This is a genomic window from Pedobacter jeongneungensis, from assembly GCF_000633455.1.
Lineage (GTDB): Bacteria > Bacteroidota > Bacteroidia > Sphingobacteriales > Sphingobacteriaceae > Pedobacter > Pedobacter jeongneungensis_A.
The window spans coordinates 57672-284668 of record NZ_AYMG01000028.1 but is presented as its reverse complement, the minus strand read 5'-3'; the positions used below and the strand labels follow the sequence as shown (position 1 = coordinate 284668).

192 protein-coding genes and 1 tRNA gene (1 of these 193 only partly in view) are annotated in these 226997 nt (G+C 38.4%); 84 read left to right on the top strand and 109 right to left on the bottom strand.

Annotated features, from left to right (window positions below; translation table 11 throughout):
- Positions 1-117 precede the first annotated feature (117 nt).
- From U859_RS0124200 to ilvE, 17 genes are all read right to left on the bottom strand, one after another.
- On the bottom strand, positions 118-468 hold the full coding sequence (locus tag U859_RS0124200; RefSeq protein ID WP_025145850.1) for a cupin domain-containing protein: 351 nt from the start codon (positions 466-468) through the stop codon (positions 118-120).
- A 171-nt stretch (positions 469-639) separates the two neighbouring features.
- Positions 640-1890, bottom strand: a complete 1251-nt coding sequence (ilvA, locus tag U859_RS0124195) for a threonine ammonia-lyase IlvA (protein WP_025145849.1) — start codon at positions 1888-1890, stop codon at positions 640-642.
- Positions 1891-2263: 373 nt separating this feature from the next.
- Positions 2264-3424, bottom strand: coding sequence for a 2-isopropylmalate synthase (locus tag U859_RS0124185; RefSeq protein ID WP_025145848.1), 1161 nt, complete (start codon positions 3422-3424; stop codon positions 2264-2266).
- A 10-nt stretch (positions 3425-3434) separates the two neighbouring features.
- Entirely contained in the window at positions 3435-4526 is a 1092-nt protein-coding gene (gene leuB, locus U859_RS0124180; RefSeq protein WP_025145847.1) for a 3-isopropylmalate dehydrogenase, read from the bottom strand.
- A gap of 4 nt (positions 4527-4530) precedes the next feature.
- Positions 4531-5988: an ATP-binding cassette domain-containing protein gene (locus tag U859_RS0124175; RefSeq protein WP_025145846.1), complete on the bottom strand. Its 1458-nt coding sequence runs from the start codon at positions 5986-5988 to the stop codon at positions 4531-4533.
- Positions 5988-6572, bottom strand: a complete 585-nt coding sequence (gene leuD, locus U859_RS0124170) for a 3-isopropylmalate dehydratase small subunit (RefSeq protein ID WP_025145845.1) — start codon at positions 6570-6572, stop codon at positions 5988-5990. Before leuD ends, U859_RS0124175 begins: the two co-directional genes overlap by 1 nt.
- A gap of 120 nt (positions 6573-6692) precedes the next feature.
- Complete coding sequence (locus tag U859_RS0124165; protein ID WP_025145844.1) at positions 6693-7046, bottom strand: antibiotic biosynthesis monooxygenase family protein; 354 nt, start codon at positions 7044-7046, stop codon at positions 6693-6695.
- A gap of 36 nt (positions 7047-7082) precedes the next feature.
- Positions 7083-8492: a 3-isopropylmalate dehydratase large subunit gene (gene leuC, locus U859_RS0124160; RefSeq protein ID WP_025145843.1), complete on the bottom strand. Its 1410-nt coding sequence runs from the start codon at positions 8490-8492 to the stop codon at positions 7083-7085.
- Between the two features lie 60 nt (positions 8493-8552).
- Positions 8553-10034, bottom strand: coding sequence for a ketol-acid reductoisomerase (ilvC, locus tag U859_RS0124155; RefSeq protein ID WP_025145842.1), 1482 nt, complete (start codon positions 10032-10034; stop codon positions 8553-8555).
- 127 nt (positions 10035-10161) lie between these two features.
- A complete protein-coding gene (locus U859_RS0124145; protein ID WP_025145841.1) occupies positions 10162-10623 on the bottom strand; it encodes a DinB family protein in 462 nt (153 codons plus the stop codon).
- A gap of 8 nt (positions 10624-10631) precedes the next feature.
- Entirely contained in the window at positions 10632-11024 is a 393-nt protein-coding gene (locus tag U859_RS0124140; protein ID WP_025145840.1) for a glyoxalase superfamily protein, read from the bottom strand.
- 117 nt (positions 11025-11141) lie between these two features.
- Positions 11142-11780, bottom strand: a complete 639-nt coding sequence (gene ilvN / locus U859_RS0124135; RefSeq protein ID WP_025145839.1) for an acetolactate synthase small subunit — start codon at positions 11778-11780, stop codon at positions 11142-11144.
- A gap of 90 nt (positions 11781-11870) precedes the next feature.
- Entirely contained in the window at positions 11871-13619 is a 1749-nt protein-coding gene (ilvB, locus tag U859_RS0124130) for a biosynthetic-type acetolactate synthase large subunit (RefSeq protein ID WP_025145838.1), read from the bottom strand.
- Positions 13620-13640: 21 nt separating this feature from the next.
- Positions 13641-14216, bottom strand: a complete 576-nt coding sequence (locus U859_RS0124125) for an ORF6N domain-containing protein (RefSeq protein ID WP_025145837.1) — start codon at positions 14214-14216, stop codon at positions 13641-13643.
- Positions 14217-14264: 48 nt separating this feature from the next.
- Positions 14265-15947, bottom strand: coding sequence for a dihydroxy-acid dehydratase (gene ilvD / locus U859_RS0124120; protein ID WP_025145836.1), 1683 nt, complete (start codon positions 15945-15947; stop codon positions 14265-14267).
- Positions 15948-16191: 244 nt separating this feature from the next.
- The gene (locus U859_RS0124115; RefSeq protein ID WP_025145835.1) at positions 16192-16770 is read right to left on the bottom strand and encodes an O-methyltransferase; all 579 of its coding nucleotides are present in this window, start codon (positions 16768-16770) and stop codon (positions 16192-16194) included.
- A gap of 70 nt (positions 16771-16840) precedes the next feature.
- Complete coding sequence (gene ilvE / locus U859_RS0124110) at positions 16841-17731, bottom strand: branched-chain-amino-acid transaminase (protein ID WP_025145834.1); 891 nt, start codon at positions 17729-17731, stop codon at positions 16841-16843.
- Between the two features lie 595 nt (positions 17732-18326).
- Here ilvE and U859_RS0124105 point away from each other — a divergent pair.
- Complete coding sequence (locus tag U859_RS0124105) at positions 18327-19277, top strand: alpha/beta fold hydrolase (protein ID WP_025145833.1); 951 nt, start codon at positions 18327-18329, stop codon at positions 19275-19277.
- 14 nt (positions 19278-19291) lie between these two features.
- On the opposite strand, the gene U859_RS0124100 is transcribed toward U859_RS0124105, so the two are convergent.
- The 4 genes from U859_RS0124100 to atpD all read right to left on the bottom strand — a co-directional run bounded on the left by U859_RS0124100 (position 19292) and on the right by atpD (position 21823).
- Positions 19292-19588, bottom strand: a complete 297-nt coding sequence (locus U859_RS0124100) for a HigA family addiction module antitoxin (protein ID WP_025145832.1) — start codon at positions 19586-19588, stop codon at positions 19292-19294.
- A gap of 4 nt (positions 19589-19592) precedes the next feature.
- Positions 19593-19874, bottom strand: a complete 282-nt coding sequence (locus U859_RS0124095) for a type II toxin-antitoxin system RelE/ParE family toxin (RefSeq protein ID WP_025145831.1) — start codon at positions 19872-19874, stop codon at positions 19593-19595.
- A gap of 119 nt (positions 19875-19993) precedes the next feature.
- The gene (atpC, locus tag U859_RS0124090) at positions 19994-20239 is read right to left on the bottom strand and encodes an ATP synthase F1 subunit epsilon (RefSeq protein WP_025145830.1); all 246 of its coding nucleotides are present in this window, start codon (positions 20237-20239) and stop codon (positions 19994-19996) included.
- 81 nt (positions 20240-20320) lie between these two features.
- On the bottom strand, positions 20321-21823 hold the full coding sequence (gene atpD, locus U859_RS0124085; protein ID WP_025145829.1) for a F0F1 ATP synthase subunit beta: 1503 nt from the start codon (positions 21821-21823) through the stop codon (positions 20321-20323).
- A gap of 161 nt (positions 21824-21984) precedes the next feature.
- On the opposite strand from atpD, the gene U859_RS0124080 reads away from it, so the two are divergent.
- The 5 genes from U859_RS0124080 to obgE all read left to right on the top strand — a co-directional run bounded on the left by U859_RS0124080 (position 21985) and on the right by obgE (position 25732).
- Positions 21985-22887 (top strand): SDR family oxidoreductase, encoded by a 903-nt coding sequence (locus U859_RS0124080; RefSeq protein ID WP_025145828.1) that lies wholly within the window; start codon positions 21985-21987, stop codon positions 22885-22887.
- An 86-nt stretch (positions 22888-22973) separates the two neighbouring features.
- Positions 22974-23438: a redoxin domain-containing protein gene (locus U859_RS0124075; protein WP_025145827.1), complete on the top strand. Its 465-nt coding sequence runs from the start codon at positions 22974-22976 to the stop codon at positions 23436-23438.
- A gap of 99 nt (positions 23439-23537) precedes the next feature.
- Positions 23538-23611, top strand: a tRNA-Arg gene (locus U859_RS0124070).
- A gap of 386 nt (positions 23612-23997) precedes the next feature.
- Positions 23998-24573: an adenylate kinase gene (locus U859_RS0124065; protein ID WP_025145826.1), complete on the top strand. Its 576-nt coding sequence runs from the start codon at positions 23998-24000 to the stop codon at positions 24571-24573.
- Positions 24574-24736: 163 nt separating this feature from the next.
- The gene (gene obgE, locus U859_RS0124060; protein ID WP_025145825.1) at positions 24737-25732 is read left to right on the top strand and encodes a GTPase ObgE; all 996 of its coding nucleotides are present in this window, start codon (positions 24737-24739) and stop codon (positions 25730-25732) included.
- 67 nt (positions 25733-25799) lie between these two features.
- Here obgE and U859_RS0124055 read toward each other — a convergent pair whose 3' ends face one another.
- From U859_RS0124055 to U859_RS0124010, 10 genes are all read right to left on the bottom strand, one after another.
- A complete protein-coding gene (locus tag U859_RS0124055; protein WP_025145824.1) occupies positions 25800-26219 on the bottom strand; it encodes a thiol-disulfide oxidoreductase DCC family protein in 420 nt (139 codons plus the stop codon).
- Positions 26204-27025: a hypothetical protein gene (locus U859_RS31295; protein ID WP_025145823.1), complete on the bottom strand. Its 822-nt coding sequence runs from the start codon at positions 27023-27025 to the stop codon at positions 26204-26206. Before U859_RS31295 ends, U859_RS0124055 begins: the two co-directional genes overlap by 16 nt.
- Before the next feature lie 7 nt (positions 27026-27032).
- The gene (locus tag U859_RS0124045; protein ID WP_025145822.1) at positions 27033-27584 is read right to left on the bottom strand and encodes a hypothetical protein; all 552 of its coding nucleotides are present in this window, start codon (positions 27582-27584) and stop codon (positions 27033-27035) included.
- Positions 27585-27639: 55 nt separating this feature from the next.
- Positions 27640-27945 carry a hypothetical protein gene (locus U859_RS0124040; protein WP_162800026.1) on the bottom strand — a complete coding sequence of 102 codons (306 nt, stop codon included), beginning with the start codon at positions 27943-27945 and terminating at the stop codon, positions 27640-27642.
- 273 nt (positions 27946-28218) lie between these two features.
- Positions 28219-28872, bottom strand: a complete 654-nt coding sequence (locus tag U859_RS0124035) for a response regulator transcription factor (RefSeq protein ID WP_025145820.1) — start codon at positions 28870-28872, stop codon at positions 28219-28221.
- Positions 28873-28977: 105 nt separating this feature from the next.
- On the bottom strand, positions 28978-29796 hold the full coding sequence (locus U859_RS0124030) for a sensor histidine kinase (protein ID WP_025145819.1): 819 nt from the start codon (positions 29794-29796) through the stop codon (positions 28978-28980).
- Positions 29780-30442, bottom strand: coding sequence for a hypothetical protein (locus U859_RS0124025; RefSeq protein WP_025145818.1), 663 nt, complete (start codon positions 30440-30442; stop codon positions 29780-29782). The genes U859_RS0124030 and U859_RS0124025 overlap by 17 nt, the downstream gene beginning before the upstream one ends.
- Before the next feature lie 22 nt (positions 30443-30464).
- Complete coding sequence (locus tag U859_RS0124020; protein ID WP_025145817.1) at positions 30465-30953, bottom strand: hypothetical protein; 489 nt, start codon at positions 30951-30953, stop codon at positions 30465-30467.
- A 200-nt stretch (positions 30954-31153) separates the two neighbouring features.
- A complete protein-coding gene (locus U859_RS0124015) occupies positions 31154-31900 on the bottom strand; it encodes a YdcF family protein (RefSeq protein ID WP_025145816.1) in 747 nt (248 codons plus the stop codon).
- Between the two features lie 115 nt (positions 31901-32015).
- Positions 32016-32381 carry a YtxH domain-containing protein gene (locus tag U859_RS0124010; protein WP_025145815.1) on the bottom strand — a complete coding sequence of 122 codons (366 nt, stop codon included), beginning with the start codon at positions 32379-32381 and terminating at the stop codon, positions 32016-32018.
- A 114-nt stretch (positions 32382-32495) separates the two neighbouring features.
- On the opposite strand from U859_RS0124010, the gene U859_RS0124005 reads away from it, so the two are divergent.
- The 4 genes from U859_RS0124005 (at position 32496) to U859_RS0123990 (ending at position 37310) form a co-directional block, all read left to right on the top strand.
- Entirely contained in the window at positions 32496-32876 is a 381-nt protein-coding gene (locus U859_RS0124005; protein WP_029986110.1) for an OsmC family protein, read from the top strand.
- Between the two features lie 88 nt (positions 32877-32964).
- Complete coding sequence (locus tag U859_RS0124000; protein WP_025145814.1) at positions 32965-34218, top strand: DUF2130 domain-containing protein; 1254 nt, start codon at positions 32965-32967, stop codon at positions 34216-34218.
- Positions 34219-34404: 186 nt separating this feature from the next.
- A complete protein-coding gene (locus tag U859_RS0123995; protein WP_025145813.1) occupies positions 34405-36549 on the top strand; it encodes a glycoside hydrolase family 97 protein in 2145 nt (714 codons plus the stop codon).
- Positions 36550-36833: 284 nt separating this feature from the next.
- Positions 36834-37310, top strand: coding sequence for an acyl-CoA thioesterase (locus tag U859_RS0123990; protein WP_025145812.1), 477 nt, complete (start codon positions 36834-36836; stop codon positions 37308-37310).
- A 172-nt stretch (positions 37311-37482) separates the two neighbouring features.
- On the opposite strand, the gene U859_RS0123985 is transcribed toward U859_RS0123990, so the two are convergent.
- A complete protein-coding gene (locus U859_RS0123985; protein ID WP_025145811.1) occupies positions 37483-39234 on the bottom strand; it encodes an ATP-binding protein in 1752 nt (583 codons plus the stop codon).
- A 1584-nt stretch (positions 39235-40818) separates the two neighbouring features.
- Positions 40819-41340, bottom strand: a complete 522-nt coding sequence (locus U859_RS0123975; RefSeq protein WP_025145809.1) for an NADPH-dependent FMN reductase — start codon at positions 41338-41340, stop codon at positions 40819-40821.
- Between the two features lie 181 nt (positions 41341-41521).
- On the opposite strand from U859_RS0123975, the gene U859_RS0123970 reads away from it, so the two are divergent.
- The 19 genes from U859_RS0123970 to U859_RS0123875 all read left to right on the top strand — a co-directional run bounded on the left by U859_RS0123970 (position 41522) and on the right by U859_RS0123875 (position 73456).
- Positions 41522-42325, top strand: a complete 804-nt coding sequence (locus tag U859_RS0123970; RefSeq protein WP_025145808.1) for a ParA family protein — start codon at positions 41522-41524, stop codon at positions 42323-42325.
- A 7-nt stretch (positions 42326-42332) separates the two neighbouring features.
- Entirely contained in the window at positions 42333-43241 is a 909-nt protein-coding gene (locus tag U859_RS0123965; RefSeq protein WP_025145807.1) for a ParB/RepB/Spo0J family partition protein, read from the top strand.
- Between the two features lie 47 nt (positions 43242-43288).
- The gene (locus tag U859_RS0123960) at positions 43289-43951 is read left to right on the top strand and encodes a DUF5683 domain-containing protein (RefSeq protein ID WP_025145806.1); all 663 of its coding nucleotides are present in this window, start codon (positions 43289-43291) and stop codon (positions 43949-43951) included.
- Positions 43952-44062: 111 nt separating this feature from the next.
- Positions 44063-44797, top strand: coding sequence for a 4-hydroxy-tetrahydrodipicolinate reductase (gene dapB, locus U859_RS0123955; protein WP_025145805.1), 735 nt, complete (start codon positions 44063-44065; stop codon positions 44795-44797).
- 122 nt (positions 44798-44919) lie between these two features.
- On the top strand, positions 44920-46113 hold the full coding sequence (lepB, locus tag U859_RS0123950) for a signal peptidase I (RefSeq protein ID WP_025145804.1): 1194 nt from the start codon (positions 44920-44922) through the stop codon (positions 46111-46113).
- Positions 46114-46476: 363 nt separating this feature from the next.
- Positions 46477-49791 (top strand): SusC/RagA family TonB-linked outer membrane protein, encoded by a 3315-nt coding sequence (locus U859_RS0123940; RefSeq protein ID WP_205314434.1) that lies wholly within the window; start codon positions 46477-46479, stop codon positions 49789-49791.
- A 26-nt stretch (positions 49792-49817) separates the two neighbouring features.
- A complete protein-coding gene (locus U859_RS0123935; RefSeq protein ID WP_025145802.1) occupies positions 49818-51536 on the top strand; it encodes a SusD/RagB family nutrient-binding outer membrane lipoprotein in 1719 nt (572 codons plus the stop codon).
- A 59-nt stretch (positions 51537-51595) separates the two neighbouring features.
- The gene (locus tag U859_RS0123930) at positions 51596-52174 is read left to right on the top strand and encodes a redoxin domain-containing protein (protein ID WP_025145801.1); all 579 of its coding nucleotides are present in this window, start codon (positions 51596-51598) and stop codon (positions 52172-52174) included.
- Between the two features lies 1 nt (position 52175).
- On the top strand, positions 52176-53501 hold the full coding sequence (locus U859_RS0123925; RefSeq protein WP_025145800.1) for a calcium-binding protein: 1326 nt from the start codon (positions 52176-52178) through the stop codon (positions 53499-53501).
- Positions 53502-53769: 268 nt separating this feature from the next.
- Positions 53770-54933: a peptide-N-glycosidase F-related protein gene (locus tag U859_RS0123920; RefSeq protein ID WP_025145799.1), complete on the top strand. Its 1164-nt coding sequence runs from the start codon at positions 53770-53772 to the stop codon at positions 54931-54933.
- Positions 54934-55108: 175 nt separating this feature from the next.
- Positions 55109-56299: an ROK family protein gene (locus U859_RS0123915; RefSeq protein ID WP_025145798.1), complete on the top strand. Its 1191-nt coding sequence runs from the start codon at positions 55109-55111 to the stop codon at positions 56297-56299.
- Between the two features lie 121 nt (positions 56300-56420).
- A complete protein-coding gene (locus tag U859_RS0123910) occupies positions 56421-59876 on the top strand; it encodes a SusC/RagA family TonB-linked outer membrane protein (RefSeq protein WP_084153141.1) in 3456 nt (1151 codons plus the stop codon).
- A 20-nt stretch (positions 59877-59896) separates the two neighbouring features.
- Positions 59897-61531, top strand: coding sequence for a SusD/RagB family nutrient-binding outer membrane lipoprotein (locus U859_RS0123905; protein WP_025145796.1), 1635 nt, complete (start codon positions 59897-59899; stop codon positions 61529-61531).
- Between the two features lie 60 nt (positions 61532-61591).
- Positions 61592-63016: an alpha-L-fucosidase gene (locus U859_RS0123900; protein ID WP_025145795.1), complete on the top strand. Its 1425-nt coding sequence runs from the start codon at positions 61592-61594 to the stop codon at positions 63014-63016.
- Positions 63016-65691, top strand: coding sequence for a glycoside hydrolase family 3 N-terminal domain-containing protein (locus U859_RS0123895; RefSeq protein ID WP_025145794.1), 2676 nt, complete (start codon positions 63016-63018; stop codon positions 65689-65691). The genes U859_RS0123900 and U859_RS0123895 overlap by 1 nt, the downstream gene beginning before the upstream one ends.
- A 633-nt stretch (positions 65692-66324) precedes the next feature.
- Positions 66325-68235, top strand: coding sequence for a DEAD/DEAH box helicase (locus U859_RS0123890; protein WP_025145793.1), 1911 nt, complete (start codon positions 66325-66327; stop codon positions 68233-68235).
- Positions 68236-68509: 274 nt separating this feature from the next.
- Complete coding sequence (locus U859_RS0123885; RefSeq protein ID WP_025145792.1) at positions 68510-70351, top strand: alpha-L-fucosidase; 1842 nt, start codon at positions 68510-68512, stop codon at positions 70349-70351.
- 366 nt (positions 70352-70717) lie between these two features.
- Positions 70718-72304: a bacillithiol biosynthesis cysteine-adding enzyme BshC gene (gene bshC, locus U859_RS0123880; protein WP_025145791.1), complete on the top strand. Its 1587-nt coding sequence runs from the start codon at positions 70718-70720 to the stop codon at positions 72302-72304.
- Positions 72305-72370: 66 nt separating this feature from the next.
- Positions 72371-73456 carry an Ldh family oxidoreductase gene (locus U859_RS0123875; protein WP_025145790.1) on the top strand — a complete coding sequence of 362 codons (1086 nt, stop codon included), beginning with the start codon at positions 72371-72373 and terminating at the stop codon, positions 73454-73456.
- 268 nt (positions 73457-73724) lie between these two features.
- On the opposite strand, the gene U859_RS30620 is transcribed toward U859_RS0123875, so the two are convergent.
- Complete coding sequence (locus U859_RS30620; RefSeq protein WP_025145789.1) at positions 73725-74195, bottom strand: DUF4293 domain-containing protein; 471 nt, start codon at positions 74193-74195, stop codon at positions 73725-73727.
- Positions 74195-74662, bottom strand: coding sequence for a DUF4293 domain-containing protein (locus U859_RS0123865; RefSeq protein ID WP_025145788.1), 468 nt, complete (start codon positions 74660-74662; stop codon positions 74195-74197). The genes U859_RS30620 and U859_RS0123865 overlap by 1 nt, the downstream gene beginning before the upstream one ends.
- 202 nt (positions 74663-74864) lie before the next feature.
- On the opposite strand from U859_RS0123865, the gene truA reads away from it, so the two are divergent.
- From truA to rlmF, 5 genes are all read left to right on the top strand, one after another.
- Positions 74865-75617 (top strand): tRNA pseudouridine(38-40) synthase TruA, encoded by a 753-nt coding sequence (gene truA / locus U859_RS0123860; RefSeq protein WP_025145787.1) that lies wholly within the window; start codon positions 74865-74867, stop codon positions 75615-75617.
- A 145-nt stretch (positions 75618-75762) separates the two neighbouring features.
- Entirely contained in the window at positions 75763-77532 is a 1770-nt protein-coding gene (locus U859_RS0123855) for an ABC transporter ATP-binding protein (protein WP_025145786.1), read from the top strand.
- Between the two features lie 58 nt (positions 77533-77590).
- A complete protein-coding gene (locus U859_RS0123850) occupies positions 77591-78616 on the top strand; it encodes an isoaspartyl peptidase/L-asparaginase family protein (protein ID WP_025145785.1) in 1026 nt (341 codons plus the stop codon).
- 87 nt (positions 78617-78703) lie between these two features.
- A complete protein-coding gene (gene dctA / locus U859_RS0123845) occupies positions 78704-79990 on the top strand; it encodes a C4-dicarboxylate transporter DctA (protein ID WP_025145784.1) in 1287 nt (428 codons plus the stop codon).
- Between the two features lie 206 nt (positions 79991-80196).
- The gene (gene rlmF, locus U859_RS0123835) at positions 80197-81162 is read left to right on the top strand and encodes a 23S rRNA (adenine(1618)-N(6))-methyltransferase RlmF (RefSeq protein ID WP_025145783.1); all 966 of its coding nucleotides are present in this window, start codon (positions 80197-80199) and stop codon (positions 81160-81162) included.
- A 159-nt stretch (positions 81163-81321) separates the two neighbouring features.
- Here the strand turns inward: rlmF and U859_RS0123830 are convergent, their stop codons facing one another.
- Positions 81322-81747: a cupin domain-containing protein gene (locus tag U859_RS0123830; protein ID WP_025145782.1), complete on the bottom strand. Its 426-nt coding sequence runs from the start codon at positions 81745-81747 to the stop codon at positions 81322-81324.
- Positions 81748-82544: 797 nt separating this feature from the next.
- Here U859_RS0123830 and sucD point away from each other — a divergent pair.
- From sucD to fabG, 11 genes are all read left to right on the top strand, one after another.
- Complete coding sequence (gene sucD / locus U859_RS0123820) at positions 82545-83417, top strand: succinate--CoA ligase subunit alpha (RefSeq protein WP_025145781.1); 873 nt, start codon at positions 82545-82547, stop codon at positions 83415-83417.
- A gap of 493 nt (positions 83418-83910) precedes the next feature.
- Positions 83911-84414 carry a methionine-R-sulfoxide reductase gene (locus tag U859_RS0123810; RefSeq protein WP_025145780.1) on the top strand — a complete coding sequence of 168 codons (504 nt, stop codon included), beginning with the start codon at positions 83911-83913 and terminating at the stop codon, positions 84412-84414.
- A 144-nt stretch (positions 84415-84558) separates the two neighbouring features.
- On the top strand, positions 84559-84939 hold the full coding sequence (locus tag U859_RS0123805; RefSeq protein WP_025145779.1) for a septal ring lytic transglycosylase RlpA family protein: 381 nt from the start codon (positions 84559-84561) through the stop codon (positions 84937-84939).
- Positions 84940-85394: 455 nt separating this feature from the next.
- The gene (locus U859_RS0123800) at positions 85395-86366 is read left to right on the top strand and encodes a ribonucleoside-diphosphate reductase small subunit (RefSeq protein ID WP_025145778.1); all 972 of its coding nucleotides are present in this window, start codon (positions 85395-85397) and stop codon (positions 86364-86366) included.
- Positions 86367-86521: 155 nt separating this feature from the next.
- Positions 86522-88906 (top strand): ribonucleoside-diphosphate reductase subunit alpha, encoded by a 2385-nt coding sequence (locus tag U859_RS0123795; protein WP_025145777.1) that lies wholly within the window; start codon positions 86522-86524, stop codon positions 88904-88906.
- A gap of 205 nt (positions 88907-89111) precedes the next feature.
- The gene (locus U859_RS31700; RefSeq protein WP_084153140.1) at positions 89112-89333 is read left to right on the top strand and encodes a cysteine-rich CWC family protein; all 222 of its coding nucleotides are present in this window, start codon (positions 89112-89114) and stop codon (positions 89331-89333) included.
- Positions 89334-89883: 550 nt separating this feature from the next.
- Complete coding sequence (locus U859_RS0123790) at positions 89884-91845, top strand: SPFH domain-containing protein (protein WP_025145776.1); 1962 nt, start codon at positions 89884-89886, stop codon at positions 91843-91845.
- A gap of 449 nt (positions 91846-92294) precedes the next feature.
- A complete protein-coding gene (locus tag U859_RS0123780) occupies positions 92295-93170 on the top strand; it encodes a carbon-nitrogen hydrolase (protein WP_025145775.1) in 876 nt (291 codons plus the stop codon).
- Positions 93171-93397: 227 nt separating this feature from the next.
- A complete protein-coding gene (locus tag U859_RS0123775) occupies positions 93398-93754 on the top strand; it encodes a four helix bundle protein (RefSeq protein ID WP_316931588.1) in 357 nt (118 codons plus the stop codon).
- Between the two features lie 149 nt (positions 93755-93903).
- Positions 93904-94980: an agmatine/peptidylarginine deiminase gene (locus U859_RS0123770; RefSeq protein ID WP_051584761.1), complete on the top strand. Its 1077-nt coding sequence runs from the start codon at positions 93904-93906 to the stop codon at positions 94978-94980.
- A 91-nt stretch (positions 94981-95071) separates the two neighbouring features.
- Entirely contained in the window at positions 95072-95815 is a 744-nt protein-coding gene (gene fabG, locus U859_RS0123765) for a 3-oxoacyl-[acyl-carrier-protein] reductase (RefSeq protein WP_025145772.1), read from the top strand.
- Positions 95816-95984: 169 nt separating this feature from the next.
- Here fabG and U859_RS0123760 read toward each other — a convergent pair whose 3' ends face one another.
- Entirely contained in the window at positions 95985-96719 is a 735-nt protein-coding gene (locus U859_RS0123760) for a murein L,D-transpeptidase family protein (RefSeq protein ID WP_025145771.1), read from the bottom strand.
- Between the two features lie 255 nt (positions 96720-96974).
- Here U859_RS0123760 and U859_RS0123755 point away from each other — a divergent pair, with 255 nt between their 5' ends.
- Both U859_RS0123755 and U859_RS0123750 read left to right on the top strand, forming a co-directional pair.
- Complete coding sequence (locus U859_RS0123755; RefSeq protein WP_025145770.1) at positions 96975-99059, top strand: hypothetical protein; 2085 nt, start codon at positions 96975-96977, stop codon at positions 99057-99059.
- A 131-nt stretch (positions 99060-99190) separates the two neighbouring features.
- Entirely contained in the window at positions 99191-99739 is a 549-nt protein-coding gene (locus U859_RS0123750; protein ID WP_025145769.1) for an REP-associated tyrosine transposase, read from the top strand.
- Positions 99740-99903: 164 nt separating this feature from the next.
- Here the strand turns inward: U859_RS0123750 and U859_RS0123745 are convergent, their stop codons facing one another.
- The 5 genes from U859_RS0123745 to U859_RS0123725 form a co-directional block, all read right to left on the bottom strand.
- Positions 99904-100518: a trimeric intracellular cation channel family protein gene (locus tag U859_RS0123745; protein WP_025145768.1), complete on the bottom strand. Its 615-nt coding sequence runs from the start codon at positions 100516-100518 to the stop codon at positions 99904-99906.
- A gap of 93 nt (positions 100519-100611) precedes the next feature.
- Positions 100612-100911: an FtsB family cell division protein gene (locus tag U859_RS0123740; protein WP_025145767.1), complete on the bottom strand. Its 300-nt coding sequence runs from the start codon at positions 100909-100911 to the stop codon at positions 100612-100614.
- A gap of 165 nt (positions 100912-101076) precedes the next feature.
- Positions 101077-102372 carry a phosphopyruvate hydratase gene (gene eno / locus U859_RS0123735; RefSeq protein ID WP_025145766.1) on the bottom strand — a complete coding sequence of 432 codons (1296 nt, stop codon included), beginning with the start codon at positions 102370-102372 and terminating at the stop codon, positions 101077-101079.
- A gap of 446 nt (positions 102373-102818) precedes the next feature.
- Complete coding sequence (locus tag U859_RS0123730; protein ID WP_025145765.1) at positions 102819-103667, bottom strand: DUF2911 domain-containing protein; 849 nt, start codon at positions 103665-103667, stop codon at positions 102819-102821.
- A gap of 74 nt (positions 103668-103741) precedes the next feature.
- Positions 103742-104251, bottom strand: a complete 510-nt coding sequence (locus U859_RS0123725) for a GNAT family N-acetyltransferase (protein ID WP_025145764.1) — start codon at positions 104249-104251, stop codon at positions 103742-103744.
- Between the two features lie 75 nt (positions 104252-104326).
- On the opposite strand from U859_RS0123725, the gene U859_RS0123720 reads away from it, so the two are divergent.
- Together U859_RS0123720 and U859_RS0123715 are read left to right on the top strand one after the other, a co-directional pair.
- Positions 104327-104959, top strand: a complete 633-nt coding sequence (locus U859_RS0123720; RefSeq protein ID WP_025145763.1) for an ATP-binding cassette domain-containing protein — start codon at positions 104327-104329, stop codon at positions 104957-104959.
- Entirely contained in the window at positions 104959-106089 is a 1131-nt protein-coding gene (locus U859_RS0123715) for a hypothetical protein (RefSeq protein ID WP_025145762.1), read from the top strand. The genes U859_RS0123720 and U859_RS0123715 overlap by 1 nt, the downstream gene beginning before the upstream one ends.
- Before the next feature lie 266 nt (positions 106090-106355).
- Here U859_RS0123715 and U859_RS0123710 read toward each other — a convergent pair whose 3' ends face one another.
- From U859_RS0123710 to U859_RS0123615, 20 genes are all read right to left on the bottom strand, one after another.
- Complete coding sequence (locus U859_RS0123710) at positions 106356-106715, bottom strand: hypothetical protein (RefSeq protein WP_025145761.1); 360 nt, start codon at positions 106713-106715, stop codon at positions 106356-106358.
- An 18-nt stretch (positions 106716-106733) separates the two neighbouring features.
- Positions 106734-108140: a D-alanyl-D-alanine carboxypeptidase/D-alanyl-D-alanine-endopeptidase gene (dacB, locus tag U859_RS0123705; RefSeq protein WP_025145760.1), complete on the bottom strand. Its 1407-nt coding sequence runs from the start codon at positions 108138-108140 to the stop codon at positions 106734-106736.
- A gap of 20 nt (positions 108141-108160) precedes the next feature.
- Positions 108161-109285 (bottom strand): ATP-binding protein, encoded by a 1125-nt coding sequence (locus tag U859_RS0123700; RefSeq protein WP_025145759.1) that lies wholly within the window; start codon positions 109283-109285, stop codon positions 108161-108163.
- Positions 109286-109425: 140 nt separating this feature from the next.
- Positions 109426-110028, bottom strand: a complete 603-nt coding sequence (locus U859_RS0123695) for a CDP-alcohol phosphatidyltransferase family protein (protein WP_025145758.1) — start codon at positions 110026-110028, stop codon at positions 109426-109428.
- Positions 110029-110088: 60 nt separating this feature from the next.
- On the bottom strand, positions 110089-111078 hold the full coding sequence (locus U859_RS0123690) for an aspartate-semialdehyde dehydrogenase (RefSeq protein WP_025145757.1): 990 nt from the start codon (positions 111076-111078) through the stop codon (positions 110089-110091).
- A gap of 525 nt (positions 111079-111603) precedes the next feature.
- On the bottom strand, positions 111604-112473 hold the full coding sequence (locus U859_RS0123685; protein WP_025145756.1) for a sugar phosphate isomerase/epimerase family protein: 870 nt from the start codon (positions 112471-112473) through the stop codon (positions 111604-111606).
- Positions 112474-112483: 10 nt separating this feature from the next.
- Entirely contained in the window at positions 112484-113356 is an 873-nt protein-coding gene (locus U859_RS0123680; RefSeq protein WP_025145755.1) for a sugar phosphate isomerase/epimerase family protein, read from the bottom strand.
- 10 nt (positions 113357-113366) lie between these two features.
- Entirely contained in the window at positions 113367-114257 is an 891-nt protein-coding gene (locus U859_RS0123675; RefSeq protein WP_025145754.1) for a hydroxypyruvate isomerase family protein, read from the bottom strand.
- Position 114258: 1 nt separating this feature from the next.
- On the bottom strand, positions 114259-115497 hold the full coding sequence (locus U859_RS0123670; protein WP_025145753.1) for a nucleoside permease: 1239 nt from the start codon (positions 115495-115497) through the stop codon (positions 114259-114261).
- 173 nt (positions 115498-115670) lie between these two features.
- Positions 115671-116351, bottom strand: a complete 681-nt coding sequence (locus tag U859_RS0123665; RefSeq protein WP_025145752.1) for a DUF1080 domain-containing protein — start codon at positions 116349-116351, stop codon at positions 115671-115673.
- Between the two features lie 50 nt (positions 116352-116401).
- The gene (locus U859_RS0123660) at positions 116402-117859 is read right to left on the bottom strand and encodes a Gfo/Idh/MocA family protein (RefSeq protein WP_025145751.1); all 1458 of its coding nucleotides are present in this window, start codon (positions 117857-117859) and stop codon (positions 116402-116404) included.
- Between the two features lie 32 nt (positions 117860-117891).
- Positions 117892-118275 (bottom strand): c-type cytochrome, encoded by a 384-nt coding sequence (locus tag U859_RS0123655; protein WP_025145750.1) that lies wholly within the window; start codon positions 118273-118275, stop codon positions 117892-117894.
- Between the two features lie 21 nt (positions 118276-118296).
- Positions 118297-119355: a sugar phosphate isomerase/epimerase family protein gene (locus U859_RS0123650; RefSeq protein WP_025145749.1), complete on the bottom strand. Its 1059-nt coding sequence runs from the start codon at positions 119353-119355 to the stop codon at positions 118297-118299.
- A 9-nt stretch (positions 119356-119364) separates the two neighbouring features.
- The gene (locus U859_RS0123645; RefSeq protein WP_025145748.1) at positions 119365-120522 is read right to left on the bottom strand and encodes a Gfo/Idh/MocA family protein; all 1158 of its coding nucleotides are present in this window, start codon (positions 120520-120522) and stop codon (positions 119365-119367) included.
- An 84-nt stretch (positions 120523-120606) separates the two neighbouring features.
- A complete protein-coding gene (locus U859_RS0123640) occupies positions 120607-122307 on the bottom strand; it encodes a GMC oxidoreductase (RefSeq protein WP_025145747.1) in 1701 nt (566 codons plus the stop codon).
- 25 nt (positions 122308-122332) lie between these two features.
- Positions 122333-122917 carry a gluconate 2-dehydrogenase subunit 3 family protein gene (locus U859_RS0123635; protein ID WP_025145746.1) on the bottom strand — a complete coding sequence of 195 codons (585 nt, stop codon included), beginning with the start codon at positions 122915-122917 and terminating at the stop codon, positions 122333-122335.
- Between the two features lie 279 nt (positions 122918-123196).
- Positions 123197-124102: a sugar phosphate isomerase/epimerase family protein gene (locus U859_RS0123630; RefSeq protein ID WP_025145745.1), complete on the bottom strand. Its 906-nt coding sequence runs from the start codon at positions 124100-124102 to the stop codon at positions 123197-123199.
- 52 nt (positions 124103-124154) lie between these two features.
- Entirely contained in the window at positions 124155-127085 is a 2931-nt protein-coding gene (locus U859_RS0123625; RefSeq protein WP_025145744.1) for a TonB-dependent receptor, read from the bottom strand.
- A 193-nt stretch (positions 127086-127278) separates the two neighbouring features.
- Entirely contained in the window at positions 127279-128298 is a 1020-nt protein-coding gene (locus tag U859_RS0123620; RefSeq protein ID WP_025145743.1) for a FecR family protein, read from the bottom strand.
- Positions 128299-128403: 105 nt separating this feature from the next.
- On the bottom strand, positions 128404-128964 hold the full coding sequence (locus U859_RS0123615) for a sigma-70 family RNA polymerase sigma factor (protein WP_025145742.1): 561 nt from the start codon (positions 128962-128964) through the stop codon (positions 128404-128406).
- A 322-nt stretch (positions 128965-129286) separates the two neighbouring features.
- Between U859_RS0123615 and U859_RS0123610 the strand changes: the two genes are divergently transcribed.
- From U859_RS0123610 to U859_RS0123600, 3 genes are all read left to right on the top strand, one after another.
- The gene (locus tag U859_RS0123610; RefSeq protein WP_025145741.1) at positions 129287-130231 is read left to right on the top strand and encodes an NAD-dependent epimerase/dehydratase family protein; all 945 of its coding nucleotides are present in this window, start codon (positions 129287-129289) and stop codon (positions 130229-130231) included.
- Positions 130232-130304: 73 nt separating this feature from the next.
- Positions 130305-131033, top strand: a complete 729-nt coding sequence (locus tag U859_RS0123605) for a YebC/PmpR family DNA-binding transcriptional regulator (RefSeq protein WP_025145740.1) — start codon at positions 130305-130307, stop codon at positions 131031-131033.
- A 144-nt stretch (positions 131034-131177) separates the two neighbouring features.
- The gene (locus U859_RS0123600) at positions 131178-131747 is read left to right on the top strand and encodes a transposase (RefSeq protein ID WP_025145739.1); all 570 of its coding nucleotides are present in this window, start codon (positions 131178-131180) and stop codon (positions 131745-131747) included.
- A gap of 47 nt (positions 131748-131794) precedes the next feature.
- On the opposite strand, the gene U859_RS0123595 is transcribed toward U859_RS0123600, so the two are convergent.
- From U859_RS0123595 to U859_RS0123535, 12 genes are all read right to left on the bottom strand, one after another.
- Positions 131795-132577, bottom strand: coding sequence for a prolyl oligopeptidase family serine peptidase (locus U859_RS0123595; protein WP_025145738.1), 783 nt, complete (start codon positions 132575-132577; stop codon positions 131795-131797).
- 78 nt (positions 132578-132655) lie between these two features.
- Complete coding sequence (locus U859_RS0123590) at positions 132656-132928, bottom strand: hypothetical protein (RefSeq protein WP_025145737.1); 273 nt, start codon at positions 132926-132928, stop codon at positions 132656-132658.
- A gap of 218 nt (positions 132929-133146) precedes the next feature.
- A complete protein-coding gene (gene bglX / locus U859_RS0123580) occupies positions 133147-135444 on the bottom strand; it encodes a beta-glucosidase BglX (RefSeq protein ID WP_025145736.1) in 2298 nt (765 codons plus the stop codon).
- 98 nt (positions 135445-135542) lie between these two features.
- Positions 135543-137297, bottom strand: a complete 1755-nt coding sequence (locus U859_RS0123575) for a discoidin domain-containing protein (RefSeq protein ID WP_025145735.1) — start codon at positions 137295-137297, stop codon at positions 135543-135545.
- Positions 137298-137313: 16 nt separating this feature from the next.
- Entirely contained in the window at positions 137314-137724 is a 411-nt protein-coding gene (locus U859_RS0123570; RefSeq protein WP_162800024.1) for a hypothetical protein, read from the bottom strand.
- A gap of 58 nt (positions 137725-137782) precedes the next feature.
- Positions 137783-139096: a glucoamylase family protein gene (locus U859_RS0123565; RefSeq protein ID WP_240183089.1), complete on the bottom strand. Its 1314-nt coding sequence runs from the start codon at positions 139094-139096 to the stop codon at positions 137783-137785.
- Positions 139097-139218: 122 nt separating this feature from the next.
- The gene (locus U859_RS0123560) at positions 139219-140691 is read right to left on the bottom strand and encodes a RagB/SusD family nutrient uptake outer membrane protein (RefSeq protein ID WP_029986098.1); all 1473 of its coding nucleotides are present in this window, start codon (positions 140689-140691) and stop codon (positions 139219-139221) included.
- 10 nt (positions 140692-140701) lie between these two features.
- On the bottom strand, positions 140702-143713 hold the full coding sequence (locus U859_RS0123555) for a SusC/RagA family TonB-linked outer membrane protein (protein ID WP_025145731.1): 3012 nt from the start codon (positions 143711-143713) through the stop codon (positions 140702-140704).
- Positions 143714-144087: 374 nt separating this feature from the next.
- Complete coding sequence (locus U859_RS0123550) at positions 144088-146991, bottom strand: triple tyrosine motif-containing protein (RefSeq protein WP_240183088.1); 2904 nt, start codon at positions 146989-146991, stop codon at positions 144088-144090.
- A 200-nt stretch (positions 146992-147191) separates the two neighbouring features.
- On the bottom strand, positions 147192-147542 hold the full coding sequence (locus U859_RS0123545) for a four helix bundle protein (RefSeq protein ID WP_025145729.1): 351 nt from the start codon (positions 147540-147542) through the stop codon (positions 147192-147194).
- 127 nt (positions 147543-147669) lie between these two features.
- The gene (locus U859_RS0123540) at positions 147670-148605 is read right to left on the bottom strand and encodes a rhodanese-related sulfurtransferase (protein ID WP_025145728.1); all 936 of its coding nucleotides are present in this window, start codon (positions 148603-148605) and stop codon (positions 147670-147672) included.
- A 147-nt stretch (positions 148606-148752) separates the two neighbouring features.
- Positions 148753-151200, bottom strand: a complete 2448-nt coding sequence (locus U859_RS0123535) for a DUF5686 and carboxypeptidase regulatory-like domain-containing protein (RefSeq protein ID WP_025145727.1) — start codon at positions 151198-151200, stop codon at positions 148753-148755.
- 247 nt (positions 151201-151447) lie between these two features.
- On the opposite strand from U859_RS0123535, the gene kbl reads away from it, so the two are divergent.
- From kbl to U859_RS0123515, 4 genes are all read left to right on the top strand, one after another.
- Positions 151448-152635, top strand: a complete 1188-nt coding sequence (gene kbl, locus U859_RS0123530; RefSeq protein ID WP_025145726.1) for a glycine C-acetyltransferase — start codon at positions 151448-151450, stop codon at positions 152633-152635.
- A gap of 148 nt (positions 152636-152783) precedes the next feature.
- Positions 152784-153824 (top strand): phenylalanine--tRNA ligase subunit alpha, encoded by a 1041-nt coding sequence (gene pheS, locus U859_RS0123525; RefSeq protein WP_025145725.1) that lies wholly within the window; start codon positions 152784-152786, stop codon positions 153822-153824.
- The gene (locus tag U859_RS0123520; protein WP_025145724.1) at positions 153824-154234 is read left to right on the top strand and encodes a hypothetical protein; all 411 of its coding nucleotides are present in this window, start codon (positions 153824-153826) and stop codon (positions 154232-154234) included. Before pheS ends, U859_RS0123520 begins: the two co-directional genes overlap by 1 nt.
- A 1-nt stretch (position 154235) precedes the next feature.
- Positions 154236-154811 carry a TetR/AcrR family transcriptional regulator gene (locus tag U859_RS0123515; protein ID WP_025145723.1) on the top strand — a complete coding sequence of 192 codons (576 nt, stop codon included), beginning with the start codon at positions 154236-154238 and terminating at the stop codon, positions 154809-154811.
- Between the two features lie 131 nt (positions 154812-154942).
- On the opposite strand, the gene U859_RS0123510 is transcribed toward U859_RS0123515, so the two are convergent.
- The 5 genes from U859_RS0123510 to carA all read right to left on the bottom strand — a co-directional run bounded on the left by U859_RS0123510 (position 154943) and on the right by carA (position 160200).
- Positions 154943-155626: an XAC2610-related protein gene (locus U859_RS0123510; protein ID WP_025145722.1), complete on the bottom strand. Its 684-nt coding sequence runs from the start codon at positions 155624-155626 to the stop codon at positions 154943-154945.
- Positions 155627-155681: 55 nt separating this feature from the next.
- A complete protein-coding gene (locus U859_RS0123505; RefSeq protein ID WP_025145721.1) occupies positions 155682-156638 on the bottom strand; it encodes a Fic family protein in 957 nt (318 codons plus the stop codon).
- 118 nt (positions 156639-156756) lie between these two features.
- Positions 156757-157833, bottom strand: a complete 1077-nt coding sequence (locus U859_RS0123500; RefSeq protein WP_025145720.1) for an ABC transporter permease — start codon at positions 157831-157833, stop codon at positions 156757-156759.
- A gap of 195 nt (positions 157834-158028) precedes the next feature.
- Positions 158029-158793 carry an ABC transporter ATP-binding protein gene (locus tag U859_RS0123495; protein ID WP_025145719.1) on the bottom strand — a complete coding sequence of 255 codons (765 nt, stop codon included), beginning with the start codon at positions 158791-158793 and terminating at the stop codon, positions 158029-158031.
- Between the two features lie 294 nt (positions 158794-159087).
- Positions 159088-160200, bottom strand: a complete 1113-nt coding sequence (gene carA, locus U859_RS0123490) for a glutamine-hydrolyzing carbamoyl-phosphate synthase small subunit (RefSeq protein ID WP_025145718.1) — start codon at positions 160198-160200, stop codon at positions 159088-159090.
- Positions 160201-160235: 35 nt separating this feature from the next.
- Here carA and U859_RS32090 point away from each other — a divergent pair, with 35 nt between their 5' ends.
- From U859_RS32090 to U859_RS0123470, 4 genes are all read left to right on the top strand, one after another.
- Entirely contained in the window at positions 160236-160373 is a 138-nt protein-coding gene (locus U859_RS32090) for a hypothetical protein (protein ID WP_162800023.1), read from the top strand.
- 266 nt (positions 160374-160639) lie between these two features.
- Positions 160640-161455, top strand: coding sequence for a 3-methyl-2-oxobutanoate hydroxymethyltransferase (panB, locus tag U859_RS0123480; RefSeq protein ID WP_025145717.1), 816 nt, complete (start codon positions 160640-160642; stop codon positions 161453-161455).
- Between the two features lie 131 nt (positions 161456-161586).
- Positions 161587-162273: an RluA family pseudouridine synthase gene (locus tag U859_RS0123475; RefSeq protein WP_025145716.1), complete on the top strand. Its 687-nt coding sequence runs from the start codon at positions 161587-161589 to the stop codon at positions 162271-162273.
- A 109-nt stretch (positions 162274-162382) separates the two neighbouring features.
- Positions 162383-162811 (top strand): hypothetical protein, encoded by a 429-nt coding sequence (locus tag U859_RS0123470; protein WP_025145715.1) that lies wholly within the window; start codon positions 162383-162385, stop codon positions 162809-162811.
- A gap of 126 nt (positions 162812-162937) precedes the next feature.
- Here U859_RS0123470 and U859_RS0123465 read toward each other — a convergent pair whose 3' ends face one another.
- The 17 genes from U859_RS0123465 to U859_RS0123375 all read right to left on the bottom strand — a co-directional run bounded on the left by U859_RS0123465 (position 162938) and on the right by U859_RS0123375 (position 182715).
- On the bottom strand, positions 162938-163402 hold the full coding sequence (locus U859_RS0123465; protein WP_162800022.1) for a hypothetical protein: 465 nt from the start codon (positions 163400-163402) through the stop codon (positions 162938-162940).
- Positions 163403-163549: 147 nt separating this feature from the next.
- A complete protein-coding gene (locus tag U859_RS0123460; RefSeq protein WP_025145713.1) occupies positions 163550-164998 on the bottom strand; it encodes a glycoside hydrolase family 30 protein in 1449 nt (482 codons plus the stop codon).
- 296 nt (positions 164999-165294) lie between these two features.
- Positions 165295-166710 (bottom strand): RagB/SusD family nutrient uptake outer membrane protein, encoded by a 1416-nt coding sequence (locus U859_RS0123455; protein WP_025145712.1) that lies wholly within the window; start codon positions 166708-166710, stop codon positions 165295-165297.
- Positions 166711-166721: 11 nt separating this feature from the next.
- Entirely contained in the window at positions 166722-169634 is a 2913-nt protein-coding gene (locus U859_RS0123450) for a SusC/RagA family TonB-linked outer membrane protein (protein ID WP_025145711.1), read from the bottom strand.
- 291 nt (positions 169635-169925) lie between these two features.
- Complete coding sequence (locus U859_RS0123440; protein ID WP_025145710.1) at positions 169926-171830, bottom strand: 7TM diverse intracellular signaling domain-containing protein; 1905 nt, start codon at positions 171828-171830, stop codon at positions 169926-169928.
- Between the two features lie 63 nt (positions 171831-171893).
- A complete protein-coding gene (locus U859_RS0123435; RefSeq protein ID WP_051584759.1) occupies positions 171894-173198 on the bottom strand; it encodes a sensor histidine kinase in 1305 nt (434 codons plus the stop codon).
- A 151-nt stretch (positions 173199-173349) separates the two neighbouring features.
- On the bottom strand, positions 173350-174027 hold the full coding sequence (locus U859_RS0123430) for a response regulator transcription factor (RefSeq protein ID WP_025145709.1): 678 nt from the start codon (positions 174025-174027) through the stop codon (positions 173350-173352).
- Positions 174028-174084: 57 nt separating this feature from the next.
- Complete coding sequence (locus tag U859_RS0123425) at positions 174085-175284, bottom strand: aspartate aminotransferase family protein (protein ID WP_025145708.1); 1200 nt, start codon at positions 175282-175284, stop codon at positions 174085-174087.
- Positions 175285-175354: 70 nt separating this feature from the next.
- Positions 175355-175795 carry a hypothetical protein gene (locus tag U859_RS0123420; RefSeq protein ID WP_025145707.1) on the bottom strand — a complete coding sequence of 147 codons (441 nt, stop codon included), beginning with the start codon at positions 175793-175795 and terminating at the stop codon, positions 175355-175357.
- A 7-nt stretch (positions 175796-175802) separates the two neighbouring features.
- A complete protein-coding gene (locus U859_RS0123415; protein ID WP_025145706.1) occupies positions 175803-176459 on the bottom strand; it encodes a hypothetical protein in 657 nt (218 codons plus the stop codon).
- A 33-nt stretch (positions 176460-176492) separates the two neighbouring features.
- The gene (locus U859_RS0123410; RefSeq protein ID WP_025145705.1) at positions 176493-177053 is read right to left on the bottom strand and encodes an RNA polymerase sigma factor; all 561 of its coding nucleotides are present in this window, start codon (positions 177051-177053) and stop codon (positions 176493-176495) included.
- Positions 177054-177167: 114 nt separating this feature from the next.
- The gene (locus tag U859_RS0123405) at positions 177168-178124 is read right to left on the bottom strand and encodes a transketolase family protein (protein ID WP_025145704.1); all 957 of its coding nucleotides are present in this window, start codon (positions 178122-178124) and stop codon (positions 177168-177170) included.
- Between the two features lie 91 nt (positions 178125-178215).
- Positions 178216-179061 (bottom strand): transketolase, encoded by an 846-nt coding sequence (locus U859_RS0123400; RefSeq protein WP_025145703.1) that lies wholly within the window; start codon positions 179059-179061, stop codon positions 178216-178218.
- 57 nt (positions 179062-179118) lie between these two features.
- Entirely contained in the window at positions 179119-179583 is a 465-nt protein-coding gene (gene bcp, locus U859_RS0123395; RefSeq protein WP_025145702.1) for a thioredoxin-dependent thiol peroxidase, read from the bottom strand.
- 176 nt (positions 179584-179759) lie between these two features.
- Entirely contained in the window at positions 179760-181493 is a 1734-nt protein-coding gene (locus U859_RS0123390) for a M23 family metallopeptidase (RefSeq protein WP_025145701.1), read from the bottom strand.
- Between the two features lie 3 nt (positions 181494-181496).
- Entirely contained in the window at positions 181497-182108 is a 612-nt protein-coding gene (locus U859_RS0123385; protein WP_025145700.1) for a fumarylacetoacetate hydrolase family protein, read from the bottom strand.
- A 76-nt stretch (positions 182109-182184) separates the two neighbouring features.
- A complete protein-coding gene (locus U859_RS0123375) occupies positions 182185-182715 on the bottom strand; it encodes a T9SS type A sorting domain-containing protein (RefSeq protein WP_025145699.1) in 531 nt (176 codons plus the stop codon).
- Positions 182716-182895: 180 nt separating this feature from the next.
- Between U859_RS0123375 and U859_RS0123370 the strand changes: the two genes are divergently transcribed.
- A complete protein-coding gene (locus tag U859_RS0123370) occupies positions 182896-184875 on the top strand; it encodes a KUP/HAK/KT family potassium transporter (RefSeq protein ID WP_025145698.1) in 1980 nt (659 codons plus the stop codon).
- 4 nt (positions 184876-184879) lie between these two features.
- Entirely contained in the window at positions 184880-185032 is a 153-nt protein-coding gene (locus tag U859_RS32085) for a hypothetical protein (protein WP_162800021.1), read from the top strand.
- 38 nt (positions 185033-185070) lie between these two features.
- Here the strand turns inward: U859_RS32085 and U859_RS0123360 are convergent, their stop codons facing one another.
- Together U859_RS0123360 and U859_RS0123355 are read right to left on the bottom strand one after the other, a co-directional pair.
- Complete coding sequence (locus U859_RS0123360; RefSeq protein ID WP_025145697.1) at positions 185071-185616, bottom strand: transposase; 546 nt, start codon at positions 185614-185616, stop codon at positions 185071-185073.
- Positions 185617-185624: 8 nt separating this feature from the next.
- Positions 185625-187574, bottom strand: coding sequence for an amino acid permease (locus tag U859_RS0123355; RefSeq protein WP_025145696.1), 1950 nt, complete (start codon positions 187572-187574; stop codon positions 185625-185627).
- 288 nt (positions 187575-187862) lie between these two features.
- Between U859_RS0123355 and U859_RS0123350 the strand changes: the two genes are divergently transcribed.
- Positions 187863-189080, top strand: coding sequence for an MFS transporter (locus U859_RS0123350; RefSeq protein ID WP_025145695.1), 1218 nt, complete (start codon positions 187863-187865; stop codon positions 189078-189080).
- Positions 189081-189082: 2 nt separating this feature from the next.
- On the opposite strand, the gene U859_RS0123345 is transcribed toward U859_RS0123350, so the two are convergent.
- The 4 genes from U859_RS0123345 to yihA form a co-directional block, all read right to left on the bottom strand.
- Entirely contained in the window at positions 189083-191506 is a 2424-nt protein-coding gene (locus tag U859_RS0123345; protein WP_084153139.1) for an outer membrane beta-barrel protein, read from the bottom strand.
- Between the two features lie 462 nt (positions 191507-191968).
- Positions 191969-193675: a M3 family oligoendopeptidase gene (locus tag U859_RS0123340; protein ID WP_025145693.1), complete on the bottom strand. Its 1707-nt coding sequence runs from the start codon at positions 193673-193675 to the stop codon at positions 191969-191971.
- Positions 193676-193759: 84 nt separating this feature from the next.
- Positions 193760-194617, bottom strand: coding sequence for a UbiA-like polyprenyltransferase (locus U859_RS0123335; RefSeq protein WP_025145692.1), 858 nt, complete (start codon positions 194615-194617; stop codon positions 193760-193762).
- A 266-nt stretch (positions 194618-194883) separates the two neighbouring features.
- On the bottom strand, positions 194884-195507 hold the full coding sequence (gene yihA, locus U859_RS0123330; protein WP_025145691.1) for a ribosome biogenesis GTP-binding protein YihA/YsxC: 624 nt from the start codon (positions 195505-195507) through the stop codon (positions 194884-194886).
- A gap of 167 nt (positions 195508-195674) precedes the next feature.
- Between yihA and ubiE the strand changes: the two genes are divergently transcribed.
- The 13 genes from ubiE to murI all read left to right on the top strand — a co-directional run bounded on the left by ubiE (position 195675) and on the right by murI (position 207761).
- Positions 195675-196406 (top strand): bifunctional demethylmenaquinone methyltransferase/2-methoxy-6-polyprenyl-1,4-benzoquinol methylase UbiE, encoded by a 732-nt coding sequence (gene ubiE / locus U859_RS0123320; protein ID WP_025145690.1) that lies wholly within the window; start codon positions 195675-195677, stop codon positions 196404-196406.
- Entirely contained in the window at positions 196403-197200 is a 798-nt protein-coding gene (locus U859_RS0123315; RefSeq protein ID WP_025145689.1) for an outer membrane beta-barrel protein, read from the top strand. Before ubiE ends, U859_RS0123315 begins: the two co-directional genes overlap by 4 nt.
- A 90-nt stretch (positions 197201-197290) precedes the next feature.
- Positions 197291-198049: an SDR family NAD(P)-dependent oxidoreductase gene (locus U859_RS0123310; RefSeq protein ID WP_025145688.1), complete on the top strand. Its 759-nt coding sequence runs from the start codon at positions 197291-197293 to the stop codon at positions 198047-198049.
- A 138-nt stretch (positions 198050-198187) separates the two neighbouring features.
- Positions 198188-198634 carry a GatB/YqeY domain-containing protein gene (locus U859_RS0123305; RefSeq protein WP_025145687.1) on the top strand — a complete coding sequence of 149 codons (447 nt, stop codon included), beginning with the start codon at positions 198188-198190 and terminating at the stop codon, positions 198632-198634.
- Positions 198635-198816: 182 nt separating this feature from the next.
- Positions 198817-199581: an alpha/beta fold hydrolase gene (locus tag U859_RS0123300; protein ID WP_025145686.1), complete on the top strand. Its 765-nt coding sequence runs from the start codon at positions 198817-198819 to the stop codon at positions 199579-199581.
- Positions 199581-200243 carry a CBS domain-containing protein gene (locus U859_RS0123295; RefSeq protein ID WP_025145685.1) on the top strand — a complete coding sequence of 221 codons (663 nt, stop codon included), beginning with the start codon at positions 199581-199583 and terminating at the stop codon, positions 200241-200243. Before U859_RS0123300 ends, U859_RS0123295 begins: the two co-directional genes overlap by 1 nt.
- Before the next feature lie 9 nt (positions 200244-200252).
- Positions 200253-201134 (top strand): NAD kinase, encoded by an 882-nt coding sequence (locus tag U859_RS0123290; RefSeq protein WP_025145684.1) that lies wholly within the window; start codon positions 200253-200255, stop codon positions 201132-201134.
- A 2-nt stretch (positions 201135-201136) separates the two neighbouring features.
- Complete coding sequence (locus U859_RS0123285; protein ID WP_025145683.1) at positions 201137-201949, top strand: DUF6089 family protein; 813 nt, start codon at positions 201137-201139, stop codon at positions 201947-201949.
- Between the two features lie 19 nt (positions 201950-201968).
- Positions 201969-202709, top strand: coding sequence for an isoprenyl transferase (locus U859_RS0123280; protein WP_025145682.1), 741 nt, complete (start codon positions 201969-201971; stop codon positions 202707-202709).
- A gap of 152 nt (positions 202710-202861) precedes the next feature.
- A complete protein-coding gene (gene bamA, locus U859_RS0123275) occupies positions 202862-205405 on the top strand; it encodes an outer membrane protein assembly factor BamA (RefSeq protein WP_025145681.1) in 2544 nt (847 codons plus the stop codon).
- A gap of 101 nt (positions 205406-205506) precedes the next feature.
- On the top strand, positions 205507-206037 hold the full coding sequence (locus U859_RS0123270; protein ID WP_025145680.1) for an OmpH family outer membrane protein: 531 nt from the start codon (positions 205507-205509) through the stop codon (positions 206035-206037).
- A 63-nt stretch (positions 206038-206100) separates the two neighbouring features.
- The gene (locus U859_RS0123265) at positions 206101-206679 is read left to right on the top strand and encodes an OmpH family outer membrane protein (protein ID WP_025145679.1); all 579 of its coding nucleotides are present in this window, start codon (positions 206101-206103) and stop codon (positions 206677-206679) included.
- Positions 206680-206945: 266 nt separating this feature from the next.
- Positions 206946-207761 carry a glutamate racemase gene (murI, locus tag U859_RS0123260; protein WP_025145678.1) on the top strand — a complete coding sequence of 272 codons (816 nt, stop codon included), beginning with the start codon at positions 206946-206948 and terminating at the stop codon, positions 207759-207761.
- Positions 207762-207951: 190 nt separating this feature from the next.
- On the opposite strand, the gene U859_RS0123255 is transcribed toward murI, so the two are convergent.
- From U859_RS0123255 to U859_RS0123240, 4 genes are read right to left on the bottom strand one after another with little or no spacing between them, the layout of a single operon-like run.
- Complete coding sequence (locus U859_RS0123255) at positions 207952-209091, bottom strand: cytochrome-c peroxidase (RefSeq protein WP_025145677.1); 1140 nt, start codon at positions 209089-209091, stop codon at positions 207952-207954.
- A 3-nt stretch (positions 209092-209094) separates the two neighbouring features.
- Entirely contained in the window at positions 209095-210651 is a 1557-nt protein-coding gene (locus U859_RS0123250) for a DUF6850 family outer membrane beta-barrel protein (RefSeq protein ID WP_025145676.1), read from the bottom strand.
- Positions 210652-210703: 52 nt separating this feature from the next.
- The gene (locus tag U859_RS0123245; RefSeq protein WP_025145675.1) at positions 210704-212026 is read right to left on the bottom strand and encodes a DUF4876 domain-containing protein; all 1323 of its coding nucleotides are present in this window, start codon (positions 212024-212026) and stop codon (positions 210704-210706) included.
- An 11-nt stretch (positions 212027-212037) separates the two neighbouring features.
- Complete coding sequence (locus tag U859_RS0123240; protein WP_025145674.1) at positions 212038-214764, bottom strand: TonB-dependent receptor domain-containing protein; 2727 nt, start codon at positions 214762-214764, stop codon at positions 212038-212040.
- A 294-nt stretch (positions 214765-215058) separates the two neighbouring features.
- Here U859_RS0123240 and U859_RS0123235 point away from each other — a divergent pair, with 294 nt between their 5' ends.
- Positions 215059-216960 (top strand): class II glutamine amidotransferase, encoded by a 1902-nt coding sequence (locus U859_RS0123235; RefSeq protein WP_025145673.1) that lies wholly within the window; start codon positions 215059-215061, stop codon positions 216958-216960.
- Positions 216961-217595: 635 nt separating this feature from the next.
- Here the strand turns inward: U859_RS0123235 and U859_RS0123230 are convergent.
- Positions 217596-218222 carry a LysE family translocator gene (locus U859_RS0123230; protein WP_025145672.1) on the bottom strand — a complete coding sequence of 209 codons (627 nt, stop codon included), beginning with the start codon at positions 218220-218222 and terminating at the stop codon, positions 217596-217598.
- Between the two features lie 143 nt (positions 218223-218365).
- Here U859_RS0123230 and U859_RS0123225 point away from each other — a divergent pair, with 143 nt between their 5' ends.
- From U859_RS0123225 to U859_RS0123195, 7 genes are all read left to right on the top strand, one after another.
- A complete protein-coding gene (locus U859_RS0123225) occupies positions 218366-219802 on the top strand; it encodes an MFS transporter (protein ID WP_025145671.1) in 1437 nt (478 codons plus the stop codon).
- A 64-nt stretch (positions 219803-219866) separates the two neighbouring features.
- Complete coding sequence (locus tag U859_RS0123220) at positions 219867-220325, top strand: deoxycytidylate deaminase (RefSeq protein WP_025145670.1); 459 nt, start codon at positions 219867-219869, stop codon at positions 220323-220325.
- A 106-nt stretch (positions 220326-220431) separates the two neighbouring features.
- Entirely contained in the window at positions 220432-220668 is a 237-nt protein-coding gene (locus U859_RS0123215; RefSeq protein ID WP_025145669.1) for a type II toxin-antitoxin system Phd/YefM family antitoxin, read from the top strand.
- A complete protein-coding gene (locus tag U859_RS0123210) occupies positions 220665-221063 on the top strand; it encodes a type II toxin-antitoxin system VapC family toxin (protein WP_025145668.1) in 399 nt (132 codons plus the stop codon). The genes U859_RS0123215 and U859_RS0123210 overlap by 4 nt, the downstream gene beginning before the upstream one ends.
- Positions 221064-221204: 141 nt before the next feature.
- Positions 221205-222734 (top strand): glutamine-hydrolyzing GMP synthase, encoded by a 1530-nt coding sequence (guaA, locus tag U859_RS0123205; protein ID WP_025145667.1) that lies wholly within the window; start codon positions 221205-221207, stop codon positions 222732-222734.
- 112 nt (positions 222735-222846) lie between these two features.
- Complete coding sequence (locus tag U859_RS0123200; RefSeq protein ID WP_025145666.1) at positions 222847-224058, top strand: ABC transporter substrate-binding protein; 1212 nt, start codon at positions 222847-222849, stop codon at positions 224056-224058.
- A gap of 30 nt (positions 224059-224088) precedes the next feature.
- The gene (locus tag U859_RS0123195) at positions 224089-225258 is read left to right on the top strand and encodes an RNA methyltransferase (RefSeq protein WP_025145665.1); all 1170 of its coding nucleotides are present in this window, start codon (positions 224089-224091) and stop codon (positions 225256-225258) included.
- Positions 225259-225664: 406 nt separating this feature from the next.
- On the opposite strand, the gene U859_RS0123185 is transcribed toward U859_RS0123195, so the two are convergent.
- On the bottom strand, positions 225665-226231 hold the full coding sequence (locus tag U859_RS0123185) for a MarC family protein (RefSeq protein WP_025145664.1): 567 nt from the start codon (positions 226229-226231) through the stop codon (positions 225665-225667).
- Positions 226232-226310: 79 nt separating this feature from the next.
- A protein-coding gene (locus tag U859_RS0123180; RefSeq protein ID WP_025145663.1) for a hypothetical protein crosses the window boundary here: on the bottom strand, positions 226311-226997 show its 3' portion. The gene runs 642 nt beyond the window's last position; 687 of the gene's 1329 nt are visible here — the last part of the coding sequence; its start codon lies beyond the right edge, outside the window — the gene reads right to left on this strand; its stop codon occupies positions 226311-226313.

Below are 226997 nucleotides of genomic sequence, written 5' to 3'. Positions count from 1 at the left end.
ATAACAATCATCTCGACCGGAACGCAGTAGAGCGGAGAGATCTATCTCGAGATAGGTCTCTCCACTTCGGAGACACTCTGCTAGAAATGACGACATCTTGGACTTCGGACCTCCGTCTTATTTCAAAAAATCTTCCCTGTGCGGATTAAAAATATCAACTAATAATCCCGCTTCTAAACAAACCACACCATGAAAAACATTTGATGGGGCAAAAAAAACGTCACCTTCGTTTAAGATTTTCTTATCATCGCCCATGCTTACTTCAAAACTTCCTTTGGCAACATAGCTCATCTGTAAATGAGGGTGATTATGAATGGTGCCAATGGCATCTTTTTCAAATTCTACTTTAACCAGCATCAGGTTGTCATCGAAAGCCATAATTTTGCGTTTAACGCCTGCTCCTAAATCTTCCCAGTCGATATTGTTATCCGAAATTAATGTTTTGTTGTTTAAGTCTTTGAAATTCATTTTTTATAAGTAATATTAAAAGGATTGTCGGATTGTCGTCTTTCCCGCGAAGGCGGGAATCTTAAAGTTATTGCATTAGGATTCCCAATCAACCCGATAGCTATCGGGTTGGGAATGACGAACCGCCTTTGCATTCTCTGCGAAAAACATTGCGTCCTTTGCGGTTAATCCTTAAACCAAATATTCAAATAAAGTCTGATCCTGGTTTAACTCTATAATTTCAAATTTAAAGTCTTTCATGCGCTGCAATAAACTCGCATAATCGTTTTTGTTCGAAAGTTCGATACCCACCAACGCAGGACCATTTTCTTTATTCGTTTTTTTAATAAACTCGAAACGGGTAATATCATCCTGCGGACCTAAAACCTCATTTACAAATAATTTTAAAGCACCTGGTCTCTGCGGGAAACGCACAATGAAATAATGTTTCAGACCCTCGAAAAGTAAAGATTTCTCTTTAATCTCCTGCATGCGCTCTATATCGTTGTTTCCACCGCTAACGATACAAACTACCGTTTTACCAGTAATCTGGTCTCTAAGCTGATCTAATGCTGCCACAGAGAGTGCTCCTGCAGGTTCAACTACAATTGCATCTTCGTTGTAAAGTTTTAATATGGTAGTACAGATTTTTCCTTCAGGGATCAAATGCATCTGATCAAGAAGTTCCTTACAATATTCGTACGTGATGTGGCCGATCCGTTTTACAGCGGCACCATCCACAAAACGGTCAATCTCTTCTAAAGTATAAGGACCGCCGTGTTCCATAGCCGTAACCATTGATGGTGCACCTAAAGGCTCAACGCCAACCAGTTTTACATCAGGTTTAACGGTTTTCATATAAGCGCTCACGCCTGATGCTAAACCACCACCACCAACAGGCATTACCAGGATATCTAAATCCGGTAGGTCTTCATAAATTTCAACACCAACCGTTGCCTGTCCTTCAATTACTTTTTCGTCATCAAAAGGGGGAATGAAAGTAGCCGATTTTTCGGCACTGTAAGCCAGGGCTTCTTTCAGGCAATCGTCGAAAGTATCGCCAACTAAAATCACTTCTACACTGTCGCCACCAAACATATAAGTTTGTTTAACTTTTTGTTTAGGGGTAATTTCGGGCATAAAAATAACACCTTTGATGCCGAGTTTTTTACATGAATAGGCTACGCCCTGTGCATGGTTGCCCGCACTTGCACACACAACACCGTTAATCAAAGCATCCTGCGGCAACGTACTTATTTTGTTGTAAGCGCCGCGTAATTTGTAGGAGCGTACAATCTGGAGATCTTCTCTTTTTAAATAAATATTGGCATTATAATGAGCAGAAAGTCCGGCGTTAAACTCTAAAGGCGTACGTTTTACCACGCCTTTTAATCGTTGGGCTGCAGATTGAAAATCTAGTGTATTTGGTGTTGTAGTATTCATTGTTGTAGTATCAGGTATAGAGAGAATCAAGTAGCAAGACTGATGTTCTCTTATGTTTTTGTAAAGCAGGGTTCGGTGTTTTTCGGTTATTGCAGTCCTGCTATTCGTTCCAATCTTTTTATAATGGCTGTCCCGCTGAGAACGAAGAATCTGTTTCATCGGTTGCAGATGCTTTCCCGAAATCGGGACAGGCTGTTCCTCAGCATGACATTATATTCAAGGTTGCTGCAATTAAAAAGTATTTCCACTGCTATCAGGTTTAGGAAACGGGAGTCAGTGCGTTAAAATAGAAGGCCACCCGCTTAACGCCAAACCCTAAGCCTTTAGGCCGTTCGCCGCTCGCTTTTAGCTTTAGTCTTTAACCTTTCAGCTTCTACGCTAAATGTAGCGCTACCAATTGGTTTAAATCGTGGTCGTTAATGCCCTGTTTGCTATCAGCCAAAACCAAAAACTGTTTGTAAACAATATCTAAATGGTCTTTTTCTAATTTGTGGCCTAAACGGTCTAAATGGTGTTTTAAAGCATGGCGACCGCTTCTTGCCGTTAATACGATGGTTGCATCAGGGAAACCGACATCTTCCGGTTTAATAATTTCGTAATTCTCGCGGTTTTTCAAGAAACCATCCTGATGAATGCCAGAACTGTGCGAAAATGCGTTTCCACCAACAATTGCTTTATTTGGTTGTACCGGCATGTTCATCTGGTTTCTCACCATATGGCTCATTTCATAAAAGCGGGTAGCATCAATCTGGGTATTTAAACCCAAAATTTTGTGTGTTTTCAAAATCATCACGACTTCTTCCATTGATGTATTGCCTGCACGCTCTCCGATGCCGTTAATGGTACATTCTACCTGGCGGGCACCATTTTGTAAGCCAGCGATAGAATTCGCAGTAGCCAGGCCTAAATCGTTGTGGCAATGCACCGAGATAATGGCTTTGTCGATATTTTTTACGTTTTCTTTTAAATAAAGGATTTTCGAACCGTATTGGTCTGGCAAGCAATAACCATTGGTATCTGGAATATTTACCACAGTAGCACCTGCTGCAATTACCGCTTCAACCATTTTGGCTAAAAATTCGATATCAGCACGGCCGGCATCTTCTGCATAAAACTCCACATCTTCTACAAATTTTTTCGAATACCTTACGGCTTCAACAGCACGCTCCAAAATTTCTTCGCGGGTACTGTTAAATTTATGTTTAATGTGAAAATCGGATGAACCGATGCCCGTGTGGATACGAGGTCTTTTAGCATAACGCAAAGCATCTGCCGCCACATCGATATCATTTTTATTTGCACGGGTTAAAGCACAGATAATTGGGTTGGTAACCGCTTTTGATAACTCGATTACGCTATTAAAATCGCCTGGACTAGATACCGGGAAACCAGCTTCAATCACATCTACACCTAAAAGCTCAAGTGATTTTGCGATTTCTACTTTTTGGTTTGTATCTAACTGGCAGCCTGGTACCTGCTCGCCATCGCGCAATGTGGTGTCGAAAATATAAACTTTGTTCGGGTCGTGAATCATAATCTTAAGTTTAGGAAGTGATTAATTTTTGGGATAAGAATTTAATAACCAATTTGCCCATTTCGGCGGTGCCTAAAACTTTGAAACGGTTTGTGTTTTGATCGGCAATATCATGAGTTCTGAAGCCCTCTTTTAGTACCTGATCGATGGTATCAACCAATAATTTGGCTTCTTCCTTAAGTCCGAAACCAATTTCTAACATTAAAGCGGCTGATAGGATAGAAGCCAATGGGTTGGCTAAATCTTTGCCTGCAATATCGTGTGCTGAACCGTGGATCGGCTCAAAGAAACCTGTGCTTTCGCCAACAGATGCCGAAGCCAGCATGCCCATTGAACCCGCAATCTGCGAAGCTTCATCGGTTAAAATATCACCAAATAAGTTGGCCGTTAAAACCACGTCGAATTTTTTAGGGTTCTTGATCAACTGCATCGCAGCATTATCAATAAACATGTGCTCGGTTTCTACATCAGGGTATTGTTTAGCAATTTCCTGAACGGTTTCGCGCCACAAACGTGAGCTTTCTAAAACATTTGCTTTATCTACCGAGCATAATCTTTTATTACGTTGCTGAGCTGCTTGATAAGCCTTGTGAGCGATACGCTCTATCTCGTAACGGTGGTAAATCATTAAGTCAGAAGCTGTATTTCTGTCTTCAGAGCGTGTTTTTTCACCGAAATACACATCTCCTGTCAATTCGCGGAAGAACAAAATGTCGGTACCTCTTAAAATTTCTGGTTTAATGCTCGATGCTTCAAGAAGTTCGTCAAATAGTAATATCGGGCGGAGGTTGGCGAATAAACCCAGTTCTTTACGGATTTTTAAAAGGCCTTGTTCTGGTCTAACTTTTAAACTTGGGTCGTTATCGTATTTGGCATGACCAATTGCCCCGAAAAGGATTGCATCGCTTTGTCTTGCTTTTTCCAAAGTTTCATCTGGCAAAGGTTCGCCGGTAACTTCAATAGCCGCATGGCCCATTAAAGCTTCGTCAAATACAAATTCATGGCCAAAAATTTCGGCAATTTTTTCTAATGCTGCTTTTCCCCAGGTAGTAACTTCGGGTCCAATACCATCTCCAGGTATTACTAAAATGTTCTTCTTCATTGTACTAAACGTTTTCTAGTATAGTTTCGACGACTTTTACCTCGCCTTTTTCTAACAATATTCTTTTTTCTATGCAGGTTGGCAGCTGCGATTCAAAATGGCCAACATAAATCAAGGTCATTCCGTTGCTGCACAGTTCGTCAACCAATTGGTTAAAGTGCTGCGTTTGCTGGCGGTCTAAGCCCTGGCAAGGTTCATCCAGAATTAACAGTTCCGGGTTTTTTATAATCGTCCGCGCTAACAATACCAATCTTTGTTTACCGAGTGGGAGTGCGGTTAATAATTCATTTTTATTTTCAGTTAAGCCAAAGTATTCCACCAGCTCATCAACCTGTGTGCTTTTTGTATAGGGCAATTGTTGGAATAAACCTACTGTATCGTAAAATCCGGAAGCAATGCTTTGCCAAACGGTTGCAGTAGGATCGAAATACCAGTGAAATTCGGGTGAGATTAGGCCAATATGTTGTTTAATATCCCAAATACTTTCTCCGCTTCCACGTCTGTTGCCGAATAAATAGAGTTCGTTCGCATACGATTGTGGGTGATCGCCATTTACCAAACTTAACAGGGTAGATTTTCCTGAACCGTTATGACCCTGTAAAAGCCATTTTTCTCCTGCCTTAACTTCCCAGTTAATGTTTTTCAATACCTGTTTTTCGCCATAGCTAATGTTTACATCAACCATTTTTACAATATCTTCAGAACTGTAAACAGGCGATTCTTTTAAGAAAGCCGGAATTTCTCTTAAATAAATTTCGGTAGCTGAACTTTCTAAAGCATCTACTTTAACTAATTTTCCATCTCTTATTTCGGCAAAAGAATTAATGCAGGCCGGTAATTCGCTATCATTACAGATCAAAATCAATTGCACACCTTCTTCAGCCACTTGATCCAACAAAATGTTCAGGTTTTTACGCGAAGCAACATCTAAACCGGTATAAGGTTGATCGATAATCAATAACTGTGGTTTTAACCAAAGCGCTTTAACCAGTTGCAGTTTTTTATGTTCGCCACTGGATAATTCGATGAGTTGTGAACTGGCAAATGTTGCAAAACCCAAAGCTTCTAAAATGGGTTCAACCTGATCGAAATGAAGTCCTTTTTCTTTACCATAGCCCACCAGTTCTGCATGAACGGTTAAAGTTTCTTTAGCCTGCTGACTGGTGTAACGTTGTTGGTAATAAAAATTGGCAACACCTTCCAAGTTTTTAAACTGATACCAGCTTTCTACGTAAAGTACTTCTTTAGGAAGTGCGCTTAATTCATCAAAATTAATTTCGATGCTTCCCTGAGCCGGAATTAAACCTGCAATAGTTTTAGCTAAAGATGTTTTTCCTGTTCCACTTTTTCCACCGATTACATAACTTTCGCCAATATTCATTTCCCAATACAAATCCTTTAGCACCACTTTGTTGTGGTAATTCAGATTTAGATTCTGTATGTGAACGAATGGTTTAAACATTATCTCGCTTGCTCGAATTCTTCAATTAATTGTTTTTGGTTTAAGATGAAATCGATATCATCATAACCATTGATCAGGCATGATTTTTTGTAAGGATTAATCTCGAAAGATTCCTGAGCACCTGTTTCTACAATTGTAACGGTTTGATTTTCCAGATCAACTTCTAAAGCTGATTTTGCATTGTTATCAACTGCTTTGAAAATCTGCGCCAAAAATTCTTCACTTACCTGGATGGGTAATAAACCATTGTTCAAGGCATTCCCTTTAAAGATATCGGCAAAGAAACTACTGATTACGGCATCAAAACCTGCATCCTGGATGGCCCATGCTGCATGTTCGCGACTACTTCCACAACCAAAGTTCTTTCCCGCCACCAAAATCTGACCGCTGTAGGTTGGATTATTTAGTACGAAATCTGCTTTAGGCTGGTTATCGTTTTCATAACGCCAATCGCGGAACAAATTTTCGCCAAAACCCTCACGGGTAGTCGCTTTTAGAAACCTTGCAGGGATAATCTGGTCGGTATCAATGTTCTCTATGTTTAAAGGCACTACTGCCGATGTTAATTTTGTGAATTTTTTCATGTCAATTAGTATCAAGTAAGGAGTAATAAGTATCAAGACTTATATTCCACTTTTTATCTTTTATCTTAGGCCTTTTGCTTAATGGTGGTAATTTTATACTCCATGTTTTTACCTTCCGCCTTAAGCCTTACTACCTTCAACCTTGGTAAAGTGCTCAACTGTTGGAAAGGGATCATAAAAGTGATGCAATAACTTTTTCCAATCCTGATATGCTACCGATCCTCTGAAACCTTCGGTATGTGCTTCCAGAGTTTCCCAATTTACCAGCAGAATATATTTATTTTCTACCTCTACGCATTTTTGAAGCTGATGCGAAATGTAACCTTCCCTATCAGAAATGATTTTTTGTGCCTCTTTAAAAGCTTTTTCAAAATCAGCCGATAATCCGGCTTTTACATTTAGTATGGCAACTTCTAGAACCCCCAACCCCCTTGAGGGGGCTTTTGACGTTCCATTGTCAGTCTCGTTTTCCATCTTCAAGCATTAAGGTTTGCACCTTGTAAAGCCCCTTTAGGGGTTTGGGGTTAACATTTCTCTTACGTCGGTAATTTTTCCTGTTACGGCTGCTGCTGCTGCGGTAAGTGGACTGGCCAATAAGGTACGTGCATTTTGTCCTTGTCTACCTTCGAAGTTTCTGTTCGATGTAGACACACAATATTTACCCGCCGGGATTTTATCTTCGTTCATACCTAAACAGGCACTACAGCCAGGTTCGCGTAACTGGAAACCAGCGGCTTCGAAAATTTTATCCAAGCCTTCGTTTTTAGCCTGTTGTTCTACCTGTTTTGATCCTGGTACAATCCAAACCGTAACATTATCGGCTTTGCGTTTATCTTTAACAAAATCAGCAACTTCGCGTAAATCCTCAATTCGTGAGTTGGTACAGCTTCCGATGAACACATAATCAACCGGTTTTCCGATCAATGATGAATCATCATCAAAGCCCATATAATCCAAAGCTTTTTGGTACGAAAGTTTTTCTTTTTCTGGTTGTGCGCCAGTTGCCGGAATATATTCCTGGATACCCATACCCATTCCCGGGTTTGTTCCGTAAGTGATCATTGGAGCAATATCTGCAGCATCGAAAGTTAAAACGCTATCGAATTTGGCATCAGCATCGCTATATAAAGTTTTCCAATAGGCTAAAGCTTTATCCCACTCTTCGCCTGCGGGAGCGAATTCTCTTCCTTTAATGTAATCGAAAGTAGTTTGATCAGGTGCAATTAAGCCTCCACGAGCACCCATTTCGATACTCATGTTACAGATGGTCATACGGGCTTCCATACTTAAAGCCTCAATTGCCGAACCTGCATATTCAATAAAATAACCTGTACCGCCAGCGGCAGAGATTTGAGCGATAATGTATAAGATAATGTCTTTTGCCCCAACACCTTGTCCAAGTTCGCCGTTTACCTCAATTTTCATGGTTTTCGGTTTCGACTGCAATAAACATTGCGTTGCGAAAACCTGTTCTACCTGAGAAGTACCGATACCGAATGCAATAGCGCCAAAAGCACCATGGGTAGAGGTATGACTATCGCCGCAAACCATCGTTTTACCCGGTAGGGTTATGCCCAGCTCAGGACCTATAACGTGTACAATCCCTTGAAAAGGATGACCTAATCCATAAAGTTCTATGCCAAATTCTGCACAGTTTTTGGTTAACATATCTACCTGATAGCGCGAAAGCTCTTCTTTAATCGGCAATAACTGATTTAGGGTTGGCACGTTATGATCGGCAGTGGCAACAGTTTGTTTCGGACGCAAAACAGGTAAACCTCTTTTGCGCAAGCCATCAAATGCTTGCGGAGAAGTTACCTCGTGTATTAAGTGTGTATCAATGTATAAAATATCAGGAAATCCTTCTTCACTTTTAACAACGTGAGCATCCCAAATTTTTTCTACTAATGTTTTTGACATCTTTTTATATAATTATTTAAACCTCGCAGGTTTCGTAAACCTGCGAGGTTTGTAAGTTTACTATGCAGTTTTAATCGCCTTCATTGCTGTCATTGCTTTACGCAATGTAGCTCCGATTTGCTCTACTTCGTGTGAACGGATAGCTTCGTTAACATCAATTAGTTTTCTGTTATCAACAGCGCCATCTTTACCTTCATTAAAGTTTTTACCAACTAAATCAGTATCTACTTTTTTCATGAAATCGCCTAAAAGTGGTTTACAAGCCTGGTCGAATAAATAGCAACCATATTCTGCAGTATCAGAAATTACGCGGTTCATTTCGAACAATTTTTTACGGGCAATGGTGTTGGCAATAAGTGGCGTTTCGTGTAACGACTCATAGTAAGCAGATTCTGGTTTGATACCTGCCTGTACCATGGTTTCGAAAGCCAGTTCAACACCAGCACGAACAAAAGCAACCATTAAAGTATAGTTATCGAAGTATTCCTGTTCGCCGATTTTTACATCACCAGCTGGTGTTTTTTCAAAAGCAGTTTCACCAGTTTCAGCTCTCCATTTTAAAAGGTTTTTATCGCCGTTTGCCCAGTCTTCCATCATGGTACGGCTAAATTCGCCACTCATAATGTCGTCCTGGTGTTTTTGGAACAATGGACGCATAATGTCTTTCAATTCTTCCGAAATTTCGAAAGCTTTGATTTTAGCCACATTGCTTAACCTGTCCATCATGGCCGTAATACCACCTTGTTTTAAGGCTTCGGTAATTACTTCAACACCATATTGAACCAATTTGGAAGCGTAACCTGCATCGATTCCTTTTTCTACCATTTTATCGAAAGATAGGATAGAGCCTGTTTGCAATAAACCACAAAGGATGGTTTGCTCGCCCATTAAATCAGATTTTACTTCTGCTACGAAAGAAGATTTTAATACACCTGCTCTATGGCCACCAGTACCTACGCAATATGCTTTTGCCTGAGCTAAGCCTTTACCCTGAGGATCGTTTTCAGGGTGAACAGCAATTAGGGTAGGTACGCCGAAACCACGAACATACTCCGCTCTAACTTCACTACCCGGACATTTAGGCGCAACCATAATAACAGTTAAGTCTTTACGGATCTGCATGCCTTCTTCAACGATATTGAAACCGTGAGAATATAATAAAGTAGCACCTTCTTTCATTAAAGGCATAATTGCATTTACAACAGCGGTGTGTTGTTTATCCGGAGTAAGGTTAATTACTACATCTGCATTTGGAATCAGCTCTTCGTAAGTGCCAACAGTGAAGTTATTTTCAGTTGCATTTTTCCACGAATCGCGTTTACCTTCAATTGCTTCCTTACGTAAAGTGTAGCTTACATCTAAACCACTATCTCTTAAATTTAAACCCTGGTTTAAGCCTTGAGCACCGCAACCTACAATTACCAGTTTTTTGCCTTTTAATGCGCTAACGCCATCTAAAAATTCGGCACTGTCCATGAAGTCGCAAACACCTAATTGGTTTAATTTTTCTCTAAGAGGTAGTGTGTTAAAATAATTTGCCATTGTTTTTTATTGGTTAATTTCTAGTTTAATTATCGTTTTTATATATTCTATTTTTCCTTCGGTTTGATTACACAGATGGAGTAATTGCACGGATTTTTTATCCATTTTCCATCTGACATCTTCCATTTTACATATACTTTTTCAGTGCCGATGCGTAACCGCAATGCACGTTATCATGACCAATGGTTGTAATCAATACCTCTTCTATACTATTCAGTTGCACGCCGTAAGTTGCAGTTGTAAAAGGAGTGATGCTCGAAAATTTTCCGTTTGCATAATCTGCTTTTATTCTTTCAATACTTTCAATTGCTATGGTTTTCAATTCTGCTACTTCTTCTTCTGTTACGGTATAAGTTGGTCTTGTATCCTTTTTGTAATAGTCGTTAAATTTTACCGATGCTGCATCTTCTAATATTCCAGTGCGCACATAACAAAGCGTTTGTGTACTCACCACGATATGCCCAAAATTCCAGATGATATTGTTGTTGAAACCATCAGGGATTTTATTCAATTCTTCGATGGTTAAACCATCAATTAACTTGATAAAGGCCTTGCGTGAGTTTATTATAAAATCAAATACTTCGTTCATTATTTTCTTTAATCTTTAATCTCTGTATTTTCAGCTTCGTTTCGCTCTTCGTTAAAAGTAATCTGGTTAAAGAACGGATCGTTTACGGTTACTGCCCAGGTTCCATGAAAAGTTTTCTCTAAGCCTGGTCTGTTGTATTTGTAATTCTTGGCTGTTATTTCTTTATGGAATTCCTTTAAACTTACACAATCAATGTAAACATGCGCACCAGGGGCGCTATCTCCATGGTGTTCGCTTAAATGCAGTTCGATACCATTTAATGAAACCTGCATATAAACCGGGGTGTTTTTTTCAAAAGTGTGTTCCCAGTCTATTTTAAACCCCAGCCAGTTTACATAAAATTCAACTGCTTTATCGTAATCGAATATTCTTAAAATCGGTATGGCTTTATTGCATTTCATATTTTTGTTTTTTCGTCATTGCGATGCCGGATTTGTGTGAGTCGAGGCAATCTATTTGAGTTAATCTGAAAGATTGCTTCGTCGTTCCTCCTCGCAATGACGGATTTGTTGTAGAACTTACATTGTAAAGATTTTCTCTCCTTTTTCTAAAAACTCATTTTCTACCAGTTCTTCACGTGGTTCGAAAGCTTCAAATTCTTTAAGTTTTTCGTGGAAACCAGCACTATCTTTAATAATGGCTACCCTTGCAGAGCGGACAAATTCAATCAGTTCGTACGGTTCAAGGGCTTTTACCAAAGCATCGGTCTCTTCGCGGTGACCTGTTACTGCAAAAACAGTATAATCTTTGCGGATCACTACAGCGCTTGCGCCATATTGCCTTAATAAACGCTCAACAGTTACTTTTTCGGCAATTTCATCTGTAGAAACTTTGTAAAGTGCCAGTTCCTGCCAGATAATCTCTTCATTGGTGTTGAAATATACTTTTAATACCTCAATCTGCTTTTCAATTTGGCGGGCAAGCTTCCTCACCACTTCGTAACCTTCGTGAATAACGATGTTGAAACGGTGTATTCCATCAATTTCTGATGGTGATGTATTTAAACTCTCAATATTGATTTTTCTTTTTGAGAAGATAATCGCAATCCTGTTTAACAAACCGATGCGGTTTTCAGCATAAACCGTGATGGTGTATTCCTGCTTTCCGTCAAAATCCGCTTTTGTTATTTTATGTTCTAATGTATTTTCAGTACTCATGTCCAAAATTTTTACCACCAAGGCACAAAGGCCACGAAGGTTTTGTTTATGCTATTTTTCGCTTTAGTCTTTCTGCTTTAATCTTTCAGCTTACTTCAACCTGATTTCGCTTACACTCATTCCCTGAGGAACCATCGGGAAAACGTTATTTTCTCTACCTACCATAACTTCTAATAAATAAGAGCCTTCGTGGTTGATCATCGTTTCTAACGCTTCTCTTAAGTTTGCACGCTCATCAACTTTGCTTGCTTCGATGTAGTAAGATTTAGCCAAGGCCACAAAATCAGGACTGGTGATGTTTACAAAAGAATAGCGTTTATCATGGAATAACTGCTGCCATTGACGAACCATACCTAAGAAACGGTTGTTCAGGATCAGGATTTTTACTGCCGCACCAAACTGCATAATTGTACCTAACTCCTGAGGTGTCATCTGGAAACCCCCGTCGCCGATAATGGCAATAACCGTTTTGTCAGGAGCACCATATTTAGCCCCGATAGCTGCTGGTAAACCAAAACCCATGGTTCCTAATCCACCAGAAGTAATGTTGCTACGGGTATTATTGAATTTTGCGTAACGGCAGGCTACCATTTGGTGCTGACCAACATCAGTAACAATTATAGCATCGCCACCACAGATTTCGTTAATGTTGCGCAACACTTCGCCCATGGTCATTTCATCACCAGTTGGGTAAAGCTCGGGAGTAATGACCTGGTCTATTTCCTCCTGGTTATATTGTCTGAATTTAGCTAACCATTCTTCGTGTTTGCTTTCGTTAACCAGATTAGTGAGTAGGGGTAAGGTTTCTTTACAATCGCCCCAAACGCCAACCTCAGCTTTAACATTTTTGTCAATTTCTGCAGGATCGATATCCAAATGAACTACTTTAGCTTGTTTTGCATATTTGTCTAAACGGCCAGTTACGCGATCATCAAAACGCATACCTATGGCAATTAGAACATCACATTCGTTGGTTAGCACATTTGGTCCGTAATTACCATGCATACCCAACATACCTACGTTTAAAGGGTGTGAAGTTGGGATAGCGCCTTCACCCATAATGGTCCAAGCAGCAGGAATACCTGTTTTATTGATAAAAGCTTTAAATTCTTCTTCAGCTTTACCTAAAACAACACCCTGGCCGAATAAAATAAATGGTTTTTTAGCTGAATTAATTAATTCGGCCGCCTGCTCAATATATTCAATCCTAACTTTTGGTTTTGGGCGGTAACTGCGAATGTGATTACATTTTACATATTCAGGGAATTCCTCAAGCTGTAATTGTGCATTTTTGGTAATATCGATCAAAACAGGACCTGGTCTGCCACTTTTAGCGATGTAAAAAGCTTTGGCCAATACCTCCTGAATTTCTTTGGCATCAGTAACCTGATAGTTCCATTTGGTAACGGGAGTAGTAATATTGATTACATCCGTTTCCTGGAAGGCATCTGTACCTAATAAATGGGCGAAAACCTGTCCGGTGATACAAACCAATGGTGTACTGTCAATTTGTGCATCTGCCAAGCCTGTAACCAGGTTGGTTGCCCCTGGTCCGCTGGTTGCAAATACAACGCCAACCTCACCGCTTGCTCTTGCAAAACCCTGAGCGGCGTGGATTCCACCTTGTTCATGGCGGACTAATATATGTTCTAATTTATCGGCATAATCGTAAAGAGCATCATAAATAGGCATGATTGCTCCACCCGGATAACCGAAAATGGTGGTTACACCTTCTTCAATTAATCCATTCAACAAAACCTGCGAGCCTGTTCCTTTAAAGGTTTTTGAGGTTTCTGCTTTTGCCTCGGTTTGTTGTATTGTTTCTTGTGCAGTTTCCATAGTTATGTTTTTGCGGTTCTATTATTCTTTAATTTTAAACCCTATTCTTTCTCTGTCGTTCCACTTTATCTGAGCAATTTTCTCGTCAATTAAGTTTTCCATGGCATCATAAAGTTCGTTGAGCTGAACATCATGCTCACCAATACGTTCTTTAATTTCTATTAACTGTTCGTTAATGTTGCTTTGCTTTAGCAAAATTTTACGGACATCAACAAAAGCTCTCATGATGGCAATATTCATATTAATGGCCTTGTCGCTATTTACAACGCCGCTTAACATGGCTACACCCTGCTCGGTAAAAGCGTAGGGTAGGTTGCCTCTATGTTTTTGCGAACCGGTCACAATCTGTGACCGGTTCATGTTTATACCATCAGTTGGCGAAGAATCTATTTTTTCATTTTGTATAGAAATATCTTGCCACTCAAATGAAGTTAACTGAAACATAAAATCATCTGGAAAGCGCTTAATGTTACGCTTTACTGCTTGATTTAATACCTTGGTTTCAACTTCGTACAAAATTGCCAGATCGAAATCGAGCATTACTCTTTCTCCCCTGATTTCATAAATCCTGTTTTGAATACTTTTAATTATCTGCATAATTTATTTTTTTAGTAATCAATTAATCTAGGGGATGATTTTTTGATTTTAGTATTCGTCAGTTACACAGCCACTTGCTGCGTCTGAAACTGTTTTGGCATATTTATATAAAACACCTTTTGTTACTTTTAATGCTGGCTGAACATGGATTTTTCTACGCTCGGCAATCACTTCTTCGCTAACCATTAAATTAATGGTGTTATTTACTGCATCAATTTCAATTAGGTCGTCATCTTTCACTAATCCAATCAAGCCACCTTTATAAGCTTCCGGGGTAATGTGACCAACCACAAAACCATGTGTTCCGCCAGAAAAGCGACCATCGGTAATTAATGCAATTGATTTACCTAAACCAGCACCTATAATTAATGAGGTCGGCTTTAACATTTCCGGCATACCTGGCGCACCTACCGGCCCTTCGTTTTTAATTACAACAACATCACCTGGTTTAATTCTTCCAGAAGAAATTCCGGCAACCAGGTCTCGCTCACCATCAAATACGCGTGCAGGACCTTCGAATTTTTCACCTTCTTTTCCACTGATTTTAGCTACCGAACCTTTTTCTGCCAGGTTTCCATAAAGAATCTGTAAATGGCCTGTTGCTTTAATCGGTTCGCTTAATTTTTGAATGATTTTTTGATCGTAATCCATAACCGATTTTACATCAGCTAAATTCTCAGCCAGGGTTTTTCCGGTTACGGTTAAGCAATCTCCGTGCAATAAACCTTCGTTTAATAAATATTTCAATACCGCTGGGATACCACCATATTGGTGCAAATCCTGCATTAAGTATTTTCCGCTTGGTTTAAAATCTGCTAAAACAGGTGTTTCGTCACTCATGCGTTGAAAATCATCCTGAGTAACCTCAACACCGATGGCTTTACCAATGGCGATAAAGTGTAATACTGCATTTGTACTTCCACCTAAAATGATAATTGAGCGAATGGCATTTTCAAATGCTTTTTTCGTCATAATATCAGATGGTTTGATATCCTTCTCTAATAAAATTCTGATGTATTTACCGGCATCTAAACACTCTTGTTTTTTCTCTTCGCTAACAGCAGGGTTAGAAGAAGAATATGGCAAACTCATGCCTAAAGCCTCAATTGCAGCGGCCATTGTATTTGCAGTATACATTCCACCGCAGGCACCAGCACCAGGGCAGGTATGTTTTATAATTCCCTGAAAATCTTCTTCTGAAAGATTTCCGCAGATTTTTTGTCCCAAAGCCTCAAAAGCCGAAACAATGTTTAATTCTTCACCTTTGTAATGGCCTGGGGCAATTGTACCGCCATAAACCATAATCGAAGGGCGATCTAAACGGGCCATAGCCATAATAGCGCCAGGCATATTTTTATCGCAGCCAGGTATGGCAATTACACCATCGTAATATTGGCCACCACAAATGGTTTCAATACTGTCTGCAATTACATCGCGGCTTACCAGCGAATAACGCATCCCATCGGTACCGTTACTCATCCCATCACTTACCCCAATGGTATTAAAAACCAAGCCGACTAAATCATTTTTCCAGACCCCAGCTTTGACGTCTTTTGCAAGGTCGTTTAAGTGCATGTTACAGGTGTTACCATCGTAGCCCATGCTTGCAATACCGACCTGTGCTTTGGCCATATCAGCATCGGTTAAGCCGATTCCGTAAAGCATAGCTTGTGCCGCTGGTTGTGTTGGATCTTGTGTAAATGTTTTACTGTACTTGTTTAATTCGCTCATTGTTTAAAATGTATATTCTGGTTCTGTTAGTTGTAAATATTTTGAGGCAAAAAAAAACCGCCTCGTTTCGGAGGCGGTTTCGATATTGTATATTTTTATATTATACGCAACGATTTCCACCTCTCTTTTGAGAAATGACAATAATTAGGTTGCTAATAATGTTTGTGTTTAAATTCATGTAATTCACTGAATCACAAACATACTAACTTATTATAAATGCAAAGAACTATTTTAATGTATTTCTCTATTTTTTTACGCCGATTACAATCCCTGTAGCCCAAACCTGTTTGGTAAGGTGCAAATCATCACGCGATTCTAAATCTTTAATCAGCTTAATTGCTTTTTCCTGATGTCCTTCAGGCCAATTTTGCTGAGGCAACATATCATCTATTATATAAAGGCCACCTTTATTGAGCATGGCAATTGCTTCGTCTAAAAGCAAATATTTCCCATGCCAGGTATCTGCAAATATGTAATCGAATTTTTTGTCTTTATTCTTTTCAATCCAGGCTGCGCCGTCAGTTTCAACCAATGTTAGGCGTTCATCTCTGCTAAGAAAATCTTTCGCAATCGCTAAAAATTTAGCATCGTTATCTATTGATGTCAATGTACTGTCTTGATCCAGGCCATCTAATATCCACGAAGTAGACAAACCTGTTCCGGTTCCAAGCTCCAGAAATTTGCCTGAAGGTTTGGTTGTTGCGAGTGTTTTAAGCAAAGAGCAGGTTAGTACATCCGATGCCATATCAAAACCCGAAGCTTTAGTAGCAACATCTATCTGCTGGTAGGCTTTTGGATAATTTTGATTGATTTCTTCAGTCATTGGTTTTGTTTTAATTGTTGGCTCTTTTATTCGTTTCTCGACTTCGGACTCCTGACTTACGGACTTCGGACTAGATAATCACCTCGTAATTCACTTTTTCCAGCACAAGATTTTTATAAGCACGTTGTATGGTATATCCGATAGATTCTCTCCACAAAGGACGAAAAACAATATCATCAATTGAGGCAATGCCCGCAATTTCAGTTGCTGTTCCGCATAAGAAAGCACTGTCGGCCTTTTTTAAGTCCTCTATGGTTAATTTTTTCTCAATGCATTCTATATCTAGTACGTTGCAAAGTTCTTTTACAGTTGCACGGGTAATGCCTGGTAAAATATTCCCTAAAGAAGGCGTATATAGTTTTCCGTCTTTTTCTATGAAGATGTTTGCTCCCGATGCCTCGGCTATAAAACCGTGCATATCTAAAAGCAAAGCTTCGTCGTAGCCTTTAATGTTTGCTGCTGTAGTTGCTAAAATGGAATTAACATAGTTTCCGCTCAATTTTGCCTCCATCGGAGTCGATTTAGGATTTGGCCTTTCGTAATCAGAAATGGTTAATTTTAACAATTTGTTGCCTGAATAAGCATCCCATTCCCAGGCACAGATTAATATGGAAACACCACTTGGTTCGTTCAACTTCATGTTTGGGTGACAAAACACCAAAGGCCGGATATAGGCATCTTTCAGTTTATTCAACTGAAGCAATTTATAGGTTGCAGCAATTAATTCTTGTTTATCCCATGGAAAAGGAATGTTTGCCAATTGGCATGAACGTTCTAAGCGATCGAAATGGGCAGCAGCTTTGAAAATGCGGTTACCATTGTGCGTTTTATAGGCTCTAATACCCTCGAAAGCAGCATAACCGTAGTGCAGCGATTGTCCGTAAAGGTCAGTGCTGCTGTTTACAGCCTTTTCAAACTGTCCGTCAAGGTAAATAATCGTATTAGAATTATAGTATTTCATAATACTGTGTTTTGTTATTTAAAAAAAGCGTCCCGTTTGTATCGGGACGCTTTAGGTATATTTAGTTTTTTAAAATCTATTTAAACTGCGCCCGCTTTTTGCCCCATAAAATATTTAGGAGTAGGAGGTTAAGTAAAATGACTGGTAACAACACAATATAGCCAGCTGCTTTTGCAGTTGTATATGTAGTAAATGTGTTATTTTGAGTGATCATCTTTGTCTTATTGTTTATAAAACCAATTTAGTTTTTGGTTCATTAATATGCAAGAGAAATCAAAAAAAAGTTAAATCAGAATATTATTCTTGTATTTGTTTTTGAAACAGAACATTATTCTTAATAAGAGTTTGGTTAGTTATTTAATGCCGACAGCTGTAGACTAAATATCAAAACGGTATACGGTATGTTTATTATGCTTGCATTGTAAATTTTCTGTTTTTCTGCCTAAAATGAGTAAAAGTGCTCCGGAAATTTAAAATTTAAGGGGATTTTAATAACGAAAATAAGAGTATTATTAATGCTGTTTGGCTGTGATAATGAACCCTTTTTGCTGTTAATTACAAATAGTTATGTAATTTGAGATTCGGAAACATTCTTATGAAAATAGTTCATATCATTTTTATTGCTTTAGCTACGCTGCTTAGTGCTTGTTCTTCGCCGGATCAAAATGTACATCTGAAAATGGGCGATCAAACTTTTGTAACATCCGATAGCATAAAACTGGCCGTAAAGGTTGCCGGTAAAGGCCCGGTTTGTATTTATTTGCATGGCGGCCCTGGTCAGGATTTTCTTTCCTTTGAGAAAATGGGAGGAGCTGGTTTGGAAAAATGTTTGACAATGGTTTACCTGGATCAAAGGGGATCGGGACATTCTCAAAATGCCAAAAATTATAGTTTAAGCCGAGTTGTGCAGGATGTAGAAGAGTTGCGCTTAAAATTAGGAATAGAGAAAGTGTATTTACTCAGCCATTCATTTGGTGGGGTTCTGGCGATTAATTATGCGTTAAAATATCCTGAACACTTAACTGGTATCATCATGGCCAATACGATAGCTCATTTTATGAATCCAAATCAAATGCAGGAGCAAATAGAATATGGATACAGTTTATTGAAAAAAGATACCATTATAAATGAAACCGATTTTGCAACATTAATGGGGGGAGCAGCGTTAGTTAGAAAAAAGTTAAGTGCAGCGCATCTTGGATATAAATATATTGCCAATGATGTAAATACCATTATTAAAATGGATAGCATCGAAAATTCTTATCAACGTACATCAGATTTCGGCATGACGCTTTTTATGCCTTTAATAGATAGTAAAAAGGTTCAGCAATACCCTGAATATTTTAAGGATTATGCTTTATTAACCGATAAGATTAAAGTGCCCGCTTTAATTATAACAGGGAAGGAAGATCATGCGGTTGGACCAGATTATTATAAGAATTACAGGTTTCCTAACCAGAAAGTGGTGCCACTCGAAGGTTCGCACATGCTCTATTATGAAAACAATAAGGCATTCGTTGCTGCGGTTTGCGACTTTGTTAGGTAATATTAAAAATAGAATTACAATGCAATTGCAAATAACTTAATGTTATCGAACTCTTTTTGTTTCTCATTTAGTTCATTTTCAATATCATAATCATCTTGTAAACCGAGCCAAAATTTAGCAGAATTGCCAAAAAATATACTAAAACGCAATGCTGTATCTGCAGTAATTCTTCTTTTTCCCTTAATTATCTCCGAAATGCGGGTTTGAGGGATATTTGTTTCCTTTGCCAAACGATAGGCCGTAATATTTAAAGGGACTAAAAACTCTTCATTTAGAATTTCCCCGGGGTGTATATTTGGTAGCTTTTCCATTTTTTTAATGATAATCTATAATTTCAACTTCACTTGCATTTCCATTTTCCCACTTAAAAATTATTCTCCATTGGTCGTTAATACGGATACTGTAATAATCTTTAAGATTGCCTTTCTTCTTTTCCAACTTATTAGATGGCGGTATCGTTAAGTCCTGAATGTTTTGTGAATTGCTAATCATCCTCAGTTTCCTGCGCCCAATAGTCTGGATTTCTAATGGCATTTTAGAAACCCTGATACCATTCCATATTTTTTCTGTGTCTTTAGATCCAAATGACAGTATCATAGTCTTGAGTCGCGTTACTAACGTCAAAGATAAGTAATTGTTTTTAAATATTATCAATAAATAAAAAAGCCTCCCTGATTTTTAAATCGGGAGGCTTTGTAAATGAGTTAATTATTTGCTTAAGCGATACCTTCAGCTAAAACCACAATTTTGTTGTGGATAGCTTCAACTACACCGCCTTTAATAAAAAAGCGCTGTTCATCAGCTTTATTTGCTTTTATAATAACTTCTCCATCTTCTAAAGTAGAGATGATGGCGGCGTGGTCTTTTAAAATCTGGAAAGAGCCTAAAGTACCAGGAACCGTAACTGCTGTTACTTCACCTTCGAAAACTTTTTTATCTGGAGTTAATATTTCTAAATTCATCTTGAATAGATTTGAGATTTGAGACATGAGATTTGAGACCAGGTCTCTCTCATATCTCATATCTAGTGTCTCACGTCTCTCTTAGTTCGCTTCTGCTAATAATTTTTTACCTTTTTCGATCGCATCTTCAATGCTACCAACTAAGTTAAATGCAGCTTCAGGGTACTCATCAACTTCACCATCCATGATCATGTTAAATCCTTTGATGGTATCTTTAATGTCAACCAACACACCTTTTAAGCCTGTAAATTGCTCAGCTACGTGGAAAGGTTGGGATAAGAAACGTTGAACACGACGAGCTCTTGATACAACCAATTTATCTTCCTCAGATAATTCGTCCATACCTAAGATCGCGATGATATCCTGTAATTCTTTATAACGTTGTAAAGTTTCTTTAACACGTTGTGCAGTGTTATAGTGCTCATCACCTAAAACAGCAGGAGAAAGGATACGTGAAGTAGAATCCAATGGATCTACCGCAGGGTAAATACCTAACTCGGCAATTTTACGTGAAAGTACTGTAGTAGCATCTAAGTGGGCAAAAGTTGTTGCCGGAGCCGGGTCAGTTAAATCATCCGCTGGTACATATACCGCTTGTACTGATGTAATTGATCCACGTTTTGTTGAAGTAATACGCTCTTGCATTAAACCCATCTCAGTTGCCAATGTTGGTTGGTAACCTACTGCAGATGGCATACGACCTAATAAAGCCGATACCTCAGAACCTGCCTGAGTAAAACGGAAGATGTTATCAACGAAGAAAAGGATATCTTTTCCAGCGCCTTCGCCATCACCATCACGGAAATATTCTGCAACTGTTAATCCTGATAATGCCACACGTGCACGTGCACCAGGAGGCTCGTTCATTTGTCCGAAAACCAATGTTGCTTTAGATTCTTTTAATTTTTCAGTATCAACAGCTTTCAAATCCCATCCACCTTTTTCCATTGAGTGTAAGAATTCGTCGCCATAGTTGATTACACCTGATTCGATAAACTCACGAAGTAAATCGTTACCCTCACGAGTACGCTCACCAACACCTGCGAATACTGATAAACCAGCATAAGCTTTAGCGATGTTGTTTACCAACTCCATGATCAATACCGTTTTACCTACACCAGCACCACCAAACAAACCGATTTTACCACCTTTTGCATAAGGCTCTAATAAATCGATTACTTTAATACCTGTAAAAAGTACTTCAGTTTCAGTAGATAAATCTTCGAACTTAGGAGGAGTAGCGTGGATAGGACGACCATCAGTTTTATCAACTGCATTAATACCGTCAATCGCTTCACCAACTACATTAAATAAACGACCTTTAATCTGGTCGCCAACTGGCATTTTAATCGCAGCGCCAGTATCAACTACTTTCATACCACGAACTAAACCATCTGTAGAGTCCATTGAAATTGCACGTACACGGTCTTCACCTAAGTGCTGTTGAACTTCTAAAACAATTTTTTGTCCATTTTCTTTCGTTATCTCTAACGCATCAAAAATTTTAGGTAGATGGGCATCATCAGCAAAGCTAACGTCAACCACTGGGCCGATAATTTGTGCTATTTTTCCTAAGTTAGGCATATCTGTTGTGAGTAAATTTATTACAGTCAATGAATTAAAGCTGTTTATAGGGGCTCCAATTCGGTTGGCAAAGTTAAGTTATTCTTACTGAATTTTAAATATATATTATAAAATTTTTTAACATGGTTTTTATAGATAATTTAGAGGCTTAATAAGGGCTTATGAAAACCATTTTAACAACAGGCAGCAATGGCCTTTTAGGGCAGAAATTAACAGAAAAAATTTTGGCTGAAGGAAGGGTGAAATTGGTTGCTACCTCCAAAGGACTAAACCGTTATCCTGTGAAAGAAGGTTACGAATATGCAGAAATGGATATTTTAGATGCTAAGCAGGTTAAATATATTATTGAAAAGTACCAACCAGATGCAATTATCCATACGGCAGCAATGACGAATGTTGATACCTGCGAAGCAAACAAGGAACTTTGTCATCAGCTTAATGTTGATGCTGTTCAAACTTTAATTTCAATATGTGAAGAGAAGAACATCCAATTTATTCATTTAAGTACCGATTTTGTTTTTGACGGTGCCGATGGGCCTTATCAGGAAGATGATCCTGTTAACCCGGTAAGTTATTATGGGGAGTCGAAAGTGTTGGCTGAAGAACTGATTAAAGATTCAAAAGCTAACTGGGCCGTTTTAAGAACGATTTTGGTTTATGGCATTACGAGTGATATGAGCCGGAGCAATATTGTGCTGTGGGCAAAGGGTGCTTTAGAAAAAGCTTCGCCTATAAATGTAGTGAACGATCAATGGCGTATGCCTACCTTGGCCGAAGATCTCGCTGAGGCCTGCTTACTGGCTGTTGAAAAAAAAGCAAATGGAATATACCATATTTCAGGCAAAGATTACATGAGTATTGCAGATTTAGTGCGGAAAGTTGCCGATTATTGGGGGCTTGATAAAACATGCATGAATGAGATCAGCTCGGCAAGTTTAAACCAAACGGCTAAAAGACCTGTTAAAACAGGTTTTGTATTGGATAAAGCGATTAAAGATTTAGGCTATGATCCACATTCTTTCGAAGAAGGTTTGAAGATATTAGATCGACAGATGAAAGGATAGTCTTGAGTCCATAAGTCTTAAGTCGTGAGCCTTAAAACAATTAAGCAATTAAACCATTTAACAATATACACTAACTAAAAAATAAAATGGCATTACAAGTTGGCGATACCGCCCCTGATTTTAAACTATACAGTTCTGATTTAACAGAAGTTTCTCTTTCAGCTTTCAAAGGTAAAAAAGTAATTATCCATTTTTTTCCAATGGCTTTTACCGGAACGTGTACAGAACAATTGTGTACCATGAGAGATAATTTCAGCTATTATGAAGGTATCGATGCGCAGGTAATCGGTATTTCTGTTGATTCTCCATTCTCTTTGGCTAAGTTTAAAGAAGAGCAAAATTACCAGTTCCCGTTATTGTCTGATTTTAACAAAGAAGTATCAGCAGCTTTCGGTGCATTTTATGACGAATTTTTCTTCGGATTAAAAGGAGTTTCGAAAAGAGCGGCATTTGTGATCGATGAAGAAGGAAAAATTGCATACGCTGAAGTTTTAGAAAATGCAAAGGATTTGCCTGATTTCAAAGCAATTAATGAAGTGCTAAGCGCATAAAGCTTAAACTGTAAAGATTATTTTGAGATTTTTTTTAAAATTTAATTGGAAATTAAAATATCAAATTATACCTTTGCAGTCCGTTAACGATACGGAAACGCATTTGTAGCTCAATTGGATAGAGCATCTCACTACGGATGAGAAGGTTTGGGGTTCGAATCCCTACAAGTGCACTTAAAGCTTCAGAGAAATCTGGAGCTTTTTTGTTATAGACCTTTTCTAATTATTCGATATTCTAGTGTTAAAATTAATTGTTATAGGTTAATTTTTTCTTAAAAAAAACTGATATAGTTTGGTTGATGCAGTTCATTATTTCAAGAATATTCTGTAAAATATAAAAATGGCACAAGATTCTTTGTAGAATAAGATAAATGTCATCAAAATAGCCCTTTTTTAAATAAATTCTCAATTATAAATGGCATCTAAATTAATAATTATATATTTGCAGCCTTGAAAGTAAGCAATGTCTAATCCTATTAATCAGTGATTTGAATATTACTTTTAACAGAGCCATAGGAATAAGGCTTTTTTAATTTTGAAGACAACCTAAACAACTTGAATGCTTAATTTAGTTCTCTTTGGCCCTCCAGGGGCGGGTAAAGGCACCCAATCTGAAAAGCTGATTGCAAAATATCAGTTGGTACATGTTTCAACAGGCGATCTTTTTAGAGCACACGTTAAAGGAGAAACCGAATTAGGAAAAAAAGTTAGTCAATTGTTAGCAGATGGAGAATTGGTGCCTGATGCGATTACAATTGCCATGCTTGAAGAAGAGGTGGATAAAAATCCTGATGCAAAAGGATTTGTGTTTGATGGATTTCCCCGTACCGTTCCACAAGCGATAGAGCTTGATTTATTTTTAGAGCGTAAAGGCAGCAAAGTTGCCGGCGTAATTGCTTTAGATGTAGATCAGGACGAATTAACAAAGCGTATTGCTGAGCGCCACAAAGTTAGTGGCCGACCAGATGATGACGCTGAAAAACTTAAAAAACGTATTTCAGAATACTTTGATAAAACCATCCATGTGCTGCCTTATTATGAGGAGCAAGGGAAATTAAACAAGGTTAACGGAATCGGCGAAATAGAAACAGTATATAATGATCTTTGCGCAGTAATTGATCAGTATAAAGTTTAATTACCGATGATTTAGCGAAGGATTAAGACTTAGTTCCAGATCCGTTAATATTTCAAAAACATAAAAAGAGTTATAATGTTAAAACGTTATAACTCTTTAATTTTAAAGGAATTGTCATCTGAACATTCCAGCATTAAAACATTCAACATTTCAAAAATTAAATATGTCACAGGGTTCGAATTTCGTAGATTATGTAAAAATTTGTTGCCGTTCGGGTAAGGGCGGAGCAGGATCGGCACATTTACATCGTGATATTTTAACATCAATGGGTGGACCTGATGGTGGTGATGGCGGTCGTGGCGGCCACATTATCGTTAAAGGCAGTATCCATATCTGGACATTATTGCACCTTAAATACCGCAAACACATCATTGCAGAAGATGGTGGCGCTGGTGGCAGCTCACATAAATTTGGTAAGCAAGGTAAAGATGAAATTCTGGAAGTTCCTCTGGGTACCATCGCCAAAGATGCGGAAACGGGAGAGATCCTTTTCGAAATTACTAAAGATGGCGAAACCAAAATCTTAACGGCCGGTGGTCGTGGCGGTTTAGGTAATGCGCATTTTAAAAATTCGGTTCAGCAAACACCACGTTTTGCACAACCAGGCGAACAGGGACAAGAGGTTTGGAACATTTTAGAATTGAAAGTTTTGGCTGATGTAGGTTTGGTGGGTTTCCCAAATGCAGGAAAATCTACCTTACTTTCAGTAGTTTCGGCGGCTAAACCAGAAATTGCCGATTATCCGTTTACCACCATTGTCCCTAATCTTGGCATTGTAAGTTACAGGGGAGGAAAATCTTTTGTAATGGCCGATATTCCGGGAATTATCGAAGGGGCATCGAAAGGTAAAGGCTTGGGTTATCGTTTTTTACGCCACATTGAACGTAATTCGGTATTACTGTTTATGGTTCCGGCCGATACCAGCCGCTCAATTAAAGAAGAATATGAAATTCTTAAAAGCGAACTGGAGTCTTACAATCCCGAATTAATGCAAAAACCACATGTTTTAGCCATTACCAAATCAGATATGCTGGATGATGAACTGATGGAAGAAATGAAACAGGATCTGCCAGCTATCCCATCGATATTTATTTCTTCAGTAGCAGAAAAAAATATTCTGGAGCTAAAAGATATGCTTTGGAAAGCAATTGAAGGATAATTTTCCTCTTAATGAACGGGCTTGCAGAACATTCTAAAAATATTCTGCAATCACAAAAAAGGAAAGCTTATATTAAAAATTTGCTTCTAACTTCGGCTGTAGGTACCATACAGCTGTTAGCTTGTCCAAATAAGACATAACGGTTATTGGCAAATATTTTGTACAACTGGTTTCTTATTAAACCTGGTATCAAATAGCCCAAATTAACTAACGGAGACCACCAGGTATCTAGATTTTTAAGGATATAAAGCACGGCTTTCGATTGTGTAAGAAACCGATTGCCGCTGATCACAACAATGCTATTAAGTTTGCTAAAATTGACCTGAAACTCCTTGCTCAGTTCTAATGTGGTTTTGCTTTGTAATGGAGCAAAACTAAACTTGTTTTTCTGATCATGCAACAAGATATAATTGATGTAGCCATTGCAAAAATTACAAACTCCATCAAATAAAATAATGTCTTTTTTTGTTTCTAAAACAGATGCCATGGCATTTGGTGGTTAATAAAATAAATTGCCGGATAGGTAGCCATAAATGCCCAGAAAAAGGAATTTAATCCCATAATCAAGGCGGTAAAGAAATGGAATGTAAAGCCCCAGATCAGAAATATTAAAGCAAATTCCCATGGTAAAAACAGGCACAGCGGAAACAGGCTTTCCATAATAATTACGTTCCAGCATAGAAAACGGTTCGCTGCGGGATATTTCTGTAAAAGAAGGCTCGCCTTTTTAGATCCATAAGTTTTGGTAGAAAATACATCTTTTATTGCCGTACCCGAACGCCATTCAGAAGATACCAATTTTGCAATACCCGCTACTGCGTAAGATAAACAGGCTTGTAATCCAATAAACCACAGTCCGATGTCTCTTAATTTACCGCTTGCTAAAACGGGCAGGTTGCATAAAATTAAGGTGATGATAATTAACATGCTCATTTGGTCTGAGCCATCACTTCCATAATAAGTAACCAATGATGCCAGTAACAAACTCGCACCCAATAAACTGATCAGTATCCAGCCAGTGGTACTTTGTAAAGGATAAAACAATAATCCAACAATCAACAGGCATCTGATGATAAAAAGGCCAGCTAAACCTGGGGCGCTAAAGAGTTTAAAAAATGGTTTTAAGAATGATTTTTGATCTTGCTTGGTCCATTTTAACTGCATTACATTCCAGGAGAGCAATCCACTAGGAGAAAAGATCTGTACTTTTTTGAGGTACTCTAACGTAGAAATAAATAAACCGATGCTCAGTATAATGAGGACAGTTTGGGATAGATCGTTAAATAAAATCATGACTAATTTATATTTGGTGAAAAACAGACAAAAGAATTAATGAGGGGGTAGTTTCTTTTTGATAACCAGATGATTCTGCAAGCATGAACTGTCTGAAACAGTTTTGAGATTGTTTTTTGTATTGACTGATTGCATGAAGTACAATGATATAAGGGGTAGAAAACATCAGTAAGTTAAGACTACCCGTTTTTTCGCGATAGGAGGGAATGCTCGATACCAGGCTCTGCACTACATCTGACAATATTTTTTTATCGCGCTTTTCGGGGTTCCATAACCACGACCATATTGTACGCTCTTCGGTAATTTCCATTTCCTGCCATTCGCTATAATTACCATCAGTTATTTTATCGCGGAATAATAGATGATAATCTCTTTTACCCGGATGAGGTGCGAAAAAAGTCCATAATGGGATGAGGCTAAAAAAGTCGATTTTATACCGGATGAACCAGGATACTTTGGTTTCCTTAAACTGGCATAATATAGTGGCTAAAAACCAACAGGCCAGAAAAACGGTTACTACAAATTCGTAAATAACAGTTGGATTTAATTTTGGCATCATAATTTTCGAATGGGTTAATAAAAAGGAGAGCACCTTCTGTGCTCTCCCCAAATTGTTAATTGAATTTTTTACGAAGTTCGATCAGCTTATCTAATGATAAACCATCTTGTGCTTCTTTAGAAAGATCGCTGATTTCAGCTTCATTTAAAGCACTGGCAGCACCAATAGCTTCGGCCACTTGAGTAACCACTGGAGTTGCTTTTACAGTTACTTTAACAGCCATGATAGCTGTACGTGCTATTGCAGCGATAAAAAGTGGTGCTGCTGAATTCGATTCAACAATTTCGTTATCGCCTTTTAAATCGGCGATTAATGCATCAAGGATTGCTAATTCTGCCTTGGATAAACTTGACTTTGCCATTTTAGTTCTTTTTGAGGTAAATAAATAATGTTTAGGTGCCTTTTTTGAAGCTTCGTTGCACAACATAAAGTTCGGTACAGCGTAATCTTTTTACCAGAGTGATTATACTTATTCGGAATATTGAGTATTTCTACGTAGTTAGTAGGGTAAAATAGACTGTATCATCAAATGGCACAATGAGCATGTGCTTAAAAAAATAAGGTATTACAGGTGTTTAGAGCAGGTTGGGCGACTATTTAGCCGTGTTTTCTTAATGGAAGAATGAGTTTGATACTATAGTATTACACCGTTTTTAATGGCAAACATAACCAGGCCCGCTGTATTACGTACGCCGGTTTTTTCGATCATGCGCATTCTGATGCCTTCAACCGAACGTGGACTTAAAAAAAGTTCGGTGCCGATTTCGGTGGCCGTTTTCTCATCACAGATCATTTTTAATACATCCAGTTCGCGTTCTGAGAATTCTATATTTTGATCAAGTGAAAGTTTTGCAGAGCTTTTAAGGGTTAGTTTTTTTAATAAAGCCTGGGTTACAATATCATTAAAGTAATATCCGCTTTCATAAACAGAATAAATGGCTTTTCTGATTTCTTTAGGATCGGTATTTTTTAACAGATAGCCGTTAGCGCCGTTTTCCATTAAATGTATGATGAATTTAACATCATCATACATGGTTAAAACAAGTATTTTAATGTCGCCTGCATATTTTTTCCTGATCAGGTTCATGGCTTCGATTCCATCCATTACAGGCATTTTTAGGTCCATTAAAATCACATCGGGCTGCACATCTTCGAGTTTGCGCATTAATTCTTCCCCATTTGATACTTCAAATATTACTTCCAGATTTTTATCGCGGTTAAAGCCTACCCTTAATCCGTCTCTAAAAATGCTATAATCATCTGCTATGGCTATCCTTATTTTGAGCATCGTTATTTAATTGGGACTTAAAATTACTTAATTTTTTTAAAAAACAGACGTCAATTGAGTTTTAATACTACTTAATATGTATTATTTATTTGCTTTTTTAGATAGTTAATCTTGCCTATTAATATATTCATTTTCAGGTATGGTAATTTTAATGAAATACCTTTCTGAATGGTATGAAAATGCCAGGTCTGCTTTTAACAGGATGATTCTGTTTTGAATATTTTTAAGCCCCAATCCATCCTTTATATACCGTAATTTCTCGAATTGATTTTGTGTAAGGCCATTCCCATTATGCCAAATGATAAATATCAGATTATTATTTTTACTGGTAGATTGAATATGGATCAGGTTAGCCTTTGCATGTTTGATGATGTTGTGAATCAGTTCCTGAATGATGCGGTAAATACTAATGTCGTTCTGCGTTGCTTTTTTATTATGCTGATCTGTTAAGCTTAAGCTAATTTCTATAACATTGCTATGGCTTATCTTTCCGCAAAAATGAGAAATGGCTTCTTTTAAACCAAGCTCCTGTAAGATGGTAGAATGAAGGTTATGCGAAATTCCCCGTATTTTGTGGATTCCTTCATCAAGCAAACTTTTGCCTGTTTGATACATTTCTTTACTGGTTTCATCGCTATCGTTGATATTGATTCCATAGAAATGTAAACTTGAAGATCCCAGTATAGCCCCTACTTCATCATGTAATTCTTCTGCAATGCGGTGCCGCTCTATTTCTTCGCTTCTAACCGCAGCCTCTATCAGCTGATTTTTCTGAATATTCTGTAACGTTTGGAGATTGAGCCTGTACTGTAGCTTTTTACGCTGCATAAAGATAAAAATAAGCAATAAGCTGATAAACAGCATCAGCATTGCTACTATGCCTATCACTAACATCAACGTAATTTCATTATCTCCCTGATTCATAAAATCCTTTAGCTATAAATAGGTTAAAAATGACATATGAGATATTGTGTATGCTCCACAAACTAATGGCAAAATTCTGGAAGCGCAGTGTCAGCTCGTTATACAGTAGGAAAATGAAAAAATTTAAGGCCACAAATATACCCAGGCCTGTGGTGATCCAGAAATCGCTTGTCGTAATTCTCGTTGCTGCATTGTCGTTTATTTTGAATAAATAATATTGAAGCACATAGAACAAAAGAAGAATGGCTTCGGTAGAGAGCAGGCGGCTGCTGAGTTTCCAATAATCAAAAAAGTTTTCGTAAAAAGTAAAGTTTATAATGATGAAAACTGTAAAACAAACAGGTATAATTTTTTTTATGGTGAGTAAAAAGGGCTGATTTAAGTGGATAAAGAAAGCACTGAACAGGTAAAAACGGATAATCGAATGCAGGTTATAAAGGAAATTGTTAGAATTATAAGCTGCTGGCAGGATGGTTCTGAACTTCCATACCATATCTATCGCGAGGTTAATGATCAGTGCTGTCCATACATAAAAAACAACCAGTTTAAGGCCAACCGGTTGTTTTTTTAATAGCAATACAGCTATGGGGATTAATAAGGACCATACTTCAGACCAATCAACAATGAATTGGAATATTTTAAGCATTTGGGATAAAAAGGTTAATCAATCAATTTATGGTAGCTGGAGGAGAAGGGTTGGTAACAATAGGATCGAGGTCGTTATCATGCAATAATTCAACATCTCCTGTATCAATCCTTTTAAACCGTTTAACATTATAAAAAACATGACCTTGGTTAACATTCGGGATAAATACCAAATAATCCGGCTTATCGCCATTAACGTCAGGCGTATTAATCAATAATAGGATATTGGCCAAAGAAATAATGTTATTACTCAAAATAATCGGACCGCTCAACTCCAAAGCACTGTTGTTGTAAACTTCGAGTTTGTCGAAATAACTGCTGTACTGGTTACTCGCAGCCATATATCCGTAAGCAATTAACTGTAAAGGCTTGGCTGGCCCATCTGTTTCCGGGAAAAAATAGCAAAATACAAATTGATCAATACCTGGGGAATTCAGGATCAAAGATTGGATAGCACTGATTTCGTACTTTAACCAGTAAAATTTTTGTGTTTGTCTTTCTTTAGTGAGCATGATTTTAAGATAGATTTTATGGTATAAATATATACAAAAATGTATATAAAAACATTCTTAAAATGTAAATTTTAAAATACTGCTATATAACTGTTATGTTTATCTTCTGTATGTAGTTTGTTATAAATCAAATAGTTGATTTTTGGTTTGAGGAGAGCTAAGTATTAATTATTGATTATCCAATTTAAACGTTTAACCAATTAACCCCTTATACGATCAACAAGCAAACCGATCCATTCTTTAAATAATAATTCCCATGCGCCTAAGGCTGATGTGCTGGGGATGATGAAATCGCCGAATTCAAATGCTGTATTTCCGGCAAAATTAGTGGGATAATATTCAATTTTATGTTTGGTCTGTCTGTCGAAAATTAGTTTTGCTCTTGGAATGTGCCAGGCACTTGTAATTACCAGAACTTTTGCCTGTGGATTCTTTTTTGCAATCAGTGCTAAACTATACCGTGCATTTTCGATGGTATTTCTGCTTTGGTTCTCAATCAGTATGGCCGAATCGGGAATGCCGATTAACTTTAAATATTTTAAGGCTAAATCAGCTTCCTTAACTTCTTTATTAATCAGGTTTGCGCTTCCGCTACTCAATAAAATCTGTTTAACAGTACCTTTTTTATACAGGGCAATGGCCTGAAATAACCGATCGCTAGCACCATTAAAGGCAATTTCATTATTGCGCTTGTTTAGACCCGAAAAGCCTCCAAGTACAATGCCTACATCGTATTGCTGAGTTTTAGGATAACTGGCTTCATAACTGTTTATTATTTTGCCAACAATAAAACCATTCGAAAAGAAGAAGAAAAAGACTAAGCTTAAAATTAAATATTTCCTCCTTTTTTGGGGACGCCTGGTTAGAAGCGCCAAAATTAAAAGTACAAAAACCCAGATAATTGGTTTGATGAGGAATAATAAGATTTTGGAGAGGATAAAAAACATGTGCAGTTATTATCCGGTAAAACTAAGAAATTGTTTAAAAGATAAGGGGAAACGAAGCGATCAAAAGGTCGTCATTCCTACATAGGTGGGAATGACGACCTTTCTATTAAAATCTTTATCCTTGTCCTTCCTGAACCTGACCATTTTCATGCGCATTTTCCAAGATCTCTTTCACATCCGATTTACGTTTCTTCGTAACAGTGTGTTTAAAATGAGGTATCTCTTGTTCAACAATATCTTCTTCAATGGCCTCTACACCAAAAACCTTTTCTTTCAAAAGGTTATATTTATCCTGAAATCCGTAACGAAGATTTCTGGCGCCACCGGCAATTTTTCCACGGGTACCTGCACCGCTATCAGGCGCAAATAAAATACTGATCACTGCACCTGCGGCTAAACCGGCCACCAGGGCAAGCGCTATTTTTGCACTGTTATCTGTTTCGTGCTTTAAATATTTTCCGATTAACTTTCTGTATTTCATAACGTAGCATTTTTAAAAGGAACAAATGCTATCTTATAATGTTTCGTAAAATCTCAATCAAATCACAACAAAGCATAAAATTTGGTAAGTTTAATATTTTAAAATATCCGATAAATGGTAAAAGCAACAATAAATAAAGAGCACTATGCGTGTTCGGTAAGTAATGGTTCTCATGATATCATTGTAGATGAGCCGATAGAATTGGGCGGAACACATAAAGGCTTTGCGCCAAAAGGTTTGTTAATGGCTTCTTTGGCATCGTGTGTGGCCATTACTTTAAGGATGTATGTAGATAGAAAGGAATGGCCGGTTGATAAAATAGAGGTAGAAGTAAATACCGATACCGAAAATGGCGAAATGGTATTTTTTGAACAAATTACCTGTACAGGACAGCTTACTGAAGAACAAAAAAGCAGGCTGGAAGATATTGCTTCTAAATGTCCGGTGAGTAAAATTTTGACGGTAGGGCACGAAGTAAGGTCGAAAGTGCTTTAATTAATGGTGCAAAACTCGCTTGTCCAATCCTGAAAAAGCTTTAATATCTTTGTAGACCGTAAAATTCGCTGCGGTAAAAAAATAATTTATGCCTACCGAAATAAAATGCCCCAACTGTGCCCATGTTTTTCCGATGGAAGAAGCCATGGCCGAAGATTATAAAAAAGAGCTCCGTGAAAAAATGTTGTCTTTTACGAAGCAGCGAGATAAGGAATATCAGGATAAGGTTGCGGCTTTAGATGCTGAAAAACTGCAGCAACAAAAGGCTTTCGAAACACAGCTGGCTGAAGAAAAAACAAAGCTTAAAGATAATCTGGAAGAAAACCTGCGCAAAAGCATTGCTGCTGATTTTGAAACAAAATTACAGATGCTGGAAGGTACTGCTAAAGATAATGCCGAAAAATTAAGATTGGCGCGTGAGAAGGAACTGGAGTTTCTACGTCGAGAGGAAAGCCTGAAAGTGAAAGAGGAAGAAATGGAACTGGCTTTTCAACGTAAAATGCAGGAGCAGCGTAACGAACTGGTAGAGCAGATCCGTAAGCAGGAAGCCGAAAAAAACAGCATTAAAGATACCGAGCACCAGTTGCGTTTAAAAGAACTGGAAAAACAACTCGATGATCAGAAAAAGCTGGCCGAAGAAATGAAACGCAAGGCCGAGCAGGGTAGCATGCAGTTGCAGGGCGAAGTACAGGAACTGATTTTAGAAGAATTATTGCGAAGCAATTTTCCATTCGATTTAATTGAAGAAGTTGGTAAAGGCGTTCGCGGGGCCGATTGTGTGCAGGTGGTACGTAACCAGTTTGGGCAGGAGTGTGGCAAAATTATTTATGAAAGTAAGCGTACCAAAGATTTTGGGGGCGACTGGATTGAAAAACTGAAAAAAGACATGCGGAGCATGGGTGTTGATGTAGCGGTTATCGTGAGTCAATGTTACCCTAAAGGTATGGATTGTTTTGGTCAGCGTGATGGCGTTTGGATCTGTTCTTTCGAAGAGGTAAATGCTGTAGCTTATGTTTTACGTGACGGGATTTTGCGTTTGTCAAGTGCGATGAAATCGCAGGAAAACCGTGGTGATAAAATGCACATGCTTTACGATTACCTGATGGGGGCGGAGTTTTCAGAACAGTGGAAAGCAATCCGTGAAGGTTTTATGAGCATGAAGTTATCTATCCAAAGGGAGCGTGATGCGATGGAACGTTTATGGAAAGCCCGTGAAAAACAATTGGAAAAAGTGTTGTTAAACGCCACGCACATCCGTGGTTCGATAGAAGGCATTGCAGGTAGTGATAGTGTGCAGCTGAGTTTAACGGATGACGACGACGATGCGTTGCTTTTAGAGTAATATTGGTTCATATAGACCTCGCAGGTTTTAAAAACCTGCGAGGTCTGGACAATAATTTTTGACTGGATTAGTACACGAACAGATCAATTGATATCTCATTTATTGAATATCTTTTCAGTGTTGAAAAAACAAAACCTGCAAGTTCCAAAGTGATATAAATAGTAATAACAATAAATAAATGATAACATGAATAAGAAACTTAACCAATTCTTTAACCGCTCTAAAATCCTTACTTTAATATGCACTTTGCTATTTTTTGGGGATGTTTTCGGGAACGTTCCCGAAAAAGATTTGAAGTCGCCGGATGGCAATCTGGTAGCCAGCTTTGCTTTGGCTGAAGGAGGAGTACCAACCTATAGCTTAAAGTACAAAGGAAAAGATGTTATAAAAACCAGCAAGCTGGGACTGGAGCTTAAAGATGGAAAATCTTTAATGAACGGTTTCTCCATCACCGATACCAAAACCAGCACTTTTAACGAAACCTGGAAACCTGTTTGGGGCGAGGTTAAAGAAATCGTAAACCATTATAATGAACTGGCGGTAACCTTAACGCAAAAAGAAACTAACCGTTATATTATTGTGCGTTTGCGTTTGTTTAACGACGGTTTGGGATTCAGGTATGAAGTCCCGGAACAAAAAAACTTAGATTATTTCGTCATTAAAGAAGAAAAAACCCAGTTTGCATTGGCTGGCGATCATAAAGCATTCTGGCTTCCGGGCGATTATGATACGCAGGAATACAGTACGGTAACATCAAATTTATCAGAAGTTCGTGGTAAAATGAAAGCTGCGGTAACACCAAATGCATCGCAAACTACTTTTTCACCAACAGGATTGCAAACACCTTTGATGATGAAGAGTAAAGATGGTTTGTACATCAACATCCACGAAGCTGCATTGATCAATTATTCTTTAATGTCGTTAAATCTCGATGACAAAAACATGGTTTTAGAGTCGTGGTTAACACCTGATGCCGTTGGCGATAAAGGTTACATGCAGGCACCTTGTTTATCGCCATGGCGTACTATTATTGTAAGCGATAAAGCTGGCGATATTTTAACTTCAAAGCTTACTTATAACCTCAACGAACCTACAAAATTCAAAGATGTATCGTGGATAAAACCAACCAAGTATGTTGGTGTTTGGTGGGAAATGATCACCGGAAAAAGCACCTGGGCCTATAACGATTTAACCAGTGTACAATTGGGCGTAACCGATTATGCCAAAACGAAACCCAATGGAAAACATGCTGCAAATACGGCTCACGTAAAAGAATACATCGATTTTGCAGCTAAAAATGGTTTAGATGCTGTTTTGGTTGAGGGCTGGAATGAAGGTTGGGAAGATTGGTTTGGTAAAACAAAAGATTATGTGTTTGATTTTGTAACCCCTTACCCTGATTTTGATGTAAAAGAACTGCACCGTTATGCGGCAAGTAAGGGCATTAAAATGATTATGCACCACGAAACTTCTTCGTCGGTACGTAATTATGAGCGCCATTTAGATACGGCTTACAAATTTATGAAAGCCAATGGTTACGATGCAGTTAAAAGTGGTTACGTAGGTAATATGATCCCAAGGGGAGAGCACCACTATGGCCAGTGGTTAAACAACCATTATTTGTATGCGATCCAAAAAGCAGCAGAATATAAAATTATGGTGAATGCACATGAGGCGGTTCGCCCGACAGGTTTAGCGCGTACTTATCCGAATTTGATTGGAAACGAATCGGCAAGGGGAACCGAGTATGAAGCGTTTGGCGGTAATAATGCCGATCATACCACTATTTTGCCATTTACCCGTTTAATCGGCGGACCGATGGACTATACCCCTGGTATTTTCGAAACCAGGGTAAGTGCTTATAATCCTGAAAATACCTCTTTTGTACACAGTACTTTAGCACGTCAACTGGCACTTTATGTTACGATGTACAGTCCACTGCAAATGGCTGCCGATTTACCAGAAACTTATAACAAGTATATGGATGCCTTCCAGTTTATTAAAGATGTGGCAGTAGATTGGGACGATACTAAAGTTTTAGAAGCAGAACCTGGCGATTACATCACTTTTGCACGTAAAGCTAAAGGAAAAAACAATTGGTATGTAGGTCGCACCAATGATGAGGAAGCCCGTACTTCCAAAATCGACTTCAGTTTTCTGGATCCTGGTAAAAAATATACAGCAACCATTTATGCTGATGCAAAGGATGCCAATTATGAAACCAACCCGAAAGCCTATACCATTCGCAAAATGGAAGTAACCAGTAAAACGAAATTGACGCAATATTGTGCACCTGGCGGTGGTTATGCAATTAGCATTATTGCAAAATAAGCTAGAAATTTTTAAATGTGGTGTCAGTTGTTACCAACTGACACTTCTATAGTCGTGGCGTCTCGCTACGACTTTTTTATTGTTTTTTTTTGCCACGGATGGACACAGATAAACACGGATCAAATCCCTATCTGTATTTATCCTTTTTATCTGTGGTTAATATTCTGTGGTGTCAGTTGGAACTGACACTAAAGTTATATATCAGTCAGATGGTAACATCTGACAGCACGATTATACCATATTTTAAATATCTTAGCAAAACCTTTAAATCAAGCCATATTCTCATGCCCAGAACCAAAAACCATATCGAACTTCAATTTTTAAGCGAACCTTCTGATGTTAACTATGGAGGTAAAGTGCATGGTGGTATGATGATGAAATGGATTGACCAGGCTGCTTTTGCCTGTGCACTACAATGGAGCCAAAGTTATTGCGTAACCGTTTATGTGGGCGGTATCCGCTTTTTTCACCCGGTGCACATTGGTCACCTCGTTAAAATGGAAGCCCGCATTATTTATACCGGTAAAACCAGCATGCACATTGCGGTTGATGCCTTTTCTAAACCCGTTGGACAAACTGATTTTGTGAAAAACACCCATTGCATTATTGTTTTTGTAGCAGTTGATGATGAAGGACAGCCAAAAGTAATCCCAGCTTTCAAACCAAAAACCGAAAAAGAAATTGCGATGCATGGCTATGCCATTAAATTAATGGAATTACGCAAAAGTATTGATAAAGAAATGGAGCCTTATATTGTGTAAGCGTAAGGCGCTGAGCGTTTGACGGCACAATCATCTTCAGTTTAACCACAGAGAAAACAAAGGGTAGGACACGGAGCACACCGAGTTAAGCGCACAGCTATTGTATCTATTTTATATGCTGTGTACCTCAGTGCAAAACTCGGTGTCCTCTGTGGTAAAAAAAATGAGGAATCTATTCTACAACAGGCAAACTAAAACAAAATTTACTTCCTTCGCCGATAGCGCTTACTACCCATATTTTTCCCTGTTCTGCTTCTATAAAATCTTTAGAAATAGCCAGTCCCAAACCAGATCCCGATTTGTTCTGACCATCTGTAGGCACCTGAAAATACCGGTCGAACAGGCGTTTTTGGTATTTTTCATCAATCCCTTTTCCATAATCTTTTACTGAAAACTCAATGAATTTATCCTTTTGAAAAACATCGATGACCACTTTTGATTTCTCTGAACTGTAACGCAATGCATTAGATAAAAAGTTGACCAATACCCAGGCCGTTTTCTGGATGTCGGCATTCACATTGGGCAGATTTTTATCACAGTTGAGCTCGAGGTTGATGGATTTTTGCTCGGCCTGAAATTTAACCGCATCTATAGCATATTGCACAATATCTTCGGGTTTGGTTAAGGCAAAGGTGAGTTTTAAGTTGCCGGTTTCAACCTGCGAAAGATCGAGCAGCTCGCTGGTTATTTTTAAAAGTCTGTCGCTATCTTCTTTAATGTGATTGAGCAGCTCATGCTGTTCCTCGTTCATTGCACCTACACGTTCATCATTGAGTAGTTTTAAACTCATTTTGATGGATGATAAAGGTGTTTTTAATTCATGCGAAACTGTTGCAATAAAGTTTGTTTTAGCCTCATCCAATTCTTTAAACTGGGTGATGTTTTTCAGTATATATACACTACCGGCTGATTTTGAGGATGCAATTAAAGCTTTTTCTTCCTGTTCCTCGTAGTTTGGAATAATGATTTCGCGGTTTTCTAAAAGGAAATATGATTCCTTGTCATCAGCATAAATTTTTAGTGTATTATCATTTGTTTCAGGTTTAATGATCCGTTTTAACAGCTCATTTTTCTGCATCAGTTCGGCAACATTTTGTCCGATTACCTTATCTTCATCCAGGTTCATCAGTTTTGCAGCCAGATGGTTTAAAAACAGCACTTCACCTTTTTCATTTAAGCCAATAATGGCATCCTGCATCTGTGCAATAATGGCTTCGATACGCGATTTTTCTGATTTGATCTTCGATAAATTGCTGTTTTCCCATTCGTTTAATTTAACCACCATGCCGTTAAAAGAGTCGGCCAGTTCGGTAAATTCATCGCCGTTTTCGAAATGCAGGCGCTGTTTGTAATTCTTTCTGCTGATCTGTTTAATGGCAGCACTAAACTCGGCCAGCGGATTGGCCACAAAACCCGGAAAATTAACAATGAAAGTAAACAGAATGATAAAGCTTAAAGTCGCAGCAATCATAATATAAAGGTTCGCCCTTGATGAAGCTTCGTTAGCCAGCTCATTTTTATCATAAATAGCTTTCATATTCACATGCTCTATATTTTGGAGCGCCAGGCGTAAATCTTTAATGCGATTTGCTTTAATAGCTTCAGGTTGCGGATTTCCTAGTGTTTTAAAAGCCTCTTCCAATTGCTGATAAGCGGCTTTTTCTCCTGGTTCGGTAATATTTTTACCCTCGTTTTTTAAGTTTTCGCTAAAGGTGGCCTGTTGTTTACCACTTAACGGAAAAGAGTGCTGATCGATGATATTGCGCATGGCAGCAACATATTTCAGCGATTTATAGTTGTCTTTAAGGATCACTTTCGATTTATCGGATAGCTCGTTTAAATAAAAGAGCGCGATCAATCCAAAGGATAATACGATTATAAAGAGAAACCCGAATCCGAGACGGAGCTTGGTTTTAATTTTCATGGTGTTTTAGTTTAACCGCAAAGGGAGCAAAGTTTTTCGCGAAGGATCGCAAAGCAATTTCTCTCTTTTCGTGGTAAAAATAGCTTATAATTAAATCTGTTTCCTGATGAACTAAATTACATAACAAAGGTTAAATAAATATCATCTCATCGGGCAGTAGCCAATTGTTATGCCAGTGAATCAGGTTTGTTTGTAAATTGTTGTATTTAAATTAGATATGATATTTATTTCGTTTTTATCGAAAAAAAGCTAAAAAAAACCTTTTCATTTTGAAAGGGTTTTTTCCATTTTGAACTGTCGTTTTTGAATTTAAAAGTACAGTTTTTGTTCCTTAAACCTGGTTGAAGCGGATACCGGCCCTGTGATTAAGGCCTGCAGGCGTATGAGCGGAAAACAGGACTAACGTTACTATGGAACACAGGTTTTGCTTTTCAAAAACAGATTTTTGCATTTTTTTTTGGAAAGCAGGTTCCGTAGCATTTGTGTTAATGCAATCCCGCTGTACGCTATACTTCGTGTCGCTTCCATCGGGTTTAGGTGGTAGGGCCTGTAATAAGATTTTGGGTTGCTGAGTGCAGAAAGAAGTTTATCTTTTGAGAGAAGCTTCAGGGGATTTTACGCACAGTTTTTTGTTCCTTAAACCTGCTTGAAGCGGATACCGGCCCTGTGATTAAGGCCTGCAGGCGTATGAGCGGAAAACAGGACTAACGTTACTATGGAACACAGGTTTTGCTTTTCAAAAACAGATTCTAGCATTTTTTTTTGGAAAGCAGGTTCCGTAGCATTTGGGTTTATGCAATCCCGCTGTACGCTATACTTCGTGTCGCTTCCATCGGGTTTAGGTGGTAGGGCCTGTAATAAGATTTGGGGTTGCTGAGTGCAGAAAGAAGTTTATCTTTTGAGAGAAGCTTCAGGGGATTTTACGCACAGTTTTTTGTTCCTTAAACCTGCTTGAAGCGGATACCGGCCCTGTGATTAAGGCCTGCAGGCGTATGAGCGGAAAACAGGACCAACGTTACTATGAAACACAGGTTTTGCTTTTCAAAAACAGATTCTAGCATTTTTTTTTGGAAAGCAGGTTCCGGAGCATTTGGGTTAATGCAATCCCGCTGTACTTCGTGTCGCTTCCATCGGGTTTAGGTGGCGCGGCCTGTAATAAGATTTAGGGTTGCTGAGTGCAGAAAGAAGTTTCTTTTGAGAGAAGCTTCTGGGGGGGTAAGCACAGTTTTTTGTTCCTTAAACCTGGTTGAAGCGGATACCGACCCTGTGGCTAAGGCCTGCAGGCGTATGAGCGGAAAACAGGACCAACGTTACTATGAAACACAGATTTTGCTTTTCAAAAACAGATTCCAGCATTTTTTTTGGAAAGCAGGTTCCGTAGCATTTGGGTTAATGTAATCCCGCTGTACGCTATACTTCGTGTCGCTTCCATCGGGTTTAGGTGGCAGGGCCTGTAGATATATTAATGTGTAAAACACCAAACGTTCCTACGGAACGAAAACGCCAATTTTGCACTTGGCTACCCAGGAATCGTTCCTACGGAACGTCACAACAATCTTCAGCCTGCAGAAAAAAGGCTTTTTATTAAAAATTGATGAACTTTTCTATCTGCTCGCTGGTAAATTTTATCGTATCAGGATGATTGAAATTGCCTTCTGCATCTAACTCGGCCTTAATATTTGGAATATGCAGGCGCAACGGCAAAATGTTGAGGTGGATATAATGACAAACGCCTGTAAAATGGTCAACACCGCGGATATTGCCATATTTGCCAGAAGAAATGCCGACCAAGGCTGCTTTCTTATCGTAAAAACTATCTGGGAAATTACAGGCATCGATCAACACTTTTAGCACGCCAGGATAACTGCCGTTATACTCAGGCATGATAAACAAAAATTTTTCGGTCTGGTAAATCATGTTTTGGATTTCCTGAAAAGCTTCCGATCTTTTACCGTACATGTCGGTATTGAGCACATCAATTGGCAGGTGCTCCAAACTGAACAAATTGGTATCTAGCCCCTTTTCTTTTAGTTGCCTTTGGTAATATTTGGCAACTTTTAGCGTATTGCTATTGGGCCTGTTGGTAGCGGCTATTATTGTGATCATGGATAATTGTTAATAAGATGTGTAAAACCCAAATGCGCTTCTTGCTAAAATTGCCATATAGTTTGTATCTTAGCTGATTGTGAAAAAGGCCGTAAACATGGCAAAAATAGAACTTTTTGGCAATTTAAACGCATAAATAACACAGCCCAAATAAACGTTAAGTAAATTTCGGATACATACGATGAGCAAAATTATTGCATTAGCAAATCAAAAAGGTGGTGTTGGTAAAACAACTTCATCTATAAACCTGGCTGCGAGTTTGGCCGTTCTAGAATACAAAACTTTACTGGTTGATGCTGATCCTCAGGCAAATTCGACTTCAGGAATCGGTTTCGATCCCCGGAATATTAAAGATAGTATTTATGAGTGTATTATTAATGATATTGACCCTTTACAGGCCATTCAGAAAACAGATACACCAAATTTAGATTTACTGCCTGCCCACATTGATTTGGTTGGTGCAGAAATTGAGATGATTAACCTGAACAACCGCGAGTATAAAATGAAAGCGGTTTTGGAAAAAATAAAAGATCAGTATGATTTTATTATCATCGATTGTTCTCCATCACTGGGTTTAATTACCATTAATGCTTTAACCGCTGCAGATTCGGTTATTATCCCGGTACAATGCGAATATTTCGCTTTAGAAGGTTTGGGTAAATTATTAAATACCATTAAAATTGTACAGAACCGCTTAAATCCGGATTTAGAAATTGAAGGTATTTTATTAACCATGTACGATGTGCGTTTACGTTTATCGAACCAGGTGGTAGAAGAGGTGAAAACACACTTTAACGAACTGGTTTTTGATACCATTATTCAGCGTAATACCCGTTTAAGTGAAGCGCCAAGTTATGGCGTTTCGGTAATTATGCACGATGCGAACTGTAAAGGGGCAATTAACTACCTTAACCTTGCCCGCGAAATTGTAAAGAAAAACGGTTTGTTAAGGGAAGAAGAAAACATTGGAACAGCAACTTTATAAATTATAGATGACATCTTTTCAGCGAAAAACAGGTTTAGGAAGAGGGTTAAGTGCGCTTTTAGATGATAGCGAATCTTCTCATCCGCCGAAACAGCAGGTAAATGCTGTGAGCGAAACCGAGCAGATTGGCAATATCAGTCACGTAAGTTTAACTGAAGTTGAAACCAATCCATATCAACCACGTACCGAATTTGACCAGGTAGCTTTAAACGAACTGGCTGATTCAATAAAAGTGCAGGGCCTGATCCAGCCGATTACGGTGAGGAAATTAGGCGCCAATAAGTACCAGTTAATTTCGGGCGAACGCAGGTTCAGGGCTTCGAAACTGGCTGGTTTAACACAAATTCCGGCTTATATCCGCAGTGCCAATGACCAGCAGATGTTGGAAATGGCATTGATCGAAAACATTCAGCGCGAAAATTTAAATGCCATCGAAGTGGCTTTGAGTTTCCAGCGGATGATTGATGAAGTAGGTTTGAAACAGGAGCAATTGGGCGAACGTGTTGGTAAAAACCGGACAACGGTTACCAATTATTTACGTTTGTTAAAACTTCCACCTGCTATACAGGCTTCAATCCGCGATCAGAAAATCAGCATGGGGCATGCAAGGGCTTTGATTAATGTTGATGGCGTTGATAAACAGTTGTACATCCACCAGGAAATTCTTGATAAAAACCTTTCGGTACGTAAAGTAGAGGAAATTGTGCGCAATCTGCAGCATATTCCTTTACCTGCAAGCGAGAAACAAAAAGAAAGAGCAGTTTCTTTTCAATATCAGAAACTACAGGACGATCTGGCTTCTAAATTTGCTACCCGCGTAAAGTTAAAAGTGAGTCAGAATGGTAAAGGGGCGATCGAAATCCCCTTTATGAGTGATGACGACCTGAATAGAATTTTAGAGTTATTAGACTGGTAATGCAAAGGACTAAGCTTTTAATACTGATTTCTCTATTTACATTTTTTATGGTAAACCTTGCCTCGGCGCAGGTGAAGGATACGGTATTAAAACCTGCTGATACTTCAAAAGTAAAACTGACCAAATCTTTAGACACGGCCAGGAAGCCTTTAACCAGAAAGGACTCTTTAAAGGCTAAATATGTAAATCCCGGTAAAGTTGCCGGTAGGAAAGCTGTTTTTAGATCGATGCTGATACCAGGTTGGGGACAGTTGTATAATATCCAGCTATTGAGCGATGGTTATGGTACACGGGCAGGCAAAAATCAGGTATTTCAGAAACTGTATACCGGTGGAAAAATTGTAGCCATTTATGGTGGTGCCACAGCACTTACTTTATCCCTTATGGATAGCAGGAAAAATTATAGCCGCTTTTTGGCAGAAGCACAATACCGTGAACAAAATCCCGGCAAAAAGTTAGATTTAACACAATATACCAATCAGGGCATTCTGGATGGGAAAAGTTTATATAAGCGGAATTCGCAGATTGTTTACTTTTCTTACGGACTGCTATATGCAGCCAATATTATCGATGCTTATGTAGCTGCACGTTTGCACTTTTTTAATATCGATAACAACCTTTCATTTAAGGTAATGCCATCGGTAATCGGTTCTGATACCATGTATGGTTTCAATGCAACGCCCGCGTTAAAGCTCTCCCTCACTTTTTAATGTAATAAAATAAATGATTTCTGCTGATCAATATGAAATCTTAATGCTTTTATTACCTTTAAAGCATTAAAGGTTTAAATCAATTACAAAAAAGAAAATAAATATAAAGAAATGAAAATTGCGCTTTTAGGTTACGGCAAAATGGGTCAGATTATTGAGAAATTTGCCCTTGAACGCGGTCACGAAGTCGTTTTAAAAATCACAGTTGATAATCAGGAAGATTTAAGCAGGCAAAATTTAAAATCGGCAGATGTAGCAATTGATTTCAGCACGCCTGATTCAGTGCTGAAAAATATTGATGCCTGTTTTGATGCCAATGTTCCGGTAGTAGTAGGTACCACTGGTTGGTATGGTAAACTGCAGGAAGTAAAAGATGATTGCAGCAACAGTAACAATACATTGCTTTATGGGTCTAACTTTAGTATCGGCGTTAATTTATTTTTTAAGTTGAACCAAACTTTGGCCAAACTGATGAATAATTATCCGGCTTACGAGGTTCAGGTAGAAGAAATTCACCATACTCAAAAGCTCGATGCACCAAGCGGTACAGCCATTACCCTGGCCGAAGGCATTGTAGATAACCTGGATAGAAAACAGGAATGGTTAAATGAGGTGGTGGGAACAGATGTTGAACTGTTTCCAAAAGCCGAACAGTTGCTCATCGAATCGCACAGGATCGAAAATATCCCGGGTACACATACCGTAATTTACAGTAGCGAAGTGGATGAGATTGAAATTAAACATACGGCACACAACAGGGCAGGCTTTGCTTTAGGGGCAGTAGTGGCAGCAGAGTGGGTAAAAGATAAAAAAGGGTTTTTTAACATTACCGATATTTTTGAATAAGAGACTTTTTCAGTTAACAATTGGTAGTTTTCAGTTAACCGATTAACCAGTTTATACAATTAACCAATTAAGATACCAGGGGGGTAGCCGATTAAGTTGATCGCGGACCAAAATTAAGATATATGAATTACAAATTCTGGCAGAGAAAAAAGGATGCCACAAAAAAGAAAAAATCTAAAACCCGCGAGTGGGTAGATGCCATTGTTTTTGCAGTTGTAGCCGCAACCATTATCCGCGTTTTCTTTATAGAAGCTTATACTATTCCGTCTGGCTCCATGGAAAGATCGTTACTGATCGGTGATTTTCTTTTTGTAAGTAAAGTAAACTATGGTGCCCGTATCCCGATGACACCCGTTGCTTTTCCTTTTGCACACCACACCATGCCTTTAACTACTTCTACCAAAGCTTATTGGGATGGCGTACAATGGAAATACCACCGTTTACCGGGTTTATCTAAAATTAAAAGAAATGATGTAGTGGTATTCAACTTCCCTGAAGGAGATACCGTTGCAGTCGAAAATCAGGCAGAAAGCTATTATGCATTAGAACGAAGCTTAGGCCGTCAGCAGGTGAGGAGCACTTTTACGATAATAGATCGTCCGGTTGATAAGCGTGAAAACTTTATTAAACGTTGTATCGGTATTCCTGGCGATGTAATTTCGATGAGCAATGGTATTGCCAATGTAAACGGTAAAAACGAGCCCTTAAAAAATACCGGGATGATGCCTTACCGCATCGAGTTTAAAACCATGGATTTTAACTACGCTGCACTTGATGAATTTAACCTGAACTTAGGGAATTCGCCTGCAGTTGCCACCAATACCTATATTGTTGATGCTTCGCCAGAAATTGTAGAAAAACTGAAAACCTTCGATTTCGTAAAATCGGTAACTTTAAGTCCTGATGCTCCGGGACCTGTACAAGGCGGTGTTTTTCCTAACGATCCGAACAGGGCGTGGAACAGGGATAACTTTGGGCCAATCAAAATCCCTTCAAAAGGATGGACAGTTAAAATTGATAGCACTACCATGCCGCTTTATTACAGGGCCATCAGAACTTACGAAGGAAACAAAGTAGAACAAAAAGCAGGTGTTTGGTATATTAATGATAAACCAGCTACCACCTATACCTTTAAAATGGATTATTATTGGATGATGGGCGATAACCGTCATAACTCTGCAGATTCGCGCTATTGGGGTTTTGTACCCGAAGACCATATTGTGGGTAAAGCCCTGTTCGTTTGGATGAGCTGGGACAGCACCGCATCCTTCTTACATAAAATAAGATGGAGCAGGTTGTTTATGGGGATCCATTAGTCAATCCGTTCATAAAATATTTAAAAAAGGCTTGCTTATGCAGGCCTTTTTTATGCCAAAATCACCTTTTTAAAAAAATTAAAAAGAATAGTGTGGTTTTGTGTTTTTTTATTAAGTTTGTTATAACTAATCAAACCCCTATAATTTATGAAGCCAATCATCCAATACAATCATCAGGTATTATAGCGTAGCTGTAAACAGATATGCCTTTAAATGACTTAGTTGCATTTTAAATCGATTTAGTAAAATAAATCGGAGGTCATTTATGGTGTCTAATTTTATTATATAAATCTTAAATCGTCCAAAATCAGAAAATCCAAAAACCAACAAACCCAAACAATTTATTTAACTAATATTTCAAACATGAAGAAAATGTACTTTAAATGTTTGAGTATGCTTTTGCTTACGTTTTTTGCAATTGCAGCTCATGCACAAACTATTATTACAGGAACCGTAAAGGATTCGTCAGGGCCGCTGCCTGGAGCGAACGTTTCTGTAAAGGGCACTCAAAAAGCCACACAAACTGATGGAAATGGTAAATTTAGCATCAGCGCTTCCAGTAACGAAACACTTGTTTTCTCTGCCGTTGGTTTCTTGCGTCAAGAAATGCCGGTTGGTAACAACAAAAATTTCAATATTTCTTTAAAAGAAGATTCCAAAGCATTGGAAGAGGTTACGGTAACCACAGGTTTTGGTGTAAAAAAAGAAGCCAGAAAATTAAGCTATTCTATCCAGGAAGTTAAAGGAGACGACCTTGTTCGCGCAAATGAACAGAATATTGTAAATGCTTTACAAGGTAAAGTTGCCGGTGTGATGATCAATCAGGGTTCTGGAGGTCCGCAGTCATCTTCTAGGATCAGAATCAGAGGTAACTCATCTTTAAGTCCAAATACACAGCCTTTGGTTGTTATTGATGGGGTTCTTATTCAGCCTGGCGTTACAGGTGCTGATTCTTATGGTAACTCACCTCAGGATTTTGGTAATATTATGAAAAATCTTAACGCGGATGATTATGAAAGTATCACTGTTTTAAAAGGTGCTGCGGCAAGTTCACTTTATGGCTCAAGGGCTCAAAACGGAGTGCTCTTAATTACCTCTAAAAAAGGTAAAGGCGGCCAGGGTTTAGGTATTTCATTCTCACATACTCAAACCATTGAACAAGCTTACAGAACAATGGATTTACAGAATGAATTTGGTGCAGGTATTAATCCAACTTTTACTAAAGATGCCTCTGGTATCCCTGCTGTTGATGCAGCCAATTATTTTTGGAGTTTTGGACCTCGTTTTGATGGTAGCCTGGTTAAAGATATAGATGGCAGAATGATCAATTGGAATGCTCAGCCGAATAACCTGTTGGATGCTTATAAATTAGGTAACTATAGCAATTCAAATTTGGCATTTCAGGGTGGAGATGAAAATGGAACATTCAGGTTATCTTATTCAAAGTTATACAGCACAGGTATTCTTCCAAACAATAAATTCGATCGTGATGCGATTGATTTTAGAGGATCGCGTAAATTTGGTAAAATCTTCGAAATTAACGCAGGCGTAAATTATACTATTAGCAATAGCTTTAATCCTATTAATCAGAGTAATGGTGATAATCCATTATTTGCATTGGTATATGGAAATCCTAGAAGCTATGATACCAACTATTGGAAGAACAAATATATTGATCCGGTTAATGGAGGCGTACTTTCAGCAAATGAAGATGCTTATGGCTTAGCCGGTTTATGGTTTGGTATTAATGAAAAAAATGTCAAACAACGCGAAAATGTTTTCAGGGGGAATGTGGATGTTAAAGCTAACATTACACCTTGGTTAAATGCTTTGGTAAGAGGAAATATAAATCAGGTTAATACTAACGGTGAAACAAAAAACATTGGTACAGGTGTTGGTTTCAGCGGTGGAGAATATGCTCTTGTTCAAGCAAGTCAAAAAAGTACCAGATTCCAGTTTTTATTAAACGGGAATAAGAAATTTGGCGCAGACTTTGATTTTAATATGAGTGTTGGAGCCGAAACAGCAAAGGATTTTGGTAACAACTATACCAAAACGAGAACAGATGGTGGTTTGAAAGATCCAGGAGAATTTTATATTGGCAATTCTGTAAATAATCCGATTACCGATATAAGTTTAGATGGTAGTCAAAGAACTGATGCAATATATACTTATGGCGATTTAACCTATAAAAATATGCTAACATTAAACTTTAGTGTTAGAAAAGATTGGTCATCTACTTTAACTTATCCTGATGGTCATGGCGATTATGGATATATTTATCCTTCTTTTGGTTTAGCTTACGTATTTTCCGAATCATTAAAAAATAAACCAGGATTTGATTTTCTGTCTTATGGTAAATTAAGAGCAAACTTTGGTTACACCGGTATGGGAACCACACCTTATAAAACAAGTACTGGCAAGTATAAATTTTTAGGAACTTACACTGATGAGAACGGAAAGCAGATCCCTCGTTATGGTTTTGAAGAATATGTGTTAGGAAATAATAATCTTAAGAACGAATTATCAAAAGAATTTGAAATAGGAACTGAATTGAGGTTCTTTAAAGACCGTTTAGGTATTGATTTCTCATTTTACAAAAAGAACACAACCCAGCAAATTCTTTCATTGGATGTACCACCAGAAACAGGTGTACAAAGAAGAATATTAGGCGCAGGTAACATTCAAAACAAAGGTATTGAGATCATGTTAACCGGAACTCCTATCAAGACTAGAAACCTTGAATGGACATCTTCAATAAACTTTGCAAGAAACAGGAATAAAATTATCTCTCTGGCTCCTGGTGTTGATTCATATACACTTGGTTATGCTTTTGGTGCTGATATGACATCGGTTGCTGTTGCAGGTCAGGAATATGGAAGTATTTATACAGGATATGGCTATGCAACTTACCAGGCTACCGATGCACAGGGCAATAACATTGATGATCCTAACAATGGTCAAAAATTACTAAAAGCCAATGGTAGTTATTTTAGAAGTAGTGATGCTGGACAGGGTAATAAAAACTTGGGTAGTATGATGGAGAAATTTAATGCAAGTTCTATCAATAATATCCGTTTTAAGAATTTTAATTTAGGTTTCCAGATTGATGCTAAAGTGGGTGGATTATTGGCTTCTGGTACTCATCAATATGGAACTAACTTTGGCGCATTCGAAAGTACATTATTTGGCCGCTCAGCAGATTTTGGTGGTTTACCAAGAAAAGATGCTTCCGGAGCAGTAATTGCCAATGATGGTATCATTCCTGAAGGTGTGTTTGCTAAAGGAACCATATTAAACAACGTTAATGTAACTGGACTAACTTTTCAGCAAGCAGTTGATAAAGGCCTAATACAACCGGTAAGCGCAAGGATTTACTACGCCAGGTTAACACAGTGGTCTACTGGTATTAGAGAATACTCAACTTTCGAAAATAGCTGGGTAGCTTTAAGAGAAGTTTCTTTAGGTTACACACTCCCTAAAAAGTTCACTGATAAAATTAACTTCAAACAGGTTAATTTTGGTGTAACTGCAAGAAATTTATTTTACATCTATAATAGTTTACCCGATCATTTAAATCCTGAAGGTTTATTTAGTAATAGCGCTGGTTCATTTGCCGAATATGGTGGTATGCCGTATGTACGTACATTTGCTTTTTCGGTAAGGGCAGCATTATAAGGGATTAACATTTAAAGAAAATAAAAATGAAAACGACAAATAAAATAGCCCTGATGCTAACTGTGTTAATCGGGTTTTCTATATCATCATGTAAAAAAGATCAATTTGTAGAACTGAATACCAATCCACAAATTATAGATTTAATAACGCCTCAACAGCAATTCATGAATTCGATCCTAAATATGCATGGCGATCGGTTCGAATACTATTATGATAATTTTAGAGCCATTATGCCGTGGATGCAAATGGTAACACCCCTAAACGGAAATAGTGTCACATTTATATCAGATGCTGCAAACTTCAGAAATGTTAGGTATAATAATTTTTATCCCAAAGTTGGTGGTAATCTAACAGATATGGAGCAGTTGATTAAAAAATTACCTGCTGAAGAACAGGCAAAAAGAATATATCAGGTAGAAATAGCCCGTATAGTTAAGGCTTACTATGCTTTTTATGTTTCTGATGTAACTGGAAGTTTAGCTTACACCGAAGCATTTATGTTAAGGTATGGCGGTACAGAAACACCGAAATACAATACTCAGGAATCACTGTTTGAAATATTAGATACACAATTAAAAAATTCGGTAACGATTTTAAGCACATCCCAGCCCGTTGCGCAAACCTCGTTGGCCGAAAACGATCTTTTTTACCAAGGTGCGGTTGCCAACTGGATTAAAGTAGCTAATTCAGCGCGCTTACGTATGGCTATGCGATTAATGAAAAGAGATCCAGCTAAAATGAAAACTAAAGTTTTGGAGATTCTTGCTGCTCCAGGGGGTTTAATTAACAGTGCCGCCGATGGTTGGGTATTTAGAGCCAATGCAACTTATGCTGATGGAGGCGATTGGTCTGCAGGAGGTTTAAGGGCACCAAAGCAAGTGGTAGATTTTATGTATACCAATTCAGATCCTCGTATTCGATTATTTTATCAAGAGAATTCATTTACCAGAGCTAATTTTGACCTTGCAAAGGCGCAGAATAAAATAGCTGCCAGTTCTGTATTTGATACGAGAAGATTTTATGGTGTTCCATCTAGTCCTGATGCTTCATCTAGTCCTGCATTTGCAAACTTCTTTAATAATATTAGTATTTCTGTTGTTAATGCTACCAATCAAACGGTTAACCAGACCATGGATTCTTTATCGTTTATTCAGCCAAGATTGTTTGCCGCAGGTGAAAATGGAGGGAAGGGGATGAATGCGTTTCCAATAATTACCTATGCTGATGTTTGTTTTATGAGGGCAGAATTAGCTGCAAGAAATGTAACTACAGAGTCTGCAGAAGACTGGTATAACAAAGGTGTAACCGCATCAATATCTTTTTACGATGACCTGGCGAATAAAGCTCAAATTGTAGATAGAACAGGCGCATTAAGCTACGTTGCTGTAAGCCCTGCTGAGATTTCTAATTATATGGCTAAGGCAGACATCAAATATGATGCGAGCAAAGGCTTAGATCAAATTATCGGGCAAGCTTATTTAAACTTCTTTAAGCAGCCTAACGAAGCGTGGGCTATTTATAAAAGAACAGGCATGCCTAATTCAACTACTGTACTTAAGTTAGAGAAAATAATGGCTAGTGGAACAGAACAGGTTATTCCAAGAAGAGCAAGTTTGCCATTCCCTGCACCAACCAATTTAAACTACCAGAATATTGTTGATGCTTACAAATTAATGCAGGCTGATCCTGATTTCGGTCAAGGACCAAGTGATATCACCGGCAGAGTTTGGTGGGACAAAAAATAAAAATATATTTATATAAATTAACAGAACTCCTAATGTAATTTAGGAGTTCTTTTTGTATTATGAAATTACTTATAACCTTAGTTTTAATAGTTTTTTGTGCTCAAACAAGTTCTTTCGGACAGGTTGCCTTACCCAATAAATTGCTTTGGGAGCAAATTAAAACTAGCAATATTGTTAATGTAAATGGTAAAACAACGGCTGTATTAAAAACGAATACTGCATTTATATTTATATCGCCAGAATGCCCTCTCTGCAAAAATTACATGCTTACATTAAATGAATTAGTTAAAAAGTATCCTCAGGTAAATATTGTAGGAGTTGTGCCCGGGAAAAGTTATACGCTACCAGATATCAGGCAATTTGCTGAAGACTATAAAGCTGTCTTTGATATTTATTTAGATAAGAATAAAACATTAACAAAAGTGCTGAAGGCTAAAGTTACGCCGGAAGCAATTGTGATAGATGAAAAGGGAAACCTAAGGTATAGAGGGTTAATAGATAACTGGCAAGCAAAACTTGGTGTAAAAAGAAAAGTGATTACCGATCATTATTTGGATGATGCCCTTGATCAAATAAAAACGACTAGCTATAAATACATGGAAACCGCCCCCTTAGGCTGTCTCATTAACGATCTTTAGTATGCTTAATAAAATCATTACTGTTCTCTTATTTTGCTGTTTTTTTGAGAATTCGTACAGTCAAAAAATCACTTATTATGAGCACATTGCACCAATAATCCGCAGTAAATGTGCACCTTGTCATCGTCCGGGCGAAGCAGGTCCGTTTTCTTTATTAACTTATGCTGATGTTGCTAAAAGAACATCATTTATAAGGGATGTGGTATCCTCAGGATTTATGCCACCCTGGAAACCCGATAATCATTACCGCATGTTCGCGAATGATCGTTCTTTAAGTGATCGTGAAAAGAAAACAATTATAAATTGGATAGATAATAATGCACCAGAAGGGATAAATAAGGAAAAAGAAGCGGTTATAGATCAACTTATTCCGGGAACACAATATGTAAGAAAACCAGATATGACCGTAAAGGTTAGCAAACCATTTGAGGTGAAAGGCGATAACGAGGAGCGTTTTATCGTTTTTAAGATCCCTTTCGAAATGGCTTCTGCTAAAAATGTAGCTGCTATAGAATTTGTTTCTACCAATAAAAAAATTATCCATCATGCTAATTTTGCTATACACCCTGTAGCTGATGATATCGATACTAAACAGGCAGCCGATTTCGTGAACCTAACCGACGATTCGAGGACAAATTACGATCAGTACCTTCCGTTTAAAAAGGATATGACTTATTATGGGGGATGGATTCCGGGCACTTCGTTCGAATCATATCCTGCTGATTTAGGTTGGGTAATGCCAAAGCGTGGTGTTATTTTGCTTACCATTCATTATGCACCTGTTGCAAAAAATGAAGAAGATATTTCGGGCATTAATTTCTTTTTTAAAGATACACCAGTTAAACGGGTAGTAAATGTAGTTAGTTTAGGTTCTGGTGGTGTAGGCGAGAGCTCGATCGATCCTTATTTTATGATCCAGGCTGATTCTGTGAAAAAATTTAATCTTAAAATCTTAACGCCACAAGATCAGTCACTGCTTTATATCTGGCCGCACATGCACCTCTTAGGTAAAGACTTTAAATCTTATGCCGTTACTGCTGCTGGAGATACAATCAAGCTGGTATCAATTCCTTCATGGGATTTTAGGTGGCAGGAAATTTACCGTTTCAAAAAGTTGATCAAAGTACCTAAAGGATCAGTTCTAACCATTGAAGGTACTTATGACAACACAAAAAACAATCCCAATAATCCAAATAACCCTCCGAAAATGGTTTTTTCAGCTAATGACATGAAATCAACAGACGAAATGTTAACCATGCTTTTAGTATTCTTAAAATACGAAGATGGGGATGAAAATAAAGTACTAGATATGCAAACACCTCCCTGATCCGCTTAAACAATCATAATTCATTTGTTTGAGATAATTAGATCAAACCTGTCTTTTTCATCCTGAAAGGCTTTAACTTCTCTTTTCAGAAATAATTATGAGTAATTGATCTTAAATATATTTTTATTAAGAATTTATTTCTTTTTAAAAAAATTATAAAGTTGATTTATTTTTGTTACTTTAGTTTATGCTTATGTATTGGCTATCATGTTATTATGGTTTTGTTAAAACATATGCGAACTAATTTTCTAACCTAAATTTACCAACTATGAAAAAAAGTATGTTAATCTTTTCGGCAGTAATACTATTACTTGCCTCATGTAAAAGAAATGAAAGTGAGCAGCTTTCGAGCGAACAAATATCACTTTCTAAGAATGGCGCATTAAGCCTGGCCAATACACCAGCGGCAGCGCCCAATACCTTTAAGGTATTTGACCAGATTTTATTTTATGATGGTTACGCCGCAACGGTAACTGGGCCCGTGCCTGCAGAGGTTACACGTATATCGAACTCCAAATACGTTAAAAAGTTAAGTGTTGCAGATCTTTCTAAATTATCTAACAGCTTAGATATCAAAGTAAGCGTTACACCATATTGCGATAATTATGATAGGATTGGGTCTGTTGGCCTGAGTTTTATTCCCAAAAATTCGGCATTTAGCGAGAATATTGGCAAACACATCGAAGTAGGCCGTTTTATTACGCCATTTATGGATAAGAACAAAACGCCAAATATTGCACCCTACCTCTTTAGCGTAAATAATGTTGCCAATTTATTAAGAGATGCAAATGTGCTTGCTACTTATGATATTTATGTCGTGTTCAATTTGTTTGGAGTGCCTTATGCAGCCCAAAAAGAAATAAGCGGATGTGCCGGACATAATGAGACATTTTATGGTACAGTTGAGTTCATCAATAAATCTGGTGGAGCTGATCCTACAACAGTCGTACAGATGATCCAGATAGCAACTGAAAAAGATTTGGATAACTTTACAGCAAACAATACAGATCAGATAGGAAGTAGTAAAAAAACATATACCATTAATCTGCCCTCAGCAATTACCGACGCCAGGCTTTACCTTATTACTTCTGCACACGGTGCCAACCCTGGAGGAGAAGAATATATCCGTAGAGACCATAATATCTATTTTGATAATGTTCTTAAGCTGACATATAAACCAGGAGGAAAATCATGTGAACCTTATCGCCAGTACAATACTCAGGGTAATAGTATTTATGGCCTTACACCCAAAACTGCTTCATCATGGTCTTCATGGAGCAACTGGTGCCCTGGGGATATAATTCCGATACGGGAAATTAGTCTTGGTAATTTAACAGCTGGTAATCATACTTTTAAAATCGATGTTCCAACTGCTGTTTTTAAAGATAAACAGGGTTATATACGGCATTCTGTTTATTTGCAAGGTCGTTAAAGTGTTGTAAATCATATAGGTTTTGTTCAATTGGGCAAAACCTATAATCTTATTAAACCCAAATAATTTGTTTTTCGATGCCATATTCAGGAAGTTAAATTACTTATTTAAATTATTATAAAGTATATGGATGCTTACAAAATAAATTATTAAGTTTGTTTAAAATCATCCAAACATGTCAGTAATAATTGAGAAGGGACAAAGGCTGCGCGCCGATATCATCAAACATTTATATTATAAGAAAGCATTATCACTCACTGATTTAAGTAAGCTAACAAAAAAAAGTTTACCATTGGTTACCTCCACTGTAAATAATTTAATAACTGAAGGCTATGTTTTGGAACAGGGCCTGGCTCCATCTACCGGCGGAAGAAGGGCCGCCATGTTTTTAATAAATCCAAACCTGAAGAAATATATTGTGGCCATAGCAATGGATCAGCTTACCTCGAGATTAACAATTTATGATCTTACCCGTAAAATGGTTATTCCTGTTCAATCGCTGGAATTCGAAATGTCTTCTAAAAATATCAGTATTACTGATTTGGTTAATTTTATCAATAAATGTATAGATCAATCTAAAATCAAAAGAGAAGATATTTTAGGTGTTGGCATCGGTATGCCAGGCTTTGTGAATGCAGATGAAGGGATTAACCATTCTTTTTTAAAGGTAAAAGAAGATACAACGCTACAACGCTACCTTTCGCAGCATATCAACCTGCAGGTGCATATTGATAACGACTCTAGTTTAATTGCACTTGCCGAACTGAATTTTGGTGTAGCCATTGATTTGAAAGATGTAATGGTGGTTAATATTGGTTGGGGAACCGGGTTGGGAATGATTATTAATGGAAAATTATACCGGGGTAGTAGTGGTAGTGCTGGCGAATTTAGTCATATCCCACTATCTGATAGCGACAACCTTTGTTCCTGCGGTAGAAGAGGGTGTTTAGAGGTAGATACTTCATTACTCGTGATGGCCAGAAAGGCTCAGGAGGCAATTGCCGGTGGTGCCGAATCGAGCATGACAAAATTATTTACGGATAAAAGCAAACATCCTGCCGAACACTTTTTAACTGCAGTAAGCAAACAGGATCCGGTAGCTATATCGATACTGGCAAAAGCCATTTTCCAGTTGGGAAAAGGAATATCAACGTTAATCCATTTATTAAATCCTGAATCTATTGTGCTGAGTGGAAGAGGTGCAAAAGCAGGTAAAATGTTGTTGCCGCCAATACAGCAGGCCATTAACGAATTTTGCATACCGCGGATTGCGGAGCAAACCGAAATTAAACTTTCTAAACTAACCGATGAGGCCGAATTACTTGCTGCTGCCAGTTTAACGGTAGAAAGTAGCCTGTTTGAATAGCTAAACCTTAAAAATAATAGGATATATTTTTTAATTAAACTGATAATACATGGCAAAATAAAGCAAACCCACTAAATCAAGTTATGAACCACTTTTAACTAATCCTAAACTAAACCAATTTATGAAAAGAATGTACTTAAGGTGCTTAAGTATTTTATTGTTAAGCTTTTTAACAATAACTGCTTTTGCGCAAAAAACCATTACCGGTACGGTGGTGGAAGCATCAGGGCCCTTACCAGGTGTAAGTGTCGCTATCAAAGGAACAACCAAAGCCACTCAAACCGATGCAGGTGGTAAATTTTCTATTTCAGCTGCAGAAGGAAATATCCTTGTTTTTAGGTCTGTTGGTTATATCTCTAAAGAAATCACAGTAGGAGCATCTAGCACTGTAAATGTTAAACTAGAATCATCTGCTAATAGTTTGGATGAGGTTCAGGTAACTACGGCATTCGGAATTAAAAAGGAAAAAAGAGCACTTGGCTACTCTACGCAGGAAGTATCCGGAAAAGACTTAACCATTGGTCAGGCGCCTACTATTGCGCAGGGTTTAATGGGTAAGGTTGCTGGTTTACAGATTTCACAATCAGGCGGTGGAGTAGAAGGAGGCTCATCAAGGATTGTAGTCCGTGGAAATACCTCATTAACTGGTGATAACAGGGCTTTAATTATTGTGGATGGTGTGGCGATTAATAACGACCCGGCCAATGTGAATGGTAATAATACTTCATCTGTTGCCGCTAATACAGGGGCCGATGTTTCCTCAAATAACGACTGGGGTACAGGAATGAACTTCATCAACCAGGACGATATAGAAAGCATTACGGTATTAAAGGGGCCAGCTGCTGCTGCATTATATGGTGCAAGGGGAGGTAATGGTGTTATTTTGATCACACGCAAAAAAGGGAGTAACCGTCCCGGACTTGGAATAGATTACAATTACTCTTACAGACATACAAATCCTTACGAACTTCAAAATTTTCAAAACGAATACGGGCAAGGTGGAGTAGCCTCTATGTTAACGGCGGATAACAGTAAAATGTTCCCCGTTAATGCCGCAGGCCAGCGTTATCAAATTGGAAATAATTACACTGCAGCGGGAGAGTATTTAAGTAACTCTTTCGGTACGGTTCCTTATCCAAACGGTAAAGCAACTGATGCCTACTTCAGTTATCCGGGTAGTCAATCCTGGGGCCCGAGATTCGATAATCTACCCATATTAAACTATGATGGGGTTTTACGACCATATTCTGCGCAGCCAGATAACTGGAAAGCATTTTTTCCTGATGGTTCTGTAGTAAGTCATAACGTAGCCATTTCTGGCGGTAATGATAATGCTACCGGACGTATTTCTTATACACGAAATGACACCAAAGCCAATATTTTAAATAGTAATATCCAGTCGAACGTTTTTAACTTAGGTTCTACACTTAAGGTTTCTAAAAAAGTAAGTGCAGAAGTTACGGCAAGTTATGTAAACTTTACCCGTTTAAATGCCCCTACTGTTGGTTCGGGTTACTTGGGTGGGGTAATTTATTCCATGCCAAGAGATTATAACCCTTACGTAGATTTCGACAATACTTATGGTCCTAATAATTCACGGAAGGATGTACTTACCCCAAGTAATTTCCCTGCAGGTTCGCCTGCTTATCCTTACAGCGGAAGTTATTTAGCTAACCAGTATTGGAATATCAATAACAATAATACGCTTTTTAACCGCAACGGGCTTACCGGGGGGATGAAGGTAATGGCCGATTTAACTGACTTCTTAAATGTAACCGCACAAGGTGGGGTAGACAATTCGAATGATGTAACCACTGTGAAAAATTATCCTACCGATGTATTAGGTCAGGCAAACGGTGCTTATAAATTGGCACAAGCCAAAAACTTGTCAACCAACCTACAGGCTTTCGCCCGTTTACATAAAGACAATCTTTTCGGCAAAGAGATTAATGCAAGTTTAACCGCTGGAGTAGAAAGTTATTACCGCAATGATTATGTTTCGAGTAACCGGACAGATGGCAGTTTAGTAAAACCATTTGTTTTTGCTTTAAATAATGGTTCAAACCCTGTTCCGCAGCCTGAGGAAACAAAGTACACCAAAAAGATAAATTCTGCTTATAGTTTTTTAAACCTTTCTTACAAAAATTATCTCTTTTTAGAAGCTACAGCGCGTAACGACTGGTCGAGTACATTGGCAAATGGCTCTAATTCTTATTTTTACCCAGCCACTAATTTAAGTTATGTATTTACCGATGGGATTAAGGGTTTACAGAATAGTTTACCATGGTTAAGTTTCGGAAAGTTGAAGCTTTCTTATGCGGAAACAGGATCAGATACCGACCCATACTCTATTTTTAATCTTTTGGATGTAACCACAAACAATGGTCAGCAGGCACAAAGCTTACCAGGTACATTAAAATTCGAAGGTGTAAAACCGCAAAAAAGCAGATCGTTCGAAGCTGGTATTAATTTAGGTTTATTTAAAAACAGGTTAAATATAGATTTAACAGGTTACACCATGAAAAGCTTTAACCAGATCCTGGATAATCCATTGGCCTTATCATCGGGCTTTAACAATGTTAAAATTAATACAGGATCGTTGGGTAATACCGGTTTTGAGTTCATTATCAGTGGTTCTCCAATAAAAACGAGAGATTTTAGCTGGGATGTATCTATAAGCGGAGCACATGCCAGAACTAAGGTTTTGGCTTTACAGGATGGAATTGAAACCCTAACCTTGGGTACTTTTTTTGGCGGCAATGGTATTTCACAACGTGTTAAAGTGGGCGAAAACTATGGTACCTTATACGGAAGAGATTTTACCTATTACAATGGCCAAAAAATAGTTATGCGTGCTGAAGGAACAGATGGGCAGCCATTACAGTATACCGTTAATGGCAAAACTTATTATGCAGGTACGCAGTGGGTAAAAACGGCCGATGAGGTGCCAATCGGTAATTCTCAACCCATGTTAACAGGTGGTATTACTAATACGTTTAAGTACAAAGCATTCTCATTGTATGTATTGGCTGATGCAAAAATTGGTGGTGATACCTTTTTCGGCTCTTATGCAGCAGGTATGGGCAGTGGAAACTTAGTAGAAACCTTAAAAGAACGTGACGGTGGAGGTTTACCTCTGGTTTATCCTGATGGGACGACCTCAAACAGCGGGGTTAATTTTGGAGGTGTTTTTGTTACCCGCGATGCTCAGGGCAATATTACAAGTGCTACTCCAAACAACGATGTGGTAAATTACCAATGGTACTATCAGGGTACTTTTTCTGCCTGGAACCACCTTGGTGCTCCACGCTCTGCATCAGTATTTAAAAACTCCTGGATGAAACTTAGGGAGGTAGCTTTAACCTATCAGGTTCCGGCTACATTGCTTCAAAAAACAAAATTTATTCAAAACCTGTCGCTTTCACTGGTTGGAAGAGACCTTTTTTACATCTTTACTACTATACCTAAAGGCTTAAATCCAGAAGGCGTAAACGGTATCGGTAATATGCAAGGTATAGAATATGGATCTCTGCCAAAAACAAGATCATTTGGTTTTACTATACGGTCTTCATTTTAATCACTTAAAGCATTAATCACATGAAAATTCAACATAAAGTAATCCATACTATAATTGGCCTCTCGCTAATCATTGGTGGAGTATCGTGTAAAAAAGGTTTCGAAGAACTAAATAAGCCATACAAAGATGCAACTGTTTCTACGGCAACACCTGCGGGCTTTTTTAATAACCTGGCTAAACGTGCAACAGAAGAAGATTATACGATCTATGCCGGTTTGTTTATGCCAATTACCAATCAGCAGGGCGTTCAGAATAAAAACTTACCTTACATTAATTACATTACTACTTTTTGGCGTAATTATTATCAGGATCTGGCAGATTATAAACAACTGATAAAGCTTGTTAATGCCTCCCCAAATCCAGGCATTTATAATGATGTAAAGTATATGGCAACTATTCTGATGAGCCAAAAAACTTTATCGATGTTAGATCGCTATGGCGATATACCTTACAGCCAGGCCGCTATTGCTACCGAAGGCTCGGCAAACTACCAACCGAAGTATGATAAAGAAGAAAGTGTTTATAACAGTTTATTAGATGATCTGAAAGCTGCTGTTGAAGGTGTTGGTGGCCCAAACCAAAGCTCAATAGGTACCTATGAATCTTTTTTAGCCAACGATTTTGTTGCCTGGAAAAAGTTTGGAAACGCCTTGAGACTGCGTTATGCTGTTCGTTTAAGTAAAACCAATCTGCAAACCAAGGCGAAGGGCATCATTGCAGAAATTCTGGAAAATCCTTCTACTTACCCGTTACCTAATGATCAAGATCTTACGGCCTTATACAAAAGTAATTTTGGAAGTTTTCCTTTAGTATCCATACCAAATTCTCCAGATTATGGCGATCGCTATTGGTATGCATTCCGGGAGCTCTCTGTTTCGAACATCAGGATGAGTTCAAATGTGTTTGCTAAAATGTCGTCTACCAACGCTGATGATGGATCCGGATTTTTTGATCCGCGTTACAAAGTCTGGTTTATGCCAAATAATGCAGGTAAATGGGTGCCTCAACCACAAAATGGATCTGTACAAGATGGTGGTACACCTTATCCGAATGAATCTACTAATAGTCCAAAAGCTCCAGGCACCGATCCTGGTAATAAATTTGCTGTATTTAATTACTATCTCGTACGTGATTTTCAGAGTTTCCCTTATGTAATTATTTCGGAAGCAGACGTACATTTCTTAAAGGCCGAAATTTATAACCAAGGTATAGGTGTTGGTGCCGATCAGGCTTTGGCCGAAACAGAATATAATGCAGGGATGAAAGCCTCTGTTAATTTTTGGTATACTACAGTTAATAGTAATACAACTGCTATATGGCCAACTGCAGCTAAACCTGGCCCAATTACCCAGGCACAAATTGATGTTTTTACCAGTAACCCTGCGGTTAAATTTACAGCTGGTGATGTAGCCGGAAATTATCGGAAAATAATTACGCAGTCGTGGTTGGCAAGTATGTTTAATGCAGTGGAAACCTGGTGTACAGTCCGCCGTACTGGGGTGACACCTAAGGATGCCACTTACACCCCTGTTACCTATAACAGGCTGCCTTATCCCGACGATGAGAAAACCAACAACCTTTCAAATTTGAATGCCATTGGCGGTAATGTAGACGCTAATGTTCAAATTGCCAAAAAGGTATATTGGATGCCATAATCGTAAATCAAATTAATTCATGTCCCGGCCAGTAGTGGTCGGGATTTTTATACCCTGATAATGAAAATAAAAATTTACTTTCTTTTCTGTTTAATGCTCTTTGTATATCGTTCTTCTGCCCAACAGAACGACATCATGCCCCAATCAGAAATTTACGAATGGCCTAAAGATGCTGCGGTTAAACAAAAACTAGAGACCTGGCAGGATAAAAAATTTGGAATGATTATCCACTGGGGACTCTATGCCGTTCCCGGGATTATCGAATCTTGGTCTATCTGTTCTGAAGATTGGATCGAAAGGGATAGCACCATTAAATACGAAGATTATAAAAAATGGTACTGGGGCCAGAGCGAAAAATTTAACCCTACAAAGTTCAATCCTGAACAATGGGCCAAAGCAGGTAAAGATGCCGGCATGAAGTACCTGGTATTTACCACCAAACACCACGATGGTTTTGCGATGTTCGATACCAAACAGTCTAATTTTAGCATTGCAAAAGGTCCTTTTTCAACTAATGCGAAAAAGGATGTGGCTAAATATGTGTTCGATGCATTCCGCAAAGAAAACTTTATGATCGGTGCCTATTTTTCTAAACCCGATTGGCACTCTCAGTATTATTGGTGGGACAAATATGCTACCGCTAACAGAAACAACAATTACGACATCCGAAAGAATCCCTGGCGCTGGAATATGTTTAAAAGCTATACCCAAAACCAGATCGGCGAATTGATGAATAATTATGGCAGCATCGATATTTTATGGTTAGATGGTGGCTGGGTTCGCCCGCGGGCCAGTGTAAACCAGGAAGTGCTTTCATGGGGTGCGCCAATACCCGAATGGAGCCAGGATATAGATATGCCGAAAATTGCAGACATGGCCAGAAAAGCACAGCCTGGTTTAATTATGGTAGACAGAACGGTACATGGTCAGTTCGAAAATTACCAAACCCCTGAACAGAAAATCCCTGAAAAACAATTGGATTATCCTTGGGAGAGCTGTATGACTTTAGGAGGTGCATGGGGATTTGTCCCTAACGATCAATATAAGTCTGCGGGTGAAGTAGTGCATAAACTGGTAGAAATTGTTGCCAAAGGCGGAAGTTTGTTATTGGGCGTTGGTCCGAAAGCAGATGGAACGCTTCCTGACGATGTGGTTAAAAAATTAGAAGAAATTGGGCAGTGGACTTCAAAAAATGGTACAGCCATTTATGGAACACGGATAACCAAAAACTATCACGACGGGCAAAACTGGTTTACCCAGAGTAAAGACGGAAAAACAGTTTATGGAATCAGCTTTATTGATAAGGCTGTGGTTAACGAAATTTCATGGCAGGGGAGTATTCCTAAAAAAGGAACGCCAATTACCATTTTAACCACTAACCAAAAAGTAAAATGGACATTGAAAGATGGTAAAGTCCACTTTAATCTTCCTAAAACCGATGAGAAAATAGCCCTGACTTTTTCTTTTACGCCCGAAACCAAATAATGATGCCGAAATCGATAAAATACCTATACTTATTGCCCACGCTTTTTTTCTCTTGCAGTCTTTTTGCACAGGTTAAAAAAGCGCAAATATTGCCTTATAAAAATTCAAAGTTAAGTATCGATTTAAGGGTAAAAGACCTGATCTCCCGAATGACTCCGGAAGAAAAATTCTGGCAGTTGTTCATGATCCCTGGTGATGTTACCGAACAGAATAAGCAGCAGTTTAAACATGGTATTTTTGGCCTGCAGGTAAGTGCCGCCGCCCAGGGAAGTGGTAATGCACAACAGATGTTAACCTATAACACTTCTGAAGATGGAATTTCACTTGCAAAAAAGATCAATAAAATCCAGAAGTATTTTGTAACTGAAACCCGTTTGGGTATTCCCATCATTCCATTTGACGAAGCGTTACATGGTTTGGTGCGACAAGGCGCAACCGCTTTTCCGCAATCTATTGGTTTAGCAGCCAGTTTTGATACGACATTGGTGGCTAAGATAGGTACAGCCATTGCCAACGAAGCGCGGGTGCGGGGTTTAAGAGATCTTTTGGCGCCGGTAATTAACATGGCTACCGATGTAAGATGGGGCAGAGTAGAAGAAACATACGGTGAAGACCCTTATCTAACCACTGTGTTGGGGCATGCCTTTATGAATGCCATAGAAAAACAGAATATCATCGTTACCCCAAAACATTTTATAGCCAATGTTGGCGATGGCGGTCGTGACAGTTACCCCATTGAAATGGATAAACACTTTTTAGAGGAGATTCATTTCCCGGCCTTTAAAGATGGCGTTGAAAATGTGGGCATCCGTTCGTTAATGACTTCTTATAACAGTGTTTTTGGTTCGCCTGCCACTTCAAATAACTGGTTGCTCACTACAAAATTAAAATCTGAATGGGGATTTAAAGGTTTTGTTATTTCGGATGCCGGAGCAGTTGGTGGTGCCAATGTATTGCATTTTACCGCTAAAGATTATAAAGATGCTACAGCACAATCAATCAATGCCGGGCTGGACGTGATTTTTCAGGTTGATTATAATCACTACAAATTATTTTTGCCTGCGTTTTTAGATGGTAGTATTCCAAAATCCAGAATTGATGATGCCCTTGCCAGGGTATTAAGAGCAAAATTCGAACTTGGCCTTTTCGAGCAGCCCTATGTTGATGAAAGTATTGCTGAAAAAATGTTAAACGATCAAAGCAATCATATCCTCGCCAAAGAAGCCGCTTTGAAATCTTTTGTACTGCTTAAAAACGATAACCGTACACTTCCGTTAAAAAACACTAAACGTATTTTACTATTGGGTGAAGATGCTGTTGAAGGTAGGCTTGGCGGCTATAGTGGCACTGGAAATAAAAAGATAAACATCTTGGAAGGATTGAAAAGTGAAGTATCCGGCGATTTTGAAATTAATTATTTAAAAGGAAGCAGTCGCGAGCTTCAGTCTTTTGTTCCAGTTGATAGCCAATTCCTTTTTGCCAATCAAAAATCGGGATTGACTGCAAAATATTATAAAGGACTCAATTTCGCTGGCGAACCTGTAAAAGAGCAGTTAGATAAGGCCATCAATTTCAGCTGGACATTATATCCTCCGGATGAAAAGCTTGAGCTGGATGACTATTCGATACGCTGGGAAGGTAATCTTAAAATACCCCAAAATGCAGATGTTAATATCGGATTGGAGGGAAATGACGGTTACCGATTGTACCTGAACGATAAACTGGTGATTAATAACTGGGATAAAAAGTCATTCGGCGTAAAAACGGTTCCTTTCCATTTTGAGAAAAATAAAGCCTACTCCATTAAAGTAGAATTTTTCGAACCTAAAGGCAATGGCAAGATCAAACTCGTATGGGATTACAATGTTCAGCAACCAAACGAAATAACAGATGCGATAAAAGCGGCAAAAAATAACGACGTGGTGGTTTTTGTCGCAGGAATAAAGGAAGGGGAGTTTTTAGATCGGGCAATGTTAAACCTGCCGGGTAATCAGGAGATTTTACTGCAAGAACTTGCAAAAACTGGTAAGCCCATTGTGGTGCTATTAACCGGAGGCAGCGCCATCAATATGCAGCCATGGTTAAATAAGGTAAGCGCAGTTTTAAATGTATGGTATCCTGGCGAAGCTGGCGGCAGTGCCGTGGCAGATATACTATTGGGTAAAGCAAATCCCTCAGGAAAACTCCCGATTACTTATCCTGTTGACGAATCTCAGCTACCTTTGGTGTATAACCACAAGCCAACCGGAAGGGGCGATGATTATAATAATTTAAGTGGCGAGCCGCTTTTCCCTTTCGGATATGGATTGAGCTATACCGATTTTTCTTATACCAACTTAAAATTCAGCAGCAAAAGCATAGCTAAAAATGAAACCGCGACTGTAACCTTTGAACTAAAAAACACTGGTAGTTACGATGGTGAAGAAGTGGTTCAATTGTATATGAGGCCATTATTGAGCAAACTGGCTCAGCCTGTTCTGGCGCTCAGGGCTTTTCAAAGGGTGAGCTTAAAAACAGGTGAAACGAAAACCGTCTCTTTTCAAATAGATAAAGAAGTGCTTCAAACGCTTGATGGCAATAATAAATGGGACGTAGTTCCCGGAGATTATAGAATTATGATCGGCTCATCGAGCAAGGCGCTTTATTTAAAAGATAACATCACAGTAAAACCTTAAAAATACACCCCTATGGTTGGGTATAAACCATAATCGAGTAATAGTTGCCGCAGATTCTGGTTAAATCTGCGGCTTTTTTTGAGCTCGTTTTTATTAGATTTGTCATTCTGAGCGTAGCCGAAGAATCTATCAAAAGGAGCATGCTCTTCACATTATTTTTTGCCACGGAAACACGGAACGCACGGAGTTTTGATTATAAACCTGAGATACCGAACAAGCTGAATATCCTACTAGTTTCGTCATTCCAACCCCGATAGCTATCGGGTCGATTGGGAATCTTAATGCAATCAGCTTTAAGATTCCCGCCTTCACGCTGCGTCCTCTGCGGTTAAAACATGCGCGATAGGTTCGGCACCAGGCATTCAATTAACTACTTTAAACAGTTAACCCAAATGTAGTTTAAAAATCATAATCCATTCACCTCCATACTTCCTCTCAAAAAAGTAAGCCATACCTCACCTTTACGATCTTAGCTTAAAACCCCTACATCATCCCTTTTCCATCTCCCATCATCCATTTTTCATTATGTCCTTATTTTCAAATATTTAGCTTTAAAAACTATTTGCCTGGTAATCTGTAAAATACCGAATATTAACCGTACCTTTGCGGCTCAATTAAAAAATAAAAAGACGAATGACAAACCCATTTCAATTATTGGGGATAAGTGATGACGTCGTTAATGCCGTAAAGGATCTTGGATTTGAAACTCCAACACCTATTCAGGAGCAAAGTATTCCTGTACTGTTAGAAGGCACTAATGATTTTGTTGGTTTGGCCCAAACAGGAACAGGAAAAACAGCCGCATTTGGTTTGCCGCTGTTAGAACTAATCGATTTTAAAGTTAACAAACCACAGGCATTGATTTTATGCCCTACCCGTGAGTTATGCTTACAGATCGCTAACGACCTTAAAAACTTTTCTAAAAACATTGCTAATGCCCACGTTGTTGCCGTTTACGGTGGCGCGAACATTATGCAACAACTACGCGAAATCCGTCAGGGAATTCAGATCGTAGTGGCCACGCCCGGCCGTATGTTGGATATCATTGGCCGTAAGGCGATTGATTTTTCAAACGTTAAATATGTTGTGCTTGATGAAGCTGACGAGATGTTGAACATGGGTTTCCAGGACGATATCAACGACATCTTATCAACTACTCCTGATGACAAAAAAACCTGGTTATTCTCGGCTACCATGCCTGCAGAAGTTCGCCGTATAGCTAAAAACTATATGGATAACCCTGTTGAATTAACCATGGGCACAAAAAATACAGGTAACGTAAACATCGAACACGAATATTACATTGTTCGTGCACGTGATAAATACGCTGCCTTAAAACGTATTGTAGATTTCAACCCTGAAATTTTTGCCGTAGTATTCTGTAAAACCAAATTGGATACACAGGATGTTGCTGAGCATTTAATTAAAGATGGCTACAATGCTGATGCTTTACACGGCGATTTATCGCAACAACAACGTGATAAAGTAATGCAACGTTTTCGTGAGCGTAACATGCAGTTGTTAATTGCTACTGATGTTGCTGCACGTGGTATCGATGTAAACAATGTAACTCACGTAATCAACTACTCTTTACCTGACGAAATTGAAAGTTATACCCACCGTTCTGGCCGTACTGGCCGTGCGGGTAAAACCGGTATTTCTATCTGTATCATCAACTCTAAAGAATTAGGTAAAATCCGTCAGTTGGAGCGCATTATTGGTAAACAATTTACCAAAGCTGAGCTTCCTACAGGATTTGATGTTTGTGAGAAACAATTATTCTCTCTGGTACATAAAGTACACAATGTAGAAGTTAACAACGAACAAATTGATCAGTACATTCCTCGTATTATGGATGAATTTGCTGATTTAACCAAAGAAGATGTAATTAAACGTTTTGCTTCATTAGAGTTTAACCGTTTCTTGGATTACTATTCTAAAGCACCTGATTTAAATGCTGCAGTTGGCGATGACCGCGGTGCTGACAGGGGCGAAAGAGGAGCTGGACGCGGACGTGGTAGCGAAGGTTACACCCGTTTGTTTATCAACTTAGGTTCTGTAGATGAGTTTACCCGTGGCGATATGTTATCTTTTATCTGTAATAATGGTAAAATTGGTGGCAAAAGCGTTGGTAAAATCGATTTAAAAGGTGTTTTCTCTTTCTTTGAAGTAGAAGATGATGTTGCCGATAAAGTTTTTGAAGGCTTTAAATCTGTTGAGTTTAACGGTCGTCAGGTACGTATCGAGAAAAGCGGAGATGGTGGTCGTGGTGAAGGCGCAGGTGAAAGACGCGGTGGCGGCGAAAGACGTAGCGGTGGCGGTGGTTTCGGCGGTGAACGCAGAAGCGGCGGCGGCGGCGGTTATCGTGGCGGCGACAGAAAATCTGGCGGTGGTAGCGGTAGACGTGAAGGTGGAAATAGCGGTGGCGGTTTCAGAGATTTCTCTGGTCGTAGCCGTGATGACAAAGGTGGTAACACCGGAGGTCCACGCAGAGAAGGCGGAAACCGTGAAGGTGGAAGTGGCGAACGCCGTAAAAAATGGTAAATCACTAAACCAAATATTTTACAGCCGTCCCGATTTTTCGGGGCGGCTTTTTTGTTTAAGAGACGTCATTTCTGTAAATAATTATTTGCTACAAAGAATCGTCATTGCGAGAAGGCTTTTTCAGCCGACGAAGCAATCTTACAACGATCGATACCTCGCATGCGCATTAAGATTGCTTCGTGCCTCAGCAATGATGAGCATTTTTATCAAAAAATATCATCGTTAACAGCATGTGAAATATTATATTTAACGTTTAGATATACTAAACAATATCATGCGCTATTTTAAGCTTTTCTTTATTTTATTCCCATTGTTTATCAGTAAACTCTCTGCTCAGCAAGCAACAACGTCAGGTAAAAAAATGCAGTGGTTTGCTGATGCCAAACTGGGTATTTTTATCCATTGGGGCATTTACTCGGTTAATGGTATTTCCGAATCATGGTCGTTTTTCAACAACTACATCAATCACGATGCTTACATGAAACAACTCGATGGTTTTACCGCTGCAAAATACAAACCGGAAGAATGGGTAAATTTAATTAAAGAAAGTGGTGCTAAATATGCGGTGATTACCACAAAACACCACGATGGTGTTGCATTATGGAATAGTAAAATGCCCAACGCAACCACAACCGTTAATAGCAGTGCAGCCAAAAAAGATTTAATCACCCCATTTGTAACCGAACTTAAAAAATCAGGATTGAAAACAGGTTTATACTTTTCATTGCCCGATTGGAGTTATCCCGATTATGATGGTTTTACCCGCGACAGGAAACGTTATGATTATAAACAAGACCCTGCACGTTTTAAAAAATTCCAGGCTTATTTCCAAGGACAGCTAAACGAGCTTTCAACCAGATACAATCCCGATCTGGTATGGTTTGATGGCGATTGGGAGCACAATGGAGAAGAATGGCAGGCCAAAAATATACTATCAAATTTACGTAAGGTAAATCAGAACATTATTGTTAACTCCCGCTTAAACGGACATGGCGATTATGATACACCGGAGCAAGGTGTTCCGGTAGTAAAACCAGGTTCTCCAGAGTGGGAACTTTGTTATACGATGAACGATTCGTGGGGTTATCAGCCTTATGATAATCACTATAAATCATCCAACATGATTATCCGCACCCTGGTTGATTGTATCAGTATGGGCGGTAATTTGTTATTGGATATCGGACCAAAAGCCGATGGTACCATTGCGCCAGAACAGGTTCAGATTTTAAAAGATTTAGGCCGTTGGACTAAAAAACATAGTGAAGCGATTTACGGAACGCAAACAGGTATCTCTAAAAAACATTTCAATGGAAAAACTGCGCTTTCTAAAGATAAAAAAACGCTATTCCTTTACATCGATTATAAAACAGATGAAGGCATTGTGCTAACCGGTATTAAATCAAAAGTAAAAAATATGCAGCTGGTTGGCGGTGGTCAGGTAAAATTCGCCAACATTAGCGCCTCAGATTATATATTCAATATTCCTTCAACTAATTTTGATCAGGACGTAACTGTGATAAAAGTAAGTTTTGATGAGCCTGTTGACCTTATTGAAACCGAAAACGAAGCCATTTCATTAAAAGATTTATTCGAAGCAAATAATAAGCAGCATGCCGTTTCATACAAACTGAAAAAATTAGCTGCAACTTTGGATAAGGGCACCAATATTTTTAATGACACCAATCTAGCCGCTGATGGAATGGATTTCAACGTCAATATTAAACCTCTGGATCAAACAGTAAACAACTGGGTAATCAAAAATGCTGAAGCATTGTACAAAACAACTGGGGGAATTCCGGCAGGGCATTACCAGGGCAATACTGCACTTTCTGCAGATAAACAAACGCTTTATTTATTTGTAGAAGGCACACCAACTGGTCCGATTGCCATAAAAGGCTTAAAAAACAACATCAGCAGGATCAGGATTGTAGGGGAGGGTACCATGCTTCCACACGAAATTTATAACAAATTGTATTGGAGCAAAATACCCGGCATTGTGTACATTCCGGTACCTAAGGATAAATTAGATCCGGAGTTAACGGTAATCGCTGTACTTTTAGATGGCCCTATTGATTTGTACCGTGAAAAAGTTGGCGCGATAGAAAGTAATCTTTAATTATTTTGTATCTTAAAGATCCTTCGACTCCGCTAACATTGACAGATTCCGGTAAAAGGGTCGTCATCTCGACCGAAGCACCGCTGAGTGGAGAGATCTTTGAACTATCTTTTAGGTAAAGTTTAAAGATTTCTCCATTACGTTACCGATGAAAAATCGGTGAGCTTCAGTCGAAATGACGATATTATCTCTCTTAAGCTCTTCTATCACTAATATTGATTTTTATAAAATAAAATTACCTCTCGGGATGACGGCTATATGTAAATTCCGTGATTTTTGTGTCTCCGTGGCTAAAAATTATTTAACAATTGTAAAATAGTAACGCAACTTTATAATTATCCTTAAATTGCATTACTTTCGCACATCATGCAGGCAAAATATATCTCATATCAGGAAACCGGATCCTTTTCAAAACTGGTTTTGGATTATATTAATAACGAAGAACAGCTAAAAGCTTTTTACAGTTATCGCCCTGATATGGAGGGTTTAGCAAAAGCTATAAAAAATAGAAATTTCCAGGGCGATCGTACCACGCTGGTAAAGGTTTTGCAAGATCAGTACCAACATTTACAGGCCAATAAATCGGTTAGCAAAAATATTGAGCTTTTAGGTTTAGCAAATACTTTTACCGTTACAACGGGCCACCAGTTGAACCTGTTTACCGGCCCGCTTTATTTCATCTATAAAATTGTAACCGCCATTAACCTGGCCATTGAGTTAAAAATGGCACATCCCGACAAAAATTTTGTTCCGGTGTATTGGATGGCCACAGAAGATCACGATTTTGAAGAAATTAACCATGTAAGTGTTGATGAAAAAAATATCAGCTGGATACAACAGACAAACGGTGCAACCGGGAGATTAAGTACCAAAACCGTTGCTGCTGCGGTAACGGCCTACAAAGGTTACTTAGGTATTTCTAAAAATGGAAAAAGGATTGCGAAATTAGTTGAACAGGCCTATTTACAACATGATAATTTAGCTGATGCCACCAGGTTTTTGGTGAATAATCTTTTTGAAAAATATGGTTTGGTGATCGTAAACGCCGATGATCCTCTATTAAAAAAGCAATTTTCGAATATCATTACCGAAGATATTATTCAGCATAATAGTGCGAAGAATATTGAAAACAGTTCCAAAAACCTCGAAGATCTGGGTTACAAGACTCAGGTTAATGGCCGTGATATTAATTTCTTTTACCTTATTGATAACCTGCGTGAACGTTTAATCTTTGAAAAAGGTAAATATACAGTCAATCATACCGATATCAGTTTTACTGAAAGTGAACTGAAAGCCGAAATTGAATCACATCCAGAACGTTTTAGTCCGAATGTAGTAATGAGGCCTATGTACCAGGAAGTAATCCTCCCAAACATTGCCTATATCGGCGGTGGTGCCGAAGTATCTTATTGGATGCAGTTGAAAGCTAATTTTGATTTTTATAAAGTTGATTTCCCTGTTTTATTGTTGCGCAACTCTGCTTTATTAATTGATAAGCGCAGTGCTCAGAACTTATATAACCTGGGATTTTCTTTAGAAGATATTTTCTTACCTGTTGAAGAATTAAAAAACATCTGGGTAAAGCGAAATACAACTGCACAGTTAAGTTTGGCTGATGAAACAAGAGCGATAAATAGCATTTTCGACCAGATTAAGCTAAATGCTTATAAAATTGATAAAACGCTTTCAGTATCAACCGATACTGCGAAACAGAAAACCAATCATTTACTGGCCAACCTCGAAAAGAAACTGTTCCGTGCAGAGAAACGTAAACATGAAACTGCCCTTTTACAAATCGACAATGTAAAGAAAAGGCTTTTCCCGAACGGAGCACTTCAGGAAAGAATTTTGAATATTGCTCCTATGTACGTAAATTATGGAGAAGATTTTCTTTCTTCGTGTATAGAAAACTTCGAACCATTAGGCGGGGATTTTACTGTTTTATTGCCTTAAAATTAGTCCGGAGTCGGCAGTCTGAAGTCCGGAGTCAATCTTGATACCTATTATTCGATACCTAAAATGAACTTCTTCACCTTTACCGAAACCAACCTAAGAGCTTTCACTTACAGCGTTTTTAAAAAAATGGGCTGTTCCGATACGCATGCCGATTTAGCAACTGATGTGTTAATCCGTTCAGATTTACGTGGGATTGATTCGCATGGTGTGGCCCGGTTAAGTGGTTACGTTCGGCTTTGGGAAAAGAAAAGGATCAACGCTACGCCCGATATTAAAATCGTATACGAAACGCCAACTACGGCAACGGTGGATGGCGATGCAGGTTTAGGTTTGGTTGTTGCGCCATTTGCGATGAAAGTTGCTATCGAAAAGGCTGAAAAATATGGAAGTGGATGGGTTTCAGTCAAAAATTCGAACCATTTTGGTATTGCCGGTTACCATGCTTTAATGGCTGTAGAAAAAGATATGATCGGGATCAGCATGACGAATGCCAGTCCGCTGGTTGCGCCAACTTATGCCAACGAACGTTTATTGGGAACAAACCCGATGTGTTATGCCTTCCCGGCGGGAAAATATCCACCGGTAATTGTTGATATGGCCACTGCTGCTGCCGCAAACGGTAAGCTCGAAATTGCCCAACGTGCCAATAAAAGTATCCCCGATGGCTGGGTCCAGGATAAAAACGGAGAAAACTCTACCGATCCGAACGAATTAAAAAACGGAGGTTCATTATTACCTCTGGGCAGTGATAAAGATCATGGAAGCCATAAAGGTTATGGGTTAAGCGCAACCGTCGATATTTTATCAGCGGTATTATCTGGTGCCAATTATGGTCCTTGGGTGCCACCTTTTGTAGCTTTCTTAGAGCCTTCTGCAAATCCGGTTGGCGAAGGTCTCGGTCACTTTTTAGGTGCTATGCGTGTTGATGGTTTCAGGCCGGCTGCCGAATTTAAAGATCACCTGGATAACTGGGTAGAACGTTTCAAAAGCGCTAAAACAATCGATCCTGATAAAAAAGTAATTATTCCCGGAGAGCCTGAACATGAATTTGAACAGGAAAGAAAAATAAGCGGTATCCCGTTAATTGATGTGGTGGTAAAAGATTTGAATGAACTTGCGGTGAAATTGGGGATAGAGGAGTTGAAATAAATTTAGGGTTAACTGGTTAATTGTTGAAATTGGTCAATTGAAATTGCATGGAGTAAAATACAATTCCTTTATTAGTCATGCTTTTCAGTCTTCGAATGATTAAATGAAAAGTGCGTCATTCCCGCGCAGGCGGGAATCGTAATGCAAAATGCCAAGATTCCCAATCAAGTTGGGAATGACGATCTCCTACAATAACGCATGTTGTATCCTAGCGATAAGTCGAATTTGAATCGTTAAATTGCCTCTAAACGCCAGCCACTTCCCGCTATTACCTCAATCGCTCTGCGGAACGGATCAATCTTTCATCTTTATTAATTCCAAAAATAGCTAATACAATAAATAAGATAGCTAAAGTGGGTAAATAAGCACCAATACCATAACTGGCGCCTTCAATACCTCCAGGCAATTTTTTTGCATAAACACTGCACCAAAAGGAAAAACCGCCAATTAATATGATCGATACTACAGCAAAGCGTTTTTGAAAGACTCTTTTTCTATAATTGAAAATATTGATGAAACAAAGAAGAACTAAGGTGATGTTAGCAATTAACAATGAGTATACAGGTGTAATCTTTACTGTAATAAATTCACCAGTATCCCAGCTTGAAGCAAAGCCCTTTGTGTATAGTACTGGTAGTTGAATTCCATTTACATTTTTATCTAATATAGGAAAGAAGAACATTGCTGCTAATGTTACTGATGCTAATAAAAACAACATTGTTTGAGCTCTTTGCAGCATTACCTCAATCTTTCAGCCGAACGGATCAACCTTTCATCTTTATTAATTCCAAAAATAGCTAATACAATAAATAAGATAGCTAAAGCAGGTATGTAAGCACCAATACCAAAACTGGCACCTTCAATACCTCCAGGCAATTTTTTTGCATAAATACTGCACCAAAAAGCGAAACCACCGATCAATATGATCGAAATAACAGCAAAACGTTTTTGAAAGGTTCTTTTTCTGTAATTGAAAATATTGATAAAACAAAGGATCGCAATGGCAATGTTGGTGATCAACAAGGGTAAAAATGATTGTATTTTGAAGGGAGAACCTGCTTTTCCTGCGATAATCTGAAATAAGCCACTTGAGTACACTGCAGTTTCGGCCCCCGTTATTTGTTTACTGGCAATAGGCAAAAACAACATTAAAACTAAAGTTAAAGCAGCTAAAAAAAACCAGATCGATTGTATTCTTTGTATCATGAATGTAAAATATATAAGAACAAATCTAGCTTTTTTTGAGAAAAGAAAGAAAGATTAAAGTGTTCAGATAGGAGCAGGGATCGTTAAAAAGCATTAATTTATATTTTTGTGATAGATTTTGCACCGAACGCCATACTCCCAACGCCAAACGCCCTACTCAGCGCTTTGCCCTTTCCCCCTTAAACTGTATTTTTGCATCGCTTTGAGTAAAAAAAGGTATTTCATACAATTGGCTTATGATGGCAGTTTGTATCATGGCTGGCAAATTCAACCCAACGCAATCACCGTTCAGGAATTGCTGGATAAAGCTATGTCTGTGTTTTTCCGTCAGCCGATAGAAACACTGGGCTGTGGCAGAACAGATTCAGGTGTGCACGCAACTGATTTTTATGCCCATTTTGATGTTGAAAACATTGATGAAACAAAGGTTTTAAATGCAATAGCTGGTATTAATGCCATGTTGCCCTATCAGATTGCAGCTAAGCGAATAATCCCTGTACATGATGATGCACATGCCCGTTTTGACGCCACCGCACGCGCCTATAAATATTATCTCCACTTTGAAAAGGATCCTTTTAAACTTAACCGATCATGGTTGATTAAAGATAAACTGGATGTAGCGGCCATGAACCAGGCAGCAGCACTTTTGTTAAATTATACCGATTTTTCCTGTTTCAGCAAATCGAATACCCAAACCTTTACTAATAACTGTAAGGTCACAAAAGCTGTTTTCGAAGAACAAGGAGATGGATTGGTTTTTACCATCCAGGCCGACCGTTTTTTAAGGAACATGGTGCGGGCAATTATGGGTACATTGGTGCAGATTGGCAAAAAAGAAATAAATTTAGACGATTTTAAAGCAATAATAGAAAGTAAAAACCGCAGTAAGGCCGGCCAATCGGTACCCGCCTGTGGTTTGTATTTAGTAAAGATTGAGTATCCTTATATAAGGTAGAAGGCGGAAGGTTTAAGATGGAGGGTGTATAGATTGCCATCAAAAAGAGAAGTCTAAACCATAAGTTTATAGAAAGATAGTAGTATTTGAATTTTAAGATTACTTAAGGCCTTAAACCCTAAGCCTTACACCCTAAACCCTAAAAATGGCAGTTACAGGCGACGTATATAACACCGGATTACTGAAACGTATTTTTCAATATGTAAAGCCTTACCGTGCCGTTTTTGTATGGTCGGTTATTTTAACCATTCTATTGGCGGCTATTTCTCCCGTTCGTCCGTTTTTGATAAAATATACGCTTGATCATTACATTTTAACCGGAAAATACGATGGCCTGGTGAATATGACGATGCTCATGATCTTCATGTTGGTACTGCAGACGCTGATCCAGTATAACCACACGCTTTTAACCAATACTTTGGGGCAATCGGTTATCCGCGACTTAAGGATCAATGTTTTTAACCATATTACCAGGCTTCGCCTTAAATATTTCGATAAAACGCCTATCGGGCAATTAATTACCCGCACGGTATCCGATCTGGAAACCATTGCTGATATTTTTTCAGAGGGTTTAATCTCCATGATTGGTGATAGCTTGCAAGTGGTGGTGATTGTTGGTGTAATGCTCTATACTGATTGGGAATTGAGTTTAGTGGTACTTTTACCCATTCCGTTATTGATTATGGCTACCCGCAAATTCCAGAAGGCAATAAAAGTGGCTTTTCAGGAAATCAGAAACGAGGTTTCTAACTTGAATACCTTTTTGCAAGAGCACATTACAGGCGTTTCTATTGTGCAGTATTTCGCAAGGGAAAAACAAGAATACCGAAAGTTTTATGCCATTAACAAACGCTACCGCGATGCCAATATTCGTTCTAACTGGTATTATTCTATATTTTTTCCGGTAGTAGAGTTAATTTCGGCCATGTCGCTGGGTTTGTTGGTGTGGTATGGTGCAAAAAGCATTCTTTCTAAACCTTTAGATGTAACGCCGGGAACCATTACGCAGTTTATTATGTACCTGGGCATGGTTTTTACGCCGATCCGTCAGCTTGCCGATAAATTTAACACCCTGCAGATGGGTATGGTTGGCGCCGAAAGGGTATTTAAAGTTTTGGATACCGACGAAACCACGCCAAATGAAGGTACACAGAAACCAGCCAAATTAGACGGCAATATTAAGTTCGAAAAAGTTTGGTTTGCCTATAATGATGAAAATTATGTATTGAAAGATTTATCGTTTGAAGTAAAATCAGGCCAAACCGTAGCTTTAGTAGGGGCAACTGGGGCGGGTAAATCTTCTACCATCAATATCCTGAACCGCTTTTACGAAGTGAAAAAAGGAGATATTACGGTTGATGGCATCCAGATCGAAAATTTTGATCTGGATTACCTGAGAAGTAACATCGCAACCGTTCTTCAGGACGTTTTCCTGTTCTCGGATACGATTTTAAACAACATCACGCTCAATAATCCTGAAATTACCCTAGCCGAAGTAGTAAATGCAGCCAAAAAAGTAGGTGCACACGATTTTATCGAACGTTTGCCTGGTGGTTATCAATATAATGTGATGGAAAGAGGGGCAACACTTTCGGCAGGGCAGGCGCAGTTGATTTCTTTTATCCGTGCATTGGTGCACAATCCTGCTATTCTGGTATTGGATGAAGCCACTTCTTCAGTAGACACCGAAACCGAATTGTTGATCCAGAAAGCCATTGATAATTTAATGGAAGGTCGCACCTCTATCGTAATTGCCCACCGTTTATCGACCATCCAGAAGGCAGATCAGATTATTGTGCTCGATAAAGGCGAAATCAAAGAAAAAGGCACACACCAACAGTTGTTAAAGTTAAACGGTTATTACAAAAAGCTTTACGATCTGCAGTTTTCTTCGAAAGGCATCGCTAAAGTTTAAAACTCATTTATTTTCAAGGATTTTCTTAATTTAACAGCTTCTTAAATCCAACAGGAAGATGAAATTATTAAAATTGATTGCCTTGTTTTTGCTTTCGGTGATAGCCTTAAAGGTTACTGCCCAACAGAAAAAGTATGTAATGGTTATTCATGGCGGCGCGGGTACCATTTTAAAGAAAAACATGACGCCTGAAAAAGAAGCTGCCTACATAGCTGTTTTAACCCAGGCTTTGCAGGCGGGATACGCCGAAATTAAAGCTGGAAAAACCAGTATGGATGCCGTAGAAGCCACTATTCACGTGATGGAAAACGATCCGCATTTTAATGCAGGTAAAGGTGCAGTTTTTACGCATGATGGCAAAAATGAGCTTGATGCCGCCATAATGGACGGAAAAACGTTAATGGCAGGCTCGGTTGCCGGAGTAACCACCATTAAAAATCCGATTTCTGCAGCAAGAGCTGTGATGGAAAAATCAGAACATGTGATGATGGTAGGGGCGGGTGCAGAGCAGTTTGCCAAAGAAGCAGGTTTGGAAATTGTAGATCCGAAATATTTCTGGACACAAGAACGCTGGGACGGTCTGCAAAAAGCAATTAAAGAAGATTCAACAAAAGCTGTTCTCGATCATGGAAATAAAAAATCTGAACTTTTAGGGATAAAAAATCATGATTATAAATTCGGTACAGTGGGCTGCGTTGCGCTAGATAAGGCAGGTAACTTAGCTGCTGGAACTTCAACGGGAGGCATGACAAACAAAAAATATGGCCGTGTGGGCGACGCGCCGATTATTGGCGCAGGTACTTATTGCAATAACGAAACAGCAGGTATTTCTTGTACAGGTTGGGGCGAGTTCTACATCCGCAATGTAGTGGCAAAAACCATTTCTGATTTAATGGAATATAAAGGATTGTCAGTTGCCGAAGCCTCGAAAATTGCATTGGATAAAGTGGGTAAAATGGGTGGTGATGGCGGCTTGATTGCTTTAGATAAAAAGGGTAATGTAGCGATGCCCTTTAATACCGAAGGCATGTATAGGGGAACAATTACCGCTGATGGTAAAATTGAAGTCAGTATTTATAAATAGCGAAATAGCTATTTTAAAGTCGAGCTTAAAGCTATTTTGCAATAAACAGAAAAATTACTCATATATTTCCTTACTCCCATCAAGTAAATGACAGTTATAGAATTTGTAAAGAAAATATTTTCCAATTTAACCTTTCAGGTTTTACTTGCCATCATCATAGGAATCTATGTTGGTGCTTACTTTCCTGATTTTGCGCCAACCGCTAAAATAATCAGTCAGGGTTTTATTAACCTGATTAGCATGTTAATTGCTCCGATTATATTCTTTACCATTGTTTTGGGCATCGCACACATGGGCGATATGAAAAAGGTAGGCAGGGTAGGCGGTAAAGCACTATTATACTTCGAAATCGTAAGTACAGTGGCCATTGCAATCGGTTTGTTGGTGGCCAATGTTTTAAAACCTGGTGCCGGAATGATAGCCAAAGGAGGCGATGCCAGCAAAATTGTTGGTTATGCCGAGCAGGCCAAAGAGATGAACTGGGCAGAATTTTTTCTTCACATTATTCCGCATAATGTAATTGCTGCTTTTGCAGAGGGAAATATCCTGCAGATTTTGCTTTTTGCCATTCTTTTTGGTTACGGACTGAATAAATTGGGCGGTGAAGGAACCAGTGTTTTAAATGCTTTTGATAAAATATCGAAAGTGCTTTTTAAAATTATGAAGGTAATTATGCGTTTAGCGCCCATTGGTGCATTCGGTGGGATGGCATTTAGCATCGGTACGCATGGCCTGGAAAGTATAGTAGGAATGGCTAAATTGATGGGTTCGGTATATTTAACCTGTATCCTGTTTATTTTTATTGTGTTAAACGGAATCTGTAGGTACTATAAATTTAGTTTGTGGCAATACTTAAAATACATCCGCCAGGAAATTTTAATTGTGTTGGGCACTTCTTCTTCCGAATCGGCTTTGCCAAGTATGATGCAGAAAATGGAATCCATCGGCTGCGATAAATCGGTTGTGGGTTTAGTAATTCCTACCGGTTATTCATTTAATCTCGATGGTACGGCCATTTATCTGGCCATGTCGGTTATATTTCTCTGTCAGGTTTTTCATGTCGATTTATCCTTAGGGCAGCAAATTACGGTTTTAGGCGTACTCATGGTAACCTCTAAAGGTGCAGCAGGGGTAACAGGAAGTGGTTTTATTGTTTTGGTATCTACATTAACTGCTCTAAAAATTATGCCGATAGAACACATTTCCATATTGATTGGTGTAGACCGTTTTATGAGTGAGGCAAGGGCCATCACCAACGTAATCGGCAACGGTATTGCTACAATTGTAATCGCCAAAAGCGAAAACCAGTTTGATGAAGAAAAGTATTTAAAGGCCATTCAGCCTGTGATGATAGAGAAAGGTGAGGAAGTTTAGCTTAGAGTTTGGAGTTCTCAGTTTGGAGTTTTCAGTTTTGTGTGCATAACCTAAAGCGCCTGGTAGCGGTACTCCCAACCCTTAGTGCATATTTAAACTTTCCAACCTTTTAACCTTCCAACGGTGACCCTTCACGCCTTCAACCTTTTTTATGTATCTTTGTAGCAGAAACATGCACACAGCTTGTTTAATTAATCCATAGCACATTGGCTCAAGAAGAACAAAATAACCGCAAAGAAAAGAGCGAGTTACACCCACGCAACAAACATCGTTCGCGTTACAATTTCAAACAACTTATTGCAACTTCAAAAGATTTAAGACGTTTCGTTTTTAAAAACGAGCATAACGACGATTCTATCGATTTTGCAGATCAAAATGCCGTAAAAGCACTTAACAGGGCATTATTAAAATATTTTTACGATATCCAGCAATGGGATATTCCTGCTGATTTTCTTTGTCCGCCTATTCCGGGCAGGGCAGATTATATCCACTATATAGCCGATCTTTTGGGCTCAAGCAATAAAGGTAAAAATCCAAAAGGTGCTAAAATCAATGTACTGGATATCGGCGTAGGTGCTAACTGTATTTACCCGATTATCGGTCACCAGGAATATGGCTGGAGCTTTGTGGGTTCAGAAATAGATCCACTTTCGGTTGAATCGGCAAAACGCATTATCGAAGCCAACAAGCCATTACAAGGTGCTATAGAAATCCGTCAGCAAGCATCAAAAATGGGTATTTTTAGAGGAATTGTGGGTAGAACAGAGCGTTTCGATGCCGTTGTTTGTAACCCGCCATTTCATGCTTCTTTAAAAGAAGCCGAGCAGGGCACCCGTCAGAAATGGCGTAACCTTGGCGGAAACGAAAAGGAAGTAAAACACGTACTAAACTTTGGTGGAAACAAGGCTGAGCTTTGGTGCCCGGGTGGCGAACGTGCCTTTGTTGAGCAGATCATTATTCAGAGTGCGCAAATCAAAAATCAGGTTTTATGGTTCAGCTCACTGGTTTCGAAAAGTGCAAACCTAAAAAGTATTTATAATAATTTGGTTAAGGCAGATGCTTTTGAAGTACGTACCGTGCAAATGAGCCAGGGACAAAAAATTAGCCGCTTTGTAGCCTGGACTTTTCATGATGAAGCTGCACAGGCGGAGTGGGTTAAAGGATGGAAATAAGTCTTGAGTCCAAAGTCATGAGTTTTTAGTCGACCAGCGATCGTTAAAAAAAAATATAATAAAGCCGGATTAATTTTTAATCCGGCTTTATTGTTTACAGTTGGTTAAGTTTGAACATTAAAATTTGGTGATTGAACTTTGCGATTTGGTCATCGAACCTTATTTCTTCTCATAAACAATCAAAATAACCAAATCATTCTCTGCATTGGGTGTTATACCATGCGAACTGCCCGGACGGGTTAAAATCGCATCGCCAGGCTTAACCGCAAAGGTTTTTCCATTCATTTGCATAGTGCCGTTTCCGCTGATCACATAATAAATTTCATCTTCTTTTTGCAGATGGTAACCGATAGATGAGCCCGGTTTTAAAGTCCTTTTTTTGAATACCGTTTTGAGGTTTTTGGCCTCAGCAAAAAAGTTGAAACCAATGGTCTTGCCTCCGCCATTGTGCGTGCCGGGTTCTTCTTTTGCTACTTCAGCATCGTTTTGAAGGATATATTTAGTGGTATCGGTATTTTGTGCAGATGCTTTAAACGAAATGAAGATTGCAGTAATAACGATTAAAACTAATATGGATTTTCTCATCTTGATATGATTTAACTTTTTGCTTTGGTCTTTCCGCTTTAAAAGTAAATTTAAGCGTTTTGACGGGATGTTGCCACAAGCATCCAAACTTTGTTACTAAACCCGATCGAAGTGGTTCTGGTTTTTCACCAGAAGGAACGAAGAGCGGGACTGTAATATCCGAAAAGTGCTAAACTGCTCATTTCCTAATCTTAAATGTCAATATTTTTGATTTGAAAACGAATGCACTGTGGTTCTTGGCCTTTGAAGCCCTGCCATCCACTTTATCCCGATGAAACCTGTGAAACAAGCAAGCACACCATAAAAACAGAAGAATAGTGCTTAAATCGGGATGCCCGTTCCTGTCAGGTTTATACCGAAGGCTTGCTCCTGATGTGGTGCCAAGAACAGCCGACTTTTGTTCCCTAAACCCGATCGAAGTGGTTCAGATTCTTCATCGGAAAGAACGGAGAGCGGGACTGAAGTTCTCCAAAAGAACCGGAAGTCGATTCCTTCGTCTTGATAAATCATATTTTTATTTGAAAAGGGGCGGCTTGTAGTGCTTAGGTTGGGGTCCTGTCCCTTAGGTTTATACCGAAAGGTATGCTTCCGATGTGGTGCCGAGAAAGGTCAAGCTTTGTTACCTCGTGCTTTTAACTTTTGTCTTTCCGCTTTGGTCTTTAGTCTTCCTGTTTTGGCCTTTCTTCATCAAAGTAACGAATCCTTACATTTTCCTGAAAAAACGGACTAAATAATATGGTTTTAGGTTTGAATTCCAGTTCAATAATATTAGCTTTGCACAAAAAAAATATTGATACATGAGCGTTTTAGTAAATAAAGATTCTAAGGTTATCGTTCAGGGTTTTACCGGAAACGAAGGAACTTACCACGCTGAGCAGATGCTGGCCTATGGTACAAACGTAGTTGGTGGTGTAACGCCTGGCAAAGGTGGGCAATTGCATTTAGAAAAGCCTGTTTTTAATACTGTTAAAGATGCCGTTGATAAAACGGGTGCAAATGTATCTATCATTTTCGTACCACCGGCTTTTGCTGCTGATGCAATTATGGAAGCTGCCGAAGGTGGTATTAAAGTTATTGTTTGTATTACCGAAGGTATCCCTACAAAGGATATGATTCAGGTTAAAGAATATATTGCTGACCGCGATGTTACGCTTATCGGCCCTAACTGCCCGGGTGTAATTACTGCTGATGAGGCTAAAATTGGTATCATGCCAGGTTTTATCTTCAAAAAAGGTCATGTAGGTGTGGTTTCTAAATCAGGAACTTTAACTTACGAAGCAGTAGATCAGGTGGTTAAAGCTGGTTTAGGTATCACTACTGCGATCGGTATCGGTGGTGACCCGATTATCGGAACGCCAACTGTAGAAGCGGTAAAATTATTAATGAACGATCCTGAAACTCACGGTATCATCATGATTGGTGAAATTGGTGGTGGAATGGAAGCTGAAGCTGCACGCTGGATCAAAGAACACGGTACTAAACCTGTTGTTGGCTTCATCGCTGGTCAAACTGCGCCTCCGGGACGTAGAATGGGCCACGCTGGTGCTATTGTTGGCGGTGCTGATGATACTGCAGCTGCAAAAATGAAAATCATGCGTGAGTGTGGTATCCGTGTAGTAGAAAGTCCTGCTGAAATCGGTGCTGCAATGGCAGAAGAATTAGCAAAATAAGATTTAAAATTCTCATTATATAAAAGCGTTTCGATTAGTTTCGGGACGCTTTTTTGTTTTTAACCTCACCCTATGAAAGGAAGAGGTTGGGGTGGGCTTGTGCATTCCTCTCCTGCAGGAGAGGCCTTTTTGGGATCGGCAAGTGTAACCCAAAGCAGCAAAAGTAAAAGCATTAATTAGAAGGTTATTAAAAACTATGAGGTTAAAAGAATTTGTTATGTCGTATAAAATTATTGACCACAAAGACACGAAGCACCCAATGATATGAACTATCGGTTAAAAGCACCTACTTTGTATCCTTCTCTTCCAGGAGAGGGACAGCACAAAAGACAATACTCATCAAACTTTGTCAGGTTGAGGTTCTGCGCCTAAAACTGAAAACTCCCAACTGCTAATTCCAAACTAGAAAGACACATTTATCATTATTCTGTAAATAGAATGTGATTCCCTTAAACCAGCGAACCAAAATAGAATCTATAGCGTATATTGATATATGAAAACGATGTTAAATAAACTATTTTTGATTTCTGCTGTTGTTTTAATAACAGGTCTTTCTGCTTGTGCCCAAAAACAGGATAAGAAAGAGGTAAAACAATCGAAGGAAACAGAACAAATCATACCAAAGAAGAAAATGAACTGGAATCCATTAACACCCGAAGAAGAAAGAGTAATTGTAAATAAAGGTACTGAATACCCAGGTACAGGTAAATACGAACATACAACAGATAAAGGAACTTATACCTGTAAACGTTGTAATGCTGCACTATACCGTTCGGAAAGTAAGTTTGACGCACATTGCGGATGGCCTGCTTTTGATGACGAAATTAAAGGCGCAGTAAAGCGTATTCCTGATGCAGATGGATCGCGTACAGAAATAGTTTGCGCCAATTGTGGCGCGCATCTTGGTCACGTATTTTTAGGCGAGGGATTTACCAATAAAGACACCCGTCATTGTGTAAATTCAATCTCTATGAATTTCGTGCCAGATCAAAAATAAGGTGGGTATAGTAGGGTTAGGTAGAGGCGTACGGCGATAAGCTGTACGCCTTTTTTAATGCACAAAATCAGGCTGTTTTTCCACAAATTATTGATTATAAACTAAATGCTTATATTTGCAGGCTCGATAAAGAAAATTTAGCCTATGAAGTATCTTCTGTTATTAAGTTTTTGTTTTCTGTTTCTGCAGGTCAAAGCACAAAATCCCGATCAATCAAATGAGCCGGATAGTATCAAAAAAACAGTTCTCGCTACTTATTATCACAGAAAATTCGAAGGTCGACGTACCACTAGCGGTGCCAAATACCGGGCTAAAAAACTAACAGCTGCCCATCGCACACTACCAATGGGTACCCTGGTTACCGTAACCAATCCCGATAATGGAAAATCGGTAATAGTAAAGGTAAACGACCGTGGCCCATACTCCAAAAAACTTGCGATAGATTTGTCTGAACGTGCTGCAAAACAGATTGGTATCTACCGTAAAGGCATAGCTAAAGTAAGTCTTAGTTATACTGTTGAGTAATACTCTTTTTAGCTCTATTTCGGGCTTATTACACCCCTCAAATTTAAGTTATTAACACTCATTTTTGTTTGCTAAACCCTTTAAAAGAAACGATTAGCTTTTTTTTCGCTTGAAAATGATATTTGGCTGATCGTTTTTCCCCAGCAATAGGGCAGGGTGTTAACAACTTTGGTTCACAAAAAACGGCCACCGTATATATATTTGTTTAACAAAGTTCTTTAACTTCTTGCGCTTGAAAACAAATATAAAAGCTTAGTTTTTAGTAATTTATGCGTACATCATCCCGATTGTAATTTTAAATTTTCCTAACTAAAAACTCAGTTGTTTGTCAGGCAATAGGGTTAGCACTTTCACAACAGCGTTTTGATAAAAGACATTACAATCATCATATAAAATTGATGGATGCGTGCCTTTGTCGGCTCTGTTAAAAAAATTAGAATTAAAAACATCAGCGTATGGAACAGGAATTATTACTACAAGAAAACAAAGACAGATTTGTGCTTTTGCCGATTAAATACCCGGCAATTTGGGAAATGTATAAAAAGACCGAAGCTAGTTTTTGGACTGCAGAAGAGATTGATCTTTCTGACGACCAGAAACACTGGGATAATTTAAATGACGGCGAAAGACATTTCATTTCTCACATCCTTGCTTTCTTTTCTGCTAGTGATGGTATTGTGAACGAAAACCTTGCAGTAAATTTCATGAGCGAAGTTCAATTGCCAGAAGCACGTTGTTTTTACGGTTTCCAGATCATGATGGAGAACATTCATGCCGAAACTTACGCCCTGTTAATCGATACTTATATTAAAGATCCTGAAGAAAAAGACCGTTTGTTCCACGCCATCGATACTGTTCCAGCAGTAAAAAGGAAAGCGGAGTGGGCCTTACGCTGGATCGAAAATGGAACTTTTGCAGAACGTTTAGTCGCTTTTGCTGCAGTTGAAGGTATTTTCTTTAGCGGAAGTTTCTGCTCTATTTTCTGGTTAAAAAAACGTGGTTTAATGCCGGGATTAACTTTCAGTAACGAGTTGATCTCTAGAGATGAAGGTTCTCACTGCGAATTTGCTTGTTTATTGTACAGTATGTTGAGCAATAAATTAAGTGAAGAAGCAGTTCATGGTATCATCAGCGATGCGGTTGAAATTGAAAAAGAATTTATTACCGATGCCTTGCCAGTGGCGCTAATTGGTATGAATGCAAAATTAATGAGTCAATATATTGAGTTTGTAGCCGACAGATGGTTACAGGAGCTAGGTTACAAAAAAATCTACAATGCAACCAATCCATTCGACTTTATGGAAATGATTTCATTGCAGGGTAAAACCAATTTCTTCGAAAAACGTGTTGGTGATTATCAAAAAAGCGGTGTATTAACTTCTGCTGATAATAATAAACAGGCGTTTTCTTTAGATGAAGACTTTTAAGGTAGAGGGTTAAAGGTAGAAGGCAGGAGGTTTAATCTTGCTACTCGATACTAGTTACTCGATACTAATTAAATAAATAACAAAAATATAAAGTGATGATTAAGTCTTGATACTTGAAACTCGCTACTAAATATTAACTAAAAATCTCATAAAATATGTTCGTACTAAAAAGAGATGGCCGCAAAGAAGCGGTGCAATTTGACAAAATCACAGCCCGTATTCAAAAGTTGTGCTATAGTTTAAATTCAGACCTTGTAGACCCGATCGATGTGGCCAAAAAGGTAATCGAAGGTTTATATGACGGGGTAACCACTTCGGAGCTGGATAACCTTGCTGCTGAAACTGCTGCATCGTTAACGACCAAGCACCCTGATTATGCTTTGCTGGCATCGCGTATAGCGGTTTCGAACTTGCATAAAAACACCACTAAGTCATTCTCGGGTACGATGAAAATGTTGTACGAATATTTCGACCCGAAAGCACAGAAAGCGGCTCCGCTTATTGCCGATGATGTTTTTGAGATTATAGAAAAAAATAAAGATATTTTAGATAGTTCTATCATTTACGACCGCGATTTCGGTTTCGATTATTTCGGTTTCAAAACTTTAGAAAAATCTTACCTCTTAAAAGTTAACGGTCAGATTGTAGAGCGCCCGCAACATTTGTTTATGCGTGTTTCTGTTGGTATCCACAAAGAAGATATCGAGAGTGCGATCAAAACCTACAATTTAATGAGTGAGCGTTGGTTTACACATGCTACACCAACTTTGTTCAATGCCGCTACACCAAAACCTCAAATGTCGTCATGTTTCTTGTTAACCATGCAGGATGATAGTATTGAAGGTATTTACGATACTTTGAAGCAAACTGCTAAAATTTCGCAAAGTGCAGGTGGTATCGGTTTAAGTATCCACAATATCCGTGCAACGGGTTCATATATTGGTGGTACAAACGGTACAAGTAACGGTATTATCCCAATGTTACGCGTATTTAACGATACTGCACGTTATGTAGATCAGGGTGGAGGTAAGCGTAAAGGTGCCTTTGCTATTTATTTAGAGCCTTGGCATGCAGATGTTTTCGAATTCTTAGACTTACGTAAAAACCATGGTAAAGAAGAAATGCGTGCGCGCGATTTATTCTATGCCCTTTGGATTAACGATTTGTTTATGCAACGTGTTAAAGATAATGGCGATTGGACCTTATTCTGTCCACACGAAGCACCAGGTTTAGCCGATTGTTTCGGAGCTGAGTTTGAAGCCCTTTATACTAAATATGAAGTTGAAGGCCGTGGACGCAGAACCGTTAAAGCACAGGAACTTTGGTTTGCCATCTTAGATTCGCAAATTGAAACCGGTACACCATACATGTTGTTTAAAGATGCAGCGAACAGCAAATCTAACCAGCAGAACTTAGGTACCATTAAAAGTTCTAACCTGTGTACCGAAATTATCGAGTATACTTCTAAAGATGAAGTTGCCGTTTGTAACTTAGCTTCACTGGCTTTGCCTCGTTTCGTAATCAACGGTGCTTTCGATCACCAAAAATTATACGATGTAACTTATCAGGCTACTTTAAACCTGAATAAAATCATCGATCATAACTATTATCCTGTACAGGAAGCAGAAAATTCAAACATGCGTCACCGTCCGGTTGGTTTAGGTGTACAAGGTTTGGCTGATGCTTTTATCTTAATGCGTTTACCTTTCGAAAGTGATGAGGCGAAACGTTTAAATAAAGACATTTTTGAAACCATTTATTTCGCTTCAATGACTGCTTCGCATGATTTGGCTGTGAAAAATGGTCCTTACCAAACATTTAAAGGCTCTCCTTTATCAAAAGGTAAATTCCAGTTCGATTTATGGAATGTTACACCAGATAGCGGCCGTTGGGACTGGAATGCATTACGCAAGAAGGTAGTTAAAGATGGTGTGTATAATTCGTTATTGGTTGCGCCAATGCCAACTGCATCTACTTCTCAGATTTTAGGCAACAATGAATGTTTCGAGCCCTATACTTCAAACATTTACACCCGCCGTGTATTAAGTGGAGAGTTTGTAGTGGTAAACAAACACTTGTTGAAAGATTTAGTAGCGTTAGGTTTGTGGAACAACGATATGAAAAACCAGATCATATTGGCTAACGGTTCAATCCAGGCAATTGATACGATTCCTGATTACATCAAAGAATTATACAAAACCGTTTGGGAGATCAAGATGCGTAACATCATCGATATGGCTGCCGATCGTGGTGCCTATATTTGCCAGTCGCAATCGTTAAACTTGTTCGTAAACGCGCCAAATACTTCAAAATTAACTTCAATGCACTTCTATGCATGGGAGAAAGGTTTGAAAACCGGTATGTATTATTTACGTACACAAGCAGCTTCGCAAGCGGTTAAATTTACGGTAGAAAATCAGGGCGGTAAAGCAATCGAAGCCGTTATCCCAGCTGAGATGACACAGGATCAGGTTGCAGAAGAAATCGTTGACGGACCAGTTTGTTCGATGGAAGAAGGCTGCATTAGCTGCTCAGGATAAGGTAGAGGGTAGGAAGGCGGAAGGTTTAAGGCCTGCTTGCCGATTAAATATTCAAAATTAAGTAAGGTTTTGGGCAAACGCTCAAAACCTTATTTTTTGTAATTACTTTTGTATAGGTTCATTAATTCATCAGCCATTGGCTTTGCCAAATGCCAATAGCGATTTCACTAATGACTAATGAACTAATGAACAATTGAACTTTAAAATGTCTTCACACATCCATAGCGCCAAACACGAAATCATTCCTTGCGAGCGATGCAACAGTGCTATTGAGTGCAAGGCAAATTCATATACCAAATGCCAGTGCAGCGTGGTGCAACTCAGCATTAACGAAGTACAATACATATCCGAACTGTACGATGGCTGTCTCTGCGCCAAATGCCTTTTTGAATTACAACAAGAATATCGTTTAGAAATAGGCATTTAAACTTGGTGTTTTCGTGCCTTAGTGGTTGAAATCACTTGAAAAGCAAGTTCCTGTGCCTTTCGGTTGCATCCTGTCCCGCTTTTCCTTCTGCCGATTGAAGGAATCGGCATTCGTGCAATCGGGTTTAATTAACCTGGGTTCTGCGCTGTTCTGAAAAAATACTTACATCAGGCAGTTTTATTTAATCTAAAATCAGTAAAACTGATTCATTGGTGTATCCCAATTTGGTCAGTTGTATAGGTCCAAAAAAGGACATATTTTTCTCTTTAATTGTAATTTATACATTTAAAATTTCCGTTATCATTTGCGTAAACCTAAGTGGTTAGTTTTTGCCCTTTAGAAGTGTTCAGTTAGGTTATTCTGTAAAATGTCATCTGCAGATGACATCTTGCTCTTAATCGATCCTGAGTCATTTTTAAGGCCTTAGAATCAATAAAAAATAGTTTAAAAATAACTGTTAAAAATGGTAACAAAGCACATCATTTGATATCTATATCGTGCTTGATAAATGGTTTATCAGGCTTTAAAAAAAAGAAAAATATAGAACATTATGGAAGCGCTCATTTCTAATTACTGGTGGGTTTTAGTGGCACTGTTGTGCATCGTTTTATACAAATATATTTTACGTTTCTTATTCGGGATGGTGATCGTCCCCGAAGATAGGATAGGGTTGATTACCAAAAAATTCGTGCTCTTTGGTTCTGCAAAAGAATTACCCGATGGAAGGATTATCGCCGTTAGGGGCGAAGCTGGTTTCCAGGGAAAAACCCTGGCGCCGGGATTGTATTTCGGGATGTGGTTCTGGCAGTACAGTGTAACCATGGAACAGTTTACCATTATTCCCGAAGGTAAAATTGGACTGATTATGGCCAAAGATGGTTCGGAAATTCCGACTGGGAATATCCTCGGGCAACGGGTAGAATCTGATAATTTTCAGGATGCGGTGAAATTTCTCGAAAATGGTGGTCAGCGAGGCCGGCAAACCTCTTACATCACCTCGGGTTCCTATCGTATCAATACCATGCTATTTCAGGTTTCTGTTACCGATATGATCCGGATTCAGGAGAGTATGGTGGGCATTGTAACCACATTGGATGGTTTGCCTATTGAAGCCAACCAGATTGCCGGTAAACTAGTAGAGGGGCATAACAACTTTCAGGATTTTGATGCTTTTATTAAAATGGGCGGGAACCGTGGTTTGCAACCGCAGGTAATTTTGGCTGGTTCTTACAACCTTAATCCCTGGGCTGTTCAGCTGGAAGAAATCCCGATGATGGAAATTGCCATTGGTTATGTTGGGGTAGTGATCTCATTTATTGGTACAGATGGAAATGACTTAACCGGAGCCGATTTTAAACATGGTAATATTGTGGGTAAAGGATCAAAAGGTGTTTGGCTGGAACCACTTGGCCCGGGTAAATACCCGATCAATAAGTACATTATGAAGGTAGAGCTGGTGCCAACAACCAATCTGGTGCTCAATTGGGCATCGGCACGTAGCGAAGCGCATAATCTGGATAAAAACCTATCTACCATTACCGTACGTTCGAGAGATGGTTTTCCATTCAATTTGGATGTTGCGCAGATCATCCACGTGCCCACAACTGAGGCACCAAAAGTAATTGCCCGTTTTGGTAACATGGTTAATCTGGTTTCGCAGGTTTTAGAGCCAACTATTGGTAACTATTTCCGTAACTCGGCCCAGGGAAGTGATGTAATTGCTTTCCTGAGTACCCGTAAAGAACGCCAGGAATCGGCTAAAGAACATATCCGTAAAGTGCTTGATGAGTATAACGTTAATGCGGTTGATACGCTGATTGGTGACATTGTTCCGCCAGAATCGTTAATGAAAACCTTAACCGACCGTAAAATTGCAGAAGAGCAAAAAGTTACGTACGAAACCCAGAAACAGGCACAAGAAACGCGCCAGGGGATGGAGAAGGAAACCGCTATTGCCGATATGCAGAAAGATATTGTAAAGGCGCAACAAAGCGTAGAGATTGCCGAACGTACCGCAAGTGCTACAGTGAAAAAATCGGAAGGTGATGCCGCAGGTGTAAAATTAGCTGTTGGTGCAGAAGCCGAGGCTACAAAAATGAGGGCCCATGCCGAGGCCGAAGCAACAAAAGCAAGGGCTCAGGCAGATTCTGAAGCGATTAAATTACGTGCATCGGCAGAGGCTGAACAGATTTCGTTAACCGGTAATGCCGAAGCAGGTAAAATTTTAGCCGTAGGTAAATCAACTGCCGAAGCTTATGAGCTTGCTGTGAAAGCTTTGGGTGGCGAAAACTTTACCCGTTACAAAATTACTGAAGAATTATCAAAAGGTAATGTAAAACTGATCCCTGATGTACTAATCGGTGGCAGTGGGGGCAACCATGGCGGTTCAGCAATGGATGGCCTGTTGGGCTTGAAACTGATGGAATTAATGGATCCTCAGGCACGTAAAGAAGTGGTAGCCGTTGCAGAAATTGTAGAAACAAAACCTAAAAAGGACAATATTAACCCTTAATTTGATTTTGAATTAGAATGAAAAGCCTCGATGAAAATCGGGGCTTTTTTGTTTAGAAGATATGCCGGTTTGGCGATTTGTAATTCCCCTCTCCTAGAGGGGTGTCCGCAGGACGGGGTGTCTTTATCAATTTTTAGTTTAGTATCACAATTTTTAACTGAGTGCTTTTGCATTATGAAACTTCAAGTAACAGCAATACCCATGCTTTCTAAACGGGATAGAAATGGCAGCCTCCGATTTTTTCAATCGGAGCTATAATGGATAGCCCGACTGACAACCGTTTGAAATGCTGCCTTTGCTTTTCCTAAAAAGAGAAAAACAATTACATAATTATGCCGTTCTACTTTTAAACAAAATAGTAACTTTGCAGCCTAATTTTGAATGAATGAATCTTGAATGATATGAAAATCACTCATTTTATCATTCTCTCATCCAATCATTTTGAAAACATGAAGAAAGTAAAAGTTGGCTTAGTGCAAATGAGTTGTACTAAAGATAAGCAGGAAAATTTAGATAAAGCGATTGCAAAAGTGAGAGAAGCAGCTGCAAAAGGTGCACAGATTGTGTGTTTGCAGGAACTTTTTACTTCGCTATACTTCTGCGATGTGGAAGATTATGATAATTTCGATTTGGCAGAAGCTATTCCAGGTCCTTCTACAGATGCTTTGCAGGTGGTAGCCAAGGAATTGGGTGTCGTAATTATCGCTTCTTTGTTTGAGAAACGTGCTGAAGGTCTGTATCATAATACTACTGCTGTTTTAGATGCTGATGGTTCATATTTAGGTAAATACCGCAAAATGCATATTCCTGATGATCCTGCTTTTTACGAAAAATTCTACTTCACTCCAGGCGATTTAGGTTACAAAGTTTTTCAAACCAAGTTTGCAAAAATTGGTATCCTGATCTGTTGGGATCAGTGGTATCCTGAAGCTTCGCGTATTACCGCTTTAATGGGTGCAGATATCATGTTCTATCCTACAGCAATTGGCTGGGCTACCGATCAGGATGAAGAAACTAATCAGGATCAATACAATGCGTGGCAAACCATTCAACGCTCACATGCAGTTGCAAACGGCGTGCCTGTGGTAAGCGTAAACCGTGTAGGTTTTGAACAAGATGGTGCCATGAAATTCTGGGGCGGTAGTTTTGCTACCAACGGACAAGGTAAAATACTTTATTTAGGTTCACACGATCAGGAAGAAACTGAAGTGGTAGAACTGGATTTATCGGAATCTGATTTCTTCCGCAAACACTGGCCTTTTTTAAGGGATAGAAGGATTGATTCTTATCAGCCGATTACAAAAAGATATATTGACGGGGATTAAAAAAGTCGGAGGTCGGAAGACCGAAGATGGAGGCCAAAGAGCACACCTGCAAGTTGCAAAAATCTGAAAGGCCCATGAGAAGTTAGAGGTGGGGAACTGGAGGTGAGAGGCTTGGATGCTGTTAGAAAACCCTAAAGGTTTGGATTGCATTTTAAGAAATTGTAATTTGTTAGTATATTTCTAATAAATTATAACTTCAGACTTCGGACCTCCGACTTTCGGACTTAATTATAGCATTCAAATTTGAAAAACTTAAGGTTTGGCAAAAGGCTTTAGATTTAGCTGATGAAATCGATAATATGACAAAAGCTTTTCCAAAAGAGGAGATTTATGTTTTAACATCGCAGGCTAAACGTGCTGCAGATTCGATTTCAATGAATATAGCCGAAGGAAGCACGGGTCAGAGTAATCCTGAATTTAAAAGATTTTTAGGTTACGCCCTTAGATCAGATATCGAAGTGGTGAATTGTTTGCACCTTGCCATAAGAAGAAAATATATAACAGAAGAAATTTTTAAGAAACATTATAAATCGTGCGAAGAGATTTTGGTTATGATTTCTGCTTTAATCAAATCGCTGAATTGATTCGGAGGTCGGAAGATCGAAGTCCGGCGATATTGGCGGTTTATAAATACACTAAATCATCCGACCTCGGACGCCCGACTTTCGGACTTTAAAAAATAAAACACTAAATCATCCGACTTCGGACACCCGACTTTCGGACTTTAAAAACTATGTCAAACTTTCCTCCAAGAAAAGATTTAAATATTAATCAATTCGATTATTCGCCAAAGCAGCAAGGTTATGCTTTCCCTGCCGAATGGGCTAAACATGAGGCAACCTGGTTAAGCTGGCCACATAAAGAAGCCTCCTGGCCGGATAAAATCGAAACCATTTATAAGCCTTATTGCCAGTTTATTAAAGCTGTTGCTGAAGGCGAAAAAGTGCGCATCAATGTTAAAGATGAAGAGATGAAAGCTTTTGCTGTTTCTGAACTAACAAAAGTGGGTGCCGATTTAAGCCAGATTGAATTTTATTTCAACGAAACCAACGATGCCTGGTGCCGTGATCATGGTCCTGCATTTGTGCTTAAAGGAAATGAAAAGGCAGTGGTAGATTGGGGTTACAATGCCTGGGGTGGTAAATATCCTCCGTTCGATCTTGACGATGTGGTTCCAACTAAAATTGCCAAACATTTTGATCTGCCTTTATTTACGCCAGATATTGTAATGGAAGGTGGTTCGGTAGAGTTTAATGGCGCAGGAACGGTTTTAACCACTACGGCTTGTTTATTGAACGAAAACCGCAATCCGCATTTAACCAAAGAACAGATTGAGCAGTATTTGCTCGAATATTACGGACAGGATCAGGTTTTATGGTTGGGTGATGGGATTGTAGGAGATGATACTGATGGACACATTGACGATATTACACGGTTTGTAAATGAGGATACCGTTTTAACAGTTGTAGAAAGTAATCCTTCAGATGAAAATTATGTGCTGTTACAAGAGAATTTGGAGGCTTTAAAAGCAATGAAACTGAAAGATGGCAGATCATTAAAAATTATTGAGTTACCGATGCCTTCACCGGTGATTTATGAAGATACCCGTTTACCGGCATCTTACGCCAATTTTTACATTGCTAATGCAGCTGTAATTGTTCCGGTTTTTGATGATGTGAACGACCAAAAAGCTTTGGATATTATTCAGGGCTGTTTCCCTGATCGCAAGGTGATTGGTATTAATTCAGTTGATATTATCTGGGGATTGGGTAGCTTTCATTGTTTGAGTCAGCAGGAACCTGCTGTTTAGTCCTGAGTCTTTAGCCAAAAGTCATTAGTCAATTTGGTTTTTAGTATTAACTTTACAACATTAAAACATTTCAACTTTACAACATTTCATAATGAAATTACTAGAAGGAAAAACAGCATTAATTACAGGTGCATCAAAAGGGATCGGCCGTAAAATAGCCGAAAAATTTGCCGAGCAGGGCGCTAATGTAGCTTTTACATATTTATCATCAGTAGAAAAAGGCGAGGCTTTAGAGCAGGAATTACAAAGCTTTGGAACAAAAGTTAAAGGTTATCGTTCTGACGCTTCTAAATTTGCCGAAGCAGAGCAATTGATCAATGATATTGTTGCCGATTTCGGTACCATTGATATTGTAGTAAACAATGCTGGTATTACCAAAGATGGTTTGTTGATGCGCATGAGCGAGGAAAACTGGGATGATGTCATCAACATTAACCTAAAATCGATTTTCAATGTAACCAAAGCGGCTTCTAAAGTAATGATGAAAGCCCGTAAAGGTGTATTTATCAATATGAGTTCGGTTGTGGGTATTACGGGTAACGCTGGTCAGGCCAATTATGCGGCTTCAAAAGCTGGTATTATCGGTTTCACCAAATCGGTTGCTAAAGAGTTAGGTTCGAGAAATATCCGTGCAAACGTAGTTGCTCCGGGTTTTATCCGTACTGAAATGACCGAAGTTTTAGATCCAAAAGTGGTTGAAGGCTGGGAAAAAGATATTCCATTAAAACGTGCCGGAGAAACTGAAGATATCGCAAATGTTTGCGTGTTTTTAGCTTCTGATATGAGCGCTTACGTAACCGGACAAACGTTGTCTGTTTGCGGCGGGATGCTGTAAGCGAGGTTGAGGGCGGAAGGTTTAAGGTTGAGGGCTTTCGTTCCAATACCATAAAAATAGCAAAGGCGTAAGGTGGGTTTAACCCTAAACCTTACGCCTTTTAGCTTTTACCTTATTCAGAACATTGCAACTTTTCAATCTTTTAACTTTTCAACGGTCAAAATTCCAACTATTTTACAACATATTTCCCTTTTACCTCACTAACGTTCGGTTGCGTTTTATTCTTCTCAAAGGCCAAATAGCCTGCTTGTAACGATTTCCAAAAGCTGGTTTGTGCCGGGAATTGAGCACTGTATTTCTTCATATTCCCATCCGTCATTTTGAAAGGATAGATGTTAACCGGAATTTTTTCCTGACCTGCATTTCTGGCTTCAACTCCCAAAACATATACTTCTTTAATTTTTTCGTCGGTTAAAGGGATACAGCCCACGGTTACACAATTGCCATGGATGTAAATATCACTTCCGGGCTTTCTATCTTTCCCTGTTCTGGCATAATCTACTGTATTCGGATAATTCACACCTAAGGATAGATGAAAATTACTCATTGGGTTAAAAACATTCACGTAATAAAATCCTTCCGGTGTTTGTCCGTCTCCTTCAAATATTTTCGGACCAATGGTACCAGAGTGCGCACAGAAATCATAAGTTCTGAATAAGGAATAGGTTTTAGCAGAATTGTTTTTTAACCATACTTCCAGTTTACCCTCTGTTTTATAAGCATTAATTACCATAGAGAACTGATCGCCATAACCACCTGCCTGAACAAATTTTCTCAATGTTTCCCATTTTTCATTGTATGCTTTTTCTACCCTTTCAAATTTAATTTGCGTGGCTTTAAAATTATTTTGGGCATTCACCATAAGGTTTAGAGATAACAGAAATGTTAAACAGATTAATTTCATAAAGATTGATTTGGTTTAAAAATAGGAATTTAACCACAGAGCGCATAGCGTTCTATTTTTTTACCACAAAGGTCACAGAGAAAAGGCACGAAGTACACAGAGTCGGGAGCTTAAAAAGGTTTAGGTCCTCTGTGGTCCTCAGTGTAAAACTCAGTGCACTCGGTGGTTAAACAAATGAGTGTTTTTAGTTTTAGCATAAATTCTTTATGGTTAATAGCCTTGAAAATTTCCCTAAAATTACCATCTTTATGAATTATGACTGGTTTTTTTTCGGGTGCTTCTATTTTGTCTTTTCTGGGTTGCCTGGCTTTGGGTGTGCTGTATGCCTGGTTGCTTTATCGTGGTAACAAAAATCTGGATAAAAAACTTCAATATGGCTTAACCACCCTGCGGATTGTAGTGGTTACCACCATTGCGTGGTTAATATTTGCCCCCCTCATTAAAACCTTAAATTATACCCTGGATAAACCGGTAATTATTATCGGACAGGACAATTCCCTATCAGTTGGTCAGGTTAAAGCCGCAGGTTTCGATCAAAAGTTATACGAGAAAAACCTTAAAAGGTTACAGGATAAACTATCAGATAAGTATGAGGTGAAAACGCTTCATTTTGGTGATCAGGTGGCAGATGGTTTCGATTTTAAAAATCAGGGTAAATTAACCGATGCTTCTGCTTTTTTTCAGAAAGTGAGAGATGAATACACCAACCGTAATGTTGGCGCTATCATTTTAGCTACTGATGGTATTTTTAACCATGGTGGAAATCCGCTTTACAGCATCAACCAGATCAATGCGCCGGTTTATACCATTGCCCTGGGAGATAGCATTCCGAAGCGTGATGTGCTGATTTCGAACGTAAACTATAATAATATTGTTTATCTGGATGATGATTTCACGATCGAGGTTCAGGTTCAGGCTTTTCAAAGCGATGGCGAAAATAGCCCTTTAACGGTTAGTCAGAATGGCGCTAAGGTTGAGCAGCAGAACATATCCATCAGCGGCAATTCTTTTGTTAAAACGATTCCGGTTAAGATCCATGCCGGTAAAATTGGGGTGCAGAAGTATACCGTTCAATTAGGCACTTTAAAAAATGAAATCACTACCCGAAATAACGTTCAGACTTTTTATGTAGAGGTGATTGATGGCAGACAGAAAGTTTTACTGGCTGCTGTTGCACCACATCCCGATTTGGGCGTGTTAAAAGAGGCTATTTCGCTTAATAAACACTATGAGGCTAAACTTGCCCTTGCTGATGATTTAAACGCGACAGATCCGTCTAAATTCGATTTAATCGTTTTGTATCAGTTGCCCGATGTTCAAAATATTTCGTCAGTATTTTTAAAAAAATTGGCAGGTTTGAAGAAGCCGATCTGGTACATTTTGGGTGCTCAGAGCAACATCAATGCTTTTAACCAGATCCAGAATCAGGTAAATCTGAGTTCAGCCAATGGTTCTGTTCAGGAGGTATATGCTGATTTTGCCAATGGTTTTACCAGTTTTAATCTCACGGAAGAAGATAAAAAACAGTTTTCGGCTTTCGATCCTTTGCTTAGTCCGTTTGGAAGGTTGACTGTAAACGCAGGGGCAACACCCGTTTTTAATCAGCGCATAGGCAAAGTGAGTACGCAGCAACCATTATTATTCTTTGCAAATGAAAATGGCATAAAGGCTGGTTATCTGATGGGAGAGGGGCTATGGCGCTGGAAACTTTCAGAAGCTGAAAATGAAAGTAACCAATCGGTTTTAAACGATCTGATTTCAAAAACAGTTCAATATCTGTCGGTTAAGGACGATAAGCGTAGGTTTAAGGTTTTTACCTCGAAATCAGCATACGATGAAAATGAATCGATCCAGTTTAATGGCACGCTTTATAACGATAGCTATCAACCTGTTAATGAGGCGGAAGTTAAACTTCAGGTAAAAAACGAAGCCGGAAAAGTGTTTAACTATATCTTCTCTAAAACTGAAAATGGCTATCAGTTAGATGCCGGAACCATGCCAGCTGGTAATTATTCTTATCTGGCTAATGCGGAACTGGGAGGAAAGAAATTCACAGCCTCTGGTAGTTTCTATGTAAACGCATTAATTGCAGAATACCAGCAAACAACAGCCAATCATCAGCTTTTAAATACGATCTCTAAACAAAGTAATGGTAAATTGTTTATGCCTGAAAACTTGCTTAAAATAGCGGATGAGATTGCCAAAAACGAGAACATTAAAACCATCAGCTACGAAGACCGTAAATACAATGAACTCATCAATATGAAATGGCTGTTTGGTTTAGTGTTGGTCTTATTGGGTACAGAGTGGTTTTTAAGGAAAAGGAACGGTGAGCTTTAGTTTGGAGCGGAGTGTGCAGTCAGATGTTACCATCTGACTGATCGATTATCTTTTGGTGAATAACTGATGGCATTGGATTATTTCGATAAGTGTCAGGTGGTAACACCTGACACCACTAAAGTATAATTATTATGGGATTAAGAAACAGAAGTTCATTTCTGGAGAAAAAGTGTTTTTTCGTTACCACCAGTTGCTATAAACATTTAAAGCTGATTGAAAGCAATTCTTGCAAATTGATCATTGCTAATAGTTTAAATTTCGTTGCAGTGAAATATAAGATTTCAATTCTTGGTTATGTAATCATGCCCAATCACTTTCATGTTTTGTTTTATTTCAATGATGAAAATAAATTATCGGATACTATGCGTGATCTGAAAAAGTTTTGCGCTTTTGAAATACGGAAGTATCTTGAATCTAATCAAAGTTCAATACTAAATTTGATAAGGATTGAAAATGATAAACAGGTTTTTAAAGTTTGGGAAGATAGATTTGATGATGTTTGGATTGGAAGTAAAGAGCTTCTCGAAATTAAACTAGAATATATCCATCAAAATCCATTACAATCTCATTGGAATTTGAGCGAGTATCCTGAAAACTATAAATACAGCAGTGCTGCTTTTTACTTAGGTAGTTTGGAAAATGTTGTTAAAATAATTGATTATAGAGATATTTTTGAGTGATAATCTATGAAGATAGATGTGCAGTCAGATGTTACCATCTGACTGAGCAATTATCTTGAAATTGATGAGCAAACGATATTATTCAATTAATTTTAAAAGTGTCAGATGGAAACATCTGACACCACGCGCAAACGATTTATTACCCTCTAACATTTTACCCCCCCCTAATGCCATTCATCTCTGTACACAAACTTAGGCATGTGCCATTCGAAACGGATAGAAAGTAAGCGTAATGCTAATCCAACAACAGCTGCCGAAATGGTAGCTAACATTTCACTTCCATGGAAATGTTCTACACCGATATAAACAGCACCTGTTACAATCGCTGCACTCGCATAAATCTCTTTTCTAAAAAGGAATGGAACTTCATTGCAGAGTACATCACGGAGTACACCGCCTGCACAACCGGTAATCATTCCGCTAAACAGTACAATTAAATAGGGTAGATGAATTTCCTGGGCAACCTGGCAGCCAATAATGGTAAAAACCACTAAGCCTAAAGCATCAAGGTAAAGAAATAGCTTTTTAAGTTTTGTCATTATAGATGCGATAAATGCAGCGAGTAAGGCCGCTACCGCTGTAATCACCAAATATTCTGGATGTTCTACCCAGCTCATTGGGTAATGGCCAAATAATACATTTCTAACTGTCCCACCTCCCAAAGCTGTAACCCAGGCAATAATGCAGACACCAACCCAATCCATATCACGTCTGCCTGCAGAAAGCGCAGCAGTCATCGCTTCGGCTGTTATGGCGATAATGTAAAGAATGTGGAGCATTAGATGGGTTAATTGTTAAAACTGGTTAACCGTAAACTGGATTGTTTAATTGTTGAATGGCTAAATTGTTAACTGCAAATTGTCAACTGAAAGCTAATCCTTCTTCTCTTCCTGAATGATCACGAAAACATCTTCATTGTCTTTTTTCATGAAGTATTTTTCGCGGGCAAATTTTTCGGCCGTATTCAGATTGGTATTTAGTTCATTAAGATCTTTTTTAACCTGGGCAGTTTCTTTTTCGAAATATTCTTTTTCTTCCTGCAATTTATTTGCCTGACTACGGTATTCATACTGAGACATCATATCATTTTTGTCGAAAAATAGCATCCACATCGCAAAAGCGACCGTAGCAAGGAAATATTTATTGCGAAAAAGATCTATTAAACGTTTCATATATTGATATGATATTTTTGATGTGAGATTTGAGAAGATCAAATCCAACAAACAAATATAGTATTAAAATAAAAACATCCGAAGATTTAAAATCTCCGGATGTTTTCCAAATAAGTTTTTCAACTTGTTAACACTATAGCATTGGGTTTAAACCCAATGCTATAATTATTTCTTAGCGTATTTGAATTTTGAACCGATGAAACGTGCGTTTTCACCTAATTCTTCTTCAATACGTAATAATTGATTGTATTTTGCAATCCTGTCTGAACGTGATGCAGAACCGGTTTTAATCTGTCCGCAGTTTAATGCAACAGCTAAATCAGCAATCGTAACATCTTCAGTTTCGCCAGAACGGTGACTCATTACCGAAGTATAACCACTGTTTTGAGCTAAAGTTACTGCATTGATGGTTTCAGTTAAAGAACCGATCTGGTTAACTTTTACCAGGATTGAGTTAGCAGTAGCCTCGTCGATACCACGTTGTAAACGCGTAACGTTGGTTACAAATAAATCATCACCAACCAATTGAACATGGTCACCAATTTTATCGGTTAAGCTTTTCCAGCCAGTCCAGTCGTTTTCATCCATACCATCTTCAATAGAGATAATTGGATATTTTGCAGAAAGATCAGCTAAATATTGTGCCTGCTCTTCGCTTGAACGAATTACACCAGTAGCACCTTCAAATTTAGTATAGTCGTATTTACCATCTTTGTAGAACTCAGATGAAGCACAATCCAAAGCTAAACAGATTTGAGAACCTGGTTTGTAACCAGCAGTTTCAATTGCTTTTAATACCGTTTCAATTGCATCTTCAGTACCATCGAAAGTTGGTGCAAAACCACCTTCATCACCTACTGCAGTAGATAAACCTCTATCATGAAGAATTTTCTTTAAGCTATGAAAAACTTCAGTTCCCCAACGTAAAGCTTCCGAGAACGAAGGAGCGCCAACTGGCATAATCATAAATTCCTGGAAAGCGATAGGTGCATCGGAGTGAGAACCACCGTTGATGATGTTCATCATCGGAATTGGTAAAGTGTTTGCATTAACACCACCAATATAACGGTATAATGGTTGACCGATTTCGTCAGCAGCAGCTTTAGCAGCAGCCAAAGAAACACCTAAAATAGCATTAGCACCTAAGTTACCTTTGTTTTCGGTACCATCCAGGTCTAACATAATTTTATCAATTGTATTTTGCTCAAAAACATCAATACCTCTTAATGCATCAGCAATTTTAGTATTTACATTTTCTACAGCTTTTAAAACACCTTTACCTAAATATGTAGATTTATCACCATCACGTAATTCAACAGCCTCATATTGTCCAGTAGATGCACCGCTTGGTACAGCTGCACGGCCAAAAGCGCCTGCCTCTGTTACAACTTCTACTTCTACTGTTGGATTGCCTCTCGAATCGAGAATCTGTCTGGCATGGACATTAACGATTATGCTCATTTTTATTTGATTTTTTATTGATTTTTTAACCTGCTTAGTGTAAAAAGTACAATTACTAAGCGCAACATCAAAGTTAGTATATTTTTTAAATAAATAAAGCGTTTTAAGGGTTAATGTTACGATAGTTGTTTGAGTTAACCGATGGTTAATTTTAAATTAATATTGGTTGAAACTTATGTTTAAGTCGGTAGCTTAATGTGCATAAGAGCCTTCATGTTAATTTGAAAAGCAATTGCAGTATTACTTCGGTTGGGGTTAGTCCCGCTTTTCATTACAAGTCCTCTCCCGATGAAAAATCGGGATTGCGGGCTTTTCATTACAATCGGGTTTATGCTACTTAGATTGGTAGTTTATGGAGAGGAACGATACTTAATTAATGCCGTCATCTCGATCCGATAGCTATCGGGTCCGCTCGAAATGACGGCATCGTGGGGGTAGTTATCTCATTATTTTTTAGCTTCCGCCAAAAGTTCAGAATTCAACCTTACATATTCATCAACCTTTTGTGCTTTAGCAACATCAATACCCTGTTGTGCAGTAGTTGCTGCGGCTGCTTTATCGCCCATTTTTAATTGGATACGACCTTTCCATAATTTAAACCAGGGCGCTTTTGGATCTGACTTTTCTGCTTCGGTCATCCATGCTAAAGCTTGTTTTAAATCTTTTCCGTTTTGCAAATAATATTGTGCAGCAGCAAAATATGGTTTCTTTTCACCTTTCATTGCTTTGGCGATATTGGCCATTACTTTTTCATCAATAGAAGTAGTGATGTTGATTGCATAGGCACTATTCTCCCACATCATATTTAAAGTTGCAGAAGTTTCGCTAACTGCCGAAAATTGCATGGTTAAAGTTTCTACTTTATCTTTTAAAGTTGTTGTTTTTACTTTTACGCGCAACACATCATCACTTTCTTTATACTCGTACGCACCCCATTGATCGGCAATTTTATTAAAAATAACGGTCCATTCGTTTTTGCCGGGGATACTGAACAGGCCATATTCGCCGGCCGGTAAATCTTTGCCTTCAATTTTAACGGCATCGGTAAATTTAATGCGTGTTGCTGCATTTGCTCCATTGCGCCAAACTGTGCCCATGGGTTCCATTCCGCCAAAAATTTTGCGGCCTTTAACATTCGGACGGGAATAGGTTAAAGTTATTTTTCCCAATCCAAAATCCTGGATGATGGTTTGACCACTACTCGGTTGTGGGAATTTGGCTTCCTGGGCATTTGCGAAATCTGCTGCACCTAAAAGTGCAACAAACAGCATTACTGATTTGATTGATAATCTCATTGCTTTGTTGTTTTTGGTTTGCACGAATTTACGCAATAAGCCTTTGATTTTAACAAAATGTTTTAATGCTGCCTTTAAACCAGTTTATGTTTCCTGAACCCAAAAATCAGTTCATCAAAATATTCGCCATTTTTAAAAATAGTGGCTTTTAATTCTGCCTCGAAAATAAAGCCTGATTTCTTTAAAACCCGCTGCGAAGCCAGATTGGTATGTGTTGTCCGTGCAAAAATTCTATCAATATCGAAGGTAGCGAAACCATATTGAAGCATTTCTTTTATGGCAAGCGGAACAATTCCTTTTCCCCAATATTCTTCAGCAATCCAATAACCCATTTCTGCACTTTTGCTATAAATATCATTGAGTTGATGCACACCTATCGATCCTATTACTTCACCGTTAAATACAATGGCCTTAATTTGTAAAGGATGATGGCTTAAAGCAAGTTGAATAAAAGCTTCCCCATCTTTTTTCTCATATGGAAATGGGAATTTATTGGTCAGGTATTTAGAAATATTGAAATTATTGGCGTATTTAACCAAACTTTCAACATCGCTGGGCTGGTAAGGACGTAAAGTTAGTTGCATTGATGTAGGATTTTACCAAGATGAGGGTGGCCTGTAACTTTTCAACAAAAATAAAGTCAGAAATAAAATGGTTTTATGCTGCACTTCAATCAATTTGAAAAATCTTACTTCGATCATCTCGTTTTAAAGATAGATAATATTAAGCTTCCTGAAGGTGTTTTTTGGATAAAAGGAAGCAATGGTACAGGAAAAAGTACCTTATTGAAAGCAATTGCCGGGATATTGTCTTTTAAGGGTGGTATCTCAATTGGCACCGTTTATTTAAAAAATCATGGTGTTTCTTATCGGAAACTGGTCAATTTTGCCGCTGCCGAGCCATTATTTCCCGAGTTTTTGAGCGGAGCTGAGATGATCGGTCTTTTTGCCAAAGCTAAGGGGGCAATTCCTGGTCAGGCAGAGGCTTTAATAACCGATATCGGAATGCAAGATTATATCAACAATCCATTGGGTTCTTATTCCAGCGGTATGCTGAAAAAACTTTCGCTGGTGCTGGCTTTTTTGGGCAAACCTAAACTGATTTTATTAGATGAACCTTTAAATACCATTGATGCAGAATCTCTTGAGATATTGTACCGATGGATTAATGAAAAACATGAGAAAGAGAAGATTAGTTTCATCTTATCATCGCACCAGCCTTTGGATGGGTTAAAATTGCCCGGACTTAAACAACTTAATATTGAGGATAAACAATTAACTCCGAATTTTTAATGTTTCCGCTTTCGAATGTTGCTTTAAGGAAAATATTTGTGGATGGGTTTTACCGTACCCATGCAGGTATGCTGGTATTCGTTTTCGTCATGTTGATCAGTTACTGTTTATTCATTAACACTTTAGGTACAGTTCGGCCAGAGCAAATTGATTTCTGGCAGTTTTTCTTTACCATAAGTTTGGTAAGTAATCCATTAATCATGGCTTTTTATCTTGTTGCAAGTTTATTATATGGTTATAAGAGCCTAAAATATGTGCTTAACCAGCTTGCTTTGCCTCAACTGGAGTTTTTATACTACAGTTTTACCTCATCCTCAAAAAAACAACAGTTTCTCAGCTGGTCTAAAGTGTTGGCTTATATATTTATTCCTGTTTGGTGCTTTACTTTATATGCCGTAGTGATTGGGTTAGTATTTGGTTTTTATCTTATTTCTATTGGGATTTTGTTCTTTCAGCTGCTGCTGATTATTGCAGGTGCTTATATTATTTTAAAAGAAAGTAATCGTTTAATTGAAAGCAGTAAACCCAACTGGCTAATCAGAGTAAGTCGGAAATGGAACAAATCTGTGTTTTTATTGTACACATTTCAGGTTTTTAACCGATCGAAACTGGCCTATTTATTAACCAAACTGCTTTCCTGGGTATTGATTTCAAGTGTTTTTATGCTTTTTTCTGATCTGGAAGATAATTTCAGGTTACTCATGCTCATTATTTCCTCCATTGTTGTGGCGCATGTTGTGCTCATTTATCAGGAGAAAATTTTCAATGACCGTTATTTGTCCTTTTTGCCAAATTTTCCTTTTAGTAAGCCCAAGGTGTTTTTTAGCTTCTGCTTAAACTATCTCATTTTATTATTGCCCGAAATATGTTGGATATTTACTCGTTTTGGGCCAATAACTTCACCGGAGTTAGCTGTATTCGCTTTTTCTGCTATACTTTTATTTAGAAGTTTGCTTCTGCTGAATGAGATTCAGGTTAAAGGATTTTTGATAGGTGTTTTTTGCCTGTTTTTCCTCTTTTATGTGTTTATTATGTTTGGCTTAGGCTTAATGCTAATTCCACTAAACATTGTTGTGGCTTGGTTGGTTTTCAGGAGAAATTATTTGAATGATAATTACATTGATATTTGAACAGGTCGTCATCTCGACTGAAGCGCAGCGGAATGGAGAGATCTATCGAGGCAGATTTTGCTTCGCTGAGCCTTCGGGTTCTCGACTGCGTTGCACCCGATAGCTATCGGCTCCGCTCGAAATGACGACTTTTCTATAGGACTCCTTATCCATGGTCTGTGTCCGCACAGACCATCTATGAATATGATATTGTAGGAAGTAATAACTAATTTTACGAGTGTTCTGTGAGGACACAGACCACGGAATGGGATTATTTTTAATACTTACTAAATATTAGAAAACAAAAAGTTTAACCTGGCAAGTTCCGTTTTGATCTGGTTCATGCCGATTAAACCGCCTGACATGCCACTTGATTGCTGAAAAATATTAACGGTAAGTTCACCATCAACACCCGGAGCCATTGTTACGCTAAATTTAAAATAAGTTACAAAAGCACCCAGTAAAAGTCGTTTTATACGGCTGCCTTTTTCTAAGATTAAATTTCCATACTGATCATTTGTAACGTTATAACCTTGCTGCTCCATTAGATCAATGATTTTTTTAGTCATTTCTTCTGCTGAAATACCTTTATATAAGTTCGAAATCAGTCCATCAACAGTTTGAAGATTTTTTACAAAAAGCGCCATATTATTTTTAGTTTGGGATTATTTTAATTCATCTAATACCTTAAACAACTTTTTGTTGATACTGTTTCCGCTATAATTATTAATATTAATCACCACCACATATTTGTTACCAGCCGCGTCCGTATGGTAACCTGCAAATGCCGAAACATCGTTTATGGTTCCGCTTTTAATTTTCATACCATTGTATTCTGGCAGGGCTTTATAATAATCAGGAAACCAGTTTTCTTTCTGAATCTGAAAAAGCACATTAGCCATTGCCGAGGTTGTGATTCGGTCGCCTGGTGAGAGTCCGCTGCCATCGATAATATTCAATGCTGTTCTATCAACTCCTTTATCAGCCCAGAAATTGATTTCAGTTTCAGCGCCTTTACTGGTTGTACCTGCTTTGCCCGATTTTATGGCAATGGTTTTTAAAAGTGATTCGCCATATAAATTGATGCTTTTCTTTAAAAACCAGTAAGTAATCTCACTTAAGCTTGGCGAACTGATGGTACTTATTTTCTGTGTAACCGAAGGGATGACCTGATTGTTCAAGGTCATTAACCTTGCCGTTGTGGCCTGCTGACCGGTCGAAATCCCCAATCTCTTCAAAGTATCCTGTAAACGGTAGGCGCAATCAAAAGCGGGGTCGGGGAGGGCAACAGAAATACCTGTTTTGGCAATGCCAATACCCCAGCTACCGCGGAGGTAAGCAACATTGCTGTAAGGCGGAAGAAAAGCATAACTTCTATCGCCAGTTCCAGATGCTCCGGTTTTTAACTCATTTACAATTTGCACATAAGGTGTAGCTGGGGCTGTTTTTACAATTTTCACTTCATCTGCTGTGCTGCTTCCTGGCCTTAAATGTATATCGAATTGATTTTCCCTCCAGGCTAGGCCAGAAGTTCCGGCACCGTAATAATTGCCGATATCCTGCCAAACCCAACCTTCAGGTGTGGTTTGTGTGCCGAAAATACGGTCATCACCAATTACCGCACCTTCAATCTTTTTAATACCTGCAGCTTTTATGGCCGCAACCCAGGCGGTTAAAACAGCGTTTTCTTTATTTTGATAACGCCACGAACCCAAAGTTGGATCGCCGCTACCGATAATGATCAGGTTACCTTTTAATGTTCCATCTGTAGTAATTGTTCCGGTATAGGCCAAATTAGTCTGAAACTGAAAATCTTTCCCTAAAATACTGAAAGCTGTTGCTGCGGTAATGGTTTTTAGTGTTGAAGCAGTGGCCAGACCAATCTGCTCATTTTTGGCATATAATGTTTTGCCTGTACTGGCATCCAAAACACAAAGAGATACTAGAGCATGTTTTGCCTGTTCGTCGTTTAATAAATTATTAAAGGCTTTTTCGATGTTTTGTATCCTGTTTTGAGCATTTGCTGCAATTGCTAAGCACAGCGATAAGGACAATATTTTGAAAAATTTCATTTTTTTTGCAGGCGATTATTTTATACCAGGAAACTGGTATAGTTAGCTTTATTTATAACGTATGTTTCGTTAGTGGGGTATGCATCTAAAAAAGTTGAAGGAAACTTTACTTTTTTATTCGCGTTCCACTTGATCTCTATGGCATTTATTTTTCCATCAACTTCTTCTATTAAATCAATTTCCTGTTGCTGAAAACTGCGCCAAAAATAATATTTTGCATGCTTTCTTTTATTATTACTGGCCTTTATGTATTCAGATACAATGTAATTTTCGAATAACTGACCAGCATCCTGTCGTAAGCCGAGCATACTAAAATTTTCGATTACCGCGTTGCGAATTCCTGTATCATAAAAGTATATCTTTTTGCTCTTTTTAATTTCGTTCCGCAGGTTACTGCTGTAAGCACCTAGCCTAAATACAACGAAACATTGTTCTAATAAATCGATGTAACGCTCAACAGTAAGTTTATCGGCCTCAATCATTTGGCCAAGTTCAGTATAAGAAACTTCGTTACCAATCTGTAGGGCCAATGCCTGTACCAGTTTTTCGAGCTGTAAAGGTTTTCGGATGCCTGTTAGGGATAAAATATCTTTAAAGAGATAACTGTTTGCCAAATTTAATAACAGCTCTTTTTCTTCACCCGGATAATTGATCGCATCAGGATAAGTACCATAAATTAATCTTTTTTCTAAAGCCTGTTCTTCAGTAAGCACATTAGTGTCTTCAATAAGTTCTGCAACAGAAAAAGGGAAGAGGTGATATTCGAATTTTCTTCCGGTTAATGATTCTTTGATGCCAACAGCCAGATCTAATGATGAGGAACCTGTAACCAATAACTGGACATCAGTAAAATTATCGACGATCAGTTTTAAGGTTAAACCAATATTGGTAACTCGTTGTGCTTCGTCGATGAAAATGATTTTGTTAACACCGATAATTGATTTGAGCCTTTCGATACTGATATCAGTTAAGGTAGCACGTACGTTTGCCTCATCGCAATTTAGAAAAACAAAAGGTAACTCCTTCTTATTTACTAACTCCTTCAACATAGTGGTCTTACCCACTTGTCTGGCGCCAGTAACAATAATGGCTTTTTGTTTAAAAAATTTCGATTCGATGTGATTCTGCAGATTTCTGATAATCATCTTACAAATTTTGCTTCTCTCAAATATAGCAAAATTCTGTGTTAATCACTAAATTTTATATAATTTAGTGATTATGATCTCTTTTTTATATATAATTTAGTGATTACGATCGCTAAATTATATAATTATAAAAATATAGTTTACCCGTTGAATAACTTATTGCGTTTAATTTCTTTTCCCTGCCTCAGTTTTACAGCATGATAAATGGTTGGTACATCATTCGTCCATTTTTTGAGGGTGAAAACAATGGCGAGTATCTCTAACCGGGTAGCCAGGCCGAGCCAAAAACAAATTTCAAAGAGCACGACCGATTCGCAATGAACCATAATTTCGACTAAAGTAGCGAATATGGTAAGCGTCCAGATTTTAGCACCGATAGAATGTGTAGCGATTTCCTTTTTGAATTTGATATAGCTTAATACATAGGTTGAAGCTTCGAAAGCACCAAGGACAATTAATTTGACCAGGTTGGTATTAAAGAAATCAGGACATTGGATATAAGTGGCAACTGCTACCGAAATAAAAAATACCTGATCGATTCCGGAATCCAGCCGCCTTAACTTTTCGGAAGAAATATTGAGCTTACGGGCAATAATTCCATCAAAAACATCGGTTAACAAACCAATGGATAATAAGGTGATGGCTAAAAAGGAATAATGGCTAACATGGAAAACGCTTAATAGAATGATTCCAAAACCGATAAGTAATCTGGAATATATAAGCGCAATGGGAATATGTTTCATTGTTGGAGCGCATAAAAAAGCCTCCCGATTTTACATCGGGAGGCTTTTGAGTTTTATTGATTAAACCAATTCTTTCTGAATCAGGTATTCGGCAATCTGAACTGCATTGGTTGCTGCACCTTTACGTAAGTTATCAGCAACAATCCAAAGGTTTAGGGCTTTAGGAGCCGACTCATCCCTACGGATACGGCCTACAAAAACTTCATCTTTTTCGTGTGCATCTTTCGGCATTGGGTATTTTAAGTTAGCCACATCATCAACAACGATTATACCAGGCGATTTTTCTAAAATACTACGCACTTCGGCTAAATCGAAATCATTCTCGAACTCGATGTTTACCGACTCTGAGTGACCACCCATTACCGGGATACGAACCGTTGTAGCGGTAACTTTAATGCTATCATCGCTCATGATTTTGTTCGTTTCCTTAACCATTTTCATTTCTTCTTTGGTATATCCGTTTTCCAAGAAAACATCAATATGAGGAAGCACATTTAAATCGATTTCATAAGGATAAGCTTTCGGGCCATCAATACCTTTACGCTCATTCATTAATTGCTCAACCGCTTTAACACCTGTACCGGTAACCGATTGATAGGTAGAAACTACCACACGTTTAATTTTGTATTTATCGTGTAAAGGTTTTAAAACCACCACCATCTGGATGGTAGAACAGTTTGGGTTAGCAATAATTTTGTTATCGATAGAAAGTTCGTGTGCATTAACTTCCGGTACAATTAATTTAATTGTAGGATCCATTCTCCAGGCAGAAGAGTTATCGATAACCGTTGTTCCAGCCTCTTTAAAGCGTGGCGCATGCTCTAATGAAGTATTGCCACCAGCCGAAAACAAAGCGATATCTGGTTTCATGCTGATTGCAGTATCCATGCTAACAATTGGGAACTTCTTACCCTTAAAAGTAATTTCCTTACCAACACTCTTTTCTGATGCTACGGGAATTAACTCTGTTAAAGGGAAATTTCTTTCCTCCAATACTTTTAACATGACAGTGCCAACCAATCCGGTTGCACCTACTACTGCTACTTTCATTTTAATTTTTTTTTATATTATTAATTATTTGATATAAGCCCAAATATGCTAAAAATTAAGCTTATATCCCTATTGTTACCAATTAAATTTGCTTTTAATATTTAAAATTTTGGGTTTTCGATAGAAAATATGGTAGAGGATAGATCATTAATTCGATTTAGTAAAACTTGATAAGAGAGGCTTTCTTTCTTTTTTGGAAAGCAGGTTCCAGCGTTTATCAGTTACGAAAGTCCTGCCATCTGCTTTATCGCGATGAAGAATCGGGATGCCTGCTACTGTCAGGTTTAATTAACCTAGGTCAGCCGTTCTAACATGAAGAGATCATTAGTGCGGTAGTTCTGCGTTAGGGATTGTAAGGGTTCAGTGCCGATGTTTTCATCGGTACCGAAGCGAAGCGGAGCCCTGAAAAGCCCGACCCTTGCGTAGCATGGGAAACGCCATATCAGTTTGCAATCTGCAGTTTACAGATAGGATCGTTTTTTATATACCCCACAGGTTTTTTAATACCTGAGGGGTATGATAAATTTAAATCAAACTTGCTTTGATATAATCGCAGCTTGTTTTGATCGAGCCAATTGGATCTGGCTGATAGTTATTTTCGTGCTCAACAAAAAAGTGTTGCATGCCTGAAAGTTTTGCCTGAGCAAAAATCGATTTAAAATCAATTGATCCTTTACCCACCTCGGTGTTTAATTCAGGTTTGGCTTTGTCCATATCTTTTACGTGCCACATTGGGAAACGGCCTGGGTATTTTTTAAATAATGCTAACGGATCATTACCTGAACGTACTACCCAGTATAAATCCATTTCAAAATTAACCAGGTTTTTATCGGTTTCAGTTAAGTAGACATCGTAACCGGTGGTATCGCCCAAATTTTTAAACTCGAAATCGTGATTATGATAAGCGAATTTTAATCCCGAAGCTTTTGCAATTTCAGCCACTTTGTTAAAATCGCTTGCGGTTTTTTTGAAACCATCGGCACCTTTACTCATATCAACGTGTGCGCCGGCAATGGTAAAATATTTACCACCAATTGCTGCTGATGATTCGATATCTGCTTTTAACCTATCGGTATTTCCTGTTTTTACAAAATCATCCATGTGGTAATGACCACTTGGTGCTTTTAAGCCATTGGCATCAAGTAAAGCTTTAAATTCTTTAGGCGTTAGGCCCCAAAATTTTCCATTGGCAAAACCATAAGTTTCAACTTCTTTGTATCCGGCTTTTGCTACTTTTTCAATAACGCCTTTTACATCTTTTGGCAATTCATCGCGTAGGGTGTATAATTGCAGACCAACATTTTTGCTTACTTTATCAAAAGCAAATGATGGGATTAACAAAGCCGCTCCGGCTGCTAATCCTGCTTGTTTTAAGAATGTTCTTCTTGAATTCATTGCTTAATGATTAAATAATTTCTTTTTTAATAAACGCGCAGCTTGCGGTAACGGAACCGAGCGGATTTGGCTTGTAATTGGTTTCGTGCTCTACGAAGAAATGTTTCATCCCCGAAAGTTTAGCCTGGGCAAAAATAGGTTTGAAGTTGATAGAACCCGTTCCCACTTCTGCATTTAATGCCGGGTTGGCTTTATCCATATCTTTAACATGCCACATGGTAAAACGGCCCGGATTTTCTTTGAATAATTTAATTGGATCGTTGCCTGAGCGTACTACCCAATATAAATCAAGTTCGAAATCAACCAGTTTTTTATCGGTTCCTTTCAACAGGATTTCGTAACCGGTGGTATCACCTTGTTTTTCGAATTCGAAATTGTGGTTATGATAGGCTAATCTGATACCGGCTGCTTTTGTCAATTTTCCAGCTTCGTTAATCCTGGCTGCGATTTTTTTATAATCGTCGGCATTTTTTCTGATACTTCCGTCTAACCAGGGAATGGTTACGTATTCGCTGCCCAGTACTTTTGCTGCTGCAATTGCCGCTTTAAGTTCTGTGGTATTTCCATCAGCCAGGTAAGTGCCTAAACCGTAGTGGCCACTTGGTGCTTTTAATCCGTTAGCATCTAATAATGCTTTAAATTCTTTAGGCGTTAATCCCCAAAATTGATCTTTTATCGAAAAACCATAGGTTTCAACTTCTTTGAAGCCAGCTTTTGCCACCTTGGCAATGGTTCCCTTTACATCTTTAGGAAGTTCGTCCCTTAAAGAATATAATTGTAAGCCTACTGCTTTTTTATCGGCAGCAAAAGCGAACGACGGCGCCAAAAGTGCTGCCGCTGCAGCCATACTACTATTGAGTATAAAACTTCTTCTTGATATCATAGGTATATTTTTAAATGTCGCAAATTGAGATTGCCTTTTTTAAGGAGGCTATTTTATCAGCGTTTTTAGGTATAAATTCTTGTGCAACGAAACCTTTAAAGCCGGTTTCGGCAATGGCTTTCATTATGGCCGGGTAATAAAGCTCCTGTGTATCATCAATTTCGTTTCTGCCCGGAACACCAGCAGTGTGGTAATGGGCAATGTACTGATGATAATCTCTAATGTTCCTGATCACATCACCTTCATCAATCTGCATGTGGTAAATGTCGTACAGTAACTTAAAGTTATCAGATCCTAAACGTTTGCAAAGCTCTGCTCCCCACGAGGTTCTGTCGCACTGGTAGTCTTTATGGTTCAGCTTGCTGTTTAATAACTCCATTACCAGAACAACATTGTGTTTTTCGGCCAATGGCATGAGTTGTTTAAGTCCTTTAACACAATTGTTCCAACCCGTTTCGTCATCTTTGCCACGGCGGTTTCCGCTAAAACAGATGAGGTATTTATACCCGGCTTCGGCAACAAGCGGAATCATTGCTGTATAGTTCTGGATTAATTTTCCGTGGAATTTCTCGTCGTTAAAACCATCTACCAGATTAATTTCTGCTCCATTGCACATGGTCGATTCCAAGCCATGTTTTTTCAAGGTCGGCCAATCTTTAGGGCCAACCAGATCAATGCCTTTAATGCCGATTTTTTTTGCTTCGACGCAAAGTGTTTCTACATCTAAACTGCTAAAACACCAGCGGCAAACAGCGTGGTTGATATTTCCTTTTAGCCTTAGCGGCTGATCTGATGCTGATTTATCCATTGCTAATGCTGAAAATCCTGAAGAAACACCAATCGCAGCAGTTCCTGCGATGATGTTCTTTAAAGCATTTCTTCTGTTTACGTTTGAGGCCATGTTAAACTGCTTTAGCTTCTATTTCAGATTTAGTTTTATCGTTGAACAGCAGGGCGAATAATAAGAAAACCGCAGCAGCAATTCCTGCCGGGATAATCCAAACCATTTTCCAATCAGTTACTTCTCCGGTTTTATACATGTCGGTAATTAATCCGGCTACTTTAAAGCCAATCAACATACCCACGCCATAAGTTGCAAGCGTGATAATACCTTGTGCTGCACTTTTAAATTTTTCTCCGGCTTTTGAGTTGGTATAAATCTGACCAGATACAAAGAAGAAATCGTAACAAACACCGTGAAGGGCAATTCCAATGATCAGCATAAAGCTCAGGTTGCCTGCATTACCGTAGGCAAAAAGGACATAACGTACCGCCCAGGCCAGCATACCAACTATAATAGTTTTCTTAAAGCCGTATTTTGAGAAGAAAACGGGAATCGCCAGTAAAAATAATGCTTCCGAAACCTGGCCTATGGCCATTTTACCTGTTGGGTTCGAAACTTTGATATCTGCTAAGAAAAGACCTGCATTTTGGTAATAAAAAGCTAATGGGATACAGATCAGGATAGAAGAGATAAAGAAAACAGCAAAGTTTTTATCTTTTAACAGTTTTAATGCATCCAGACCTAAAATGTCACCAATTTTTATTTTCTCGTCTTTGGCAACTTTTGGAGGGGTTGCAGGTAAAGTAAAACTAAATAAACCTAATACCAAAGATGCGATACCTGCCATTAAAAAGGTGCTTTTTAATAATCCCGCCTGAATTCCTTCCGGAGAATCCCAGTGGAATGCAAAACTGATCAGTAAACCAGCAATGATCCACCCGATGGTACCGAATACCCTGATATTTGCAAATTCTTTTTCAGCATCTTTCATTTGGTTAAAAGAAACCGAATTTACCAGCGCAAGGGTAGGCATGAACAAAATCATGTAAGCTAAAACGTAAGGGTAAAAAACACTTACATCTGGCGCACTATACATCTGGTACATTAAAATGGCACCAATAATGTGTAAAACACCTAAAATTCTTTCAGCGTTAAAATACCTGTCGGCGATAAGGCCAATGATAAATGGAGCAATAATGGCGCCCCAGGATTGTGTTGAAAATACAGAACCAATTTCAGAATTGGTTGCCTTTAGGTTATTGTTTAAGAAAGCCCCTAAAGTTACAAACCATGCGCCCCAGATAAAAAATTCCAGGAACATCATGGCAGAGAGTTTAAAGCGAGTAGTGCTATTCATTTGGTTTATATAAGGTTATTAGGTTTAAGGTTTAAGGCGTAGGGTTAAAACTAAGGATATAATCCTCAACATTTACCTTACGCCTTCAGCCTCATTATATTTAAGTTTTAGATATATGGTTAAATCGGAAGAAAGGAAACCTTCAGCCTTTTACCTTACACCTTTAACCTATTTTAAAGTTCTTTTATAGAGATGTTTTTGTACCAAACTTCATCTCCGTGATCCTGTAAAGCAATTTTGCCGGTTTTAAACGTTCCCCAGTTTTCCCATGTTGCAAATTTACTGCCTGCAACAATTTTTTTCCAGTTATCATCCCAAAGGGTAGTTTTTACCACTTCAACTCCGTTTAAAATTAAAGTTAAATTACCTTTTTTACTAATGATTTCTGCTTTATTCCATTGACCAACAGGTTTAACCGGTTCTGATGAACTTTTTACCAGGTCATATAAATCGCCGGCACGGTGTTTGGTGATTTTTCCATCCGGGTGACCGTCGTTGTCGATTACCTGCATTTCTAAACCTGTAGAGTAGGTAGCGTGATATTTAGGTTCTTCGTGAACGTAAAAAATTAAACCACTATTCGCTTTCGGAGCCACTTTCCACTCATATTTTAAATGGAAATCGCCATATTCCTTATCCGTAACTAAATCGCCACCGCCATCAGCGCCTTTTTTAGCTAAATCTAAGTGCAATGCACCATCCTGAACCTGCCAACCACTACCAACAGTAGTTTTGTTATAGGTATGCCAACCTGTAGTGGTTTTACCATCAAACAGTGGTTTAAAGCCCTTTTGAGCTTTTGATATTTGTGTAACTGCTAACAGGATACAAGCAGAAAGAAAGATTTTTTTCATTTTTTTTAAATAAAACCTCGCAGTTTTTTTTGCTGCGAGGTTTGTGATAATTAAAGAGTTAAATTGTTCCAGCCCTGGCGGTATTCGCGTTTTACAAACTGGTTTGCTTCGTCAAAATTGGTAACTTTCATGTTGTCGTTATCCCAGAGCATTTTAGTGTACCTGCCTGGATAAGTAGTTTTACCATTAACTGTTTTTTGGATATCGAAACTTCTGATTGCTAAATTCGCCATTAATAATGCTTCTGTTAACGCTCCTGCAATTTCGAAAGGAGAACTTACTTCCTGTTTGCCATAACCTGCAATTGCGGCTTCAACCCATTGTTTATAGTGTCCGTTTGCACCATTTGGTACGCGGGTGTATTTTGGCGCAACTTTAATATCCTTATTTCTGCTTAAAGGCAATAATTTCGGATTGGCACTATAGGTTTCAGACATCATTTTACCTTTTGTACCGATAAACAAGGTACCATTACCTCCATCGCCAAAAGTTTCGTCAGCTTCTAATTCTTCTGGGCGTTCCGGCTGGATACCACCATCCATCCAATGTAAGGTTACATCACCTTTGGTTTTATTCGTTTTAGGGAATTTTAAGGTAACGTGGCTTGATGGAGGGCAGCTTTCAGGGAAATAACCGCGTTTAAATTCATCTACATAAACAGAGCCTACACTGGCTTCAACTTCTTTTGCATATTTTAAGTTTAATACGCTAAAAGGAGCTTCGATTAAGTGGCATCCCATATCGCCCAGGGCACCAGTTCCATAATCCCACCAGCCACGCCAGTTAAAAGGAACGAGTTTGTCTATAAAATCTTTTTCAGGAGCAGTACCCAACCATAAATTCCAGTCTAATTCTTTTGGAATTTCAGCTTTTTTTGTTGGTCGGGGAATACCTTGTGGCCAAACCGGTCTGTCGGTCCAGGCGTAAACCGTATGTACATCACCAATTAAACCCGCTTCATACCATTCTTTCATTTGGCGTGGACCATCGTTTGATGCACCTTGATTACCCATTTGAGTAACCACTTTATATTTTTTGGCAGCAGCGGTTAAGATACGCGCCTCATAAATATCGTGTGTTAAAGGTTTTTGCACGTAAACGTGTTTACCCAGCTGCATGGCAGCCAAAGCCTGTATGGCATGGTTATGATCGGGAGTGGAAACAGAGACCGCATCGAAGTTTTTATGTTCTTTATCCAGCATTTCGCGCCAGTCTTTATAGTATTTGGCTTTAGGGAAAGCTTTCACACTATTGGCTGCACGGCGATCGTCAACATCACATAAAAAGGCAATATCTGCTTTTCCGCTTTTGTTGAACATATCTAAATCGCTCTGGCCTTTTCCGCCGACACCAATGCCGGCAACCAGTAAGCGATCGCTTGGTGCTAAATAACCGGGTCCGCCCAATACATGGCGGGGCACGATCATAAACGCTGCGGCAGCGATTGCCGAAGTTTTAATAAAATCACGGCGGTTACTCGTGTTTTTATTTTCTTGCTCTGTTTTCATAGTAGTAAATCGATTTGCTAATTTGGTTAAAATTATTTTTTAAGGGATAAAATGTACTTTACCATCAATTTTGCATCGTCTTTTTTAAGTGTAGCATGAGCAGTCATTGGCATATTGCCCCAAACCCCGGTACCACCTTTAATAATTTTATCGGCTAACATGTTAATGTTTTTCTCGGTAGCCGGATATTTTTTTGCGATTTCCACATAAGCAGGGCCAATAATTTTGTTGGTTTTATTGTGGCAACCTAAACAATCTGATTTATTGATCAGTTTTTCGCCAGGATTCGATTGGAAAGCAGCATGGTTTGTCATTGTTGCTGTTGCAACTACCGTCTTCTCTTTAGCCAAATCTGCTTTTGAAAATGAAGCCATAAAGATGACTACAGCGCCTAAAATTAAAAATGTCTTTTTCATTTTGTGTGTGTTTTGTGTTTGTTAATCTTGTAATCCTAATATTCTTTTATTGAAAGCGCTATCACTGCCAGATGCAGCAAAATCATCAAATGCTTTATCTGTTACGTTAATGATGTTCTTTTTAATGAATTCGGCACCTTCTCGGGCACCATCTTCCTGGTTTTTAATGCAGCATTCCCATTCCATAACGGCCCAACCTTTAAAATCATATTGTGCCAATTTACTAAAAATGGTTTTAAAATCAACCTGGCCATCTCCTGGCGAACGGTAACGGCCAGCACGGTTTGCCCAACTCTGGTAGCCACCAAAAGTGCCTTGTTTGCCTGTAGGGTTAAATTCTGCGTCTTTAACATGGAAAGCTTTAATGCGTTCGTGGTAAAAATCGATGTATTGAATGTAATCCAATTGTTGCAACACAAAGTGTGATGGATCATACAATAAGCATGCCCGCGGGTGATTATTTACTGCGGCAAGGAACATTTCGTAAGTTTCGCCATCAAATAAATCTTCTCCGGGGTGTATTTCGTAGCAAACATCAACACCACATTGGTCAAATTCGTTTAAGATCGGGGTCCAGCGTTTTGCCAGTTCTGCAAAACCTTCTTCAACTAATCCGGCAGGGCGTTGCGGCCATGGGTGGAAATATTGCCATAATAATGAACCACTAAATGTTGCATGTGCATTTAAGCCTAAATTTTGAGAGGCTTTTGCTGCATATTTCATTTGTTGTACGGCCCATTCTGTTCTTGCTTTAGGGTTTTTATGCAGTTCTTTTGGAGCAAACGCATCAAAAAGATCATCGTAAGCCGGATGTACGGCAACCAATTGACCCTGCAGGTGTGTAGAAAGTTCGGTAATTTCTAAACCATAAGAAGCAATTTTCCCTTTCAGTTCGTCAGCATAAGTTTTACTTTCAGCCGCTTTTTGAAGATCAATAAACCTTGCATCCAGGGTTGGCATCTGAATACCTTTAAACCCTAATCCGGCTGCCCATTCGCAGATATTCTCTAAGGTATTAAATGGCGCTTCGTTGCTTATAAATTGTGCTAAAAATACTGCTGGTCCTTTTATCGTTGTCATGCTGGATAGTTATAGTTTATAATCGTGCCACTTTTGATCAGACTGGCTGGAAGCTACTACATTTTCAATAAATGCCATTCCTCTTACACCATCTTCTGCACCTGGAAAATCCAACATTTCTGCAGTAGGCTGCTCGTTGTTCAGCTTTGCATCTATTGTTAACGCGAAGTTTTTATAAATATTGGCAAATGCCTCTAAGTAACCCTCGGGGTGACCGCCCGGTGTACGGGTATTGTGCTGAGCAAAACTGCCCATATAGCCATTACCCGTTCTGTAAATCTGAGCTGGTGCGTTTAACCACCTTGCAATTAAAGTATTTGGTTCCATTTGGTGCCATTCTATGCCACCTTTTTCACCGTAAACCCTGATTTTTAATGCATTTTCTTCTCCGGCAGCAATTTGAGAGGCTACCAGCACACCGTTACTTCCGTTATCAAATTTTAACAATACGTTACCATCATCATCAATTGCTCTTCCAGGAACCACAATATTTAGATCGGCACATATTTTTGTGATTTTTAAGCCAGAAATATATTCGGCCAGGTGTGCAGCATGTGTACCAATATCGCCCATGCTTCCGCTTTTTCCGGTTTTTGATGGGTCTGTACGCCAGGCAGCCTGGGCATTGCCTTCGCGTTCTGAAAGGGTGCTTAACCAACCTTGAGGATATTCTACCACAATTTTTCTGATCGCACCTAAAGCACCTTCGCTAACCATTTGTTTTGCCTGTTTAACCATTGGATAACCTGAATAAGTATGGGTTAAACACAAGGTTAAACCTGTTTCTTCAACTTTTGCTTTCAGCTGTTTTGCTTCTTCTAAAGTTAAGGTCATTGGTTTTTCGATTACCACGTTAAAGCCTTTATCCAAAGCCATCATGGCAGGGGCGAAGTGGGCAAAATTTGGGGTTACGATGGTTACGAAATCGATTCTTTCGTCTGCTGGCAATTCACTTTCCCTTGTCAGCATTTCTTCGTAATTGGTGTAGATCCTGTTATCAGGAAGGAAAAGTAATTTTCCAGATTCATACCCGATTTCAGGGTTTACACTTAAAGCTCCGGCAGATAATTCGATCAGGCCATCCATATTGGCAGCCAAACGGTGTACGGCACCGATAAAAGCGTCTTTTCCACCGCCTATCATGCCCATTCTTAATTTTCTTTTCATTTTTGAGGTATGGGGCATAGGGCTAAAGGCTTAGGGCATAGGGAGATTGAACCCTACGCCTTAAGCCTTCTACCTTAAACCTTTCTAGATGTTCTTTTTCTTTAATTCTTTTACAGCATAATCGCAAGCTCTTGCGGTTAAGGCCATAAATGTTAACGATGGATTTTGGCAGGCGATTGATGGCATACAAGATCCATCAGTTACAAAAACGTTGTTTACTTCGTGCATCTGGTTCCACTTGTTCAGTACTGAAGTTTTTGGATCATTACCCATCCTTGCGGTACCCATTTCGTGGATTGCCATACCTGGATAACAGCCTGCATCGTAAGTTTTGATGTTTTTCATGCCTGCTTTTTCTAACATTTCGGCCGCATCGTTCATCATATCCACACGCATTTTTTTCTCATTTTCTTTGTATTCGCAATCAATGGCCAATACCGGCTGTCCCCATTTATCTTTTTTACTATGGTCGATGTAGACCTTGTTTTCGTAATAAGGAAGCATTTCTCCGAAACCACCCAATCCCATGGTCCATTTGCCTGGTTTGGTCATTTTTTCTTTCAAGTCCGCACCGAACGATAATTCGGCTACATCACTTTGCCAGTTTGCCCTGCTTGCACCACCCTGATAACCGAAACCACGTAAATAATCACGTTTATCATTACCAATGTTCTGATACCTCGGTACGTAAATTCCGTTTGCACGGCGGCCGTAAGTATATTTATCATCAAAACCTTCGGCTTCGCCTGATGCGCCGCAACGGAAATGGTGATCCATCAAGTTGTGACCCAATTGTCCGCTGGCATTACCCAAACCATTTGGATGTGCTTCTGAAGTTGAGTTTAATAAAAGGAATGTTGAACCTAATGTAGAACCGTTTACAAAAACAATTTTGGCATAAAACTCCATTGTTTTGTTGGTCTGTGCATCAATTACCATTACCCCTTTTGCTTTTTTCGTATCCTTATCATAAATGATGTGGTTTACGATAGAGTAAGGGCGTAAAGTTAAACGTTTGGTAGCCATAGCCGCAGGTAGGGTAGAAGATTGCGTACTGAAATAAGCACCAAAAGGACAACCACGGCTACATAAATTTCTGTATTGGCAATTGCCACGACCTTTGTGAGGCACTGTTAAATTGGCGGTACGGCCAATCATGATGATACGCTCTCTTTTATAATGTTCTTCTACGCGTGCTTTTACCGATTTTTCTACAATGTTTAAATCCATTGGGGGTAAAAACTCACCATCGGGACAAGTAGGCCAGTTTTCTTTTGAACCACTGATGCCGGCAAAACGCTCAGCATAATCGTACCAGGGCGAAAGTTCTGCATAACGGATAGGCCAGTCTGCACCGTGACCATCTTTTTTATTGTCTTCGAAGTTGTGATCGCTTAAACGGTAACTCTGACGGCCCCACATTAGGGATTTTCCACCCACGTGGAAACCACGGTACCAATCGAAACGTTTATCTTCGGTGTAAGGGCATTCCAAATCGTTTACCCACCATTTTTCGTTTGCTTCCTGATAAGGGTAATCTCTTTTTTGTACAGGGTGGGTACGTTTTTGCTCTTCGGTTAACTTACCTGCATGTTTAAAATCCCATGGGTTTTTCATGGCGGTTTCGTAACCTGTAATGTGCTCAATGTTCATTCCTCTTTCGAGCATCAGTACACGTAAGCCTTTCTCTGTAAGTTCTTTTGCAGCCCAGCCGCCACTAATCCCCGATCCTACTACAATAGCATCGTAAGTATTTTCTGCTTTTAAATCTGTATTTAAATTCATGATGTTTTGTTATTGAGGTTAAAAATTAGGTTGCCCATGATTTTTGGCCTGGTTTTAAAGGCGCGTTACCATCATATCGGCCCGGAATAAGCACGTATTCGCGTGCTTTGGTGCAACCAATCTCTGAAGAATAATAACCGAGTAAGGTTAAATCTCTGGCTGTGATGAAAAAGTAAGTCAGATCTTTGTTTTCTTCTGATTTACCATCTTTTTGAGCAAGTGCGATTGTTCTTAAATCGATCATTAATTTTTTGCGGTCGGCTGGTGTTAAAGCCAGGTAGCTCTTACCGAAATCTTTCATTGATTTTGCCTGAAGATCTTTAAATCCCTTCGAAAATGAGGTTTGCATTTCGGCAGGGTAACAATCTTTCATCATCATCGGAATAAACTTGCCTAAACCTGCGGCTTTGGCACCTGCAGAGGTTTTGGTAGTCGGGACAATAATATCAGCAAATTCGGCAAAAATCTTTTCGTCTTCCAGCGAATAATTCACAAAGTTTTTTTCGTTTTCAGGGAGCGTAAAACTTTCAAATAAAACGCCCATTGTACTTGCGGAGATTGCTCCTCCCAGCAAGAATGCAACGTTTTTAAGTGCTTCTCTTCTGTGCATCGTCTTTATGGTTTTATATATTGGTTATATATGTGTTGAATTAGTAATATTAGAAAAAATATAGCGGAAAGAATAAATTTTTCGGGTTAAATTATCAGACTGCAATGCGATTGTTACCGAGTAGAATTATTCTAAATAAATGGATTTTTCTTGCTCTATTGCTATTTAGATCAATATTTTATCGCCGTTTTACTTGGTGTAAAAAGTACATTTAGTGTAGGTGAGCGGCTTATTTACTAATAAATTCTTAAAACAGGCTTTTTAAAGGGGAAATCTGTCCTAAAGCAGATTCTTTTTGATGTAATTATAACTTTCGGCAATACTCTCGTAAGGTGCTTTTTTGATGATATCCTGTTCTGTGAAAATGTAGTCGACACCGGCCAGTTTTGAAGCCGCAAAAATACTTTTGAAATCGATCCTACCTGCGCCCACTTCGGTAAAAACGGCTTTGTCTGTTTTATCCATATCTTTAACATGGAACATTTTATAACGGCCCGGATTTTTCCTGAACATGGCTACGGGATCTAAACCTGCATTTACTGCCCAAAAGATATCGAGTTCGAAACCTACCAGTTTGGCATCGGTTTCTTTTAACAGGATTTCGTAACCAGTAACACCATTACCCTGATCTTTAAATTCGAAATTATGGTTATGGTAGGCCAGTTTCAAACCCGATTTTTGGCAAAGTTCTGCTGCCTGGTTAAATCTGGCGGCCATGCGTTTGTAATCATCTAATGTTCCGTTGGCCCTGATATCGGTTGGCAAAGCAGGAATCACAAAATATTTTTGGTTTACGGTGGCCGCGGTTTCGATATGCGACTTTAATACTTTATCGTCTCCTGAAGATAAGAACTCTGTTACATTGTAATGTCCGCTCGGGGAGGTGAGTCCGTTTGCTTGCAATAAAGCATTGAAATCTTTGGCTTCCAAACCCCAAAAACCTTTCACCTCGTATTTGCCCGGATAACCATAATAGGTTTCTACCTGGTTATAGCCGATTTTGGCAACTTGTTGGATGGTGGCTTTTACATCAGCTGTTAACTGCTCCCTAAGGGTGAAAAGGCCGATCCCGATTTTTGAAACTTTTGCCGACTGAGCTAAAGCTGTAGTAATGATAGCTGGACTTAAAAAGGCTGCCGCACCTGCTAAGCCTGCCTGTTGTAAAAATGTTCTTCTTGTTGTCATGATGATGTTTTAGAATTAAAAAAACCGGAGCGTAAACTCCGGTTTGATTTTGTTAGAATGAATAAGCAAATGATCCCCAGAAAGTACGTTGAAGTAATGTTCTGCCAATCATTAATGTGCCAGGGGTAACGGTCGAGAAATCCCTGAACTGGTCTCCGCGAACATCACCCTCTGTCAGCACTTTTGCATTTAACAAGTTGTCTGCCCAAAATCTTATTGAAACTTTTTTAGTGAAATTGTATCCCGCTCCGGCTTTCATTACCACATAGGCAGGTAGTTTGTAACTGTCGCTGGGAGAGGTAAAACGGCTGCCCACATAGTTTGCAGCTACGTATAAATTGAAGTTTTTGTAATCGTAGTTGGCGCCAAGCTCGGTATTTAAAACCGGAACACGTTCTGTTCTTTTACCAGTGAAACTATAGGTACGATCACCAAATTCTGCCAGTACGGCTGCATTTCCTTTGGTTGATGCTTCGTAATCGGTGTATTTAGAATCCTGTAATGTTCCTGTTAAACGTAAACTAAGCGGTTTGGCAATTTTGTAAGAAACTTCGTATTCGGCACTGAATGTGCGGGTAGAACCGAACGCAACTAAAGCTTGTGTTCCTGCTGCTGTTGTTGGTACGTTGATGGTTAATGATACATTTTTAATGGCTGAGTAACTTCCTGAGGCAAAAATAGCGAGATTGTTCTTCGCGTATTTAAAACCTACCTCACCTAAATAAACCGGACGTTTTTTGATATTGGCCGGATTATATGCCGAGGCATTGTAATCGCCAATTGTTGGTGCATTGTATGCTTTTGTTGCTCTTGCAAAAATGCTCGAAGTGGAGTTTATTTTATAGTTGGCACCAACCGATGCCGCCCAATTGGTTAAGGTTTCATCGTAAGGCGTATAACCTAAAATTGTTGCGGTAGCAGCAGCGGTGGTATTAACCGTTCCATCTGTATTCAGCGCATAATAAGGTCTGTCGCCTTTTACATTTTGGTTGTCAATCCTCGCGCCGATATCTAAACGCCATTGTTCAGAAATTTTGATCTCATCTGAAGCATAGGCTGATAAGGTTCTGGTATCGCCAATAAAGGTGTTTTTGGTCTGGATGGTACGCTCTGCTGCAGTTGGTGACTGTAAAATAATGCTCGGATGCTCTTTAAATTCAGAAAATGAACGGAAAGCATAACGTAAATCATCACGATTATACTGGTGGATGCCTGCACCGATGCCTAGACTGTGGTTTTTAATCGTTTTTTTCAGGTCTAAATAATCTACGATCTGCACATCGCTGTTGATCTGTCCATTGGCCGATGAAGTGATTACATAATCACCTGCAACAAATGGTGCAACTGCGCCGCCAGGATAATAATAAGGTGTTGCTGCGGTTCTGGCTGCAATTCCGGAAGGAACGGTATAAGTTGAGTTGGTGTGGGTGTTCTGGTAGCGGAAATTGTTCACAATCTGCCAGCCGCTATCGGTTAAATAGTTGAACTGAAAGCCACCCGATCCCAATTTGGTATGGATACCATCGGTTAAGCTAAAATTGTGGTTGCCAGTTGCGGGATCGTTATAACTCCATTCGGTTTGTAATGGAACGATCGATTGCGAAGCCATATCATAATCTCGGTAGGTAGTCGGTTTCCCGGTACCATCGTAAGGATAATAGCTGGTTAACAGGAACTGAACTTTATCATTGAGGTATTTACCATACACGCGGACAAAGCCTTTATGGTTTTTGAAATTAAAAGTCATGTTACCTTTAATCTGTCCACCCTGATTAGCCGGATTAAAACCCTGATCTACCACGCCGTTATCGGTACGGTAAAATCCACCAATGTTGTATTTAATGTTTTCGTTTATTTTTCCGCCGGTGTTTCCATCAAAACGGTATAAACCCTGCGAAAAACCTGTGGTAAATTTAAACTGACCGTATTGTTTATCTGCCCCTACGTAACTGATGTTGTTTACCACAGCTCCCGGTGTATTGGACTGGATAATGGAAGCGTTACCCCCTCTAACCGCTTCGATATTCTGGATGGTTAAATCTGTTTTATAATATTGATCTACCGATGGATTGGTGTTGAAACCTGTTGGCAAAAGTGGTAAGCCATCTTCCTGGATGCCTAAGAAAATGTAACCGCCCTGCTGAGGAAAGCCCCTTACCCAAACATTGCCCGGACCATCGCCACCTGTACTTTCTACGGTTAAGCCTGGTATGGCTTTTAATAAATCGGTACTGTTTAATGGCGCCCTGTTCGTGATGTCTTTATTGCTCACTGATGTTAACGCCACACTACTTTCTAATTTTTTCTTTGGGTTACCGCCGGTTACCATCACACTTTCTAATTGAAGATTATCTTCTGATAAACTGATGTTCAGGTTTTCGTCGGCATTGCCTGGAGAAAGATTTACTTCTTTGGAGATAAAACCTACGTAACGCACAACTAACACCCGACTATCTACGGTTAGGCCTTTTAGCGCAAAAGCACCGTTTTCATCAGTGGTGGTGCCGATTGATTTTCCTTTTACCGTAACTGAAACACCCGGAATAGGGTTGCCTTTACTATCGGTTACTTTTCCGGTTACAATGCCTTCAAAGGCTTTTAAAAGTTCGAGGTTGTTATTGGCGGGAATAGAATAGAGCAGAATCTGATCTTTAACTATCCTATATCCCACATCATAACGTTTTAGCGAATTCTCAAGAAAGTATTTAAGTTTTTGGTTAACTACATTGATGGAAACTTTACGGCCTGAGTTTATTAATTGCGGACTGTAAACAAACTTCACATTGGCCAGGTGTTCTGTTTTTTCAATAATGGTTTTAATATCGGTTTGATCGGCCTTGATTGAAATGGGTGTATTCAAAAAGTCTTGTGCGCCTACATTATTTGCAAATGCAGCACAGGTAAAAATTATTATTGCAAGTATTTGGTAAATCGAAACTCTCATTGCATATATCGCCAGCGAAATAAGTTGATTTTTTTTCATAAATTTGGTTATTGTTCATTAAATGATTGGATTTATTGGACATAGAAATACCATGAATACATTTCTAATGTATTTAACTCGCCGGCAATGCCCCACATTGTCGGCTTTGTTTTTAGAAAAATATTATGGAAAATGGAGCCGCGCTTATGGGCTGTTGGTGCTGTAGTTTTTCTTCATCATATTTTATATTTGGTTAGTTTTTGGAAACCAAAATGCTGGTTCCCTGGATATAATATTTGCTTGAAATGGTTCCGCAGATCAGGTCGAGCTGCTCATACAGCCCTTTTTTGCTTAAATCTCCGGTAAAAGTGTAGGTGGATATCTGCTCGTTGTCCGATTTTATCTCGATGCCATAAGCTTCAGATAAGGTTTTAAAAATTTCCCTGATGCTTTCTTCTTTAAAGTTATAGCTCAAACTGGTTGGTATGTTGTAAGCTTCGGCCAAAGGAATGGGTTTGCTTACCAATGTTTTATTTAAATGATGTTCAGAAAAAACACCTTTTTGATTGGGCGTAAGCAGAATCGGTTGCGCCAGTTTTTCTTTAGAGAAAGCAAATAGCGAACTTTTCTGATTTTCTTCTACGTGGACTTTTCCCGTTCTTACGGCAACCTGGGCAGGCATGTTATCAGTAGCCGATTTCACCCAGAAACTGGTACCCAACACCCGCACCACCAATTTTTGGTTGTACACGTAAAAAGGTTTCTGAGGATTTTTACTCACCGAAAAGAAAGCACTTCCTTTTAAATACACGGTTCTTTTATTGGCTGCAAAAACTTTTGGGTAAATAATGTTTGCCTGTGGTTTGAGGGTTACGGTACTTGCGTCGCTTAGCGCAATTACCATAGTGCTATCACTCTCGTTGGTTTTGCTGATCAGGTTTAAACCGGCATTTTCGTCTAAAAAAGATTGTTCGGCGTGGTTATAATTCACCAGATATAATCCTGCAATAAAAAAAGCAACCATAATGGAAGCCGCAATGGCAAATTTTGGCCAAAGCCTTTTAACTTTTAGGACAGGTGTTGGTTTGCGTTCAGTGTTATTAATGTTGTGCCAGGCATTCGTCTGCATTTCTTCCAACGCAGTTGAGGATAAGTCTTTAAAATTCTTGCTGTTTAAATTATGATACCATTTATCAACCCAAAGCTTTTCGGCTTCGGTACAATTTCCGTTTTCGTAACGGCTTAATAAATCGTAGAATGATTTCTGATTCATAAGGAAGAATATTTGGCTTTATATATACCAGTAACACAATAAGGGTGAACCCCTAAAGGGAGGCATGAAAAAAATGGAAATAATTTGTAATTAACTGATATTCAGCTATAAAAAGATGTAAAAATTTTTAATGTATTCTTTTATTCTTTTAATTGAGCGGGTAATGTGGTACTCTACCGCTTTTTCGGTAATGTTTAAGCCACTAGCAATATCTTTGGTTGATTGATGTTGGTAGCGGCTCAGCCTGAAAACCTCCTGCGTTTTTTCGGGTAGAGAATTGATGCCTTCTTCTATAATCGACGATAAATCATGCAGATCGACCAGGTTGGCGGTATCCTGATGATTTTCGGAATAGGTGAGTGTTTGGTATTCCATGTATTTGTTTTCCATCACCAAACTGCGGATGTGGTTGATCACACTTAATTTTAAGGCACCGAATAAATAGGCCTGCAGGTTATTAATCTGCAAATCCTGCCGTTTTTCCCAAAGGGAGATAAAAATATTCTGAACCAGTTCTTCGGCAATTACCCGATCGCCGGTCTTTTTATAGGCCGCATAAAGTAGTTCTTTACTAAAAGCGAAATAAATCTTTTCATAAGCCTGCTTATCGCCCAGTTTTAGGCGGCTAAGTAAATCTTCAGACCTGTCAGGCTCAAAAGGAGTCATTTCTTTATTTGGTTATTCGGGTAAGTATAGTAAATGTATAAAATTTAAGTTTGAAAGTTGAAATGTTTTAAAGTTGGAAAGTCGGAATGTTTTAAAGTTGGAATGTTGCAAGGTTAGAAAGTTGGAATGTTTTATGATCGGAAAGTTGAATAATCAATTAACCAGTTTATACGATTAACCAATTAACCCAATTAACCCAATTCAGCCATTCAACAATTAATTAACAATTAGTAATTCTCAATTAACCAATTTATACAATTAACCGATTAACCATTCTTCATTTTATCTCATTTTTTTACCTTTGCTCAATCTCAAAAAAATTATGCAAGAAAAAATTGTTGTTTTAGGCTCTAACGGGCAAATTGGTACCGAGTTGGTAACCATGTTACGTAAAATATATGGTGATGATCACGTAGTTGCATGCGATATACGCAGGCCGGATTACGACATCAAAAACTCTGCACCGTTTGAATTTGTGAATGTGCTGGATAAAGAAATGATCAATGGTATTTTTCATAAGTACAGACCAACACAGGTATACCTTTTAGCAGCTTTACTATCTGCTACAGGTGAGCAAAATCCTAAATTGGCCTGGGATTTAAATATGAACGGTTTGCTGAATGTTTTAGATTTAGCATTAGAATATAAAACTGCAAAAGTATATTGGCCAAGCTCTATCGCTGTTTTTGGGCCGAATTCGCCAAAAGATAATACTTCGCAATATTGTGTAATGGATCCTAATACGGTTTACGGAATCAGTAAATTGGCCGGAGAACGTTGGTGCGAGTATTACAACCAAAAATACGGATTGGATGTACGCAGTATCCGTTACCCTGGATTAATCAGCTGGAAAGCTGCCCCAGGTGGTGGTACTACCGATTACGCGATTCACATTTTTCACGATGCCTTGAAAAAAGGAAGTTACCAGAGTTTCTTAAATGCAGAAACGGAATTGCCAATGATGTATATGGATGATGCGATCCGCGGAACCATCGAATTAATGGATGCACCAGCTGATCAGATTTCGGTACGTAGCAGTTACAATTTTGGGGGTGTAAGTTTTACGCCTGAGATATTGGCAGCGGAAATCAGAAAACATATTCCGGATTTTACCTTATCTTACGCGGCTAATGATCCCCGTCAGCAGATTGCAAATAGCTGGCCACGTTCTATCGACGACAGTTATGCTGCAAAAGATTGGGGATGGAAACCAGAGTTCGATTTATCGAAACTGACAATTGATATGTTAAATAATTTAAAGAAATAATAAAGGTAGAGGGTTGGAAGGTTGAAGGCCTAAGGTCTCATATCTCATAACTAATATCTCAATACTAACAAAAATGGGAAGAGCATTCGAATTTAGAAAAGAGAGAAAATTTAAGCGTTGGGCCAAAATGGCGGTTCAGTTTACGCGTATTGGTAAAGATATTGTAATGGCAGTAAAGGAATCCGGACCTCATCCGGAAACCAACTCGCGTTTACGTACGGCGATGCAGAATGCTAAGGCCGTAAACATGCCAAAAGATAGGGTAGAGGCGGCTATTAAACGTGCTTCAGATAAATCGATGGCCAATTACGAGGAGATTGTATACGAAGGTTATGCGCCTCATGGTGTTGCAGTTTTAATTGAAACCGCTACTGATAATACCAACCGTACCGTTGCCAATGTTCGTAGTTATTTTAATAAAACTGATGGTTCTTTAGGTAAAACAGGATCATTAGATTTTGTTTTTAACCGCAAATCCATTTTCCGTTTTGTACCTGCTGAAGGTTTAGATCTGGAAGAATTAGAGTTCGAACTGATTGATGCTGGTTTAGAGGAACTTTATGTAGAGGCTGATGAAGAAGGAAACGATATTGCCGTTGCACAAGGTGCTTTCGAAAACTTTGGTTCTTTGCAAAAAGCTTTGGAAGAAAAAGGCATTGAGTTAAAAAGCTCGAAATTAGAGCGTATTGCTTTATCTCACCACGAGGTTACAGAAGAGCAGGCTGCAGATGTACTAAAACTGATTGATAAATTGGAGGAAGATGATGATGTGCAGGCCGTTTACCACAATATGGCTGAGTAATATCAATTGATATTTATAGAAAAGGTCCCGGTGTTAACATCGGGACCTTTTTTGTGATTTTTTTAGACCTCGCAGGTTTTTAAAACCTGCGAGGTCTGGATATAATGATATTTGATTTTTCTATGAATTTATTTAAGTTTAATTATGATTAGAACTATTTCTTTAGAGCATGAGGCTTACTATCATATATACAATAGAGGGAATAATAGCGAAATCATATTCCGAGAAGAATCAAATTATTTTTATTTTCTACAATTACTAAAGAAGTATATTTTACCTGTAGCAGATGTTTTTGCTTACTGCTTATTAAATAATCATTTCCATCTTTTAATTAGAATAAAGGAAGAAGATAAGATTACTGTGAACATTGAAAAAAGTTTTTCCAATTTATTCAATGCCTATGCAAAAGCCTTTAATAAACGATTCGAACGCACTGGTAAGCTTTTTGAAGAACGGTTTAAAAGGAAGAAAGTTGAGGATGAATCTTATATCACCGAACTAATCTATTATATCCATTCAAACCCACAAAAGCATGGGATATTGAAAGATTTTAGAGACTATCCATATTCATCATACAATATTATATTGTCGCATAAACTAACATCCTTGAAAAGAAAAGAAGTTGTTGATTGGTTTGGAGGATTATCTTTTTATAAAGAATATCACGAAAAGAAACATCAACAATTGATTAATGATAAAGAATTTGAGTATTAGTTTCTATGTCTAAACCTCGCAAGTTTTTAAAACCTGCGAGGTTTGATCTAGTATTTCTTATGCGAAAACAACCAACTCAACAATTCTGGCTCTGCAAATGCACTGTCCCAGCTGTTGTGGTTCGCATTTGGATAAAGGGTAAACTTTACTTCATCACCAACCGTTTTTAAACGTTCAGCAATCGCAATCGAGAATGCCGGATCAACAATGTCATCCTTTGCGCCGTGAAAGATCCATAGCGGAGTTTTCTGGTATTTTTTAATGTTGTTGGTATTGTCGCCACCGCAGATGGCAATGGCTGCGGCAAATTTACGGCGTTCTCTTCTTAACAGTTCGTAAGTACCCATTGCACCCATTGATAAGCCGCCAACATAAACCTGTTTTTTATCTACATAAGGTTTTTTAAGGAAGTTTTTAAGCATTCCCTGCAGTGCATGCATCACTTTGGTCGGTTTGCCACCTTCTACAAAACTGATTCTTCTTTTGCTTTTGGCATCTTTCTCAAAATTGGCATTGGCCCAAAAATCATTCTGCGGACATTGAGGGAAAACCACAATCGCGGGAAAATTTTTGCGTACATCACTCTTTAGAAACAGTTTTCCGCCATGCACCAGTTGACTGGCATTATCGTTACCTCTTTCTCCACTTCCATGTAAAAAGAAAACGATCGGATATTTTTGGTCGGGATTAAAATTCTCAGGGAAAAGTATCCTATAGTAAATAGAATCCTTTCCTTTGATATAGCTTCCCCTGTCGAATTTTTTAAAATCCTGAGCGTTTAAAAAGAGTACAGAAAAAAGAATGCAGATTGATAGAATTATCTTTTTCATTCAACAAAAATAGAAAACCTTAATTACTTTGCAATAGTATAAGATATGGGTTGATTTAATAGTAGGTTATTAGCAAATTCATATTTGTTTTTTCCATTTATTAGCAACAAAATTTATTAGAAATACAAATATTGTCAGAATGATCATATCAATAATAAAGTGCCTGACAGAAAAACCAAAACCGTATGCCAATGTGGGATCAGTTAATTTACCTTCCGAATAAACATAAAAACTAAATGGAAAACCTAATTTGGTAAAGCCATCTGAATTAGCATTATTTTCAAATGTGAGTAAAGTAAATATTAAATAAACTGAAATTGCAGATATAGTTGGAATAGTCTTTAGCTTCATTTCAGTTTAAATTTAGTTTGACATTGCGATAAGCATCAATTATGATATTGATTACCCAACAAACTCATTAAAGTTAAGTTATTTTTATACCTGTTGCTATCTTTTAAACCGAATTCGATAATCAATTTTTGCTGTGGCATGTTTTAACTAGTTTTTACAAAAAATAAACCCTGGCTACTTTACAATAGCACAGGGTTCATAATCAAACCTAATTGTCTTTATTTCAGTGTAAAAGATGCTTCTTTCACATCACGTGAGTTTGTACCAATAAATACTTTAAAATCACCTGGTTCTGCAACGAATTTTAGATCAGAATTGTAAAATTTAAGGTCGTTATCCGAAATGTTGAAAGTGATCGTTTTGCTTTCTCCGGCTTTCAAACCTACCTTTTGGAAACCTTTTAATTCTTTAACCGGACGGGTAATACTACCTACAAGATCCTGAATGTATAACTGAACCACCTCTTTACCATCATATTTACCTGTATTGTTTAAAGTAACTGATGCGGTGATCGATTTTCCTTTGGTTAAGGTGTTCGAACTCAATTTAACATCGCTATAGTTAAAGGTGGTATAGCTTAAGCCGAATCCAAATGGGTATAGTGGATCGTTACTCACATCTAAATAATTGGAACGGAATTTTTCGAACCATTTACCCTCTGCCAAAGGGCGACCAGTATTTTTATGTGCATAATATAAGGGTACCTGACCTACGTTTTGAGGGAAAGTGGTACTCAATTTACCTGAAGGATTAACATCGCCAAAAAGTACATCGGCAATTGCACTTCCTGCTTCGCTGCCCGGAAACCAAACGTTTAAAATGGCGGGGATATTTTCCTGCTCCCAGTTTAATGCCAGCGGACGGCCTGTAAATAATACCAATACAACTGGTTTGCCTGTTTTAGCCAATGCTTTTAATAAATTTTTCTGTGTTTCAGGAATCTGAATATCGGTTACACTACTGCTTTCGCCAGTAAATTCAGACCCTTCGCCAATAGTGGCCACAATTACATCCGATTTTTTTGCTACTTCTAAAGCTTCTTTGATCATTTCAGCTTCTGTACGTGGATCGCGTTTGTAAGTAGGGTTGTGGATGTTTACATAGCGGTGTTCCATGGCAGAATCGGCCAGGAAATTCGCGCCGCGTGCCGTTAATACTTTGGCATTGTTACCCAAAGCATTTTTTAAGCCTTGAAGCACGGTTACCGATTGATCAAAAAGGGCGGCAACACTCCAGGTACCATACATATTTGCCGTATTATCTGCCAATGGACCGATTAAACCAATCGTGCCAGATTTTTTTAACGGAAGTACATTATTATTGTTTTTTAGCAATACAAAACTTTCGCCAGCAACTTCGCGCGCCACCTGGCGGTTTGCCGGACTGAAAACCTCTTTTTCTGCTCTTTCAGGGTTACAAAATTTATAAGGATCAGTAAATAAGCCCAGTTTGTATTTTGCCTGAAGTACCAATCTACAGGCCCTATCGATCTGAGCCATACCTACTTTTTTCTCGGCCAAAGATTTTTTTAAGGTTCCTAAAAAGCCTTCACCAACCATATCCATATCAACTCCTGCATTTAAAGCCAAAGCAGAAACGGTCTGTAAATCGCCCATGCCATGTGCAATCATTTCAGGAATGCCTGTATAATCGGTTACTACAAAACCTTTAAAACCCCATTGATTGCGTAAAACATCAGTCATTAACCATTTGCTTCCGGTTGCAGGAATGCCATCAACTTCATTAAAAGAAGCCATTACGCTAGCCGCTCCGGCATCAACAGCAGCTTTATATGGTGGAAAATATTCATTGTACATACGCACTTTGCTCATATCGGTTGTATTGTAATCTCTACCGGCTTCGGCAGCACCGTAAAGGGCATAATGTTTTACACAGGCTAAAATTTCGTTATTGGCCTGTAATTTACCTTGATAACCTTTTACCATGGCTGCGGCTATTTGCGAACCCAGATAAGCATCTTCGCCACTTCCTTCAGAGATACGTCCCCAACGTGGATCTCTTGAAATATCAACCATAGGAGAGAAGGTCCAGTTGATGCCACTGGCACTTGCTTCTATGGCAGCTACGCGTGCCGATTTCTGCACGGTTGCCATATCCCAGATACAGCTTACACCTAAAGGGATAGGGAATACGGTGTTGTAACCGTGTATCACGTCCATGCCGAAAAGTAAAGGGATTTTCATACGGCTGTTTTCTACCGCGATTTTTTGAACGGCTTTAATCTTATCTACACCTTTGATGTTGAATAAACCACCAACCTGTCCTTCTTTTATTTTTTTAGAAATGTCGCTGCTATTGGCCTGTCCGGTGGTAATATCACCAGAACTTGGCAGGTTTAGCTGACCAATTTTTTCGTCAACGGTCATTTTCGACATCAAATTGCTGATGAAGATATTCATCTTTACATCTGCTGCCGAAACAGGTTTTTTGGTTTGTGCTGATCCGTTCAGTACAAAAAGGGTTAAAAAAACAACCAGGATATTCGCTCTCTTCATTATATATGTGTTTTATTCTTTATTAATCAGTTTTATGGTAATCGTTAAAAACGATTAGCTATTTCCACGCTCTTTATAAACGAGCGTGCGCGCTTATTTTAATCTACTTTCTTCACTTCTGTTTTTACCGATACGCCATTCTCATTAATAGCCTCGATAGCAAAATAATAGGCCTTTTGACTGTCCATTGCTTTAAACCAATATTCATTAAAATCGTGAATCATGATGCAGTTATACAGTTTATCCGGTGCTGTTCCGTAATAAAGATTATAGGCAAAAGCATTATCAACAGGTTCCCATTTGATGTAGGCACTGCGTTTATCTTTTTCTGTTCTTAGTACGATCAGGTTTTTCACTTTTGTGGGCTTGTCTCCATTTCCATTGCCGAATACACGTAGGCCACTAATGGCGAATTTTCCGGTAGGCATGTGGATATTTACCATTTTGATGAATCTTGTTTTTACTGGTTTTTGGAGTTCGATGTAATCATGCGGAACATCAGTTTTGTTCTGACTTTTATCAACCAGGGTACTCCATTTTTTTCCATCGGTTGAGGAAAGGATTTTGTATTGGTGGTAAATTCCGATCTGTTTCCCTAAAAATTCAGCATCCTGATCAGCATAGTTGATCTGTATGGCATTAACGGTTGCAAGACTGCCAAGATCAGTCTGGATCCATTCGCCATTATTGGCTGTTTTTGCACTCCAGTAGGTCTTGATACTTTCATCAACGGCATTATTGGCATTAAAGCTTCCTAAAGTAGACGAAACGGTTACCGGTTTTTTATAATTAATAAGCATCCAGCCTGGTCCGGCAGGCCCACCTTCTTTTCTTTCAGATGGTAAATAAAGCGGATAATCGCCGAAAGCAGTATTGGTCCACATTACATCATCTTTATCAAAACCGGTTGGCCAGATACCAATTCTACGTTCCCAGGTATTTTTTACACAGATAATACTGGTAGAAACATGCCAGTAATTTTTGCTGTTATCCTGATAGGTCGCACCATGACCTGCACCACGTGAAAAGCCACCGCCTTTATAACTCAAAGGATCTGACTGCGGAGTTGTAGGTGTATCGTAGAACAAAGGTTTAGTACCCACTACTACACCATCAGAATAGCCACTAAATTCGGTTCCCGGGGCTCCATACTGGAAATAATATTTGCCGTTGTGTTTGGTCATCCATGCGCCTTCGGCAAAGGGATCGAGGAAAGTATCGTCCATATATTCGCCGAAACGCTGCCAGCCGTATCTCCAGCTTTGGAGCAGGTACATTGGCATACGGGTACCCTTTGGCTGAAAAGTTTTGCGGTCTAGTTCTACGCCATACATCGGGTAATTGTTGCTGCTCCCATTATACATGTAAAACTTACCGTCATCATCGGTAAAAAATGCAGGATCCCAGCCACCAATTTCTAAAGAATCGACCAATGGAAACCATTTATTCCCTTTAGGATCTGTGCTTCCCCAGAGGGTGAAATTTTTAGTATAGGTACTGCCAAAAACAACCATGGTATCGCCCACAATACCCACGGCGGGTGCACAAAGTTCATCCTTAGTTTTATTCCATGGACGAAGGAATTTTTTTTCGTGGAATTTCCAGTTCAGCATATCGGCACTGTGCCAGTAACCCCATTGGTTGGTGCTGAAAAGGTAAAAATCTCCTTTATAGTTTACGATTACCGGATCGGCTGTAGCACGGTGTTTACCCCATTCGGTAAATGATTCGAAAGGCGTATAGCCATAATCGATATTGATGGGGTTACAATAGGTTTTTTGCTGCGCATAAACCGTATAGCTACCGCAAAAGAAAATTGTAGTTAAAAATATTTTGAATAAATGTTTAGCCATTAGGTAATAGGGTTAGTTAAAAGATTTTAATCTGGGCACAGCTTTGGCAGCCAAGTGCCATTCCGCTTGCACTCAATCCGGTAACATTAGATTGGTGTTCCCAGTAAATCCACATATTGTGGGCGCCACCTGTTGAGGTTAAGCCAACAGTATAAACGTCAGAACCTTCAGGGATTTGCCCTAAAACAACTCCGTTTGGTGTATTTGGCGGGATGAAAAAATAATATGCGCCTCCACTTGTTGTATTTTGAAGTGTTACATGTACGCCGTCGCTGGTCGAATTTGTAGCCGTTACATTTACCGTATTAAATTTTGCTTTTTTATTCTTTTTTATTGTTGCCACTTTGTGCTTTGGGAGTGTTGTGAAGCTTGAATTCACAAAAGTGATCCCAATCATTGCTATTAGTATTAAAATTATTCTTTTCATGGTTCTGTAGATTTAATTTAAAATATATAGTGGCTAAACATTTATATACAACTCAATATTATGGCTGAAACTGGAAATCCAATTTCTTTAAGCCATTTTGAACATCTTTATTTCCCATAAATAATTTCCAAAGCAGTCCTGATCTGTAATTCTCGATCATCACCACCATTGGGCCCTGATCAATGCCTAAATATCTTTTAGGATACCAGTTATCCGTTTCAGAAAAGGCATCATAAAAACCGTATTTGCCCCAAACTTTATCACCCAAATCTTCGTAAAGGTGTCTGATTACCTTCATTGATTCTTTCGGGGTATATGGGATAGATGATATGGCAGCGGTAGGAGAGATAACGCCATAATCTTCCTGAAGGCTGTGGGCGGCATACCCTTTTACAGAGTAACTGGCGGTTAAACCCCAACTATTTTCGCCATAACCTTTAAATTTCTTAGGGTTGGCTACACAGTAATCGTGTATGGCCAAGGTTTGGTTAACATTGTTTTCCCAATAATCTGCATAGCGGTCTTTTAATCCCTTAGGATTTAAACCTAAATATGAATAATGTGCCCAAAATAGTGGGCCCACAGAGTTTTTTGCGCCTTGATAATCTAATGGAATATGATGTCCATAAAGATCGAAATCTGCTTTAATTGCTCCTCCTCTTGCCCAACCTTCGTGGTAAACTTCGGCTGGAATGGTATGAGTAGGGGAGGAAGCTGCCATCACATACATAATTAAACATTCGTTATAGCCTTTTACCGGAAAGTTCATTTCCCAGTTGTACTCTGGAGACCAATGCCAGTACAATACATTTTGTCCGTTGCGGAACCAGTTGAAATCGATACCCTTCCAAAGGTCATCGGCTTTTTTTGCCAAAGCTTTTTCGGATTCGCTTCCGTTTTTATAATATTCGTTGATACAGATTAAGGCCTGCGCAACGAAAGAGGTCTCTACTAAATCACCTCCGTTGTCTTTTTGTCCGAATGGACGTACTTTTCCTGTTTCTCCACTTATCCAGTGCGACCATGCGCCATGGAAGCGATCGGCTTTGGATAGGAAATCCAATATTTTGTTTAAACGGCCTAATCCTTCTTTTTTGGATACATAATTCCTGTCAATCCCACTCAGAATGGCCATTAAACCAAAACCCGTTGCACCTGTAGCTACTGTATTTTTATCGTTATCAGGGTATATATTATCTACATGGAAACGCTCTCTGCCTGCGCCAGAAGTTGGTTCGGCACCATCCCAAAAATATTGGAAGGTCTGTTTTTGCACCAGATCCAATAATTCAATATCGGAAAGGTTTTTTTTGATCGTTAAATCGGGAACATAAGTGGTGTTCTTGCTTTTATTACAGGCTGCGAAGAGCAAAAAAGGACACAAGATTATTATCAGTAGGTAAGTAATTTTGCTTGGGACAATGTTTAGCATAGTATTAAGGTAAGAAAAGAAAGGTTGCCAGCATTTGCTGACAACCTTTATCAAAAGATGTATTAGTAACCAGGATTTTGTTTTAACAAGTTTCCGCTTAGCTCAATCTCGTTTTGAGGAATTGGCCAAACTTCATTTTTGTTAGCCTTCCAGCCCTTAACACCAAAAACAGCTAAACCTCTTCCCTGACGGATAACGTCGAAATAGCGATCATTTTCCATTGCAAGTTCTACTTGTCTTTCTTTCCAGATCGCTGTGCGTAAAGCAGTTTTATCAGTGGTGGTAACATCAGGAAGAATGTTATTATTGGCTCCTCTGGCACGTTTGCGTACGCGATTTAGTGAAGTTAATGCCTGTGATGGAATATTCTGCTCATTTGCAGCTTCAGCGTTCATCAAAAGGATATCTGCAAATCTCAATACCCTAAAATTTTGCTGCGCACCTTCATTAAAACCTGATACACGCATTGCAAAAGGAACATAAGATTTTTGATTGTATCTTTCGTTTGGTACTGAGCTAGGTATTAAATCGCCCTGTGGAGTGGTTTCGTTTTTAAACAATATTGTAGCGTCCTTACGTGGATCTCCTGTTTCAAAAGCGTTAGCTAAAGCTTCAGATGGCGTATTAAAGCCCCAGCCCATAATACCAGCTACACCCTGAACCTGGCTATATTGCGAGTTAGACGCATCAGCATTTCCAGGAACCAATTCTGCCTGTACTTCAAATAATGACTCAATGTTATTTTCATTCTGGGTTCTGAAACCTTTTTCGAAATCAGGAAATAAATCATATCCCATGGTCATCACCTGATTGGTTAATGAAAGTACATCGCTCCATTTGTTTTGATACATGGCAACTTTAGCGTGTAAGCCGATTGCTGCACCTTTAGTTGCTCTGCCTAAATCTGCTGCGCCATAAGATTGAGGTAAAACTGCAGCAGCTTCGTTCAGGTCTTTTTCAATTTGGGCATAAATAGTAGCCTTATCCGATTGAGGTAGATTATATTCGCTATTATCTTTAGGTACATGTAACCTTAGCACCACGTTGCCATAGGCACGAACCAATCTGAAATATGAATATGCCCTAACAAATTTAGCTTCTGCAAGATATCTGTTTTTAAGGCTCTCATCCATACTGATATTTGGGATATTATCAAGAACCTGGTTGCAAAGGTTAATATTTTGGTATTGACCTGTCCAGAAGTCTAGGAGTGTGCCATGAGTGGATGTAACCGTAAATTGATCATAAAGATTAAAAAAGGTTGCATCAGTAGGTGTACTCCCTTTGTCTGCCTCATCAGAACCTGTACTTTCAATGGCGATTGCATTAAAAGCAACATTGTTCCAGCTGCGTAAGTTAGCGTAAATTGCGTTTACACCTTTTAAAGCATCTTCTGGTGTTTTCCAAAAGGTTACTGATGGTTGCTGAGCCTGAGGCGGAACATTTAGAAAATCTTTTTTGCATGATGCAGTTAAAAGTACTGCACTAATTGCAGCTGCAGCAAAAAATGATTGTGTATTTATATATTTTTTCATTTTAAGTCGATTAGAAAGTTACGTTAACTCCAAAGTTGTAGGTAGCAAACAAAGGGTATACATTGGTATCAATACCTGCATTAGTTGGTGTTCCACCTACCTCTGGGCTAAATCCTTTGTATCCAAAAATGTTAACTGCATTCTGTGCGTTTAAGAATACCCTTAATCGTTGCATTTTCCATTTATTAACAATTGCAGTGGGCAGGCTATAACCAAGTTGGATATTTCTCAATCTGATATAATCGCCTTTTTCAATATAAAATGAGTTTGGAGCATTGTTAAGGCCACCTGCTAAATCTGCAGAAGGATAGGTATTTGAAGTACCTGGGCCCGTCCAACGGTGATCAAAGAAATCTTTAGTGTAGTTTTCGTTACCAAATCTACTGCTCAGGTTTGCATTAAATACATCTACATCGGCCACACCTTGTATATCAACAGTTAAATCAAAGTTTTTGTAAGCAAAGTTTGTATTTAATCCATAAGTAAATTTAGGATTTGGGTTACCAAGGACAACCCTGTCCCTTAAATCTATCAGTCCATCACCATTGATATCAGCATATTTAAAATCACCCTTTTTAAAGCCTGGCCATGCTGCAGCTTCTGCATCTGTTTGGAATACACCGGCTACCTGATAACCATAGAATTCTCCAATAGCCCTGTTATTAACCGTTCTGGTAGAAACATAGCCACTGGTTAGGCCTCCGCCTCCTTTGTAAATTGGGTTTGCTCCTGAAGTAACGTTTAATACTTTATTATTATTTATTCCCAAGTTTCCACTGATTGAATAAGTTAATCCGCCTGATGTTTTATCAGCCCAGGTTGCCAAAAATTCGAAACCACGGTTTTGAATATCTGCCTGATTGGCAATAATAGAACTGTTTACGGTTCCTAAACTTCCTAGAACCGGGATGTCGAATATCGCCTGTTCAGTTTTTCTGTTGTAGTAATCCAATTCAACATTTAACCTGTTTTTTAAGAAACCCATTTCAAGGCCGATGTCAGTTCCTGCACTTCTTTCCCAGAAAAGGGTTGGTGGCACAAGGGTTCTGATACTGGCTCCTGTATACGGAATCCCGCCAAAAATTGCAATTAAAGCAGCAGTTTGATCTACTGTTTGAGTTGATGGATTAAATGGAACTCCTGCATTACCCACTTTACCCCAGCTTCCTCTTAATTTTAAATTACTGAAGATGTTCTGATTTTTCATAAATTCTTCGTTGCTGATTACCCAGCCTGCTCCGATTGAAGGGAAATTACCCCAAACGTTATCAGATCCAAAGAATTGAGAAGCACCATCTCTTCTAATTGATGCATTTAATAAATATTTGTTTTTGTAACCGTAATTAACTCTTGCAAAGTAAGAAGTAAAGGTACTAAGCTCTCCTTTATCTATAATGCTTCTACTTGCGGCATCACCTAATGCTAAATATAAATCTCCTTCTGAGGTGTAAGGAACATTTTGTGCATCAGCGTTTATGGTATACATTTTATTTCGCTGAGCAGTTTGACCTGCCAAAACAGTTAAACTATGATCGTTCCATTTTTTATCAAAGGTTAAGGTATTTTCAACTAACCAGTTTCTATTCTCAATACGGTCTATGTCAAGTTTACTTATAGTACTGAGTTGGGTGTTGGTAGCTTTATATTTAGGTACATAACCTCTAACTTCTTCCTGTCCAAAATCTCCACCAATACTGGTTTTAAAAGTAAAATTTTTAAGGAATTTTAACTCCGCATATACGTTACCATTAATTTTGTATTTGGTTGTATTTTGATTGAAGAAGTCCAAAGTAGCCTGTGGATTCATGTTGCTTCCATTTCCGAGGTTAAATGCATTTGGATCGCCATAGCTACCATCTGCATTAAACACAGGTACAACCGGCGATGCCGCATACATTGCTCTGAAAATAGATGTAGGTGCATCTTTTGATTTACTATAAGTTCCTGCAACATTGTAACCGATTTTTAATGGCTCAAAAATCTGGAAATCGTTAGCTAATCTTACCGTATAACGTTTATAGTTATTGTTTTTTACAATTCCGTCCTGATCAAGATAACCTAATGAGAAATTGTATGTTGACTTGTCACTTCCTCCACTTATTGATAACTGATGATTGTTAACCATAGCGGTTCTCAAAACCTGATTGTACCAATCAGTTCCTTCACCAAGGTTAGTATTTGCAAATAAAGGGGCTGCTGGCGGGGATTGAAGACTATAAGCTTCGTTTACCAAAGTGGCGTACTCACTTGCATTTGCCATTTCTACCTGATTGGTTACTTTTTGAACACCAACAGATCCATTGTAATTAATTACTGCATTTCCTTTTTTACCTTTTACAGTAGTTACCAGAACAACGCCATTTGCAGCACGGATACCGTAAATTGATTGTGATGATGCATCTTTTAAAATACTGATGTTCGCAATGTCTGCCGGGTTTAAAAAGTTGATGTCGTCGTACCATACACCATCCACTACGTATAATGGTCCGGTTTTTCCATAAATGGTACTTGTACCACGTATTGTAATTTGTGGTGAAGAACCAGGAGTACCGTTATTGGTAATAGATACACCAGCAACTTTACCCTGTAATGCACTTACCGGGTTTACTGAAGCCTGTTTAGATATGTCTTCGCCTTTTACTGTTCCTACCGCTCCTGTAACATCAATTTTTCTCTGCGTACCATAACCCACAACCACAACCTGCTCTAACTGTTGTGTTGATGATACTAATGATACATTAATGGTAGTTTGATTATTTACAGCCTGCTCAAGTGCTGTATAACCTACAAAGTTGAATACTAATGTAGCGTTGGCCGGCGCGCTAAGGGAGTAGTTACCGTTTCCATCTGTTTGTGTGCCGCCTTGTGTGCCTTTAATTAAAATAGATACGCCTGGTAATGGAGTTTTGTCACCTCCATCAATTACTTTACCTTTTATGGTAATGTTTTGCGCTAATGCTACGTTAATTGTTAGCAAACAAAATGCAGCGAGAACAGAAATTCTTGTAAAGATTCTTTTCATGCTTTATTATAAATTTTAGTTTAATTGTTAGTTAAATGTGAGGTTGTTTTTGCTGATGTGCAAGTGTTTGTACCTCTACATTAATACATCATATCGCTTTGTGGGGTATCTCACATCATTAAACCAAATGCGATTTTAGCCTAAAAACGCAGTTTTTTGGATTTTAACATAATATTAACATATACACAAGTGTACAAATAACACTAAGTGTTTTGTGGGGTTATAAAAACGACCATGAGAGGTAATGATGTAGTGTTAATTCTGTAAGGAAGAGTAGAATTAGGCTGTATTGTTGTTTTTTGTATGTTTTATCAGTGTAACTTTTGCTCAGTTTTACAGCTCAAAAATGCAAGAAATAGAGCTGTTATAAAGGATTAAAGTTCCATCAAAAATTCTGTTAAATTTTTATCGTGAGGTACTTCTAGTTTTTTACGTAAACGGTATCTGCGGATTTCTACCCCGCGTAAACTGATATTCAATAGAGATGACATTTCTTTACTGCTCATATTCATCCTCAGGTAGGCGCAGAGTTTTAAATCATTCGGAACAAGGTCTGGATGCTGTGCTTTTAATTTTTTAAAGAAACTTTCGTGTGCCTCATTAAAGCTGTTTTCGAACAGGTGCCAATCCCGCTCATCATTCATACCATCATTAATTACTTTCTGGATTTTGCGTGTTTGATCATCAGAAAGCTTTTTGCCATTCTCATCCTTTAATTTGGTGATTTCGTCACTCAGTTTTTGAAGCAGCTCATTCTTGTAAACCAGGGTCATGGCAGAATTGGCCAGTTCCCTGTTTTTTGAAGCCAGCTCGGCCTGTAGTTTTTCTGTTTGAAGTTTGATAATCTGCTTCTCGTTAGTTTCAGCTTCTTGTTTTAATATTTCTTCCTGCTCTGCCTGCAAACGGTCGCTTATTTTCTGACTATCCCTTTGCAGCTTTCTTTCATAAATTTTCTTGCCCATAATCAGTACGATCACAAACAGAACCGCATAAAACAATATGGCCCAGTTATTCAGGTACCAGGGGCGTAAAATGGTAAACTTATAAACGGTTTCTTCACTCACCGTACTGTCATCTATCTTTGCCCTAACCTTAAAAACATAGTTTCCTGCACTTAAATTGGTAAAATCTTTTTGTGGGGAATAACTCCAGTCAGACCAGGCGCGGGAGTAACCTTCTAAATAAATCTGGTATTTAACCTTAGCCTGACGGTAATAGGGCAATGCGTAAGAAATACGGATATTGTTACGGCTGTTCTGGATCTCGGTTGCTTCCTCACTGTTCCCGGCCTCACTAATAAGTGAAAATTTATCGGTAATATCCTCTACACGCCTGATCAAAACAGCAGGAAGTTTTTGTTTCTGCTGGTTGAGCTGCGCAGTTGGGTTGTAAATTACGAAACCATCATCTACACTGATCAGGTAAATGGAATTACTGATGCGGCTGATGTTTTCATAATATTGTACCATTCGGCCATCTAAAATGCTGAATTGGTTCGAATCTATTTCTACCTTTCCCGGCTCACTAAAATTGACCAAAGCTGTTTTACCATGGTTAATAAACCAATATTTTTTGCCGCCAGCATTGATAATTTTATTGGACGATTGGAATGAACCAAGCTCTTTATTAAGCGCTGTGTATTTGGTAAATTTATCGCTTAACTCATCATAAGTATAAAAACCCGCATCTGAAGAAAAGACAATTTTGTTCTCTAAATTGAATATGTTGATGTTGTAATTGCCAGGCAAGCCATTCTTTTCGTCGAAATATTTAACACTGGTTACACTGTTGTAGTTTGGGCTTAAACTCAATTTATACAAGCCTTTATAGGCATGTGCTACCCAAATATCTCCTTTATTGTCTTGCTCTACATATCTTGATGGTGCATCAAATCCTCCAATCTTTGTAACAAATTTTAATCCCGAACCCGGAGATTCTGTAAAAAGCGAAAGTCCTGTATACGTACCCTGAACCAGGTAATTTGGATTAGAGTTTAGTTTTTTGATTGTCCAGCCTCCTGAAGTTCTGGATAACCAGTTAATTTGATCACCATTTACTTTGAATGTACCGCTATTGTGTCCACAGATTAATTCATTATCAATAATGGCCAGTTCCCAAACCTGTCCCTGCGAATTTGGGATCAGTCTAAAATTAAAGGGCAGCAGGTTATCAGGTGACCACTCACTGTAAAACAAACCCTGATTGGTACCCAGATAAATCTTATTGTTAAATATAATGCTTGAATAAACCGTTCCAAACTGTCCGGTTTTATCGAAATAGAAATATAAGGGCGAATTAAGCTCTATACGGTCGATTCCATTGTCAAGCCCAGTCCATAGGTTTTGTTCGTTATCGGCATATAAACTTAAAACGGTATTGTTCTGTAGCCCGCTTGATTTATTGATCCGCTGCACGACCCTTCCGTTTTCATCAATAATAATTAAACCGTTGAGGATGGTGCCGTAAGCAAAGTATTTGCCCAATAAACTTACCCCATTGTTAAGCTGATAGGTTTTTAAATAACTGTTTGCTGGTGTATTTAAAGGTGCAAAATCTTTACCATTATAAGTAAATAAGCCATTTTTGCTGGTGCCGATAATGAAGCCATCAGTTTTATAGGGTAAGATAGAAAGAATACCTTCTTTACCCAGTTTCTCGCTGTTTGGAATGTGGATCAGTTTGTTCCCAACCAATTCGAATAAGCCTTTTTCCAATACCTCGATAAGATACCTGTTGCGCACTTTATGCAGAAACAAAAAGGAAGATGGCGATTTTACCACTTCGATTTTATTGTTTTTGTAGATGAAGATTTTGGAAAAAGACTGAAAGATAACCCGATCCTGGTCTACATAAATTTTCCATACCTCATCATTGATTTTGATACCTTTTGGCAACAGATTAATGAGTGAATTATAACTTAATTTGTTGCTTCTAATTGCCCAGAAACCAAATTCGCCAAAACCACCGGTATAAATTCTTCCTTTATTGTCTGTAGCCACCGATCTAACAATCTGCCGGTTGGGAAGCTGGTATTTCTGCCAGTAACGGCCATCAAAAGTGAGAAGTCCTTCAGCATTGCCAAAATACATTACGCCATTTTTATCTTTTGTGATGCTCCAGTTTTGATTACCGGACGAATAAACAGATTTGGGGTAATTTTCGATGTAAGGTACACCAATGCTTTTAATTTCTGATGCATAGGTATTTAAGGTGAAGCACGAAAGCAGTAATAGGAAACGGAAATAGTTTAGCATAAAATGGTTACTGGATAAAGCCATTATTACACAAAGTAAATGAAAAATTGTTTAATACAGGCGATAGTTTAATGGTAACCTAGGGTTGATGGTTTTTTTAGTTGATGGTTGATAGCCAAATTGCTTAGGCAATTCGTTCATGGTTATTGCTTTGTTGTCGGAGTCTAATCTATGGCTACCTGACAATCAACTATGAACCATCAACCAAAAATTAATTACCATTCTTATAGCGAAGCCTTCAACTTCGATATCATTTTACAAAGTTGTTCATACTCAGAATAAAGTCTTTTAAATTCGAGTTCGTTGATGTAATTTCTTGATGAAGCCATAAAAAGACAGCTTACCACTTCCAAACCAGAACGGACAGAATAGGTTAGAAACCTTTTAAATTCGGCTTTTGACTGGCCCATGCAGCCCTCAGCAATGTTAAGATTTACTGAATCTGCTGCTTTTTTAATTTGATTGGAGAGGCTGAATAGTTCTATCCGTGGGAAATTTTTTGCAATAATATCTATTTCGTTGCTGAGATTTAATGAAATTTGCCAAACTTTTAGTTCTTCAAATTTGAAAGCCATAACGTTGAATTTGAAATAAATATAATTATCTCTCTCCATATTATGGCCTCTAATATCGATTTATTCTATTGAATTGGATATCAACTATTGGACAATCGACCATGAACCAATAGGCAATAAGCCAGATCTAACCTTTCACTGCCACCGGCTGCGGAACCTTCACATAATAACCCGTACCATCATAAGGACGTTTGCGCGGATTGGTGGTGCATACCGTTGAGCAGCAGCCTTGCAATTCATCGCCGCACTCATCGCACTGGGTAATGTGCTCGTTACACTCCGGGTTGGCGCAATTGATCATTTTTGGCGTGGTTTTACCACAGTTGTAACAAACTGACACAATAGTAGGGTTTACCTCGTTTACATCAACAGCAATCCGGTTATCGAAAACGTAACATTTACCTTCAAAATCTTTTCCGCCAGCTTCTTTTCCGTATTTAATAATGCCACCATGTAATTGGTACACATCGTTAAAGCCGTGGTGCAAAAGTAGGGCAGATGCTTTTTCGCATTTAATGCCACCAGTGCAATAGGTTAATATTTTCTTGTCTTTATATTGGGCAAGCTGGTTAATCTGCTCAGGGAAATCACGGAAATTCTCGATATCAAGCGTTACTGCATTTTTAAATTTACCCAGGTTATGTTCATAATTGGAACGCACATCAAGGATGATTACATCCTCATCATCTTTCATTTTCATGAAATCAACCGGTTCTAAATGTTTTCCTGTTTTTTCGTTCGGATTAATAATCGAAGTATCTCTTAAACCTGAATGTACAATCTCTGATTTGTAACGGCAGTGCATTTTCAGGAAAGAAGGCTCTTCAACATTATCGATCTTAAATTCGGTTTTGGCAAACCGCTCATCAGCATGTACGGCTTCCATATAAGCTTCACAAGCTTCAGCGGTACCAGAAACAGTTCCATTTAAACCTTCATCGGCTACGATAATACGGCCAACTAAATCCAGTGATTTACAAAATTTAAGGTGATCGGCAGCAAATTGTTCTGCCTCTGCTATGTAACTATAGCAATAGTAAAGTAGTGTTTGATATTTTTTCATAACGCTGTTGATACCGTTGCAAACGGCGTTTAAAGCGGGGCAAAGATAGTAAAAAAGGTTGAAGGTGAAAAAAAGAAAGGTTGAAGGTGGAAAGGTTGAAGGTCGAGGGTTTACCTTCAGCCTTACTGCCCTCTGCCTTCAACCTCATCAGAAGCCGTAAGATATTCTAAATCCTTGGGTTAACTTGGTGCCACCATCATAAGCGAAACCGTAACTGGCCCTTAATACCAGGCGCTGGATACCAAAGTAAAATTCTTTGTAATTTCTTTTTTCAGGTGAAGATAAATAACCCCCACCGATAAATTCTTCTAGTTTCGCTTTATGCAGTAAAGGAATTTTATTCATAAAGAAACCGGCGAAATTATGCTCTAAATGGGCTTCGAAATATTGTTGGTTGGTACTAAACTGATAAAAGTCTAAATATTGAAATTTCCTTAAATTAGGAGGAAAGATGGTAGAAATATTACCTGCGAAATGCTTGAAATCAGGATAATACATGTTTTTGTTATTCAGGAACTTGCCCACACCTGCCAAAAATGAAGTATAACCCCATAATCCTAATCCGATTCTGTCCTGAGAAACCTCAAGCTTTACAAAGTCATAATCAACATCACTGTTTAATACTCCATTAAATCCCTTTTTATACAATACAGTAATTTTAGGGAATTTTGATTCGGTGTAAAATTTGCCATCCGGGCGGGTAATGTATTTCTGTCCGAAAGTATAGGTTAAACTTGCCGTTGCACTTAATGAATTATAGGTAGGGAAAAGTGGCGTTTCTACCGTCGGACTAAAAGGGTTGTTCGAGGTAAAATCTCTTTCCTTGGCATCGATAATTTTAAACGTAGAGTTGTTGGTTAACGTTTTGTTCCGGCTGTAATCTACGCTTACGCTTCCCTGCAGGCCTGACGCCAGTTCTCGTGTGGTATTGATATTAACAAAACTCTTTTCATAAAACTTAGCGAAGTTTTTTTCATAAAATAATGAGTTGATGGTATTGCCCAGAGTAGTCATCGAGCCCAGGTTATTCAGATCGAAAATTCCGTTTCCGAACGAGGCTCCTACACTGGCCCGTTTAAGTGGGTTGTAATAATAACTGCCGGTTAAGCTTCCGGTAAGTTTTTGGTTTGCAAAACCATACCTTAGCTCAGGACGGATAGAATAAGATCTTCTATTCTCAAATTCCTTTCTATAAGTAACCCCATATTTGATGGCGAAACCTTCTACCGTATTATAAAATATAGCCCTAAGTACAGGGTCGAACGACCAGTACTCCTTATCATATCTATCGTTAACACTATATCCATGCAACAACAATTTGCCTATCCCAAATTTGTTATTGTCTTTTTCTAACGAATCGAGGTATTTTTTTGACTCTTTTAACTTGGCAACACTATCTTTTTTAACGTAGTTGATTTTCTCGTCATCAGTTAAAGGAATAGGTCTGTTGTTTTTCCAGTAAACAGAATCTTTCTTATTCACCATTTCGGTTACTTTTAGAATTTCGCCACTGAAAAAGTTTTTAGGAAACTGAGGATTTAGATTATAATTGCTATAAATACCTACAAAATAACCGGCAATTTTAAAGCCCAGTACATTGCCTGCAAATTGAAAATTAATAGAAGTTGGCATGTACACCTCATTCACTTTTGTAAATTGTTGACTAATGTTCAATGTATCGATAAAATTGATGCCTGAGTTTTTAGTAAGGTATACATCAGTGTTGTAAATTCTCCAGCTATCATCAACAATGTAAATAATGCCTCTGAAAACCGGGTCATTTTCACGGCGTGGGATAACTTCTATTTTATGGATGGTTTCTCCGTTTTCTTTGCTTTCGCCAAGTAACTTGTATTTATAATAAAAAAGGGCATTATCTGCAATTGGAGAAATAAAACCCCTGGCACTCAATTTATTTTCAAGCAGATAATTATCATAGAAATTAATTATCAGATCAGATGCTTTATTGAAACTGAAAGCATTGTTTCTACCCGCAACTTTTGATGAAATCATCTCCTCGTGCACATCATTAGGCCGTCTGAAATTAAACTTACTCTGCGATTCTGATAAATAAATGATGCCTTTCCGATTGGTATCGAGTTCTAAAACTTTTTGGATATCCCGCCCGAAAAACTTTTTAGGCGCACCCCTTAAACGCTGTACGCCTTTAATATAAACGTCACAACTAAAAGCCTTAACCTCATTTAAGTGCGTTTTTCTTTGTTTAATGGCATTGCGGATAATGGCATAGGCCGGATCTTCTGCATTTGCCCTGATATTTACATTTTCTAAAGTATAGCTTTCTGCCGTTAGTGTTACATTGAGCGAAAGATCTGCTGATACGTTTACAATGTGCTCTTGTTGTTTATAGCCTACTGCCCTGAAACTTAGCGTATGTTCCCCGCTTTTCAGTTTTACCGAATATTTTCCATCAATATTTGCCGAAGTTCCGGTTGTAGTATTCTTTAAATATACAGATGCAAATGGAACAGGCTGTCCATTGGTATCCTTAACTATGCCTGTAACTGTAAAATGTTGAGCAAATACAAAATTGGTGAGGCCGCAAAAAAATAGGAGTGCGCAAATTCTTATCATACGTAGATTAGTAAGCTATAAATATCGAATAACTTTTAAGACTATACATATAGGTAGGTGTTAAAGTTTGTTAACGACGAAAAAAAATAATTAAAGTGCAGGATTTTGTCATAAATAAAAATCATCATAACGATTATCAGATTAATCAAACGTTTGTCTGGTAAATATGTTGTTTAAATTGCCTTTTTAGGTCTAAAAAGACTTTTTTTTATAACTTTGGGCGTAAAATCAACCATATAAAAAGGCCATGTACAAAACATTACAACCAGTTCTTCAAAAAGAACTTGAAGAAATCGAAAACGCTGGATTATTTAAACGCGAAAGGATTATTGTTACGCCTCAGGGTGCCGACATTAAAGTAAGCGGCGGTGCTGAAGTAACCAACTTTTGCGCGAATAATTATTTAGGACTCTCTTCTCACCCAAAAGTGATTGAAGCAGCTAAAAAAGCAATCGACGATCATGGCTATGGAATGTCTTCAGTGCGTTTTATCTGTGGAACACAAGATGTGCACAAAGAATTAGAAGCGAAAATTTCTAAATTTTTAGGCACAGAAGATACCATTTTATATGCAGCTGCATTTGATGCCAACGGAGGGGTTTTCGAACCTTTGTTCAACGCGGAAGATGCGATTATTTCTGATGAGTTAAACCATGCATCTATTATTGATGGGGTGCGTTTGTGTAAAGCACAACGTTTCCGTTATAAAAATGCGGATATGGAAGACCTGGAAAAACAGTTGATTGCTGCCAAAGATTGCAGACATAGAATTATTGTTACCGATGGTGCTTTCTCTATGGATGGATCTGTTGCTCCACTAGATAAAATTGCTGATCTGGCTGATAAATATGAAGCCTTGATTATGATCGATGAATCGCACTGTACAGGTTTTATTGGTAAAAGCGGTCGCGGAACACACGAACATTTTAACGTGATAGATCGTATTGATATCATAACAGGTACTTTAGGTAAAGCTTTAGGTGGTGCGTCAGGAGGTTTTACTTCAGGTAAAAAAGAAATTATCGATATGTTACGTCAGCGTTCTCGTCCATATTTATTCTCTAATACCTTAGCTCCGGCCATTGCAGGTGCATCAATCGCGGTATTGGATATGTTGAGCGAAACTACCTCATTAAGAGATAAATTAGAAAGCAATACCAAATATTTCCGTGAAAAGATGACGGCGGCAGGTTTTGATATTAAACCAGGTTTCCATCCAATTGTTCCGGTAATGTTATATGATGCTAAGATTGCCCAGCAATTTGCAGCTAAAATGTTAGAAGAAGGCATTTATGTAATTGGTTTCTTTTACCCTGTGGTACCTCAGGGCAAAGCAAGGATCCGTGTACAGTTATCAGCCGGACACGAGCAACATCACTTAGATAAAGCAATCGCTGCGTTTACCAAAGTAGGTAAAGAATTAGGCGTAATCTAAAACTTATAGATCTGCTATAATTACAAAAGCCGCTTTAAGCGGCTTTTGTGCTTTATGGGTTCATTTTCTTTTATAATGATATTGTAAACAGATTATTTGAACCCGCTTACCTTAAAATTATTAGATAATTTGCTGTATATTTGGAGCCATGTTACAGGACAAAATAACACAATATACCGAAAAAATTAATGCTTTCGTAACTGAAAAAGCAGACGAGTTAGAGCAATTCCGTATTAAATATTTAGGAAGTAAAGGCGTAATTAAAGAGATTTTCGACGAATTCAAATCTGTTTCTGTTGAAGAAAAAAGATCGTTAGGTAAGGTTTTAAACGAGTTTAAACAACTTGCCGAATCAAAATATCAAACTTTAAAAGAATCTACCGAAAGCACTGATATCAAAAGTGAAAATTCAGAACTGGATTTAACTTTACCAGGAGAAGGTTTTGAAATTGGTTCACGTCATCCTTTAGCTTTAGTGCGTAGGGAAATTGTGGAGATTTTTGCAAAACTTGGTTTTACAGTTGCAGAAGGTCCTGAAATTGAGGATGATTGGCATAACTTCTCGGCATTGAACTTCCCTGAGGAACATCCTGCAAGAGATATGCAAGATACCTTCTTCATTAAAAAAGGTGGCGAAAAAGGCGACATCGCTTTGCGTACCCATACTTCGTCCGTTCAGGTACGTATGATGGAGCAGGGACAACCACCGTTCAGGGCAATTATGCCGGGCCGTGTTTACCGTAACGAAGCCATTTCGGCAAGGGCACACTGCTTTTTCCACCAGGTAGAAGGTTTATATGTTGATGAAAATGTTTCATTTGCAGATTTAAAGCAAACATTGTTCTATTTTGTACAGGAATTATATGGTGAAGGTACCAAAGTGCGCTTCCGTCCTTCATATTTCCCTTTTACAGAACCATCGGCAGAGATGGATATTTCTTGTACGATCTGTAAAGGAGCCGGATGCCAGTTCTGTAAATACAGTGGTTGGGTAGAAATTTTGGGTTGCGGTATGGTAGATCCAAATGTTTTGGAAAACTGTGGCATTGATGCTAAAAAATACAGTGGTTTTGCATTCGGAATGGGTATTGAGCGTATTACGAACCTCAAATATGAAATTAAGGATTTGCGTTTATTTTCTGAGAATGATGCGCGTTTCTTAAAGCAATTTAAATCAGCCTTAATTTAATGATGAAATATCTATACAGCATATTATTTGTTCTGGTATTAACTACAGGTTGTGGTAAAGCAGATGGTTACATTCCGGATGTGCCCGTAAACTATAATGTTACCTTAACAGAGTTTAGTATCAAAGCGGTAAATAATGTGTTGGTAGTGCCTAATAATGGTATTGGTGGGTTACTTATTGTTAAAACGCCACTTGGCACTTATGTAGCTTTCGATCGTTGCAGTACCGTAAATCCCGAGAAAATTTGCAAAGTAGCGCCTGATGATAGCGGAGTAACCGCAACCGATCCCTGCTCTGGTGCGAAATTTTCGCTATTGGATGGAAGTCCGCAAAAAGCACCTGCCGAGAAAAGCTTAAAAGCGTACAATATTTCGTTGCAGGGCAATACATTATTACACGTAAGCAATTAAAATGGAAGCTGAAAAAATAAAAGAAACAGTAAAAAAGGCTGCCAAAGAATTATTTAGAAAATACGGTTATCATAAAACCAGCGTAAACGAAATTGCCAAAAAGGCCCGCATTGCTAAAGCAACGATTTATAAATATTTTGAAAGCAAAGAGCAGGTATTGGATAGCATCCTGATGGATTATCTGGATCAGAACCTACACGAGATTTTAAATAATAAGGTAAGTTACGCTTCAGAAGAAGAGCATTTAAAAGCGCTGGTGATGAAAACCAGCCGTTTATCATTTACGGCCTGTAACGAATTTATCGGCTGGGATTTTGTGCGCGAAAATGCAAATTCACAGGAGTTTTTGAAACACTTATCTGATCAGCTTGAGGCTTTGTTATTAGCGGCTTACCTTCAATTGGATAATTTTAAGAATAACCCAGCCAGAAGAGAAGGGTTGGCTTTTTTGCTAAAAGCCAGTAAAAGCATTGTATTCTCTTTTGCGTTTACTTCGGTAAGCGATTCTGATGTGCGTAAAAACTTCGTGAGCTTCCAGAAAGAAATATTGCCGTTTTTAGTAAAAGCAGCGCTTTAAAAAGAAAAATCGTAATCCTGTTTAGAATGCGGTCGTCATGCTGAATTTATTTCAGCATCTTTCTTGCAGGATAGACCCTGAAATAAATTCAAGGTGACGGATCTAGGTTAGGGTAGTATATATTATCCGACTTATTGATTATAATAATCTTTCATCTTAAATTTTTGAACGGTTCTTTTCATTTTGCCATCAACCAGTTTTTGGGTAATTACGGTAACATAGTCGGCAATGCTCGAATCTTCAATTACAGATGAATCCTCGTAAAGCCCCTTTTTAGGGTCAAACTTATAGCTTATCGTCTTATCAAAACAACATCCGTCCTTTTGGTGGATTGATACCTGCTTTAATTTTTTATCTACGTCAAACATACCGAGGTTTTCGCTGGCCAGTTTGGTGAGTTCGTTGTTCAATAGAAACTTGTTTTCGGCCGCTGCCAAATAAACGTTATAAGATGGGCTCGAATATGCACCTTTACTGCCATTTCTGATCGCGATATCTTCAAGTCCATCAAAATTAAAATCGCCGAAAATTAAAGGCGTTTGGTATTTGCCTAATTCAAGCCAATCTAATTTCGCATTTTGTGTTTCTGTTAAGCCAAACTCCAGGTCATCTGAATGAAAAGTGTCTATTTCCCGATCTGTTGCTTTATCATATATAATGATAGTGGCTTTTCCATCGCAGGTGTTACTTTCGCACCTATCAACAAAAATTTTAGCCTTATATTGATTTGAACTATTGTTGGCGAGGAATTTAAACTGTGCTTTTGCAGTATTGTTGATTAATAGAATACTGCAAAAGATGATCAAATTTTTCATTAAATATTTTTTGGTAAAATTACATCATTATCAATCTGCAAAAAGTTAAAAAAAGTTAACGTTGCCTTTTGCGTGTTTTGATATAACTTTGCACTGCCGATTTTGTAGTGAGCCAATCCCGACCTTCTTTGTATGCATCTATTTTACCCTGCCTTGCCAATAAACTCACGTACTCCTGCCCATAGGGTACATCAGGTCCTGAAACAATATGAGAAATTGGTTCATAATCGCCATAAGTATTATTGGGCAATGCATTAATATAGATATTTAACGAGCGCTCCAGAGCTTGTAGCATTAATAAACAGAGTTTATGGTACTTGCCCTTATTGGCCTGGTTAAGTGCTTCGTAATATTTCTTTCTGTCGTTTTTGAGGATAATAGCAGGGGGGAAGCCTTTACGCATAAGTAAAAGATTCATTGCCAATCTTACTGTACGACCATTACCATCAAAAAAAGGATGGATCCAAACCAGTTTATGGTGGAAAATAGTAGACAATACAATATCATTTAACCCCAGTGGATTATCGTTAATAAAAGTGATCAGCTGATCTAATAGATTAGAAACCTTATTGGCATTGGGAGGAGTAAAATTGGCGCCAACAATACGCACACCTCCGTTTCTTAAGCGGCCCGCATAATCATCTTCGATGCTCCGGAGTACCAAACCATGTAATGATAAAATGTCAATGCTTCTTAGTATATAGTTTTTATTTATTAATGTGTACAGGTAATCGATAGCTTTTTCGTGGTTGTAGGCCTCAAAATGCTCTCTTAAGGATTTGCCTTTAACCGTCATGCCTTCTTGTAAAACCATCTGGGTTTCTTTAAGGCTTAGGGTGTTTCCTTCTATGCTGTTGGAGTTGTAAGTCCACTCGAGGGTAAGGTCTTCTTTGATGCGATGCAAGGCACTATTGGGCAAGGGCCTCGAATTTTCCAATTTGGCCTTTTTATCGTACAACCTATCTATTTGTTGTTGTAGCTCTTCTAAATCCCCTAAATCAAAATCCCACATAATCAAATGTACTAATTATCGGTTAAATTAAAAAATAACATTATCCGATATTAAAATTTTACCCAAAAAAAAAATGATAACCTATTGGTTATCATTTTAAAATATGTTTATAGGCAGTTTATTCCCACTTAAATACTTTCACGGCTACGGCATAAATACCAATTCCCCAAAGTAAAAGGATCATAATCTGGAATTTAACGTCCCATAAGCCTACACCTTCGAAAGCTACTTTGCGCATGGCATCGTTTAAATAGGTGAGGGGTAAAGCCCTGCTAATGGGCTGTAGCCAGCTTGGAAAAGCTTCTATTGAAAAAAATGTGCCCGAAAGTAAAAACTGTGGTAAAGTTACAATATTGGATATTGGAGGTACCATACTTTCGTTTTTGGCAATGCCCGAGATAATAAAGCCAAAACCCATAAAAACAATAATACCCATTGTGGCCAATATAAGCATATTGACGACCGTGAGCGCCCCGTGGACGAGTGTAAAGCCAAAAAAGAAGTGACCAATTAAAATGATAAATAATGCGCCGATTAAAGCAAAGCCGATACGTGCAATACCTTCGCCAATTACAATGCTAGAACGCCTCACAGGCGTTGCGAAAAAGCGTTTAATTACTAAAGTTTGGCGGAGGCTTAAGAATACAAATGCGGTTCCGAAAACCCCTGTACTTAATAATGAAAAACCCAGCTGCCCTGGAAGGATAAAATCGATGGTTTTATACTCGCGGCCGGTTATGGTGCTTTCTTTTATTTCTGCTACGGTTGGCTTTAAAGTTTTATCGTAAAAGATATTATTTAAAACCGATTTTAAAATGCCGCCTTTATCCCTTGATGCCGAGGTGTATACAACATTAACTGAATAAGCAGCAGAATTTACTTTTCTATGCACATCAATCATCGCATCAACATTGCCTTTTTCTAACAATTTAGCAAAGTCTGCTTTCGATTTATCTTTAACCAAACGGATCATACCTGTTTTTTCAAGCATACCCATTACCGGGTTATTTACATCTGAGCCAGGTGTTATGCCCACATCAATATGTGTTCCGCCGCCGCCCAAAAAGCCAAAAACGAGGATAAATATTAAAGGAAAAGCAAGGGTAAATACCACCGCCGATGGGCTCCGCATAATAGACCGGAAACTCGCTTTGGCAAGGGCTAGGGTTGCTGTAAGGTTATTATATTTTTTCATTTACTATTTTTATTAATAGTTGCACTGTTTTGTGTTTTTAAACCTGATCCGATAGCTATCGGATGAAGTGTAAATCCTTTTTGCCGAGTATCTTTTAACTACATGATGAATATTTGCAAAAAGATTGCAACGAAAAGCGGGACTAACGGTAATTGGAATACTGTCCTTGCTTTTCAAAGGATCTTGAAATTTAAACTATTCACGCCATTCCTGACCAGTAAGATTAATGAAAACATCTTCCAGGTTAGCTTTTTTAACTTCTTTTTTGCGTTCAAAACCACTGCTTACCAATTTATCGATCAGGTTATCCGGTGTATCCAAAGCGATGATCTGCCCGCGTTCTACAAAGGCCACGCGATCGCAGAGCTGTTCTGCCTCGTCCATATAGTGGGTAGTAATTACAACTGTAGTGCCTGCATTACGGATATCGATGATCAGATCCCAGAGGTTTCTGCGGGCCTGTGGATCTAAACCTGTTGTAGGTTCATCCAGGAAAATAATTTTGGGTTGGTTAATCAGGGTAGTGGCGATGGAAAAACGCTGTTTTTGTCCGCCCGACAGTGCTTTGTATTTTGCTTTGGCCTTGTCCTGAAGATTTACTTTTTCAAGCATTTCCATTGGTTTGATGTTGGCACCATATAGACCTGCAAAAAGTTCGATCAGTTCTACCAGGTTAAGATTTGGATAATAACCAGCGGCTTGTAACTGCACGCCGATAATCTTTTTAATGCTGTGCGCCTGTTTATCAACCGAAAAGCCATCAACAATAATTTCGCCTGATGTTTTATCTCTTAAGGTTTCGATAATTTCGAGTGTGGTGGTTTTGCCGGCACCATTTGGACCAAGCAAACCAAAAATTTCGTTTTCGTAAACTTCAAAACTTAAGCCCTGAACGGCCACAAAATCATCGTACTTTTTTACCAGGTCTTTAACGCTGATAATGGCTTTCTTTGTTTCCATATTGCGAATGTAAGGAGCTTTAAATGAATTGAAAATGAATTTTAACCGGGATTACTGAAAATGTCGGTAAAATGATGTTTTGAGCAGGCGAAATAGTTTGAAAAAAGAAATCTGCGGATCAGCAGCTTGTTTTTGCCGCAAATCCGCAGATCGTTTTTACTGTTTATTGGTCATTAGTACATTGGTCATTGGTTTTTAAGCTTTCGCCCCAAACCTTCTAGCTCAACCTAACTTCGTCTTTAAGCTTTAGTCTTTCACCTTAAACCCTCCGCCTTCCGGCCTTCTACCTTAATCCTACCAAACTAACTCGCCTTTCATTACTTCAACAAAATCGTCGAATAAGTAACGTGAATCGTGTGGGCCTGGAGAAGATTCAGGGTGGTATTGAACCGAGAATGCTTTTTTGCCTTTAACACGGATACCTTCGATTGATTTATCGTTTAGGTTAACGTGCGTAATTTCTACTTTATCAGAGTTTCTCACCTCATCAGGAATTACACCAAAACCATGGTTTTGTGAAGTAACTTCGCAGTGGTTTTTAATAATGTTTTTAACCGGGTGGTTTAATCCACGGTGACCATTGAACATTTTCATGGTGCCGATACCGTTTGCTTCGGCCAATAACTGGTGACCTAAACAGATACCGAACAAAGGTTTGTCTTCTGCTAATATATCTTTGATGGTTTCTACCGCGTAAGGCATTACCGATGGATCGCCAGGGCCGTTAGAAATGAAATAACCATCAGGGCTGAATTTATCCATTTCGGCAAAAGTAGTTTTAGCCGGGAAAACCTGAACGTAGATATCGCGGTTTTCGAAACTGCGCAAAATGTTTTTCTTGATACCCAAATCTAAAGCGGCAACTTTTAAGCTCGCTTCCGGGTTACCATAAAAATAAGGTTCTGTTGTACTTACTTTTGATGAAAGTTCTAAGCCCTCCATTGAAGGTACTTCAGCCAATTTTTGCTTTAATTCTTCTAAATCAGTTATTTCTGAAGAAATAATGGCATTCATGGCGCCTTTATCCCTGATGTGGCGAACCAGTGCACGTGTATCGATATCAGAAATGGCAACTAAATTATCATTTTGGAAATAATCCTGGATTGATTCTGTTGCTTCTTTACGGCTATAAACAATGTTGTAATTTTTACACACTAAACCAGCAATTTTGATCGAACCTGATTCGATTTCATCTTTGTGGATACCGTAGTTCCCAACATGGGCGTTGGTAGTAACCATTATCTGTCCAAAATAACTTGGATCGGTAAAAATTTCCTGGTAACCTGTCATCCCGGTATTAAAACAAATTTCTCCAGTAGTGGTTCCAATTTTTCCGGCCGCTTTGCCGTAAAAAACTGTGCCATCGGCCAGTAATAAAATCGCAGGTAACTTGGTGTAGTTAGTCATGGTAATTACAATATGGATTTTGATTTAAAAAAGAGTTGAAAAAAGAATGGCTTTCGGCATTAAAGCCGTATTTGCAGGGTGCAAAAAAAGATGAATATATCCCTTCCATTTCGGGGTACAAAGATAGAGTTTTAGATTGGGAATGTAAAGAGAAAAATCAAATTAAGGTGTAAAGGTTGAAGGCATAGGGTATAAGGTATCAGAATGTCGCCCGCCAAACCTTTTACTCTTTTAAGGCTGATTAACGCCAAACCTTAAATTTTATTTCTTTTTTATAGCGTAATGGCTGAGGATAGGGAGTAGGTTGATTGCCCCTAAACCTTAAACCATTTTTCTTACACCTTTTAAGGAGCACGGCCCAACCCTAAGCCTTATGCCTTCTACCTTTTACCTTTATTTAAAGAAAAAACAATACTTTTGGCAACACAAAACAAATCCCATGTCGGTACATAAAGAAATTAAACGCATCACTACGCACATTTTACAGGAAATGAAACAACGTGGTGAGAAAATATCAATGCTAACGGCCTACGATTATTCAATGGCAACCATTTTGGATGATGCAGGTTTAGACGTTTTATTGGTTGGCGATTCTGCTTCTAATGTAATGGCTGGTCACGAAACGACTTTGCCTATTACCCTTGATCAGATGATTTACCATGCTGCATCTGTAATCAGAGCGGTTAAACGTGCTTTTGTGGTAGTCGATCTGCCTTTTGGTTCTTACCAGGGAAATTCAAAGGAAGCTTTGAACTCAGCGATCAGGATTATGAAAGAATCGGGTGCACATGGTGTTAAATTAGAAGGTGGCGAAGAAATTATCGAGTCGGTTCAGCGCATCATTACTGCAGGTATACCTGTAATGGGGCACTTAGGTTTAACCCCTCAATCTATTTATAAATTCGGAACCTATACTGTTCGTGCAAAAGAAGAGGAAGAAGCAAATAAATTAAAATCTGATGTTCTGGCTTTACAGGCAGCAGGTTGTTTTGCAATTGTATTGGAGAAAATTCCGGCGGCTTTGGGTAAAGAAGTTACAGAAAGTTTGCATATTCCAACCATTGGTATTGGCGCGGGGCAGGCATGCGATGGCCAGGTGTTGGTGGTAAATGATATGATCGGTTTAACCAAAGGGTTTAAGCCACGCTTTTTACGCCAGTACATTAACCTTTACGACGAAATTTTAGGCGCTGCGCAATCTTATATCCGCGACGTAAAAGGAAATGATTTTCCGAACGAGAGAGAACAATATTAAGTCATGAGTCCTAAGTCTGGAGTCATGAGTCTGAAATTTTGCTCATCAGTTAAACAATTAACCAATAAACTTTTGCATTAGGCAATTTGCTATCAAATAAACTAATGACGAATCAACCAATGAACTAACTAATGCCAATTACCGATAACGACATTCTTTTTGAAGACAATCATTTAATTGCCATTAATAAAAGGGCGGGTGATATTGTACAGGTTGATGAAACAGGTGATGAGCCTTTGGATGAACAGGTAAAAAAGTATATCGCTAAAAAATATAATAAACCTAATGGCGCTTTTTTAGGGGTGGTGCACCGTTTAGACAGGCCTGTAAGTGGTGTAATCTTATTCGCTAAAACCAGTAAGGCTTTAGAAAGGATGAATGCCGTATTTAAAAACCGTGAAGTAAAGAAAACCTATTGGGCGGTGGTAAAGAACAAGCCCGAAAAAGAATCAGCTACTTTGATCCACTGGCTGGTTAAAAACCCGCAGAAAAATGTGGTTTCTTATTATAATACTGAAGTTATCGGAAGTCAGCGGGCTGAGCTTTCTTATAAAGTAAAGGCAAAAGTAGGCGATTATTACCTGTTGGAGGTTGATCCTTTAACAGGGCGTTCGCACCAGATCAGGGTACAGTTATCCTCAATGGGCTGCCCGATTATGGGAGATAACAAATATGGTTATCCTCGGGGAAGTAGGAAGGGCAGTATCTGTTTGCATGCCCGCCGGTTGCAGTTTATACATCCTGTTAAAAAAGAACCAGTAAATATATTTGCCAAATTACCTGTTGATGGTTTTTGGGAACGTTTTGAAGATTTATAAGTAGTAATCACTATACATTAAGTATTAAAGGAGATTTGGTTGAGTATTTAACCGGATTTTTGTGATTTGGCACAATATTTAGTCATCTTCGGGCTAAAACCAAATCAAAATGAAATACAACATTTTATCAATCGCTGCAGTTGGCTTGTTGGCCACTACATTAGTTTCTTGCGACAGCACTAAAAAAACAGAAACAACCAAAGATTCGAGCAAAATTGCCGTAAACGGCGATACGGTTACCAAAGTTACTACCACCACCACTGAAACTGTTAAAACCAATGTTCCTACTTTCTCGAGTGAAGAAGTAAACAAAGGTTTGGCTGAGTATAGCAAACTAAAAGATGAATATGTTGCGGCTGTAAAAAGTAAAAATGCAACAGAAATTAAAGCCATTAGTGATAAATATACCGCCTGGGCAAATCAGGCAACTGGCTGGGCTGCCAAGTTAAAACCTGATGAAATTCAAAAATATTCTGATTATGTGCTTAAATTAACTGAAGAGTGGAGCGCTGCAGCAAAGGATGCTGTGAGTAAATAGTGAATGAAAGCTAAGAAAGGTCGTCATTTCGACTGAAGCGCAGCGAAACGGAGAAATCTTTAAACTATGTGAAAGATTTCTCCATTGCGGTCGAAATGACGATTTATGGATTGAGATGACGATGTATTATTTACAATCAATTTTACCAAAGGCCATTGATCCATCAAACTTTAACTTGCTGATATCTTTGTATCTGGTTTCGCCTTTAACTTCCTGCACATCGCCAAAACCTTCAATTAACTGATCGCCTTGCTTTAAAAAGGCTACTTCCCTAACAGAAGTTTGGCCTTCAGACTGAAAAGTATAATTGGCTACAATGGTATCTCCTTTAACAAGTCCGGTTATTGTACCTGCATTTTTATCTTTTTCGTATAAATTATAGCCTAAAGTACCTGTTACCTTATTGTCCACACTTTTTAGCGATAGGGTAGCAGTATCGCGGTTTTTGATGTATTGGTAACATTGAACGGCATCTGTTGCTGTTTCGGCATTGGTTACAATGGTAGAATCTATTTTGGCCTGTGTCTTTTTAGCGGTACCACCCTGGCATGCAGCCATCAATAAAGCGGCACAGCCTAATACTGGAATCATGTTTTTCATTTTCTTATCGGATTGATTTTTTATTAATGAAGCAAAGCGCCTGCCAAAATAAATGGGTGTTGATTGCGAACGGAAAAGTATATAAACTAGAAAGCCCCATATGTACGGGGCTGACTAAACAATTAAACGATAAGATTTTTACCAAACGTAAGTACCCACCGCCCCTTTATCTAAGCTGCTGGTTACTGTTTTGCCGTTGTATTTAATATTGAATGCCGTTTCTGAGTTGTTATTATTGCAAACAATCAATACGTTTTTGCCATCAGGAGTTTTAAAAGCCACATTCTGAAGATTATTTGTAATGTTTGATGCAATCCTCACCGAACCTGGTTTTACAAATTTAGAAGCGTGTGCAATTACATAATAAGCTACATTTCTGCTTACTGCCGGGGCAATGGTAATGGCACCTAAACAAGTAGTACAGCCGCCTTTATCAGTATGTGGGTTGTAGTTTGGATCAGCAGCTAAATTCCATTCCAAAACATTGCGGCTCCAGTTACGCGTTGCGCCAACAATTAAGGTAGACACATGCCATTTTAAATCTTCGGCAAAATTGCCTGGTCCGCCTACCCATTGTTCAGTAAAATAAACATTGCGGTCTGGATGTGCGTTATGCACCTGTGTAAGTGCTGTAATAGGGCCTGCATATAAGTGAAAGGCAGAACCGTCAACATATTTCTTGGCATCAACATCATTTAAAATAGTGATCGGATATTCTGGTTTATCAGCGTTGTGGTCATAAACAATAATTTTAGTTTTGATTCCGCTGTTTTGAAATATTGGACCCAATGCAGTTTTAATAAAATCAGCCTGATCTAAAGCCGTCATATACATACTTGGATTATTGCCTGGATGTAGTGGCTCATTTTGTGGTGTGATGGCATCAATTATAATCCCTTCTGCTTTCATTGCCTGAATGTATTTCACCAGGTATTTCGCATAAGTCTGGTAATATTCCGGTTTTAAACTGCCACCAATAAAAGTTTTATTGGTTTTCATCCAGGTAGGGGCTGTCCATGGTGAACCTAAAATTTTAATTGAAGGATTAATCGCTACAATCTTTTTTAACACTGGGATTAAATCAGCCTGTTCTTTGGCGATTGAGAATTTTGCTAAGTTATCATCCGTTTCTCCGTCCGCCAGATCATTATAGGTAAAAGGCGTAGCGCTTAAATCTGAAGCACCTATACTTATTCTGAGGTAACTTACTGCAATGGCATCATCAGTGCCCGCAAACAGCTCGTTTAATAGCTTATCTTGTGCTGCAGCTGGTAAAGCATTGATCAAACTTGCACTGCCACCGGTTAGGGTATAACCGAAACCATCAATACTTTGAAAAGTTGTGGCTGGATCTACCTCAATAGTTGGATTGTTATTGGTGGAGGTAGAAAAGTTTAAGGCAACGTTTTGCTTTTTTAACAATTGCGACTGATCTCCTTTGGTTAGCCAGAATGCAACATCGGTTTTAACTGGCTCTGTAGAAGTTGGCGGCTCGGTATTTCCTTCGTTTGTTTTAGGGCTTTTGCTACAGGCACAGGCAACAATCAAGATGGCCAGTGCAGTACCCAGGTTGTAAATGGGTTTCATAATTATGGTTTTGGTTAGAGATTTCAGGGTATTTTGCATAGGATAAAAAAAAGGTTTTAAATAATGACAAGAGCTTGTTTGATGAGGTTAATTTCGATTGACGTGTTAAACTTCACTGATAAATCGGGATAAATAGTCTGGGCGCTTTAATATTGTTTTAGTTGATCATTCGACAGGTGCGGATGACAATTTTATATTAAAGTTTAAGTAGACTTGCTTTTGATTTCGCCTGCTTATACACCAGCATTAAGTTATAAAACAAAGGCGACCGTAGCCGCCTCTGTTTTTTATAGAAATTAACGTACGTTAGGATTTTTGTCTAATTCATCCTGTGGAATCGGGAAATATAATTTTGAAGCATTAAGATTATAGTTCAGGTTTGCTCCTGTACCATCAACCTGGGCATTCATTACAGGTATCACCCTGTTTGTTCTTAATAAATCGAACCAACGGTGACCTTCGAAAGCCAATTCTAAACGACGTTCGTTTTCGATTGCCAAACGCATAGATGCCTGATCTGTTGCCGTGGTAACGCCAAGATTAACACGGTTGCGGATCTGATTAACCAACGGAGCAGCTGTTGACCATCCAGAAGCACTTAATTCGTTTACAGCCTCTGCTTTTAATAAAATGATATCAGCCAATCTTAAAATATAGTTATCAGATTTATCATCTGCGCGGTACTTATTGATGTATGGGTAACTTGTTTTAGACCAATATGAATCGCTCCAACCTTCTGATACTACATTGTTGAATTTAATGCTCGACGCTTTACGGATGGCATCACCAGCATCATCAAATGCTTTTGCCAAACTGTTGGTAGGGGTGTTAAATCTTTTCCATCCTGTGCCAACCAATACACTCGGCATCCAGTTTCCGTGTAAACCTCCGTAACCATCGTATTGCATTTCCCAAATGGCTTCAGAATTGTTTTTGTGGTTAGAATCCCACAGGAAATCGTAGTTCGATATTAAAGAATAACCACCACCGATTACTGCATCACAATAAGTATTTACTTTAGTCCAATCGGGTGTAGGTTTACTGGCATATACTTTAGCCAAAAGTGCATTTGCAACACCTTTGGTCATAATGCCTTTGGTAGGACCAGCGACACGGGCATTGGCTGCACCATATTCAAGATCGGAGATGATCTGCGCATAAATGGCATCAACACTTGCTTTTGCCGGATAAAATTCAGCATCGGTTGTAGGTACTTTAACCACCAATGGAACCGAACCCCAGGTTCTCACTAAGTTGAAATACATGTAAGCCCTTAAAATGCTGGCTTCTGCAAGAATCTGTTTTCTGCGGTCGCCTGCATCAAGCTTGGCATCCACAATATTAGGAACGTTTGTTAAAATTAAGTTACAGTTTTTAATATCACTGTACAAAGCATTCCAATCTCTTCCTACGTTGCCGTTTGTAGAGATTACAGTAAATAAATCCAGTTGGATGTTAGCCGGATTATCTCCACCTGCATAAGCATTATCCGATCTTACATCACCATTGGTCATGTAATCCCAGATGTGGAAATCGTTATACATACCATCGTATGCACCCTGAATTAATTTCTCCGCTGCCGCTGCATCTGCAAAAGCTACATCAGGACCTACCTGCGTAATGGGAGTTTGATCTAAGAAATCTTTTTTACAGCTGCTCAATGCCAAAGTAATGGTACCTGCTGCGATTAATGAATATATTTTAAGTTTCATTGTTGTCTGAATTAAAAGCCTACGTTAACACCAAATAAGAAAGTTCTCGATTGAGGATAAGTACCATAATCGATACCCATTGCTGGCCCGTTGGCCGAGTTTACGTTAACCTCCGGATCAAAACCTGTGTATTTTGTAAAAGTTAATAGGTTGTAAGCCGATGCATATAACATTACTTTGCTCATTTTAAGTTTACCTAAAGTGGCTGCACCAAAATTGTACGATAATGTGGTTGTTTTTAAACGCAGATAAGAACCATCTTCAACAAAACGACTAGAAGTTAAGGTGTTGCTGGTATTATCTTTAATTGCTCTCGGAACATCAGTGATCTGTCCTGGTGTTGTCCATCTGTTTAGCACCACAGCCGATTGATTTTTAGAATCGTTCATGCCTTCCAGTTCCATTCTGGATGCATTAAACATCTGGTTGCCCTGAACACCCTGGAAAAGGAAGTTTAAGCCAAAGTTGCCAAGTGTAAATGTGTTGTTAACTCCATAAGTGAATTTAGGCTGTGCCGAACCGATAAAAGTTCTGTCATCTGCATTAATTGTTTTATCACCATTTAAATCCTGATAAACGATATTTCCGGTTTGTGGATCTACACCGTTTGAAACATAACCATAAAAACTGCCTAACGGACGACCGGTAACCACTCTGATAGCAGCATCACGCTCATAAATATCACCGAAATTAATCGAATTCACGTTATCACCTAAGCTGGTTACTTTATTGCGGTTTAAAGAGAAGTTGATATCTGTTGTCCAGGTAAATTTATCTTTTACAAAGTTTTTGGTGGTTAAAACAAACTCTAAACCTTTATTTTCCATATCACCTACGTTTGAAGCGATACTGCCAAAACCGATTGAATTTGGTAAGGGCTGGTTAATTAAAAGGTCTTTTGTTTTCTTTAAATAAGCATCAGCAGTGAAAATCACTCGGCTGTTGAACATCGATAAATCTAAACCAATATTGGTTTGTGTCGTTTCTTCCCATTTTAAACCAGGATTTGGTAATTGAGAAAATACATACGATCCCTGTGTGGTTGGGGTGTACAATTCTAAGTATGAATAATCTCCAATACCTTCGTCATTACCTACTTTACCCCAGCTTGCCCTTAATTTTAAATCGTTGATTGATTTAACATCTTTTAAGAAATTCTCACCAGAAATTCTCCATCCAACTGATGCTGAAGGGAAATAACCATATTTATTTTGTGGACCGAAACGTGATGAACCATCAGCCCTGAAATTGGTGCTGAATAAATATTTACTGTCGTAAGCGTAGGTTAAACGGGCTAAATAAGAACGTTTAGACCAATCTGATGCTGTTGGCAATTGAGGAGGAATTGAAGTGCCATGATCTAAAAGCTGACCATTTGCACCAATGAAATTCTGCTCGTTATAGCTTAACTTGTAATATTTAGATTCTTGTAAAGTCATACCGCCTGTTGCAGTGAAAGCATTTTTACCCCAGTTTTTGGTATAGTTTAAAATGTTTTCGTTTAACCAAACATGGTCGGTGCTGAAATTAGAATTAATAATCCCTTTTTGTGTTCTTCCATAATCTGTTGAATATGGATCTAAAAAGTAAGAATATCTGTTATCGTTGTTGTTGGTACTGATGCTCGATTTGAAAGAGAAATCCTGCGTAAATTTAATTTCAGCAGCAAAAGCACCTAAGAAACGGAAATTCCTGTTCCTGTTTCTTGCAGCGTTTGCATTGGCCACAGGGTTTTCTGATCCACCTTTATAAGGGTTAAATGCATAAGTACCGTTAGCAGCATAAACACCAATGGTAGGAGGGGTAGTTAAAGCAGATAAAATGGTTCCGCCTCTCGCCACGTTAGCATTATCGCTTACATCTATCGAGTTATTTTGGGTAATAGCCGCGTTACCGGTTAATTTTAACCATTTGGTAATGTTTTGTGAACCGTTAAAGTGGATGGTATATTTATCTAGTTTTGCTGGCGATACTACACCTTTATCTTGTTGATAACCTGTTGATAAGGAGTATTGACCACCTTTAACACCTCCGGAAATGGATGCCTGATAACTGTTCTGCGTTCCTGTGCCGAAAGTAAGATCTTGCCAGTCTGTGTTTTGGTTACCTAAACCATTCGTATCATAACCCAATTCTTTCATCAGGGAGATATATTGATCTCTGTTTAACACATCCTGTTTTTGCCAAAGGTTAGAAAAACCTGTAAATGCATTAAAAGTTGCACGGATTTTATCAGATGATCCTTTTTTGGTGGTAATCAGGATTACGCCATTAGCACCACTCGATCCGTAAATGGCAGCAGCCGAAGCATCTTTTAAAATGGTCAAACTTTCAATATCGGTCGGGTTTAAGAAACTCGCATCGCGGGAAGTTACCCCGTCAATAACATACAGCGGACTGTTGGAAGCATTGATCGATGTATTACCACGGATGGTAACTGATACGCCAGATCCTGGTTTTCCTGATTGTGAAGAAATCTGCACACCCGCAGCTTTACCTTGAATAGCCTGCAATGGATTGGTTACAGGTTGATTCTCGATATCTTTAGAAGATAAGGATACTACAGCTGTTGTTAAATCTTTTTTGGTCGTAGTACCATAACCGATTACCACCACCTCATTTAATTGTTGGTTGTCATCAGATAGGGTAACGTTTACAGTTGTACGGCCACTTACCGCTTCTTCTATTGTTTTATAACCAATAAAAGTAAATTCTAAAGTTGAGTTTTGAGGAGCGCTGATCGTATATCCTCCGTTATCTGCAGTAGAGGCGCCCTGGTTAGTTCCTTTCACCTTTACAGATACACCGGGTAATGGTAATCCTTGCTTGTCTTTTACCAAACCTTTTACGGTAATATTCTGTGCCATACTCAGAGAGATACCACAGAGAATACACACCATAAGCAATGTAAACTTTTTTCTCATAATTTTGCTCTTGATTAATATTATATGGGGTAAAGTTAACACCAGATTAATGTTAAATACAAGTATTTTGAATGTTAAATTTAGTGTAACTTCCTGATATTTAGGTTTTTGTGTTAATTTCGATACGCTTTAATACCGCTGTTGAAAAGGCCGTTTTAATGCTGATAATCAGCGTTTAAGTAGCCTGGATAAGCAGTACCGCGGTTGCGGTTTGATACGCTTAAACACCCTTTCATTTTTTGTGAAAAAAGGCTCAAATCAAACAATATTGTGACGGATTAAAGGGGGTAATTACTCGATTACAAGTTGGCTCCAGCCGTTTTTAGCTGATTTTTTCAAAGTTTTCTTCCGGTCATCCATCACTTTTTTAATGCGTGAGCCGAATGTCCAGCAGGTACTTTGCCTTATGGAGAGTAATTCTGATAATTTATGAGAGGAGATTTTCCCTTTTGAAGAGTAGATCAGGAAGATCATATAAAAAGCTTTATTGATCGGTATACGGGTATTGTGGAAAATGGTATAGGTAGTTACCGATTCTTCATAACCACATTTACTGCAGCGACGGCTATGCAGAATGTGCCCTGCAAAATAATGATCATTACTGCATTTTCGGCAGTGGTAACCATTGCTCCATTTTAGTTGTGCCAAAAACTCATAACAGCTTTCCTTATCAGGGTAAATTTTGCTGAACTCTTCAAAATCTACTTCGGTAGACATTACGCGATCTCTGGTTACCTTTTCTACACTGGTTTGGAGTTCTTCATTATCATGCTCCAGCAGCACGTTCATTCTCGAAATTTCTTCTGCCTGTTGTTGTAGAAGCGCATTGGCTTCTTCCAAAGCCTGGTTTTTGCTCTCTATAATTAATGATTTGTGGTAAACCTCGCGGGTGCGTTCTTCAACCTTGCTCTCGAGTTCCTGATTGATGCTATCTTTTAATTTCGCATTTACGGCCATCTGTCTGATGATCTTCTGCTGTGCTTTATCTTTTTTCACTTTCAGGATTCGCACTTTATCACCAATGGCAAAGGATAGAAAAATCATTTCGAGCACAAAACAGAAACTCAGACTGTAATAACTAATGGCACCAAAATTTAGCCAGCCAATGCCCAGCATAATCAGGAATTTCAGTGTAAAGCCTGCAAATAAGAAACTGTAACCCAATACAAAGAAACGGGCAGGTTGGTAGCCTTTTCTGTAAATGTAAATTCCGGTAAAAAAAGCAACTGATAGCGGAACAGCCTCAATAAATTTATAACTGAACAGTGTTTGATCGAACAGATAACAATAAATAAAAAAGATGATCCTGCAAACAATGATACTGAGAATGAACTGATTTAATTTGGGTGCCTTAGCTTTAACATATAAAAGTTCTCTGGTAAACAGGAGGGCAAAAATACTGGTGGCACACAGTGCAAAAGCATAGGCAACCTGGTTCCAGGCGGGAGCATTAGGCCATAAATATTGATAGGCAATTCCATCCGTACTCATTTCGAAAAAGCCAACGCTTAAATTATAGAGTACATAATAGAGGTATTGCTTTTGCCTGATGGCAATAAACATAATGAGGTTGTAGAAACTGAAAACCAGGATCATCCCATAAAAAATACCAAAATAGAAATACTCATCTAAAGCATAGGAAATAAACCATTCGGTGGTTCTCAGTACGATAATGATATCGGCAATTTGAGAGGAGTTGATTTTGAAATAATAGGTCTGTGTTTCATTCCCATCATTTTGGAGTGGAATTTCGAAGTTTTTATGGTGGATGAGCCGTTTATCGAAATGATTGGCATCACCCAAGTTTTCGACAGTATATTTTTGATTGGCCTGAGGAATGTAAGCGGTAATGTGATCGATCGTTTGGTCGAAAAATTCCAGCAGAAATGGTTTATCTGCCTTGTCATTCTGTTTAATTTTAATCCTGAACCAGTATGTTTTGTTGAGTTGTTTGGTTTGCGGCGTACTGGTTAAACTTGCTTTAAATTTTTGATCGAATGCACTGCTTTTAATCTCATCGAATGTGTAGCGGTTGCCAGCATCTTCCAGTACCTCAATTTCTTTAAAAGTAAAGATATGCTGAGGTACAGAATCCTGCATTTCTACTGTTTTCTGTGCTTTCGCGCTAGAAACAGAGAAGAATAACAGGATAACAGCGAAATAGGGAAAACGCTTTAAACAAGTTGATGCCAGCATGATTTGCAAAGGTACAAATTTGTAATGATGTGGTATCAATCAGGTTATCAGCCGAATTTCATTTTAAAAAATTAACGAAATGCTGGTCCCTGCATGTTCTATGGATTTAACATCGACCATAATTTTATGGAATTTGGCAATACTTTGAACTATGGCTAGTCCTAAACCGAAGCCATTTTCTTCACTGTTTCCTCTTTTAAAACGGTCAAAAGCATTTTCTACCAGCTCTGTACTCATGCCTGTTCCGGTATCGCTGATGGTGAGTATGTAATTTTCAGCTTCCGTTTTATCGGTAATGGTAATTGAGCCGCCTTCAACATTGTATTTGATCGCGTTATTGATAATGTTGATCAAAAGTGTGTGTATTAAGGCCTTATTGCCCGTAAAATGGAAATCTTTGGCGAGATTGGCCTGATAAGTGATGTTTTTATCGATAATGCGGTCTTCCAGGTCTTCGTGAATATCTGTTATTTCCTGTTTGAGGCTGATTTCTTCGGTTTTTAAGTATTGATTATTTTCTACTTTAGAAATCAGTAATAAACTATTGATAATCAGCTTTAAACGGTTCAATGTTTTTAGCGAAGCATAAATTTTATTTTCATGCTCTACCGGAATATCTGGTGTGTTGAGCATATTCTCAAACCGTGTACTTAAAATGGAGATGGGTGTAAGCAATTCGTGTGAAACATTGGCAATAAACTGTTTTTCTAAGGCGAAAAGTGTGTTTATTTTTCGCATCAAAGAATTGATGCTGTTATCGAGAATTTTAAAATCGTTGGTGCTGGTTGGGATATTCTGATAATTGTAATGGGAGGGATCATCAACGAGGTTGATTTTTTTATCAATGATGAGGTAAAATGGTTTCAACAAGAAATTGGAAAAGGTAAAGTCGGCAACCAAAGTAATCAGCAGGGCAGCCACCAATACAATCAGCATGTAAAAACGGATTGAATTTTTAATCGACTGGAGGGTAGTCATCGTTTCTCCAATTTCGAGGTTGTACCAGTTGGTATGATAGGAAAATTTATAGTTAAGGATCCTGTAGACTTCTATATCGCCTTCAATTTCCCTTTTTTCGGTAAAAACCTTGGCACTGGAGTCTTGCTGGCTATCGGGAATGTCGGTTAAAACAATAAATTCTTCCTTTAAAATGTTATAATCGGTAAATGATTGTTGTTTATTTAAAAGACTATCGATCTCATCATCATTTAAATGCTCGATAATTTTATTTTTCTTTTTTATTAAACGGTTATCGAGCTGGTTATAGGCTAATCTATCTAACGAAAACAAAATGATTGCACCTAAAACCAGGATGATCGCAATTTTGGTTACCGCATTATATAAAGAAAACTTAACCTGTAACTTCATTTAAATGGATGATGTTTGATGTAAAATAGATGAGGGTTCATTAGTCATTCGTTCATTCGTTCATTAGTCATTTGTTCATTGGTTGGTTAATCTGTTAACTGTTTAAATCGGTTAATTGACGCTAGCCGCCAAACGCACAACCCAAAACGCACTAACAATTAATCCTATATCCTATACTTCTTACTGTTTCAAACCAATCAGTAGGACTTAAGGCCGCTAGTTTTTTACGTAAATTTTTAACGTGCACATCAACAAAGTTCGAATCAGAATTCACCTCTAAAATATCGCCCCATACGTGTTCTGTTAAGCTCATGCGAGATACTACACGGTTTTTATTCAGCACCAGGTAGTTGAAGATCTCGAATTCTTTTTTGGTAAGGTTTAATCTTTCTTCGCCAAAAGCAACGGTTCTGTTCTGGATGTTAAGCAGAAAATCATGGACGTTGATTTCGTTTTTCTCCAGCTTATGTTTCCTACGCGTAATGGCATGCATCCGTGCCAAAAGCTCGTTCAGCGAAAATGGTTTCGGCAAATAATCATCTGCACCTTCATCAAGGCCTTTAATCCGGTCGTCTACCGCACTACGGGCTGTTAAAATGATTACCGCATCATCACGGTCTTTGGTACTTTTAAGCTGCTTCAAAATATCAAAGCCATCGCCATCAGGCAAGCCTAAATCGAGTAAAATGAAATCGTAACTGTTAACAAATATCTTTTCTTCCGCAGAAGATTTTTTCCATGCATGTTCAACAATAAATCCTTCTTTACTCAAGAATTCATCCATTTCAAGCGCCAGGCTCTTTTCATCTTCAACTATGAGTACGTTCATTTTAGTTAATGTTTTTTATCGTTATAAGCTTAAATTTTAATCTTTCAACTTTAGTCTTTACGCTTTAGTCTCTAAAACTAAGTTAATATTTTTTAAGATGATTGCACAGGCTTCCTCAATTTCTTCTTTGGTGATGATTAAAGGAGGAGCAATGCGCATAGAGTTACTGCAATGTAAAAACCAATCGGAAAGCACGCCATTTAAAATACAGGCATCAATGATTTTTTTATTGGTTTCGAAGTTTTCAAATTCAACCGCTAGCATTAAACCTTTTCCTCTAATTTCTTTAATGGCAGGGTGTTTTAGGAGTTGTTTAAACAGTTGACCTTTTTCTTCAACCTCATCAACAATGTGACGATCAACTAAGGTCCGTAAAGTGGCCAAACCAGCTGCACAACAAACCGGGTGACCGCCGAAAGTAGTCATGTGGCCCAAAATAGGAGTGTGAGATAATACCGACATAATTTCCAGCGAACTGATAAAGGCACCGATTGGCATGCCGCCACCAATTCCTTTAGCTAAAAGTAAAACATCGGGTACCACATTATAATGCTCAAAAGCAAACATTTTGCCGCTGCGGCCAAAACCTGATTGTATTTCGTCGAAAATCAATAAAGTTCCGGTTTCATAACATTTTGTTCTTAAAGCCTGCATATAACTTAAATCGGCTACACGGATTCCGGCTTCACCCTGGATGGGTTCTATAAAAACCGCCGCAGTTTCTGTTGTGATTTTTTCGAGATCAGCGATGTTATTGTGTTCGATAAAACTTACATGGGGCAAGAATGGACCATAGCCGGATGAATAAAAATCGCTTTCCATTAAACTTTCCGCACCCTGGGTACTGCCGTGATAAGCGTTTTTACAGGCAATAAAACCTTTGCGGCCGGTATAACGTTTGGCCAGTTTCATAGCGCCTTCTACCGCTTCTGTTCCTGAATTTAAAAAATAGGTACAGCTTAAACCAGGCGGCAGAATATCGGCAAGGGCCTTGGCGAAATTCACCTGCGGACTTTGCACATATTCGCCATAAACCATCAGGTGCATATAGGTTTCGGCTTGTTCTTTAATCGCTTTAACTACAGCAGGGTGGCAGTGGCCAACATTGCTCACGCCAATACCGGCAATAAGATCTAAATGTTTTTTATCTGCAGCATCGTATATATAAACGCCTTTTGCCCTAACAAATTCGAGCATAAGCGGTTCTGGAGAGGTTTGTGCATTGTGTTGTAAAAACAACTGACGTTGGGTAAGCATGGCACAAAAGTACGGAAATGATAGAGTGCTTTAAAACAAAAAAGACTTACAGTAATGTAAGTCTTTTTTATTATTGCCTTTGTCCGCCTTTAAATCTATTAAGCAGCTCCCGTTTAAAACCTTCCTGAGCCCTGTAAAACTTGCCTACTACTTTAATCGGTAACGATGATTTAAGTTTGTTGTAATATTTTTTATCCAGGTTGAGGTCTTTCTGTTTAAAATCGAACTCACTGGTAATTAAACTTTGCACCTGTGCATCCGTTAAATTGTCTATTTCGGTTGTTTTACGGAAAGAGATCATTTTTTGCATACGCTCTTTGCGCAGAGCATTTTGCTCTTCCTGCATATCGTTATAAATCGGCCAGAAAATTTTAGCCTCTTCAGGTGATAAATCCAGTTTTTGGGTAAAAAAAGCTATTTTAAGTGATTCTATTTCTTCTGCCTTTGGTCTTTGGGCCAAAAGGGTAGTAGGTAGTAAAAACATTAAAGCGACAAAAAGTAAATTCTTCATTTCTTTATTAATTATTTAGTTCCTGAGATAAATCGTTTGATGAGAAATTGCTCAGGATGTAGTTTTCCATTTCTGTATCTGACGCAGAAGTAGTTTTGGTATTTGATGATGTGGTATTCTGAGCTTCTAAATGATCAATAATTGTACTTTCATCAATGTCATATAATAGTTGCTCGTTCACGGCCTCTGCAGATTGTACTTGCTGAACTGTGGTTGTTGACCCATTCTGGTAAAAATAAACCCCAAATGAAGCCATTAAAACGAAACATGCAGCACTTGCGTATTTAACCAGGTTGCGTCGCCATAAAGGGATAATCCTTGCTTCTTTTTTAGGTTCTGATGCTGCAATCCTATCTGTAATTCTACTTTGTAAAGTATCAAAGTAATTTTCGGGAACTGCAAAAGTATTTTCTACCTTAGGTATTTCTGCCAAAGCAATGCTGGTTTCTATCCGTTCCGTTAATTCTTCAAAATAATTCTGCGGAACTTCAAAATTATTGTCACTGGTTTTCTGTTTTAATCCGTCTAAAAAGACAGCAGAAGAAATGGCCTCATCACAATTTTCGAAATATCCATCAGGAACGGAGAATGGATTGCGTTTGCCCATTGCCGCGAGGGTAGGGGCTTCGTTTATCCAATCGTTATTTTCTATATTTTCGTTCATCACAGATGTATGATACAATTAAAGTGAAAAGGTTTAATAGTCTATTTCATCATTTGTAATAAAAGCTTCAATTTTTTTTGCAGCGATGTGAAATGATGCTTTTAAAGCCCCAACAGAGGTGCCTAAAACTTCCGAAATTTCTTCATATTTCATATCATCAAAATATTTCATGTTGAATATGATCCGTTGTTTTTCGGGGAGCGTGAGGATTGCCTTTTGAAGTTTCAGTTCGAGCTTATCACCATTAAAATAGGATGAAGCAACCAGGTTATCGGCAAGTTCTGATGATACTTCATCCAGCGGCGTATTGTTGCGCTGTTTCTGCTTGTTTAAAAAGGTGATCGATTCGTTGGTGGCAATGCGGTAAATCCAGGTATAAAGCTGAGAATCACTTCTAAACTTATCGAGGTTTTTCCATACTTTAACAAATACCTCCTGCAAAAGATCATCGCAATCATCGTGGTTTAACACCAGTCTGCGGATGTGCCAGTATATTTTTTGCTGATATTTTTTTAATAACAGGTTAAAGGCTTCATTTCGCGTTCGCTCAACGGCAAACATGGCAAGGATTTCTGAATCTTCAACTTGTTTCATTATATGTAGATTTGAGATGTGAGAATTGAGATATGAGACATTAGACATAAGATTAGCTTAGGCACAATGTGTCTCTAATCTCACATCTAATTTCTCATATCTAATGTTTCAAATCTATTTTTTTCTGCCGATTACTTTTTGAACAGCTTCAACAATGTTCACCGCATCTAGGCCATATTTAGCCATTAATTGATCTGGTGTTCCGCTTTCGCCAAAAGTATCATTTGTAGCTACAAATTCTTGTGGAGTTGGCAATTCGGTAGTTAACAAACGGGCAACGCTTTCGCCTAAACCACCAAATTTGTTATGTTCCTCACAGGTAACTACACAACCGGTTTTTTTAACCGATTTTAAGATGGCTTCGTCATCCAAGGGTTTAATGGTGTGGATATTGATAATTTCAGCATCGATACCCAGTTCCGCTAATTTCTCACCAGCTTCAATTGCTTTCCAAACCATGTGGCCGGTAGCAATAATAGTCACATCTGTACCTTCATTAACCATCCATGCTTTACCGATCTCAAATTTCTGATCAGGATCTGTAAATACAGGAATAACCGGACGGCCAAAACGTAAATAAACCGGACCTTCGTATTCTGCAATGGCTAAAGTTGCTGCCTTGGTTTGGTTATAATCGCAAGGATTAATTACCACCATTCCCGGCAACATTTTCATTAAGCCGATATCTTCTAAAATTTGATGGGTTGCACCATCTTCGCCTAAAGTTAAACCTGCGTGAGATGCACAAATTTTAACGTTTTTATTTGAATAAGCTACTGATTGGCGGATCTGATCATAAACGCGGCCGGTAGAGAAATTGGCAAAAGTACCTGTGAAAGGAATTTTACCACCAATAGTCATACCCGCTGCAATACCGATCATGTTTGCTTCTGCAATACCAACCTGAGTAAAACGCTCAGGAAAATCTTTAATAAAAGCATCCATTTTTAGCGATCCAACTAAATCGGCACATAAGGCAACCACATTTTCGTTTTTCTTACCAGCCTCATGTAAGCCAGCACCAAAACCTGAACGTGTATCTTTTTTTTCTGTATATGTATATTTCTTCATTATGTTTTTAGATATGAGATGTGAGATTTTAGATGTGAGATCGGGCGACAACTTGTGTCTCAAATCTCATATCTATTGTCTCAGATCTAGTTTAGTAATCCCCTAAAGTTTCTGGTAATTGTGCCAAAGCTGCAGCTAATTGCTCATCGTTAGGTGCTGTACCGTGCCATTTGTGAGAACCCATCATATAATCTACACCAGCACCCATTTGAGTGCTCATTAGATTTAAGATTGGTTTACCTTTTCCGGTTAAAGTTTTAGCATAATGTAAACCTTCAACAATAGCCTGCATATCGTTACCATCGGTATTGATTACATGCCATCCAAAAGCTTCGAACTTAGCCTGAAGACTATCTAACGAAAGTACTTTTTTAGTAGGACCATCAATCTGTTGACCATTATAATCCACACTGCAGATCAAAGTATCTAACTCATGGAATGGCGCAAACATTGCTGCTTCCCAGTTTTGACCTTCTTGTAATTCTCCATCCCCATGTAGAGTGAAAACGTAAGATTTATCGCCATTTAACCTTTTGGTTAAGGCAGCACCAATAGCTACAGACATTCCCTGACCCAATGAGCCTGAAGCTACACGGATACCTGGTAAGTGTTCGTGTGTGGTTGGGTGACCTTGTAACCTTGAATCTAGTTTACGGAAAGTTGCCAATTCACTTTTATCGAAATAGCCTGCGTGAGCAAGGGTACTGTACCAAACCGGAGAAATGTGGCCGTTAGATAGGAAGAATAAATCTTCGCCAATACCGTCCATGCTGAATTCTTTCTTGTGGTTTAAGATTTCAAAATATAGTGCGGTAAAAAAATCGGCGCAACCCAATGAACCACCTGGGTGGCCAGATTGACATCCATGAACCATTCTTACGATATCTCGTCTGATCTGAGAGGCAATATCTTCTAGCTCTTTAATTGTATGTTTCATTAAAATAAGAGGTTGTTGTTACATAGCAAAGGTAATATTTTACCCGCTATATCATAATTAGTTATTGATTAAATCGAGTACTTGTTGTGTTGAGTTTTTTGTGTCAACTTTTTTGATGATGTGCAAAATTTTTCCATCACCATCTATTATAAATGTAGTGCGTACAGTACCCATATATTTTTTGCCGTACATATTTTTTTCTGCCCAAACGCCATAATCATTTACAATTTGCTGATCGGTATCGGCCAGCAGGGTAAATGGGAGATTATGTTTAGTTACAAATTTCTGGTGTGATTTTTCATCATCAACGCTAACACCTAAAACCACGATGCCTTTAGTCTGTAAGCCCTGGTAGTTATCTCTGAAATCACAAGCCTCAGCCGTGCAGCCCGGAGTATCATCCTTTGGATAAAAATAAAGAACAACCGTTTTTCCTTTGTAATCATTTAAGGAAACTTCGCTACCATTTTGATCTTTTGATGCAATTGCTGGTGCCTGATCACCTTCTTTTAACTCTGCCATATATTATAATGATTGAATTTTGAATGTTTTTGATAGAATTTTAATCATGTGCAATTTAAACAGTTTAAGGTATTATACTGTTCAATTTATGTTAAAAGATGACATTTCTTAGTTTAACCACAGATGAAGATATAAATCTTGCTCATGAAAATCCTTTAATTCTAAAAATCCTGTTCCTACCTAAAGAAATTCACGACATATTTTCTGGTATTCTCTTTCATATCCGTTACAACTAGTTCTAAAGTATGCTTACCTGAAGCTGTTCTCTCATCAAAGCTGTGCCAAAGTGTTGCCGTTTTGGTGTCAAATTCCATCAAAGCCCACTTCCCGTCGATATATCCGTTAAAGCTTTTTATGCCTGATAAATTATCGCTGATCTTAAAAAAGATTTTAGATAAACCAGCCATATTTTTTCCTTCTGAGATATTAACCGGAAAAATCCTTGGTGCGATGGTATCGATAGCAATATAAAAGCTGCCGAAATTTTTGGGTGTAGCTTTAATGTAGCCGTTATCAAAACCTCCGCCTTGCGATGAACCGTTTGAATTTACGATCAGTGCTTTGCTTCTCAGGTTTTCTGGCAAATTATCAGCCTTAATCCAAAGATCAAAACCAATGTGCAATGGAGTAAATCGATTATGTATCTGGTGCACTGCCGACCAGGCATTACCAGCCGGCCTTGGTAATTTTTTATAGGTGAAATTTAAATCACTGTATAAAGTACCGAGCGGAAAAACCACTTTCACATCTTCAGCATTAAATTCGTTTACCTTGTTATAAGGATAAATTATTCCGGCAGGCACAACCGGAGCTACAATAGACGCTGAACCTGCATTTACGGTAAAAGGCAAAACAGATGCATTTCCTTTCGAATCTGTGATGATATAACGGAGCTGATGTTGAGCACCATCGTTAAAGCTGATGCGGCCGTTATTGACCAATCCGCTATAAATTTTTAACGGATTGCCCGGATCCACAAAACTCTTCTGGATACTCCTTTTGGTGTTTAAATAGGTAGGGTAATCGATATGCGAATTAATGGCCTTACTGTCTTCAAAAGCAAAGCGTTCCAATGCGGAAGTGTATACCATTTTACCATCAACTTCTAACTGAATGGAATATACGCCGTTTGTGCCTGATAAACCATTGTGCCTATCGGTTACTACAATGCCAAAGCCCACTTCACCAGTTAAACTAATTGGAGCGGTAGTTTTATAACTCCCGTTTGCGCCAGTAATGGCGATGGTTTGTTTGGGAGTAGACTCGTTAAAAGTTTTACCATTTAAACGGTAAACATATAAACCATGGATTACCGGAGGGATGTTATCTGGAATTACAATTCCAAAAAACTGTGGATTGATAGTTTCTTCCGTTTTAGTATCTCTGATTTCGAAATGTAAATGCGGACCTCCTGAGCTGCCGCGGTTACCAGACCAGGCAATGATCTCTCCTTTGTGTACTGGTATTAAAGTAGCGTCAGGGAATTCGTCAATCTCGAAAGATTTCTTTTCGTACTCCAGGTTTTTAACAATGGTAGCAATTTTTGGTGCAAAACGCTGCAAATGACCGTAAACTGTGGTAAAGCCGTTTGGATGATTAATATACAACGCTTGTCCAAAACCGCTGTTTTGCACCCTTAACCTCGAAATATAGCCATCCGCAACTGCATAAACCGGATAACCTTCGCGCTGATTGGTTCTGAAATCGATCCCAGAGTGAAAATGATTGCCACGGATCTCACCGAAAGAACCTGCAAGGGCAGGAGGGGTGATATCTAAAGGTTGTCTGAAATCGGTAATCGGATATTTATTGGTACTGAAAATCTGTTGTGCCTGAACGAAAGTTGAAGCAATTAAAAGGCAAATTGAAATGGAAAATTTTAACTTGTACTGGATCGGGTTTTTAATCATTCGTTACTTTACATCAAAATTTAAAAGTTGCTTTCCTTCCAGCCAGGCTTCTAATTTGTCGCCTTTGTTTGTTTTTCCAACACCTTGTGGTGTTCCGGTGAAGATTAGATCTCCTTTTTTTAAGGTGATATATTGTGAAACAAAGCTAATTATCTTCTCGAACGAGAATAATAAATCTTTAGTATGGCCAACCTGACGGCTTTCTCCGTTTACTTTTAATTCGAAATTTAAGTTATAAAGATCTTCGAAATCACTTTTTGGAAGAAAAATACTGATGGGTGCCGAATTATCAAATGCTTTGGCCAGCTCCCATGGTAATCCTTTTTCTTTATGTTTCGCTTGAATATCACGGGCAGTAAAATCGATACCTAAACCAACTTCATCATAATAATTGGTTGCAAACTTTTCGGCAATATGTTTTCCTTCCTTACAGATTTTTAAAACCACTTCTAATTCGTAATGTACATCATCTGAAAAATCGGGTATATAAAATGGTTTATTGTCTTTTAAAACTGCGGTATCAGGTTTCAGGAAAATTACCGGGGTAGTTGGAACCGGATTGTTCAGTTCTTTTGCGTGTTCGGCATAGTTTCTGCCAATGGCGATGATCTTCATTCTTAAAAATATAATATATGAGAAAATAGACGGAGGATTAACCCCGCGTCAATCAAAAATAGAAAAGAAAATGGTGTTATAAAACTGAGATGCGTTTTACCTGGCTTTCTGACCCTGCAATTACCCTTAAAAAGTAAATGCCTGGGTTTATTCTGTTCGGAATGCTAAAGGTTTTGGTCTGTTCTCCGGCATTTAAGCGTTCGTTGGCAAGTGTTGCTACCTCATTGCCTAATAAATCGATGATCTTAATAGTAGTCTGAGTGCCATCTTTTCCAATAGAAAGTATAATATTAAGCTGCTCTTCTACCGGATTTGGATATATTTTTACGATCGTCAACAATTTATCCTTGGCTACAACCGTTGCATTTTTTGGGGTTGTTGAATAAGTATTGAACATTCCTGAACCTCCGATAGACATGTAAAGCGGTTTATAAGGCGTAATATTTGCTTTAATTTCAGGAATTATGCCTACTTTTTTGGTTCTGTTTTTTAAGCTAATGTGGATACTATCAGCCTGTTGCGCCGAAGAATTTACGCTGCACAGCAATGCAATGCACAATGTGCATGCTATTTTTGTGAGTAACGTTATCTTAGCGTAGAGTTTCATCAAATTGGTATAGCAAATGTATTAATTTAAAACAAAGAAATTAAACATTTTGTTTAAAAGCCATAATTTAACACAATTTAACAATAAAAATTTATTTTCATAGTGTTAAAAATACACAATAATTTGGTTGTTAAATTGTTATAGTTAGTTTACTTTTGCCGCACTAAAAATATCAACGAAGTGTCAAATCATAAAAATGTCAACGCGTTAACCGCCGGCGGTGTTCTAATTAGTTTAGGGATTGTGTTCGGTGACATTGGTACATCACCTTTATACACGCTCAACGCAATTTTCACCAGCATACTAGGCGTAAAAGAAGGCATTGCACATCATCCAGGGTCTATTACCACCGATGTGGTACTTGGAGTGCTCTCCTGCATCATCTGGACATTAACCTTACAAACCACCATTAAATACGTAATCATTACCCTAAGGGCCGATAATAAAGGTGAGGGAGGAATTTTTTCATTGTTTTCTCTCGTTAGAAAAAAGGCAAAATGGTTAATTGTGCCTGCTGTGGTTGGGGGCTGTGCGCTACTGGCCGATGGTGTAATTACACCAAGTATTACGGTAACATCAGCCATTGAAGGCTTAACCAGTAAATTCGATGTACCAGTAGTTCCGGTAGTGATCGCCATTTTAACCGTGCTTTTTATTATCCAGCAATTTGGAACCAACCTGGTTGGGAAGCTTTTTGGGCCGGTAATGTTTGTCTGGTTTACCGTTTTGGGTATCGCAGGGCTTTTATTTATTGTAAAAGACCTTAGCATATTAAAGGCGCTTAATCCGTATTATGCTGTTCATTTGTTGGCAACCAATAGTAAAGCCTTTATCATTTTAGGCGGTGTTTTTCTTTGTACCACAGGAGCCGAGGCCTTATATTCGGATTTAGGGCATTGTGGACGTAATAACATTCGGATCAGCTGGATTTTTGTGAAAATTACCTTGATTTTGAATTATTTAGGTCAGGGTGTTTGGATTTTACAGAACGAAGGTACTTTTATTCCAAGTTCAAAAATGAATCCTTTCTTTCAGATTATTTCGAGCCATTTCCAGGTGCCAATGGTAATTTTGGCCACTATGGCTGCGGTTATTGCCAGTCAGGCCTTAATTAGTGGTTCATTTACTTTGATATCAGAGGCAGTACGTTTAAACCTTTGGCCGAAAATCAAAATTGTTTATCCATCTGTTCAAAAGGGACAGCTTTATGTGCCTTCTATCAACTGGATGCTTTGGCTGGGCTGTTGTAGTATTGTATTCTTTTGGAAAGAATCTTCTAAAATGGATGCTGCTTACGGCCTTTCCATTACCATAGCGATGTTGATGACAACCATTTTGGTAAGTGTTTATTTAAGAAGCAAGCGTTTCCCTAAATACCTGATTGCTATCTTTATTTCGGTATATGTGATCATAGAAGGTACTTTCCTTTTCAGTAACCTGCACAAGTTTTCAGACGGTGGCTGGTTAACCGTGTTAATTGGATCAGCGTTATTTACCGTAATGTGGAGCTGGTTTATTGCCCGTAAGATTAAAAACAGGTTTGTAAAATATGTAGAAATTGAAGATTATTATCAGATTTTAAGCGAATTGAGTAATGATGAGTCGGTTCCAAAATATTCTTCACAATTAGTTTACTTAACGAGTGCAAACTTTAAAACAGAGATTGAATCGAAAATTATTTATTCGATCATTCAAAAAGAGCCAAAACGGGCAGATGTGTACTGGTTGGTTCACGTTGATGTAATGGATGAGCCTTATACGCTTGATTACAAGGTAGAATTCTTAATTCCAGGAAAGCTGATCAGGATCGATTTTAGGTTAGGTTTCAGGATCGAGCAACGTGTAAACCTGCTTTATCGTAAAGTGGTTGAAGAGCTGGTTAAAAATGGCGAAATCGATATTACAAGTCAATATACTTCGTTAAACAAACATAAAATTGCAGGTGATTTCAGGTTCGTTCTTTTAGAGAAACACTTGTCTAAGTTTACGAAACTGAGTTTTTATGAACGTACCATTATGGATTATTACTTTATCCTTAAAAAGTTAAGTTTATCAGAAGAACGCAGTTTTGGTTTGGACAGCAGTTATGTGGATGTAGAAAAAGTACCGTTGATTTTCGTTACACCGGATGATATAGAATTGCATAGACTCCCAGTTTAAGTTAATGAGAACTGCGCTTTTGATTTTGGGTATTGTGCTATTTATAGCAGGACCTGCCGCCAAAATATATCATCTTGATCATGCGAATAATTATATGATCGCATCTGGATTAGGTCTGGTGATGATTACAGCAATGGCCTTCATCAAGAAGAAATAAATAAGATCCTCTTTCTGTTTAAGAAAGGGGATTTTTTGTTATAGATGAAATTTATCCTCGTCCCATTTGCTGGGATTATTGATGATATAATTCGAGATGTTCTGGTATGCTCTTTCATCACGGATGATGTGCTCGTAATAATTTCGCTGCCAGAGCTTTCCCATTGTTTTATTGTGTGATTTGAACAGCTGCAGACAGCGATTTGAAACGATTGATTTGTATGCTCCAATAATGCTTGCGATAGTCGTCGGGGCGACCTTTGCGGTCGCCGTGTTTAAATCTTCTTCTTGTGCGACCGCAAGGGTCGCCCCGACATCTGATAAAACAATGATGCCGTGAATGTGATTCGGCATGATCTGAAAAACATCAAGTTCAAAATTTGGAAATCTATCAGCTAAATTAATCCATTCATTGTAAGCAATAGTTCCGGATTTATTTAGGATCATTTCATTGCCTGAAACTTTTCCAAATCTATGAATTCTATCTTCACAGCAGATCGTGATGAAATAGGCTCCTGCTTTTGAATAGTCGTAACCCTTTAACCTGATCGATCTTCGATGGTGTATTAAAGGATTGTACTTCATTTGCTAAACTAAACCTCCGGATGTGCCAGTTTACTATGCCTGTAACCGTAAGCAAAATAAACTACAAGCCCAACTACCAGCCATATACCGAAGCCAATCCAGTTGGAGATACCGAGTTCGCACATCATGTATAAGCAGCTGATTAGTCCTAAAACAGGGATTAACGATAAGTTTTTAGTGATACAGTAATAGGTAATGATTACGCAGATAATCAAAAAGATCCACATTGGAATTTTGTGTTTAAACAAACCCCAACCGCTTTCATATTTCTTTTCTACCGGTACTTTTGAAGCAGATATAAACTGCTCGTAACGATCAGCAGGTAAAGCGCTCAAATAAGATTCAGCATCAACTTTTTCCGTTAATATAATTTGTGGGGCTGCATTTTTAACTATTTCTTCTTTCACAATTTTCAATTCATCTCCACTTAAAGATGTAACAAAAGTTACCGTTTGGATGGTTTTAGGCGAATTGAAAAAGAAAGCTTTTGTTTCCTTCCCATATTTTGTGAATGCAAAAGCTATCGTTGCAATAAAAACTATGGGAATAATAAACTTGCTGTTTGCATAAGGGATTTTAAATTTCCCACGTTGTACATCAGGTCTGTTCTGTAGCACTAAAACACCTGCACAAACCAATACGAAGGCAAATAATGTTCCGATAGAACAGAGGTCAGTAACGATGGTCAGGTTCATAAACAATGAAGGAACAGCTACTACAAAACCAACCACAATGGTAGCAAAAGAAGGTGTTTTATATTTTGGGTGGATTTTCGAAAATGATTTCGGTAACAATCCATCCCTGCTCATACTCATCCAGATACGTGGCTGGCCCATTTGGAAAACCAATAGCACGCTGGCCATGGCAAATACCGCACTAACAGCAATAATACCACTCATTAATTTTAAATTAATCTGGTCAAAAACAAATGCTAACGGATCGCCAACAGCTAAAGTGTCAGATTTAACAATACCTGTTAAAACCAGTGCAATAGCAACATACAGAATAGTACAAATGATGATTGCCCACATCATTCCGCGGGGTAAATCACGTTGAGGATTTTTACATTCTTCAGCGGTCGTAGAAATAGCATCGAAGCCGATGTAAGCAAAAAATACAGCAGAAACCCCTTTTAACACGCCAGCAACGCCATTCGGAGCAAATGGATTCCAGTTTTTAGTATCAACATAAAATATACCTACAGCTAATACCAAAAGAATCACAGCTAATTTAACTACAACCATAGCGTTGCTTGCATTGCGGCTTTCTTTCATTCCGCGGTAAATTAACCAGGTAATCAGAATGATAATGCCCAAAGCCGGAATGTCTGCTACGAGGTGAAAACCGCCAATTTTTGGTGCAGTAAGCCATGCATTGTTGGCCAAAGCCGTAGCAGAATCTAAGCCTGCCAGGTTTTTACCTGCAGCCAAAAGTGCTTCAGCGTGTTTATGTCCGTTATAGGCGCTCAGGTAATCCATTGTCATCCAGTCGGGTACATGGATACCATCTATGCCGAGAAAGGGTATTTTTATAGTGGAGAGTAGTCCCGTAAAGTAATCAGACCAGGATATGGCTACGGTGATGTTTCCAATGGAATATTCCATAATGAGCGACCAGCCGATAATCCAGGCAACCAGTTCGCCGAAAGCGACATAAGAATAAGTATATGCACTGCCTGAAACGGGAACCATTGAGGCAAATTCTGCATAAGCAAAGGCCGCAAAACTACAGGCAACGGCAGTAAAAATAAACAAAAAGATTACTGCCGGACCGCCATCTGCACTTGCTTTACCTATCGTACTAAAAATACCAGCACCAATAATTGCTGCAATCCCAAAAGCTGTTAAGTCGCGAACACCTAGTGTTTTATGTAACGTATTTTCATGGTCGCCATAGCCTTTTGCTGCATCTTGTAATATCTTGGAAATGGATTTCTTTCTGAATAGCTTTTCGAACATCTTTTGTTTGATTGTTTCTTCAAACTTATAAAAAGTTTGGCTAAAAACGTTTAAAGCCGCATATAATTTTCATTACAGACGATTTGAGGGGTAAAGGGTGTTAAAAAAATAGATAATTATTGATTTTAAGTCAAAATCTTCAATTATTTGGCTTGAATAAGCCTTTATTTGATTCGCATAATTTTAGGCTTTTTAAAAGTTATATTTTTGCCGCTGTTTGATCAATAAAGGTAATGCAATAGCATTAAATCTTATTTGATTAGAATATAATGTAATAAGAGTATCATTATGAATGCAAATACGGCACCAATAAAATATATTAAAGCGCATAATCAGGGCATTGCTACTTTACTGGCTTTTGCTTTACTTCCCATTTCAGGTTTTGCCACTGATATTTATATTCCTTCTTTACCCGATATGGCAGGTGCAATACAGGTAAGCAATGTTCAGGTTCAACTTACGTTAAGTATTTTTTTGATCAGCTATGGGGTTTCGCAGCTATTTATTGGCAGCGTGCTCGATAGTTTTGGCCGGTATAAAATTTCCCTCTATGCATTATTGATTTTTGCTGTAGCCAGTATTGTTATAGCCACAACACATAACATATACCTTATTTATTTCATGCGTGTTATCCATGGAGTAACAGTAGGGGCAATCGTGGTAGCAAAAAGGGCATACTTTGTCGATCTTTTTGAAGGTGACCAGCTAAAACATTACCTGAGTTTGTTTTCCATCATCTGGAGTACCGGACCAATTGTAGCGCCGTTTATTGGCGGCTATCTGCAAACTGCTTTTGGATGGGAATCTAACTTTTACTTTTTAGCTGGATTTGCAGTCGTTTTTGCTGTATTGGAGATGATATTCAGTGGGGAAACTTTAAGGCATTTTACCGATTTCCAATTGAAAAAAATTACGGGCATTTATGCCGAAATGATCAAGACCACCAGTTTTACGTTAGGTATTGTAATGTTGGGTTTGGCTTATTGTATGGTGATGGTTTACAACATGACAGGGCCGTTTATCATTGAACACCATTTGAATTTTTCTCCGGTTGTTGCTGGTTACAGCTCCCTGTTTTTGGGTTTCGCATGGATGGTGGGTGGCTTTATCGGTAAAGCAACAATTAATAGACCCTTTTTTAGAAGATTAATGATCAATTCGTTGTTGCAGGTTGCTTTTGTGGTATTAATGATTGTGAGCTTAAATTTCGTTTCTAACCTGTGGTCGTTAATTTTCTTTGCTTTTATTATCCATGTTGGTGCAGGCTATACCTTTAACAACTACTTTACTTTCTGTTTAAGTAAATTTCCTAAAAATGCCGGGATTGCAGGTGGTTTAACAGGTGGTTTTACCTATGTAATTGTTTCTTTTTTAAGCTATGGTGTCGTAAACCTGATTCCAGCAAAAGACGAACGTAACCTGAGCTATAGTTATTTGGTTATGATCCTTTTATCGGTTTTGGTGATGTTTATCATTTCAAGAATCAGACAGAAAAATGAGGCATAATACTATTTAATACGGCCTTCTTCATCGGTTACGCTGGTTTTCCGCTCACGGGTACCCTTAACGCTGCTACTGCCAAAAATGTAATTTAAACTGAGGCGGTAAACCCTGGTTTCCTGTTTTTGGGTGAGGTTATAATCTAAGCCGGAAAGTGCACTGCTTATTCTTGCCTTTCTTGAATTAAGTACATCATTGGCAGCAAGCTTAACATTGAGCTTTTTATCAAAGAATGATTTCTTAAGTCCGAAGTCAATACCATAATAAGGTTTAATGGCATAAGTACCATAAATCTGTGACGATGCATATTCGCCCGAAAGTTCTGCCGCAGTTGTTGGACTAAGGGTAAAAGTGTGATTGCTGTTAATCATGAAATTCACTTTCTTTCTGTCGTAGCCGCCATTATCTAGGTTTGATGTTTTGATCTTATTGTAGGTACTGGTAAGCGTATTGTCCATGCTCCAGAATTTTGTAATCGTAGTAGGGTAGCCGATCGTTAAATCATAAGCATATTGTTTATCCAGGTTTTTGACGGTTTGATAAAGCGTTTTCTTCTCGTTTTCTGGCAATAATACATCGATAATAAGATTATTGGTAATGCTGTAACCCAGCGAAATATTTAATGTTTTTTTATAATTGTAAGAAAGCTGAAAAGCATTGGTGTACTGTGGATTAAGGAAAGGGTTGCCCTGGCTAAAAGTATAGAGATCAACAAAGTATACAAATGGATTAAGCGATTTATAATCGGGGCGATCAATTCTTCTGCTATATGAAAAACCGATTTCATGATTCGGATTTAAGGTTTGATTAATGCTAAAACTCGGAAAAAAATCAAAATAGCTACGTTTAACAATCTTGTTGTCGTTAATGGAATTGCTTTTAGAATTGGTCTGTTCCATTCTTAAACCGATTTCAACACTGGTTGATTTAAATTCGTGTTTTAACGTGGTATACGCTGCGTTGATATTTTCGTCGTAAATAAAATGGTTACTTCTGTTTACGTCATTCTTCCAATCGGTTCCAATAAGGTTTTCGAACTGAAAATCGTTATTGGTACTAACCCAGCTGCTTTTTAAGCCCATATCTAATTTGGTGTTTGCATTTAGTGGCAATGTATAATCAATTTTTGCGGCTTTAATTTTGATAAAAGAAGGGGTGGCATTCCTGAAAATGGCAAGTGATTTATAGTTTGAACCGTTTTGATCGAAAAAAGAGTTTTGGTAAAGGGTATTTTCTTCACTGTGGTATTTTGCATAATCTAAATCGATAGAAAATTCCTGGCCGAGTGTATCCATAATACTTTTATAATTGATATTATAGGCCTGGTTGCGGTATTTGTTTTTTGCAGGATTATCGGCAATAATTGATGAATCTACCTTCGTGAAATTTTGCCCAATGGCACTACCTCCGTTTGATAAGTCGTGGCCATTATTAAAATAACCTGTAGTTAAGAAACCTAAAGTATTTTTCTCATTAATGAAATAATCGATGCCTGCTTTGTAATTGTTGTTGTGTGTAGATCTGATTTGTGTGTTGTATTGATGGAAATAAGTATCCTGATCAGCGCCTTTTGCTATCCTTAAAATATCGAGGTCTTCGTTTGCTTTATTGTTATTATTAGCAAAACTGCCAAAAATATTGACGTTTTTGTCCCGATGGTTAATGGAGATTCCGGCATCGCTTTTCGCGTTTTTTCCGTATCCAAAGCCCAGATCTATACTTCCATTTGTGCCATAACTGGTATTCTTTTTTAGCTTAATGTTGAGTATACCAGCATTTCCTTCGGCATCATATCTGGAAGATGGGTTGGTCATTAGTTCAATCGTTTTAATTTCATTACTGTTTAACGATCGAAGTCTGGTGGCCAGTTGTTCAGCAGATAAATAAGTCGATTTTCCATCAATCAGCACATTTACGCCTGATTTTCCTTTTATACTAATGATCCCATCCTGATTAACGGATACGCCGGGAATTTTAGCAAGGATTTCGAGTGCTGTATTGCCGGTTGCAACAATGCTGTTTTCTACATTCATTACCGTTTTATCGTTGTGCCTTTCAATTAATGCTTTACGACCAGCAACCACAACGCTTTCGAGTTCTTTTACCTCAGCTTCGAGGTTAAAACTTAAATCTATATTGGTTTTGCCGGCTAGTGGTTCGAACGTTTCTTGTACGGTTTTATAACCCAACGCGTTAACAGCCACAGCAAAGTTATCTAACGGAAAGCCTTCTAATACATAATTGCCTTCTTTATCAGTGCTAATCATTTTAACAAACGAAGTATCTTTCAGACTGGTGAATTTAAGGTTAGCTAAAACCTTAATTCCGTTTTTGGTAACAACTATACCTGTAATGCGGATTTTTGTATGCTGTGCGGAAACGGTATTCCAAAATAATAGGGAGAGCATAAAATATGGAGCGAATATTTTCATTGTTAATTAGGGATCTGATGATTAGTTTTTCCTTTTATCTGATTAGGAATTAAAACGAAACTAAATCATTAGGTGCATTAAGCAGTTGTTTTTAACAATGTTTAACCCAATTAACATTTTTTTACATTAAATAGTTCAGTGGTTCATCGGTCATTTGTTCATTGGTGTTGTGCGAAGTTCAGGGTTTGGTGCCAATGGCGGTGGTATTATTTAAATTCAATTCGGTTTGTCACGCTGAGCGGATTCGAAGCGAAGGTTTCCGTGTTCTCTGCGTTTCCGTGGCAAAAAAAAGTTACGGGGACCAGGTAATAGATGCTAAGACCAGAACTAGTATTAATCTGTGTTCATCCTTTTTATCTGCGGTTATAAACAAAAAAGTCGTGACAAAATGCCACGACTTTCATTTATTTAACTTTGAGGGAAAACCTTCCAGCCCCCTGCCTTCAAACCTTCTACCTTTCCTTACCCTAATTTCTCTAATTCCGATTTCACAAAACCTGCCAGCTCTTTCACATATTCTGCGCTGAAATCAAATTTAATACCTGCAGTTTCATATATTTCATTCATTGGTTTGGTGTAGCCTAAAGAAAGTGCTGCGAGATATTGTTCCAGCGCTTTTTCTGGATTTTCTTTATAGTTTTTCCAAACGGCGATAGCACCTAATTGCGCAATTGCGTATTCGATATAATAAAAAGGAACTTCGAATAAATGAAGTTGTTTCTGCCATCCGTTACCAAATTGTTGCTCTAAATCCGTCCAATCGGCAAAGCCAGCTCCAAAACGGTTATAAATCTGTTTAAACGTTTCTTCCCGGTCGGCAGCGGTGTGGTTAGGGTTGGTGTAAATCCAGTGCTGAAACTGATCGATTACCGCAACCCAGGGCAATGTTTTTAACACATCAGCCAATTGTTCTTTTTTAGCGCGATTTAAATCTTCTTCATTGTCGAAATAAACATCCCAGTTATCCATAGAGATTAACTCCATGCTCATTGAAGCAAGCTCAGCTACTTCAGATGGGCAATGTTTAAAATCGTTCAGCTCTAAATTAGCCGTTAAAAAGGTATGTATAGCGTGACCTCCTTCGTGAACCATTGTGGTTAAATCGCGGAGCGAGTTTGCTGAGTTCATAAATATAAATGGTGCTCCGGTTTCGGCCAAAGGATAATTGTAACCACCTGGTGCCTTTCCTTTTCTGCTTTCTACATCAAATAGGTTGTTGGCTTTCATGGTAGCCAGTTTTGCCCCTAATTTTTCATCAATGGCATTAAAACAGGCAATACTTTTATCAATCAGTTCCTCGCCATTGTTAAACGGTTTTAAAGCTGGCTTACCACTTACGCTTACTTCTAAATCCCAAGGTTTTAACACTTCTAAACCTAAAGCTTCGCGACGTTTTTCGGCCTGCTCTTTTAAAATGGGAACAATTTCTTTTTCAATTGCATTGGCAAAATCATAACAATCCTGCGGCGTATAATCGAAACGGCCCAAAGCCTGGAACATGTAATCGCGGTAGTTTTCGAAACCTGCATTTAATGCAACCTGGTTACGTAGTTTAATCAACTCATCAAAAAGGATGTTTAAATCATCTTTGTCAATTAAACGGCGTTGCTGGATGGTTTTCCAGGCATTTTCACGTACCTCACGGTTGAGATCTTTAATGAAGATCGAAGCCTGCTCTAAAGTATATTCTTGTCCATTAATCTGCACGCTCATCGCTCCTGTAGTACCTTGATATTTTTGTTGTTTTACCTGCAATTCGGTAAACAACTCAATATTCTCTTCGCGGTAAAGCTCGAGGGCTTTTTTTATCGCACGACTGTAAACGAAATATTTCTCTTTATCAAGATCCTCCATAAACGGACTTTCTACAAACTTTTTATTCAGTTCGTTGCCCAGTGGAGAAATTTTCGGTTCTATCTCTGTTGCAAAATATTGGAAGTTCTTAACCAGTTCTTCATTAGCCGTATCGCAGCTCATTTTAATGTACCGCCAGGCAAAATCTTCTTCCAGAGCAGCCTCCAGCTCCGAACGGTCTTTTAACCATTGCTCTAATTCGGCAGTACTGTTTATTTCTCGGCGCTGTAATTCAGTAAAAAGGGGTTCTAAATTTTCCCAGGTAATGGTTAATTCCTGTGGGATATATGTTCTGGGTTTCTTTGTTATAATCATGTTTATATAATTATTGAATGAGAGAAGGATGGAATGATAGAATGGTTATTATTCAGTCACTCAAAATTCATTTATTCACTCATTTTATTTATGTCTCAAATACGCATCAATTAAAAAGCATACGGCAAATACCACCGATGCATAACCGTTTAAGGTTTGAAAGGCCCTGTTTACTTTGCTGATATCGTTTGGTTTAACCAGTAAGTGCTGATAAATCAACATCGAACAGAAAAACACAATACCTACGTAATAAACCCAGCTGAAAGATGTAAAAAACACTGGTAAAATTACACAGGTAGCTGATAACACATGTAGCAGCACCGAAACATTTAAAGCATTTTTAATGCCAAGTGCAGATGGAATGGAGTGTAAATTTTCTTCGCGGTCAAATTCTTCATCCTGTAGCGCATAGATGATATCAAATCCACTTACCCAGAAAAGTACAGTTAATGAATAAAGTACAGGCACCAAGGCAAAATGTCCGGTTACAGCAATATAGGCACCAATTGGAGCTAAGGCAAGTCCTAAGCCTAATACCAAATGGCATAGTGCGGTAAATCTTTTGGTGTAACTGTAAAATAAAACTACAAACAATGCAACCGGTGATAAATAGAAGCAAAGCGGATTAATAAAGTAGGTAGTTATGGCGAAAAACACACAATTGGCAATGACGAAAATCAGGGCTTCATTAGCCGAAACCTTACCAGCAGGAATGTCACGCATCTTAGTGCGCGGATTCTTGGCATCGATATTCCGATCCAGATAACGGTTGAAGGCCATAGCAGAGTTACGGGCAAAAACCATGCAAAGCAAAACCAAAATCAGTTTGTACCACGAAAATGGATTTTCGGTAGTCGTTACGCCCAAAAAGAAGCCAATCATGGCAAATGGAAGCGCAAAAACAGAGTGAGCGAATAATACGAGTGAAAAGTATTTTTTCATTTATTTTAAAAGATGATTACACAGATTATTTGATTACACAGATTTTTTATTGTTTGATTGCAGGATGGTTTAATTGTTAACTGCAAATTGCCAATTGTAAACTATTAATAGTTAATTATTTAAAACGGTTAATTGTTCATGGTTGATAGCTTAATGGTTTAAAGAAAAATCAATCATTAAATTCAATTCTGAAACATGCTATCGACAACCAAACTATAGACCATGGACTATCAAACTATGAACCATTGACCAATGAACCATCATGTCTAAAACTTCTTATAATCTGTCGGCACTACGAAATCTTTATTCACCTCATAAATGAAATTTAAAACTTCGTCTTTTCCATTTCCTTTTTCGGCAGAAGTAATAAAGGTAGCCGGGATCTCTTCAAAAAATTCACCTAATTTTTTCTTAAAAGCGGCAACATTTTTCTGGGTAGTAGTCATACCTTGTTTATCGGCTTTGGTGAAAATTAATGAAAAAGGAATTTGTTTTTCACCTAACCAGTAGCAAAATTCAATGTCTATTCCCTGTGGTTCCAAACGGCTATCAATTAAAACGAAAACGCACTGTAAGCTTTCTCTTTTGGTAATGTAAGCGCGGATAAATTTTTCCCATTTTTCTCTGCTTGTTTTCGAAACCTTGGCATAACCATAACCAGGTAAATCGACAATGTACCATTTCTCATTAATCAGAAAGTGATTAATTAACTGGGTTTTTCCTGGTCGCTGAGAAGTTTTGGCCAATCCATGCTGATTAACCAACATATTGATCAGTGAAGATTTACCCACATTAGAGCGGCCAATAAATGCATATTCGGGCATTAATGGCGCTGGCAGGGCCGAAATTTGGGTGTTGCTGCAAACAAATGTTGCCGTTTTGATAATCATAGCGCAAAGGTAGGGTTTTGAGTCGGAAGTCCGAAGTCGGAAGCACGGAGTCCAATTTGATAATCTTTTTTAAATATCATTTTTGACATTACACTGAATACTTTGCTTCAAAGACTTCGGACTCCGGACTAAAGACTCCTGACTTTTGTCTATCTTTGCCCCATATCATGAATCAGAATATCACCCCATACCAAGTAGAAGATGCAACTAAAAAAGAGCAGGTTGCAACCATGTTTAATAACATTTCGGGCACTTACGATTTTTTAAATCATTTCCTTTCTTTAGGCATTGATGTATTGTGGCGTAAGAAAGCGATTAAAGAACTGGTTTCTATTCAGCCCAGGATAATGCTTGATGTAGCTACCGGGACCGGCGATTTTGCTTTTGAAGCCATAAAAAAACTTCATCCAGAAAAGGTAATCGGTGTAGATATTTCTGAAGGCATGCTTGATGTTGCTAAAAAGAAGATCAACGAGCGTAACTTAAACGAAACTTTTACCGTTCAGGTGGGCGATTCAGAAGGTTTGCATTTCGAAGATGATACTTTTGATGCCATTACCTGTGCTTATGGCGTGCGTAATTTCGAAAACCTCGAAAAAGGATTAACGGATATGTACCGTGTGCTGAAACCCAATGGTAAAATGGTGATCCTGGAGTTTTCTAAACCAAAGGTATTCCCGGTAAAACAATTATACAGCTTCTATTTTAAACAGGTAACGCCTTTCTTCGGAAAACTGTTTTCTAAAGACCATAGGGCTTATACCTACCTGCCCGAATCGGTTGCGGCTTTCCCGGATGGAGAAGATTTTACTGGCCTGATGGAAAAAATCGGTTTCAAAAGTACCAAACAAAGAATTTTAACGTTTGGAATAAGTTCGATATACATAGGGACCAAATGATCAGAAAATTAAGCCTCATTCTTTCACTCTTCGCTGTTTCTACAACTGCTTTTGCCCAAAACTGGGGTGGTGGTATAGATGATGAAGACTGGAGTTTTGGTTTTAATTTTCAATACATATCTGCAGAATACAAAATCCTTAAAAAAACAAACTGGCGCGAGCCTTTTTATGAAGTACCAAATTCATTAGGGGTTTCTTATGATCCCAACTCAGGCATTCCTGTTACTTCAAGGTTAAACGCAATTTACAGCACTCCATCACAGGGCTTTGGACTCGGCTTTGTAATGAATCGGATGATATCAGATAACTTTGATATCCGTGCAACTCCCTCACTTATATTCAGCGATAGGGTGGTAAGTTACGAATATGAGCCAAAGGAACCGATTAATCTGGGTAACGGGCAGACCAAAAATTTTCAGTCTCTGGTTGAGCGAAAAGTGCAGGCTACCATGTTCGAATTTCCACTGGGGATAAAAGTAAAATCCAACCGCCTCAATAACTTTAGAGCTTACTGGCTTGGTGGAGCAAAATACTCGATAGACATTGCCTCGAAGAAGAAAACCTTCGATGAAGGTGAAAGTCCGGTAAACAAATTGTTAAAAAATCAGCGTAATTACCTTTCTTACGAAACAGGGATAGGCTTTGATATTTACTTCGAATATTTTAAAATGTCGCCCGAAATTAAGCTGTCCTATTCTAAAGGCGATCTGCTTCAGCATGACGATACCGTTTATGCTAATCCGATAGATAAGTTGAAATTACGTCAATTAACATTCAGTTTAATTTTTCAATAAGCTTACAATTCAAAAAAACTTACCTTTGTTAATGTAGGTGAACCTTAAAGGGTGTTAGCTTTGGTTTATCACGACTTAAAATTCATAAACATGTCTAAAATTGCATTAATTACAGGCGCAACCTCTGGTATTGGCGAGGCCTGTGCACATACATTTGCCCAACAAGGTTATAATTTAGTATTATTGGCCCGCAGGGAAGACCGCCTGGCTAAAATTGCCCATCACCTGGAAGATAAATATGCCATCACCATTAAACAGGTTCTTGCTGATGTACGCGATAAAGATAGCCTTACTTCTGCTTTAGCAATTTTGCCTGCCGAGTGGAAAAAGATTGATGTGTTGGTAAATAATGCTGGTTTAAGTCAGGGTTTAGATCCAATTGATAAAGGAGATACAAACGATTGGGATACGATGATCGATACCAATGTAAAAGGTTTGCTTTATGTAACTAAAATTGTTTCCAACTGGATGATCCCAAACCAATCAGGCCATATCATCAACATTGGTTCTATCGCAGGTAAAGAAGTTTATCCAAACGGAAACGTATATTGTGCCAGTAAACATGCTGTTGATGCTTTAACAAAAGGCATGCGTATTGATTTATTGTTACACGGAATAAAAGTTACCGCAATTAACCCAGGAATGGTAGAAACCGAGTTTTCGGTGGTACGTTTCAAAGGCGACGAAGAACGTGCAAAAAAGGTGTACGAAAATTTCGAGCCTTTAATTGCCGACGATATTGCAGATGCCATCTGGTATGTGGTGAGCAGGCCAAAACATGTAAACATTAACGATATGCTGATTATGCCAACCGCACAGGCAACAGCGACTATAGTGAATAAGGGTTAATTGTTTAAATTGTATAAACTGGTTAACTGTTGAATACCTTATAATAATTAACCATTTTGGCCATCAACCACTTAACTATAAACCATCAACCAGTATAATTAACCGCTTTCAACGATTAACAAATTAACCAAAAAAGAAATGATATCAGATACTATAAATCAGGAAATGAAAACAGCCATGTTGGCTAAAGACCAGGCAACATTAAGAGGTTTAAGGGCAATTAAAGCCGCTTTGCTTTTGGCTAAAACAGAAAAAGGCTCAGCCGAAGAAATTACAGAGGAAACGGAGCTTAAAATCCTTCAGAAACTGATTAAACAACGGCGTGAATCTGCTGATATTTATAAACAGCAAAACCGCGAAGATTTATACCAGGTTGAAGAAGAAGAGATTGCAGTAATTAACAGATTCCTGCCTAAACAGTTGGATAGGGAAGAGGTTGCCGCAATTATCGAGACTGTAATCAAACAATCTGGCGCTACGTCGGTTAAGGATATGGGGAAGGTAATGGGCCTGGCAAATAAGGAACTGGCTGGTAAAGCCGATGGTAAATTAATTGCTGAGATTGTTAAAGAAAAACTGGCCTAAACAAGGTAAAAGGTAGAGGGCGGAAAGGTTAAAGGCAATTTAACACCTGTCGCTTACCGCTCTACGCAATACAATTGACGTTTTTATACCGTTTTCGATTTTATTTCAGAAAAATGGCATAGAAATGCATAAATTTAATTTTACTCTACTAACTTAGTAGCACAATACCATCTAGAATATATATGACTTACCCGATAATAGAAGAAGACGGATTTAAATACATCGAAGCTGGAACAGGCGAGACACTGGTATTGCTGCATGGCCTAATGGGCGAACTAAGCAACTGGGAGCTCGTTATCGAACACTTTAAAGATCGATATCGTGTAATTATCCCGATTTTACCCATTTACGATCTCCCAATTTTAACCCTTGGTGTAAAGGCCCTGTCAAGGTACCTTCACCGTTTTTTAAAATATAAAAATTTAAACCAGGTGGTGCTTGTAGGTAACTCACTTGGTGGCCATGTAGGCTTGGTATTCACCGTTGCGCATCAGGAGTTTGTTAAAGCCCTGGTACTCACCGGAAGTTCGGGCTTATATGAAAATGCTTTCGGTGGTTCTTTTCCACGCAGAGAAAGTTACGATTACATTAAAGAAAAGGTAGAATTTACTTTTTACGATCCGGCAACGGCAACTAAAGAGCTTGTTGACGACGTATTTAAAACCGTTAACGACAGATCTAGGGTAATCAGGATTTTAACCATGGCTAAATCGGCAATCCGACACAATATGTCCAAAGAATTGTCGAAAATTACCATCCCGGTATCACTGATCTGGGGGAAGAATGATAAGGTTACTCCACCGGAAGTGGCAGAAGAATTCCACCAGTTGTTGCCAAATTCTGAACTGAACTGGGTAGATAAATGCGGGCATGCGCCTATGATGGAACATCCCGAAGTATTTAACACTTTTTTAGATAAATTTTTAGATAGAATATTATTGAAATAATGTTTGCTGCAGAAATCATATCAGATGCAATTCCATCATTAAGAACCGCTGACACGGTGCAAAAAGCTTTAGATCGTATGAACGATTTTAAACTAAAGCATTTGCCGGTTGTTAACGAGGCTACTTTGTTGGGTTTAGTTGCAGAAGATGATTTATTGAACATTCCTGACCACGATACCCTTTTAAGCGATGCTGCCGTAAATTCACTTAATGTTTTTGTGTTGAACAATGCACATACTTATGATGTAATCAGGTTATTGAGCCAGCTCAAACTTACTGCTGTTCCTGTTCTGGATCAACAGAAAAATTATTTAGGCTTAATTTCCATCAATAATATGGTTAATGCCGTAGCAGAACAATACGCCGTAAACGAACCCGGTGGAATTATTGTTCTGGAAATCAGCAACCGCGATAATTCACTTGCGCACATTGCCCAGATTGTTGAGGCCGATAATGCCCAGGTACTCTCTTCTTACGTCAATTCATTCGAAGATTCTACACGTTTAGAAGTAACGCTCAAAGTAAATAAAACAGAAATTACTTCATTGGTAGCTTCTTTTGAAAGATATGATTATCTGGTGAAAGAAGTATACAATAACACACAGATTGATGATGGGTCGCAGGAGCGTTACGATTCTTTCATGAATTATTTAAATGTATAAACCTACTTTATGAGGATTGCAATTTACGGGAGAGATTTTAATGATACGGTATTGCCCTATGTTCAGGAGGTTTTCGATCATTTCGCCGAACATCAAATCCAGCCCGTTTTATATTCAAAATTTAAAACATCTCTTCACGGTAAAATAAAACTACCCGCAAATACCCTGATTTTTCATAATCACGCCGAACTTAAAGAACGAGCAGATGTATTGTTGAGCCTGGGCGGTGATGGAACTTTACTGGATACGCTATCGCTAATCCGCAATTCCGGCATACCCGTAATCGGGATCAATTTCGGCCGTTTGGGCTTTCTGGCCAGTATCAATAAAAATGAGATCGGATCAGCGTTAAAAGCTTTGAGCAATGGCGAATATACTTTAGATTCCCGTTCGCTTTTAATTTTAGAATCTGATAATGGTTTATTTGGCGAAGAAAACTTTGCCTTGAATGATATCACCATTCACCGTCGCGATAATTCGGCCATGATGATTATCCACGCCTCGATGAACGGAGAGTTTATCAACTCTTACTGGGCCGATGGATTAATTATTGCCACACCAACAGGATCTACCGCTTATTCACTGAGCTGCGGTGGACCGATTATTTACCCTGACTCCAAAAACTTTGTAATTACGCCCATTGCACCACATAATTTAAATGTTAGGCCGGTAGTTGTACCCGATGGTAATACACTCTCTTTTGAGGTAGAGGCCAGGGAATCGAAATTTCTTGTTTCTTGCGATAGTCGCACGGTAACGGTAGAACGTTCGGTTAAAATCAGCATAAAAAAAGCCGATTTTTGTATAAATCTTATCCGCCTTAACAATGAAACGTACTTAAACACGTTAAGGAATAAATTATTATGGGGCATTGATACCCGTAACTACTAAGTATGACGCCAAACAAACAGCTATTAATTATCCTCTTTATCATCTTTAGTGGGCAGCTCGTCCGTGCACAGCGTGCAATGGTAGGCACACCCTCCTGGGAAGTTGGTATAATGGCTGGTGGTGCAGGTTATATGGGCGATCTTAATCAAAACAATCCTTTATATATCAGTGGTTTATCTGGCGGGGCTTATGTAAAGCGGAATTTTAACCAATACCTTGGTGTTCGTTTAAACTATACCTATGGAGAGGTAAAAGCCGACGATTCCTATTCCAGCAATGAGCAGTTCCGCGAAAGAAACCTGCGTTTTAGAACTTCACTGAACGAATTTAGCGGATTAGTCGATTTTAATTTTTTTAATTTCAACCTTGGTGGCGGAACGCGGCAATTTACACCATACCTGTTTACGGGGGTGGGTTTACTTGTATTTAAACCAACTGTAAAAGTAAATGGCGAGCGGTACCGGTTAGACCGCCTGGCTACCGAAGGACAGGAAAACGGTTATAAAAATGCAGTTTTAACTATTCCTTATGGATTAGGCTTAAGGTATAACTACAAAGATACCTGGAGTGTTTTTACTGAACTTGGCTACAGAACACCTTCTACAGATTATCTTGATGATGTGAGCGGTCGTTATCCTGTTAATCCCGTATTTGTTGGAAGTGGCCAAAATCAGGTTAATTTATCCGATCCTTCACGCTATCAAATTGGACAGCCAGGGACACAAAGAGGTGATTTTCGAAAAAGGGACACTTATCTATTTGTTAGTGTTGGCATATCTTTTACCTTTGTATCCTCAAAATGCTATTCCTTTTAAGCTGATTTTGACATAATTAATGGGATTTAAAGAACAAATAGACTATAGCCGCCTGCCAAAGCACATTGCCGTAATCATGGATGGTAATGGAAGATGGGCAAAAGGCCAGGGTAAAGTGCGGGTTTTCGGCCATGAACAAGGTGTACTTTCTGTAAAAGACATTGTAGAAGGCTGCGTGGAAGTAGGTATCGAGTATTTAACTTTATATGCATTTTCTACCGAAAACTGGAACCGGCCAAAAGAGGAGGTAGATGCTTTGATGCAGATTCTCATCTCTACCATCAATAAAGAAACCGAAACACTTAATAAAAACAACATTAAGCTTAATGCGATTGGCAATATTGCATCTTTACCGCAAGAGTGTATCGATGATTTGAAAGAAGCCATGGAAAAAACGGCCCATAACGAGAAATGTACACTAACACTGGCATTAAGTTATAGTGCAAAATGGGAAATTATAGAGGCGGCCAAAAAAATCGCATCAGCTGTAAAAGATAATACGATATCGTTAGATGATATTGATGAAGACCTGTTCTCGTCAAAACTGACAACCGTAAATATACCCGATCCGGAGCTAATGATCAGGACAAGCGGGGAGCACCGGATCAGCAATTATTTGCTTTGGCAAATGGCTTATACGGAGTTTTATTTTACCGATGTTTTATGGCCGGATTTCAGACGGGAAGATCTTTTCGAGGCTATTGTAGACTATCAAAAACGCGAACGCCGTTTTGGTAAAATTAGTGAACAATTAAACTAATTTTTCTTTTAACACTTTTTAACAAGCGTTTAAACTAACTTAGCACCACTTTTATACGATAAATGAAACCATAATAAGGGAAACACAATAAAGAAAATTTTGCTTTATAAAACATTGTTACCTTCGTGGCCATTACTGAACAAATTATTTTAATGAAAAGAATATTTCAAGTTTTAATTCTACTAGTTTTAGCCGCTCCGGCCTTCGCTCAAGTACGTCCACAAGGTCAGGCACCGGCAACCCCTTCTTTAAAGGTTGGTGGCTTAGATCTCGATTATTTTAGTCCAAAAGAATATATCATCGGTGGTACCACAGTAACAGGAACCCAATATTTAGATAAAGAAGTATTAATTACACTATCTAAATTAACCAAGGGCGATAAAATCGTTCTTCCTGGCGAAGCAACTTCTGACGCAATTAAAACGCTTTGGGCGCAGGGATTGTTTGATGATGTTAAACTTAATATTCAAAAATTTGTTCAGGATTCGGTTTATTTCGAAATCGAGGTGGTAGAACGTCCGCGTTTAAGCTCTATCGATCTAAAGGGTATCCGTAAATCTGAAAAAACGGCCATTCAGGAAAAATTGAATGATAAAACCGGTAAAATCGTAAACGATAACTTATACAATACCACTTCAGCTATTGTTAAAAAATACCTGTTGGATAAAGGTTTTTTCTTTACCCAGATTGATTATAAAACCCGTAAAGATCCAAATGCCGAAAACAGCGTGGTTTTAGAGGCTTACATTGATAAAGGTCATAGGGTTAAAGTGCAACATATCGACTTTACCGGAAACAAAGACTTTAAAGCAGCAAAACTCAGAAAATACCTTAAAAGCCCTAAACAGTTTACCTGGTGGCGTTTTTATGGTTCCGGAAAATTCTCAAAAGAGAAATATGAAGAGAACAAGGTAAAAATGATTGCTAAAATGCATGAAAAAGGTTACCGTGATGCCGAATTATTAAAAGATACCATTTACCAATACAATAAAAAGAAGGTTAACATCCGGATGGACCTTTATGAAGGTAAAAAATATTATTTCGGTAACATCACCTGGGCTGGTAATGCCATTTACCCGGACAGTATCCTAAAGAAAGTATTAACCATCGAAAAAGGTGATGTTTTTAGTGAGGAAAGATTAAACAAAAAATTAAATGGTGGTGGCGAAAACGGCGGCGACATTAACAGTATGTATACCGATAATGGATACTTAACTTTTAACATCGATCCGGTACAGACCAAAATTTATGGCGATACTGTTGATGTAGAATTACGCATGTACGAAGGTCCGCAGTACACCAACAACCGCATTACTTTAAAAGGTAATACCATTACAAATGATAAAGTTGTTTTGCGTGAGATTCGTACCAAACCGGGACAAAAATTTAACAAAAGTGATTTAATCCGTACCATCCGTGAGATTGGTCAGTTGGGTAACTTTGATGAGTCTAAAACAGTTCCAACTCCTCGCCCTAATCCGGCCGATGGTACCGTGGATATTGAATATGCTGTAGAAGAAAAACCTTCAGATCAGATTGAGTTATCAGGTGGTTTTGGTGGTGGCCGTATCATTGGTACATTGGGCTTAACCTTCAACAACTTCTCTTTACGTAACCTGTTTAATTTAAAAGCTTATAAACCATTGCCAAAAGGTGATGGACAAAAATTAAGTTTACGTGGACAAACCAACGGTAAATATTACCAATCGTATAGTTTTTCTTTCTCACAACCTTGGTTTGGTGGCGAGAAACCGGTAAGTTTTGGTGTGAGTGCATTTACCTCATTACAATCAAACGGTTTAAGTAATGGAGATGCTGCTTTTCAAAAAATCCGTTTAAATGGTGTAACTGTTAGTTTGGGTAGAAGATTAAACTGGCCGGATAACTATTTCCAGTTAACCCACGCAGTGAGTTTGCAACAGTATATCTTAAATAACTATACCGGATATTTATTTAACACTGGTACGTCTTATAACTTAAGTTTATCACAAGAAATTAGCCGCGATTCGAGGGATTCGCCAATTTTCCCTAAATCTGGATCGTTCTTACGTTTCACTATTCAGGCTACGCCACCATATTCACTGTTTAACAAAGTGAATTATGCAACAGCATCTGACAGGGAAAAATATCGCTTTACAGAATACCATAAATGGAAATTCGATTCGCAATGGTACCAACGTGTTGCAGGTAACTTAGTAGTAAAAGCACAGGCACAATTTGGTTTCTTAGGTTCATATAACAAAGCCGTTGGCCAATCAGCATTCGAGCGTTTTAAACTGGGTGGTGATGGTATGCAGGGATTCGATTTCTTACAGGGTTCTGAGCTAATAGCCATGCGTGGTTATGCAAATAACACGGTTATTCCAAATGGTTCTGATCCAAGTATTGCTCAGCAATCTGGTAGCCCGATTTATACTAAATATGTATTAGAGGCACGTTACCCGGTAATTGCTAGTCAGCAAGCTACAGCATTTGTTTTAGCCTTTGCTGAAGCTGGTAACACCTGGAACAGGTTCGGTGATTTTAATCCTTTTAACGTGAGGAGATCAGTAGGTGTGGGTGCCCGTATTTTCTTACCGATATTTGGTTTATTGGGTATCGATTACGGACATGCATTCGACAGGATTCCTGGAGTTGCAGATGGAGGAAAGCAAAACTTTACTTTTAGTATCGCACAACAATTAGGTGGATTTTAATTGATAAAGAACAAAAAAATAACTAATTATGCAATAAATCGTTGCAAGATGAGTTTAAAGAAAGCTTAGGTTATTAACTGTATCATTAACACACACACAAAATGAAAAAATATCTTTTTATCGCATTTCTACTTTGCACTTCTATTGGTGCCTTTGCACAGAAGTTTGCTTATGTAGACACCGAGTATGTTTTAAAACATTTGCCAGAATATAAATCGGCATTAAGTCAATTGGATGTTGCTTCTAAACAGTGGCAGCAACAGGTTGATCAGAACTTTTCTGAAATCGACAGGATGTACAAAGCTTATCAGGCAGATCAGGTCTTATTAACAGATGATATGCGCAAGCGCCGTGAAAACGAAATCATCGAGAAAGAAAAACAGGCCAAAGAATTTCAGCGGTCTAAATTTGGTCCAGATGGTGATCTGTTTCAAAGCAGAACCAAATTAATCAAGCCCATTCAGGATAAGGTGGCTGAAGCCATTAAACAAATTGCAAAATCTAAATATTTAGATTTCATTTTTGACAAGAGTAGTGAGGCTACCATGATGATTTATGCAAGTAGTAGTTACGACGTTAGTAATGATGTAATTGTAAAATTAGGTTATAAGCCAGGGACTGTAAATAATTAGTATATTCGCCCCTGATTTTTAGAAAAAACAATTAGAAAAAAATAAAAAAAGTAAAATAGAACGATGAGAAAGTTAATTAACGTATTCTTTGTAGCAGCAGGTTTAATGTTTACAGCGAATATGGCAAGTGCACAACAAAAATTGGGTCACATTAATTCTGAAGAGGTATTCGCAAATTTACCAGAGGCTAAAGCCGCTCAAGGAACTTTAGAAACCCTAGGTAAACAAAAACAAGCTGATATTGATGCAATGATCAAAGAATATCAGACCAAATTGGCAGCTGCTCAGGCTAAAGAAAAAACTTTGAGCGAAGCCAACAAAGAAACTGTAGGAAAAGAATTACAGGTTGCAGGACAAGAATTACAGGATTTAGAAAAACGTATCACTGATGCCCGTACTAAAGCTTCACAAGATATAGGTACTAAACAAGGTGAATTGTTTCAACCAATCCAGGCTAAAGTTGCAACTGCAATTTCAGCTGTAGCTAAAGAAAAAGGTTTAGCTTACGTTTTCGATATCGCAAACGGACAAGGTGGTAACAATCTGGTTTTCTGGGAAGGTGGCGATGATATCACTGCTTCAGTTAAAACTAAATTAGGTATCACAGCAACTGCTGCAAAACCAGCTGCACCTAAAAAATAGTCTTTTAGTCTTGAGTCCTAAGTCTCAAGTCAATGAAATACGATACAGCGGAATTAAGTCTAACTTAGTTCCGCTTTTTTGTTTTAGAGAGGTTTTTAATGTTGAAAGGTTTAAAGGTTGGAAGGCTTTGTTCATAATGCGTTGAAACATTTCAACTTTCCAACGTTTCAACTAACTTCTCAACATTCCAACTATACCAACTATACCAACATTTCAACTTTTCATCTAACTTTACAACCTCTTTCAACATTTAACTTTCCAACGCAATGCAGGCTTCACCAATAGGTATTTTCGATTCAGGTTACGGCGGTTTAACGGTATTCCGTTCCATTGCAGATAAATTGCCCGATTATAATTATATCTATTTGGGCGATAATGCACGTTCCCCTTATGGAGATCACTCTTTCGATACCATTTATAAATATACTTTAGAGTGCGTAGAATGGCTTTTTGCAAAAGGATGTCAGTTGGTCATCCTGGCTTGTAATACTGCTTCAGCAAAAGCCTTAAGAACGATTCAGCAAAGAGATCTTCCAGCTAAATATCCAGATAGGAGGGTATTGGGAGTAATCAGGCCTACGGCCGAAGTAATTGATGCTTATACCCAAACCAAACAGGTTGGTGTAATGGGCACAAGAGGAACGGTTAATTCACAATCTTATCTCTTAGAAATCAATAAGTTTTTTCCAGACATCAAAGTTTACCAGCAGAGCTGCCCGATGTGGGTACCCTTAATCGAGAATAATGAGCACCTGCAATCGGGAGCAGATTTTTTTATTAATGAATATTGCGATCAGTTATTGAGTCAATCAAAGGATATCGATTGTGTTTTGCTGGCCTGTACGCATTATCCCTTATTAATGCCTAAACTGAAAAAGGTATTTCCCGATCATATCAACGTTTTAACGCAAGGCGAGATTGTAGCCGATAGTTTAATCGATTATTTAGACCGACACCCGGAAATCGAAGAAAAGCTGGCTAAACAAGGCGAAAGACATTTCTATACCAGCGGAGACCCTTTGGCTTTCGATGAACATGCTTCGATATTTTTCGGAGAAGCGTTGACGTCAGGTAAAATGTAGAGACGGTTAATCGGTTAATTGTTTAAATTGTTTAACTGTTCACTGAAAAGAATGGTTATAATTGCTAAATTGTAAACTGCCAACTCATGATTTGTTGCCACCGATGGTAGGAAAATTTCTAAGTTTATTATCCCTTTAAAGCTATTAATCAGACTACTGACTAAGGACTCCCGACTTTGGATTTAACTCACTACTGCGGCAACTGCTCTACACGTGTAAGTACAGTAGGCGAAGATAACGCTTCTAAAAAAGCAACTACAGCATCTTTTTCGGCGATGCTCAGTTTTAAACCTTTTAAAAGTTTATCGTTTTTGGGTAGCAGAGGATCATTTACTTGCTCGGCTTTTACACGTTGATTTGGCATACCCACATTGTACATATTCATCACCCCATCCATATCCGGAAATAAACCATTATGAAACCAGGGAGCCGTTTTCATTACGTTTCTTAAGCCCGGGGTTTTAAACTTGCCTACATCTTCTGGTTTCCTGGTAACGTTATATAAACCTAGATCCTCATATTTGCGGCCAAAATAGGTTAAACCATCATTGTGGAATTCGTTGTCGGTAAATAATGGTCCGTTGTGGCAATTAATGCACCGTGCCTTAGTGCGGAATAAATGTAAACCCATTAATTGTTGGTCAGTCAATGCTTTTTTATCTTTCGCCAGGAAACGATCGAAAGGTGTTCTTCTGCTTACAATACTGCGTTGAAAAGTAGCCAGGCTTTCGAAAATTCTTTTGTTGGTAATTTCCTTTGAGCCAAATGCAGACTTAAAATAAGGTTGATAGCCTTTAATTTTGCTCAGCTTTTTAGGCAAGGCTTTCATATCCTGGTGCATCTCATTGTGCGCAGCAACAGGACTTCCGGCCTGTTCTTCTAAATTTGTAGCCCGGCCATCCCAAAATAGGCGCTTGTAAAACCAAACATTTTCTAAAGAAGGGGCATTGCGGATATTGGCCAAATGATCGTGTCCGATTGAAACCTGGCGGCCATCCGTCCAATGTAAATCTGGTGCATGGCAGCTCGAACACGAAATCTGGTTCGAACCCGATAAACGCGGATCGAAAAACAAAATTTTACCCAGCTCCACCACATTTTTTACCGAATCGTTTTTTAAATCAACAGGAGAGGGTGGAAGTTCACCCAGTTCCTGAAATACCGCACCCTTATCTACCGTTGGTTTTGGCCATTGATCGGTAGGTTTAGAATAAACTTTGCGCAAGCTATCTATACTCAGTTCGTCGTCGTCGTTAAAATCGGCCGATTGAAAAGAAAATAAGATTAATCCGGTGAGGGCCAAAGCAAGAAGGGCAAAAATTTTATTCATGGGCTAAAAATACAGGTTTAAGCTGATATTGGAAGAAAAACGATCTTTGCCGGGGGTGTAAGTAAAATTATTGTCTTTTGCCTTTTCCTTATTTAAATAGGTGGCACTAGCTTTTAGCCCAGCCTGAATCTCATTAAATACTTTAAAGCTATAATCTGCTGTAAGGCTTCCTCCAAGTCTGGTCGAAGTGTTATAGATATAATCAAAATAAATTACTCTTTGCGTAAATTGACCGATGTTGACAGCTGGTATGTTAAAGTAATTATTTAACGGTATATTGTAAATTCCTGTTAAGCTAAAACCTAAAATATTGTTGTTTTTAATTATTCTATTATAGCCAAATCCAACATGTAAATCCAACCTATTGTATTGAACGTCATTGCCTGTTAAACCATCTTTCCTTTGCTCTTCGTATTGGTTCGTATTGATAAAATAATTATAGATGTTGTTGTTTTTGTTAACTGATAAATTGGTTTTTAACGATAAAATATTGTGGTTGTATATATAGTTATTGGCCATATAAACGTAGTTTAAATCTTTACCTTCAGTATTGGCATAACTAACAACTGCAGAAAATTTACTATTCTTTAAATGCTTTAGCCATAATAAAGAAAATGTATTTGTTTTTAGGTCAAAGTCATCAAAATAAGTAAAACCTTCGCTGCTGGTATCTAAAAATCTTTGTTTCTCATTTAGATAGGCATACGTAAAATAAAAATCTCCAAACATTGATTTGGTGAAGTTTAAATATCCATCTATTCCACTGCGTTTTTGATCGTCTTTATAACCCATGGCCGTAGTTTTTATATATGCCTCACCATAACCTTCAATCAAATAATTATAATATGCAGGGAGTAGCGTAACCTGCGAGTAGCTTGTAGATTTATAGGCAATATTAAATCGCTCCTGACCATATCCATAGCGATATGCTGCACCTATTTTTAGCTGATCGAAGAAAGTATAACCTAGGGTTCCAACTAAATTTAACTGAAAGTCATTAACCGAACCCCTTGGATCATTTGTAGAGAAGTGATTTCCTATCCTATAATCTGCACCGACACCGATGGGCAAATTTTTATTGATTAAATTCTTTTCTGCAAGTGTTTTTAGGTTATAAACAACCCGTTCGTAACTTGAGTTGATTGGGGATCCAAAATAATAAGGTGCTGTAGGGGTATTTCTGGTTTGGTGGTTATAAATAGTGCTATCCTCAAATGTTTTTGTATAGCTGAAAGAGCCCCAAAGATTTAATTCCTTTAGTTTGGTAATACCTTCGGTTTTTAAAAACATTGAGTTAAACTTACTCGCATCCTGTGCAGCCATTAAAGTCCCTTTAGCGTAAACGTAGCCTAAATTAATAGAACTGTATTTGGCAGGCATTAAATCATTAATATTAAAAGGAGAGTTTTTGGCAAATTCATATCCGTTAAATGAAACTGAATCAATATTAAATAATTTGTTTTTTAAACTGATATTGGTTGCAGATGTATCTATGTGCTGGGCAAAAACTACTGAACATAAACATTGTGTGGACAACCATAATAAAAATATTTTTTTCATCTTGTATATTGATTAACCGATCATTGATAAAAAATCGGTTAGGTATTTATAGTTATTTAAATCCTCTTGGGTTGGCTAATGTGAAATAATCAAAATCTTCAGAAGAATTGTTTGTATCTTTTAAAATGATCCTGCCGTTTTCTGTTGCGGCTGTTTTTCTGATTACAGATTGAGAACTGTAAGAGCTATTGGGCACATAAGTGTAGCCTGCATCTAACGAAGCCACCAGTTTTTTTGGCACCCTTGCCGAAGCTGTACTTGGTTGTATTTCTACGGCATCAATAATCAGTTTGTTCGGAATCTGATAATATTTATCTGCTCCTGATGATGGCAAAGCAATAGTTGGGTAAGGGAATTGAGGTAATTTTTTAACTTCGGTAATACCATCGCCTTTAAATATGGCATAACCTGTTCTGCCTGGTGCATCTAAAATTAAATCTGTACCAAAGTAAGATAGTACTTCAACATTTGGTACCGCAGGATTGTCTACATCAGAAGCAAGAGGTTTAGCTAGAAATGGAGCATAGTAAGCTTCAAAATCAGCACCGCTTAAATCGATGGTTAACGAAGGATCCCGTACCGTAATTGTTTTACCATCGCTACCTGTAAAAGGCGCTTTATGATTGATGGCTGTTTGTGCAATTACAATACTTTTACCCGGCTGAACAGGATATTGTTTTCCTGTTCCGGGGATCATTAACAGGGCCCGGGGATAAATGTAATCATTGTTTGCATCTACATTGGATGGCATGTTCTGCGATTTATTCCAATCATACTGTCCATTAGGTTGGGTATAATAGGTCGAGCCTGTGTAGTTCTGTTTTCCTGTTAATTCGCCGATATATAAGCTGTCGGCATAAAGTACAGAGTCCGTATTGTTGTAAATTTCAATAAACTGATCGCGGAAACTTGCTCCCGTAGTTGTATTGGAACCGGCATAATAAATTTGTTTGATAAGCCAGTTGCCTATGGTGCCCGATACCAGGTTAAGCTGGATATTTCCTGCATTGCTTTGGGTAATGGTAAGATTTTTACTCGAAGCATTAAATATTATTGGTTTATCAACGATTTCGCCGGTTAAACTGGTGTAGTTAGCAGCAGAAATGGTAATGCTTGCGCTAATATCATATTTGCCCTGGGCGATACCCGAAAGCGATGCCGTACCGGTTGGATCTGTTTTTAATGTTTGGGATACGTTGGTATTGATATTTTTTATATCGATTTTTATATCCAATAAGGGCAGCTTTTTCCCAATCTCATCTGAAGCATATTTAGTTGCTATTTTGAGATCGACAGGTTTTATCTCCGGCTCCTGATTTTTTTTACATCCGGAAATAACGATTGCCGAAAGAAGAAATATTAATAATTTTTTCATATCACGGATTATTATAGTTTTAATGATAATTCTGCACCGAATGTTGGAGCACTATTTGGAAATCTGTAGGTAGTGCCACTGATATAATAAGGTTGATAATTAAATATATTGTAAACATTAAAGGCAAATTTGAACCGCTTTTTAATTTCTTTGGCAATGCTGAAGTGATAGTTTGAGATGATTTTTGGTAGATCATTTTCTGTTTGCTCTTGTGGTGTGATGTACAAATGGCCATAAGATGTATTACCTTTATCGAAATTTGATATAGCGATGTACCTATTGTCTCTTGTATAATAGCCGATCGGAATCCTCGAACTTTCCTCTTGCACTGTTTTACTTAACAGGTCAAATTCGGCAACAAATTGTATTACTAAACTCAATTTTGGGATATGTGTAATGCTTGTGATACGGCCATTGCTGTAATAAGTCCGCTTGTTTAAAGGTTCATAAACACCAAAAAAAGCATAATTAGGATCGGTTGATATTGTTGTAGGTATTTTGCTTGTAATTGTGTTCGATTTTGAACCATATCTTGTGGCAAACAAGCCACTGCTAACATTAAATGATGTTTTTAACGATTTTATTTCAGGGGTATTCAATATCATCTCAAAACCCTGATTATCTGAAGAAAGATCGTTTTTAAATTCGTAATGGTTAACCGCATAGTATTTGCTGCCATTTTCTGTAATAGTTGGCTTTGCCCCTGGGTTTAGGGTTGCTGTATAAGTTGGTAAAAGTACTGCCAGCATATTTTGCGAAGTATTTATACCATCTCTTGATTTTTTATTGAATGCAGTAATCGATAAGTTAAATTTATCCAATTTAATCTGGGCTGATAACTCTATACTTTCGCTCTTTGATGGTTTCAGGTTCGCAGCAGTTGGAACAAAACGATCTACATAAACCAGATATGTACTTTCGTTAACTTTTCCATTATAAGCGCTTAGTAAAGGGATTTCATAAAATGTTGGCCCAGGGTACAGTTGGGCAAGTCCTGGTGCTTTAAACGATAAACCATAAGCAAGTCCTAAACGTACATTTTTGTTCAGTTCATAATTAATATTTGTTCGTGGAGCAAATGAACCATATCCATTTTGAAGGTCTGATCTTACACCGGCCCTTACATTTAAGGGTTTTTCCCATATTTTGGTTGTGAATACATCTTCAATATAAAAACCAAGATTTTTTTGTGCCAAGGCCAATCTATAGTCATAAAACCTTTCCGAACTCGTGGTCGATAAAGATGTAGTTACAACCTTTGTTCCGCTCCGTGGTTCATTAGGATCTATGGTTTGTCCTAAACCTTTATTAGCGCTATAACTAAAACTTCCACCGAATGAGATATTATGAACAAGGTTACCGGTTTCAAATCCTCCGGTAAAATCCAGGTTTGCATTAGCGGTAATCGGTCTACCATCAATCAATGATTTTGCTGTATAAACTCCCGTGTCGTAAGTTCCTTCGTGGATACCAGTAGTTGTTGCTGTAGTATAGGCAACAAATGCTTCATTAATCAATTGTTCCTCGTAACTTACCTGGTGCCCTTCCGAATACCTCAGGTTTAAACCTACGTTTTTCAAAAAACCATTTCCGAAGCGGTAATTACTACGGTTGGCTACACTAAAGTTCCAGCTATCAAACCGGGTTTTTGTACTCTTCGGGTCGTCAGGATCCTGTTTAATGCCATCTAAGTTTTTGCCGTAATCTACGCTCAGTGTATTTTTTAATTGTTTGGCGGTACCAAAGCTATTTGTCCACATGGCGTTGGTATTTACACGTCGGTAAGCTTTTAATTTATCCCTGTTGTCCTGAAATGAATTGACATAATTTACACCTACATTAAGGGCACCGAGTTTAGGGGATAACTGAAAACCTTTTGAAAAACTATAGGATGTTGCATTATCCCTTAATTGCATGCGAACATAAGCCGGCGATTTACCTGCCTGGCGCTCAATAATTACAGCACCATCGGTTAAGTTTCCATATTTTACAGGAGCAACCCCAGCAATAATTTCTATACTTTCAATATTATCTGCCGGGATTTGTCTTAAATCGGTACCTCCAAATGTATAATCGCCAGAATAACTTGTAACAGGAAAACCATTTATAGATGGGCTATCAGCTCCTTTTAAACCAAAATTGGTGTACGAACCCCTAACAAATGATCCGCTAACACCTGTTTTCAATGGATTATAACTTTGCATGTTGGCATCATTGCTGATCACGTTTCCATCCATTACAATGGCTATACCAAATGCATTGTTCAGTTCAAATGCACCTTTACCTGTAGTAGTCAGCTCATAGGCAGACCTGAGATTAAGGTTTTGTACCGATTGTAAAGATGGCGGCTGAATTTTTCTATTCGGAATCTGGTTTAATAAATCGTTTACACTCAACGCAGGTGTTTGTTCAATTAAATCTCTCGTAATGATTAATGATGAGTTGGTTTGGCCCGTATAATTCCTTTTGGCATTGATCTCAATGTTCTCTAAACTTAAATCAAGCACTTTTAAAGCAATATTGCCCAAATTGGTTTCGCCTTCTTTAACGGTTAACGGTAATCTTAACCTTTGAAAACCAATGAACGAGAATTCCAACGTTAAAATGTTGTTCGTTTCTGTTCCATTTACCCTGAATAAACCATTCTTATCAGTTATGGCATATTGGTTGGTTTCTACAATTTTAATGTTAACAAGTTCTAACGGCTTGTTCTGCGGGTCGGTTACTTTTCCGACCACAACGTTTCTTATTTGCGCCAGCGCAGTGAAGCAAATAAAAAAGAATAATAAGGATGTGTAAAGTTTCTTCAATTTAGACTAAATCTTAATAATAGCGCAAAAGTGTTAATTTTACACTAACTATGCAAATTATTTAGAAAGATTCTAATTAATAATACACGATTTTAAGTAAGAAAGGCAGCTCAACGTACATTTGGCACATCTGTCAGCTTAAACTCATCATCTTAAAAGAAAACATTTTTGTTTAGGTTGTAATGGTTTAAAAGGATAACTTTGCGGCTTCAAACCCACACAATGAGTGATCAGATAAAACACGAATGCGGAATCGCTTTTATTCGCCTGTTAAAACCACTTTCTTACTACCAGCAAAAGTACGGTACAGCACTTTACGGCCTTAACAAATTATACCTTTTAATGGAGAAACAGCATAACCGGGGCCAGGATGGCGCAGGTATTGCCACCATTAAGCTGGATATGAAACCGGGCAGTAGGTACATTAGCCGATACCGGAGCATGGCATCAAATGCGGTAGCAGATATCTTCGAATATGTACAGAACAAATTTGTTGATATCCAGGAAAACACACCTGAATTAATGCAGGATACAGAATGGCTCAAAAACAACGTAAGCTTTATCGGCGAGGTGTTAATGGGCCATTTGCGTTATGGTACACATGGTAAAAACAGTATTGAAAATTGCCACCCTTTTTTAAGGCAAAACAACTGGATGACGCGTAACCTGGTAATCGCAGGTAACTTTAACATGACCAATGTTGATGAGTTATTAGAGCAATTGTACGAGTTAGGTCAGCATCCAAAAGAAAAAGCAGATACCGTTACGGTATTGGAAAAAATCGGTCACTTTTTGGACGATGAAAACCAGGAGCTTTTTGATCATTACAAAAAAGAAGGGCACGATAACGTTGCGATTACGCACAAAATATCTGATAATTTAGATATCGCGAATATCCTTCGCCGCTCTGCCAAAACCTGGGATGGAGGTTATTCGATCTGTGGTATGGTGGGTAATGGCGATTCGTTTATTATGCGCGATCCGGCAGGTATCCGTCCGGCATATTATTATTATGACGATGAGATTGTAGTAGCGGCTTCCGAAAGGCCAGCTTTACAAACTGCATTTAATATCCAGTTTAAAGATGTTAAAGAGATCGATCCTGGTCATGCTTTAATCATTAAGAAAAATGGTGAGGTGAGCATGGAGCAGTTCCGCGAGCCTACCGAAAGATTATCTTGCTCATTCGAACGCATCTATTTCTCAAAAGGAAGTGATGTGGAGATTTACCGCGAACGTAAACAGCTTGGCCGTTTATTGAGCGATAAAATTTTGAAAGCGGTTAATTACGATCTAAAAAATACGGTTTTCTCTTTTATTCCGAATACTGCTGAAGTTGCGTTTTTCGGGATGGTTGATGGCGTACAACGTTATGTGCGCAATCATCAGAAGGAAGTCCTCTTACATAAAAAAGAACAGTTAACGGATGAGCAATTAGACGATTTATTGTCGCTTGCACCACGCGTTGAAAAACTTGCGGTAAAAGATGTAAAACTGCGGACTTTTATTACCCAGGATGCTGATCGTAGCGAAATGGTGGCACACGTTTATGATACCACTTATGGTATTATCAACAATCACCAGGATACTTTAGTGGCTTTGGATGATTCTATCGTTCGTGGTACTACCTTAAAACAGAGTATCATTAAAATTGTAGACCGTTTACATCCTAAAAAGATTATTATTGTTTCTTCTGCACCTCAGATCCGTTACCCGGATTGTTATGGTATCGATATGAGCCGGATGGGTCAGTTTGTGGCTTTTGATGCGGCAATCCAATTGCTTACTGAACGTGGCATGTGGCAGGTAATTGAAGATGTTTATACTAAATGTAAAGCTTCGTTACTTTTACCGAAAGAGGAAATTGTAAACCACGTTAAAGAAATTTATAAACCATTTACCCCGGAAGAAATTTCGGCTAAAATTGCTCAGATTATTACCCCAAAAGGTACTGTTGCTGAGGTTGAAGTAATTTACCAGAGTTTAGAGAACCTGCACGAAGCTTGTCCGAAAAATAAAGGTGACTGGTATTTCTCAGGAAATTATCCAACCCCGGGCGGTAACAAAGTGGTAAACAAAGCTTTTGTTAACTGGAAAGAAGGAAATAACCAAAGGGCTTATTAGCCCCTAAATCCCCTGAAGGGGCTTGAATAACAAATAGCTCATAGTAATATGGGCTATTTTTTTATGCTTGTTTTTTTGACCACAAAGGCACGAAGACACAAAAGGGGTTTTTTATAATTGGCAGTTAACGCCCGACTCCGTGGTTCGTGTCCTCACGAACCACTCGCATTGCTTCCCTGACATTCTTTTTATTGCCTTACCCCCTAAACCTGACATTCGCGGAAAGCCCGGAGGCAAATCTTTCATTTGCCGAGGACTTGAAGCATTGGCAGGACTAACAATAATAGTTGTACTGTACTTGCTTTTCAAAAAATGTTTGACCACCTTAGGCATCTAAGCACATCTAAGTTTAGAAGGGAATATATTATGCGTAAAACTTTAGATATGTTTTACCAAGGGACATTTTCGTGTTACCACTAAGGCATGAAGAAACGAAGCAGGTTTTCATCTTCATTTAATGTTGCTTGCTTCTCCTAATTAAACCTGACATTCGCGGAAAGCCCGGAGGCAAATCCTTCATTTGCCGAGGACTTGCAGCATTGGCAGGACTAACAATAATAGTTTTACTGCACCTGCTTTTCAAAAAAAATATTTAAACACCTAAAACATCTAATTGCACCTATCTAGGAAAAGAGTTATGCGTAAAATTTTAGATAAGTTTTAATGATCAGCCAGAAAGCAAAAAAGATGATGACCACACCGGCAATTTTATTGAGTTTCTTCAACGCATCTTCTTTTATTTTATAACGGAGTTTGCTGGAGTAAAAACTCTTAGCACCATCGATAGCCAATTGGGTGGCCATGGCGATAAAAAAGCAGACCAATTTCTCATTAAGCATGTTATTGAGCTTAACAGAGATGATTCCGCTAACAATAATCCAGAACATGAGGGTAGAAGGAGTGAGGATACACATCAGAAATCCTTTTATGACATAACCTCTTTTACTCACTTTTTGTAAGGTTGAACTATCGTAATGTACGGTTATTTTAGAAACCAGGTAATAGATCCCTACCGCTAACAAAAATAGGCCCCCAATAGAGCCTACATATTTATCAAATTCTGCTTTGTAATCAAAAAACTGGCTGCCAAAAAGGACCAAGCCAATTAAGATTATGTCGCTGATAATCACACCAACAGCCAAAGAAAACCCAGCTTTAAAACCCCGCTCTATGCTGGTTTTGATCATTGCAAAAAATACCGGCCCTGTTAAAAACGACGAAATAATCCCTGCTCCTATTCCTAGTAATATGGCTTCAAACATGCATTGTATTGTTTATAATATGCGAATATGCAATTTTATACCTAAACATATAACATTTATTTTTGTTGCACGGGTTGCATAAAATTTACTGGTTTTCATTTTTTTTTATTTATGTTTAGAGCCACTAAAACTAAATTTTAAAAATGAGTTCAGAACAAACACAAACCAAGTGGGGGCAGTTTATTCCCTTGGTCACGGTATTCTTTTTTTGGGGCTTTGTGGCCGCGAGTAACGATATCCTAATACCGGTATTTAAAAAAGCTTTTGATTTATCGCAAGCTGAAAGTCAGCTGGTGTCGCTTGCATTTTACATTGCTTACACGGTGGGTGCTTTAATTTATAATGGTATTTCTGTGTTAATAGGACAAGATATTGTAAACAAACTGGGCTATAAAAACTCATTGGCACTAGGATTGGTTATTTCTGCGCTTGGAACCTTATTATTTTATCCTGCTGCAAACCTGCACTCATTTCCTTTAATGCTTTCAGGTTTATTTATTGTGGCACTGGGTTTCTCGTTACAACAAACGGTTGCCAACCCCTTGGCAATTGCATTAGGGCCAATAACAACTGGTTCGCAGCGATTAACCTTGGCCGGCGGTATTAACAACTTTGGTACAACCATAGGTCCGCTTATTGTGAGTTTTGCTATTTTTGGTTCTGCAGCAAATGCAAGTACGGATATCAGTATTGAAAGTGTTAAAATTCCTTACCTTATTTTGGGTGTAGCTTTTATTGCTGTTGCTATTTTCCTGAAATTATCTTCTTTACCTGATCGACCTACTTTGGTGGAAGCTTCGTCTGAAGATACTAAATCGATTAAGGGCTCAGCATTGAAATACCCGCAATTGGTTTTGGGGATGATTGCTATTTTTGTTTATGTAGGTGTCGAAGTATCAACTGCAAGTAATTTACCTGCTTACATGGAAAAAGATCTTGGTTTTGCCATTAAAGATATTGCGCCTTACATCTCCTTATATTGGGCAAGTATGATGATCGGTCGTTGGACAGGTGCCGTTGAGGCTTTTACCGATAATGTAAGCACACAAAAAATATTAAGGTTTATTGCGCCTTATTTAGCATTCGGGATATTTTTAGCAGTTAATGCTATTGCGAAACATGATCTGGCTCCTTTTTACGTATACGCCTTGATTATTCTGGTATTAATTGCGGCGGATATGGCAAGTAAAGGAAATCCTGCACGTATGCTGTTGATCTTTTCAGCTATCGGCATCACTGCCTTATTGATTGGAATGTTTACTACTGGTATGACTAGTGTTTATGCCATTACAAGTGTAGGTTTATTCTGCAGTACATTATGGCCTTGTATCTTTACTTTGGCCGTAAGCGGTTTGGGTAAACACACCAGTCAGGGCAGTAGCTTTTTGATTATGATGATTATGGGTGGTGGTATCATTAGCTGGGCACAGGGTGCGGTATCAGAATTTACTGGTATTCAATACAGTTATGTGGTGGGTATTATCTGTTTCTCTTATTTAGCTTTTTATGCTTGGAGAGTAAGTGGTATTTTAAGATCTCAGGGAATTAGTTTCGACAAGAAACTTTCTGGCGGACATTAATTTTTAATAAAGTATTTTTGTAGCCACAGGGATTAAATGCCCTGTGGCTTTTTTGATTTTATACATGACAGACAAACCAAGCTTCGATACCATATTTATGAACCTTGCTACCGATCTGGCTGCCCGTTCGCATTGCGTGCGTGCCCATGTTGGTGCAGTGTTAACAAAAGATACCCGCATTATTTCTATCGGTTATAATGGCCCGCCTGCAGGTACGCATAATTGTGATGAAGAATGGCCAGAGCATGGTTGTGCACGTGATAGTAAGGGCAGCTGTTCTTTGGCATTACATGCTGAAGAAAATGCAATCCTTTATGCTTCTAAAAATGGGTCGAAGATAGAAGGTTGTACCTTGTACACTACATTATCACCTTGTATTGCTTGTGCCAGGTTGATTTTATCTTCAGGAATTAAACTGGTGTACTATTCAAAATCCTATGCCGCCTACAAAGGTTTACCAAGTGATGAAGGTGTAGATTTTTTAAGGAAGTTTGGGGTAGAGGTGGTTTTGATGGAATCGTAAGGTTACTGGTTGGTTCATCGGTGAATAGTTCTATTAAAATCATAAAATTTTTTTATCTTGACAACTTGTCAAGTTTTATTTATATTTGATTATAAGAATATTAGTTATGAAAACAATGTCGGTTGGGGAATTTAAAGCTCACTTTTCTGAAGTACTTGAAGATGTTAAAGCGGGTATTGGTATTGCAGTAACTTATGGAAGAAAGAAAGAAGTTATTGGTTATTTTCTTCCGGAATCTGGCAAAAATAAAGGTAAAAGAAAATTAGGCCCTCTAGAAGGAAAAGCTCAGGTGATTTTCAATGACGATTTTGCCATGACAGATGAAGAACTTTTAGGGTTATGATTTATTTGTTAGATACACATGTGTTTTTGTGGACAATTATTGATACAAAAAAGATTTCGGAGCAAGCATTTTCTATTATTGAAAATAATGAAAATACAATTAATGTAAGTGCGATTAGTCTTTGGGAAATATCTTTAAAATATGCACTTGGTAAACTTAATCTTATAGGTTTAAAGCCCCATGAATTAACGAGCCAAGCAAAAGATTTGGGCTTTGACTTAATGCCGGTTTCACCAGAGCTGGCAGCAAGTCATTATAAATTAAATGCCATCTGGCATAAAGATCCATTTGACAGGATGTTAATATGGCAGGCCATTCAGAATGATATTACTTTAATCAGCAAAGATGAAAATATTAATAAATACCAATCGGCAGGTTTAAAGGTTATCTGGTAATTTTCTAATTTCTTTTTGTTCTGTTAATTTTTTTAAAAAGATTAATTAACGTCAAACACTATGCGCTAAGCGCCAAACTTTTTCCTTCAAAAATCTCAAATCTCCCCTCTCAAATCTCATATCTAATTGGTACCTTTGCGGATGCAAGAAAAAATCATTATCGTCGATTTTGGTTCGCAATTTACACAACTCATCGCTCGTAGGGTTCGCGAACTAAATATTTACTGTGAAATATATCCATATAATAATCTTCCTGAGGTTACGCCTGATGTAAAAGGAGTTATATTTTCGGGAAGTCCTTATTCTGTTCGCCAGGAAGATGCCCCTCAAATCGATTTATCAAAATACCATTTAAAATATCCATTACTGGCGGTTTGTTATGGTGCACAATATATTGCCCAACATTCTGGTGGTTCGGTTCAGCCTTCTTCAACACGCGAATATGGCCGTGCAAACTTAAACTTTGTAAACCAGGAGAATAAATTATTCAAAGGCATTAACCTTGGTTCGCAGGTTTGGATGAGCCATGGCGATACCATTACCGATATCCCTGAAAATTTCGAATTAATTGCCAGTACCGATAGTGTAAAAGTGGCCGCTTATCACATTAAAGATTCTGATACCTATGCCATCCAGTTCCACCCGGAGGTAACACACAGTATTGATGGAAAAATTCTTTTAGAAAACTTTTTGGTTGATATCTGCGGTTGTAGTCAGGATTGGACTTCTGCTGCCTTTGTTGATACTACGATTGCTGATATAAAAGCAACTGTAGGTGATGATAAGGTTGTGTTAGCCCTTTCAGGAGGTGTTGACAGTAGCGTTGCTGCGGTGCTTTTACATAAAGCTATTGGCAAAAACCTACACTGTATATTTGTTGATAATGGTTTATTGCGTAAAAACGAATATGAGAGTGTTTTAGAACAATACAAAGATTTCGGATTGAACATTAAAGGTGTTGATGCAAAAGATAAATTCTTAAGTCAATTGGCTGGAGTAGAAGATCCGGAGCAAAAACGTAAAATCATTGGTCGTGTTTTTATCGAAGTTTTCGACGAAGAATCTCACCTGATACAAGATGTGAAATGGCTGGCACAAGGAACCATTTATCCTGATATCATCGAGTCTGTTTCCGTTAAAGGACCATCGGCAACCATTAAATCGCACCACAATGTAGGCGGTTTGCCAGATTTTATGAAACTTAAAGTAGTAGAGCCACTTAAAACATTGTTTAAAGATGAAGTAAGAAGAGTAGGTACCGCTTTAGGTTTAGAATCGTTTATCTTAGGCCGTCACCCCTTCCCGGGACCAGGTTTAGGTATCCGTATCATTGGTGAGGTTACTGCCGAAAAAGTAGCTATCTTACAGGATGCTGATAAAATTTATATCGATAACCTGAAAGAAGCAGGTCTTTACGATCAGGTATGGCAGGCAGGAGCAATCTTTTTGCCAGTGAGATCTGTAGGAGTAATGGGTGATGAGCGTACCTACGAAAATGTAATTGCATTAAGAGCAGTTGAATCATTAGACGGTATGACTGCAGATTGGTGTCATTTGCCTTATCCGGTATTGGCTAAAATTTCTAACGAAATCATTAATAAAGTTAAAGGTATTAATAGAGTGGTATACGATATCAGCTCTAAACCGCCTGCAACAATTGAGTGGGAATAGTTTTTAGTCCAGAGTCCTGAGTCTTTAGTCGGGAGTCTTTATACAAAATAATATGATTATGCTAGCAAGGTGGAATAAACTTTGCTAGCATATTTTGTTAAAAACGATAGGTATGAATTTTAAGAAGGTTTACGGGTTGCCCGTTTTGTTGATGTTGGTTTTAAGTGCTTGTTCGCCAAAAGTGAGAACACCTAAGCCTGAGACGAGTAAACCAACTGAGAAGGAAAAACCAGCAGATAAAAAGCCTATCAAAAAGTTTACACAGGCCAGTGTTTCGCTGCTTATACCTTTTAAGCTGGATGAGCTGAACTTAAAAGCGGCTACAAAGGCTGATATTGAGAAATACGCCATGCCTATCGATTTTTATCAGGGTTTTAAGTTGGGGCTGGATTCTGCTGCGGCCCAGGGTTTAAACTTTAAGCTCAATGTTTTTGATACCCAGGATGATAATGCACATATTTCTACTTTGTATAAAAATGAACGGTTTAAACAGAGCAATTTAATTATTGGTCCGGTTTTTCCAGAGGGATTGAAGTTTATAGCCAACTATGCCAAAGAAAACAATGCAACCATTGTTTCGCCATTGGCTGCAACCGATCCAGGCGAATTTAACAACCCGAACCTCGTTTCAGTGGTTAACAATATAGGTTTGCATGGAAAAAAGATCAGTACTTATATCACTAAAAACTTCAATCCTGCAAACACAATAGTAGTGCTCATTAACCCGAGAAAAACGGAAGATGAAGCTTTTGCTGCTCCAATTAGGAGCTATTTCCAAAGTAATGGCAAATTTATTGTTCAGGAATATGCATCAGCCTATGCTTTCGAAACCAAAATGATCAGAGGCAAACAATATGCTGTTATTTTAACTTCGTCTGACCGTGCTTTTGTATTGCCGACAGTGGAAAAGCTTTATAAGTTAAAGAACCTGCCAGCTGGAGGTTATGCTATTAATCTTTTCGGTCATCCCAACTGGGTAAAACAGAATTATTCGGCCGATAAACTACAAGACCTTAATACGGTCATCAGTTCGTCCTATAAAATAGATTATAAGAATAGTGCTGTAGTTACATTTATCAAAAAATACCGTTATAGATATGGCTTTGAACCTGGCGAATATGCTTTCAAAGGTTTTGATGTAGGTTATTATTTCGGCAAACTATTGGTGAATTATGGCGAAGATTACAGGGATTATATCGTAAAGGAGAAATATAAAGGGCTTCATAATAACTTTTCATTTATCCATGATGAAAAATTAGGTTATATTAACACCAGTTTAATGTTGCTGAAGTATAAAAACTTCGCCTTGAATATTGTTGAGTAACCAATCATTCCTTCCATTTTTAATTATTGCATGAGAGCAGACCATCAGTTAAGAGCCTTTGAACAAATTTTAAGTAGTTATGATGGAAGTTTGCCCTTACATCGCTTTCTACCCGCTTATTTTAAGCAGCATAAGCAAATGGGTTCGTCTGATAGAAGATGGGCCACACGCCATATTTATAGCTTTTTTAGGTTGGGTAAGGCTTTGTCTGCGCTGCCGAATGAAGAACGGTTGAGTATTGCCGATTTTTTATGCCATACAACCTTGAGTCAGCTGGTAGAGAAAAATTTGCCAGACCTGGTGGAAAGTATTACTTTATCCTTAGAGGAGAAATTAAGCCTGATTAAATCGAAATACCCTGACTTTGATATTGAAGAAGTTTATCCTTTTCACGCCAGCCTTTCTGGGGATATTGATAAAGAAGCATTTTTTACCTCTTTTTTCAGACAGCCAGACCTATTCATCAGGGTGGCAGCCAGCGATTCTTCTTCAATTGTTGCAAAACTAGAGGAGGAAAGTATTCCGGTAAAAGCAATTTCTGCTACCGCTTTGGCTTTACCTAATGGTACCAAACTCGAAAGCATTTTGAAAGAAGGAACCTATCAGGTTCAGGATTTATCCTCACAGCACACGGGTGAATATTTCAAACCCAATAAATGGGATAAATGGTGGGATTGCTGTGCGGCGTCGGGAGGCAAAACCCTGCTTTTGCATAGTTTGGAGCCAGTTATCGAACTTTTGGTTTCTGATTTACGTGAAAGTGTGCTGTTGAACCTGGATGAGCGTTTCCGTTTGGCAGGCATCAAAAAATACCATAAAAAAGAGATCGATCTTTTGCAGAACAATGATCAGATTTTGCACCACTATCAATTTGACGGGATTATCCTTGATGCACCTTGTACTGGTTCAGGGACCTGGGGGAGAACGCCAGAAATGCTAACTTTTTTCGAAGAACGCAAAATTAATCAGTTTGCGGGCATTCAAAAAGGTATTGTACAAAACGTGGTGAAATACTTAAAGCCAGGTAAACCACTAATTTATATTACCTGTTCAGCTTTTGAACAAGAAAACGAAGCTGTTGTTCAGCATATTGTTGATACATTACCACTGGAGCTGGAAAAGATGGAATTGATAAAAGGTTATGAAAATAATGCTGATACGATGTTTGTGGCCAGGTTGATTAAGAAGAGCCAGGATTAATCAGGATTTTAAGATCGATTTTTATCCCCTAGAAAGATTGCTTCGTCGGCTGAAAAAGCCTTCTCGCAATGACGATGAAACGAGCATACTAAGTATGCTCAAACCAGGATTTGAAATTCTTTTTGAAGTATTTCACTGCTTCTATTAATACAGCGATGGCTCCAATAATTAAGGTATATTCTTCAAAGCTTTTCATGATGTGAGCTTTTATGTTTAGATGAATATACGCAATTATTGTTACAATTTGGTGAGGGGATTGTCATTTATAATATAATCGTCATTGCGCCCATGATAGAGATATATAAAGACTTTATTAACTAGATTTCTCCATGCCGCTGCGCTACAGTCGAAATGACAGTCCCGCTCTAAGTACATCATCCATTTTCCATCTCACCTCTTCCACCCTCTAAAGCCCTGTATTATTTCTGAATAACTTAATCGCGATGGCCAATAAAATTACGCCAAAAGCCTTACGTAAGATGTTTAAGCCCGATTTACCGAAAAGTTTTTCCAGCCTGTTAGTGTTCTTCAGCACGAAATAAACAAACAGCATATTGAGGATAATGCCAACAAGGATGTTCTGCGTATGGTATTCTGTTTTTAGCGAAAGTAACGTCGTCATTGTTCCGGCGCCAGCAATTAAAGGGAAAGCCAAAGGAACAATAGAAACCGTTTCAGGTGCTTCTTCTTTAAAGATGGTAAGGCCTAAAACCATTTCCATGGCAATGAAAAAGATTACAAAAGAACCAGCTATAGCAAAAGATTCTACATCCAGGCCGATTACTTTTAATAAGGATTCTCCAAGAAATAAAAAGAGGATCATTAGACCGGTAGCCACCAAAGATGCCTTTTCTGATTCGATGTGGCCAGCCTTTCTACGCAGTTCGATAACCACCGGGATGGCTCCCAAAATATCGATAATTGCAAAGAGCACCATCGTTGTCGATAGGATCTGGCTTAAGTTGAACTTCATAAAATCGAATTTCATAGCAGGACAATTTTAAGCAAAGGTAGCTGAATTTGTATCAAATTCTCAATTGTACCGTTTTTTATTAGAAATAGAACTGTGTTCTTAAAGTGAGTACATTATCTTTCCGGTCAGCCGTGTAATCCTGAATCTGGGTAGCCTCGTTTCTAACAATATCATAATACAATACTGCCTTAAAATGTGTATTAAAATGATGTAAAAAACCAAAGCCAAAAGTATCAAAACGGACATCCGCTGGTGATAGCCCACGGTTGCTCGAAATATCCAATCCCTTCACTTTTGTGTTCGGATCGTACCAATCATATTTTAAAATAAGCTGGTTATCGGTGCTGTTCAGGGTTTGTACAAAGGTGAGGTAGGCGCCACTAAAAGTTCTGGTAAAATAGGGTAGCGCAATTGATTTATTGTCAACAGGGTAGGAGCCTGGCGTTGTAGAATTGGTTGAAGTACCTGTTTGTAAACCCGATACCACTTCGGCCCTCAGTTCCGATTTCCAGCTTTTAGTTTTAGTAGCCAGCTGAATATCAGCACCATAATATCTCCTTGGTGCAACTTTATTGATTGTTGTGGCCGACGAATCTTTAACCATATTCCATTGATTATTGATTCTGTCCATTTTATAACTTACAGGCAAGCGGTGGTTTAAACCGCCCTGTAACGTGCTGATGCCGCCCGCAATGGTAAATGCATTAAAGGCATAGGTTTTGTGACTTAACCTGAAGATAAAATCTTTACTGTTATCAAATTCTGC

Excerpts from the sequence above, each read along its gene's own strand:
- fabG (WP_025145772.1), top strand. The coding sequence starts at position 95,072 with ATGAAATTACTAGAAGGAAAAACAGCATTAATTACAGGTGCATCAAAA.
- U859_RS0123185 (WP_025145664.1), bottom strand. The coding sequence starts at position 226,231 with ATGAAGTTCAACTTAAGCCAGATCCTATCGACAACGATGGTGCTCTTT.
- U859_RS0124080 (WP_025145828.1), top strand. The coding sequence starts at position 21,985 with ATGAAAACCATTTTAACAACAGGCAGCAATGGCCTTTTAGGGCAGAAA.
- U859_RS0123590 (WP_025145737.1), bottom strand. The coding sequence starts at position 132,928 with ATGAAGCTAAAGACTATTCCAACTATATCTGCAATTTCAGTTTATTTA.
- U859_RS0124010 (WP_025145815.1), bottom strand. The coding sequence starts at position 32,381 with ATGAAATACAGAAAGTTAATCGGAAAATATTTAAAGCACGAAACAGAT.
- U859_RS0124105 (WP_025145833.1), top strand. The coding sequence starts at position 18,327 with ATGAAAATAGTTCATATCATTTTTATTGCTTTAGCTACGCTGCTTAGT.
- U859_RS0123545 (WP_025145729.1), bottom strand. The coding sequence starts at position 147,542 with ATGGCTTTCAAATTTGAAGAACTAAAAGTTTGGCAAATTTCATTAAAT.
- lepB (WP_025145804.1), top strand. The coding sequence starts at position 44,920 with ATGAATTACAAATTCTGGCAGAGAAAAAAGGATGCCACAAAAAAGAAA.
- dacB (WP_025145760.1), bottom strand. The coding sequence starts at position 108,140 with ATGAAATTTTTCAAAATATTGTCCTTATCGCTGTGCTTAGCAATTGCA.
- U859_RS0123690 (WP_025145757.1), bottom strand. The coding sequence starts at position 111,078 with ATGAAAGTAGCAGTAGTAGGTGCAACCGGATTGGTTGGCACTGTCATG.
- carA (WP_025145718.1), bottom strand. The coding sequence starts at position 160,200 with ATGACTAACTACACCAAGTTACCTGCGATTTTATTACTGGCCGATGGC.
- U859_RS0123430 (WP_025145709.1), bottom strand. The coding sequence starts at position 174,027 with ATGAACGTACTCATAGTTGAAGATGAAAAGAGCCTGGCGCTTGAAATG.
- U859_RS0123280 (WP_025145682.1), top strand. The coding sequence starts at position 201,969 with ATGGGATTTAAAGAACAAATAGACTATAGCCGCCTGCCAAAGCACATT.
- leuC (WP_025145843.1), bottom strand. The coding sequence starts at position 8,492 with ATGTCAAAAACATTAGTAGAAAAAATTTGGGATGCTCACGTTGTTAAA.
- U859_RS0123440 (WP_025145710.1), bottom strand. The coding sequence starts at position 171,830 with ATGCTGGCATCAACTTGTTTAAAGCGTTTTCCCTATTTCGCTGTTATC.
- sucD (WP_025145781.1), top strand. The coding sequence starts at position 82,545 with ATGAGCGTTTTAGTAAATAAAGATTCTAAGGTTATCGTTCAGGGTTTT.
- U859_RS0123850 (WP_025145785.1), top strand. The coding sequence starts at position 77,591 with ATGAAATTATTAAAATTGATTGCCTTGTTTTTGCTTTCGGTGATAGCC.
- U859_RS0123315 (WP_025145689.1), top strand. The coding sequence starts at position 196,403 with ATGATCAGAAAATTAAGCCTCATTCTTTCACTCTTCGCTGTTTCTACA.
- U859_RS0123790 (WP_025145776.1), top strand. The coding sequence starts at position 89,884 with ATGGAAGCGCTCATTTCTAATTACTGGTGGGTTTTAGTGGCACTGTTG.
- U859_RS0123245 (WP_025145675.1), bottom strand. The coding sequence starts at position 212,026 with ATGAAAAAATTATTAATATTTCTTCTTTCGGCAATCGTTATTTCCGGA.
- bcp (WP_025145702.1), bottom strand. The coding sequence starts at position 179,583 with ATGGCAGAGTTAAAAGAAGGTGATCAGGCACCAGCAATTGCATCAAAA.
- U859_RS0124065 (WP_025145826.1), top strand. The coding sequence starts at position 23,998 with ATGCTTAATTTAGTTCTCTTTGGCCCTCCAGGGGCGGGTAAAGGCACC.
- U859_RS0123215 (WP_025145669.1), top strand. The coding sequence starts at position 220,432 with ATGAAAACAATGTCGGTTGGGGAATTTAAAGCTCACTTTTCTGAAGTA.
- U859_RS0123460 (WP_025145713.1), bottom strand. The coding sequence starts at position 164,998 with ATGAAACCCATTTACAACCTGGGTACTGCACTGGCCATCTTGATTGTT.
- leuD (WP_025145845.1), bottom strand. The coding sequence starts at position 6,572 with ATGAAAAAATTCACAAAATTAACATCGGCAGTAGTGCCTTTAAACATA.
- U859_RS0123465 (WP_162800022.1), bottom strand. The coding sequence starts at position 163,402 with ATGATTCCAGTATTAGGCTGTGCCGCTTTATTGATGGCTGCATGCCAG.
- U859_RS0123570 (WP_162800024.1), bottom strand. The coding sequence starts at position 137,724 with ATGAAAAGAATAATTTTAATACTAATAGCAATGATTGGGATCACTTTT.
- U859_RS0123660 (WP_025145751.1), bottom strand. The coding sequence starts at position 117,859 with ATGAAAACAGAGCAAGAAAATAAAAACACGAGTAACCGCCGTGATTTT.
- U859_RS0124000 (WP_025145814.1), top strand. The coding sequence starts at position 32,965 with ATGCCTACCGAAATAAAATGCCCCAACTGTGCCCATGTTTTTCCGATG.
- U859_RS0123665 (WP_025145752.1), bottom strand. The coding sequence starts at position 116,351 with ATGAAAAAAATCTTTCTTTCTGCTTGTATCCTGTTAGCAGTTACACAA.
- U859_RS0123425 (WP_025145708.1), bottom strand. The coding sequence starts at position 175,284 with ATGCTTACCCAACGTCAGTTGTTTTTACAACACAATGCACAAACCTCT.
- pheS (WP_025145725.1), top strand. The coding sequence starts at position 152,784 with ATGTTACAGGACAAAATAACACAATATACCGAAAAAATTAATGCTTTC.
- U859_RS0123555 (WP_025145731.1), bottom strand. The coding sequence starts at position 143,713 with ATGAAAAGAATCTTTACAAGAATTTCTGTTCTCGCTGCATTTTGTTTG.
- U859_RS0123935 (WP_025145802.1), top strand. The coding sequence starts at position 49,818 with ATGAAAACGACAAATAAAATAGCCCTGATGCTAACTGTGTTAATCGGG.
- U859_RS0123695 (WP_025145758.1), bottom strand. The coding sequence starts at position 110,028 with ATGAAACATATTCCCATTGCGCTTATATATTCCAGATTACTTATCGGT.
- U859_RS0123875 (WP_025145790.1), top strand. The coding sequence starts at position 72,371 with ATGAACTTCTTCACCTTTACCGAAACCAACCTAAGAGCTTTCACTTAC.
- U859_RS0123905 (WP_025145796.1), top strand. The coding sequence starts at position 59,897 with ATGAAAATTCAACATAAAGTAATCCATACTATAATTGGCCTCTCGCTA.
- U859_RS0123435 (WP_051584759.1), bottom strand. The coding sequence starts at position 173,198 with ATGAAGTTACAGGTTAAGTTTTCTTTATATAATGCGGTAACCAAAATT.
- U859_RS0124035 (WP_025145820.1), bottom strand. The coding sequence starts at position 28,872 with ATGCTCAAAATAAGGATAGCCATAGCAGATGATTATAGCATTTTTAGA.
- U859_RS32085 (WP_162800021.1), top strand. The coding sequence starts at position 184,880 with ATGAGAACTGCGCTTTTGATTTTGGGTATTGTGCTATTTATAGCAGGA.
- bshC (WP_025145791.1), top strand. The coding sequence starts at position 70,718 with ATGCAGGCAAAATATATCTCATATCAGGAAACCGGATCCTTTTCAAAA.
- U859_RS0123610 (WP_025145741.1), top strand. The coding sequence starts at position 129,287 with ATGCAAGAAAAAATTGTTGTTTTAGGCTCTAACGGGCAAATTGGTACC.
- U859_RS0123635 (WP_025145746.1), bottom strand. The coding sequence starts at position 122,917 with ATGCACAGAAGAGAAGCACTTAAAAACGTTGCATTCTTGCTGGGAGGA.
- U859_RS0123885 (WP_025145792.1), top strand. The coding sequence starts at position 68,510 with ATGCGCTATTTTAAGCTTTTCTTTATTTTATTCCCATTGTTTATCAGT.
- guaA (WP_025145667.1), top strand. The coding sequence starts at position 221,205 with ATGCAAGAAAAAATCATTATCGTCGATTTTGGTTCGCAATTTACACAA.
- yihA (WP_025145691.1), bottom strand. The coding sequence starts at position 195,507 with ATGATTATCAAAACGGCAACATTTGTTTGCAGCAACACCCAAATTTCG.
- U859_RS0123990 (WP_025145812.1), top strand. The coding sequence starts at position 36,834 with ATGCCCAGAACCAAAAACCATATCGAACTTCAATTTTTAAGCGAACCT.
- U859_RS0123600 (WP_025145739.1), top strand. The coding sequence starts at position 131,178 with ATGATTAGAACTATTTCTTTAGAGCATGAGGCTTACTATCATATATAC.
- dapB (WP_025145805.1), top strand. The coding sequence starts at position 44,063 with ATGAAAATTGCGCTTTTAGGTTACGGCAAAATGGGTCAGATTATTGAG.
- U859_RS0123655 (WP_025145750.1), bottom strand. The coding sequence starts at position 118,275 with ATGAAAAAGACATTTTTAATTTTAGGCGCTGTAGTCATCTTTATGGCT.
- U859_RS0123965 (WP_025145807.1), top strand. The coding sequence starts at position 42,333 with ATGACATCTTTTCAGCGAAAAACAGGTTTAGGAAGAGGGTTAAGTGCG.
- U859_RS0123810 (WP_025145780.1), top strand. The coding sequence starts at position 83,911 with ATGAAAACGATGTTAAATAAACTATTTTTGATTTCTGCTGTTGTTTTA.
- U859_RS0123670 (WP_025145753.1), bottom strand. The coding sequence starts at position 115,497 with ATGAATAGCACTACTCGCTTTAAACTCTCTGCCATGATGTTCCTGGAA.
- U859_RS0123625 (WP_025145744.1), bottom strand. The coding sequence starts at position 127,085 with ATGAAAAAAAATCAACTTATTTCGCTGGCGATATATGCAATGAGAGTT.
- U859_RS0123730 (WP_025145765.1), bottom strand. The coding sequence starts at position 103,667 with ATGAGATTATCAATCAAATCAGTAATGCTGTTTGTTGCACTTTTAGGT.
- U859_RS0123505 (WP_025145721.1), bottom strand. The coding sequence starts at position 156,638 with ATGTGGGATTTTGATTTAGGGGATTTAGAAGAGCTACAACAACAAATA.
- U859_RS0123375 (WP_025145699.1), bottom strand. The coding sequence starts at position 182,715 with ATGAAACTCTACGCTAAGATAACGTTACTCACAAAAATAGCATGCACA.
- leuB (WP_025145847.1), bottom strand. The coding sequence starts at position 4,526 with ATGAAGAAGAACATTTTAGTAATACCTGGAGATGGTATTGGACCCGAA.
- atpC (WP_025145830.1), bottom strand. The coding sequence starts at position 20,239 with ATGAATTTAGAAATATTAACTCCAGATAAAAAAGTTTTCGAAGGTGAA.
- U859_RS0123615 (WP_025145742.1), bottom strand. The coding sequence starts at position 128,964 with ATGACTCCTTTTGAGCCTGACAGGTCTGAAGATTTACTTAGCCGCCTA.
- U859_RS0123650 (WP_025145749.1), bottom strand. The coding sequence starts at position 119,355 with ATGACAACGATAAAAGGACCAGCAGTATTTTTAGCACAATTTATAAGC.
- U859_RS0124200 (WP_025145850.1), bottom strand. The coding sequence starts at position 468 with ATGAATTTCAAAGACTTAAACAACAAAACATTAATTTCGGATAACAAT.
- U859_RS0123925 (WP_025145800.1), top strand. The coding sequence starts at position 52,176 with ATGCTTAATAAAATCATTACTGTTCTCTTATTTTGCTGTTTTTTTGAG.
- U859_RS0123985 (WP_025145811.1), bottom strand. The coding sequence starts at position 39,234 with ATGAAAATTAAAACCAAGCTCCGTCTCGGATTCGGGTTTCTCTTTATA.
- U859_RS0123630 (WP_025145745.1), bottom strand. The coding sequence starts at position 124,102 with ATGACAACAAGAAGAACATTTTTACAACAGGCAGGCTTAGCAGGTGCG.
- eno (WP_025145766.1), bottom strand. The coding sequence starts at position 102,372 with ATGAGCATAATCGTTAATGTCCATGCCAGACAGATTCTCGATTCGAGA.
- U859_RS0123295 (WP_025145685.1), top strand. The coding sequence starts at position 199,581 with ATGTTTGCTGCAGAAATCATATCAGATGCAATTCCATCATTAAGAACC.
- ilvC (WP_025145842.1), bottom strand. The coding sequence starts at position 10,034 with ATGGCAAATTATTTTAACACACTACCTCTTAGAGAAAAATTAAACCAA.
- U859_RS0123740 (WP_025145767.1), bottom strand. The coding sequence starts at position 100,911 with ATGAAACGTTTAATAGATCTTTTTCGCAATAAATATTTCCTTGCTACG.
- U859_RS0123520 (WP_025145724.1), top strand. The coding sequence starts at position 153,824 with ATGATGAAATATCTATACAGCATATTATTTGTTCTGGTATTAACTACA.
- U859_RS31700 (WP_084153140.1), top strand. The coding sequence starts at position 89,112 with ATGTCTTCACACATCCATAGCGCCAAACACGAAATCATTCCTTGCGAG.
- kbl (WP_025145726.1), top strand. The coding sequence starts at position 151,448 with ATGTACAAAACATTACAACCAGTTCTTCAAAAAGAACTTGAAGAAATC.
- U859_RS0123900 (WP_025145795.1), top strand. The coding sequence starts at position 61,592 with ATGAAAATAAAAATTTACTTTCTTTTCTGTTTAATGCTCTTTGTATAT.
- U859_RS0124175 (WP_025145846.1), bottom strand. The coding sequence starts at position 5,988 with ATGTTTAAACCATTCGTTCACATACAGAATCTAAATCTGAATTACCAC.
- U859_RS0123550 (WP_240183088.1), bottom strand. The coding sequence starts at position 146,991 with ATGGCTTTATCCAGTAACCATTTTATGCTAAACTATTTCCGTTTCCTA.
- atpD (WP_025145829.1), bottom strand. The coding sequence starts at position 21,823 with ATGCCTAACTTAGGAAAAATAGCACAAATTATCGGCCCAGTGGTTGAC.
- U859_RS0123250 (WP_025145676.1), bottom strand. The coding sequence starts at position 210,651 with ATGAAAAAAATATTTTTATTATGGTTGTCCACACAATGTTTATGTTCA.
- U859_RS0123940 (WP_205314434.1), top strand. The coding sequence starts at position 46,477 with ATGAAGAAAATGTACTTTAAATGTTTGAGTATGCTTTTGCTTACGTTT.
- U859_RS0123305 (WP_025145687.1), top strand. The coding sequence starts at position 198,188 with ATGATATCAGATACTATAAATCAGGAAATGAAAACAGCCATGTTGGCT.
- U859_RS0123895 (WP_025145794.1), top strand. The coding sequence starts at position 63,016 with ATGATGCCGAAATCGATAAAATACCTATACTTATTGCCCACGCTTTTT.
- U859_RS0124125 (WP_025145837.1), bottom strand. The coding sequence starts at position 14,216 with ATGCAGATAATTAAAAGTATTCAAAACAGGATTTATGAAATCAGGGGA.
- U859_RS0123910 (WP_084153141.1), top strand. The coding sequence starts at position 56,421 with ATGAAAAGAATGTACTTAAGGTGCTTAAGTATTTTATTGTTAAGCTTT.
- U859_RS0123700 (WP_025145759.1), bottom strand. The coding sequence starts at position 109,285 with ATGATTATCAGAAATCTGCAGAATCACATCGAATCGAAATTTTTTAAA.
- U859_RS0123405 (WP_025145704.1), bottom strand. The coding sequence starts at position 178,124 with ATGAAGAAATATACATATACAGAAAAAAAAGATACACGTTCAGGTTTT.
- U859_RS0123415 (WP_025145706.1), bottom strand. The coding sequence starts at position 176,459 with ATGAACGAAAATATAGAAAATAACGATTGGATAAACGAAGCCCCTACC.
- ubiE (WP_025145690.1), top strand. The coding sequence starts at position 195,675 with ATGAATCAGAATATCACCCCATACCAAGTAGAAGATGCAACTAAAAAA.
- U859_RS0123640 (WP_025145747.1), bottom strand. The coding sequence starts at position 122,307 with ATGAATTTAAATACAGATTTAAAAGCAGAAAATACTTACGATGCTATT.
- U859_RS0124145 (WP_025145841.1), bottom strand. The coding sequence starts at position 10,623 with ATGAACGAAGTATTTGATTTTATAATAAACTCACGCAAGGCCTTTATC.
- U859_RS0123830 (WP_025145782.1), bottom strand. The coding sequence starts at position 81,747 with ATGAGAAAATCCATATTAGTTTTAATCGTTATTACTGCAATCTTCATT.
- U859_RS0123420 (WP_025145707.1), bottom strand. The coding sequence starts at position 175,795 with ATGAAGAATTTACTTTTTGTCGCTTTAATGTTTTTACTACCTACTACC.
- U859_RS0124075 (WP_025145827.1), top strand. The coding sequence starts at position 22,974 with ATGGCATTACAAGTTGGCGATACCGCCCCTGATTTTAAACTATACAGT.
- U859_RS0123675 (WP_025145754.1), bottom strand. The coding sequence starts at position 114,257 with ATGGCCTCAAACGTAAACAGAAGAAATGCTTTAAAGAACATCATCGCA.
- U859_RS0123270 (WP_025145680.1), top strand. The coding sequence starts at position 205,507 with ATGAAAAAATATCTTTTTATCGCATTTCTACTTTGCACTTCTATTGGT.
- U859_RS0123510 (WP_025145722.1), bottom strand. The coding sequence starts at position 155,626 with ATGAAAAATTTGATCATCTTTTGCAGTATTCTATTAATCAACAATACT.
- U859_RS0123995 (WP_025145813.1), top strand. The coding sequence starts at position 34,405 with ATGAATAAGAAACTTAACCAATTCTTTAACCGCTCTAAAATCCTTACT.
- U859_RS0123350 (WP_025145695.1), top strand. The coding sequence starts at position 187,863 with ATGAATGCAAATACGGCACCAATAAAATATATTAAAGCGCATAATCAG.
- murI (WP_025145678.1), top strand. The coding sequence starts at position 206,946 with ATGCAGGCTTCACCAATAGGTATTTTCGATTCAGGTTACGGCGGTTTA.
- U859_RS0123890 (WP_025145793.1), top strand. The coding sequence starts at position 66,325 with ATGACAAACCCATTTCAATTATTGGGGATAAGTGATGACGTCGTTAAT.
- U859_RS0123720 (WP_025145763.1), top strand. The coding sequence starts at position 104,327 with ATGCTGCACTTCAATCAATTTGAAAAATCTTACTTCGATCATCTCGTT.
- U859_RS0123970 (WP_025145808.1), top strand. The coding sequence starts at position 41,522 with ATGAGCAAAATTATTGCATTAGCAAATCAAAAAGGTGGTGTTGGTAAA.
- U859_RS0123195 (WP_025145665.1), top strand. The coding sequence starts at position 224,089 with ATGAGAGCAGACCATCAGTTAAGAGCCTTTGAACAAATTTTAAGTAGT.
- U859_RS0123575 (WP_025145735.1), bottom strand. The coding sequence starts at position 137,297 with ATGGCTAAACATTTATTCAAAATATTTTTAACTACAATTTTCTTTTGC.
- ilvN (WP_025145839.1), bottom strand. The coding sequence starts at position 11,780 with ATGAGTACTGAAAATACATTAGAACATAAAATAACAAAAGCGGATTTT.
- U859_RS0123495 (WP_025145719.1), bottom strand. The coding sequence starts at position 158,793 with ATGGAAACAAAGAAAGCCATTATCAGCGTTAAAGACCTGGTAAAAAAG.
- U859_RS0124025 (WP_025145818.1), bottom strand. The coding sequence starts at position 30,442 with ATGCTTAAAATATTCCAATTCATTGTTGATTGGTCTGAAGTATGGTCC.
- U859_RS0123760 (WP_025145771.1), bottom strand. The coding sequence starts at position 96,719 with ATGAAATTAATCTGTTTAACATTTCTGTTATCTCTAAACCTTATGGTG.
- U859_RS0123780 (WP_025145775.1), top strand. The coding sequence starts at position 92,295 with ATGAAGAAAGTAAAAGTTGGCTTAGTGCAAATGAGTTGTACTAAAGAT.
- U859_RS0123975 (WP_025145809.1), bottom strand. The coding sequence starts at position 41,340 with ATGATCACAATAATAGCCGCTACCAACAGGCCCAATAGCAATACGCTA.
- U859_RS0123310 (WP_025145688.1), top strand. The coding sequence starts at position 197,291 with ATGTCTAAAATTGCATTAATTACAGGCGCAACCTCTGGTATTGGCGAG.
- U859_RS0124095 (WP_025145831.1), bottom strand. The coding sequence starts at position 19,874 with ATGATACTGTCATTTGGATCTAAAGACACAGAAAAAATATGGAATGGT.
- U859_RS0124140 (WP_025145840.1), bottom strand. The coding sequence starts at position 11,024 with ATGAAATGCAATAAAGCCATACCGATTTTAAGAATATTCGATTACGAT.
- U859_RS0123710 (WP_025145761.1), bottom strand. The coding sequence starts at position 106,715 with ATGGCGCTTTTTGTAAAAAATCTTCAAACTGTTGATGGACTGATTTCG.
- ilvE (WP_025145834.1), bottom strand. The coding sequence starts at position 17,731 with ATGAAATACTATAATTCTAATACGATTATTTACCTTGACGGACAGTTT.
- U859_RS0123620 (WP_025145743.1), bottom strand. The coding sequence starts at position 128,298 with ATGAATCAGAAATCATTCTACGATTTATTAAGCCGTTACGAAAACGGA.
- U859_RS0123595 (WP_025145738.1), bottom strand. The coding sequence starts at position 132,577 with ATGAAAAAGATAATTCTATCAATCTGCATTCTTTTTTCTGTACTCTTT.
- U859_RS0123805 (WP_025145779.1), top strand. The coding sequence starts at position 84,559 with ATGAAGTATCTTCTGTTATTAAGTTTTTGTTTTCTGTTTCTGCAGGTC.
- U859_RS0124030 (WP_025145819.1), bottom strand. The coding sequence starts at position 29,796 with ATGAATCAGGGAGATAATGAAATTACGTTGATGTTAGTGATAGGCATA.
- U859_RS0123210 (WP_025145668.1), top strand. The coding sequence starts at position 220,665 with ATGATTTATTTGTTAGATACACATGTGTTTTTGTGGACAATTATTGAT.
- U859_RS0123290 (WP_025145684.1), top strand. The coding sequence starts at position 200,253 with ATGAGGATTGCAATTTACGGGAGAGATTTTAATGATACGGTATTGCCC.
- U859_RS0123200 (WP_025145666.1), top strand. The coding sequence starts at position 222,847 with ATGAATTTTAAGAAGGTTTACGGGTTGCCCGTTTTGTTGATGTTGGTT.
- ilvD (WP_025145836.1), bottom strand. The coding sequence starts at position 15,947 with ATGAGCGAATTAAACAAGTACAGTAAAACATTTACACAAGATCCAACA.
- U859_RS0123535 (WP_025145727.1), bottom strand. The coding sequence starts at position 151,200 with ATGATAAGAATTTGCGCACTCCTATTTTTTTGCGGCCTCACCAATTTT.
- ilvA (WP_025145849.1), bottom strand. The coding sequence starts at position 1,890 with ATGAATACTACAACACCAAATACACTAGATTTTCAATCTGCAGCCCAA.
- U859_RS0123715 (WP_025145762.1), top strand. The coding sequence starts at position 104,959 with ATGTTTCCGCTTTCGAATGTTGCTTTAAGGAAAATATTTGTGGATGGG.
- U859_RS0123335 (WP_025145692.1), bottom strand. The coding sequence starts at position 194,617 with ATGAAAAAATACTTTTCACTCGTATTATTCGCTCACTCTGTTTTTGCG.
- U859_RS0123745 (WP_025145768.1), bottom strand. The coding sequence starts at position 100,518 with ATGCTCCACATTCTTTACATTATCGCCATAACAGCCGAAGCGATGACT.
- U859_RS0123750 (WP_025145769.1), top strand. The coding sequence starts at position 99,191 with ATGGGATTAAGAAACAGAAGTTCATTTCTGGAGAAAAAGTGTTTTTTC.
- U859_RS0124040 (WP_162800026.1), bottom strand. The coding sequence starts at position 27,945 with ATGGCAAAGTCAAGTTTATCCAAGGCAGAATTAGCAATCCTTGATGCA.
- U859_RS30620 (WP_025145789.1), bottom strand. The coding sequence starts at position 74,195 with ATGCTGCAAAGAGCTCAAACAATGTTGTTTTTATTAGCATCAGTAACA.
- bamA (WP_025145681.1), top strand. The coding sequence starts at position 202,862 with ATGAAAAGAATATTTCAAGTTTTAATTCTACTAGTTTTAGCCGCTCCG.
- U859_RS0123225 (WP_025145671.1), top strand. The coding sequence starts at position 218,366 with ATGAGTTCAGAACAAACACAAACCAAGTGGGGGCAGTTTATTCCCTTG.
- U859_RS0123220 (WP_025145670.1), top strand. The coding sequence starts at position 219,867 with ATGACAGACAAACCAAGCTTCGATACCATATTTATGAACCTTGCTACC.
- U859_RS0123515 (WP_025145723.1), top strand. The coding sequence starts at position 154,236 with ATGGAAGCTGAAAAAATAAAAGAAACAGTAAAAAAGGCTGCCAAAGAA.
- dctA (WP_025145784.1), top strand. The coding sequence starts at position 78,704 with ATGACAGTTATAGAATTTGTAAAGAAAATATTTTCCAATTTAACCTTT.
- U859_RS0124100 (WP_025145832.1), bottom strand. The coding sequence starts at position 19,588 with ATGGAAAAGCTACCAAATATACACCCCGGGGAAATTCTAAATGAAGAG.
- ilvB (WP_025145838.1), bottom strand. The coding sequence starts at position 13,619 with ATGGAAACTGCACAAGAAACAATACAACAAACCGAGGCAAAAGCAGAA.
- U859_RS0124165 (WP_025145844.1), bottom strand. The coding sequence starts at position 7,046 with ATGGAAAACGAGACTGACAATGGAACGTCAAAAGCCCCCTCAAGGGGG.
- U859_RS0123470 (WP_025145715.1), top strand. The coding sequence starts at position 162,383 with ATGAAATACAACATTTTATCAATCGCTGCAGTTGGCTTGTTGGCCACT.
- U859_RS0124020 (WP_025145817.1), bottom strand. The coding sequence starts at position 30,953 with ATGCTCACTAAAGAAAGACAAACACAAAAATTTTACTGGTTAAAGTAC.
- U859_RS0123500 (WP_025145720.1), bottom strand. The coding sequence starts at position 157,833 with ATGAAAAAATATAATAACCTTACAGCAACCCTAGCCCTTGCCAAAGCG.
- U859_RS0123340 (WP_025145693.1), bottom strand. The coding sequence starts at position 193,675 with ATGATTATAACAAAGAAACCCAGAACATATATCCCACAGGAATTAACC.
- U859_RS0123755 (WP_025145770.1), top strand. The coding sequence starts at position 96,975 with ATGACTGGTTTTTTTTCGGGTGCTTCTATTTTGTCTTTTCTGGGTTGC.
- U859_RS0123725 (WP_025145764.1), bottom strand. The coding sequence starts at position 104,251 with ATGCAACTAACTTTACGTCCTTACCAGCCCAGCGATGTTGAAAGTTTG.
- U859_RS0123455 (WP_025145712.1), bottom strand. The coding sequence starts at position 166,710 with ATGAAACTTAAAATATATTCATTAATCGCAGCAGGTACCATTACTTTG.
- U859_RS0123410 (WP_025145705.1), bottom strand. The coding sequence starts at position 177,053 with ATGAAACAAGTTGAAGATTCAGAAATCCTTGCCATGTTTGCCGTTGAG.
- U859_RS0123915 (WP_025145798.1), top strand. The coding sequence starts at position 55,109 with ATGTCAGTAATAATTGAGAAGGGACAAAGGCTGCGCGCCGATATCATC.
- U859_RS0123390 (WP_025145701.1), bottom strand. The coding sequence starts at position 181,493 with ATGATTAAAAACCCGATCCAGTACAAGTTAAAATTTTCCATTTCAATT.
- U859_RS0123800 (WP_025145778.1), top strand. The coding sequence starts at position 85,395 with ATGGAACAGGAATTATTACTACAAGAAAACAAAGACAGATTTGTGCTT.
- U859_RS31295 (WP_025145823.1), bottom strand. The coding sequence starts at position 27,025 with ATGATTTTATTTAACGATCTATCCCAAACTGTCCTCATTATACTGAGC.
- U859_RS0123960 (WP_025145806.1), top strand. The coding sequence starts at position 43,289 with ATGGTAAACCTTGCCTCGGCGCAGGTGAAGGATACGGTATTAAAACCT.
- U859_RS0123855 (WP_025145786.1), top strand. The coding sequence starts at position 75,763 with ATGGCAGTTACAGGCGACGTATATAACACCGGATTACTGAAACGTATT.
- U859_RS0123265 (WP_025145679.1), top strand. The coding sequence starts at position 206,101 with ATGAGAAAGTTAATTAACGTATTCTTTGTAGCAGCAGGTTTAATGTTT.
- U859_RS0123920 (WP_025145799.1), top strand. The coding sequence starts at position 53,770 with ATGAAAAAAAGTATGTTAATCTTTTCGGCAGTAATACTATTACTTGCC.
- U859_RS0123685 (WP_025145756.1), bottom strand. The coding sequence starts at position 112,473 with ATGAATTCAAGAAGAACATTCTTAAAACAAGCAGGATTAGCAGCCGGA.
- U859_RS0123400 (WP_025145703.1), bottom strand. The coding sequence starts at position 179,061 with ATGAAACATACAATTAAAGAGCTAGAAGATATTGCCTCTCAGATCAGA.
- U859_RS0123300 (WP_025145686.1), top strand. The coding sequence starts at position 198,817 with ATGACTTACCCGATAATAGAAGAAGACGGATTTAAATACATCGAAGCT.
- U859_RS0123605 (WP_025145740.1), top strand. The coding sequence starts at position 130,305 with ATGGGAAGAGCATTCGAATTTAGAAAAGAGAGAAAATTTAAGCGTTGG.
- U859_RS0123475 (WP_025145716.1), top strand. The coding sequence starts at position 161,587 with ATGCCAATTACCGATAACGACATTCTTTTTGAAGACAATCATTTAATT.
- U859_RS0123450 (WP_025145711.1), bottom strand. The coding sequence starts at position 169,634 with ATGAGAAAAAAGTTTACATTGCTTATGGTGTGTATTCTCTGTGGTATC.
- U859_RS0123255 (WP_025145677.1), bottom strand. The coding sequence starts at position 209,091 with ATGAATAAAATTTTTGCCCTTCTTGCTTTGGCCCTCACCGGATTAATC.
- U859_RS0123285 (WP_025145683.1), top strand. The coding sequence starts at position 201,137 with ATGACGCCAAACAAACAGCTATTAATTATCCTCTTTATCATCTTTAGT.
- U859_RS0123645 (WP_025145748.1), bottom strand. The coding sequence starts at position 120,522 with ATGAAAAGAAAATTAAGAATGGGCATGATAGGCGGTGGAAAAGACGCT.
- U859_RS0123230 (WP_025145672.1), bottom strand. The coding sequence starts at position 218,222 with ATGTTTGAAGCCATATTACTAGGAATAGGAGCAGGGATTATTTCGTCG.
- U859_RS0123355 (WP_025145696.1), bottom strand. The coding sequence starts at position 187,574 with ATGTTCGAAAAGCTATTCAGAAAGAAATCCATTTCCAAGATATTACAA.
- U859_RS0124005 (WP_029986110.1), top strand. The coding sequence starts at position 32,496 with ATGGTAAAAGCAACAATAAATAAAGAGCACTATGCGTGTTCGGTAAGT.
- U859_RS0123235 (WP_025145673.1), top strand. The coding sequence starts at position 215,059 with ATGAGTGATCAGATAAAACACGAATGCGGAATCGCTTTTATTCGCCTG.
- U859_RS0123540 (WP_025145728.1), bottom strand. The coding sequence starts at position 148,605 with ATGAAAAAATATCAAACACTACTTTACTATTGCTATAGTTACATAGCA.
- U859_RS0123360 (WP_025145697.1), bottom strand. The coding sequence starts at position 185,616 with ATGAAGTACAATCCTTTAATACACCATCGAAGATCGATCAGGTTAAAG.
- U859_RS0123770 (WP_051584761.1), top strand. The coding sequence starts at position 93,904 with ATGTCAAACTTTCCTCCAAGAAAAGATTTAAATATTAATCAATTCGAT.
- U859_RS0124015 (WP_025145816.1), bottom strand. The coding sequence starts at position 31,900 with ATGTTTTTTATCCTCTCCAAAATCTTATTATTCCTCATCAAACCAATT.
- panB (WP_025145717.1), top strand. The coding sequence starts at position 160,640 with ATGTCGGTACATAAAGAAATTAAACGCATCACTACGCACATTTTACAG.
- U859_RS0124055 (WP_025145824.1), bottom strand. The coding sequence starts at position 26,219 with ATGGCATCTGTTTTAGAAACAAAAAAAGACATTATTTTATTTGATGGA.
- U859_RS0123385 (WP_025145700.1), bottom strand. The coding sequence starts at position 182,108 with ATGAAGATCATCGCCATTGGCAGAAACTATGCCGAACACGCAAAAGAA.
- U859_RS0123345 (WP_084153139.1), bottom strand. The coding sequence starts at position 191,506 with ATGAAAATATTCGCTCCATATTTTATGCTCTCCCTATTATTTTGGAAT.
- U859_RS0123560 (WP_029986098.1), bottom strand. The coding sequence starts at position 140,691 with ATGAAAAAATATATAAATACACAATCATTTTTTGCTGCAGCTGCAATT.
- U859_RS0123795 (WP_025145777.1), top strand. The coding sequence starts at position 86,522 with ATGTTCGTACTAAAAAGAGATGGCCGCAAAGAAGCGGTGCAATTTGAC.
- U859_RS0124115 (WP_025145835.1), bottom strand. The coding sequence starts at position 16,770 with ATGACTGAAGAAATCAATCAAAATTATCCAAAAGCCTACCAGCAGATA.
- U859_RS0123865 (WP_025145788.1), bottom strand. The coding sequence starts at position 74,662 with ATGATACAAAGAATACAATCGATCTGGTTTTTTTTAGCTGCTTTAACT.
- obgE (WP_025145825.1), top strand. The coding sequence starts at position 24,737 with ATGTCACAGGGTTCGAATTTCGTAGATTATGTAAAAATTTGTTGCCGT.
- U859_RS0124045 (WP_025145822.1), bottom strand. The coding sequence starts at position 27,584 with ATGATGCCAAAATTAAATCCAACTGTTATTTACGAATTTGTAGTAACC.
- U859_RS0124185 (WP_025145848.1), bottom strand. The coding sequence starts at position 3,424 with ATGATTCACGACCCGAACAAAGTTTATATTTTCGACACCACATTGCGC.
- bglX (WP_025145736.1), bottom strand. The coding sequence starts at position 135,444 with ATGAAGAGAGCGAATATCCTGGTTGTTTTTTTAACCCTTTTTGTACTG.
- U859_RS0123680 (WP_025145755.1), bottom strand. The coding sequence starts at position 113,356 with ATGATATCAAGAAGAAGTTTTATACTCAATAGTAGTATGGCTGCAGCG.
- U859_RS0123930 (WP_025145801.1), top strand. The coding sequence starts at position 51,596 with ATGAAATTACTTATAACCTTAGTTTTAATAGTTTTTTGTGCTCAAACA.